The sequence below is a fragment of the uncultured Porticoccus sp. genome, from assembly GCF_913061305.1.
Classification (GTDB): domain Bacteria; phylum Pseudomonadota; class Gammaproteobacteria; order Pseudomonadales; family Porticoccaceae; genus Porticoccus.
The window spans coordinates 115,343-346,028 of record NZ_CAJXST010000003.1 but is presented as its reverse complement, the minus strand read 5'-3'; the positions used below and the strand labels follow the sequence as shown (position 1 = coordinate 346,028).

Sequence of the window (230,686 nt, the reverse complement as noted above, 5' to 3'; positions counted from 1 at the left end):
CGTTTCTTCACCATATGGTCCGCAATATTGTTGGAGCATTGCTCTGTATCGGTCGCGGCGACAGGTCAAAAGACTGGTTGAAGGAGCTGCTATTGCTGCGAGATCGTACTAAAGCGCCGCCAACAGCTCCACCTAACGGTTTGTATCTGGTGAGGGTGAACTACCCTGACTGTTTTGGCGTACCTCTGTTTGTACCCGGGCCCCAGTTTATTGCAGAAGCCTGACCGGAGAAGAGCGGTGCTCAATAGCCGCAAACAGTGCTTTTTTGCTACAATCCTTTCAGAATTAATGGGGCGCATAGTGAAACGAACTCGTGTCAAAGTCTGCGGTATAACCCGACCGGAAGATGCACGTGTTGCTGCTGCTGCAGGAGTTGATGCAATAGGTCTGGTGTTTTATGCAAAAAGTCCCAGATTTGTGGGCCTATCCGATGCCGCAGTCATCTCAGCCGAAGTGGGTCCCTTTGTCACAACGGTCGGTTTGTTTGTCAATGCTCCGCAGCAACAGGTGGCAGAGACACTTGACAGGGTGGGGCTGCAACTTCTGCAGTTCCACGGTGATGAGGACGATGAGTACTGCCGGCAGTTTGGCAGGCCATTTATCAAAGCTATAAGAATGGCGCCGGACCTGAATCTGTCAAACGAGATGGCCCGGTTCCCCAGTGCCAGCGGCTTTCTGTTTGATGCCTGGCATAAAGACAAGTATGGCGGTACCGGAGAAACGTTTGCATGGCAGCGTCTGCCATCGGATTCAGATTTCCCGCTGATTCTGGCTGGGGGGTTGAACCCCGGGAATGTAACCGATGCCATTGCGCAGACCCGACCCTACGCAGTAGATGTGAGTGGTGGTGTGGAGACGGCTCCGGGCATTAAATCCGCTCGACTCATAGAACAGTTTATTGCCCGCGCTTCAGCCGGGTAACACGTCGGAGAACACAGTGAACAAGAAAGCCTCAATTGATTTTAACCAGATGCCGGATGCCCATGGCCATTTCGGCCCCTACGGAGGACGCTTTGTCTCTGAAACCCTGATCTATGCGCTGGATGAGCTGGAGAGTATCTACCGCAGCTTAAAAGATGATCCCGAGTTTCAGGCCCAGTTTGATTACGATCTCGCCCATTATGTCGGGCGGCCATCGCCGTTGTATTTTGCGGAACGCTGGACCAGGGAAACCGGTGGTGCAAAGCTGTTTCTGAAGCGTGAGGACCTGAATCATACCGGTGCACACAAAATCAACAATACCATTGGGCAGGCATTACTGGCCAAGCATACTGGCAAGCAACGGGTGATAGCTGAAACCGGCGCCGGTCAACACGGTGTGGCCACGGCCACGGTAGCTGCCCGTCTCGGGCTGGAATGCCATGTGTTCATGGGTGAAGAAGACATCCAGCGCCAATCCCTTAATGTCTACCGTATGAAGTTGCTCGGCGCGACGGTTGTGCCCGTCACCTCCGGTTCCAGAACACTCAAGGATGCCATGAACGAAGCACTGCGCGATTGGGTGACCAATGTGGATGATACGTTTTATATCATTGGCACCTGCGCGGGACCTCACCCCTATCCCGAGCTGGTGCGAAACTTTCAATCTGTGATTGGCCGCGAGGCCCGTCAGCAGTCACTGGCTCAAACGGGTAAATTGCCGGATGCGCTGGTCGCCTGTGTTGGCGGAGGGTCAAACGCCATCGGTCTGTTTCACCCGTTTCTGGCAGACGAATCGGTTGCGATGTACGGTGTTGAAGCCGGTGGGTTTGGCCTCGGTACAGGCAAACACGCCGCGCCACTGAACGATGGCATCCCCGGTGTTCTCCATGGTAACCGTACTTATCTGATGGAAGATGAAAACGGGCAGATTATTGAAACGCACTCAATTTCAGCTGGACTGGACTATCCCGGGGTTGGTCCGGAGCACGCATGGTTGAAAGATATCGGTCGTGTCAAATACGTGGCCATTGACGACGATGAAGCGATGGATGCCTTCCGTCATCTCACCAGAATCGAAGGTATCATGCCGGCCCTCGAGTCCAGCCATGCGATTGCCTATGCCGAAAAACTGGCTCGCCAGATGGATCCAGATCAGACTATTGTCGTGAATCTTTCCGGACGCGGTGACAAAGATATTCTGACGGTTGCAGAAATCGATGGCATCACTTTGTAATCATGCATTAATAAAAAAGAAGTTGGAAAATTGTCTGTGAACAGGATTAAACAACGTTTTGAAGTTCTTAAACAACAGGGCCGCAAGGCCCTGATTCCTTATATCGTATTAGGTGATCCCGCCGCGGATGTGACGCTGCCGGTGATGCATGCCCTGGTCGAACAGGGTGCCGATATTCTCGAACTCGGGGTTCCTTTCTCAGATCCGACTGCCGAGGGACCGGTGATTCAGAAGGCCCATGAACGGGCTTTGGCCCATGGCAGTAGTCTGCGTGATGCGTTGACACTGGTGAAACAATTCAGGGAGACCAATGCCGCCACTCCGGTTATTTTGATGGGGTATGCCAATCCCATAGAGCGGCTGGGCTATCAGCATTTTATTGAGCTCGCTCTCGATGCCGGGATTGATGGCGTCCTGACGGTTGATCTTCCTCCTGAGGAAGCGGGGGAATTTAATCAACAGCTCGGTGAAGCGGGTATTGAAAATATTTTTCTGTTGGCACCCACCAGCAGTGACAAGCGACAGAAAATGGTTGCAGAAATGGCCGGTGGCTTTATTTATTATGTCTCGCTGAAAGGTGTGACCGGTGCGGGCAACCTGGATGTGGTGTCAGTGAAACAGCATGTGGATCATATTCGCACATTGACTGACCTGCCAGTCTGTGTAGGATTCGGGATTAAAGATGGTGCCTCAGCGCGCGCTGTTGCCGACCTCTCCGATGGTGTGGTGGTTGGTAGTGTGCTGGTGAGTAAAATGGCTGAGCTGGCTGCGTGCGGTGAAGCATCACCACGGGCTTTTTCACAGGCAGTTTCAAGCCTGGTCGCAGAAATGCGGGATGCACTGGATAACTGACGGAATAAACTATGAGCTGGTTGGAAAAAATCCGCCCCAAGGGTCCAGCGACCCAGAAAAAAGATCGCACCCAGAGTGTTCCCGAAGGGTTGTGGAAAAAATGCCCGAAATGTAGTGCACCACTTTATCGTCCAGAGCTCGAAAAGAATCTCGAAGTCTGCCCAAAATGCGATCACCACCTCCGTATAGGTGCCCGCCGTCGACTGGACTTCTTTCTTGATCGGGAGGGTCGTGAGGAGCTTGCCACAGAGGTCAAGCCTGTTGATCGTCTCAAATTCAAGGATGTACGGCGATACAAAGACCGGTTGAATGATGCCCAGAAACTGACCGGTGAAGACGACGCGCTGGTGGCGATGAAAGGCACATTAAAAGGCATGCCTGTTGTTGCAGTGGCATTTGAGTTTGCCTTTCACGGAGGTTCCATGGGCTATGTGGTCGGTGAACGCTTTACCCGTGCAGCCCAGGTTTCACTGCAGGAAAATATCCCGTTGATCTGCTTCTCCGCCACGGGTGGTGCGCGTATGCAGGAGGCGCTGATATCCCTCATGCAGATGGCCAAAACCAGTGCGATTATCGAAAGGCTTAAAAGTCAGGGGACGCCTTATATCTCGGTAATGACAGACCCCGTTTATGGCGGTGTTTCTGCCAGTCTTGCGCTGTTGGGCGATATCAATGCCGCCGAGCCTGCTGCAAGAGCAGGTTTTGCCGGGCCCAATATCATTGAGCAGACCATCCGTCAGCGCTTGCCCAAGGGGTTTCAGCGCGCAGAATTTCTGCTGGAGCACGGAGCGATCGATTTAATCATTCCGCGCCCCGAGCTTCGGGATACGCTGGCGTCCCTCATCTCAAAGTTTACCCATTGTCCAGAACCTGATCATATCGATGCCCCAGCGCTCACTGAGTGAATGGCTGACCCTGTTACAAAACAGGCATCCCAAAGAAATTGAGCTTGGCCTGGAGCGCATTCGTCTGGTTGCCAGGGAGTTGGGGCTGGTGGATGTGCCGGACAGACGTTCGCCCGCAAAAACCATCGTCACCATTGCCGGCACCAACGGCAAAGGCTCTTGTGTCGCTGCACTTCAAGCGCTGTTGACAGCTGCGGGTTATCGTGTGGCCTGCTATACATCGCCCCATCTGATCAACTACCGCGAACGGATAGTGATTGATGGTCATTGCGTCAGTGATGAGGCTATTTGTGAAGCATTTGAACAAATAGAGCGGGCCAGCGGCTGCACGAGCCTGACGTATTTCGAATTTGGTACGTTGGCTGCCTTGTTGCTGATGGCCAGGGCGGAGCTGGATGTTGCGATTCTCGAGGTCGGTTTGGGCGGACGGCTTGATGCAGTCAATATCCTTGATGCCGATATAGCGATTGTCACCAGTGTGGCGCTGGATCATCAGGAATGGCTGGGCGACGATCTCAACCAGATAGCTGCTGAAAAAGTGGCCATTGCTCGTGCGGGTAAGCCGCTGATCTGTGGCGACCCGAACCCGGTCGCAGGATTGATCAGTACTGCCGACAAGGTCGGGGCAATACTGATGATGAATGACAGGGATTTTTCTGCAAGGCAGTTTGCGCCGCTGCCTGAGACTTCACTGCCGCCTGCCAGTCTTGTCTGTGCCCTGCAGGCCACCAGTTTGATCACAGGGCTGCCACCTGCTGAAGTAAATACCAGCGCAATCGGTGGTGTTGCGGTGCCGGGTCGGTTTCAAAAAGTGATTATCAATGGTGTGTCCGTGGTGCTGGATGTGGCCCACAACCCTCAGGCATCGGCATTGCTGGCAGATCGGCTCAACAGTGCTTCAGGTCATTTGATTGCGGTTGTCGGTATCATGGCGGATAAAGATATTTCAAATATTCTTGCACCTTTGCGGTCACTGGTAAAAAGCTGGTACTTTTGCAACATACCGGACCAGCCGAGAAGCGCGGATGCAGGCATGTTGTCATCGATGTTGTACAATGCCAGCGAACCATTCTCCGCCAAAACAAGCGTCTGTTCTTCTCCGCTGAACGGTCTTGAATCGGCCATTTTGGAAGCCACACCCGACGATCAAGTGGTGGTTTTTGGCTCTTTCTTTACTGTCGGGCCGATACTGGACTGGTGGCAAAACCTGCCAAAAGGAAAAAAGGATGTTGAGTGAAAATATGAAACAGCGCATTGTCGGTGGCTTTGTATTGCTGGCGCTGGCACTGATTCTGTTCGCTTTGCTTTTTGACTTTTCCGATGCTGCCAAGGTCGATACTCGCTCGCAAATTCCCGACTCTCCGGAAATCACTCCTGTGGTCGTCGATGAACCGGATCGCCCAGACAATATTGACGCGGCAATAGATGATGAAAATATCTTCCTGCCCGAGATTTCCCAAGAGGTAGAGGCAGAGCTCAAGTCTTCCTCACCTCAGCCTCCGGGGTTGACTGACGACGGTGTTGCGGAAGCCTGGGTTTTGCAGGTGGGCAGTTTTCGGGATGCTGAAAAGGCGCAGTCATTGCTTGAACAGCTTCTGGCGGAGGGTTATAGCGCCTACGTTCGTGACCAGAAAGGTGATGCGGGAGCGCTGAATCGAGTCTTTGTGGGCCCCAAGGTATTGAAAAGTAAACTGGTGGACGACAAGGCGGCCATCGACAAAAAATATGGTGTCAATGCACTGATGTTGCGCTTTGAACCCTGACCGTAGAACCTCGCTCTGATACACTCTCAGGCATTCTAAAAAATGATGAAAGCATGAACTGGGCAGACTGGGCGATTATTGCAGTTTTAGGGTTTTCTGTGCTGATTAGCGCGGTGAGAGGCTTCATTAAAGAAGCCCTGTCGTTGGTGATCTGGTTGGCAGCGGCAATTATTGCATCCATTTTCCATGACGAGCTCGCATTATGGCTGGTTGATCTTATTTCAACGCCTTCTCTGCGTATGCTGACCGCTTGGATCACACTATTTATTGTTGTTTTGATCATTGGCGGTATCTGCAGTTACCTGTTGGGGAAACTGGTGGAAGCGACGGGCCTTACCGGCACCGATCGGCTCTTGGGCGTGTTGTTTGGTCTGACCCGGGGCCTGATCATTATTATGGTGGTACTGCTTGTCCTGACGGAAATACTGCCAGTGACAGAGGATTTGTGGTGGCAGGAATCACGTTTGATTTCTTTTTTTATGCAGTTTGAGAATTTCGCCAGGGAGGCCGGAGCTGCGGTGTTAGGTTTTCTAAAAAATCTGCTCTAGTGAACAGGCGTCACAGCGCAGCCAGCAAGTCTTTAAAAACGAGGTTGTTTAGTCCATGTGTGGCGTTGTCGGAATTGTCGGTAAAAGCGATGTCAAATTGCAGCTCTATGATGCATTGACGATGCTGCAACATCGGGGTCAGGATGCCGCGGGCATCATGACCTGTGTAGGCGGCCGTCTTAATCAGAGAAAAGGGGTCGGTCTGGTTAGGGATGTGTTCCACACCCGTCATATGGCCGAGCTGGAAGGCAACATGGGTATCGGTCACGTGCGTTATCCGACTGCCGGCAGTTCTGGTGCTGCCCTGGCCCAGCCGTTTTATGTGAACTCCCCCTACGGGATCTGCATGGCACATAATGGCAATCTGACCAATACCGATGAGCTGATGGAGCATCTTTTCAAATCGGACCTCCGGCATATCAACACAGATTCAGATTCCGAAGCATTGCTCAACGTTTTTGCCCATGAACTGCACTTGCAGGGTAAGTTGCAACCATTGCCCGCCGATATTTTTGAAGCAGTGAGACGTGTGCATCGCCGATGCCGAGGGGCTTATGCGGTAGTGGGTATGATTGCCAATTATGGCATGGTCGCTTTCCGGGACCCGCTTGGTATTCGCCCTCTGGTATTTGGCCAGCGCGAAACGGCGCAGGGCATGGAATATATTGTGGCTTCAGAGAGTGTCGCACTGGATGTGCTCGGCTTTCAGCTGGTCCGGGATATTGAACCGGGCGAGGCACTTTATGTGGATGAGCAGGGTGAACTCCATTTGCAGCAGTGTGCCGATAACCCACAGTTGATGCCCTGTATATTCGAGCATGTATATTTTGCTCGCCCCGACTCCATTATTGACAGTATTTCCGTTTACAAATGCCGTCTGCGCATGGGTGAGCATCTGGCAGAGAAGATTCTCCGGCAATACCCGGATCACGATATTGACGTGGTGATTCCCGTGCCGGATACCAGCCGGGTGGCTGCGCAGGCCATCGCTGAGCACCTGCAGGTTAAATTCCGCGAAGGGTTCATGAAGAACCGTTATATCGGGCGGACATTCATTATGCCGGGACAGAAGGAGCGCAAGAAGTCTGTGCGACAGAAACTGAATCCGGTACGGCTGGAATTCAAGGGAAAAAATGTTTTGCTGGTGGATGACTCGATTGTCCGGGGCACTACGTCCAGGGAGATCATTCAAATGGCCCGTGAGGCGGGTGCCAGTAAAGTCTATGTGGCATCGGCTGCGCCACCAGTTCGCTATCCCAATGTCTATGGTATCGACATGCCATCTGCACGAGAGCTGATTGCCCATGACAGAACCGAGCAGGAGGTCGCCACGCTGATCGGTGCTGACTGGCTGATTTATCAGGAGCTGGAAGACCTTATCGCCAGTGCCAAAGAGGGCAATTCCGGTATTGTGTTCTTTGATTGTGCTGTCTTTGACGGTATTTATGTAACGGGTGATGTTAACCAGGCCTATCTGGACAGACTCGAATCAGTTCGCAACGATAAAGCCAAGAGCAATTCAAAAAAGGGTAAATCGCTATCCTCAGGCAATGGTGAGGTCATTGGTCTGCATAATTCGGAAATGGAACTCAGGTAATGAAACCAGCTGACGACATTGATAACTCTCTTGCAGAAGCCGGATTGGACACACTGGCTGTCCGCGCCGGCCAGCACCGCTCTGCAGAGGGCGAGCACAGTGAAGCATTATTTCTGACATCAAGTTACGTCTTTGCCAGTGCCGCCGAGGCTGCGGCGCGGTTCTCCGGCGATCAACCAGGTAATGTCTATTCCCGCTATACCAACCCGACAGTGCGGACTTTTGAAGAGCGTATTGCGGCTCTGGAAGGGGCTGAACAAGCCGTCGCGACCTCATCGGGAATGGCCGCTATCCTGAGTACCTGTATGGCCTTTTTAAAAAGTGGCGATCATTTGGTTTGCTCCCGAGATGTGTTCGGGACCACCACGGTATTACTCGATAAATACCTGAGCAAGATGGGTGTGGAAACCACCTTTGTGCCAGTCGCCGATCTCGCCTTGTGGGAACAGTCGATACGGCCTGAAACGAAACTGCTATTTCTGGAAACGCCCTCCAATCCGCTTTGTGAAGTGGCGGATATCGCTGCGCTCGCCAAATTGGCCCGCGCACAGGATGTACTTTTTATTGTCGACAACTGTCTTTGCACTCCGGCCCTGCAAAAACCGCTCGCATTGGGTGCCGACCTGGTGGTCCACTCGGCTACCAAATACCTCGATGGCCAGGGGCGTTGCCTCGGCGGGGTGGTTTGCGGTCGCAGCGAGCTGGTCAATGAAGTGCTGTCTTTTATCCGCAGCGCCGGCCCCACCATGAGCCCCTTCAATGCCTGGGTATTTCTCAAGGGGCTTGAGACGCTGAGATTGAGAATGGATGCACACTCCGCCAATGCACAGCAACTGGCGGAATGGTTGCAGCAGCAACCGGCTGTTGAGCAGGTGTTTTACGCCGGGTTGCCCGATCACCCCGGTCATCAACTGGCTGCGCGGCAGCAGCGCGGTTTTGGTGGTGTCCTTTCATTTCGGGTGCGAGGCGGTCGGGAGCAGGCCTGGAAGGTTATCGACAGTACCCGAATACTCTCACTGACAGCGAATCTGGGTGATGCGAAGACGACCATTGTCCATCCCGCAACGACGACCCACGGCCGCTTGAACGATCAACAGAAAAAGGCCTCGGGCATCACTGAAAACCTGATCCGTGTTGCCGTTGGCCTCGAAGACATTGAGGATATCAAGAACGATCTGTTGCATGGTTTGACTGCTATCTGATTCCATCCTCATAGTCACACTGGAAATGGAAGTGAACAATATGCGTCAGGTGGTAGACAAATTGGTCACCTCTATCGGCAGGGTGTTGATAGGCAAGGACGAGCAGATCCGGCTGGCGATTACCTGTCTGTTTGCCGGTGGGCACCTGCTGATCGAAGATATGCCGGGTATGGGTAAAACCACCCTGGCACAGGGGCTCGCAGCTGTTCTGGGCCTCTCCTACAACCGTGTTCAATTTACCAGTGACCTGTTGCCTGCCGATATATTGGGCATTTCTGTTTATGACCGAAATCGGGGGCAGTTTGAATTTCACCCCGGTCCGGTGTTCAGCCAATTGCTGCTCGCCGATGAAATAAACCGCACGACACCAAAAACCCAGAGTGCATTACTGGAAGCAATGGCGGAGGGCCAGGTGACGGTGGAGGGTGAAACCCGCCCGTTACCGCACCCATTTTTTGTGATAGCCACCCAGAACCCGCTGACGCAATCGGGGACTTATCCATTGCCGGAGTCACAACTGGATCGCTTTCTGATGCGGATTGAGCTGGGTTACCCGGATCCACGCTCCGAGCGGGAGTTATTGTCAGGGGTTAACCCCCGCAGCCGATTGGCAGAGATCAAAACACTATTGCCAGCAAAACAGCTGTTGCAGATCCAGCAGCATGTAGCTGACGTGAAGGTGGCTGAAAATCTGGTGGACTACCTGCAACGCCTGGTGCAATTTACCCGCGATGACCCCGTTTTTTACTACGGGTTGTCCCCACGTGGTGCATTGGCCGCACTGCAATGTGCCCGCGCCTGGGCCCTGATCCATGGCCGCCAATATGTGATTCCTGAGGATATTCAGGCAGTATTTCCCACCGTCGCAGGTCATCGGTTGCGCGGTGCAGGGGAATGCGCCAATCAGGATGGCGATGTGCTGGCCAGTCTGGTGTTGAACTCAGTGGATATTCTTTAGACAAACAGCGGACGATGTAGTTGGCTGCATGAAGTGGAAGCATCTTGCCCCGTGCAGCAGGACAAAAAAAGGCCGTCATGATCAGTCGATTCAGGCAATTTTTTCAGCACCTCTACGCACGTTGGTTGGCACACCGGTTGCCACCAGCCCGGCAGGTGCAGCTGAATACCCGCAGTCTGTTCATTTTTCCCTCCAGAGCGGGATTTTCATTTCTGTTGCTGATCGTACTTTGCTGGCTGGTGGCCACCAATTATGAAAATAATCTGGTATTCGGTATTACCTGCCTGCTGACAGCAATTTTTGTGGTGGCCATTCTGCACAGCTTTGCGAATTTGTCCGGTCTCAATCTCAGTTGTTCTCGAGTAAGCCCTGGCCATGCTGGACACCCGCTAACGATTGAACTGGTACTTCATCAATCGGGTAAACGTCTGCGTGAAAATCTGATCCTCGCATTTGCCGGGCACGAACCGGTTGCCATTGGCATAGCGGCGACTGAGGAAGCTCGGGTAAAGCTGGGCTTTGTTCCCGCCAGCAGGGGGCTGATTGATCCCGGTCGGTTGCGCGTGGCGAGTCTCTACCCGCTGGGTCTGTTCAAAGTCTGGACACAGATAGACCTCGATATCCGTTGCCTGGTATATCCTGCGCCACAGACAGCGCTGAATCGACAAACCACAGTCAGTCCTGTAGGCGGAGATAATGGCTTAATAGTAGAGGTGTTTGAGGGCGGTGAGGATTTTACCGGGCTGAGTGATTACCGCCCCGGCGACTCGCCGAAACGCATTGCCTGGAAGCAGTTTGCCAGAGAGCAGGGGTTATATACGAAACATTATGGCTCGGCACAGGACGAGCGGCTCTGGCTGGATTGGGATGCATTTCCCGGGCTCGATACCGAAGCCAGATTGTCGAGGCTCTGTGGCCTTCTGCTCAGTATTGTGCCATTGGATATACCCTATGGACTGAAGCTGCCGGGTCTGATCATTGCGCCCAATATCACAGATGCGCATCGATTACAGGTGCTGCGCGAGTTGGCCCTGTTTGGCCTGCCAGACCGGGGAGGGGATCGGTGACATCGCCTGTCTGGAAAATTCACCGAAACGGCCTGTTCTGGCTGCTGGTAGCCTTCGCCGCCGTGATTATTCTCCATGCGGATCATTTGCCCAACTGGATATTGCTGGCAGCGTTCGTGGCCATAATATGGCGAATCCAGCTTTATCGAAGCGCCTGGCGCCCTCCCTCCCGGCTGATTAAAACCGGTCTGTTGGGTCTCTGCCTGGCGGGACTGGTGGCCGAATACGGCAGTCCGATTGGACTCGAGCCGATGGTGGCGCTACTGGTTTCGGCTTACCTTTTGAAACTGTTGGAAATGCACCACCGTCGCGATGCTTATCTGGTGATTTTCCTGGCCTTTTTTATCACTGCACTGGATGCATTGTTTGATCAATCTATCGGTAACACGCTTTATATCATCGGCTGTCTGTTGCTGGTCCTGGCCGCATTACTCGGCTTGCACGGCAGTGATGGTAACGAGGGGCAACTGCGTCCGTTAGGTAAGGCGATGACCATCATGGCGCAAGCCCTGCCACTTATGTTGCTGTTATTTATCTTTATGCCGCGACTCGGCGCACTGTGGTCGGTGCCAATGCAACAGCAAAGCGCCAAAACAGGTGTCACTGATACGATGTCCCCCGGTGACTTCAGCCGACTGGGCCGTTCCGGTGAGCTGGCTTTCCGGGTGAGCTTTGAAGACGCGATTCCCTCCCAGAAAAGTCTTTACTGGCGGGGTCTGGTGCTCGCCGAATTCGACGGTCGCACCTGGTCCAGGTCTTCACTTTCCCGTTTTCAGGATAGCAACCTGGTGCAGTGGTATGGTGATCCCCCAAAAAGCTGGGATCAGGTTGTTGATCGGAAGGGTGAGCCCCTGACATTCAGTGTGGTTATCGAGCCCACTCAGCAGCGCTGGCTCTATGCCCTTGATACACCGAAACCTGACAGTGAGGGTGTCGGCCTGACCAGGGATTATCGCCTGATTTCTGCCCATCCCCTGCGGAGCAAAAAGCAGTATCGGGCCAACAGTTGGCCCGAATATCGTCTCGAACCTCAAGGGCTGTCCTCTCAGCACCGGGCAGTCTATCTACAACTTCCCGAAGAATTTAACCCTCGAACCCGGGAACTGGCCAGCCGCTGGCGCAAGTCGGTTAGCGGTGATCCTGAGCTGGTATCGAGAGTGATGGCGTTGTACAACAGTGAGTTTGTCTACACGCTGCAACCGCCACTGCTGGGCAAACATTCGGTGGACGAGTTTCTGTTCGACAGCCAGCGGGGGTTCTGTGAACATTTTGCCGGCAGCTTCGTTTTTTTCATGCGTGCTGCCGGTATTCCGGCAAGGGTTGTGGCCGGCTACCAGGGCGGCGAGCGGCACCCCGACGACTACCTGGTCGTGCGTCAATATGATGCCCATGCCTGGGCGGAAATCTGGCTGGAGGATAGGGGCTGGGTGAGAGTTGACCCGACAGCCGCCGTGGCACCTCAGCGTATCGAGCAGGATTTGCAGTCGGTGTTGGGCGACGAGACAGATTTTTTAGCGGATTCACCGGCTTCGCTGGTACGTTTTCGCCATATCGGCTGGCTGAATCAACTGCGTTTGCAGATCGAGTCACTCAATTACAACTGGGCCCTGTGGGTACTGGGTTACGACCAGATACAGACTGCTTTTCTGCGCAACCTGCTGGGTGACAACTCGCCCTGGCGAATTGCGCTGGCCATGATTGGGGTGGGTGGCGGTTTGTTGCTTTTGCTGGGTTTATGGATGCTGCTGCCGCGTCGTTCTGAGCGGTCCCGGGATCAGTTGGACCGGGAGTTTCTGCGGCTTTGCCAAAAACTCGAAAAAGCCGGTTTTCCCAGGCAGGTGGGTGAAGGGCCGAGAGATTATACGCAGCGCGTTGCTGGATCCAGACCCGAATTGGCCAGACAACTGGTTGAAGTGACGCGAATGTATGAAACCATGCGTTATGCTGGCGAAACACCTGACGCACGTACCCTCGCCAGGACAATTCATAGTCTGCGTATTAATCGTTCAGGATAGCGCTGTTATTTGGTCAGCATATTGCGGGCCCCTTTAACGAAGGAAGTCGCCTTGTCTTTCTGTTCGTATTCTGCGGCGGGCTGGTTGATTCCCCGTTGGAAAGCGGGTCGCTCGTCCAGTAGGGCGAGCCAACGTTGCAAGTGGGGGAAAGGCTGGATGTCGATCCCGGACCAGTCGTAAATTCGTACCCAGGCCCAATTGGCGATATCGGCGATACTCAGCTCATTGGTGAGAAACTGCCTGCCTTTCAGATGACTGTCCAGAACGCCAAAGAGACGTTTTACCTCGTTCTGATAACGATCAATTGCCGGTTGATAGGTTTCATCCCAGTAGCGGTACCAGACATTGGCCTGGCCCATCATCGGGCCGATACCGCCCATCTGGAACATCAGCCACTGCAGAGTACGAGACCGCTCCTTTGGATCGCTAGATAGCAACTGTCCGGTTTTCTCCGCCAGATAGATCAATATGGCCCCCGACTCAAAAACCGTAAAATTGTCATTGGCGCGATCTACAATAGTGGGGATTCTGCCATTGGGATTGAGTGCAAGGTACCAGGGCTGCTTTTGTTCATTCTCGCTCAGGCTGAGTGCACGCATCTCATAGGGCAAATCCAGTTCTTCAAGCGCGATACTGACTTTGTGGCCATTGGGGGTGGCAGCAGTGTAGAGTTCAATCATGGGTAATGTGCTCCTGATCCAAGTCAGCAGAGATTAGGACAGTAAATTCATGGTGGCAAGCGCAACACAGGAGCTGAGATATGTTTGGTTATTCCCATAAGGCACAGATGGTCAGCCCCGAGCAGGCGCTGCCTGGCCGCGCTGAGCCGCTGATGGTTAACAACCGGCATCTGGCTACGGGCCATCCGCTCAAGGCCCCTTTTCCCGATGGTATGCAACAGATCATTCTCGGTATGGGCTGTTTCTGGGGGGCTGAGCGCCTTTTCTGGACGCAACCCGGCGTCTATAGCACGGCAGTGGGCTATGCCGGTGGTTACACCGATAATCCTACCTATGAGGAGGTCTGCTCGGGATTAACCGGCCACACCGAAGTGCTACTGGTGGTTTTTGATCCGGATGTGATCCGCCTGACAACACTGCTTGAGCTGTTCTGGACATCCCATGATCCCACCCAGGGGATGCGTCAGGGCAATGACAGGGGAACCCAGTACCGTTCAGCCATCTATTGCTTCAATGAAACACAATACCAGTTGGCGGACAAATCACGTGAAGCGTTTCAACGTGAATTGCAACAGCGTGATTTCCCCCCGATCACCACAGAAATTAGCTTGTCCTGCCCGTTCTATTATGCGGAGGACTATCATCAGCAATACCTGATCAAAAATCCGGGTGGCTATTGCAGTCTCAAGGGAACGGGCGTCTCATTCCGGCTCGATCGGCCGGAATGATCGCAGAGAAACTCAGTTACTGAACGACTTGATATCGCCCGGCTTGCGCAGCATCTTGTCAACTTCGGCCGCGTGCATTTCCTCTTCTGCTATTTTTTGCCGGGCATACTCTTCGAGCATGACGGAATTGTCTTTAACTAACGCCAGTAGCTCGTAATAGAGGGCTTTCGCCAGGGCCTCCTGTTCCATTGACTCCCGAAGAATATCGCCGATGTCATGTTGATGGGTTTCCAGCAGGGGCCCGATGGCCAGTGACGGGTGGCCACCCAGAGCAGTGATCATTTCTCCCGCTGCCTGAGCGTGGACAAGACTGTTGTCGGCTTCTTCCCTCAGCCAGCTCACGATGGGAATGCGGTTGTAGCCATAAACCATCAGCGCGTAGTGGTTGTAACGAACCACCCCAGCGAGCTCAAATTCCATAATTTTATTGAGTAACTCAATAATCTGATCCTGATTTTTCATTTGCAATCCTCGTTTTCATGAACTTCGGTAATCACAATTTTAATAAAGCATAGGTGATGGGCCGCTGTGCGGCCAGTATGTCCCTGCCCATCAGCGGCATTCCTGGCTAGAAAAAGGCATCAATCAGCATCGCCAGGCCACAGATTGGCATGAGGGTGAGCGTATAGACCCGGAAACGATGTTCATCAACCTTTTTCAGATGGTGCCGGGCAAACCATACACCCAAGGCTCCCCCCACGCCAATCACCAGACCATAACCGGCAATCTCCAGGGTCATGGCGCCGAAGCCGGTGTAGGCCAGCAGTTTGGTCAGTTGCAGGACCAGCGAGTTAATTGCTTTTGTGGCAATAAGCTGCTCTTTCTGCAGGCCGTAGTTCAGCAAAAAGGGGTTTTGCACCGGCCCGGTTCCACCCACCAGTGCGGACAGGAAGGCAACGCTGAGCCCCAGCGGCAAGAACCACTGGCGCCGCATCACAAAAGAGCGACTGGATTTTCCAAAACGGTACTGAAATACCGTTGAGATCAAAAACAACGCCAGCGCCATTTGTATCCAGAAAACCGGAATCTGGCTAAAGGTCCAGGCGCCGAGTATCGCTCCACACAGGCTGCCGGGAATCATCCAACGGCATACCTGCCAATCGACACTATCTCTGAACAGCCAGGCGCGGGAAGGGTTTGCCAGAAAGGCGCCCAGGCTGATTGCGGGTGCCACGGTTTGCGGGCCAAGCAGCAGTGCAACCAGGGGAATCATCAACATGGCTGCGCCGCCAGCGGCGATGGTGCTGATAAACCATGCTGCGAGTCCTGCAATAAACAGAATCGATGCAATGATCATGAATGGGGTGACGTCTCAATAATTGAATCCGGGTAACTACACCAGTCGCTCCAGCTACCCGGATAGAGTTTTGCAGACTCGACCCCGATCATTGCCAGTGACAGCAAATCGACACAGGCAGTTACTCCCGAGCCACAATAAACCACTGGCGATGGCGATAATGCCAGTTTTTGCCAGACAAGACGCTGCTGTTCGGTCGGCAGCATGTTGCCATCCACATCGACAAACTGCTGCCAGGGCACATTGATCGCACCGGGTATATGGCCGGCGACCGGATCGATGGGTTCCTCTTCACCGCGATAGCGGGGGGCCTCCCTGGCGTCGATCAGTACAGATGCGTTATCCCTGTCGGATTGTTTGATTTCAGGGTAGGTCGCCGTCATGGCGGCATTTTCGATAGCGAGAAAATCACCCGGCACAGCAGTTTTCGGGATGGTTGTGCTCACCGGCAACCCGGCGGCTAGCCATGCCTTGATGCCCCCGTCGAGAATACGCACCTGCGAGTGCCCAAAATAGCGCAAAAGCCACCACAGGCGGGCTGCGCCTGCCAGTCGGTTGTCATCATAGGCAATCACCAGCGAATCCCTGGTTACACCAGATACGCGCATGCGGTTCGTGAATGCCTCAGGATCGGGTAGTGGGTGTCGGCCGCCGTGAAGTCCTCTGGGTCCGGATAAATCTTTTTCCATATCCAGGTGAACAGCGCCGGGAATGTGGGCCTGTCGGTAGGCGCTCAGTCCCTCACCGGGATCCGTCAATGAAAACCGGCAATCAAAAATGATCACCTTGCCTTCAAGGTGCTGTTGAAGTTGTTTCACACCGATAAGCCAACGTTTCATCCACTGTTCCTGCATAGGTGGTATTTCACATTATCATAGTGCCAAATATCCAATGGATTTACGGGTATGTATTTGCATCATCCACAGTCTACCCCTAATCTTGCCGAGCCTCTTTCAGGAACAACGGACTTGCCATGCTGAGATTGATTTTCCCGATCTGCGCGTTGCTGGCCAGTATTGCGCTATTGCTGGTTGGCAGCGGCCTGCTCAATACCTTGCTGGCCCTGCGTGGCACGATTGAAGGCTACTCAGATAGTATGCTGGGTTTCATCATGTCCGGCTATTTTTTCGGTTTTTTTGTCGGCACCCACCTGGCATTACCTTTGATCAATCGCATTGGCCACATTCGTACGTTTGCCTTTTGTGCAGCGTTTACCGCCTGTTTTTCGCTATTGCATGTGCTATTTCTGGATCCCTACATCTGGCTGCTGTTGAGGATCATGACAGGTGCCAGCCTGGTCATTCTCTACACCGTGATTGAGAGCTGGTTGAACGGTCAGACACCTCCTGAGAACAGGGGCCGGGTATTCGCCATTTACATGATGGTGACACTGGTTGCCCTGGCACTGGCGCAACAATTTCTCCACCTGGCTGCGCCAACCGCTTTCACCCTGTTTGCCGTGTCTGCGATTCTGATCTGCCTCAGTGTGACAGCAATTACCTGGACGCGGATGGCGCAGCCAGTATTATCTGATGCCCCGAAAATGAAGCTGAAAAGGTTGTGGGGGCTGGCACCGGTAGCCTTGATGGCCGCTGTATTTTCTGGTCTTTCCATGGGGGCTTTCTGGGGTATGGGTGCGCTCTACGCCGGTCGTGTGGGCCTCGATAATAGCGGCATTGCCACTTTCATCAGTTGCGTGATTATCGGTGGTGCTATTTTTCAGTACCCGCTGGGTCGTTATTCCGATCGCCATGACCGTCGTCGAGTGCTGGCTTTTACCAGCGCTTTGGCTGCCAGTGCGGCACTGCTGATGTCTTTTTTTTCGAATACAATGGGGCTGTTTCTGGCCGCTTCAGTGGTTTACGGCGGGATGGCTTTCTTCACTTATCCGGTAGCCGTGGCTCACCTGGTGGATCATCTGGACCACGACGATATTTTGCCCGGGGGCAGCACCCTGTTGTTGATCCACGGGATTGGTGCTGCATTTGGTCCGGCGTTGGCCGGTCAGCTCATGGATTTCCTCGGTCCCCATGCGCTGCCGGTATTTTTTGCGCTGATGCAAATGGCATTGGCGCTTTATACGGTGATTAAACTCCGCGAGGTGCAAGTGGAGGTGCTGGAAAATGCCGGACAGTTTATTGCCATGGTTCGCACAACGCCCTCGGCATTGGAGATGATTCCCGACGAGCCGGTTGAGACTGAACTCAATACAGAGACTGATCACTTGAGTTGATGCTTACGGTTGCTGTGCGATGATATAAACAGCCCGCCAGGCGGGTGGTCGATTACCCTGGAAAAGCAGATCAGGTGAGCTAATGGTTGTTCTATGGATGATGGGAGCGTTGCTGTCACTGTCGCTGATGGCGGTGGGGGCACGGGAGTTATCCGGTTCCGTCGATACATTCCAGACCCTGTTTATCCGCAGTGTCATCGGTCTGGCGATCATTTCTGTGATTATTTACCGGGTTGGCGGCAAGCAACACTTCATCACACAGCGACCAAAGCTCCATATTGTAAGAAATCTGTTTCACTTTGGGGGCCAGTACGGCTGGTTTCTGGGTATTGGTCTGTTACCACTGGCCCAGGTGTTTGCACTGGAATTCACGGTACCGTTCTGGGTGGCCCTCATTGCGGCGGTGTTCTTGGGCGAACAGCTGACGCCGAGGCGTATGCTGGCAGTGGCGTTGGGGATTGCCGGTGTGGTGGTTATTCTCAAGCCGGGTATTGAAATGCTTGAGCTGGCTTCGTTGATCGTACTGGCCTCGGCGCTCAGCTTTTCATTTGCGTATGTGGCCACCAAATCGTTGTCCCGCAGCGAACATCCACTGACGGTTCTGTTCTATATGTGTCTGGTTCAGATGCCGGTCAGCCTGGCTCTGGCTTTGCCCAATTGGAGCCTGCCGCGTGATCCCGAGCAATGGTGGTGGCTTTTTATTGTCGGTGTGACGGCGCTGATGGCCCACTTCTGTATAACCACAGCCATGAAAACATCGGATGCGGGTATCGTCGTGACGCTGGATTTTCTGCGCTTGCCGTTAATCGGATTAGTGGGCATTCTGTTTTATCGCGAGGCTTTTGATATGGTTCTGTTGTTGGGGGCGGGCTTGATGCTTGCGGGCAATCTGATCAATATTTACCGGCCCAGAAAGCAGCGGGCGCTGTTGGTTGATACAGTGGTGGCAGATAAAGAGTAACGATGTTTCAACGGTGGTTGATAATCAGTGAGGTGGCAGATGACGAATATAGAGGGTAGTACCCGCTTCAGTGCATTGATTCTGGGCGTGGCAATGATCGCAGGGTTGGCCTCACTGGGTTACCTGCTGGGCAATGCGCTTATTCAATTCAAGGAATACGAACGAAGCGTCAACGTTAAGGGGCTTTCCGAGCGGGAATATCCTGCAGATGTGGTTATCTGGCCGATAGTATTTGCTGAAGCGAGCAATGATCTGGAGCAGCTTTATACCTCAATTGAGGACAGTACCGGAAAAATCCGCCAGTTCCTGCTGGATAGTGGGTTGGAGGCCAGCGAGGTCAGTGTCTCTTTGCCGGCAATTACCGATAAGTCAGCCCGGGAATACGACAGTGGTGCCCGCGCTGAATTCCGGTTCACTGCCAATCAGACGGTGACTATTTATTCTTCCCGGGTGGATCAGGTCAGGTCTTTGATGGCCTCCCTTTCTGAATTGGGAAAGCAGGGTATCGTGTTTACCGGGGGGAACTATCAGAGCCGCCCCGAGTTTCTTTTTACCCGGTTAAACGAGGTAAAACCGGAGATGATCGAGGAGGCCACTCGTGAAGCACGTCAGGTGGCGGAAAAATTTGCAGAAGATTCACAGAGCGAGCTGGGTAAAATCAAGCGCGCCTCACAGGGGCAGTTCAGCATTACACCAAGGGATACCAACAATCCCCACATCATGAAAGTCCGGGTGGTGTCGACAATCGAGTATTACTTGTCGGACTGATTTTCGGCGCTGTGGTGTGAGTTGGAGAGTGCACTGGGGTGCTGTTTAAACCAGTTCCGCAGGGTGGCTTGTCGGTAGTGTAGGGTTTGTCGAAAGTGCAGGTATTGCCGATAGCAGTTTGCGGCTGTAGTCGTGCCCGGGATTGGCAAACAGTGTCTCGGTCTCGGCAATTTCCACCAGTTCGCCGTGATGCATCACGGCGATACGATCGGCGATATAGCGCACCACAGACAGGTCGTGGGAAATAAACAGCATGGTCAGGTTGTGTTTCTCCACCAGTGCCAGGATCAAGGCCAGTATTTGCGCCTGAATCGTCACGTCCAGCGCCGAAACCGGTTCATCGGCGATAATCAATTCCGGCTTGGTGGCAATGGCCCGGCCAATCGCGATGCGCTGCCGTTGGCCCCCTGAAAACTCGTGGGGGTATTTGCGAATTGCCGCTCTGGCCAGCCCCACATCGTCCATCAGTGCCAACACCTGTGCCGTGACCGTTTTTCGGGTTGCCAGGCCGTGGTAGAGCAGCGGTTCTGCGAGGCAGTCAAAGACGGTCATGCGAGGGTTGAGGGATGCGTAGGGGTCCTGAAAAATCATCTGCATCCGGCGGCGCAGTGGAGTCATTCGTTTCTGCCGAAGGCCCACCAGATCCGTGCCATCAAATATCACAGTGCCACTGGTCACCGGTACCAGCTGCAATATGGATCTGCCCAGTGTCGATTTGCCGGAACCGGACTCGCCTACCAGCCCGAGAATCTCGCCGCGCTGAATAGTCAGGGATACCTCGTTTACAGCTTTTTTGTCCGCTTTCTGTCGACTCAGCCAGCCGGCGCTGTTATCCGCGAAGCAGGTGGTTAGGCGATCAACAAGCAATAATGGTTGATCGCTGGGCTGAGACGGATGGGGTTTGCTGCCCGCCGGAATCGATGCCAGTAATGTCCTGGTATAGTCCGAACGGGGTTTCTGGAAAATATCGTTGACCGGCCCTGTCTCAACAATTCTGCCTTCCTTCATTACGGCCACCCGATCCGCCAGGCCGGCCACAACGGCCAGGTCGTGGCTGATAAAAATGACGGCGATATTGCGCTGCTTTTGCAGTGCCTTGATCAGGGAGAGGATCTGGGCCTGTATGGTCACATCGAGCGCGGTGGTCGGCTCATCACAGATCAACAGTTTTGGTTCGGCAATCATCGCCATTGCGATCATTACCCGTTGACGCATCCCACCCGAGAACTCGTGTGGGTAGCTGTGAATGCGCGTTTCCGGCTCGGCAATACCCACCTCGTCGAGCATCGTTACAGCGCGTTTCAGGGCCTGCTGACGGTTCAGGTTTCTATGGTATAACAACGGCTCAATCAGCTGTTCACCCACGGTCAGGTAGGGGTTTAGCGATGTCATGGGGTCCTGGAAAATGATTCCGATTTCGCTGCCTCTGATCCGGCGCAGGGTGTCCGGTTGCATGCTCAGCAGGTCACGGCCTTCAAACAATGCCGTCCCCGACTCAATCTTTCCCGGTGGCTGGGGTATCAAGTTCAACAGACTGTAACAGGCCACTGATTTGCCTGAGCCGGATTCACCGACAATGGCCAGTATTTCGCCCTGGTCTACGAAAAAACTGACGCCGTCCACCGCCTTCATTACTCCCGCACGGGTGTGGAAATGGGTGGTCAGGTCGGTGACGGTCAGTAGTGGCATTCTATTTTCTCGGGCGGGTATTTAACATTGTGTCCGCTGGTGCTGCCATAGACGATACACGCTTGCTCCAGCTTTTTCGCTCCTGCCATGAAGTGAATTGGCCTTATGCAATATCAGCAGTACAGCTTGTCTGACAGATATATTATTGCGGCCCTCAAAAAACAAGGGCTTTCTATTCAGCAGATAGCCAATCAGATGGGGCGGCACCGTAGCACCCTGTACCGGGAATTGGTCCGCAGTCTGCCATGCCATTGATGGCGACTAGCGGACATTGTGTCGCAGGGTGATTGTTCATCGCGTTATATTCTTCATGGTGTTATAAGGCACAATAAATGAAATACGCCCACTTTTTGTTGTTATCTGTGCCGCAATGCTGATTTTCAGATTCAAGGCGCCGATAGGGTACAAAAGTACTGAAGATGTATCTCAGGGGGAGTTTGGGTGTGCCAAGCGTTTTGCTCGTGTTATTTTAGACAATGCGATTGAGAGAGAGCACTATCTTCAACACGGTCAGATGAGCGATGATCTACTGGGTATCCTCGATACGGCACAGGGATGAGATATGCTTAATAACACGAACATTATTCTGTTCCCGTCAGTCGAACGAACGCTCAGTACGATGAAAAATATCGAATAAAAGGGGAGAGCCATGTCGACAATATCAGGAGAAACGGTCGAAACTGCACCGCGACACGGCATCTATCGTATTATCGAACCGTATCTTTTGTTCCCGGTTCTTGGCATTGTCATCACCGCTATCATTTGGCTGGCCACCGTCAATTTCATCAGGATCGAACGCGAGGCAGCGGTACAAACTGCCATCGCCACAGTCCGGGAGCTGACTGAAACCTACGAAGCCCAGGTGCTGCGCGCCCTGCGGGAGATCGACCAGGAGCTCAAACTGGTTCGTTTTACATTTCGGCTCCTCGGTGAAAAAAACACGCTCACCGCGCTTGAGCAACAGGAGTTGTTGCCGCCGGCATTTCTATTTACGGTGGTCGTTCTCGACCCGCAAGGCGCGGTGGTCGCCAGTACCGGATCGCTTTCGGGCAATATTGACTTGGCGGAACTGTCGGCCGATCACCAGCACGGGGACGATCTGCTGGTCTCTTCGCCCCTGCAAAACCCGGAATCGGACGAGTGGACATTGATTTTCAGTCGCCCGCTCAGAGCTACCGGTGGGGATTTCGCCGGCGTGGTGGCCATAGAGGTGGACTCTGCGTTTTTTGTCAGTGGCTATGAGACGTCAAAGCTGGGGGAGGCGGGCCTACTCGGAGTCATCGGCACCGACGGTGTTGCCAGAGCCTGGCGTAGCGGGAATGCCCTGTCCGCCGGTGACACACTGGATGGCTCGACCCTGGTCACCGACCACAACGCCACCGAAACGGCCGTCAGTTTGGCTGAGTTGCCACTGGATAACATCAGCCGTTATCTCGGTGCCCGCGAACTTTTCGGCTTTCCCCTGGCGGTGGTGGTGGGGTTGTCCCGGAATGAACAGATGGCGCCAGTGGTCGTTCGTGCGGAAACCTATGCGCTGAGGGCCTTTTCCGGGAACGTTCTGTTGTTAGTGGTGTTGGGGGTACTCTGGCGAATGAGCCACAAGCTGGCGCAAAGCCGTCGCCGGGAAGTTGAAGTCAGGTTATCGCATGCCAAACAGGTGGAGTACCTTGCCTTCCATGACGGTCTGACCGGCCTTCCCAACCGCAGCCTGTTTACCCACCTGTTACAGCAGGGCATCAGTCAGGCACAGCGTTACGACCGCAAGCTGGCGGTACTCTTCCTGGATCTGGACCGCTTCAAGGCAGTCAACGACACCCTGGGGCATGAGGCGGGTGACCAACTCCTGAAGGAAGTGGCGGAGCGGCTCAAAAACTGCCTTCGTAAAAGTGACACCGTGGCGCGACTGGGTGGCGATGAATTTGTCGTCCTGTTGCCGGAACTGGCGGATACAAGCCTCTGCATCAGTGTTGCACAAAAAGCGATCAACGAGGTTGCCCGGCCCTTTCACCTCTGTGGTCAGGATTTCCGGGTTACGGTCAGTATTGGTATCAGCACGTATCCCGAGGACGGCGAAGATCAGGAGACATTGACCAAAAATGCAGACATCGCCATGTATCATGCCAAGGAAAATGGCAAGAACAACTATCAGCTTTACTCGAAAAAGTTGCACACCGAATCCCTCCAACGCCTGACACTGGAGACAAGCCTGGAGCATGCCCTGGAACGTGGGGAGTTCCAGTTAGACTACCAGGCGAAACGGGACGTGCACAGCAAGCGGATTACCGGCATGGAGGCGCTGTTGCGCTGGCATCACCCGGACCTGGGCGTGGTGGCGCCCATGCAGTTTATCCCGCTGGCCGAGGAAACCGGCTTCATTATTCCCATCGGCAAATGGGTGATAAAAACCGCCTGTGCGCAGAATGTCGCCTGGCAGCAACAGGGCTTCCCACCGTTGAACATGGCTATCAACCTGACGGAACGGCAGTTTCTAGACCCCAACCTTCCGGAGGATATCCGGGCGGTGCTGGCCGAGACTGGCCTGGCCGCCAACCTGCTGGAGCTGGAGATTACCGAAAGCCTGCTGATGCGGAATGTTCCCAAAGCCCTGGAGGTCATGAGCAGCCTGAAGCAGGTCGGCGTCCGTATCGCCATCGACGACTTCGGTATGGGCTATTCGTCGCTGTCCATGCTTCGACAATTTCCTCTGGATACCATCAAAATGGACCGAACCTTTATTCGCAACCTGGGTGATATGCCGGCCAACCGTGCGCTGGCGGAGGCGATTGTCGCCGTGGGGAGAAATCTCAGTTTGACCGTTGTTGCGCAGGGAGTTGAAACCAGAGAGCAGGCCGATTTTCTTCAGGAGAGAGCCTACGACGAATTTCAGGGATTTTACTTCAACAAACCGGTGTCGGCGGAGGAGGTTACCGAGCTCCTCAGGGGTCAGCTGTCGACCCAAAAACCGGACACGACGGGCTAGCACCAGTCAATGCAGGCTAATTCACGGTCAAGACTTTGATACTGCCGTCAACCAATGCTTCATCCAGGTAACCGATGGCGTTGGGATCCTTCGCCACCAGCTGTCTGAGTGCTTCGCCGTCCGCTACCGTCTGCGGTGGCCGACCGCGGCCAGTGAAAATCATCTTTGACCAATAGGCCTTGATCTGGGCGGCAGACTTATTGTCGAATTTGGCGTAAAACACTTGCCGGTCCGGAGCCGTCTCGTGCAGGTCTATCGGTGTAGCCGGTGTGCCGTCGGGGAATTGGGCGGATTTGCCGAGAAAAATATTGATCAGTTCAATACGGCTCAGGGAGTTGACCGGATTGTTCGCAGAAACCACAGCAACCACGTCGGCCTCTGTCGCCCCGGTATTCAGACTCAACATCAGTGCGGCGATCATACCCAGCGGACTTTTCATGAATCGATTCATAGTTTCCGCCTCAGAAGACAAAGTTGATCGAGGCGCTGAACAAATCCGCTTCTCCACCCGGCTTGAATCCCGGCTGAAGGTTACCAAAGGTGCCCGGCGAACCCTGGTCACGGTCGATGAACTCATATTGCATCTTGAAAGCGACGTTTCTCATAAAATCCCAACGCAGCCCCAAAGTGATGGTTTCCTGGGCCGCTGCACCACCGAGAATGTCGTTGAGCGCGGCGTTGAGCTCTGTAGCGGGGCCTGCCAGTTCTGGCGGCAAGGATGACAGGGTCAAACCGGGGTCGGCTGTCATATCCGTGTAATTCAGCTTGGCAAAAGTGACGTAGGGTGTAACAGATCCGAAGCGGTAGCCGCCACTGAGATACCAGGCAGTGCTCTTCCCCAGCGCGTTGTGGGTGTCCTCCATGCCCCATTCGCCGATGGCAAACCATCGGCCGGGATCGTATTTGACGCCGATACTGACAAACTCCAGAAGGTCGCCGTCAGGGTCATAACGCTCCGCGATAGCAACCCCTTCGGAGCCGAACTGCCGAAAGGTATCGAACAGTGGGCCCAAGGGCGTAACGGTCAAATGGGTCTGAAAGTAGCTGATGCGCAAGATGACCGCCCCGTATTCCGTGGTAGCCATCGCGGAAAACGTATCCTCGGCCTGGATTTCCCCACCACCGCCGATCCGATCCGGGGAGTTGGTGTCCAAATTGCCATACGCGGCTTCCAGGGTCTGCACAATCTCGCCAAACTGCATTCGATGTGAAACGGCGATACCATCGTTATGGGATACCGGCACCAGATTGTACACCTCGGTTGGAGGCCGCACCCAGGGGTAGGTGTAAGCCACCTTGCGGGTGTCAGCAAACAGAAAGGTAGGCTGTACAAACCGGCCGACCCGCACAGCAAAATTCGGCGTAAACTGGTATTTGAGATTGGCCCACTCGGTGGTGGGGTGATAGCTGTTGTCGTAACGTTGTTCGGAAATGACCTGCCATACCGCGGATAACTTCGGCGTAATCTCAGCCGTTACCTGCAGACCCAGCCGGCTATCGGCAGCCCCGCTCCAGGACTGGGTGTGCCCGGCACCATTGGGACGAAAGACGTCTACGACGTAATCGGCGTTATCGTCGCTGGAATGGACAACCCCCAGTGTGCCATAGCCGTGGATCGACAATAACGGGCGTTTATGCTCGGTTGCGGCCACCGCACCACCACTACAGACACAGGCAAATACGAAAAGCATCATGCAGACGCGTAACCGGCCAGTCATAGGGATGCTCCTGTTGTTTGATGGGATCGGCACCCAGGCTGAATTCAAATCAACATGAAATTCATTCGGTTTGATTCCAGCCTGATCGGCCATATTCACGGCATTTTCCCCTGTATCGATTGCTGCTATTTCGCCGTTGCCGAATTGTATAAATAAGGCTTCTAAAGCTTCAGTCTTAACCGGATCTGGCGGCAATACTGCCAAATAAAGACTGCCAGATTTTTTCCATGGTATCCATATCCAATACAGCAGTCTTCCCTGAACTGTCAAGTTCGTCAAAATATACTGGAGATATTTTTAACCCACCTTCGCAATAATCCGTTTCTGTTGCGTGTTTATGAGGGCTCGAGCTGTAAAACGATTAAAAACCGGATTCAAAATACCCAATAATCTGTTGTTTATTCCCCCTCAATCTTTTGATGCTTTGGGGTCCAGTGCATCCCGCAGGCCATCACCCAGGAAGTTGAGTGCGAACAGGGTGATGGATAATGCGAGCCCCGGGAAGATCAGCAACCAGGGGTATTCTTCCATGCTCTCGACACCGTGAGAAATCAGTAATCCCCAGGAACTCTGGGGCGGTTGGATACCCAGCCCGAGAAAACTGAGGAAGGCCTCCAGCAGCATCACATTGGGAATGGTCAGAGTAGTGTAGACAATGACCGGGCCCAGTGTATTCGGGATCAGGTGTCGGCGAATGATAATCCAGCGGGACAGGCCCATCGAAAAGGCGGCTTCAATAAATTCCTGATGGCGCAGATTCTGTACCTGCCCCCGGACAATACGCGCCATGGTGAGCCATTCCACTGCACCAATCGCCAGGAACAGCAATAGAATATTGCGGCCGAATACCACCATGAGCAGCACAATGAAAATCATAAAGGGCAGGGCATAGAGGATATCCACCAGCCGCATCATCACGGCATCGACGCGACCACCGGCATAGCCGGCCACGGTGCCCCAGAGCACACCGATGACCAGAGCTACTGCAGTGGCAACAAAGCCCACCAGCAGAGAGACGCGACTGCCGTACATGATGCGGGTCAGCATATCCCGGCCAAAGATATCCGTGCCCAGCCAGTGTGCTGCCGACGGCGGTGAGGCCCCCAGTTGCAGATTCTGCTGCTCGTAACCGTAGGGGGCTATCCAGGGTGTCAGCAGTGCGATGACACAGAAAAACACCATGACAGCGAGGCCAAACAAGGCCAGGTGGTTTTTGCGCAACCGCACCCAGCCATCGCGCCAGAGCGACGTCCCTTTTTCCGGAGCTGAAGCTGCTGATAGGGGATTTACCATCAGCGGGACCTGCTCAGTTGGTGGCGCAATTTTGGATTGATCCACACGGCAACAATATCGGATAACAGATTAAACAGGACGATCAGCGTCGCGAAAAAAACCGTTGTACCGAGAATCATGGTGTAGTCGCGGTTGAAAGCTGCCTGCACATAAAATCGACCCAGACCGGGTATCTGGAAGATGGTTTCGACCACAAAGGAACCGCTCAGCAGTCCCGCAAATGCCGGGCCGAGAAAGGCCACCACGGGTATCAGTCCGCCGCGCAGGGCGTGTTTCAGCACCACCACCCGTTCCGGCAGACCTTTGGCCCGGGCGGTGCGAATATAGTCCTGGGACATCACCTCCAGCATGCCACCGCGACTCAGTCTGGCGATATAGGCGGCGTAACCGGTACCGAGGGTAATCGCCGGCAATAGCTTGTCACCGGCGAGCTCGCCCCAACCGGATACCGGCAGCCATTCCAGCCAGATGCCAAAGATCAGCACCAGCAACGGCCCCATCAGAAAAGAGGGCATGCAGATACCCAGCATAGCCGCCGACATGGGCAGGTAATCCTGGGGGGTATTGGGTCGCAGTGCCGCTATCACCCCGGCACAGACGCCGATCAGGATAGCCACCAACATGGCATAAAATGCCAGTTCGGCAGTGATGGGCAACCCCCCGGCAATTAACTCGTTGACAGTTCGCCCCGGATAGCGGAAGGAAGGCCCAAATTCCCCCTGGGCGAGATCGCCCAGGTAGCTCAGGTATTGTTGCCAGACGGGTTGGTCGAGCCGGTACTGGGCCTCCAGCGCCCTGACCACTTCCGGCGGCACTGCCTTTTCCGCGCTGAACGGGCCGCCCGGCGCGCATCTCACCAACAGGAAAGTGGCAGTGATAACCACCAGTAATACCGGAATGGCCTGTAATAACCGACTCAGAATAAAGCGCAACATCAGTGTGGCAACTCTGCAGCCGGATCTTTATCGAGAGACAGGTTTTTGTACAGGGTGTAGTCGAGTATATTCGGTTCAAGCCCTTTAAGTGCGGGATGCACCAGGCTTTTGCTGGTATAGATATGAATCGGAATAATCGGCATATCCTCCAGTAACAGCGCTTCCGCCTCACGCATCAGGCGATAGCGCTCCTCGCGGGTCTCTGCCCTCGGTGCTTCCTCCAGTATCAGCTGGTCGAAGCGGGCACTGGACCAGCCGGTGCGGTTATTGCCGCCGTCGGTTATCCACATATCGAGAAAGGTGTTGGGGTCCACGTAATCGCCAATCCAGCCGGCGCGGGCAATGCCATAGTTTCCACTGTCCACCGAGTTAAGAAACACTTTCCAGTCCTGGTTGTGGAGACTCACCTTGATACCCAGCTCCTTGTACCACATCTGTTGAACAGCCACGGCAATTTTATGGTGTCCCTCTGAGGTGTTGAACAGTAACTCGGTGACCGGGAAACCGTCGCCACCGGGGTAACCCGCTTCCGCCAGCAGTGCCCGCGCCCGTTCGGGGTCATAGGCAAAGCCATCGGGGGCGGTATAGCCCAGCGTATCCGGCGGCGTAAAGGTGTAGGCCGGCAGCTCATCGCCCTTCGTGACCTGCCGGACAATCGCCTCCCTGTCGATGCTCATGGCCAGCGCCCGGCGAACCCGTTTGTCGCTGAGGTGTGGCACCTGGGTATTGATGCGATAGAAATAATTGCCGAGATACGGATGGGTGTGCAGCAGCCCGGGATGATCCCGCCGATAGACCGCCAGTTTATCGATCGGCACGGTGGCGGTGCGGTGCAGTTGCCCGGAGCGAAACATCCGCTCCTCGGTGGTGATGTTTTCCGTGGGATAGAAGTGGATGGCATTGAGCGACACGTTTTCAGCATCCCAATAGTGGGGATTCTTTTCCACCACCACACGCTTGAACAGTTGCCATCCGGTCAGGGAGAAGGGGCCATTGCCGACAAAGTTGCCGGGCCTGGTCCAGAGGCTGCCGCGTTGGTCGGGCGGGCCAAATTTTTCAATGGTGGCGCGGTGCAGTGGAAAGTAACTGTAGTGATCGAGCAATTGCAGGAAGTAGGGTGTTGGGTTGGCAAGCTCAACCTCCAGTGTATGGTCGTCGACAGCATTGATGCCTACGGCGGAAAAATCACTTACCTCCTGTCTGAAATACGCCTCCGCATTTTTGATGGCAAACAGCATATAGGCGTATTGATTGCCGAGCGAGGGCTGCAGTGCCCGCCACCAGGACCAGGCAAAATCTCTGGCTGTGACAGGGTCACCGTTTGACCAGCGCGCGTCATCGCGCAGGTAAAATATATAACGCTTGCCGTCGCCGCTGATCTCCCAATGGGTAGCCACACCGGGAACAGGCTCAAGTGTTGAGGGATCTTTCAGCACAAGCCCTTCGAGGAGGGCCGTAAGAATATTGTGCTCGGGAACCCCCGTGACAATATGCGGATCCAGCTCCTGGGGATCAGTGCCATTGCCGAGGTGGAGTATTCCCTGTCGGTTGCCACTGGCGGTATTGCTCTCCCCCTGACCACAGGCCATTACCAACAGGCTGAGCAGGAGGCTGACAGAGGCCATTTTCAGGAACGGCATAGCTTGCTCGATACGTAATAGGAGACTGGCTATGTTAGGCAAGGACGGCATTGAGTGCCAGCCCCCGATCGTGGTTGAAATAGCGGTTCCGAAGGACCATAATGCCCACCCTTCGGGAGTTCTGTACAAGACTCCGATTCTTTATGGTGACCTCTGCCGGTCCCCTCGCAATGATCAGCTGTGAACCCCGCCAGGCCCGGAAGGGAGCAACGGTAGCAGTGACATCGTGTGCCGTGGTGTGGCTGGCAGGGGAAGCCACCAGTTTATTTTCAAACTTCGCTTAATCAGAAAGCCCGGCGCAGGGCCTGTCTTTTACCGAAAAAATAAATCCCCGACTACCACCCGAGCATCTGGAGAAGCGACCATGCTCAGATTGTAGCCGGGGACCAGTCGTGTCATACGTGCTTTGCCCTGTTATCTATGCGGCATCGACGTTCAGGGTCTCGTTGATCAGTTTGTTAAGCTCCGGTATGCAGGAGCCACAGTTGGTACCGCAGTTAAGTTGTTCTCCCAGTGCTTTTGTGGAATTTGCCCCATCGACAATGGCTGCCAGGATCTGTTTTTCGCCGACCTCAAAGCAAGCGCATATCAATTTACCCCGGTCGGGCTGGTTCATGTCGATCCCTGCCAGCAATTGCCACGGGGAGGACGTTATCTCCCGGCTGAGTAATCCCTGTAACCAGCTTGTTGCCGGCATCAGTGACAGACTGTGATGACTGAAGATGGCCATTTGTACCAATGCGCCTTCGTAGCAGATAAAACGCTCGTCCCTATGTTCGGTATCGGCGTAATGGGCGCAGTTGCCGGTGAAGCCCTGCTGGCTGATAAAGGCTTGCCAGTCGAAGCCCTCAGCGGCAGCAAATCGGTAGCAATAGCCCTTGTTATCTGTCAGTGGCGTCATTGACCAATCGATGAATTCGTTGCATTCCAGGGGCTCCCTGCTGACCACCATTGCCCAAACCGGTGTCGCCACTTTTTTCAGTGCGGCGGGGGTAAATTTGAATTCTGGTTGCCCGGACACCGGATCGGTCAGTGGGGCAATCACTGAGCAAACGCGAGCCTGACGGGCGAACTGGTCGTTCCAGTGAATCGGCATAAACAGCTGATTTTTCCCGATGCCTTCATCCAGTATCACGCCGACCCGGACGGCCCCATGTGCGGTGCGCACTTCTGCCAAATCTCCGTCGTCAAGTTCATTTGTACGGGCTGTTTCCGGGTGAACCAGGACAAAGGGCGCATCGATATGATTGAGCAGGCGTTGGGCGCGGGCGGTGCGCGTCATGGTGTGCCACTGGTCGCGGATTCTTCCGGTATTGAGTGCAAAGGGATAGGTCACACTGAGCGGTTGAACCGGTAGACGGGGCGCAATGGCGATAAACCGAGCCTTGCCGGATGCCGTCACGAACCCGCCCTCAGTGAACAGGCGCGTTGTTCCCGCGGGAGATTCAGCCGTGACGGGCCATTGGATGGGTGAGAGATCGTTGTATTGTTGTTCAGACAGTTCGCTGAGGCCGCTGATGTTGAATATGCGCGTGCCCCCGTTCCTGAAACCACTCAATGCGGCATGTTCAACAAACACATCCCGCGGTGACCGGTAGGGAAACGCCTCCGAGAACCCAAGTCTTTGTGCGACCTGGGTCATGATCCACCAGTCGTCCTTTGCTTCACCCACGGGTTTTATCAGTGCTCGCTGTCTTGAGATGCGGCGCTCGGAGTTTGTGACGGTGCCGTTTTTCTCGCCCCAACCGGTGGCTGGCAGCAAAATATCGGCGGTGGCGGTCGTGTCTGTGGCTGCCACGCAGTCGGAGACAATCACGGTTTCACAGCGCTGCAGAGCCTCTCTGACACGATTGGCATCCGGCATGCTGACCACCGGATTGGTCGCCATAATCCAGATTGCCTTGATCCTGCCGTCGGCGACGGCATCAAACAGGTCCACTGCTTTCATGCCCGGCTGCTGACAGAGTTGGTCGGTAGCCCAAAAGTCGGCCACGGTTCGCAAGTCCCCGGGGTTGTAGTCCATATGGGCAGCCAGCTGATTGGCCAGACCGCCCACTTCCCGGCCACCCATGGCATTGGGCTGACCGGTAATCGAGAACGGGCCTGCGCCGATCTTGCCGATTCTTCCGGTGGCAAGGTGGCAATTGATAATGGCATTGCCCTTGTCAGTGCCGGAGGAGGATTGGTTGATCCCCTGTGAGTAGAAGGTAATGGTTTTGTCCGTTTCGGCGAACCATTGGTAAAAGGTTTCCAGCACGTCCGTTTCAAGCCCGACCAGGCGGGCCGTTTCTGCAAAAGAGATGGCATTGGCGGCTTCCAGCGCTTCCAGATAGCCTTCGGTATGCTGCGCTATATACTCAGAACGGCTGGCCCCCGTTTGCTGTAACCACGCCAGTAAACCGACAAATAAATAGCCATCGGCACCGGGGCTGATCGGCAAATGGAGGTCGGCGAGATCACAGCTGGCTGTGCGGCGTGGGTCGATAACTACCACCCGCATGGTGGGATTTCGTTTTTTGGCAGCGGCCATCCGGCGATAGAGTACCGGGTGGGTCCAGGCAGCGTTGGAGCCAACCAGAATCAGCAGATCGCAGTGATCCAGGTCTTCGTAACTGCAGGGTACTGCATCGGCACCAAAAGCCCGCTTATAGCTGGCGACGGCAGAAGACATACAGAGCCGGGAATTGGTATCCACATTGCCAGTGCCCAGAAAGCCCTTGGCCAGCTTGTTGGCCACGTAGTAGTCCTCGGTGAGCAATTGTCCGGACAGGTAAAAGGCGATGGCGCCGGGGCCGTGTTCCTCGCGAACCTCGTTCAGTCGCCTTGCCACTGTATCGAGGGCGGTGTCCCAGTCGACCCGCTGACCATTGACAGACGGGTAGAGCAGCCGGCCGTGGTCGCCCATGGTTTCGTGGAGCGCTGAACCTTTTACACAGAGGGCACCGTAGTTGGCGGGGTGAGTTTTATCGCCGGATACGGCGATGATGCTGTCGTCCCGTAACTTTGCAGATACACCACAGCCAACCCCGCAGTAGGGGCAGGTGGTTTCCAGATGGGGTGGTGATGAACGCATGAAGATCTGCCGGTTGCCGAGAGTCGCCTAGGGGGTGACCACCACTTGACTGTCCACCAGTTCAATGGCGTAGGTGGGCACCGTCACGTCCTCGTTTTCCAGGCACTGGCCGGTGGTCAGATCATAGTGCTGTTTGTAGAGCGGTGAGGCGACCACCAATCGTCCCTGTACATCGCCGACCACGCCCCTGGACAGCACGTTGGCCTTGCCGATGGGATCCCAGTTGCCAATGGCATAGACCTGAGGTGCTTCATCGGGCAGGTAAAAAACTGCCACCTGCTGGCCGTCGATCAGCGCACAGATGCCGGAGTTTGGAATCAGCTCTTCCTGTCGGCAGATCACCAGCGGGTTTTCAGATACTCTGTTTTCTGCGGTATTCATCAATAAAGCCTCTTACGCCGATTTGGCCAACAGTTGGTCGGTTTCTTCTTCGGTGGCCGGCCGCGGCTGGCCGCGCTCCTGCACGAACACAACCCGTTCGTCCGCCGCATCAGAGTTGACGAACTGGCGGAAGCGCTTGAGTTTTTCCGGATCCTCAATGGTGGTTTTCCACTCGCACTGGTAGGTGCCGACAATACTGTTCATCTGTTCCTCCAGTTCGGCACAGATACCCAGCCGGTCGTCGATGACCACCTCTTTCAGGTAATCCAGACCACCCTCCAGGTTGTCCAGCCACACCGAGGTGCGCTGCAGGCGGTCGGCGGTTCGTACATAGAACATCAGGAAGCGATCGATGTACCTGATCAGGGTTTCGTCATCCAGGTCGGTGGCGAACAGGTCGGCGTGGCGGGGTTTCATGCCGCCATTGCCGCACAGGTACAGGTTCCAGCCATGCTCGGTGGCAATTACCCCGAAGTCCTTGGATTGCGCCTCGGCACACTCCCGGGTACAGCCGGACACGGCGGACTTCAGTTTGTGGGGCGAGCGCAGACCCTTGTAGCGATCTTCGATATAGATCGCCATGCTGACGCTGTCCTGTACCCCGTAGCGGCACCAGGTGCTGCCGACACAGGATTTGACGGTGCGCAGTGCCTTGCCGTACGCGTGGCCGGTTTCAAAACCGGCGTCGATCAGTTCTTTCCAGATATCCGGCAACTGATCCACTCTGGCCCCAAACAGGTCGATCCGCTGCCCGCCGGTAATCTTGGTGTAGAGATTGTATTTTTTGCCCACCTCGCCGAGCACAATCAGTTTTTCCGGGGTAATTTCGCCGCCCGGTACCCGCGGCACCACGGAATAGGTGCCATTCTTCTGCATATTGGCGAGAAAGGTGTCGTTGGTATCCTGCAGGCCCACATGTTTCTCTTCGAGGATGTAGTCATTCCACAGGGAGGCGAGGATGGAGGCCGCTGCCGGTTTGCAGATCTCGCAACCGCGGCCGCTACCGTGTTTACCAATCAATTCCTCAAAAGACTTGATGGATTCCACCTTGATAATGTGGAACAGCTCCTGGCGGGTGAACTGGAAGTGCTCGCAGATGGACTTGTTCACCTCCATACCGCGTGCAGCCATTTCGTCGTCCACCACATTCTTCAGCAGCGCCGCACAGCCACCACAGCCGGTACTGGCCGCAGTGCAGGACTTCACGTCCGCCAGGGAGCAGCAGCCGCCGTCGATGGCGCTGATGATGTCGCCCTTGCTGACGTTGTGGCAGGAGCAGATGGTGGCCGTGGCGGGCAGGGCCGCCGCGCCCAGCAGTGGCGCGCCACCTTCGCTGGCAGGCAGAATCATGGTTTCAGGGTTGGCGGGCAGTTCGATGCCATTGAGGTAATACTGCAGCAGGGTGTCGTAGTCGGAGCAGTCGCCCACCAGCACTGCCCCCAGAGCGGTTTTACCGTCTGCGCTGACAACCAGGCGTTTGTAGACTTCCTCGCGCTCGTCACTGAAGGTGTAGGCGATGGCACCCGGAGTTTTGCCGTGGGAATCGCCGATGGAACCCACGTTGACACCCAGCAGTTTCAGCTTGGTGCTCATATCCGCGCCCTGGAAAGCGTTGTGCTCGCCAGTCAGCTGGCTGACAGCCACTTCCGCCATGCGGTAGCCGGGAGCGACCAGACCGAAGATCATGCCGCCATACAGGGCACATTCGCCGATCGCAAAAATGTCGGAATCACTGGTGCGACAGTGGTAGTCGATGGTAATACCACCGCGTGGTCCCACCTCTAGACCGCAGTCTCTGGCCAGCTGGTCCGAGGGGCGAATCCCGGCGGAGAATACGATCACATCGGTGGCCAGGGTTTCGTCATCGGCGAAGTTCATCACCAGGCGAGTGTCCTTGCCATCAGTTTCGGTAATGGTCTGGGTTGCCTTGCTGGTATGTACCTGAACATCCAGGGCTTCAATTTTGCGGCGCAGCATGGCACTGCCGCCATTGTCGAGCTGCACACCCATCAGACCGGGGGCAAATTCCACCACGTGAGTTTTCAGGCCGAGATTCTGGAGGGCATTGGCCGCCTCCAGTCCAAGCAGACCCCCGCCGACCACGACGCCGACTTTGGCGTCCTTGCTTCTGGCCTGAATCATGCCCAGATCGTCGATGGTGCGATACACCAGACAGTCTGGCAGGTCAGCCCCGGGAATCGGTGGTACAAACGGGTAGGAGCCGGTGGCCAGCACCAGTTTGTCGTAACGGAAGCTGCGGCCACCCTCGGTGGTGACCGTTTTGGCTTCGCGGTCTATGGTTGCCACGGCATCGCCGAAGTAGGCATCCACGCCGATCGATTGGTAGTGTTCTCGGGTGGTCAGAGCCAACTCTTCCGGTTTGCGACCCGCGAAGTATTCCGACAGGTGAACCCGGTCGTAAGCGGGGCGGGGTTCGGCCCCGAGGACGGTGATTTTGGCGGTAACGCCGGATCCGGCCAGTTGTTCCACGTAGTGGTGGCCCACCATTCCATTTCCTATAACGACAATTTTCAACATGTCCTGTTACCTGCTATTGCTCTATTTCATTTCGCGTACGACGTCCTGACCGGTCTGGTCACTGAACATCAATTGATTTGCATTGACACCAAGTGGTTGCCCGTCGCTGATCAGGGTCTCGTAATGGCTGCACAGACTTTTGTCACCAAACAGCAGGGCGGCCTGTAAGCGGTTATCGTCAATCACCAGACGTCGATAAATACCGGCAGACGGGTCGTTGATCACAATATTGCGTTCACTGTTTCCTGCGTTTAGACGTCCCGCCGAGAACACATCAATTCCCGATACCTTGAGTTGGGTCGAGTGTTCTCTGGGTCGATAACAGGCGGAGTTGCCCAGCAGGGTTTCGGCGAGGACTTTTGCCTGTTCCCAGATCGGCGCAACAATACCCACGGTGGTGTTGTTGTGTTCCGAACACTCACCGAGGGCATAGATATGTTTGATGGACGTATGCATCTGGTCGTCGACGACGATGCCACGGTTGATCTTCAGTCCGCTGTCCCTGAATACCTGTACATTGGGTGATATCCCGGTAGCAAACACCACCAGCTCGCCCGGTAGCCAGTCGCCGTTTTCAAGCATCAGGCCATCTGCGCGTTCGCTGCCGGTAACGGCTTTGGTTCTTACCCCGGTGAGCACAGAGATACCCCGGTCTTCCAGGCTTTTTTTCAGCATGGCTGCGGCGGTCGCATCGAGTTGCCGATTCATCAGGTTGTCGCTGTTGTGCACCACGGTGACATCCAGACCGAGATGATTCAGACCATAGGCGGCTTCGAGCCCCAGCAGACCACCGCCAACCACCACAGCGCGTTGACCCTGTAGGGCGAAATCCTGCATGAGGGCGACATCATCGAGGGTGCGAAAGGACATGACACCGGGCAAGCTGTTTCCCGGAATCGCCGGTACAACGGGCCTCGAGCCGGTGGCAATCACAATACGGGAAAACTGTTCTTGCCACCCTGAAGCGGTGGTTATGGCCAGATTGCCGGTATCCAGCTGGATCAGCGGGTCGCCACAACGCAGACGAATATTGTTGGCGCGATACCAGTCGTCGCTGAGCAATGGCAGGCAATCCACGGTCTTATCGCCGGTGAGTAACGAGGACAGCTGTACGCGGTTATAGGCCTTGACTGGCTCTTCACCAATCATGGTAATTGACCCCGAAAAACCGCCATTCACCAGCGCTTCGGCGAGGCGGGCGCCTGCCATACCGGTCCCGACAATCGCAATAGAATCTGCCATTGCTCAGGCTGCCCTGGTTTTGTCGGTACCGGTCGTTGTCTTACCGGTATCGACAGCGGCATCGTCCTGTGAAGAGGCCGGTTTACATGCCACCTCCTGTAACTTCCTGGCAGAGTCGGTCGGCTTTTTTTCAATCTGAGGGTTTTTCTGCTTGTCGTAGAGAAATTCCAGGACCTGCTGACGGTAGTGAATGAAATCGGCGTCTTCAGCCAGGGCCAGCCTGTCCCGCGGGCGGGGTAAATTGACGTCGAGTATTTCGCCAATGGTGGCGGCGGGGCCGTTGGTCATCATGACGATTCGATCCGACAACAAAACGGCCTCATCCACATCGTGGGTAATCATGATCACCGTGTTGCCCAGACTGGTCTGGATTTCCATCAGTGAATCCTGCAGGTGAGCGCGGGTCAGGGCATCCAGTGCGCCAAACGGCTCATCCATCAGCAATACTTTGGGTTGCATGGCCAGACAGCGGGCGATACCGACGCGCTGTTTCATACCGCCGGATATTTCTCCGGGCAGTTTGTGCAGGGCGTGGTCCATGTGAACCAGCGAGAGGTTGTGTTCAATCCACTCGTGCATTTCCGCCTTGTTTTTGGTCTTGCGAAAGACCCTTTTTACCGCCAGTTCGACATTCTGGTACACGGTCAGCCACGGCAACAGGGCATGGTTCTGGAAGACCACTGCCCGGTCGGGTCCCGGTTTGTCGACTTCGCGTCCCTCGAGAATGACGCCGCCTTCGCTGGCCTCATAGAGACCGGCGATGATGTTCAATACCGTGGACTTGCCGCAGCCTGAGTGGCCAATCAGCGAGACAAACTGGCCCTTGTCGATTGATAGGTCGACATCCTGCAGGGCGCGGAACGGTTCACCATCGGTGGCAAACTCGATGCCGATATGGCTGATTTCCAGATAGGGGTTTTTCATAGGTTGCTCCTTGACTGCTGTCCGCCGCTGTTAGCGGAGAATTGCCTGTTTGTCCCAGCTGATACGTTTCTGAAGGAGCAGCATGAGGCGATCCAGCAGAAAACCGATCAGTCCAATGGTCACCACAGCCACCATAATGCGACCCAGTGAATCCGATGAGCCGTTCTGAAACTCATCCCAGATAAATTTGCCCAAACCGGGGTTCTGGGCCAGCATTTCGGCGGCAATCAATACCATCCAGCCAGTGGCCAGTGATAACCGCATGCCGGTGAAAATCATGGGTATGGCGGAGGGGATAACAATTTTTCGGACATGTACCAGCGAAGGCAGTTGCAGAACCCGGCTGACGTTGACCAGATCGCGATCGATACTGGTAACGCCCACTGTGGTGTTGATTACGGTGGGCCAAAGGCAACAGAGGGCCACTGTAAATGCGGAGGTCAGAAAGGCCTTTTCAAACATGGGGTCATCGGTGACATAAAGGGCCGATACCACCATTGTCACCAGCGGTAGCCATGCCAGGGGTGAGACCGGCTTGAATGTCTGGATGATCGGGTTGACCGACTGGTACACCTTTTCACTTAAGCCGCAGACGATGCCCAGAGGCACCGCAATCACCGTGGCGATCAGAAATCCGAAAGACACGGTATAGAGGCTGGTTATCACCTGATCCAGGAAGGTGGCCTTGCCGGTATAGCTGCGAATTTTTACTTCCGCATCGGGGTTTTTGGCCAGCCGTTTGGCATTTCTATCCTCTTGCCGCTGGTAGAAAGCGGCCGCTTTTTTGCGTTCGCGCTGGTGCTCGGCCAGCAAGCCTTTGGATTGCTCCCAGACTTGAACCGGTCCCGGAAACTGCCCCAGTGAGGTGTTGATGTTGTTGGCGACACCCTGCCAGAGCATTAAAAAAATCAGGATACCCGCAAGGGGGAGGGCGAGGGTTTTACCCACGGTGCGGGCAATACTGCTCAGTTGTGAGATAGAGAAGCGGGCGATTCCCTGTTCATTCCTGAAAATAGCAGCAAGGTCAGTCATGTAATAGATCCTTCGGTGGCTAATGGGCAGCCTTGACTGCCCGTGCTTTACTTAAGATTTGGCGTCGCCCATCAGAGCGTTTCGTCTTTCAGGCCAATGGAAAACTTTTCCAGGTAGGCGTTGGGTTGCGTGCCATCGAACGCGATGTCGTCGATAAACTCTGATTGAGGTGGTTTGAAGCCGGATTCACTGTCCAGGTCCGGGAAATCCTCCGCAGACATCAGCCCTTCGGCAATCAATGCTTTGGCAGCGGTGGCATAGATGTCTGGGAGATAGACTTTCCTGGCGGTCTCGAAATACCACTCATCACTTTTGGGCTCGGCAATCTGTCCCCAGCGGCGCATCTGGGTTAAATACCAGACGGCATCGGAGTAATAGGGGTAGGTGGCAAAATGACGGAAGAACACATTGAAGTCGGGCACGTCGCGTTTATCACCCTTCTCGTATTCAAAGGTTCCCGTCATGCTATTGGCAATGACGTCATAATCCGCACCGACGTATTCCGAACGGGAGAGGATTTCAACGGCTTCCGGGCGGTTGGCATTGTTGTTTTCATCCAGCCACTTGGCGGCACGCAGCATGGCCTTGACCAGGCGGGCGGTGGTGTTCGGGTACTTCTCGGTAAATTCCTTGGTCATGCCAAAGACTTTTTCCGGGTTGTTTTTCCAGATCTCATAATCCGTGATGACTGGAACCCCGATACCCATGAATACCGCTTGCTGGTTCCACGGCTCACCGACGCAGTAGCCGTGAATGGTGCCAGCCTCAAGGGTGGCAGGCATCTGAGGGGGAGGCGTAACAGACAGCAGGGCTTCGGCATTGATATTGCCGCTGGTATCGCCCTTGTGTGGTGCGTAGAAGCCGGGATGAATCCCGCCGGCCGCTAGCCAGTAGCGCAACTCGTAGTTGTGCGTGGAGACCGGGAAAACCATGCCCATTTTAAATGGCGTGCCCTGCGCCCGCATTTGATCGACGACCGGTTTCAGATAGTCGGCTTTGATCGGGTGGACCGGTTTGCCCTCAGCCATTGGTACGTGGGCTTTCATTTTCTCCCAGACAGCATTGGAAACGGTAATACCATTTCCGTTGAGGTCCATACTGAATGGCGTAACGATGTGGGCCTTGGTGCCAAAGCCGATGGTGGCCGCCAGGGGCTGGCCAGCAAGCATATGTGCGCCATCGAGTTTGCCGTCGATAACCCCATCCAATAGCACTTTCCAGTTAGCCTGTGCCTCGATGGTGACGTAAAGCCCCTCATCTTCGAAATAACCGTTTTCGTAGGCGATAGCGATAGGCGCCATGTCCGTCAGCTTGATAAAGCCAAACTTGAGCTCGTCCTTTTCAGGTGGTCCCAGTTCAGCATGTGCCCAGCTGCCCATGACCAAAAAGGACAGGGTCAACAGGATCCATTGTGGAAATTTCAATCTTTTCTGTACCGGGGAGTCTTGAAGATTGCTGTTCATTTAACGGGTACCTCAACTGTGAATGTCACTTGCATAAAAAAAGCCCACCTGCCGGTTTTATGTGCAGGGGGGCTTCATTGCCCTTAATACCATTGGACAGGTATTAGTCGGTGCGTTATTGGTGTCTTATCTATTAGATATACAAAATGTATGCCAAATAAGAAAGTCGGCAAAAACAAGGTGTTGAGATGAGAGGTGAGGGAGTAACCGGGCTGGCCGGCACAATTATGGGGCGCTTTTCAGTCAGGCTGCACCAAGAGGTGACCTTGGGTCTGGTTGTTGCGGGGAGGGCTAGTCGTCGCGATTTTCTTGCAGCATTTGGGGAGATACCATCAGGTCGCTACCCAATTCAATCTGATCGTTAAACCAATAGGGCTCAGCATGGGTCCCTTCACTCTTGTGGTCCTGATCCGGTGTGGGGTAACCCAGCAGCCGGGCAGCTTCGCGGTATAAATCTGTCCGGAAACACTGTTGCGTGATAGACACTATTTTGTCGCGATCGAAAACCTTGCCCAGCAGCGGTTCACAGTGATGCAGAAGAAATTCCGCCTGGGATCGCCATGGAAAGCCGGCACTGTAACTGGCAAAAACGTGGAAATTCGGGTGGTGTTCAGCTGCACATCCGCGGTCGTAGACCAGGTTGCCGGTCAGTGATGGCCGCAAATAGTTGGTGGGTAAATCCAGGTAGTCCGGGCGAGTCAACATTTGCACAGTCGCTTCACGGTTGCCCATGTCGGCCAGCCACTGACAGGCCTCCATCAATGCCAACCGCAACCGGAGGTGAGTGGCGGGATTGCGGGTATGCCATTCCTCCATGACACCCAATACTTTTTCCGGTGCATTGTTCCAGACGTGGAACCCTGTGGTAGCCAGTACGCCGACACCATATTCCACCGCGATACTGTTCCAGGGTTCCCCGGCACAGAAACCGTCAATTACGCCCTGAGCCAGGCTATCCACCATCTGTTCCGGTGGCAGCACGATCACCCTGACATCGCGATCCGGATCAATACCCCCTGCCTCGAGGCACATCCGAAGCAATTGTGTGTGCGTGGAGAAAGAGTGAACAGTAGCGAGGGTAATTGTCTGGTTGCTGGGCTGTTTATCCAATACTTTTTTGAGTGCCCTGGCACTTGCCAGGGGTTGGTTAGGCTGCAGGGGAATGTCTGACTGATTGACCATTTGTTCCCAGAGGGGGCGGGACAGGGTAATCCCGTTACCGTTGAGCGATAGCACCAATCCGGTGACAATCGGTGCGCGTATCCCCGCAGCCCCCAACGTTGTCACCAGTGGCATGGGTGCCAGCATCTGACAGGCGTCAAAATTCCCGGCGATCAGTTTATCGCGGATATTGGCCCATGAGACTTCTCTGCAAAGCGTTACATCCAGGCCGTATTTGGCAAAAAGCCCCAGTTCCTGGGCGATGATCAACGGCGCGCTGTCACTCAGTCGCATATAGCCGATATTAAGGTTCTGCCGTTCGCCGGCCGGTAATTTATGGGTCGTCGTCTGCATGATTATCTCGCGTTGTTACTGGGCTTTCCCAGAATATTAATCACTGACCGAGCTGCCTCGGGTAAACTCTGGTTGGTGTCCATCGAGAGTGTCCGCAAGGTTTTGTGTGCCTTGTCTTCGCTGATGCCACGTTGAGCCATCAGCAGTTGTTTTGCCTCTTCTATCACAGACTGACTGGCAAGCTTGGTGCGTGCGTCATCCAGGGCCTTGCGCAGGGACTGGTAGGACTTGAACTGGGCAATGGCCAGATCAATAACCGGTTTGACCCGGTCCGGGTTCAGCTCATCCATCAGGTAGGCAGTCACTCCGGCGTCCACGGCCTGTTCGATAAAAGCGGGATCTTCTTCATGGGAAAACATGACTACCGGTCGCGGATTGTGGTGGTTGACCACCGAGAGACTCTCCAGCACATCACGACCGGGCGACTGAATGTCGATTAATACCAGGTCTGGCTGATGCTGTTCGATCTGGAACAGTAATCCGGTCGCCGATGGCAACCGCGAAATGACTTCAAAACCGGAATCCCGGAGTTTTTCTTCGACACTGGCAGATCGTTCGACATGATCATCGACCAGCATGATACGAATGGGGTCCCTGGCTGAAGGTGGTGTCATGGGGCTCGATTTGGAGTAATTCGTTGGAAGGATAGATTTAAAAGTGCGAAAAAATCAGTGGCAGGAGAATCATAGCCTGCCACTGATAGAGATTCCACGATGATATTCCGGGATCAGAACTTCACATTGACTGAAAACCAGATTTTGTCCGTGTCCTGGGAAAATTCATCGGCATCGTATTTGGCGTACTTCAGCTCAACGCCGACGTATTTGTTGATCGGGTAGCTTGCCACGGCATTATATTCCTCGCCATAGTCGGCGCTGCCCTCATCGGCGGAATAATCGTGGTAGAAAAAGGCCAGATTGGTTTTGCCAACGCTGCCCGTCATCTTGAAGTAAATATCCTCGATACCATCGGCCGGTGTGACCAAAAACTGATCCGCCCAGCCCTGAAACTTGTGGAGGGTGGCGAGGGGCGTGCTGAACGCTTTCATCCCGTCATCACTGCCCAGTAATTCATAGCCGATGCCCAGGCCGATGCCCTTGATTTTTGTACCAATCTCGGCCATGTAGTAGTCGGCGTCGTAATCCACTGGCCCATCGGCATAATCGGTCTGGCTGGCAGCACTGGCTGCCAGGGTGACAGGGCCAACGGCACCACTGTACTCAATACCATAGGTCTGCGATGAATTGGCCGCTGCATTATCAAAATCCAGCAGATAGGCAAAGGCGGCCAACTTGTGACCTTCAAATGGCGAAAATGAAAGGTAAAGCGCATGAGAGTCAGAGTCGTAGCGACGCGGCTGTGCGCCACCCGTATCGGGCCCGAAAATTCGGTTTACATCCCAGATATAGCTGTAATCCAATGTGACGGGCCCGATGGGCAATTGAACCCGTACAGAGTCATAGGTCTGTTCGTTCTGGCGCCAGCCCACACCGCCGACAAACCGCTGGCCGGAATGAAGAATGCGCTGGCGACCGGCTGTACCGGTAAAGCCATCCTGTTGATACTTGAGATAGACCTGATTGATATCGGTGCCATCCGGATCGGCAACGATGGGATATTCGCCGACTTTTCCGTTGGAGGGTGTCGCGTAGTTTTCGCCGCCAATATGGCTTACATCATCGACTTCCAGTAAGCCGGAAAAGCCGTGATAGCTGGCCGAAGCCCAGGTTATGCGCGACTTGAGCGTCGATGCGTTGGCATTCTTCTCGGCAGTTTCATCATCCACATGCTCAAATCGATAGCGAAAAGTAAAGCTGGTATCACTCTTGGTGAATATTTCTGAAAAACTGGTGGCTTCTTCAGCGCTCGCCATCATCAGAGGGTGCAGGCCAAACAGTAATGCAAAAGCAGAAAGTCGAATAGATCTCGGTTTCATATGAAATTCCTCGAGTTTGTTTTCCCCAAAACAAAAATAAAAATGCCCGTACGCAGGATGGTGCGCACGGGCTTCATTACCCAGTAGGATGTAGTGTCAGAAATTTATAAGCATAACGCGTGCCATGTATTGAATCATGGCTGTTTTAGTTGTCATGAGCGGTCTGTAGGGCACTCGGTAAGGAATTTTTGTTTGAATTTGGTGCGATAAAAAAGCAGGTGCGGAGTAATTTGGGGCAAAAATCAGTATTTGGCTAATAGCAACAGCGAAGGATTTGGCGGGATGAAATATGCGTGTATGTTTGCCAGGGGTGAGGCGTGGTCGAGCTAACAATGATGGGTTATTAAACAACCCCGGCCATGTGATAACCGGGGCTGTCGGGCACGGGCAATCCTATTTATCGGCTTTATTACAATGCAGGCGACGTTTTTCCTTCCATTCTGCTTTCATTCGCGTCCTGGCCTCCATGGCCTCGGTTTTACTCACCAATCCGTTGCCATCCGCGTCCATCGCGTTGAAGTGGGCCATGCGTTTTTCCATTTTTTTCTGGAGGCCCGCTTCATACTCTGCTCTTGATATGTTGCCGTCCTGGTCCGTATCCATATTTTGAAACATGGCACCGGTATAACTTTTTCTATCGCCGGGCTGATCGGATTTTGTTGTTGGCTCGGCGAAGCTGGATGTGGCGAGAGCAATGCCCGCCAGTAATAGTAGTAGTCGCATGGTATTTCCTCATTGGTGATTAAAGACGTGATGCTTTTAACGCCAGAATAAGGATTCGGTTGACCTGCGCGCTGTATAAATTTTGACGAAAGGGCTTTTCCTGCGCAGCAGGATGCTCACCGGGATGTATTTTTTGCATCCTGCCGGTCGAGAATCTGCTCGACCTCGTCCATCAATCGGGTCATTCGTTGAATTATGGGGTGATACGCGGCCGGATCAGCCAGATCCACCCCCGAGTTTTTGAGTAGTCTGTAGGGGTAGTCAGACCCACCCGCCTGGAGAAGGTCAAGGTACTGTTGCCGTGCTTCTTCACCACTGGTTGCGATGCGATCTACCAGGTTGTAGGCGGCAACCATAGACGTCGCATACTGATACACAGAAAAGTTGCGGTAGAAATGTGGAATGGAGGCCCACTCCACGGTATAGGGTTCATCAACTTGCATGATACCCATGCTGTGGCCCGCATGACGTTTCTGAATGGTCCCATACAGCGTATTCAATTTATCACCGGACAGATTGCCGCCGCTCTCAACCTGCTCATGGATAGCCAGTTCGAATTCAGCAAACTGGGCCTGTCGAAAAAAAGCACCTCGCAAAAGATTCAGTTCGCGAAACAGATAAAACAATTGTTCATCGTCGCTTGATGCGTTGTCGCGGAGATAATCAAAAAGGAGTAATTCATTAACCGCCGAGGGGATTTCTGAAATAAAACCGGAATAAGCTGATTTGCTGAAGGGTTGATGACTGTTAGCCATCAGGGAGTGCATGGCGTGCCCCCATTCGTGGGCAAAGGTACTGACAGCGTCAAAGGTACCTTCAAAATTCAACATCAGGAAAGGGTGGACATCATAGGCGGCTCCCATCACATAGGCACCCTTGCGCTTGTCTGGTGCAGGATACGCATGTAGCCAGTGTTGTTTCAGCGCCTCGCTGAGTGATTCGCCATAATCACTGCCCAGGGGCCTGAGCGCGGCCTGTGTCAGGGTAGTGGCGTCCTCAAGTGTATATTCCCGGGGCAGGGTGACGGCGGGTGTGTAGAGGTCGTAGTAACGGGATTTCCCGAGGCCGAGTATTCGTTGACGCAGCCCAAGCAGGCGGTGGAGCGATGCGAGGTGCTCATTGGCGGTCGACAACAGTGTCCGGTAAACCGCTTCAGGGATGTTGTCCTGGGACAGGGCGCGATCCAGCGATGAGTCGAAACCGCGCACTCGGGCTACCATCGCCTCTTTTTTTACCTGACCCTCCAGGGTAATGGCAAGGGTCTGGCGAAAATGCTGGTAGGTACCCCAGAAGCTCTCAAATACCCGTTTTCTGTCGTTGCGGTTTGCCGATGCCCGGTGGACTTCATAGGCCATCGGGCTGAGCGTGACTTTCGTGCCATCCGACAGGGTGATTTCCGGCCAGGGAATGTCGTTGTTGACCAGCACACTGTAGGTGCTTGAGGCCGATTGCAGCGCATCTGAGGCTGCTGTGAGCACGCGCTCCCCCTCTTCACTGAGAATATGTTCAGATTGGCGCAGGGTATTGCGGATAAAAAAATCGTGCTCTTCAAGTCGTGCGCTTTCATCGAGGTAACGGTTGAGGGTTGCCTCTCCGATATGACTGAGCTCCGGCTTCACAAAGCGCGTGGCCTCTGTGAACTCGGCAAGTAATGCCTGGGCAGCTGACGCACGTTCCTGATACTGGATATTGCTCTGGTTGGTGTCTTTGTTCAGAAAGGCATAAACGTAAAGTCTGAGCAGGGCCTTGTAGGTGTTGGTAATCTGGTTCAGGCAATCAGCCAACACGTCCGCGCTGCCACCGAGCATACCTTCGCACTCACTGATGGCACTGATTTGTGTGGTGGCACTATTGCGTGCGTCATCCCAGCTGGCGATATCCGGATACAGATCGGAGATATCCCAGATAGAAGCAGGTGGTTCCGACTGGGGTGTCGGCAAGGGTTCAGCGGTTGATTCAGTCGGTGTCTGGATTGTAATCGCAAGCAGACAAAGACCGAGGTATCGTTTCATGACTCTGAATCCGGAAAAATTTTATCGACTTTGCATTTCAGGGAACCATTCGCCAGCCGTGTGGTAATGCTGTCACCGACCTGTACGGTTGCGACGCCCCGCAATATGTGGTGCTGTTGGTCTGTAACAATAGCATACCCCCGTTCCAGCGTTTTCAGCGGGCTCACGGCGTTGAGCAGTTGTAGGGCGTTGTGCCACCGGATTTTCTTTTGCTCAAGCAGAGTGTCGATGGCGCGTTCCAGCCGGTGAGTCAGCAAATTCAGGCTGTTGCTCAAACGGTCGATTCGATAACCGGGGCCCACTTGCTCCAGGCGGGTACGCAAATGCTGTAACTGCGTATCCAGCTGTTGGTGTTGTCCCGCGGTGGTTCGGACCAGTCGCGCTTGCAGGGCCTGGAGCTGTTGCGCTTGATGTTTGAGCCGTTCTCCGGGATCCCGCAATTGACGGGTCAGGCTGTCCAGGCGCTGCGAAGTTGATTGCAGCCGCCGCGAAATGGTTTCGCAAAGTAACTTTTCATAACCGCGCAATTGGTCGAGCAGTTTGTTGCCGTCGGGGCTCAACACTTCGGCCGCGGCGGATGGGGTAGGCGCACGGTAGTCAGCGACAAAGTCACTGATCGTGAAATCAATCTCATGGCCCACCGCACTCACAATCGGAATCCGGCTGCGGTAAATTGCTCTGGCGACGATCTCTTCGTTAAAAGGCCATAGATCCTCAATGGAACCGCCGCCGCGGCCGACAATCAGCACATCACAGTAATTATCGTGGTTGGCCAGCTCAATGGCCGCTGCGATCTGTGCGGCAGCGGCTTTTCCCTGAACCAGCGCAGGGTAAACTCTCACTGCGATGGCCGGAAAGCGGCGTTTCAGCACCGCGAGAATGTCCTTCAGGGCCGCGCCGGTAGGCGATGTAATGATACCCAGCCGCTGCGGCTGGGTCGGCAGTGGCTGTTTGTGACGATCGTTAAAAAGCCCCTCGGCATGCAAGCGCTGTTTCAGTGCATCAAATTGACGCTGCAATGCCCCGAAACCGGCTTCTTCGAGGTGTTCAACAATCAACTGGAAGTCACCCCGGCCTTCATACAGGCTGACCCTGCAGCGGGCCAATACATGATTGCCATGTTCGGGGCTGAAACGGACATGGGCATTTCGATTGGCAAACATCGCACAGCGAACCTGGGCCTGTTCGTCCTTGAGCGTGAAATACCAGTGTCCGGAGCCGGGGCGGGAGAGGTTGGATATTTCACCCTCGACCCAGACCAGGGGAAAGTGGGTTTCAAGCAACTGTCTGGCGCGACGGTTTAGTTGGGTAACGGTCAAAGTGATTGGTATGTCAGGCATAGCGCATTGTCCATCACCAGTGAATCGAGTCAATTATAAATAATAGCTATTGGCTATAACCGGTGGTCACCAGACCTATTGAAAAAAGTATTTTTTAGCCGACCATGCCTTTATAATAGCGCGCTTACTTTTATCCTTGAGCTATGGCACGGTAACGATCCATTGTCTGACGCTCAAGCGCTGAAATCCACTCCCCTGACGAGGTAAGCCATCCTGATGTTGCGAATCGCAGAAGAAGCTCTCACCTTCGATGACGTACTGCTGGTACCCGGTTATTCCGACATTACCGCAAAAGATGTTTCTCTTAAAAGCCGCCTGACGCGGAACATTGGACTGAATATTCCGCTCGTCTCTGCCGCGATGGATACCGTTACCGAGGCGCGACTCTCCATCGCGCTCGCCCAGGAAGGTGGTATCGGTATTATTCACAAGAGCATGTCCATTGAAAAACAGGCCCTGGAAGTGCGCGCCGTCAAGAAGTTCGAAAGCGGTGTGGTCAAAGACCCGATTACCATAGACGCCTCGGCACCTGTCAGTGCCTTGCTGTCCCTGACCCGTGAACACAATATCTCCGGTGTGCCGGTGCTGGATAACGGGGAGCTGGTGGGCATTGTCACCCGCCGCGACGTTCGCTTTGAACCCAGTCTGGATTTGCCGGTATCGGCCATCATGACGCCCAAGGATCGACTGGTAACCGTGCGGGAAGGGGCCAACGCAGACGAGATCAAAGCACTGCTGCACAAGCACCGCATTGAAAAGGTATTGGTCGTAAACGCCGATTTCGAGCTGCGTGGACTGATTACCGTCAAGGATATCGACAAGGCCGAAAAATATCCCAACGCCTGCAAGGATGATCAGGGAAGATTGCGGGTAGGGGCCTCCGTGGGCACCAGCGCCGACACCGATGAACGTATTATTGCCCTGGTTCGGGAGGGCGTGGATGTGTTGGTGGTCGACACCGCCCACGGCCATTCCCGCAATGTTCTCAACCGGGTGCGCCAGATCAAGGCCCAGTTCCCTGAGGTTGATGTGATCGGTGGCAATATTGCCACGGCCGAGGCTGCTTTGGCGCTGGCCAAAGCCGGTGCGGACGGTATCAAGGTGGGTATTGGCCCCGGCTCGATTTGCACCACGCGCATTGTAACCGGCATCGGTGTGCCACAAATTTCTGCCGTCGCCAATGTGGTTGAAGCATTGGCAAGTTATCAGATACCTGTTATTGCCGACGGGGGTATCCGTTTTTCAGGCGATATCGCCAAAGCGCTGGTCGCCGGTGCCCATGCTGTCATGATGGGCTCGATGTTTGCCGGCACAGAGGAAGCGCCGGGTGAGATTGAGCTATACCAGGGGCGAACCTATAAATCCTATCGCGGCATGGGATCCATGGGCGCAATGTCCCAGACCAGCGGTTCCAGCGACCGTTATTTTCAGGATGCAAGCCAGGGTACTGAAAAACTGGTGCCTGAGGGCATTGAAGGCCGCGTTCCCTACAAGGGCCCTTTATCGGCGATCATTCACCAGCTGATGGGCGGCGTGCGTTCAGCCATGGGTTATACCGGTAGTGTTGATATTGAAACCCTGCGCAGCAAACCCAGTTTCGTCAGGGTGACCTCTGCGGGTATGAGTGAAAGTCACGTGCACGATGTATCCATCACCAAGGAAGCTCCAAACTACCGGCGTGAATAGCCCGGGTTTCCGGTGTGTTGAAAACGACCCGACAGGGCTGCCTAGAGCAGCCCTTTTAGATTGGTAACTGACTATGACAGATATTCATTCTCACAAAATCCTGATACTGGATTTCGGCTCCCAATATACGCAGTTGATCGCCCGCCGTGTACGCGAAGTCGGGGTCTACTCGGAAATCCGCGCCTGGGATATGGATGCAGCCGAGATCATTGCCTTCGGTCCGAAAGGCATCATCCTGGCGGGGGGGCCGGAGTCGGTCACCGCCGTGGAATCGCCCCGGGCTCCCCAGCTGGTTTTCGAGCTGGGTATCCCGGTTCTGGGTATCTGTTATGGCATGCAGACCATGGCTGCCCAGCTCGGTGGCGCCGTGGAAGGCTCCTCCATTCAGGAATTTGGCTATGCCCAGATCAAGACCCACGGCAACAGTCGCCTGTTCCAGGGTGTGGCTGACCATGTGGATCATGACGGGGGCACACTGCTTGATGTCTGGATGAGTCATGGCGATAAAGTGGTTACCCTGCCAACCGGTTTCGAGCTTATGGCATCGACGGGTTCCTGCGCCATTGCCGGCATGTGTTGTCCCGAAAAAGACTTTTATGGTGTCCAGTTTCACCCGGAGGTGACACACACCCTGCAGGGCATGCGGATGTTTGAGCACTTCGTGCTTGATATCTGTGGCTGCGAGGCACTCTGGACGCCCGCTCAGATTATTGAGGACAGTATTGCCAGGGTGCGTGCCCAGGTCGGCAGTGACAAGGTGTTGCTGGGACTTTCAGGAGGCGTCGATTCATCCGTGGTCGCAGCGTTGTTGCACAAGGCCATCGGCGACCAGCTCACCTGTGTTTTTGTCGACAACGGCCTGCTGCGCAAGCACGAAGGCGATCAGGTCATGGACATGTTCGCCAAAAACATGGGGGTGAAAGTCATCCGTGTGGACGCAGAAGAACAGTTTTTGAGCAAATTGGAGGGGGAGGCTGACCCGGAGAAAAAGCGCAAAATCATTGGCAACACGTTCATTGATGTTTTCGATGTGGAGGCCACCACCCTCAAAGACGTTAACTGGCTGGCCCAGGGTACTATCTACCCCGATGTCATCGAATCGGCGGCGGCCAAGACCGGCAAGGCCCATGTGATCAAATCCCACCACAATGTAGGAGGCCTGCCCGAGACCATGAAAATGGCGCTGGTAGAACCCCTGCGGGAACTGTTCAAGGACGAAGTCCGCAAGATCGGACTGGAACTGGGGCTGCCCTACGACATGGTGTATCGACACCCATTCCCGGGGCCGGGGTTGGGTGTGAGGATTCTCGGTGAAGTAAAAAAAGAGTACGCCGATATCCTCAGGGAAGCCGATGCCATTTTTATCGAAGAACTCCACAAAGCCGACTGGTACCACAAAACCAGCCAGGCGTTCGCCGTGTTCCTGCCGGTCAAGTCTGTGGGTGTGGTGGGCGATGCCCGTCGCTACGAATGGGTGATTGCCCTGCGCGCGGTGGAAACTATCGACTTCATGACGGCTCGCTGGGCGCATTTGCCCTATCAACTCCTGGAGCAGGTTTCTAATAGAATTATTAATGAAATCAGTGGAGTATCAAGGGTTGTTTATGATGTTTCTAGCAAGCCTCCGGCGACAATTGAGTGGGAGTAGCCGGAAATTTAACTCATTAATATATAAGAAAAAATAAATCTATTTGACGAGTTATTCTGCATTATTAATGACACTTTTCATGGTATTGACTGAGGCCTAGTTAAGGTCAAGCTTCAATACCATGAAGAGTGTTTCAAATGAGTCATGGTATTGGGAATACATAGCATATTGATTTTAAAGACCTTATGTATGTATTTAGGGCTTTTTTAAATCATGGTATTTGATCGATAAATCAATAAGTTATCGCGAGACTAATCGTTTAACGAAGCTCCAATACAACGATCAAACAACGCAGTCATAGGCTCATAGTCACAACTTACACCAGCGATATTAGCTGCTACCCACTCTTGTTGCGTAATACCTTCAAGATCAAATTCGAAGCCTGCATTGATAATGATGTGCTCGGACAAAAGCCGCTGAGCACGGCCATTGCCTTCGCGAAAGGGGTGAACCATATTCATCTCAATATAGAACTCAGCGATGGCTGCAACGAAGGCCTCCCGTTCATAGTCATCGTAATAGTTTTGATCGGCTAGCTGCCGAAACAATTTGTTGGCTTCTGGCTCAATACGCTTACAGGTGCAAAAGCGCGTGGTCCCTTTTGACATATCAATGCTGCGAAGTTCACCTGCCCATTCATAAACATCCTCAAAGACCTGTCGATGAAGAGACTGGAAATAGTCCAGATCATACGGGGGAGCGTCGAATTCAATTTCTCCAACAGCTAGCTCAGTCAATTCGGCCTCAGCTTCGGCCAGTTCTTCATCGTCCTCAATATTCAGGAGATTTCGCAATACATTGCTACCGGGGTAGCAGTAGGGATCATCGCCAGTGCCATATTTATCCAGCGCCATCCTAGCGTGCCGCACTTAGCTGGGGTTTGGTGTATTTTTTCTTTAAGGCTGCACGGCGTTCCGCACGTTCTTCAGGGCTGCGGGTTGAGGGGTGAGAGGTTGGTGTATCAAAACCCTCCAGCTTCAGACTGTGTCGGTAGTTTTGTAGCTTCACCTCGTTGGCGTAATGCTTCTTAAAACGCAGAGCGTTGTACTCAAAGGTTCTCTCCGTTTTATAAATGCTCAGATCCAGCGCATAGGCTTTGCGGCGGATGGATTTACCACTTTCAAAGGCGCCCCATGACTCAATTTGGTAATAGCCGGTTTTCTTAGCGCCATGCCAGTAGATACCGATATTGAGAAGGTCTTTGAGGTAGTTGATCGCGGTATTGACCCGTTGGGCAGAGATACCCGTCTCCTCGGTGATCTTGGGGCGGGTAGGCTTATCCAGTTGAACAAGGGCGGCTAGTACAGCCATTTCGTAGTTCATGTGAAAGCGCTCCATATAAGATGCTTATATAGGCATTATAACGTGCAATAGCCAAATATTCCAATGTCTATACTGATTGGAATACCTGTATTCTATTGAATTATATAAATAAAATTCTGAGGCGTGGTTTTTCTTCCCCATCGTGGGAATGTGGCAGCAAGATCGTTTAAAGTGCTTAATCTAATTCTACGTTGCCACTGATCGCGATAGCACGTCATCGACAAGGATTGTTCGTATTATGAAGTACATTCACCAGATCATAACAACACTACATCGGTATATTGTTCTGATCGAGACCATTCGTGAAGAGCAGGCGCACAGAGTATTCACTGGGGATGAATTTATTCGCATCGCCTTGAAACATGATGTGGGTTATTACTTTGGTCACTGTTTGTCTTCTGTTATTTACTACTGCGATTCAACATAGGATTTAAATTATTCAGGATCGCTTGTCAGTCCAAGTAACAGCCCGCTAATGGAATGGACTCCGGTACGCCCTGTTGCTATTTTCTCTTACCCATTATCTGGAATATCCGGCTCAACCAGCTTGGCAAGTTGCTCCAGTGATTCCTGCCAGCCAAGGTAACAGGCTTCGACGGGAATGAGCGATGGAATGCCTGCCTGGACAATCTGTATCTCGGTGCCACAGGACACCGCCCTCAGTTCAATGGTCACCTGCATTTCGCCAGCCAGGTTTTCATCGTCAAAGCGATCTGTGTGGCGGATGCGTTCGTTGGGCACCAGTTCGACATACTCAACTGTAAACGAATGACTGCTGCCCGTTCCGAAATTGGTGAAAGACATGCGATAGCCGCCACCCACGCGGATATCCAATTCATGGATCGTGCCGGTAAAACCGTAGGGCGGAAGCCAGTATTCCAATGCCTGTTTGTCGATAAATGCTTGGTAGACTCGCTCCACAGGGGCTGGCAGTACGCGGTGTAGTCGGACGGTGCCGGTTTCATTAGGCATGGTAATCTCCTATGGATTCGTTAAAAACGTTAATCTGTCAAACATTAGCGACGGTTGTCCTGTTCCATTAACTCCCGCACCGGACGAATTTCCACGCAGCCATAACGCGCCGGTGGAATTTTTTCCGCCAGGCGTATGGCTTCATTCATATCCCGGGCTTCCAGCATATAAAAACCGGCCAGTTGCTCTTTCGTTTCTGCGAAGGGACCATCGGTAATCAGTGGTTTGTTGTCGCGTACGCGCAGGGTGGTCGCAGTTTCGGTGGATAATAGTGGCGCGCCATCGAGAAAGTGACCGCCTTGGGTTAACCCCTCCACGCATTCCATGCACTCTCGATTTAGGCTATCCCACTCCTGTTGGGAAAGTTGCTGTATTTTCTTTTCGTCGTAATAGACCAAACATAGGTATTTCATACTGTCGTTCCTCGCATTACCGTCATTTTTTGAAGCAGTTACTTTCTTATGACCACTATTTTCTTGCACCAACCAGGGCAAATAGTGCTCCCTGTGGATCGAAGCCCTTGAGGATAAAGTCACCGCCGGGAATTTCATCGGGGCCGTGCAGGATTTGTCCGCCATTGGCGATGATGGCGTTGAAAGTGGTGTCTATATCGGCGCAACGGAAGTAGTAGTGCCACATCGGTATCGGTATCTCCTCGGGTTTGGGCATGATGGCGCCGATAACCCCGTTATGTCGGATAAATTCGTAATTGCCCATGGGTCCCATGTCCATCTCGCCGTCTTTAGTCCAGCCAAATTCTTTGAAATAAAATGCTTTCGCTGCTTCGGGGTCGGTGGTTATCAGTTCATTCCAGGCACAGTGACCGACGCGGGGCTTGTCTGAGGCAAAGGCCAAACTGGTTTGATTGCTGAGTCCCCGCATCACGTAGAAAGGGATATCCTGGGGATCGGTGACCAGGGCGATCCGGCCTACATCGGGAATATCAGTTGGGGACATTTGCTCATTACCCCCTGCTGCGACGATATTGGCGACCGTCTGATCCACATCCTCGACGCCGATATAGCCCAGCCATACAGGCCTGGCACCGGCTTGGCACATTTCGTCTGTCAGTTGCATCAGACCGCCGATATCGTGTGGTTCTCCGGTGTTCTCATCCCGGGTGTGAAGAATGCGGTAGTCCATACCGGGTTGACCGCTGTCAGTACATTGCCAGCCAAGAATTGCGCTGTAAAACTTCAGCGCTGCATCGCTATTGTCAGTTAATAATTCGTACCAGATAAACTCGCCATGTTGGTTGGACATGATGCTCTCCCTGTTTCCTCTCGGTGGATAGTGTGTGATTATTTTCCGAGCGCGACCACTGGCGCAAAGCCACCAAAGATCATCCGCATGCCATCAAAGGGCATGGGGTTTTTCTCGGGATTGAGGCGTGGGTCGCTGTCCATGGCCGCCATTATTTTTTCCATCCCGGCATCGCGGGTGGCTTTATCGGGCCACTCGATCCAGGAAAATACCACGGCTTCGTCTTCTTTGGCCTGCACTGCCCGGCGAAAGTCGGTGACCTTGCCATCGGGCACGTCGTCCTCCCAGCATTCGAAAATGCGGGTGGCGCCCCATTCGATAAAAACGGCATCGGCAACCTCCGCGTGTTGGCTGAATTTTTCTTTGTTGGCCTTGGGTACGGCAAGAATAAATCCGTCGATGTAGCTCACGGTTCAGATCCTCTGTTGTGATGAGTGGTGCTATCTACCAGTCGTTGACTCCCGCCGAAAATCGACAGGCTTGAAAATGGTTTTTCAACAATCGTTGTCTATTCGGTAGGCATTGTTGCCGGGTCCATCCATATCGCTTCCCATATGTGGCCATCGGGATCCGCCATGGCCCGGCTGTACATAAATCCCAAATCCTGTACAGGATTGATGTCGGCGGTGCCGCCGTTGTCTGCGGTCGCTACGTTCATGGTGTCGACGGCTTCTCGGTTATCCAGCGATAAGGCCAGCATCACTTCGCTGACGTTGGCCGGAGGAATCGCTCGGTCGGTGAACTGGCGCCATTTATCATGGGTGAGTAACATGACATTTATCGCTTCACTCCACACCATGCAGGCGGCGGTGTCATCGGTGAATTGGGGATTGTTCTCAAAGCCGAGCGCCTGGTAAAAGGCCATCGATGCGTTGAGATTGGTGACAGGCAAGTTAACAAAAATCATAGCTGCCATTGTTTGATTCTCCTGACTACTGGCGTATTGATAAGGTACTGTCACCCAATAGTCGATAATCAGATCGCGATTTCGACAGTCTCAAAATTTTTTTATTTATTGTTGTAGCGAGGCCAAACGCTGTTGCAGAAAGTGCCGCTCTGGTTCCTGTTTTACCAGGTCCAACGCCTGTTGATAGCAACGGATGGCGTCCTGCGATTGACCGAGACGTCGGAACAAGTCGGCCCGGGCGGCGTGCAGAAGATGGTAGCGCTGTAAGTCTTTGTGATCCCTCAGCTTGTCAATGGCTTGCAATCCGGCCTCCGGGCCGTCACGCATGGCCAGGGCAACGGCGCGGTTGAGCTCCACGATTGGGGAAGGGTTGATGCCCAGCAGAACATCGTAGAGTCCGGTGATTTCTGCCCAGTCGGTAGCCTCAGCCGTTGGCGCTTCGGCATGGACAGCGGCAATGGCCGCTTGCAGGGTATATACACCGGGTGGGCCAGACTGCAGGGCCTGTACTACCAGATCACAACCTTCGCGTATCTGGGCGTGGTTCCACAGCATGCGATCCTGCTCTTCCAGAGGAATTAAATCACCATTGGCGCTTGTGCGTCCTCCGCGTCTGGCATCGTGCAATAGCATTAGAGCCAGCAGGCCGATGACTTCGGCGTCAGGCAATAAAATTTGCAGTAGCCGGCCCAGCCGAATGGCTTCCGCCGACAAATCATGCTGGGTGATCTGCGCACCACTGGATGCCGAGTAGCCTTCATTGAAAACCAGGTAAATAACCGGCAGTACGGCTTCCAGACGCTCCGGTAAAGCTTCCGGTTCCGGCACTTGGTAGGGAATACCCGCATTGCGGATTTTATTTTTCGCACGTACGATGCGCTGGGCCAGCGTCGGCACCGGCACCAGAAACGCTGCGGCGATGGCCTCGGTGGTCAGGCTGCAGACTTCCCTCAAGGTTAGCGCGACGCGGGCTTCCATCGCCAGGCTGGGGTGACAGCAGGTAAAAATCAGCCGCAGACGATCATCTTCGATGGTGTCGTCGTCTTCCAGTGGCTGGGTTTGTGTTGCGTTTTCCAGGGTTTGGGCCAGTTCTTCCAGGTAGCTGTCCTGGCGCACGTGTTTGCGCAATCGGTCGATGGCCTTGAAGCGGCCAGTGGACACCAGCCATGCCCGTGGGTTGTCGGGAATGCCATCGCGTGGCCATTGCGATAGCGCTGCCATAAAAGCATCTTGCAGGGCATCTTCGGCGAGATCAAAATTGCCCTGCAGCAGACGAATCAGCGTGGCCAGCACTCGACCGGATTCGTTGCGATAGATCGCTGCAATACGTTGTTCAATGGAAAGTGGGGGAGGCATGATGCAGTGTATAATTCGTGGCAACCATGGTCTAGATAGGGTCGCACTGTATTCCCAGTGCCCTAATCTAACGTATCGTCACAGCGATTTGTTCTCAATAAAACAGTTAGCCTTGCCCGAGAAATAGGGTCGTAACTCGCACGACCAGCATCAATGGGTAGGGTCATTCTGATGCTAATGCAGGCTGATTTGTCGAAGCGACCCAGGCGTCGATCAATGATGGCTCAGCGGTGGGTCCCCGCTGCCGGGTGTTCATGGCTACGTGCCAACTGAATGAATGCATTGAGGTATTCGATATCGCCGTCGCTTTCACGGGACCCCAGATAAATCTGCTTGGCAATGCCCTTGCGACCCAAACGAACGGCTTTCAGAGGCAGTCTGGTGCTGTACTCTTCCGCCAGCCAGCGTGGTAGGGCGGCTACGCCGCGGCCACTGGCCACCATTTGCAGCATGATATCAGTGGTCTCGATGGTTTTGTGGCGTTTAGGCACCACGCCGGCGGGGTTGAGAAATTGCATATAGATATCCAGTCGATCCGGTGGTACAGGGTAGGTCAGCAGAACCTGGTTGCGCAGGTCTTCCGCATTGAGATAGCTTCGTGCCGCCAGAGGGTGGTGGTCGGGGACCACCAGTACCTGCTCGTAGTCGAATACAGGATCGAATCGTAGTCCGGTTTTATAGAAAGGGTCCGGCGTGACCAGTAAGTCGATTTCATAGCCGAGCAGGGCACCTACGCCGCCGAACTGGAACTTTTGCTTCACGTCCACATCCACATCCGGCCAGTGCTCCAGAAAGGGGGACACCACCTTCAGTAGCCACTGATAGCAAGGGTGGCATTCCATACCGATACGCAGTGTACCGCGCTCGCCCTGGACCATTTGTTTGAGCTTGCTTTCGGCATGTTCGAGTTGTGGCAGCACACGGTTGGCGATGCTTAGCAAATACTCCCCCGTCTGTGTCAGGCGCAGGCTGCGACCCTCTCGCAGCCAGATGGCGGTGCCGAGATTGTGCTCTAACTTCCGTATGGTGTGGCTCAGCGCCGACTGCGTGAGGTGAAGGCGTCGCGCAGCAGCCGTCAGAGAACCGTGCTGATCAACTGCCTGAATCACCGCTAAATGAATACGTTCTAGCATATCTTCACATGAATAATGTTAATGGATTATTGAAAATATACCATTTTTATTCATTTGTTAAGTCGCCTATGCTCCCCACCATTATTCATCAACGGATTACACAGGTAGCACGATGGCTTTGATTCACAATCTTGGATTCCCCCGTATTGGCGCAAGGCGCGAACTGAAATTTGCCCTGGAGACGTTCTGGAAAGGCCAGGCTTCCGACGCAGAATTACTGGGCACGGCAAAACAACTTCGCACTCACAACTGGCAGGCTCAGCAGGCACTGGACTGGGTGCCGGTAGGCGATTTCTCCCTCTATGATCAGGTGCTGGATATGAGCTTTACCCTCGGCAATCTGCCCGACCGGGTAGAGGGCCTGGAGGGTAGCGAACTGGACAATTATTTCCGCGTGGCCCGTGGCCGCTCTGCCAATGATACGGACTGCAACTGTATCCACGCCGGCGAGATGACCAAATGGTTTGACACTAACTACCACTACATTGTCCCAGAAGTTACTGCGAATACCACGTTCTCACTGAATGCCGAACGCATCCTGAGTCAGCTGGCTGAAGCGCAGGCCGCAGGGGTTAAAGCCAAGCCGGTGATTATTGGCCCGGTGACCTATTTGTGGCTGAGCAAGGAAAAAGATACTTCCAACCGCTTGGACCTACTGTCTAAATTGTTGCCGGTGTACGGACAGTTGCTGGACAAACTGGCTGACGCCGGCGCTGAATGGGTGCAGATAGATGAACCCGCCCTGGTGACTGAATTGGACGAGGATTGGCAACGTGCGTTTGAAACTGCCTATCATGTTCTGAGGTCCAGCCGTGTCAAACTGCTGCTGGCCACCTATTTCGGCACGTTGAAAGAGAATCTCCGACTCGCCTGTAACCTCCCTGTGGACGGGCTGCATGTGGATGCCGTGCGTGGTCGTGATGAATTGAGAGTCGTACTGGACTGGTTGCCGGAGTACAAGGTGTTGTCGGTGGGTGCGATCAATGGCCGCAACATCTGGAAGACCGACCTGAATGCCACCCTCGACTGGCTGGAACCGGTCGCCCAAAAACTTGGTGAGCGTCTGTGGATCGCGCCGTCCTGCTCGCTGTTGCATGTGCCGGTGGATCTGGACAGTGAACAGAAGCTCGATACCGATATCCGCAGCTGGTTGGCCTTTGCCAAACAGAAGCTGGCGGAGCTCTCGGTGCTGGGCAAGGCGATCAACCAAGGTCGTGCAGCAGTTGGTGATGAACTGGCCGCCAACAAGGTGGCTGTCGACAGCCGTAAAAATTCTGAGCGGGTACACAATCCACAAGTCAAAGCGACTGTAAAAAATATAACCGCCGAGTTGGGCCAACGTCAGAGCCCCTATGTTGAGCGCATTGCCAAACAGCGCGCGCACCTGAAGTTGCCCCTGTATCCGACGACGACCATTGGCTCCTTCCCACAGACGCCGGATATCCGCAAAGCGCGCTTGGCCCTGAAGAAACAGGAAATGTCTGCGGAACAATACACCGCAACCATGAGGGCCGAGATTGAACACGCCGTGAGTGAACAGGAAAAGCTGGGGCTGGACGTGCTGGTACATGGCGAGGCCGAGCGCAATGACATGGTGGAATACTTTGGCGAGCAGTTGGAAGGTTATGCATTCAGTCAGTTCGGCTGGGTGCAGTCCTACGGCTCGCGCTGTGTCAAGCCGCCGATTCTGTTCGGCGATATCAGTCGACCCAAAGCGATGACCGTTGAATGGATCCAATACGCCCAGTCGCTCACCGACAAACCGATGAAAGGCATGCTGACCGGACCGGTCACGATTCTCAACTGGTCCTTCGTGCGTGACGACCAGCCGCGCAGTGAGTCCTGCCTGCAACTGGCTCTGGCGGTTCGCCAGGAAGTGTTGGATCTGGAGGCCGCCGGTGTCAACATTATCCAGATTGACGAAGCCGCGTTGCGTGAAGGCCTGCCACTGCGTAAATCAGCGTGGCAGAGCTATCTCGACTGGGCAGTGGAGTCCTTCCGAATTGCGGCCAATGGTGTCGCTGATGAAACCCAGATTCACACCCATATGTGCTATTCCGAGTTTAACGACATCATCGAAGCCATCGCCCACATGGACGCCGACGTGATTACGATTGAAACCTCGCGCTCGGATATGGAGCTACTGAACGTGTTCGAGGAGTTTGAGTACCCGAACGAAATTGGCCCCGGTGTATACGATATCCACTCACCCAATATCCCCTCGGTCGAACAGGCGGTGAAGTTAATGACGAAGGCAGCGGAACGTATTCCGGCCGAACGGCTGTGGGTCAATCCCGATTGCGGACTCAAAACCCGCCAGTGGGAGGAAGTTATCCCGGCGTTGCAAAACATGGTGTCGGCGGCCAAGACGCTTCGCAAAAATGCCGGTTAACCGATTTCAATGACCTCATAATCCCGGCCCAGGGCCGGGATACTACTTGGAGGCGCTATCAATGTTTGATCGAGAACAATTTTTTCTGGATCCTATAGCCCCGAAAGTCTTTGCCGCCTTAAAGTCCATTTTGAGCATGCTGTTAGAGATGCGTCGATTTGTAACTAAATGAAAATAAAGTAAATTAAATGCTTATTATTTACCATCGAGTGGGAGGGGGCGACGCGGTACTGGCAGGCAACTTCTGGCAGCAACAGAGGGGGAAAGTTTTCAAAGCCCAGCATTTTCGCTGGGCTTTTTTGTTACAGGTATTGCTAAGCAATATTTACTTTCCACTGACATTAGTGCCAGAGGTTTCAAAAAGTATCCCTGACACAATTGACTGTATTATTACAGTCTGTTAGGCTGCATTTAAGCACTGTAAAAATACAGTATAAGTGCTGCTTAGGAGGTAATCATGATCGCTCAAGCCGAGCAACTGCTGCAACGGGGCTCCAGTGTCACCAGTTCCTTGCTGCCGGCGATTTTCAATATCTTCAGCCAATGGCGTCTGACCGGCGCCCAGCAGATGACACTGCTGGGGCTCAGCAACGAGAAGACCCTCTATAACTGGAAGAGCCAACCCGAGAAGGCCAAGCTGACGCGAGACCTGTTGGAACGGACCAGCTACATTTTGGGGATCTACAAATCCCTGCAAATCCTGTTGCCCGACCAGGCGTTGGCCGACCAGTGGCTGGGCACTCCTAACGACAATCCGCTGTTCAATGGCACCGCACCGCTGGACCGGTTACTGGCGGGCCATGTGGTCGATCTGGCGGTGGTGAGGAATTTCCTTGATGCGGCGCGGGGTGGCTGGTGATCGCAATCGATACGCTACCCAGTAGCGAGGTCAATGAACCGGTCTATCGGGTCATACTGGCGCGCTACCCGCAGATCCACCTGTTCGAGCGTGTCTCCAATCCACAGGATTGGGATGTGCTCTACGCCGTCGAGTCCCTGACTAACCCCCGGCTGCGCGATGAAGTCGGCGATATTCGTCTGGTGCCGTCGGAAGACCGCGTCTATGGCGATGGTGCCTCCTGGATCATGGCTACCTTCACTCATCTGCCGGTGGACAGACGGGGCGGTCGCTTCAACCGGGACTTCGGTATCTATTACTGCGCTGCCGATGAGGCAGTCGCCATCGCTGAATCGTCCTTCCATCGGGCGCGCTTTCTGCGGGAATCCCGAATCCACAAGACCACCCAGGAAATGCGCGTGATTCGTGCGCAGTTGGGACCGACAACTCTTCACGATGTGCGGCACCTGGCCGGACACGCTATTTACCATCCTGATGACTACGCTGAAGCCCAGCAGCTCGGTTACGCGTTACGCGATGCCAAAAGCTTTGGTGTTCACTACCAAAGCGTGAGAACGAAAGGGGAGTGCTACGGCGTGATGCGTGCCCGAGTGTTGTCCGATGCGATCCACTGGCGCTATCTGCGCTACCACTATGACCAGGGGACGATCGTCAACGTTGAATCCCTCGATGGCAATAGTGGCGGCCGTGGCAGGAGGTGATGGCAATGTATAAAGAGCTGCTGTGGATCTTCACCCAACTCCCGGACGATTACATCGTCCTCGATACCGAAACCACCGGACTCCCTGACGAAAACGGCCCGCCGGATATCGTGACACTTGGCATCACCGTGGTGAGAAATCGAGAGGTAGCGGAATCCATCGAGTTTAAAACACGGCCACAAAAAAACATTTCAGAAGAAGCACAGTCGATACACGGTATTACCAACGAACAGGCTGCAGAATTTGATTCCTTTGATTCCCAATGGAACCAGATCGCGGAATACCTAATAGAACAACTGATAGTCATCCACAATGCCAGTTTTGACTGGCCAATCCTGCTGGATCACGTTGCCCGATACGGTTTGCCAATGCCGCCAATTCAAGGTGTATTTTGCAGCCAGAAAGCCGCTATTGCTTGGGCGCAGGCGATGAATCTCCCGTGCAGCCAGAGGGGACCGTCGTTAGATACGTTGACGGAAGCGCTGGGTGTTGAGGATCTCAGAGCCAAAACTAACGGAATACATGGGGCGGGGATAGATAGTCAGCAGGCAGCTCAAGTGGTAGAGAGAGTGCGGCGATCTGGAGATGCAGATTAGAGTGGGACGATTAATCCTATCGCAGGCAATTTACTTAGGTACTTCGGATTAAGGGCTGAATATGGAAGTCAAACTGTGGGAAGGCGGCTTGCAGTCGCAGGAAATTAAGGCGATTGAATCTATTCAGGAAGCGTTTTCCGCCAAGCCAATTTCGAGCCGATCGAAGTCGGCGAGCAGTGGCTCACTAAAAGATCAATTACGAAGTTTAGGGGGCAATCCAATCTTACCCTGGAAGGGGTATGCGGGCTTTCGGTTTGTTGACGCAAAAGGAAATGAAGGTGAGTTCGATCTCGTTATCGTCACCCACTGTAATGTACTGATTATTGAGCTCAAAGACTGGAATAACGGCGAGGTCGTATCCTGTGGTGACCGTTGGTACAAAAATGATGTAGACATGGGCCGCTCTCCCGTCAGCGTCACTCAGAATAAGGTCTATTTGCTGAAGAATAAGCTCGACCGCATTCGGAATAAGTTCAGTAACGACGGGCGTACGCCTTTCATTCATCATTTGGTTCTGATGACTGGAAATGCACGATTTGAAAAAATCAGGGATCAAGAGAAAAGCCACACATTAAGTCTTGCAGAATTCTTGGAGTTTTCTGACGAAGATATATTTAACAAGAAGTTCAGACCTCATCCGAAAGCTAAAGTACTGAACCAGGACTTCGATGTTTTCGACAAGCTATTCCTAGGAAACAATACAGCACCAAAACATATTCGAATTGATGGTTACAAAGCTACTGCCCTCATATTTGAACATCCACGCAAAGTCTATAAGGAATTTCAGGCCGTATCTGAGATATCCAGAGGTGATGAAGCGCTATTACGGCTGTGGAATTTTGACAAACTAGATGGAGTTAAAGCAAAGACAACAGATGGTCGGTTCGCGATTGTATCCCGCGAGCGTGAGGTGCTGCAGTTCATTAAGCATCAGGATCATGATCTGTATAAGCACTGCCTTCGCTCATTAACCAGCGTTCAGAAAGATGAAGTTACTACCGAATACTCGGAGGTCTACGAGCTTCCGCCTAACCATGCAAGATTCAATGAATTCATTGGCAAATACGGGCCGTCATTTTCTGATAGCGATCGTTCAAATCTGATGAAGCTGCTTGTCGCCAAATTTGCTGACTTGCATCAAATTAACGTTGCGCACCGAGACCTAGGTGATCACAGTATTTGGATATCACCAAGTAAAGAGGTGGCTCTTTCCAACTTTATATCTGCCTATCATAAACCGGTAGGGACTGTTGGCGATTATCGGCAGTTACTTTCCGTTAACGATGTGTGTGTTGCTGCTGGCCAGGAAGCTGTCGAGACGCCATACGAGGCCGATGTTTACGCGCTGGGGCTGATTTCTTGGCACATCCTTACGGCTCAGCGTATCTCGCCAAAAAGTGTAGATAGTATAGAAAGAGATTTGGAACAAAGTGAGATTTTCTATGCTCCTGTTATTCTCAGAGCGCTACAGCGTGGGTTTTTCTCAAATGCCACCGAATTTTTTGATGCGCTCAAGGAGGCGGAACCCGTCGATGAGAGCCAGGCAGTTTTCGATCAGTCTGAACTGGAACCGTACAGGAAATCGATAAACCATTCGCGGCAATTCAGAGAGGATGATGAGTTTCTGGTAGAGACAGAAGAGAGGGAGATATACCTGTCTAATGGTCAGATTGTAAAAGCGTGGCTGAACATTGGTTCTATCGACAATAGCGACCCTGCGGGCTACAAACTTCTCCATTTTTTGAGGCGGATAGAAAAACTTAAAACGGTATCTCCGCCCTATATTCCTTGCATAAGGGAGTTTGGTATTGCGACGAAATCCTCCAGTCTTTATTTGGTTATGGATAAAGCGGAGGGATTCCATTGGAATGATTTGGATATCAATGAAGAAGATAAGTTGGTTGTTATAAAAAAGCTCATTGAGTCTGTAGAACATTTGCATACTATGCATATCCCGCACGGAGATCTCCACCCGGGGAATGTAATCGTCGGCCAGGAGGGCGGCGAATATTTCCTCTCATTGATCGATATCCCTGATTACTGCGAAGATTCAGCGGAGATGTTCAATCATCGATATAGCCCCGACAACATAGATACCTGCACTGCGTTTGAGCGAGACAACTTCGCTGTTATGCGAATGGCTTGTGAGCTACTAGGCTTGAGATGGGGAGAAGAGTCTTCCGAATATGAAGAAATTGCTAATGCTGTTGATCAGGAGCTAACAGATTCTCTTTATGGGTTTAAGGATCTTTCCCGCTTTAAATCGGTCATTGATGCACCGGAAAGTGACTTGGTTGAACCCGTCAAGGTCATGCTGAGAGGTGATTTTGAACCGGTCACTATCTACCCGGATAACGGCCATCTCTATCTCCAGATTGAGTCGAGCAAAAAAGAACGGTTAGATGCTCGTGTTCGGATTTTTGGCATTGGAGGTAGCGTAGACTTAATCTTTAGTACAAAAGATAGGGCCTTTGTTGTCGGATTTAAGCCACGAGTTAGATCTTCTATACGACGCTCCGATGCTGATAACAGTCATCTGGAACTGGACTTTCCGATTAGTATTGCTCCTGGAAGAGTGCATGACCTCTCTGAACTGTCGAAAAGACTTGAATCTAACGAGAGCTTTATTCTTGCGGTGGATCTTGCGCTCAAGGAAGATGTATCCGAAGTTGTTGCTGCTGACGATTTAACTCTTGAGATGAAGAACGCCTTTGAAAGATTACAGCAAGAAAAAAGTGAGCAGAGCGAACCGCAGTTAAAGATATCTACTGCGAATCTCTGGAAGGCAATTCTTGAAACGGAAACTGAGTCGTATCCCTACATAGAAGTTTCTGGAAGTGCACGGGAGGTCAAAGATTCAAAAGACCAACTGATCATACCCTATCGCGCAGACATTGATGCTTTGGGACACTTTAGCAAGTCCGATTGCATTGAAGCATTGACTATCGTGGGTGAGAAGGAAACTCCAATAGGGGAAGTTATACTAAAGCAATCTGCACTGAATGAAGTCCGACTGTCCAAGTTACGCTTTAAGGCTCACTCCCTATCTGAAGGCGATCTAGTTTTCTTTCGTACCAAACAGGACCGCGCTTCGTACGAAAAGAGAAAGGCTGCCCTGAAGTGTCTTCTGGACAAGGAGGGGGTAATCAGTGACCTTGTTTCGTACTTCGACCCAGCTTGTACATTACCCGCTATAACCTATGACATTGTTGTGTCCGAAGATGATTTTTCTCGATACGATCGAACCGATGATCAAGGTAATAAAATAAGCCTAAATGATCAGCAACGCGGAGCCTTCCAGAGGCTTATACGGAATGGTCCCGTATCTCTTTTGCAAGGCCCTCCCGGAACCGGTAAAACAGAGTTTATAGCCGCCTTTGTGCACTATTTGATCGAGAAGCAGAGTGTACAGAGGGTGCTGCTGGTGAGTCAGTCTCACGAAGCCGTCAATACGGCTGCCGAGAGGATACGAAACCACTGTGCAAGGTTAGAGACCAAACTTGAAGTCGTCCGCTTCAGTAACCGAGAAGGCGCAGTTTCTACCGGGCTAAAGGACGTATATTCAAACTCAATTATTGCGGAAAAGAGAGAGCTGTTCCGAGCCGAGGCAAGGCATAGAGTAGCTGCACTTGGCAGGGCATTGGGCCTGCAGCCTCGTTACTTATCTGATCTGGTCAGTGCCGAGCTAAAGCTCTTTAGGCAAATAGATCACTTTAACTCATCAATGAAATCTCTCATTGACCACGAGATGGAAAATGAGGACGAGAAGCAACTGAAGAAATCGTTGCTTGAATTGGATGAATCGATTCGCGGGTCATTGCAGGATGAGTTTGGAATTGATCTTGGAAAGGATGAAAACCACGAATCGGCCAAGCAACGAGTGATTGAAAAGTTAAACCGCGATTACGCAGTAAGACCAGACGAGTCATTGCGAGCTAAGGCGCTCGCGAAAGTTTCCAGAGATATGCTGGATGTACTGGAAACTGACGAGGTTAACTATGATGAGTTTCTTGCAAGATCCCGTCAGTTGGTAACCGGTACCTGTGTAGGTATTGGGCAGCGCCACATCGGTATTCGAGAGAATCAATATGATTGGGTCATAATCGATGAGGCCGCTCGTTCGATAGCAAGTGAGCTGGCTATCGCTATGCAAGCTGGTAAGCGAATCCTATTGGTCGGGGACCATCAGCAACTGCCGCCGCTATATACGGCTCCGCATAAAAAAGCTCTTGCCCGAAGGCTTGGAATTTCTTCAGTTGAAAGTGATTTAGACATCATGCTTCAAAGCGACTTCGCTCGCGCTTTTGAATCAAGCTTTGGCGATCATGTTGGTGCAACGCTGCTAACACAATATCGAATGGCTCCAGAAATTGGGAATCTCGTATCGAACGCTTTCTACGATGGAAAATTGGAAAACGGAGATCGAGTGATCCCGGAAATATACAGCCATTTGCCAGAGGTTTTGCAATCACCTGTAACATGGATGGATACGTCAGGATTGGGGCATCGGGCGTACCATCAAGCCGATAAAGGTGTAAGTATTTATAACCGGTGTGAGGCGGACCTTATCATTAACTTACTAAAGCAAGTGGCAGAAGATCGCAATTTTGTCTATGAGCTCAAATCGTTGGTCAAAGAAGAGGAGCCAGCCATTGGAGTGATATGCATGTATGGCGAGCAAAAGAGACTGCTTAGGCAGAAATTTAATGAAGTTCAGTGGGATGAGGATTTCAGGTCGCTGGTGAAGATAGATACTGTCGATAGCTATCAAGGCAAGGAAAACAGAATCATTATTCTATCTCTCACTCGTTCTGATCAGCGGCAGAGTCCTGGCTTCCTTAGGGCTCCAAATCGGATAAATGTAGCTCTATCTCGTGCAATGGACCGATTGTTGATTGTTGGCTCGGTACAGATGTGGCGCTCAAACAACAAGCGTTTACCGCTTGGGCGTGTTTCAAGCTTCATGGAAGAGAAAGGTCAGGATGGAGGATATCGATTTGTAACTTCACAAGTGAGCAACGATCAAGGAGTGCGTAGAAAATGAGTGAGGAACTTAACATCGCTTACCATGAAGTGGATTTTCTGCTGCCGGTTCATCGATTCGATATCCGATTTTCGTATGTGACTAAAAAGGGTCTTCCGTTCACCAGAGAGTTCGTACTCAGACTTGTTCATATCTCTCCGATGATACTGACTGATCTCGCCACTTTTTTTGGATTTTCTAAAATTGAGGTTGAGGAGGCGGTCAGCGATCTAGTCGACAAGGGAGATCTACAGTTTTCCGAAAATGGTCAGATTGATCTTACGTCTAAATCTCGGGGATATTTTGTCGGGTTAGGCTCGACGCCCTTAGTTTCATCGCTGCTTGAGAGCGGTGGCCAATTTGCATTCGAATTGGCTGGTTTTAACTGTGTAGGCAGAAAACGCACCGGCGAGAAATGGGTATCGGGTTTGCAGTTAGAAGTGCCAAATGAGACTGTTGCCAACAGCGAGCGGTTAGCGAAGCGTAAGTTTCAGAAGAACTTCCATAAGATTCAGGAGCAGGGTTTTTGGGAGCACAAATCCTTCGACGACGAGCCGGGCAGGCCAAGTATTTATACCATGGAGTCAGTTCGAAAATTGGGACAAGAGCCGCTTAGGCTAACCAGTTTGTTTACTATTGACCCAGAGGGGATACCTGTCGAACGAGATGGCTTTGATACTTTGGATGAGTCATCTGCCATCCAGGAGTTGGTTACTGATGCTATCGCCTCAGCACAAAAACCAATGAACTTTAAACAGGTTGGGGAGGCGATGGCAGCATTCGGCGATCAGAAGACAAGAACACTTTTCAACGATCATTCTGTTGATATTGTGAAACTAATGCTTGGTCAGCAGTCTGGAGAGTTAGATGGGGGGAAATGGACGCCCTTTGTCGGACCGCTCTATTCGAAAGATAACTGGCAATTGGTCAGCGGTTATTTCGAGCGATATTTAGATGATCTAAAAAAGAGCAACGATCATATAGCTGATTTAGTATGGATTGCCCCATCTGACGGATTCTGGGGGCAGAGTCTCAGAATTTCTGCGTGTTTCAGCGAAATTGTAGATCGCGCGGTCACTAAAGGGAAAAGCACAATTCGCCTATATAATCCAAAGCTCTATCTTCCGGTGCAAGATTCGGACGACCGCAGGGCTATTGGTCGCTGGAAGCAGGTGTTTTCAGATCATCTGTCTAACGCTCATGCGCTAGTCGAAGGGTTTATGGATGGGAATGTTGAAGTGTTGCTTCTGTCTGGGCATATGGTCGTAGTTTGCTATCACATATCCAGGCCTGAGAGCCTACCCGTCAGCCTTCCAGTGGGTTACATAACTACTGATCAAAAGATGGTGGAATTAGCGGAAAGGCTGGTCCAGGAGTACGTAGGAGGAATAATCTCTTTTGAAAACCCCAGAGATATTGGTTCTCTCAGTAAACTATAGTCTCCAGAGCAATGAGTTTAAGGAGTTATCCGATGTGCTCCTCTAGCTTTTCGTGATGAAAAAAGCTTCCAGTGTAAGTCACAATGTACGCTGCTGGACGTAGGCTTTCGGTCATGATCAGGCTGTGCAAGAAGGCTTAGAAAAACCACCCCACCCACCGAATAGATTTACTATCGTCCCACGTCCCTAATTCTCGCACTATGCCCCGTAACAACTCATGGGAGCAGCAGAGTCATGAAACTCCATCTCTGGCTGCCTTCTTTTCGCCTATCAGGATGACCCGTGAGCTTACCAGACCATTTGGCAGCACCACTTGGCTTTCACAGCCGGTTTGCACTAATCACTTGATCCAAATCTGCTTGGCATTAACAAATTCTCTAATCCCTTGCGGCCCCAGCTCACGGCCATAACCGGAACCTTTGATCCCGCCACTGGGCAGTCGTGGATCGGTTTTAACAATGCCATTAATGGCCACCTGACCAGAGTCGATTTGTAAAGCCAGTGATTTTGCCAGCGAGGCATTTTCTGTCCAGATCCCGGCACCCAGGCCATATTCAGTGTCATTGGCCATTTCAAGTGCCTGATCAACATCATCCGCCCTGATGATCACCATCACCGGTCCAAAAGTTTCCTCCCGAAAGGCGCACATGTTGGGTGTCACACCAGTCAGTAATGTCACCGGATAGAAGAACCCGGCATCTTCCGGCAAGTGACCGCCCAACAGACATTTTGCACCGGCAGCAACCGTCTCTTCGACCTGACGGTGCAGGTTCAGCTGTAGATCCTCACGGGCAATTGGGCCGATATCCGTGTCGGCCTGCAGGGGATCACCAAGCCGTAACTTGCCAAGTCGCTGTTCGACCAGCTCGATAAAACGATCATGGACATCCGTCTCAACGATTACCCGCTTGGCAGCAATGCAGGACTGGCCGGCATTAATGATCCGCGACAGGCAGATAATATCCGCCGCTTGTTCGAGATCGGCATCGTTTAATACCAGTACTGGATCCGAACCGCCGAGTTCCAATACACAGGGCTTAACTTCACTGCCGGCTATGGCCGCCACTTGTTTGCCCGCGCTGTTGGAGCCGGTAAACGACACTGCCGCTATGCGTGGATCGCGAATCGCCAGTTCCACTTCCGGTGTTTCCAGTGGCAGGTTGACCATAATATTATCCGGTGCACCGGCCTTTAAAAATGCGTTGGCAATCGCCTGGGCAGATCGCGGTACATGCGGATCATGTTTCATCACACAGGTATTGCCAGCCATCAGTGCCGGTGCCAAATAGCGGAACGCCAGCCACAATGGTGCATTCCACGGCAAAATACCCAGCAGGGTACCGAGCGGCTGATAGGTCACATAACTAAGGCTGGCATCGGATGGCAGGGTCTCGTCGGCCAGATAGGTCTCGGCATGGTCGGCGTAATACTCGGCGCAGGTCGCTGCTTTTTCGACTTCCGCAACGCCTTCTTTGATAGGCTTGCCCATTTCCAGTGCCATTAATTCGGCAATGCCATTTTTTTCGGCGCGCAATTGTTTGGCGACGGCTTTCAGCACGTTGGCGCGCTCGGCAAAGCTTGTGGTGCGCCACCCCGTAAAGGCGGCGCTTGCATCACCAATGCGGGCGTACATTTGATTTTTATCAAGTGAGGGGAAAACTTCGAGCTGTTGTCCGTTATAGGGATTAGTTGCTATTAGCATAATGTCCTCAGGAAGGGTGTTTGGCGGTGGCATTTTTAACGTCCGTGGTCGCCTCGTTATGACGCGAGCTATCCAGACTCAGCAGTTTTTTACTATTGCTCGCCGGCTTGACGCTAAAATCCCGATCCATCGTAAAGAAAGACTCGCAGCCATCTTCTGTAATGTAGATGGTGTCAGAAATACCGCAGGTTTTATCGCCATCGACACCCCACATCCAGGGAATGATATGGAAGGTCATGCCGGGTTTGAGTACTGCGGATTCACCTTGCTTAAGACTGACGATATAGCCCTCATCCCAACTGGGTGGAAAAGCGATGCCAATAGAATAACCGGAGCGGGTCACCAGCCGGGCACCAACATCATTTTTGGTAATGATATTGCGGATCATATTATCGGCATCCGACACCGTCATACCCGGCTGAAATTTATTGTGTACGACATCCAGAGCCATCTTCATGATTTCCTGGGCCTTGTACATTGACGGGCTGAGTCTGCCGAGCACAACGGTGCGCATCATCGCTGTGTGATAACGGCGGTAACAGCCAGCGACTTCGAGAAACACATGCTCACCGGGTTGCACAACGCGGCCTTCCCAGGTGGCATGACCAATCATGGTGCGCGGTCCGGATGTCACATAAGGCATCACAGCCGGCGGTTCTCCGCCAGCCTTAAACATGGCAGAACTTATCGCCGCGCCAATTTCATTTTCAGTGACGCCCGCTTCTGTCGCATCGATACCAGCCTGCATGCCCGCTTCGGTAGCTCTTGTGGCATTTTGCATTATGGCAATCTCTACCGGTGACTTGCAGACCCGGCCCTCTTCAACAATGCCAAAACAATCCAGCAATTTGCCATCGGTCAGTGTGTTGTGAATACAATCCTGATGATACGCGGGGAAGAAGTAGCTGTTGCGCTCATAGCCGATACGTTTTTTATCAAGACGAAACTCACGCAGGGCATCGACCAGCATTTGAATCGCATCACCGGTGTCCGGATACGGCCGGGTGATTTCCACCCAGGTGCGGGCCGTGATATTCGACTCCTCCAGCTTTCGGGTGATCATAAACGGCTCATCTTCGAGCGGTACGACCAAGGCCTGAAAGAAGGAATAACCGGTAGTCTGATAATCCGTCAGATACATAATGTTTTCCGGATCGGAAATTACCACCGCATCCATGCGGCGTTCGGCTATCCGCTCACGCAATTCGCGCAATCGTCGCTCATATTCCTCAAAAGGAAAGGTCATATCATCGCGTTTTCTCATGCTGCCTCCTGCATCATGACGCTATCAGTGGCTTTAATGAGGATTTGCAGACCTTCTTCCAAATCGGCTTTGGGCGTGGTCAACGGCGGGATCAACTTGACTACCCGGCCACCGGTGCCGCAACTGGCAATTATCAGACCGGACTCAAAACATTGACTGACAATTTGCTTGGCGCGATCCCCATTACCGACATCGAGGCCCAGAATCATGCCTTTGCCAGTCAGATTCACCAGCGGATGCCGATCCACCAATGGCTGCAGGCTATCTGCCATCATGGCGCCATGGGCTTTAACGGTTTTCATCAGTGCATCGTCGTCAAAATACGTCAGTGCCTGATCGCCGGCGATAAAGGAAATATCCTGGCCACGAAAGGTACCGGTATGTTCGCCCGGCAACCAATGTTGGTCATGTTCGGGTTTGACCAGATTCATGGCCATTGGCGTGCCCAGGCCGCCGATGCCTTTGGCAAGGCAAATAATATCGGGGTCCAGATCCAGATCATCGAAACTAAAAAACGAACCGGTGCGACCGACGCCGACCTGAATATCATCGACGATCAGCAGGGCGCCGATTTCTTTGGCAAGTTTGGCCAAGGCCTGTAACCAGTCTTTATCGGCAACTTTGACGCCACCTTCGGCCTGAATGGTTTCCAGCAGAAAAGCCGCTGGTGGTGCAATACCACTGGAGCTGTCAGCATAAATGGCGCGCAGTTGTTCGATGCTCTGCATGCCACAACCCAGTTCACAGCCGGGACAGACGGTTTCGCAACCAAACGGGAAATGTTGAACATGGCTCAGTGGCACACCGGCCGCATTACGGAAATGCTGGTTAGCGGTGGCACTCAGCGCCCCCAGGGTCATGCCGTGAAAACCATGACTGAAAGCAACAATATCCTGCCGGCCGGTCACCCGACGGGCCATTTTCATGGCGGCTTCAACGGCATTGGTGCCGGTCGGACCCATGAACTGCATTTTGTGCGGCATATTGCGCGGTTCAAGAATGGTCTTGGTGAAATGTTCCATATATTGCCGCTTGGCAGTGGTATGCATATCGAGACTGTGGGTGACTCCATTCGATTGAATGTAGGCAATCACCGCTTCGGTCATTCGCGGATTGTTGTGGCCAAAATTCAGCACCCCGGCACCGGCGAAAAAGTCGATATATTCCCGGCCATTTTCATCAGTTTGCCGGGCATTCAACGCCTTATCAAAGACCACCGGATACACCCGGCAATAAGCCCGAATTGCCGATTCTCTTTGTTCAAATATGCTCATCTAATTCTCCTTACGTATTTACGCCTTGCCGACGTTGGGCAGATCCTCCGGAACAGGTGCGCCACAAAGACGCGCAAACAGGGCCGTGACCAAAGGGATCAACCGGTCGTTAAAATCATAGTATGGGCTGTGGCACGGTGCCTGGTGATCAGGACCATCATCGCTGCCAATCAACGCAAAAGCGCCGGGGATTTCCTGCAGGTAATAACTGAAATCTTCCGAAGCCATAATTGGCAAGCGAATATCGCTATGCAGGGCATCAGCGCCGAATAAAGTCTGCCACTGTTCGCGCATCTGCAAAGCCGGCAGGGCGTGGTTGGTGGTCGCTTCGTAGCGCGGATAAATATTGACCTCGCATTGCACGCCATAACTGATCGCGGTCTGTTGACTGATTTCAGTGATAAGTCGGTTAAGCGTTTCGCGCGTGGCTTTATCGGGAACGCGGATGCTGCCACCAATTTTGGCCTGTTGCGGTATCACGGTCGGCGCGCTGGGCGCTTCAATGGACGTAACACTTAATACTGCGGCCTGTTGCGGTGGTAGGCGCCGGCTGATGATCTGCTGCAGGTTTAAGGTGATGGCACTGGCGGCCAGCACTGGATCCCGGCATAACTCAGGCTGACTGGCATGACCGCCCAAGCCGTTAACAATCAGTTCAAATGTGCCATTGCCAGACATGACAATGTCATCGGGGCAGACCAATTTACCAAATGGGATCGCCGGCCAGTTATGCCAACCATAAATCGTATCAATGCCGTCTAACGCGCCGTCGTAGATCATTTCCCTGGCACCATGACCGCCTTCTTCAGCAGGCTGAAAAATCAAGGTCACCGGACCTGGCAATAAGGCTTCATGCATTTTCAGCCAGTGCGCGGTGGCCATCAGTGTTGCGGTGTGGCCGTCGTGTCCGCAGGCATGCATGCAGCCTGGCTGTTGCGAAGTCCAGTTTGTTTGGTTGTTTTCAGTGAGGGGCAACGCGTCAATATCACCGCGCAGCGCAAGATGCGGGCCTTTGCCGGTCGGGTTCAGCCAGGCCAGGGTGCCGGTGCCAGCACAAGCACGCCAGGCAATATTCAACGTATTGAGCATCTCGCGAATGCGATCAGCGGTACGGTATTCCTGCCAGCCCAACTCAGGATGCGCGTGTAAATCCCGTCGCATCTTTTCTGCGTTGGCGATGGTTTCCTGCCAGCTATCTGACATGGCTCCCCCTATTGTGGCTCGCAAATCACGGTTTAGTGACAATGCAACTTCACACTGTAAAAAAAATCAGCGCATTGCAAGCAAAATCATCAGCTTTTCGGTCATGTTGATTTTTTGGCCCGAAAAAACCGTTTTTTGCAATAATGATTGCCCGCGATAGTGGATTGAATTTAACGAAGATGATGAAGTTGTAGCTTAGTGAGGGCAGCTGGATAGCTCTCAGAACGTTGACAGCCCGCTCGCTTCCATCAGGCGATAACGCCAGTAGTGCAGGGCGGATTCATCGGCATACGCCCCGTAGGGCAGGCTGTGGAATCGCTCTCCGTTGTTATTCCACTGCTGCTCGAAAAAGGCCAGCGCACGCTGCGCGGCGGGATGTTCGGAGTCGGCTTGCAGGGCGACCTGGGTTTCGAGGTTGTAGTTGTCAAGATTGCGCCGGGTGAAATTGGCAGAACCCAGCAGTAGCCAGACCGGCTGGTCGTCACTACCCTGGTGCAGCATGTACTTGAAGTGGCATTGCTCGCCGCGCGTGTTGCACCAACGCAGTGGAACGCCGGCCGCATGCAGCTCGCTGGCAACCTGGCGATTGGGTATCCCGTTCTTCTTGCGCCCGAAGGCGTCCTCATTGGGGTCGAGCAAAATGCGCAACTCTACGCCGCGCTGGTGAGCCCGGATCAGGGCCTCGATCAATGCGCGATGAGACAGGTAGAACATTGCCACGTCCAAGCGGTCACCGCTTTCGGCCCGTTCGATCCGTTTTAGCGCCACATCGCGGGTGGCCGCTTCTGTCAGGACCTGTATCGCCGCTCCAGAGACGGCGGGCTCACGGGGCGGCGGTGCCCATTGATTAGGCCAGTCTGGAACCTGACCGGACAGCGTGGCCGTGGCGCGCATGCTCGCGAGCAGATCGGCTGCAGCCAACCCCGAGAATGTCAGTGCCACGTTGCTGTGTCGGCTGCTGGCATCATGCGCGTTACCCGAGGACACCCAGCCTCGAAGCTGTCCGCCCTGGTCGACGACCAGTGCCTTGCGGTGATTGGCCTTGAAATTGAGCAGGGTCAGCCAGGTCCTCAGGCTAACCGGGTTCCCGCCGACCGGGTTTGGCAGCCAGCCGTTGGGTGAGTTGTCGAACCACTGGCAGCACATTCTCCAGGCCGCTGACCACAGCGGATTGGAGTCGCGCAGCACCGTCAGATCGGTTTCGATAACGTCAATTCCCGCGTCTTTGAGGGCATCAAGGCGGGCGGATTCGACGCCGCCGTAGAGCCGGTTGAAGGGGTCGACAATCAGCACGATCTGCATGTCGGGGCGGGCCTGCCGACGCGCCAGCAATCGATCGAATACCTGGCTGGAAAGCGCGCGATGTCCGTCGCCGGCTTGGCCGGCGAACTCGTTGATCAAAAACATCTCGAGCACAATCAGCTGCTCGGCGCCATCGATCAGGGCAAACAACGTCTCGAAGATCTCGCTGCGCTGGTGCTGCTGACCATCGGCGTCGAGCCAGGTGCTGTCGACCAGAAAATTGACATCACTTGCCGCACGCAGCGGATAGCCCGTGTCCAGGCCGTCCGGCAGCGGCTTGTGGACATGCCAGACGAACGTGCCTGAGTAAACGATCAGCAAAATGCCGACCAGCCAGGCCACCGGGTGGAGGCGAAGTGATTGCAAGAAAGCCAATGCTTTCGCTGGTGGTGCCTTGTTCAGCTTGTCTCTCGGCATTCGTGACTCAGGCATGGTAGCGGTCGGAATAGGGCCCAGATGGTCGGGATTGCGGCTTGATATTACGTTAGCCTTGAGGGGTCGGGCAATGACGAACGACATCCAGCATCCGGATCGTCGATGCCGATGGCAAACTGGATAGCATCCGGTCCACGAGGCTGTCCCAGCGCTTCAATATCACAACGAAGGTGTGTACGGGGGTCTTTTGCCTATCAGCTTTCATTATTGCGGACTCAGAGTATCCATAGGGTTAGCAGTGCCAGCACAACGGCGAGCAATAATCCGGGCCAGAGAGGGCGGCAAAGTGAGGCATGTCCTGCAAACAAGGCCAAGCCACCTTTGACCAGCGTGTTGGTGATTGCCGCCAGCGTGATGCCGGTTACGGCGGTATCCGTGCCGATGCTGTCTTGTGCCATGCGGGCCAGAGTCAGGGTGATCGCATCCACATCGGTCAGGCCGGCCACGATCGATACCAGCCAAAGACCCTGTTCTCCCATATGTTCTTGAATACCGTGTGCGATCAGCAGAATCCCGGCCAGCAGAGCACCAAATTTCAGCGCAGGAATGAGCTGGAAAGGTTGTGTCGCCAATTTCTCGGTATTTATGTTTGTGCTGGATTCACGCTTGCGCCACAAAAAGAAAGCGCCGAGCACACAACCCAGTGTCATGGCCAGCATGGGGGGAAGCAGAGTCGGCAGGAGTGCGGGATTGATGACGGCGACTTCCAGCAAAATTCGTGGGTACATGATTGCCGAGGCCAGTAGAATGCCACAGGCCAGCAGGCGCGGCATGGGAACACGGGCGTTCATACGTGCCAGGCTCAGGGTCAGTGCAGTACTGGATGCGAGGCCACCGAGTACGCTGGTGATCATCACCCCCTTGTTAGGACCGGTCAGACGCATGGCGAAGTAACCCGCCAGGCTGATGCCAGCGATCAGCACCACCATCAACCAGATCTCGTAGGGGTTAAGCGCACCCCAAGGACCATAGCTCTGGTTGGGCAATACCGGCAACAACACGGCTGAAATCAGTGCCAGCTGCAGGATACCGCGCATTTCACTGTCACTCAGGTGCCCCATCGCCTGATGCAGGGTCTGTTTGAAGTGCAGCACGATGGTAGTGATTACGGCTACGGCGACCGCAAGGCTAAGGTCGCCAAGTATGGTAAGCAGTCCTATGAGATAGGTCACGATGCCAGCGACTACGGTCGTTATGCCGTAGTCGTGGTCATTATTGGAATCGAGCCAGTGGGCCAGCCCGAGCAGTAGGGTGACGGCAAGACCCATGGCGATAGCGATACCGGGGCCGAGCGGTGTCGTCAGTACGCCTGCCAGTGCGCCACTCAGTGCCAGCAGACCGAAGGTACGGATTCCGGCAATGCGACCACCTGCCGGGGTGTCGCGTTCGTGCCAGCCGCGCTGAAGCCCGATTAGCATTCCGAGCGCCAACGCTACCAGTAACAGCAAGAGTTGCGAGTCCATTAAGTTTCCTGCGGGGCTGCAGCAGCCCGGTTTACCGATTTACAGGGTAGCAGATCTGTGCCAGAACGGGAGTCTGACAGTCGGGCGCAAGCCGGCACGAAAAAGGTACATCAGGAAAGGCGCCAAGGGTTCAAAATATCGGAATGAAAGCCCTTACATTATTAGATAAGCAAATTGCCGACAGGCTATTAACGCGACCATGCCTCATGGTAGGTTGATTGTGGATACCATTGAAACAGTATGCGCAGCCGCCACACCCTAGTGAATCATTACCTGGCGTGATGGACTGTGCATGCTGAGGACGATTGGATTGAAATATCTCTATTCTTTCTTAATTCTGCCGACGTCGACTAGCGCCAAGTCCCGCAAGACCCAGTCCCAGCAGCATCAGCGTGGCCGGCGCGGGTACGGCCCTATCTCCATCATCACCTCCTACCTGAACGAATGGAAGAAAATCAACCACATCCGGCTCGCCTGCCATGCTTGTAACATCAAGACCGCCGCTCAAACCCGTGCTGTCAGCCAGAGTGTCCATGCAAACCCCGGAGAGGTTGTTCTGATCCAGAGTCACGGCACCCGTGTCCGCCAGGGCTCTACCGCAAAGATCTGATGCGGAGGTGTTGAAGGTAATACTAGCCAGCGCGAGAATATTCCCCAGGAATGAGGTGTTGACGTCGATCGTTGCGGAACTGCCAACATTCCAATACACACCTGCACCAGAACCGGTATTGATCACATTCACAACCGAGTTGGGCGAGGTGATCAGCCTACTGGGCATTTGAAACACCCAGGCGGCATTGGCGTTGCCCCCGCCGTCGAGCGTCAGTGCTCCCGACAAATTGGTTGTTCCAGCGGCAACGGTATAAACCCCCGGCCCGAGTGTGAGACCACTCAGATCGGCCGCCAACGCAGTTCCTATTCCCAGAGAGGCAAGATTGTTTCTCGCGGTAGTGAGTTGTCCTTGAGCCGACTGTGCGAGTGCGCCACCGGCGTATACGCTTCCTCCTGTAACCTGCAGGTCCGAGACCCCAACGCCAGGTGAAGAATTAAAGCCAGTGATTGCATTCGCACCACCACTTGACCAGACACCGACATTGCCGACGATAGTACTTGTGGGAACATTGGTGACCGTCGAGGCACCCAGAACAGTAAAACTGGCCAAATCCGAACCCAGGATCGGGGTTGCCGATGCCGGGGTAGAAACGTAAAGCGATCCGATCAGTACCAATGGTAGTAACGATAAATATTTTAGTGTTGTCATCATCCTTAATCCTTATTAGAACCACTGTTGGTAAAATAATCTGTAAAGGCGCCAGCTGTAGCGGCAGTTACTACCGAAGAGTAGGCGTGTAATGAACAATAGGAAGATCTACAACACTGGTCTGTGCGGTTGTGCACTTAGCCAAGAGGGGCTTGCCGGTAAGCTGTCAATTGGATTGTTCGACGCTTGCCTAACCCCATTTATATCGTTTAAGAAGCCTCTGATTAATTGGTCATTGCGAGGGATATAGTGATGACGCCATATTGTCGACAATACTTTTGCTACGCCGGTCAACCAGATGCCACTGGATGAGGGATCCGGTCTGGTGGTGTATAGCGCCATCAGGGATCTGAACGGCCATTCCGATGCCATGGTCGGAATCCTCAGCGGGCCTATGGAGTTGGGGTTTTTCATTACAGGGAGATCATTGGTGCAACCCTGCACGTCACCTCCGTCTACATGATCCTGCGTGGTTTGAGGGTTCAGGAGCTGCGCACAACGAGACCGTGCGCACCCGGGAAAGCCCATTTTCTACCCATTAACCCCTTATCAAACCCCGGTCAAATACTTGACTAAATTACTCGGATTTGAGACAGTGTAGGCCTAGGATTCGAAACGTTCCAGGAGGTTTCATTGCGGGTAACAAGCAAGGCACATTACGCTCTCCGGGCTTTACTGGATCTGGCTCGCCATGAGCCGAGCCGGTACGCGGTGAGCCTGGCCGCGATCGCCGAGCGGCAGGATATTTCTCTATCGTACCTGGAGCAACTGTTTGCCGGGTTGCGCAGGGAAGGGCTGGTGGTCGGCTTCCGGGGGCCCCGGGGCGGTTATCGGCTCGGAGGGCGGCCGGAAGATATCAGCGTGGCTCAGGTCACAGCTGCCGTCAGCGAAAATATGGACACCACCCGTTGCCAGGGAGAGGGCAACTGCCAGCATGGAGCAATCTGCCTGACCCATCATCTGTGGGAGGCCCTGAACGAGCACATACGGGGCTATCTGCAGGGCATAACTCTGGCCGATGTCATGGCTCGCGAAGCTGAATCCGGAGGCAGTTCCCTGTGCCCGTCAGATTCCGGTAAGGATGAAAGGATCGAGTCTGTCGAGCAATAGCCGAATTCCGTATTAAAATTTAGAGTACAGACAGAGAGCAGCAAACACCATGTCGGAACAAATTGACGATCTTATCAAAAGCCACTATGCGGCAGGCTTCGTTACCGATATCGAATCGGACACCCTGCCACCGGGGCTGAACGCAGATGTTATCCGCTTCATTTCGGCCAAGAAAAACGAGCCGGAATGGATGCTGGAGTGGCGACTAAAAGCCTATCGTGCCTGGCTGGAAATGGTCGAGCCGCACTGGGCGCATGTGAGCTATCCGGATATTGACTTCAACGCCATGTCCTACTTCTCTGCGCCCAAGCGCGATGAAGACCGACCCCAGAGCCTGGATGAGGTGGACCCGAAGCTGCGTGAGACCTACGACAAGCTGGGTATTCCCCTGCATGAGCAGGAAATGCTCGCCGGCGTGGCCGTGGATGCTGTGTTCGACTCCGTGTCAGTGGGTACCACTTTCCGCAAGAAGCTGTATGAAGCCGGAGTGATCTTCTGCTCCATCAGCGAGGCCCTGCAGGACCACCCTGAATTGGTGCGTCAGCACCTGGGCACAGTCGTGCCGCAGAAAGACAATTATTATGCGGCCCTCAACAGCGCGGTCTTCAGTGACGGTTCCTTCGTCTACATTCCCAAGGGCGTGAAGTGTCCCATGGAGTTGTCCACTTATTTCCGTATCAATGAGGCCAAGACCGGCCAGTTCGAGCGCACTCTGATCGTGGCTGACGAGGGTAGTGAGGTCAGCTATCTGGAAGGGTGCACGGCACCCATGCGGGACGAAAACCAGCTGCACGCCGCAGTGGTAGAGCTGGTGGCCCTGGACAACGCAAAAATAAAATATTCTACGGTGCAGAACTGGTACCCCGGCGACGAGGAAGGCAAGGGCGGTATTTACAACTTCGTTACCAAGCGAGGTGTGGCGCATACCAACGCCCACATTTCCTGGACACAGGTGGAAACCGGCTCTGCCATCACCATGAAATACCCCAGTTGTGTACTCAAGGGCGACAACAGCATCGGTGAATTCTATTCGGTGGCGCTGAGTAGCAATTTTCAACAGGCGGATACCGGTACCAAGATGATCCATCTGGGCAAGAACACCCGCTCGACGATCATCTCCAAGGGTATTGCCGCCGGGCACGGCTCCAACACTTATCGTGGTCTGGTACGGATGAACCCGGGCGCCACCGGTGCTCGCAACTACACGCGCTGTGACTCGCTGCTGATCGGCGACCAGTGTGGTGCGCACACGTTCCCTTATATAGAAAGTAAAAATCCTACCGCCATCATTGAGCACGAGGCCTCCACCTCCAAAGTCAGCGACGAGCAGCTGTTTCTGTGCCGCCAACGCGGCATCGGCGAGGAAAAAGCGGTCTCCATGATCGTCAATGGTTTCTGCAAGGAAGTGTTCCGGGAATTGCCCATGGAGTTTGCGGTGGAAGCCGGCAAGCTGTTGGAAGTCAGTCTGGAAGGTGCCGTCGGTTAGAAGGTGCCGTCCTATAAAGGTCTGTCTCAAAGAATTTATACAGGAGAGTTAGAGTAACGATGTTATCTATCAAGAATTTGCACGCCACCGTCGAGGGCAAGGAAATCCTGCGTGGTCTCGACCTGGACATCGGAGCAGGCGAAGTACATGCCATCATGGGCCCCAACGGTTCGGGCAAGAGCACCCTCGGCCACGTGCTGACCGGTCGTCAAGGCTATGAGGTCACCGCCGGTGAAGTCACCTTTATGGGGCAGGATCTGCTGGCCCTGGCACCGGAAGAGCGAGCCCTGACCGGCCTGTTCCTGGCTTTTCAGTACCCGGTGGAAATTCCCGGTGTCAGCAACATGGAATTTCTAAAAACCGCCGTGGATGGGATGCGCAAGCACCGTGGCCTGGAAGTGCTGGATTCCGTGAGCTTCATGAAACAGGCGCGTGAGGTCTGCAAGCGCGTCGACCTGGACCAGAATTTTCTCAAACGCGGCGTCAACGAGGGCTTCTCGGGCGGCGAGAAAAAGCGCAATGAGCTGATGCAGATGATGCTGCTGGAACCGCATTTGGGTATCCTCGATGAAACCGACTCGGGCCTGGATATCGACGCACTGCAGCTGGTGGCCTCTGGTATCAACAGCATGCGCGACAGCAAGCGCTCCTTTATATTGATCACCCACTATCAGCGTCTGCTCGATTTCATTGAGCCGGACCATGTTCACGTGCTGGGGGCTGGCCGTATCGTCCGTTCCGGTGACAAGTCACTGGCATTGGAACTGGAAGATAAAGGCTATGGCTGGCTGGAAAGCGAGGCTGTGTAATGAGTGATTTTATCGCCGAAGCCCTGCAAATGGTCCCCGCCGAGGCGCCGGACTGGCTCAGTGAGCAACGTCGCAGGGGCTGGTCAAGCTGGAAATCCAGCAGTATGCCCACGCGCAAGACCGAGGACTGGAAATATACCCGGCTGCGGGCTCTGGAAGAGGGCGCCTATCTGGACCGGGCCGAATGCCAGGACCCTTCATCGCCAGCGCTGACGGCCCTGCGTGATCAGATACACATCACTGGGCTGGACGCCCGCATGCTGGTGTTTGTGAACGGTTTCTACAGTCCCGAACTGTCCAGTGGGGAGGTCGTGGGCAACATGGAGGTCGTGCTCTTCAGCGAGGCTGATGAGACACAGGTGGAAACCATTCGCAGCCACCTGGGTACGGTCGCCGATCGCGACAAATACATGTTCACAGCCCTCAACGATAGCTGGCTCAATGATGGCGTATTCGTGCATGTAAAACAGGACCGCAAGGTCACGACGCCGCTACACGTCATCTGGCTGACGGTGCCTCAACGTGAAGCCTTCAGCCTGTCCCAGCGACTGCTGGTTGTCATGGAGGCTGGCAGTGAGGCTACGGTGGTGGAACACTTCGCCAGTAATGAGGCCCAGCAGAACAGTTTTACCAACGGTGTCAGCGAACTGGTGTTGGCCGCCAATGCCCGACTCTGCCACTACCGGCTGCACCTGGAAGAGGAGCACGCACTGCATATCGGCGGTGTACATGCCCGGCTCGATCGTGACGCCAGACTCAACAGCTTTCATCTGGGGTTGGGCTCAATACTCAAGCGTCTGGATGTGGTGGTGCGCCATGAAGGTGAAGGTGCCCACTGTGACCTCAATGGCATCTATCTGCCACGGCACAGTCAGCATATCGACTACCACACCTGTATAGAGCATGTCAGACCGCACTGCACGACCAAAGAGGTTTTCCGGGGTATCATCAGCGATAACGCGCGGGCGGTATTCAACGGGCGTATTCATATTCATCCGGATGCCCAGAAGACAGTGGCGGAACTGCGCAACAAGAACCTACTGACCAGCAACAAGGCCGAGGTAGACACCAAGCCGGAACTGGAGATCTATGCGGACGATGTCAAGTGTGCCCATGGGGCCACGGTCGCACAGCTCGATGACTATGCGCTCTATTATCTGTGCAGCCGCGGCATCGCCAGAGAGCACGCGCAAGTGATGCTCAGCACCGGTTTCATCAACGAACTCATCAACAACCTGCAGCACCCCTCTCTGGGCGAGTACCTTAAGCCCGTGCTGGGCGGTCTGTTTGCGCAGCAGGTGACACAGACAGAGAGGGCAGAATAGGCGCATGGAAACACTGGCAAAAAACATCAGACAGCAAGCTTTTGATGTGGAGGCTGTGCGCCGCGATTTCCCGATCCTGCAACAGCAGGTCAACGGATATCCACTGGTGTACCTGGACAATGCCGCCACGTCACAGAAACCCAATGCCGTGATCGACGCCATCAGTGATTATTACCGTGGCTACAATGCCAACGTACATCGCGGCATCCACACTCTGGCGGAAAAGGCCACGGCCGCAATAGAAAATGCGCGTCAATCCCTGGCAGGTTTTATCAATAGCCCCGCTCCTGAGCAGGTGCTCTGGACCCGTGGCACCACTGAGGCTATCAATTTGGTGGCTTACAGCTGGGGCCGCAGCAATCTGAAGCCGGGCGATCGGGTACTGGTCCCGATACTGGAACATCATTCCAGCATTGTGCCCTGGCAAATGGCGACTGAATCCACCGGTGCCGAAGTGGTGCCGATTCCGGTAACTCCAAGCGGCGAGATTGACATGGCGGCGCTGGATGCGCTGCTCGATGAACGCGTGAAGATGGTGGTTGTCAGTCACATCTCCAATGCCCTGGGAACAGTGAACCCGGTGGCAGACATTGTGGTGAGAGCTCATCGGGTGGGGGCAAAAGTCCTGATCGACGGAGCCCAGGCGGTAGCGCATACCCCTGTTGATGTACAGGCACTGAATTGCGATTTCTATGCTTTTTCGGGGCACAAGATGTTCGGCCCCACCGGTATCGGTGTGCTATGGGGCCGCCGGGAACTGCTGGAAGCCATGCCGCCGTGGCAGGGTGGCGGCGAAATGATAGAACAGGTCAGTTTCGCCGGCACCAGTTATCAGGGGCTGCCGTATCGCTTCGAGGCCGGGACACCGGACATCGCCGGTGCCATCGGGCTGGCCGCAGCGGTGGACTACCTGCAGCGCCTGGACCCTGTGGCAGTGGCAGCACACGAGGCCGATGTACTCGAATATGCCCTGGCGCAGGGGGCGGACTTTGATGGACTGACCCGCTTCGGTGAAGCAGACCATGTGGCCGGTGTTTTCAGCTTTCTGCTGGATGGCATACCGCCCTCCGATGTCGGCATGTTGCTGGATCAGCAGGGCATTGCCGTTCGCACCGGCCATCACTGCGCCCAGCCGATCATGGCACAATATGGCATACCCGGCACGGTCAGGGCCTCGTTCGCCCTGTACAATACCCGCGCAGAAGTCGACCGCCTGTTCGAGGGACTCGCCAAGGCGCGACGGATGCTGCGGTAACAAAATTTCATACGGTGAGCGGCACCGTATCCATTCAGGATAAAATTGCCGCAGGAAGGTAAAGCATTATGAGTGTAGAGAAATTTGATCTGACCCAGACCATTACCATTACGCCGGCTGCCGCGTCCCATTTTCGCGAACAACTGCAGCGTAATGGCGGTGCCGGTGTGCGCATCGGGTTGAAGAAAAGCGGCTGCACTGGCTTCAAGTATGTTATCGAGGAAGTGCCTGCTCCGGAGGAAAACGATGTAACCCTGACGCTGGATAATGGCGTGGCCATTTATTTCAGTCGTGAAGGTGCCATTGCCCTGCGCGGTATGGAAATTGACTATACCCGCGAGGGCGTCAATCAGACACTGAAGATAGAAAACCCCAATGTCACCGACATGTGTGGCTGCGGCGAGAGCTTTGACCTCAAGATAGAGAACGAATGAGTCAGGAACGCAGTATCGTCAATGTTGCACGTGACTGCCCGGGGCGACTAGTGCCGGTGGGTGATCCCGTGACAATTCCGGCCGGATCTTTCGTCACCATCGTGCAGTCCCTCGGCGGCAACTATACCGTTGTGCATCAGGGCAATATGGTACGGGTGGATGGCGTGGACGCCGATGCACTGGGGCAGAAAAAACTGGAGTTGAATTTCTCTGATCCCGGCGATGGCCGCATCGATGAAGACCAGGTCTGGCAGGCGCTGGAGACCGTCTACGACCCCGAAATCCCCGTCAACCTGCGCAGCCTGGGGCTGATCTACCATCTGGACATCGATCAGGGCAGCGGCAGGGTGGATATCCAGATGACCTTGACGGCCCCGGGTTGTGGCATGGGCCCGGTACTGGTGGGCGATGTGGAGCAACGGGTGAAGCAGGTGCCGAACGTAAAGAGTGCGCATGTGGAGCTGGTCTTCGATCCACCCTGGAGCCGGGAGATGATGTCCGAAGAGGCGCAGCTCGAAACCGGCATGTTTTTCTAGTTACCGGAAACCCCATTCATCATGACGGCAACCCAGAACAGTACCGGCAATCCCTTTGGGAATACCATCAGTGCCGAGGACATCAAGGAGACACTGGCCTTCTTCGACACCTGGGAAGAGCGCTACCAGTACATCATCGATCTGGGCAAGGAACTGCCTCCCATGGATGATGAACTGAAAACCGATGAGCGGATCGTGCGTGGTTGCCAGAGCCAGGTCTGGCTTAACACCCTGCAGGAAAATGACCATCTGTATTTCGAGGTGGACAGCGATGCCTTCATCGTCAAGGGCCTGCTGGGTATCATACTCGCCGCTTACAATGGCAAAACTCCGCAGGATATCCTCGATTTTGATATCGAAGGCTACTTCGAAGCTCTCGACCTGATACGCCACCTTAGCGCCACCCGCGGCAACGGCTTGCGTGCGCTGGTCCAGAGTATCCAATCCGCAGCCCGTCAATCGAAAGGGTAATCAAGAAAATCAAAGTTACCTGATAATAAAATAATCGATTAACTCTGCCCCCCAGCACTGATAAATGATCTGTAGTAATTCAGACTTGATCTAACAGATACCGACTCTCCAATACGGCGGCATGGTGCCGCCTGTTCAACTTGCAATTATTCAAGCTAGGGTATTTTCGAGCATTGCGCGGTTGCGAATAAAGAACGAGGTGCTATTCAAAGCCACACTCAGCGAGCTTGAAGTAGTCGTCAGGCGGCGCGTATAAGCCTTGAGGCCGACATGACATTATTTTAGTCGTGCTCATGAGTAGGATTCTCAACCGTAAAAGGCATCAATCATGAATACATTGCCGTTGGCCGTAAGCGCCATCCTGTTGTTATTGTTTGCACCAGTACTATCGATGCTGTGAAAACGTCAATGGTTATTGATGGTATACGTCTGAGTGCGTAATCCCTCCAATTTACTATCGCTGTTGCGTATACTGGCTCGACCAGTGTTCCAGGGGCAGTCCGGAGATGCAGATCACCACAATCACACCGGTTCACTATCCGCTGTCGGTCAGGGCAGGAGTGAACGAATTCTCCGCTGCCTATGGCGAACTTGTGCAGCGTATAACCGCACTGGGAGACGGGCAGGTATTGCACGCTCCGGACTGGCATTGCCCCGCAGAGGTGGGCGACCAGGTGGATCGGCCTGGCTCCACTGCCTATTCGGATATCACCCGTGACGACCGCGATATACGGCTGGGTTACTGGCGGGGTCGAACTGTCGACGGCTTTGAACTGACATTGCACTGCTTCAACAGCGAGCTGGCGGTGGTGGAACTGGTGCTGGAGCCGGCACCGGATATTGCCGCCCATGCACTGAAAGAGTGGGCCGAAGAGCAAACCAAACTCGCCATAAGTCAATTTGCCAACCGGGAATTTGCCCGCATTATGGCTGCTCTGCGCGAGGCAAATATTGACAACCTGCAATTGCGCGAAAAATGCAGCGGTCTGACGTGTCTCTGGGTCGGCAGTATACTCAACCTGTCGTCAGAGGACGTGCAGCGCAAAGACACCCAGATGCTGCTCCATCAATGGCTGGATGCGACCATTCGGCCCGAAGATGCCGATGACATAATCAATGGTCGGCTGCGCCATTCGTTGCGCTGGCTGAATTATGTGATAGTCGCACAGGAGCACCAGACAGATCGCCAGAAAATTGAAGCCATGATTCTGGCCCAGTATTTTTATGCGGTACAACACTACATCAACCGCGATCTTCTTGCGGATATTTCCGATGTCTTTCTCGAGAAGAATCTGAAAACCAGCGAGCTGAAACTGCAACGGGTCAGAGCCCGCACGCAGCTTCACATTACGACCTATTACGAAGCACGCAATCACCTGGTGCGCGCAAAAAAACACTGGATGGAAGAGATACTGCAGGCCTGGGATTTCGATGACCTGCTGGAAAATGCGCAGCGGATGGTGGATGTCTGTTCGACCCGTATCAACGAAATCAATAATAAAAAGCGCTCCCTGGCCTCGATTCTTACCGACAGCCTGCTGGCGCTGATTGGTCTGTTTGCCATACTCGATCTCGCGCTTCAATTTGTTACCTACAGCCGGGAGATGGTGACTTCACCAACACTGAATTACTACGACGAGCGGACGTCGGGGCTGCTCAGCGTACTGGCGACCTGGAATATCGATCTTTTCATGGGAATTAATTTGCTGATTGTGGTTTTGCTGGGAGCGTTGTATGCGGTTCTCAAACTGCGTTAACGCTGCACTGTTGTGTTCTCTGCTGCTGTCGGGTGTTGTTGCCGCCGGGCCTTTCACCGCAGTGGAGGTCTACACAGACTCATGGCCGCCATACGTGAACCGGGCGCCAGACAAGGAGCCCGGGGCCATTACACGTATTGTCGAGCTTGCCCTGCGCAATATGCGACTCGATCCGCAGTGGCAATATGTGGATTTTTCGCTGGCCTACGAAATGGTCAACAATAACGAAATCCGCCTGTCATTTCCGTATTTCGAAACGGCTCGCCGCAAGCAACTCTATCCCGATGTGCGCTTTTCGGCACCCCTGATGACAGTGGACAATGTGCTCTATTACAGCCGTGAGCACCAAGATTTTTCCTCACCGCCGGACTCCATCGGCGATCTTCGACTCGGTCGCGTGGCCGAGTATGCCTACGGTGAGAAATTCGAGGCATGGCTGGTCGGTGCCACGGAGTATCAGTCGGAAGTGCTCGCCCTGCGCGCTTTGTTCAACGGTGATATCGATCTGTTGCCCATGACCAGGCTCGTAGGACAGGCATTGGTCCTGGAGTATTTCCCCTGGCAATACCGTTCCTTTCGCCATATCCCCGGTGAGGACTATTTATCACAGGATACGGTTCATCTGGTGACACATGACGATCCGCAGGGGGAGGCATTTATCAAGGCGTTCGATGAGGCGCTGGAAAAGCTAGCTGGCGTGAAAAAACAGGATGAAGTGCGGGAAACCTCACTGGATGCCGGACGCAGTACTGGCTATGTGCGCCTGGTGGTGGGGGAGGGGCATCCTGTGATCATCGGACAGACTCAGCGGCAGAGAGAGCATCCCGACAATCGCTACGTCATGATTCCGCCGGGTAGCCGCGGACTGGTGCTGGATTGGAGTGATGCAGTATTTAAAGAGTTCAACTCGCCCAAACTATACGCTGCCATGGTGGCATTATCGAAAATCCGCATCGTCGACGGCCCCCACGTTGGTCGTGAACTCTACGTCAAGAACCTGCATATCGAAATTGAATAGCTATGACCGGTTTTGAATTACTGGGCTGGTTCGGCACCCTGCTTTACCTTGCCAATTATGCTTACCTCGCTTTTTATCCGCGCTGGCACAGACCCGTGTATTTCTCGGCCAACGGCGTTGCCGCCCTGTCTCTGGTGGTATCTTCTGCAGCCATTGCCTCCTGGCAGGCGGTGGGCATAAATTTTTTCTGGGCGGCGATCAGTGTCTGGTTGTTGATAGGTGGAAGTTTCAGGTTCGTAAGGGTAGGGCCGGGCATCCTCACAGCCGGTGTTGGGCTCTGTTGGGTGGTCGCGCTGCCCGCGCTATTCTGGCAGTGGCAGTTGGCGGTGGCGATCATTGGCTGGAGTTCAACCTTTGCTTTCAGTGCCGCCTATCTGTTGTTCGCCGCACGTCGCCTGACCATTGGTCCCTACCATCTGTGGAATGCCTATGCGGCATTCGTACTGTTGCCCCAGCTTTACCTTGACACCAACTGGCCGGTGCTGGCGATGGAAGTCTGCTGGTTTACCATCTCGCTATCGGCGCGTTTCAATCTACATCAGCCTGACGAGCCGCGCTAGACTGAGAGCATCGCGGGAAATCCCTTTCCGCAGCATAACGCAAAGATTACAACGATGTGATTTTGGAGTAATCTTTCTATCGACGCTGCCTTTTTATTATTGGCAATGATAAAGTTGATGTCATCTGTAACCCTTCCGAACAGGGCAGGGGCCAGACTGGTAGACGTTGATCTATCGCGCAGAGTATCGGCGATTCAGTACGAGCAAAAGTGGGGTTGGGTGATCCGGGACATACGTGTTGTAGTTCTCTTGATAATAACGTTGCTGTGGCAGACCTCTGCCGCGGCGGTTCCGGTCTATTGCTCTATGGCCGACGAAGCAAATGAGCGTGCCGCAATCCCCCATGATGCTGCCGAGCACAATAACCATGAGGCAATGCTCAATCTTGACGATCAACAACATAACGAGATGGATTGTTGTGTTACTGACAATTCAGAAATGGGGTGCGTCACATCGGGATGTGTCGTGCCCGTTCAAGTGCTGATACCGATGGTGGCTTTACCCCTGGCACAGGACACCCGCTCTAGTGGCATCGTTTCCCTTCCTGCCGTCTTTCCACCGGCACCGATTTTTCCTTTCCTAAGACCTCCTATCGCCTGATTTCAAGGGCCTAATCCGTTCTATAGACACCAGAAATTTGCCTAGTTCGGAAGGACCGAACCATAAACGCAACCTTGTTGCGGGAACCTGAAATCCATTGGCGATATATCGCCGGAGGCAAATATGAATCTATCGCGAGTAACAAGCCTTGTAGTTGGTTTGATTATGCTCCCTCTGCTCATTACCGGCAGTACATGCGTCAATGCACAGACAATACAAGAGAGGTTGACACTGAAGGAGGCCGTGGACATCGCCATTGCAGCTGACCCCTGGCTGGCCGGTAGCCGCTATACGCAGTCCGCTCTGACCGATGAGGCAACGGCTGCCGCGACTCTACCGGATCCCCGGATGAGTTTGATGGCCAGCAATTTTCCTGTCGACAGTTTCGACATTGATCAGGAGGCGATGACCCAACTCTCAGTAGGAGTCAGCCAAATGTTTCCGCGGGGCGATTCGCTCGCTCTGGCGAGACGGCAGAAGCTGCAGCTCGCTCTGCAACACCCATTGTTGCGGCAAGACCGCCGGGCCAAAGTGACGGCGACCGTCGCACAGATATGGCTGGATGCGTACATCGCTCAGGAAAGCATCCAATTGATCGAGAAAGACCGGGCATTATTTGAATATCTGGTCGACGCGGCAGAGGCCAGTTATTCGACAGCCACAGGTCGCGCGCGACAACAGGACGTGATCCGCGCCCAACTGGAGTTGACGCGGCTTGAGGACCGATTGACGGCGCTTAGACAGCGACAGGAAACTGCCCAGATGCGTCTGTCCGAATGGGTTGGCTCTCCAGCTGGCAATGGGCTTGCGCGGGTGATGCCGACGGAATCGCCCGCCGTACCGGTGTCGACTTCCGCTTCTGAGCAGGAGCGGTATGAATGGGTAAGCAACCATCCCACCTTGTTGGCATTGGACAGAAGAATTGAGGCTATGGAAACCGATGTCGATCTTGCGCGACAGAAATACAAGCCCGAATGGGGACTCAGTGCCCAGTATGGTTATCGTGATCGGGACCCGATGGGGCGGGATAGGTCAGATCTGCTTTCCGTTGGGGTCACCTTTGATCTGCCCATTTTCACCGCTAACCGACAGGACAAGGCGGTCAGCGCCGCCATTAGCCATGCTGAGTCGATCAGGACTGATAAGCAATTATTGATCCGTCGTTTGATTGCGGAGCTGAAAACGGCGAGTGTGCACTTAGGGCGTCTCGATGAGCGATACGCACTTTACGTCGACCGGCTGTTGCCGAAAATGGCGGAATTGGCTGAATCCTCTCTGACTGCTTATAACAACGACGCTGGCGATTTTGCCGAAGCCGTGCGTGCCCGTATTGCCGAGTTGAATGCCAAGATTGAAGCACTCGCTATCTCAGTGGAGCGCCAAAAGACCATCGCCCAAATCAATTACCTGCTCGCCCAGGCCTCGCCTGACTCGACGCGTCCGGTTGAAGACTTCTGAGGTGTTAAAAATGAAAGCTTTTTCAAAGATCTTGATGGGGGCCATTATCGGTGTACTGGTTGGCGCAGGCGGCAGCTGGTTGTTGGGTCATTTAAAGGAAGATGGCATCAATGCGACTGACGGCGAACATGAACCACTCTACTGGGTGGCGCCTATGGATCCGAATTACCGGCGTGACAAACCCGGGAAATCGCCAATGAATATGGATTTGATCCCCGTTTACGAAGAGAAAGGCGAAGAGAGTGAGGCCGGTACAGTTCTGATTTCGCCCGATGTTGTCAACAATTTTGGTGTGCGCACCGCCACTGTCGAATCGGGTCACCTGCATCTGGAGGTCAAAACGGTGGGCTATGTGCAGTATGACGAGAACCGCCTGGTTCATATGCACCCCAGGGTGGAGGGCTGGATCGAAAAATTGTATGTCAAGGCCGCAGGTGATCGGGTAGAAAAAGGAGAACCCCTGTATGCGCTCTATTCGCCGACGCTGGTCAACGCTCAAGAGGAGTTACTGTTGGCACTGAAGCGCGACAATCCGGTCCTGATCCGTGCCGCTGTGGAGCGGTTATCGGCTTTGCAGGTGCCGCCAGCGGATGTCGAGAAGTTACGCCAGACTCGTCGAGTCAGTCAGACGATCACCATTACCGCGCCTCAGTCCGGCATCATTGACAATCTGGGCGTGCGAGAGGGCATGTATGTAAAACCCGGCATGCGTCTGATGGCCATTGGACAGCTGGAGCACCTTTGGATCATCGGTGAAGTCTTCGAGCGTCAGGTGAGTCTGGTCAGGGTCGACGACAAGGTGCGCATGCGGCTGGACTACCTGCCTGGCAGGGAGTGGTTGGGCCAAGTGGACTATGTCTACCCGTCGCTAAACGAAAATACGCGCACCGCACAGATTCGTGTGCATTTCGACAATCCGGACGGTTTTTTGAAGCCCGGCATGTTTGCACAAATAGTCATTGATACCCAACCGGACCCCGAAACCCTGTTGATCCCCCGGGAGGCACTGATCCGTACTGGCAGCCAGATGCGTGTAGTGTTGGCTCTGGGTGAGGGTAAATTCAAGTCCATTGCCGTCAGGGCTGGACGCGTGGGTGAACGGCAGGTGGAAATACTCTCGGGTCTTAACGAAGGAGAGCGTATTGTGACCTCCGCGCAGTTCCTGATTGACTCGGAATCCAGCAAGACCTCTGATTTCAAACGGATGTCGCATGCCGAGGACGAAACGTCATTGTCAGTCTGGGTAGCTGCGCGTATCGCCAGCCTGACACCAAATCAGCGCATGGTCGCCCTTGAGCACGAGGCTATCCCGGACTGGCAGTGGCCCGCCATGACCATGAATTTTGCCGTCGACGAATCTGTCGACATGGGTGAATTAAGCCCAGACATGCGTCTGCACGTGCAGGTCACCCGGAGCTCTGATGGTAATTATCGGTTGACCCAGGTACGCATTCCCGGCACCGAAGAGGCTCGTGAGAGACCGCCAACGGAAGGGAATCATGGTCAACATGCTGGCCCGGGACCTGAGATAACACCGACACCGGATCACAGTACTGGCCAGGGCATGGAGCAGGGTAGTCATGACCAGGGGGAGAGCGACCATGATTGAATCCGTTATCCGCTGGTCGATTGGCAATCGCTTTTTTGTATTGCTGGCCACCCTGATATTGGTTGGTGGCGGTCTGTTTGCACTGAAAAACACGCCAGTGGACGCTATTCCGGACCTATCTGACGTCCAGGTGATCATCAAAACCAGTTATCCGGGGCAGGCACCACAAGTCGTGGAGGACCAGGTAACCTATCCGCTGACCACCACCATGCTATCGGTTCCGGGTGCGGTCACGGTGCGTGGCTACTCCTTCTTCGGCGACTCCTACGTCTACGTGATTTTTGACGAGGAGACGGATGCCTACTGGGCGCGCTCGCGGGTGCTGGAGTACCTGTCTCAGGTGGCACCGACATTGCCATCCGGTGCCCGGCCACAGCTGGGGCCGGACGCCACCGGCGTTGGCTGGGTCTACCTTTATGCTTTGGTGGATCGCACTGGCAAACACGATCTCAGCCAGCTACGCAGCCTGCAAGACTGGTTTTTGAAATACGAACTGCAAACCGTGTCGGGTGTTTCGGAAGTGGCGACGCTCGGAGGCATGGTCAAACAGTACCAGGTGAAAGTGAACCCGGAAAAACTGCGCGCGTTTGGTATCCCGCTGTCCCATATTCAAACAGCCATTCGCAGGGGCAACCAGGAGATCGGTGCCTCGGTGGTGGAAATGGCCGAAGCCGAATACATGGTGCGGGCTAGCGGCTACATCCAGGGCATTGAGGACCTCGCCACCATTCCCCTGGGCGTCAATGCCAATGGTGCGCCGCTGCTATTGAAGGACGTGGCGGATATTGATCTGGGGCCACAGATGCGGCGGGGCATCGCCGAACTTAATGGTGATGGTGAGGCCGTGGGCGGCATCGTGGTGATGCGCTTTGGCGAGAATGCCCAGAAGACCATCGATGGTGTCAAGGCCAAGCTGGAGAAGCTCAAGGCGGGTTTGCCTGAAGGGGTTGAGGTCGTTACCGTCTACGATCGCTCTGGGCTGATTTCTCGCGCCATTGACAGTTTGTGGACAAGCCTGGTTGAAGAGCTTGCCATCGTAGCGCTGATTTGTGTCATTTTCCTTTTTCATGTCAGATCATCACTGGTGGCAGTGATCAGCCTGCCGTTGGGAATTCTGACAGCATTTATCGTGATGTATTGGCAGGGGATCAACGCCAACATCATGTCGTTGGGGGGTATTGCGATTGCGATCGGCGCCATGATTGATGGCGCTATCGTCATGATCGAGAACATGCACAAGCACATGGAGCGCACGCCATTGACGCCGGAAAACCGCTGGAAGGTAGTGGCCGAATCGGCTGCCGAGGTGGGACCGGCGTTGTTCTTTAGTCTGTTGATTATCACTGTGAGCTTTGTCCCGGTATTTACCCTGGAGGCGCAGGAAGGGCGCATGTTCAGTCCGCTGGCCTTCACCAAAACCTATGCCATGGCAGCCAGCGCGGCGCTTGCTGTCACAGTAGTCCCGGTTTTGATGGGGTATTTCATCAGAGGCAGGGTAGTCGCCGAAAGCAGGAATCCGGTTAACAGATTGCTGATTGCAGGGTATATGCCGCTGCTCAAGAGCGTATTGCTTTTCCCAAAAACCACGCTCGTAATGGCTGTCGTGATATTCCTGGTCGGTATCTGGCCGGTCAATAAAATTGGCAGTGAGTTCATACCTGATCTGGATGAGGGTGATCTCATGTATATGCCCACGACTTACCCGGGGTTATCGGTTGGCAAAGCCAGGGAGTTGCTGCAGCAAACTGACAAGTTGATCGCGACTGTACCTGAGGTGAAGACAGTATTTGGAAAAATTGGGCGTGCTGAGACAGCGACTGACCCGGCGCCGCTGACCATGATCGAGACCTTTATTCAACTCAAGCACAAAGATGAATGGCGTGAGGGCATGACCACGGAGAAACTGAAGAAGGAACTGGATGCCCTGGTGAAATTTCCTGGCCTGACCAACGCTTGGGTAATGCCGATTAAGACCCGTATTGACATGCTGGCCACCGGTATCAAGACCCCGGTTGGCATCAAAGTGGCTGGAGAGGACCTGATGGAAATCCAGAAAATCGGTCAGCAATTGGAGCAGATTCTCAAGGATGTGCCCGGCACCGCCTCGGTTTATTCCGAACGGGTGGCCGGCGGGCGTTATATCAAGGTGGATATCCAGCGGGAACAGGCCGCGCGCTATGGCCTCAATATTGCCGATGTACAGCAGGTGTTAGCTACCGCTATTGGTGGTATGAACGTGGCACAGACCATTGAGGGACTGGAGCGTTATCCTATTAATCTGCGCTATCCACAGGATTACCGCGATTCACCGGAACAGCTCTCGCTGTTGCCTATCGTCACACCTGGCGGCCAGCGTATTGCGTTGGCTGATGTGGCGAGAGTGTATGTAGAAGACGGCCCTCCGGCCATCAAGAGCGAGAACGCACGGCTGAATGGTTGGATCTTTGTCGATATTGACGGTGTGGATGTGGGCAGTTACGTCGAACAGGCCATGGCGACTGTTCAGAGCGAACTGGATTTGCCTGCGGGCTATTCGGTGTCATGGTCCGGCCAGTATGAGTACATGCAGCGGGCCAAGGAAAAGCTGACCTATGTGATTCCGCTGACTTTGGCCATCATTATCGTGCTGCTGTATATGAACTTTCGTAACTTTACTGAAATTGCCATCATCCTCGGTACACTGCCGCTGGCTGTGATCGGTTCCATCTGGCTCATGTACCTTCTGGGTTACAATTTTTCAGTTGCAGTGGCCGTTGGATTTATTGCGCTCGCCGGTGTTACGGTGGAGATAGGCATCATTATGCTCACCTACCTCAATCAATCTTACTCTCGGTTGTTGCGCCAGTGCAGTGAGCAGGGAGTGAAACCACGTAAGGGAGAGGTCCTGGAGGCTGTCATACAGGGGGCCGGGCTTCGCGTAAGGCCAGTGATGATGACTACGGTCTCCACCATTGCCGGGTTACTGCCCATTATGCTCAGTACGGGCACGGGAGCGGAAGTGGTTAGCAGGATTGCGGCGCCAATGGTGGGTGGCATGATCAGCGCAGTAGTGTTGACATTGCTAGTGTTGCCCGTGGTGTATTACCTGTGGCGGGGGTATTCGTTGGACAGTTGATTTTAGTCAGATCACAGGCCGAGGCGGAAAGGATGTCGTCTTTGTGCCCGAAAGACGCGGATTGACAGCTCCTGCCGGCATCCGATAATGTCCGTTGCTCCTGTCTTAATCCCGGCAAAAGTTCCCGATGAAGTGGTACCTCAGTCGTTACCTGCATTCGCACAGCCGCCTCGCCCAGTTTCTGCGTTTCGCCACCGTTGGGGTGAAGGTTTCTTTAATCGATGCCGGCGGCACTTACCTGCTGCCCTGGCTGTTCGGTATGAATTTATATGTCGCCCGTATCATTTCGCTGACCACAGCGATCATGGTGGGTTATCTGCTCAACCGTTACTTCACTTTCGGGCGCGGCCAGCGCGGCAGCTTTCATCGCCAGATGGCCGGACATTTCGGCGTTCATACCACTGGAGGGCTTCTCAACTACGCCGTGTTCAGCGGCGTAATTGCGCTGGGTCACAGTCATCTGATCCAGCCGCAGTCACTGCTGCTGTTGCCACTGGTTGCCATCTGGATCGGTGGAATGGTCGGCCTGGCATTCAACTTTTCTGTGTCCAGCAGGCTGGTGTTCAGCGACCGGGCGGAAAACCCCGGTGCGGCTTCATGAGAGATGCTTTCCTGCTCAGTGTGCGACTGCACGCGCGCTGGTTTATTGAAGCCTTCGGGACAGAAGGTCGTCGCGCTGCGCCACTGGGTCCCCGGCGGCTGGCCGTCCTGCTGATACTGTTTCCGCTGTTCCTGTTGTTGCAGGCCATACACTGGCTGGGTTTTCTGCTCGACGAGCTGTTTTTTTCCGGCTGGCGCCGTGTTGAAATCCGCCAGCCACTGTTCATCAGTGGCGTACCCCGCAGTGGAACGACTTTCCTGCACCGCACACTGGCTCGCGATACGGCCAGTTTCACTACCTTTCATACCTGGGAAGCACTGTTAGCCCCATCGGTTTCAGAGCGGAAACTGTTTGGTCTGTTCGCTGCCCTGGATCGGTTGCTCGGCAGACCGTTGCAGCGACTCGGTGATGCGCTTACCCGTCGAGTGACCGGTGGGTTCGCTCACATTCACGAGGTTGGCCTGCAGGCTGCCGAAGAGGATTACCTCACGCTGTTGCCCGCGGGTGGCTGTTTTATCCTGGTGCTGGCCTTTCCCGCCAGTGAGTCGTTGTGGCTGCTGGGCCGATTGCGAGAACTGCCGGATTGCGAACGCACCGTGCTGCTGAATTTTTACCGGTCCTGCCTACAGAAGCATCTCTACGTCAATGGTAGAGGACGCCGACTGTTGTCGAAGAACGCCGCCTTCGGTTCCTGGCTGCCCGATCTCGCTGAAAATTTTGATGACTCACGCTTTCTGATCTGTCTGCGTGAGCCGGGTGGTGCGCTGCGCTCCCAGCTCAGCTCCGTTCGCGACGGTCTGGTATTTTTTGGCACGACGGCGGCCGCAGATCTCGTCACGCATGAATTCCGAACGAGCCTGGAACATGTCTACCAGCAATTGCGTGAGCAGCGCCGCTGCCTGCCGGCCAGCCGTTTCGCGGTGATCGATCACAGTCAATTACAGAATGAAACGCAGACCGCCATCGCCGCGACACTGCGCCAGCTGGAGATCCCGCTCACCGATGCGTTGCAACGGGTACTGGAGAACGCCGCCAGAGAAGCCCGTGACTATGGTGGCGGCAGCGGGCACGTTCACTCGCCGCTGTCAGAATCCGTGGCGCCGCAACCCCACTTGGTAAGCATTTACCGGGAGATACTCGAACCACCGGCGGACTCCACATGAGTAACGATATCAAGATTGGGGCTGCATTGGATTCCAAATCGGGCCAGCGACAACGCGATGCCAGCCGGCTGCGGGTGGCAATTTTTTCCGACGCATTACCCGCACGCAATGGTGCCGGGGCCTATTACGAAGACCTGGCCGCCCAGCTCGGGCCGCAACTCGGCGAACTGATACTGTTCCAGCCAGTGGTGAAAAAACGTTTACTGCGCTTCGCCCTGCCTCTGCCCGGCGACTCTACCCAGAAACTCATCACCCCCAATGTGCTGCGTATCCGCCGTGAGTTTCGTGCGCTGCGGCCTGACCTGGTAATCTCGGTAACGCCGGGGCCATTCGGGTTGCTGGGGCTTTGGCTTGCCAGACGCAGCGGTGCTGGATTTCTGACTGCGTTCCACACGCATTTCGAAGGGCTGGTGAAACTTTACGGTGACACCTGGTTTTATCGCCTGGCTCACTGGTACCTGGAGCAGGTCAATCGTATTCTCTGCCGCAACAGTGACTCGGTGCTGGTCAACAACCCTGGTCTCAACGCCACCGTGGAACGCCTTGGCGCTCGGCGCGTGGATATGATGGGTACCCCGTTATCGCGAGCGTTTCTCGACACCCCGATCGTGCCTCCCGAACAGACGCTGCGGCAGGTATTGTTCGCCGGGCGTCTGGCGCCGGAGAAAAACCTGCCTGTTGTCCTCGATGCTGTGAAAGCACTGCCGGACATCCGCTTTGTCATAGCTGGCGACGGTCCGCTGCGTAGTGAACTCGAGCGCGAGGCACAATCGCTGCCCAATCTGCGGTTGACCGGCTGGCTGGAACGCGACGCCCTGCGTGTCGAAATGGACGCCGCCGGACTGCTGATATTGCCCTCGCACATGGAGACCTTTGGCACTGTCGCCCTGGAAGCGATGGCGCGCGGCCGTCCTGCGCTGGTGGCCGCCAACGCCGGCATTCACGACTGGCCACTGCTCAAGGACTCGCTGTTCACCCTGGGTGAGGGCGAGTCACTGGCGCAAGTGTTGCACCAGCTGAGTGAACTTCCGGTGAGCACCTGGCAGGACAAAGCTGCCGCTGCACGCAGGGCCGCCGAAACCCTGAACAGCCATACCATCAATCAGTGGCTGGATTTTGTGGAACGGTACGCGCGCAAAAACCGGCATGAATAGCCAACCACGAGCGGTGCTGTCGATGCACGACGTCATGCCCGAGACGCTTTCGCTGGTGGAAGATTTCCTGGCACTCTGCAGCAGTTACACCATTCCGCCCATGACCCTGCTGGTAGTGCCCGGATGCAACTGGCGTGACGATCAACTCGACCGGCTACGGGAGCTGGCGGGCCTAGGCCACGAACTCGCCGCGCACGGCTGGCTGCACCGTGTAGGGACACCGCGCGGCCTCTACCATCGACTGCACTCGATCCTACTGTCGCGCAACGCGGCTGAACACCTGGCGCTCGACGGCAAAGGTATCCTGGCGCTGATGCGCCGCTCACACGGCTGGTTCGCCGAACACGATCTGCCTGCGCCGTCGCTCTATGTACCCCCGGCCTGGGCGCTGGGTGCAGTTGCGCGGCACTCGCTGACATCGCTGAATTTCGAGCGAATTGAGGTGCTGCGCGGTGTATTGGAGCTGCGCACCGATTATTTGCATCCACTGCCACTGGTGGGCTTCGAAGCCGATTCGGCGTTTCGTGCGGGGAGCCTCCGGCTATGGAACAGTAGCCAAATCGGGATGGCCCGCATCTCCCGGCGAACCCTGCGCATCGGTGTTCATCCGCAGGATCTGAATCTTCGTCTCGGTGGCTCGTTGCGCGAGTTGTTGCAGGAGCGCTGGCGCTTTATTGGCTATGGCGACGCGCTCTGATCAAGATGACAGGGTAGTAGCAATAACGGTGTTTTTAGACATGCTTTCACCTGGCTGGTGCATGTTTCTATTTTCTCACCGAACTCATTCACCCGGCTTCCCGGAAAACTGAAGGGTAGTGCGATAGGAAAAAAACAGGGGGAGGTTAGCCAGGTAAGGTCGGAAACTCTTCAATTCTCCCTGTCATAGACCTAGACCGTTCACGGTAGTCCTCGGGCTTCGCTCTGGTATCGTGTCACAACAAAATGCCGAGAAACCATTCGCACGCTTGACTTCATAGATAGCACAGGGTTTACAATTAAGATTAATTATCATTATCAAAAATAATCAGAGATCTCGTAAATGCAGGCTCACTGGGTACGCCGTTTTACACATTCGAAACTACTGGTTCTGAATATCGCAGTAATACTGGTGGCCTTATCCTGTTTGTATCCCAGAGCCAGTCAGGCAGAGATGGATGACAGCTTTGCTCAGCTACGTCAATTGGCACAACTGGCCGAATACATTGCTGTGGATTACGTGGAAGCCGTTAGAGATGGACGGGTGACCAACGAGGGTGAATATCGGGAAATGCTCGAATTTTCCCAGCTTATTGTGACTAATATTTCCGCTATTCAGAAAAAACCAGCCAAGGCTGACGACTTGGCAGCCCAGGCAAGTGCGTTACAGTATGCCATCCAGAAGAAACAAGATACCGCGACTATTCGGCAAATGAGCGGTAACTTGCGAGGTTCTTTATTGGCTCTGATACCGCAGTCATCCCTACCTGATCGCCTGTTGCCCAGGGCGAGCGTCAAACAGCTTTTTGAGAATCAGTGCGCCTCTTGTCATGGTGTGTCCGGTGGCGGCGATGGTGTGCTGGCTGCGCAACTGACGCCAGCTCCAACCGATTTTTCTGACAAAGAGCGGGCCCTTAATCGATCACTGTTGGGCCTGTACGATGCTATCTCTCGCGGTATAGATGAAACCGCGATGCCGGCTTTTGACCAGTTGTCAGAACAGGAACGCTGGTCTCTGGCCTTCTACGTTGGCAGTCTGGCATTTCAATCCGGCTCGCCTGTACCGGGTGAGGTATCCAATGTCACCTTGCAGCAATTGGTCAACCATAATCCGGCACAACTGGCTGCCGATCATCCGGAGGTTACTCTGCAGGCTGTGGAAAGCCTGCGAGCCAATCCGGAGCCGCTGTTCGAGGTATCAGCCGATCCCCTTAAAATCACCCGCAACCAACTGCTGCTTGCACAGGCGGCGCACCAGCGGGGCGACTACCAAGCCGCACAGACACTGGCGGTCAGTGCCTATCTGGACGGTTTCGAGTTGATCGAAAACAGTTTGGACACGCAGGATAAAGCACTGCGCCAGATGCTGGAAGCCGACATGATGGCAATGCGGCAACTATTTAAACAGCCACAACCTGCAGGCGTGGTGGAAGCGGCGATGAGCCAAACACTGGCACAGTTGGATGACGCGGATCGGTTGTTATCCGAGTCCACACTGTCCAATGCCACACTGTTTGGTGCAAGCCTGGTCATCCTGTTGCGCGAGGGGCTTGAAGCGTTACTGGTGGTTATTGCCATGGTCACCGTGTTAGTGCGAACCGGGCGCAAGGACGGGCTTCGCTATGTGCATTTGGGCTGGGTTGCGGCATTGCTGGCCGGTGTTGCCACCTGGGCGGCGGCACAGTCACTGATCAGTATCAGTGGTGCCAGCCGGGAAGTTATGGAGGGTGTCGCGGCGCTGTTGGCGGTATTGGTGTTGCTCTATGTCGGCATCTGGATGCACAGTAAAACCCATGCCGCGCAGTGGCAGGCCTATATCCAGCAGCATATCAATACCCACCTGACGTCGGGGACACTGTGGGGGCTGGCGTTACTCGCATTTATCGTGGTGTATCGCGAAGTGTTTGAAACGGTATTGTTTTATCAGGCGCTGCTCACGCAGGCGGTATCCACTCAATACCCATCGGTTATCGGCGGTTTTGCTCTCGGTGTCGGTTTACTGGTGCTTCTGGCCTGGGTATTGGCCCGTTATTCGGTGAAGTTGCCTATTGCCAAATTCTTTTCCATTACCACCTACCTGTTGCTGGCCCTGGCATTCATTTTGATGGGCAAGGCTGTATCGGCACTGCAGGAAGCAGCCCTCATTGGTATCACCCCATTACCTGTCAGTTTCGAAATCGACTGGATTGGCGTCAAGTCCAGCTGGCAGGGGATACTGGCGCAACTTTCAGTTCTACTGGTTTTTATGCTGGCAACGGGGTCGAGAAAGAAAGCTTCCTGTGCGACATCCCGTACAAGCGATTTTGAAAATCCAGGTGTTGCCCCTTCGAAGCCGGACTAACCAGCCGCTTGCTCGGTTGCCACATCGGCCACGGTTTGAGTCGTGCCGGCTTCATTTACGCTCAGGAAGTTGTGTCGGTTGGCTTCGTTCTATCCGTTTGGGTCATGGTGGCATCCCCTGGGCAAAAATAGAGTAAAGTCCAACCAGTGGAGAACTTGAAGGGCTGTTCGCTCGAACAAATTCGTAATTTACCCTGTGGAGACAGACTGCCGAGCAATAACCAGTCAAGGCCGGATTCACCCAGCCGGCTTTTCAACTGGTCGAGATTGAAATCCTCGCTCAGGCGCGTTGACTGTATTGTCCAGCCATCGTTCAGACGTTGTTGGAGGGTATAAAAATCCGTTGGAGGCTCAAAGGCGAAATAGCCGCGCTGCTGCAAGGTCAGGCGCTTCTGCTCCTGGCCTGACTCCTCGTGAGGGCGCAGCTGAAAAGTGCGGTGGTGTCCGAACTGGGCGCCCTGTGCCTTGCAGACCAGCGCGTTGTAGTAATGATTGTCGGTAGCGCACAGCAGAAAACTCAGATGCTCGTCATCTAACTCATGCTCGGCATGTTCGGAGAGAATTTCTCCATAGTAGACCTTGATGCCATCCATGCGGATTGGTTTTAGGCGTTGATAAGATCCATCGGTGACAACCACGTCTACCTCAAGATCCTTGAGGGCCTTTGCCAGGGCCTGAGTCCAGGGAGAGGCTCCTACGATCAGCAGACCGTTTTCTTCCTTTGCCGCCAGAAACAATTTTCGCGCCAGTGGCCCCAGAGTAAGACCGTGCGCCAATACGGTCACGAAAATGATCAGGAAAACGATCGGTAGAAGCAGTTCGGCGTCCTGATAGCCGGCAGCAACCAGTGCCGGACCAAAGATGCCCGCAGTGGCTGCGGCTACGATACCTCTCGGCGCAATCCACGCCAGCAGTAGTTTGTCCTTGCCGCGCATGGGTGCACCCAGCGTTGCCAGAAAGATGGACAGCGGCCGCACCAGCAAGAGGATGGCCAGCACGAAGGCCATCACTCGCCAGTTCAGCAGCTCCAACTGATCGATTCTGAGCTGAGAAGGGATGACGATGAATAGCACTGATACCAGCACGATGGTGAGATTTTCCTTGAAGTGACGCAGTGGCTCGCGCTCGACCAGTTTCATATTGCCGATGACCAGGCCCATCACCGTCACAGTAAGTAACCCTGCCTCATGCTGGACCAGATTACTGGCCCAGTAAGCCGCCAGCACCAGCAACATCAGTAGCGGTGGCTTGAGGTGAGGAGGGACTCCTCCGCGACGGTAGAACCAGCCTGTGAGCCATCCTCCCACACCTCCAAACAGCGCTGCTGCGGCGATTGCCGCTCCGAGCCCTGTGAGTACCTGAGACCAATCGCTCCCGGCCAGCGTGAAGTATTGAAAAGTGAGTACCGCCAGCAATACACCCATCGGGTCGTTGACGATTCCCTCCCATTTCAGCAGTGAAGCCGACTCCCCGTTGAGACGGGCCTGACGCAGCAAAGGCAGAATCACAGTCGGACCTGTGACCACCAGAATAGCGCCCAGTACCCAAGCGACCGGCCAGCTCAGTCCGGCAACAAAATGTGCGGCCAGTGCACCGAAAACCCAAGCCAGCGGCGGGCCAAGAATGGTCAGGCGGCCCACGCCGTGACCAACGCGCCGAATTTCGCCAACCTTCAAATCCATACCGCCTTCGAACAGGATAATCGCGACCCCCATACCAATGAGCTCTGTCAGTTCGGTTTGAGATAAACCCAGTTCGATGATGCCGCTCACAGGTCCCAGCAAAAGGCCGGCTGTAATCAGCACAACGATTGCCGGCAGATGGATTCGCCAGGCAAGCCATTGGCTGGCAAGTCCGGCGCTCAAAATAATCAGCATAAGGGTGGCGGCGTGCATGGGTGCTCCATTGAGCCATGTTGAGGCAGAAACACCTTATCAGTCATTAGGGTATTTTTTCAATATAATTGTTAATAAAATCAGCTAACTATATTTATCTATTAATAGTAATTCGAGAAATTATCCAGCGCGGTGATCTCCGTAATTTCAAGTTCAAGACGGTTTCTCTCAACACATGACCTACAATGGCCACCAGATTTTTGTGGAGAAGGCACAGGCCAATGGCAAAAATCAGCAACAATGCCCCTAGCTGAGACCACTGGTGGCGGCAGGGGCCGGGGTTACAGCGTCCTACAGAGCTGGATACCTCCCCCCGCTAGGGGTGGTTGCCCCGATGGCTGTGGATATGCTCCATCACTTTGGATACTTCGGTGTCGCTGGCTTTTTTGTGCATAAAAGGAATGGCGCACAACAGGGCGCGCAACTGGCGTACATAGCGGCGGCAGTGGCGGCACAACAACAGATGCATTTTTGTGGCCAGCAGTTGACGGCGGTCCATGTCGCCGTCGAGCAGTTGATCGGCCGTGTTAACGATATCTCGACATTTCAACACGCGCCGGCCCCCTCGTAATGATCCGCAAGCATAAACAATTGGCTTCCCGCTCTGCGCAAGATCGCTGCTCTTGCTTTGGATGCAGTGAACGGGCGTTCGTTACAGAGACCACCAAAAGAAGAGGCCTGTGGAGTTTAATGTTTCAGGTACTGTGCGCGGGTTTCTGGGTATGGCGTTGAGCAGGTCGGGATCAGCCAGGCCCCGGTTAAACACTCCGGGACGTGCTGAAAAAGATCAACGACTGTCATGACTGGCGATAGCCTCCAGCGTCGATGGGTTGGGATAGCCATCTGCAACCATATTGTTGGCAAGTTGGAATTCACGCAGTGCACTGCGGGTCGCGGAGCCCAGCACACCGTCCACCGGACCGGCATCGTAACCGAGTGTGTTCAGTGTCTTCTGGGCGAGCTCGATATCGGTCTTGCGCAGGGGGCCCTGGGCGCTACCGCTATCGCGCAGTGCCCCGGCACCGGCGATGCGATCCGCCAGGTGCCCAACGGCAATGGCGTAGAGCTCGGAGCGATTCCAGCGCATGATGATCTCGAAATTGTCGTAGACGAGCAACGCGGGACCGCGGTGTCCTGCCGGTACCAGTAACGCAGCATCCACGCTGGCGGTGGGCAGTGTTCCACCATCACTTCGCTTTACTCCGTAGTCGGCCCACGCCTGTAACGGACGGCGCTGATCGCGCTGTCCGGCATGCTGGAACGGGAAGTCGCTCGGCAACTGCACCTCGCGGCCCCAGCGAAGGCCAGACTGCCAGCCCAGGGATTTCAGGTAGTTGGCGCCGGATGCCAGGGCGTCGCGCTCACTGCGCCACAGGTCGATCTGGCCATCGCCGTCACCGTCCACGGCATAGCGCAGGTATGAAGAGGGCATGAACTGGGTATGTCCTACGGCGCCTGCCCAGGACCCCTGCATATCCGCAGGTTCGAGGGATTCGCGCTGCATCAGCTGCAGGGCTGCGATGAATTCACCTGAGAAAAAATCACTGCGCCGCTGATCACAGGCCAGAGTCGCCAGTGAATCGAGTGTTGGCATGCGACCGAGGTAGCTGCCGTAATTGGTTTCCAGACCCCAGAAGGACACGAGGTACTGCGGAGGTACGCCATACTGCTCCTGCAGATCCAGGAGAAACGGCCGGTGCTGCTCCAGTAGCGCCTGCCCGCGTTCGACACGCTCCGGGGTGACCCGCAGATCAAGGTATTCGGAAAAGGTCTGCAGAAACTCGGGTTGCTTCCGGTCAAGACTGATGACCCGCTCCTGCTGCTGCAGACCGGGGATGACATCCTTCAGAATGCTCTCGTTGATGCCCGCGCTGCGGGCCTGTGCCTGAAGTGATGTGAGACAGCTGGAAAACTCGGTGTTTGCCGACGACAGCCCCGGGATCGCGAGTATCCCAAGGATGAGGATGCGGTGTACGGCGAATGTTTTCACGTTTTGTTACTCAGTTGGCGGTTAGGGCACATTGCTGCTGATTGGTATTTTAGAAAGGCTGGTCTACGGCGTCAGGCTTTACAATACCACTGTGCCAAACCGCACAGCAAAGTATGTGAGTATCCGGCCCCGGTCAATGCCGGAAAAGCCTGTGGAAAACCTGACAACGCAGGGAATAAGACAGTGGTAAAGAAAGGTGGTCCTTGGGTTATGAGGTTATGGGCTTCCGGTTACGATTTCAAATCCCTGCGCAGGGTCTGCTCCAACTCCTTGGTCTCGGTAATGTCGAGCAGGGTGATCACCACCCCGTCAATCACGTTGTCCAGTCGGCGATAGGGCATGATCCGCACTGTAAACCAGCGGCCGTCGGTGGCAAGAATCTGCTTCTCGGAAAACACCAGGGTACTCAGGGTGTCGAGGGCATCGTCGTTGAGTTCCGGATATCTCAGGCTGGTGGTGAGATCACTGAGTGGGCGGCCAATATCGCTTTCGCGAATGTTGATGATTTTTGATGCCCGCTCGGTGTAGCGGCGTACGTTAAGATTATGGTCGAGAAACAGGATGGCGATCTCGATACTGTTGAGCAGATTTTTCATGTCGCTTTGAGCAAGAAAAAGATCATCAAGCTTGGTCTGCATCTCCGCGTTGATGGTTTGCAGCTCCTCGTTCATGGACTGCATTTCCTCCTTTGACGTGGTCAGCTCTTCATTGGTTGACTGCAATTCCTCATTGGTCGATTGCAATTCCTCGTTGGCTGACTGCAGTTCTTCATGGGACGCGCGGTTTTCCTCCCGCAAGGTCTGGATCTCATCCTGGCACTGTTGCAGCTCGGCGGTATGGGCCCGTTGCGCGGTTGCTCCAGATTTGCTTTTGTTGGTCGGGCCGGCCTGAGTTGGGGCAATATCGCGGAACACTATCATCTTCGTGCCGCGCAGAGCGGTCGGTTCCCGCAGCGCCTGTACTGTAATATCGATGCTCTGGATTCCTCCGCCGGGCAGTTGCACCTGAAGGTCTTGCAAGTGCAGCGGTTCGCTCTGCTTCGCAGCCTGACGCAGAGCGTTGCCGATGGGTGCCCGCAGACCTTCCCGCACCATGGCATGAAAATTCCAGTTGGCCTTGCCTGCGGCAGGTTCCAGGTACTTTCCAGTGCGCCCACTGATATAGACGATATCGCCTTCATCGTTGACCACGACTGCAGCCGGAGCGTAGACCTGCAGTAATACCTGGTCGGCTGCTGCTTGCAGATTATCATTTTTCTGGCGGGATGGCTTACTGGGTGGCACGGGAAGCTCCTTGGCTATCCTGGACAGGGGAGGGAACGACTTTACCGGCAACCGGATGTCGCGATGCTGGGCATTATCCTGACGCAAATAAAGTCGCAGCTTGGATTGAATGGGGGTAAACAGCTGCTCGTAGCGACCCACTGTCTCTGAACTTCCCAGTAGCAGTACACCCCCGGGGCGCAGGCTGTAGTGAAACAGGGGAATGAGTTTGCGTTGCAGGCTCTGGTCGAAGTAGATCAACAGGTTGCGGCAGGCAATCAGATCGAGCCGGGTGAACGGCGGATCAAGCACCACATCCTGCTGGGCGAACAGCACCAGGTCACGGATATCGCTGTTGATCCGGTAACCGTCGTCATGGGCGCTGAAAAACCTCGCCAGGCGCTCCGCAGAGACGCTCTTGCTGATGTCGGCGGGGTAGTGGCCTCGACGGGCAGTGGCAATGGCGTCAGGGCTCAGGTCTGAGGCAAAGATCTGCAGTGTGAAGCCATGGGGTGCCGGCAGCTTGTCCAGCACCTCAGTGAAGGCTATGGCCAGAGAGTAGGCCTCTTCCCCGGTTGAGCAGCCGATCGACCAGGCGCGCAGATTCGGTTCTCCGCGCTGCCGCGCCAGCAGTTCTGGCAGGGTAGTATCGATGAGATGTTGCCACACCGGGGCATCGCGGAAAAAGCTGGTCACTCCGATCAGTACTTCCTTGAACAGCAGGTCGATTTCCTGGGGATTCTGCTTGAGGAAATCCGCGTATAGCGTTGGGGTGGCAAGGTTGTGGATCGCCATGCGTCGCTCCATACGGCGGTGCAGGGTACTGGGTTTGTACAGCGAAAAATCGTGGCGGGTGTGGCGGTGCAGCAGGCCGAGGATACGCTGCATGGGGGTTGATTCCAGCTCGGGTTCAACCGTATTCATGTCAGGTATATCCCGGTTTGGCACCTGGTCAACACAGGATAGGATGCGGGCGGGCAACTCGTCAGGAGGGGCAATGATATCGGCGCAGTTTGCGGCGATGGCGCTTTTCGGCATGGCGTCGAACTGTGCCGTGTCAGTCTGTTGTACTGCGGTGAGACCGCCTACGGCCTTGATTGCCTGCAGGCCCAGGGTGCCGTCGGAGCCCATGCCGGACAGTACTACCCCTATGGCTCGTTCCCCCCGAGCGCTGGCCAGGGAAGAAAACAGCACATTGATGGGCAGGCGCATGCCCCTGGGTTCCATGGGTTTTGCGAGGGTCAGCAAATCGTCGACAACGCTGAGCTCCGTATTGGGCGGAATCACATAAACGCAGTCCGGCTCGACAGACATACCCTGTGTGGCTTCCTGTACCGACATTGGGGTAATGCGCTGGAGCAATTCTGGCAGCAGTGCCTTGTGGGTAGGATCGAGATGTTGTACTACCACATAGGCCATGTGGCTGTGCGGTGGGACGTGGGCAAGGAACTGCTCCAGCGGTGCCAGCCCGCCCGCAGACGCGCCAATGCCCACGATGCGTATGGCCTCCGGGGTTGGTGTCGCTGGGCTGGCAGTGATCAAGGCCGTCATGGTTCCTAACTACTAATGGGAGTAACTTACTCTGTATCTGTACTTGCGTTCTCGCAGCAGGCCAACAGAATATACTCGCGTTCTGGTGAGCGGGTTGCCCGGATCTGCAAGTGTCGGGAAACTTTGGTGCCCTCACCGATCCCGACCACGCAGGAATCCCCGGTGCTGCCTTGTGCGACACGCTGTAGCAGGCCATGCAGCAGTGGCCGGTTTTGGTGGTTTATAAAAGTGTCGATACGCTGCCCTTCCATGTCGTCCTGGCCAATGCCAAAGAGCTCGGCGGCGGCAAGATTGCTCTGAATGACAACGCCCTTGAAATCGATGACAAAATAGGCAAGAGGGACGTAATTGTATAGTGTCCGGTAAAGGCCGAGTTCCTCCCCAAGTGCCCGCTCATTAGCGACCATTTCCTCGTTCTGCAAGTCAAGTTCCACCTGGTAGACCTGCAGCTCATGTAGCAACTTGAGGGCATCTCCCGCCTTATTGGGGTTACTGGACAGTTCGTGGAGCAGACGTAGAGCATCAACCCCCATCGACCAGTGACCTGCTATTGGTGTTGTGCCCGCCTGCAAGTGTGATTCAGCCTTTTCTCGCAGTTTCCTATAGACATCGGATTCATCAACGGTTGTATGCATAGAGACTCCATACTTGCTCTCGGTATATAGCCGTCATAGTAGCCTATCGCGACAGAAATTAGTCTGGTGAGATCAGTTATCTTCAGCGTGCCCGCATTCTCAAGAACCTGAACTGTTGCGGTTATACATAAAGCGGGCCATCAACGGTTTGACACTGATGCCGTGGATGACAATGGATAGCGCCACTACAATCAGCGTCAGGCCGACCAGTTCCAGGGCGATCTCCTCGGACAAACCATGCTGGATGGCAAACATCAGATAGAACAGGGAGCCAATGCCCCGGACCCCGAACCATCCCACCATACCGCGCAACGGCCATGAGGTTTTCGTTCCCAGCAGACCAATAAAGACACTGAGCGGACGTACCACCACAAACAGAAACAGTGCCAGTCCCACCGCAGGCAAGCGCCAGGAATCGAGAAACAGCGTGCCGCCGATGAGCAGCACAAGCATCATTTCCGAAAGTCGTTCCAGTTGTTCCTTAAAGATCAGTGCGCCGCCGCTGACCGATGTTGGGGAGTTGGTATCTGGACTGGTACTTTTTGCCTCTGCCTCTGCCTCTGCTTCCGGTTCAATCGAACCTGGCTGTACAGGGTTCGGGTTTTCCTGGGGGCCGGCAAGTTCGAGTTCAGTTTGCCGCAAGCTGACGGCAGCGAAAAATACCGCCAGGAAGCCCCAGGCATCGACCAGCAGGCTCAAACCATAGACCACACCGATCAGACCGAGAGCGAGAAAATTGTCCATGAGATTGTAATGGGGCTGAGAGCCTCGAAGTCTGCGCACCAAATAGGCTAGAGCACGCCCTGCCACCAGCCCGATTGCGACGCCGGCAGCAGTAGCCCAGAGCACATCAACCAAGACCCAGCGCAAGCTGAATTCGCCGAGATCGTGCAAACCGAGCATCCCCAGGCCCAGCATCACAAAAGGAAAAGCACTGCCGTCATTCATGCCCGCTTCGCAAGTCAGCGTAAATCGCAGAGGTTCGCGGTCACCGGGATGACGGGTCTGTACATCAGTGGCCAGCACCGGATCGGTGGGTGCGAGGATGGCACCCAGCAGAACGCCGGCACCCAATGGCAGGCCGAGAACATAATAAGCAAAGGCTGCGACCATCCCGACACTGAGCGCCATGGACACTGAGGCCAGCAGGATTGGTGCACGCCAGCGTGAAAAGCTGACAGGCGCTGGCATCTTGACGCCAGCGGAGAATAACGAGATCAACACGACCACTTCGGTAAGTACCTCGAGCAACGCGGATTGCTGGAGGGGGTTGAAATGAAACAGGTTCAGTACCGAGGGGCCGAGCAGAAGCCCGAGAGCCAGATAGAACATGGCCGGAGTGATGGGCGAGCGCTGCAGTATAGTTGCCGTCAATCCCCGCGCAAGCAACAAGCCGCCTACCAACAGAAACCAGAGTGAGTTAGACATGATACGTTTGCTGCATTGGACGTTTGATCCCGAACACTGTTTCGGCGGCAGTATATGAAAACATAGGGTTGTAACGGCCTGTTAGTCTCTGAGGTACATGACGGCGTGGCAGGTAAATCCCTGGTTTGCAACCAGTCATTATTCCTGCTGATCCTTGCGCACTCGCTGTTGCAAGAAAACGTATAGTGATACTCCCACGTTGCGGCGACAGTCTCCGTTCGCTGAACCTCATACAGGTAAATAAGCGCTGGTTCCGTAAAACCCAACCTGGCCTGAGAGGCAATCTTTGTGGTTTAACGTACAGATCAGTGCCTTCACTGACTTCATACTGGGTCGTTGCGAGATTCGCTTCGCCGCCCTGCGATGCCTAAAGCATAGTGGTAGATCGCTATGTTTTCCGGTTGCCCTGATGTCAGATGCGAAATGTGTCCTGTTGCCCTTCGAATCCACTATGCGCAGTAATTTGTCCGTCGGTATGCCCATCGACCTGATCTGCTACAGGCTCGACAGTCTCGCCGTAACCATGCGCCGACGCTTTGATCCGGGCGATGGCTATTTCACGACACTGGGCAAGGATTGGCGTGCAGGTACCCGTGATGTCTTCAGGCGATTGCCGAACCTGAAGTGGTAGTGTTGTCGAATAGTATGGGGTGACCAGATGACCCGAAAAAACAACCTGACCCCGGCAACAATGGCACTGGTCATTACCTGTGAGCATGGTGGCAATCATGTTCCCGAGCCTTATCGTCATTTGTTCCACAACGGCCGCACATTACTGGAAAGCCATCGCGGTTTTGACCCCGGAGCCCTGATCATGGCCAAGGCCCTGGCCAGGCGTTTTGGCGCGCCACTGCTGACCTCCACGGTCAGCCGTCTGGTGGTGGATCTGAATCGCTCCATCGGCCATCGAAACCTGCACATGGGCGCGATTCAAGAGCTGCCTGCTGAAATTCGCCAAACGATATTAGAACACCATTACCAACCCTATCGCAGTGAAGCTGAAGCATTGGTTGCACAGCAAATTGCCCGGCGGGGCAGGGTGATTCACATTTCCTGCCATAGCTTCACAAACAACTTCAATGGCGTGGTGCGGCATGCAGACATCGGCCTGCTCTATGATCCGGCCCGGCAGGGAGAACGAGCCCTGTGCGCGAACTGGAAATCTGTGCTCAGGGTGTCTGCCCCCGACCTTGAAGTACGTCGCAACTTTCCCTATGAAGGCCGCAACGATGGTTTTACTTCAACGCTGAGAAAGAAATTCCCGCCCGACGCCTATCTGGGTATCGAGCTGGAACTCAACCAGAAAAATCTTCTGTTTCCTGCAAGGCAATGGACTGGTCTGCGGGAGTTGATCATTACCTCTTTGCAGACCGTACTCAGAGACTATTATTCATGATAACGCCACTCACAATGCATCCAACACAGAACAGGGTCCATACTATGAAGATCCGCATCGGCTACGAACTGGTATTCGACTGCCCCAAACCGACCCCAATGATTCTTACACTCAAGGTGCATTCCAGCCGGGCCCAGGACCTGATTGTCCCCGATCACGTGGTTGCGACCCCGCCAATCCCCATTGCGGCCTATTTCGACAGTTACGGAAATCAATGCACACGTATCGTCGCGCCGGAAGGGATCCTGCGCTTATCCACGGAGGCCATCATCAACGACAGCGGGTTGCCCGATGCGGTGAATCCGGAGGCAAGACAAACCGCGGTCGAACAACTTCCTGACGAGACACTGCTGTTCCTGCTTGGCAGCAGGTACTGCGAAACGGACCCACTGGTAGAGACTGCCTGGCAACTGTTCAGCAATAATGTGACAGGTTGGTCCCGGGTCCAGGCAATATGCGACTACGTTCATGATCATATTGAGTTTGGCTACCACCATGCGCGAAGCACAAGAACCGCGTGGGAGGTTCTTCAGGAGAAACAGGGCGTGTGCCGCGACTTTGCGCATCTTGCCATCACCCTGTGTCGTTGCATGAACATCCCCGCCCGCTACTGCACAGGTTATCTGGGCGATATGGGTATTCCGCCACCCTACGGAGAAATGGATTTCGCTGCCTGGTTTGAAGCCTATCTCGATGGCCAATGGTACATATTCGACCCGCGCAACAACATGCCCCGCATCGGCCGTATTCTTATCGCTCGTGGCCGCGATGCCGCTGATGTTGCTATCAGCACAGCATTCGGACCGAGCACCCTGAAATGTTTCAAAGTACACACAGACGAGCTCCCTGAGAGCTGCGCCAGCCCGATAACCCAGATCGCCCTGTAACCAGTATTCGCCGAGGCCGGTTGCCCATTGCTGAATCCGAACAGCAGTGGCCTGCCATGCCGTCAGCGCGGCTTTATGGCATATCTGAACCCGAGGTTACGTGTTGTTCCGCACAGACCAGGGCTTGAGCTTCAACTACCTTGGGAGTCTCAGCCATGCATTGACATGAGGTCATGGTAAGCGGCAAAAGCCAAACGGAACACTCATCTGGAGATTAGCTCATGAACAAAAATCAGCTCAAAGGTCATGCGAACGAAGCGAAAGGGAAGGCCAGGGAAGTTGCCGGCAAAGTGACCAATGACAAAAGCATGGAGTACAAGGGTAAAGCCGAGAAGCATGGCGGCAAGGCTGGAGCCGTGTTGAGTGATGTCAATGGCGACTCCAAGAAACCAGCGAAATGAACCAGGAGAAAAACGAAATGGACTATTCAACGACACAGTTTAATGCCACCGATGATATGCAGATCGGCGTCACGTTACTGAGTGCCGCCACCATTACCGGCGACGAAGTCTGTAACATGCAGAATGAAAAGCTCGGCAAGATTCAGGACGTTATGCTTGATATAGCAGAGGGCAAGATACGTTATGTAGTCCTGGCATCAGGCGGATTTATGGGTATGGGCGACCGCCTGTTCGCGGTGCCGTGGAAGGCATTGAAGCAGGATAAGGAGAACAAGCGTTTCATACTCGACGTGGATGTTGAGCGCCTGAAGAACGCCCCGGGCTTCGACAAGGATCAATGGCCAAATATGGCCGACCCCGCCTGGAACTCGACCGTTGAGTCCTACTATGTCCGGTGAACAGATAGCCCAGGAGGCTGGGCGAGGAAGGTTCGGGTATTAGCACTTACCAGGATCAACCGTGCGAACGGGGCCATGCGTCATGGCAAAATAGCATCGCAGTGGCCGGTGGCGGGCCGCTGCTTTTCAACCAATCCGGCAGCAACTAATGCAGAAGTTCGCAACGTCCCAAGGCAGGCAGGAATCCCTGGCTGGTGGTGCGAGTGTTGTCGATCGAGACCCGGCGACGTTACATCCCCATAAACGACTCTTCAACGTGGCTGAGCTTCGCCTGTTTCGCTACACGGCGGTTCTGTTGTCCCTGGTTGCAATGACCGCACTGATCGCCATCATTCTGTGGTCACTCGGTTGGGTGCTGAGTGTGTTCAATAATCTTCTCCTGTCGCTTTCCCTGGCGGGTATTCTGGCACTGGTGCTTTATCCGGTGGTAGGGTTTCTGGAGAAACGGCTTCGCTTGCCCCGCGTGCTGGCTATCATGCTTCTGCTGACCGTCTTTATGGCGGGTATCGGCGGTCTGATTTTTCTGCTCGTCCCCGTGCTGATCAGCCAGGTTGTCCAGTTGATGACTGTTTTGCCGGATACACTGGCAAGCTGGCAGGAACGTTTCTCCGCACACTTTCCGGAACTCAGCTCCATGATCTCTACCAGCGTGGAGAGTAACGGGGGGGAGGAATCCCAGCCAGTTTTGCCAGTTCTGGAAGATACCGGCACGACCATCATGTCCTATCTGGGGGTATTGGCGGGTATCAGCTTTGTGCCCCTATTCCTGTTCTTCACTCTGCTTTCCGGGGACCGGCTCAGGGGAAAGGTTTCCGAACTGTTATCCGTATTTCACACACCAACCCAGCAGAAAGCACTGTATTTTATAGATGTGTTTGTGGAATACGTCACCACATTCTTTCAGGGCCAGCTGATCATTGCTGTGTGCATGGGCACCTTGTATGCCATCAGCTTTACGTTGATCGGCCTGGAGTTCGGTGTGCTTGCCGGGTTCGTGCTTGGGCTACTGAATATCGTCCCCTTCCTGGGTACTCTGGTCGGCCTGCTGGTGGTTCTGCCCATGGCCTATTTTCAACCGGATGGCGGTGTCGAATTACTGGTTTTTGCCGGGGTAATCTTTGCCGCAGTACAAGTGATCGAGAGTTGGCTGCTGACACCGAAAATCATGGCCAACCGCTCGGGTTTGCACCCTGCACTCGTGGTTATTTCCCTGTTCTTTTGGGGCACGGCCTTAGGTGGCGTTATCGGCATGATACTCGCGGTCCCGCTGACAGCATTCTTCGTAGCCATCTGGCGCGAGATCAAGGCAAGCCTGAAACACACGCTGAGCAACCTGGATACCACACCATGAGGGAAGCAGAATCCAGCCAGGATCCGGACGGCGGAAGCAACGACATCCTGGGCATTGCACACATCCTGAAGGCCATGTCGGCTGACATGGTGCGTCTTGTGGTAGTGGAGGCACGGCTGTGCGGACACACGGCGCTGGCGATGATCGGACTGACCGTGGTAATAGCGTTGTTACTGGTGGGTGGCTGGCTGTTCACCGGAGCGGCATTGGTGGTCGCGCTGACCAGCCTGCAGACGTTCAGCCTGCCGGGCGCCATGTTGACGGTAGCGTTGGCACATCTGGTATTCGCGGCTCTGGCGTTCTGGCGGCTGCGGTACATTAGACGGGACCTTGCCTTTCGTGAGAGCCGGGCCAGCGTCAATAACCTGCTTACCAATGCCCAGTCTCTCTTTGACAGTGCAGGACAGGGACCACAGGAGAAGTGAGCGAGTCCCATTTGAGCAGTGCGTACGCTGCCGCACAGATCATTCTGCGTCATACTGCCATGATTTAACCCCTACACTGATGGGAATCAGAGAAGAAATCACTATGAACCCCATCAATACGGATGTTCATACATAACCTGCACCTTTGCAGATTCAGGTATGGGTCCGGTGTATTTCAGTAACCAACCAGGAGTTAAATATCCATGAAATTTGGCAAAACCATGACAGCCACCTTGCTCGCGAGTGCTCTGATGATCTCGCTGTCTGCCTGCGACAACCAGGGTCCTCTCGAAGAGGCTGGGGAAGAGGCTGACGATAAAATTGAAGACACCGGTGATGCCTTCGAAGATGCCACTGACAACTGATCCGCTACCATTTCCCAGAATTGGGTACGCAACGACGACTGCCCTGCACATCTGTGCAGGTAGTCGAGCGGGTCCAGTTCCTCTCGCCGGAGATGGTCATAAACGCAATAGTTCTACCCGGTAAAAACGCTATCGCAGCACGGCTCGGGAGGTATGTCTTTTGCAATCATTACGGAATCCCGAGTGATAGCCTTTCTCGTATTGATCCCATCGCAGGTCGTATTGATCCCATTGAGGGCTAAGTCACGCTCCTCCGAGGATCCCTTTCAAATCCCATGAAAATTGTTCTGATCTTGCTGGCCCTGCTACTGGTGACGGCTACGGCTCTCCCGTTATTGCGTCACAACCAATGGTGGATTCGTATTTTTGATTTTCCAAGAGGACAGATCACCATCGTAGGCATCGCACTGCTTGCCCTCTATCTTTATTTCTTGGATGAGAAACAGGTCTACGAATCCGTCGTTCTCGGCCTGTTGGTGCTGGCAGTTGGTTTTCAGATAGTGAAGATGCTTCCGTACACGGTGCTGATGCCGAGGCAGGTCTTGGCGTCTGAGTCGCGCTCGGACGAGGCTCACCTCAGACTGCTGGTTGCCAACGTGCTGATGGGCAACCGGGAGTCGGGCGCTTTTCTGGATATCGTGCGCGAGTATGATCCGGACGTGATCCTGACCGTGGAGACAGACGAGTGGTGGGAGGAAGCACTCAGGTCACTGGAAGAGACGTATCCGTACACGCTCAAGAACCCGCTCGACAACACCTATGGCATGCTTTTGTACAGCCGACTGGAAATGATCGATCCCGAAATCCGGTTTATTCTCAAGGACAGTATCCCGTCGATGCACACGCAGGTGGTGCTGCCGTCAGATGATCGGGTCTCTATGCATTTCGTTCACCCCGATCCGCCCAATCCAAAATATGCGACCGAGACCACTAAACGGGATGCGGAACTACTGATCCTGGGCCGGGAAACGGCGCAGCGCGACAGGCCAACAATCATTGCAGGGGACTTTAACGATGTAGCCTGGTCTTACTCCACGAGACTGTTTCAGAAAGCCAGTGGCCTGCTCGACCCGCGTGTGGGACGGGGCATGTACAACAGCTATAACGCCAGGAATCCGCTCCTGCGCTGGCCGCTCGATCACGTTTTCCATTCCGATCATTTCAAACTCGTCCACATGGAGAGAGGGCCCGCCTGGGGATCGGACCATTTTCCGATTTTTATCGAACTGAGTCTGGAGCCCGGGGCAGCTGTCGACCAGGAAGAACCGGATACAAACCGGACAGAAGGCAAACAGGTAGACGAGAAGATCGAAGAGGGTAAACAACAAACGGATGAACGTCTGCCCTGATCCTTTCTATTCTTATTGTGAGTAAAAAATGAAGATGAACATGCGATTAGCAGATTATATTCGGGCAGAAATAGAGCCAATTCTTCAGGATTGGCAAGCCTTTGCTCAAACCATCTTCCATGCCAGACATATGGGCAAGACCGGGCTGCGCGATCATGCCAGAGACATGCTGCTGGAGATTGCCGATGATCTAGATTCACGTCAGAGTGAGTCAGAACAGGCCGCCAAATCGAAGGGCCATGGGCCGGTGGAGATAGAGGGGGAGGAGTCCTGGGCAGAAGTGCACGGTGGTGATCGACAGACCAGCGGTTTCAGTGTCATGGAAACCATTTCCGAGTTTCGGGCCCTGCGTGCCAGCGTGGTGTCACACTGGACTAAAGCCTGCCCAACGATTTCCTGCGATCAACTTGAAGATCTCACCCGGTTTCATGAAGCGATTGACCAGGCCGTCGCTGAATCACTGGAGCAGTATGCGATCTTGAAAGAGATGGAAACCCGGCTGTTCGGTGCCGTTCTGCTCGCATCGCCCGACCCGATTTATGTACTGGATCTCAAAGGCCGGTTTATATACGCAAACAAGGCTACCGCCGACCTTTTCGCACTGGAGCCCGAGGAGATCATCGGAAAAACCACCTTTGATCTCGGGTTCCCGTTCGCAGCGGACTTCCAGCGCAATCTGGAAAAGGTAATTACCGACCAGTCCACCTACCGGGGCAAGTTCGTCCACAAGTTTGCTTCTGGCAAGGGCGAACGGTTTGAATATCTGCTGGCACCCGTGCTGGACGAGGATCAAAACACCGAAGCAACTGTCTGCATTTCCCGGGACATTACCGAACAGGCGCTCGCCGAGGAAAAAATCTGGCATAACGCCCATCATGACCTGCTGACCGGACTGCCGAATCGACGTCTGTTCCTGGATCGGCTGGAACAGGAAGTCAAGCATGCCAAGCGCAGTAGTTCGCCTCTTGCCGTACTGTTCACAGACCTTGATGGCTTCAAGGACGTCAACGATTCGTTTGGCCATGAGGTGGGGGATCGTTTACTGGCTGACGTGGCAGGGCGGCTGACTGATTGTGTTCGGGAGGTGGATACGGTTGCCCGTATGGGCGGTGATGAATTTACCGTAATTCTCATTGGCACTAAACGGCGCAAGGACGCCGAGCTGGTGGCCCAGAAGATCATTGATGCCCTGGCGACACCTTTTCAGATCGCGGAACAGACTGTCCAGATTTCCGTCAGCATTGGCATCTCTTTCTACCCACGGGATGCGGCCTCGCCAGTCGCTCTACTGGAGGCTGCGGATCAGGCCATGTATAAAGCCAAAGAATCCGGTTCTAACCGGCTGTATTTTTTCGACACCGCTGATAATACGGACAGATCTTCTGCCAGTTAACCTTCGAATCCAGATAATTGCTGAATAAGTCTCCACGACCAACTCTTCCCCAGCGAGGGACAGGTTCAACCTCGGCATTTGCGCCCAAGCCGCTTTGCGTTTGCTACGGCACGTCGGCGTACCGGGATGAGTGATCCCTCCATACTGGTCCTGGTGGCCTCACTGAACCGCACAGCCGCAGCTTTCATTAATCCTCCGGTCCGGTACCAGGGAGACCAAGCCAGGCGCATCAGGTCGAGACCAAAGTTCATGTAGGCTAGAGTCATCCCCGTCGCCGTGCCGTTCCATGACTCGGTAAATGCATCGAACTTCTCTTCGCCCATGCGATTCATCTCCCTGCGGTCATCTGTTGATGGCGAGGCACCGGCTTGTACCATACGCCTCATACGATGAGCAATCACCATCGGCGCGGCCACCGCCAGTTGTGCCACATCATCATTCAGTTTGTTCTTCTTTCGCTTTTTCATAGTCGTGCTCTGGTTTCGAGGGCGATGGGTCATACCCCCGGGCTGTTGCAGGAATCGGGTTCACGGTTTGCCGGGCACGGTCCTACCACACTCGAAATTTATTCGTGGCAACCGGGGTTTCTTGCATTTTTGATACTACAGAAAACGGGGCACAGGGTCCGTACACTAGCGCACGGTCAGCCGTACCACTGTGCGGGACAGGTTTTTGTCAGGCGGAGCTGACTCCGACACTTCGGTCCGTTGCTCGTCAGTGCGTCCTGAACTTACGCGGCTGAAAACGCGGCAGCGCTTCGCACAGCATCGATATCTTGCTGAACTGACATGGCGTGTTCTGAGCGTACCAGAGCCATTCGTGAATGTTTTCTGGCGGCGGCGACCATCGCGTGGTTACCTGTTTCGGCCAGCGCACAAAATGCTTTCTGCAGCCGGATGGCAACTTCAACCATAGCTGCGCCGTCACGGGCAATTGCGGTAAAGGCATCATCGAACAGGTCATCGATCACCAGCTCGGGAACGGATACCCTGTCATAGGTAATCGCCAGTAGTCTGTCCTTTTCAAGCGGGGATTGCCAAAGAGTAAACAGTCGTACCATTGTGCCAATAACATTGATGGCGGTTCCCGGGTCATTGATGCCGGGTGACAGCGCTTTGTCGGCGATCTCGGACAAGGCAAGCAGCCCGAATCTGGGATCATCTTCAAAAGTACGATTTCGGCTGATCGTGAATGCCCTGGAGAGGGTGTCTGACTTGAACGCCCCGCAGCCCTCAATGCACCCCTCAATGTCCCTTTTAACATAAAGCAGTGGATGGCTGGTGCTCACAAAGGCGCCGGGCAGTGCTGTCACCATCACCCGGCATTTAAGCGATTCAGCTTGAGACTGTAACGTCTCCAGATCAATATGCTGGACATATCCAACGCTCGCTGAGTATACGGCGACACTCCTGTCCATGGCCTGATGCGGGGAGAGTATCAAAGCGCCCAGTGTTGGCCCATGGCGACGACGATCCAGTGCATTACCGGCTGCCTTTTCCACCTGTTCAATAGTGTTGACGACCCGGCCCAGCCGGGCAACCCTGTCCACCCAGCGAACAAAAGTGATGATGACAATAGCGAACACCAGCAGGGTTAGCGCAAAGATCGCAAATAGGCCCGCAGAGCCAAACATGCCATTCTGAACCGCTATCAGGGACACAATGCTGAAGATGAAGGCGCCGATAAACGCAGACAATGCGTTCTGGGTGACGTCATCAGCAATGACCAGAGGTATGGAACGAGGGGTGGCGCCGGCACTGGCGGAGGCATAAGCGGCTACCATTGAGCCTACCGCAAACGTCGCAATGACCAACATGCTGGAAGCCATAATGGACAGCAGGGATTCGACAGATTCCAGATTGACTTTGGGCAACACACTGGCAAGACCAATATCATCAGCCAGCATGGCCATGAATGTACCGCCTATAGAAAAGACGCAAAGTATCAGTGGTTTGACCCACAAGCGCTCTTTAATTCGACTGAAAACAAAGCGCAGCCTGTCCAGAGTCAGAAGTGGTAATTGGGCCATGATTGCATCCTTTGTGGTTGTGCACAGGTTCGCTAAAAGTTGCGGGAGAAGAGTATCCGGATTCAGTCACAGCTTCTCGAATTCTTCCGAGGCACCTACGGGTGGGTACGCGTCTGCCCAAGGTGCTCGTTTATCAAGTGGATTCGCGCATTAATTCACGTCTGATTCTGCCGATTGCTCCCATGGGATTAAGTCCTTTGGGGCACACCCAGGAACAGTTGCCAATACTTCGGCAGCGAAACAGGCTAAAAGGATCCTGAAGATTTCCCAATCGCTCTATACGAGCCTGATCACGACTATCGAGAAGAAATCTCAACGACTGTAATAATGCAGCAGGTCCCAGGTATTTTTCAGGGTTCCACCACCAGGAAGGACACTGGGACGTACAGCATCCACAGAGTATACATTCGTACAATCCATCAAGCTGGGCACGCTTCTCTGGAGATTGTCGTCGTTCAATCGAAGGCGGGGCATCATGGGTGATAAGCCACGGCTTGATGCGTTTATATTGCTCAAAGAAGAGAGTTTGATCTACTACGAGATCACGAATGACCGGCATGCCGGGCAGTGGTCTGATAATCAGGCAGTCAGATGTACCCATTGCTTCCTCAACGGGCTTTATGCATGCCAACCAGTTCTTGCCATTGATATTCATACCATCTGAACCGCAAACCCCCTCCCGGCAAGAACGCCGATACGCCAGTGTTTGATCTTTTTCCCGCAGGTATTCCAATGCATCCAGAACCATCCGGTTGCGGAATTCTTCAGGAAGTGACAGAGACTGCATATAAGGTGAAGCGTCATGCTCAGGGTTGTATCGATAAATCTGAACGTTGATCATGGTCTCTCCTCTTTTTTACTAGCGCTCTATTCACGGTTGGTACAAATCCCATGATCTCATATCAAAGGTGGATCGTTGTCGCGGGCTGGGTGACGATGGGCGGCGACCGCGTCGATGAATGTGGATGCGATCCCGGTCGCATTGGTACCTTCCGCCAGCAGGATACCCGGGTCTTCATCAATGTCTGATCCAATGCGGGCCATTACCAGAAGCTCGCGTCCGGTACCCAAGGCGAGAATCGTTTTGCAGTGCCTAAACTGATCCTTGACGAACTCTATCGTATGCCCGTTGCCTGCGAGCGCCTGGATTGCCTCGCGGCCATCGGGCAGCACCAGTGCATCGAACAGGACTGCCGGAGAATTCTCCATCGACTTGTCTGCTTCTATTACCTCGCCGGAGTCGCCAACGAATATGCCAACCCGTGGCCCGACGAAATGAACCACCGCACCCGCGTCCGTCAAGGCAGTATAAAGTTCGGCGAGCGGGGTGTAGTGGACGCCATTCTCAACCAAAATGGCAATCTGACGGGTGCGGATACCACACTCTCCGGGCAGCGCAGTCAGCGACAGGGCCGGAGATTTGGTGACTTCAGGTGGCTGTGGGTTATCTATGGCCTTTGGCATAGCCTCGGGCATTTCCATACCCAAACCGGCTGCGACTTCTGCGGCCAATTCCTTTGAAACATTCACCAACGAGGACAACATCCGTTCACGTATGGCGGAGACAGCGACCTTGCTCAGCTCGAAACGAAATGCGCCTGCAATATGCGCTTTCTCGACAGCCGTCTGGCTATTGAAAAACAAGGTGGCCTGGGCATAGTGCTCGGCAAACTTCTCCGGTTTTCCGCGAACCTTGTCCTCAGCACTGGCACTGGCACTGGCACTGGCACTGGCTTTGGGGAAAGACACGAATCCTGCTGCTCCCACCTGAAAGGGGCAGCCGCCCGCCAGTGAATTTGGCTCATATGCAACGCGTCCGCGATTGAGCGCCTGACGGTGCATGCCGTCGCGCTGGTTGTTTTGTACCTGGGCAAGCGACGAATTGATCGGGATCTCATGAAAGTTGGGGCCGCCGAGTCGCGTGATCTGTGTATCGGAGTAGGAATGGATACGACCGGCGAGCAGGGGATCATTGGAGAAGTCGATGCCCGGTATGATGTGCGCCGTACAGAACGCGACTTGCTCGGTTTCCGCGAAGAAGTTATCCGGGTTGCGGTTGAGAACCATGCGCCCGACGGGCGTAAGTGGCACCAATTCCTCCGGTATCAGCTTGGTCGAGTCGAGCACATCAAAGCTGAAGCCCTCGGCCTGTTCCTCGGTGAATATCTGCAGTCCCAGCTCCCATTCGGGGAATTCACCCGACTCGATGGCTTCCCACAAATCACGCCGATGAAAATCGGCGTCTGCGCCAGCGATTTTTACGGCTTCGTCCCAGACGAGTGAATGGGTTCCCTGCAGCGGTTTCCAGTGGAACTTGCAGAAGACGGAATGACCTTCATCGTTGACCAGGCGGAAGGTATGGACGCCGAAGCCCTGCATCATTCTATAGCTGCGTGGTATGCCACGATCCGACATCGCCCACATCAACATGTGAGTGGACTCCGGCATCAGTGAAACGAAGTCCCAGAAGGTGTCATGCGCGGAGCCTGCTTGCGGCATGCCGTGATGCGGTTCCGGTTTTAGGGCATGGACCAGATCGGGAAACTTCATCGCGTCCTGAATGAAGAATACCGGTATGTTATTTCCGACCAGGTCCCAGTTGCCTTCCTCGGTATAGAACTTCACCGCAAAACCGCGGGCGTCTCGCGCGGTATCTTTTGAACCGCGTTCGCCAGCTACCGTGGAAAAGCGTGCAAACACAGGCGTAACTTTGCCTTTCTCGGCGAATGGCGCTGCACGAGTGACCTTGCCGAACGCGTCGTAGGCTTCGAAATAGCCGTGCGCTGCTGAGCCTCGGGCATGGACGACTCGCTCCGGGATACGCTCGTGATCAAAGTGTGTGATCTTTTCCCGCAGAATAAAATCTTCGAGTAACGAGGGCCCACGCAAACCCGCTTTCAGGGTGTTCTGGTTATCGCCAATGGATACCCCCTGATTGGTGGTCAAGGGTCGATCGCTTGCGTCGACCCGGACCCGGTCAAGTGATTTGGTGGTGGCGTTGGTGCCGAGCGGCGCGGCGCCGCCGGTCTTCGCGGACCCGGTTTTCTCTGTGGTTGTACTGGCGGTCGACGCACTGGAATCCGGCTTTACAGTTTCTCCGGTGGGTGGCGCGACGGCATTGCCATGACCGTGCTCAAGCTCCTTGATATTGTTGTGTGGCATCGCGGCGACCAGATCGTCGCTTGCCCGGGCGTGTGCTGCAATAATGTCGTTTGTTCTGAGCAAGCCGTCATGGACCTGTGCAGCATTGGTGGGGTTGTCGCCTTTGATTTTCTCTGATGATGGTCGAGCAGGTGTCTTTTTCCTGGCCATTGGTACTTCTCCGGGGAATCTTGGTAATGAGGGACGAACTGTCTTGATGATCGTCGGCACCGGTTATTTGTTCGCAGCAATGCAGCCTCATGTCTGAAGCACGCTGACATTGATTATTACGCTGCAGGCAGGAGATCTCTGTGCGTTGGCAAACGGTGGGGTAAGGTTTTGGTCACATAGGCCTACGTACGTCAGCGAACCGACGAACCTATCCCATCGGCGTACATTGGAACCTCATCCTGAGTTCCATATCTCGTCACGGCATAGTCCCCTTTCGGGTAATAGAGCCGGAGAAGACAAGCTGTAATGAGGTGGTTAAGCAGGGCATTTAGTCCGATTAACAAATTTGATATCGAAGGATACTTACTATGAAAAGGCTATATTCATTTGCATTTTATGCATTGGTCACGCCAGCGATCACATTCGGTACAGGTTCTGTCCTGGCACAAGATCAGAACCAGGACTCCAATCGACTGGTTACAGAAACTCCCGGAAGTGCCCAAGGCAAGCGCCCTGAACAGCTTGGCTCGCAGACTGGTGAAGAAAAGCAAAACATGCGCGACGATCAGTCCGGCATGAAAAAACAGTATGAGATGCAGAAACGGGGCGGCTATATGGGCTCTGCTCCGACTAATGGTATGCACGCGAGTAACCTGATTGGTGCTGATGTTAAAACCAAAGGTGATGAGGACGTGGGTTCGGTGGACGATCTTATCATTGATAAGGACGGACGAATCGTGGCTATTGTCGTCGGTGTCGACGGATTCCTGGGCATGGGTGAGAAATACGTAGCCATAGGTTGGGACGATGTGAAGAAATCAGGCGGTTCTGATGATATGGAATTGCGGATTGATGCGACCCGTGAAAGTCTGAGCACTGCGCCAAAATATGTAAAAATAGACTGAATTCCAGAACCCTTTACTTGTTGGGGTTGAATGAATAAACGGCAGGGGCGAAAGCCTCTGCCGTTTTCATGTGCGGTCGGCACAAATCCTTTATCAGATGCCAGTTCTCATACTCCAGAGTGCGCTAGCGCACGGTGATTGCGAGACGGTACAGATATGCTTATTCCACTGACGCCTGGTGCGTCAAAATTATCTGGAGGTAGAAATCATGGGCATTATTATATGGCTCGTCATGGGTGGCCTGGTTGGCTGGATCGCCAGCATGATCATGGGCACCGATGCCCGGCAGGGCATCATCCTCAACGTCGTGGTCGGCATTGTTGGCGCACTGATCGGCGGATGGCTGATAGGGCCGCTGCTCGGTGCCGGCTCCATCAATGAGGGCATCACGGTCATGAGCTTCATTGTCTCGCTGATCGGTGCAGTGATCCTGCTCGCTGTCCTGAAACTGATCCAACGTAGCACCGCAGGTTCCGCACACTGAGCAGTGTGCCGCCCGCCGCGTAGCAAAAACACGTGGCGGGGGCCGTTGTGCAGCCTACTGGAATACAGGCTCATGGTCCTTAGGCCGGCTTGCACCGGCGGGCCCTGAGTACTCTCATCTCTTTATTACTTCTTTCCTTTTTACCTTTCGAAAGTACCCATATTTATAACCGGTGGAGAGGATTTGTGCCTGAAGCGGCCCGCATGGCTTTTACCTGGCCTGCCAGGCCGGCCAAGAGTTCGTAGATATATTTGATGCCTGGCGCACGCAGTCGATCGGCCAGAATGCCGGCGACAAAGGCAAGGGGTAGTGCGGCAGGACTGCCAGCGAGGAACCTTGCGAGACGAATAAAGCTGTCGATACGCTGGCAAACAAGACAGACATTATGATCAATTCGGCCGCGCACCTGTGCGGCCTCCTGTCTCAACTGGTTGCGACGAGACACTACGATCGGCGTGTTAAGGCAGACAGCAAGGATCCTGCGGCAAAGGCAATGCCCAGGGAGGTCAGGGGGTTGTCACGCACGAAGCCACTAATGGACTGCAGCGCTTCGCCAGACCTTTCCCTGGTTTTTTGTCCGGCATTCCTGACAAGATCCTCTGCAGTCCCGGCTTCCTTGCGGATCCGTTCCTCGGCCTTGCCCGCCGTTCTGGCAATCTGGTCCACGGACTCGTGGGCGCGCTCAGTAAGATGATCTGTAGTGGCATGATCGCCATTGGCTGGTTTACTCATGGTATTCCCCGTTGCTGTGGTGAAACATGGGTGGATGCCGTTCGGCTTCCATTGGAAATCACTTGAAAGTCTCTCGCAAAAGCTCCCACCTGTCTGCGCGGCAGCGAACACAGCCGTCTAGCCAGTCACTGTTATCGACCAACACACTGATTCGCAGCTTCAGCGCCAAGTGACCAGTCAATCGAGGACTATCTGGTTTGAAGGATATGTACGTCGGCGCACAGACCGTTGCGCACCTTACTGCCATGATTGTTCTAACAATACTGATAACTGGAGAAGAATTACGATGAGCCCCATCAATGCAATTTTCACATCACTGCTTGCGGTACTTTTGATTACTGCGGTTGGTTGCGCGGGAAGCTCGACTAACGAAAGCACTGGCGAATACATCGACGACACCTGGATTACCACCAAGGTGAAAACGGCTCTGGTCGAAGACCCCGTCGTCAAGTCCAGCGAAGTCAACGTCGAAACCTTTAAAGGTGTGGTGCAACTCAGCGGATTTGTCACCTCAAAAGAAGCCATGGATAAAGCCGTGGACATCGCCCGTGGCATCAATGGTGTCACTTCAGTAAGAAACGACATGACCATCAAGTAGGAAGACTTATTTACCTATGGTCCCGGTAGACAGCGATTGCTGAACCGGTTTCCCATTTCAGCATCGTGCACTCGATATAACCCCCTCTTGACCCGGCCTTGCGCCGGGTTCTTTTTTCGGTATTACCTGCTCGACGTCGTCTCCGGTTCAACAGGGTTCCTGTGGTCCGATCCGAGCCATCTTGTATGGGCTATTTATGCGATTAAGCGTTAGCTGTATGTAGTACTTCACTTCAGTAACGCGGATTGAATTGGAGGGATTGCCAGATAGGTGCTAGTCTGCATAGAACGGTGTGTAACATCGGTTGAAAAACTAAAACAATAACCGTGCATGGGAAGGTGTTTATGACGGAAAAACTGACTCGTTCCGGAGCCCGCAATATCTTCTTTGGCGGTTCGCTATTCTTTTTTATCGTCTTCGCCGCTCTGACTGTCCACAGCCATTTTTACATGGTGAACATTTCTACCGACAAGGAAGGGTTGACGGAGTCTGTCAAGCTGGGCAAACACGTATGGGAAAAGAACAGTTGTATCAACTGCCATACCATCCTGGGGGAGGGCGCATACTTCGGTCCCGAACTGGGTAATGTCTGGCATCGCTATGGTGGCCGGGAAAATCCGGAGGCAGCCCGGGCCGGTATCAAGGGCTGGATCAAAGCGCAACCGCTGAATATCGAGGGACGGCGAAAAATGCCCGCCTTCGACCTTAGCGAGCCAGAACTTGACGCCCTGGTGGATTTTTTCCGCTGGACAGACGATATCGACACCCAGGGTTGGCCCCCCCATCCTTCAGGCTGATGTATTCATCCAAAGGTGGGGGCGCCTCAACACCAAAAAGTCTGGCGGAAACCCCGAGATAATAATTAAAAGGAGATATTTGGCGATGAAATACGAAACCCAGAAGGTGGCCCTCCCGTTTTTCATGGTCGCCATGGCTCTGTTTGTACTGCAGGTGGTGTTCGGCCTGCTGGCGGCTACTGTCTATGTCCTGCCCGAGTTCATGACCGAGGCCATGCCGTTCCACATCATGCGCATGAGCCACACCAATCTGTTGATCGTATGGCTGTTGATGGGTTTTATGGGGTGCACCTACTACCTGATGCCGGAGGAGGCGGAAACGGAAATTCACAGCCCCAAACTGGCCTACCTGCAGCTTGCCCTGTTTGCCGTGGCCGGTGCCGGTTCTCTCATTAGTTATCAGTTTGGTATCCATGAGGGCCGGGAGTTTCTGGAACAACCCCTCTGGGCGAAAATCCTGATTACCGTCTCCTTTTTGATCTTTCTCTACAACACCAGTATTACTCTCTACAAGGGCCGCCGAACGGCCATCAATATGGTGTTGATGCTGGGGCTGTGGCTGGCAGCAATATTCTGGCTGTTCGCCTTTTACAATCCGGCCAACCTGGCCGTGGACAAGCTCTACTGGTGGTGGGTCGTCCATGTCTGGGTCGAGGGTGTCTGGGAGTTGATCATGGGATCACTGCTGGCCTATCTGTTGATCAAGATGACCGGTGTCGACCGCGAAATCATTGAGAAGTGGCTATACGTCATTATCGGACTGGCCCTGTTTTCCGGTCTCCTGGGAACCGGCCATCATTACTACTGGATCGGCGCACCCTGGTACTGGCAGCCCATCGGCAGTATTTTCTCCACCCTTGAAGTGCTGCCTTTCTTTGCCATGGTGTTGTTTGCCTTCTACATGTTCTGGAAGGGACGTCGCAACCATCCGAATAAGGCCGCCATGCTCTGGACCCTGGGCAGTGCCACTGTGGCGTTCTTCGGGGCAGGTGTCTGGGGTTTCATGCACACCCTGTCCTTCGTCAACTACTACACCCACGGCACCCAGGTCACGGCTGCCCACGGTCACCTGGCTTTCTATGGTGCCTATGTGATGATGGTGCTGGCCGTCATCACCTACGCCATGCCCCAGTTGCGTCGGATGCAGCCTTATAACCAGATCCTCAATATGTGGAGCTTCTGGATAATGACCTCCGCCATGTGCTTTATGACATTTACTCTGACGTTTGCCGGCGTGGTACAGACCCACCTGCAAAGGGTCCTGGGAATGAACTACATGGAGGTGCAGTCCCAGCTGGGGCTGTTCTACGCCATGCGTCTGGGGGCGGGCGTGGTAGTGGCCGTGGCCGCACTGTTGTTCCTTTATGCCACCTTCGGGCCAGCCCGGGAGCAGGTTGCCGACACGCCGACAGAACCCGTCTGAAGACAATAGCAGACCTGAAAGGCGCTATTGCCTGTCGGTGGTGACGCCGTTATCAATCGGGAAAAAATCATGTCCGACTCTGCCGAATCTGTTTCCCATTCTGATGGGGATCTACCTTTCTATCGTCCCGTTGGAGGCGAGTGTGAGCTGTTTCGTCACGCCTGGGAGCAGCGGCTGCCGCTGTTGCTGAAGGGACCCACGGGTTGCGGCAAGACCCGGTTCGTCCACCATATGGCAGCCAAACTAAACAGGCCTTTGTTTACCGTGTCCTGTCACGACGATCTGACTGCGGCAGATCTCACCGGTCGCTATCTGCTGCGTGGCGGCGAGACCCAGTGGGTGGATGGCCCCCTGACCCGGGCCGTACGGGAAGGCGGTATCTGTTATCTGGATGAAGTGGTGGAGGCGCGCAAGGACGTCACCGTGGTCCTGCACCCACTCACCGACGACCGCCGCGTATTGCCCCTGGAGCGCACGGGTGAACTGTTGCAGGCGCCTCCGGATTTCATGCTGGTGGTATCCTATAACCCCGGTTATCAGCATATTCTCAAATCCCTCAAGCCCAGTACCCGTCAGCGCTTTGTCGCACTCAGTTTTGATTTTCCACCGCCGGCCCTGGAGCGGGATATTGTCGCCCGGGAGAGTGGTTTGGCGGTCGATCAGTGCACGGCACTGGTGAATCTGGCGGTCCGCCTACGGACGCTGAAGGGACAGGATCTGGAAGAAACTGTTTCTACCCGCCTGCTGATCTATTGCGCCACCCTGATGGCAGCCGGAGTGCCGACACTGCAGGCGGCCCGGGCTACCCTGGTGGAACCGCTGAGCGATGACATTGACATTCAGGAAGGGTTGCTGGAGGCCATCCGTGCCACCTTCGGCGATGAATGATGAGCCCTCGAGGTCTGTTGGAGTTTCTGGAGCTGGAAGAGTGGGTAGGGCGGCGCTGGCACCGCTGGGCTTCCCGGGCTGCCAGTTATCCCCATTATCCGGAGGCAATGGTCAGGTTCCGGGAGCTGGAGAAGAGTCTGGCGGTCTTTTTTCGCCTTAGCGGCGGAGACCCGGGTCTTGAGCTCAGTGCCATATCTGCCCGGACGTCCGGACATCGGCTCCGCTGGCGCCAGCGCCTGGGATTCGACGAAGAGCTCCTGGATCTGGCCCGGGTGGACGAACAACATCTGCTGTTGCCGCCACGCATCGACCTGCTTCCCGACCGGGACCTCAATCGCGATCTGTATTTCTGGCTGGCGGCTTACCTGGCTTGCGCCCGGTCACTGCCGTCTGAGCCGGACCCCCTGCGGCGGGATATCCTCGCCCTCCGGGAAGTGCGGCGCACCCGTGGTATGGTGCTGGCACATTATCCGGGCCTGGGCGCTCGCCATGACCGATTGTGTTCAGCACTGCTGGCGCGCCGCCCCAGGCGGCGACTACCGGTTATGGAGGAAGCGGTGGAGGCTGTGATCCGTCGATTGCTTGGCGATTCGATGCCGCTGGTCGGTGTTGCCAGAGATATTTATTCTGTTGTTCTCGACGAGATGACGCTGAGTGAGTGGCATGCACCGAAAGGCTATCGACCACCGCTGCCGGTACCCCTTTGGGGAGAAGCAGTAATGGTGGGAACGGTGCCCCGTACGCCTGATGAACAGGATGAGGTTGCCGACGACAGTGTCGCCCAGACGGGGCCGGAGGGGCGACGCAAGGCCAGCCGTCGCCGCCAAACTGAAAGTGAACGGGACGATCCTCTGGTGTTCAATCGCTTCGAGAAAATGCTTTCCATCGCCGAGATGGTTAACCTGAACCGTCTGGTGGACGATGAGCAGGACGAAGATGCTCACAAGTCCGCTGAACAGCTCGATGAGATCACCGTCAGCCCCCACCGCAAAAAGGCCGCCGCCAAACTCAGGCTCGAGCTGGACCTGCCTCCAGACGCCGCCACCGGTGCCCCGCTGTCGGGAAAATACCGATACCCGGAGTGGGACTACCGCAAAGGTCGTTATCTACCGGAGCACTGCCAGGTTCTTGTCGAGCCCTATCGCGAGGCAGAGCAAATCATGCCACAGGACGAAGCGACCCGGCGCAGGATTCTGAGTGTGCGGCGCCAGTTTGAGGCGCTGCGCCCGGGCCGCGAGGTGCTGCGAGGCCAACTGGAGGGGACGGAGCTGGACATGGATGCCGTCGTCCGCGCCCACTGCGACCTGGCCGCCACTGGCACAGCCAACGACGGTCTTTACCTCGCGTCACTGCCACGTACCCGGGATCTGGCGGTGGATATTCTGGTGGATGTCTCCCTGTCCACGGACGCCTGGCTGGAGGACCGGCGGGTAATTGATGTGGCCCGGGAAGCGCTGTTGGCTCTGGCCCACGGCCTGGCGCTGTCCGGCGACGACTACGCCATCCACTGTTTTACCTCCAGGCGGCGAGAGCGGGTCTGGGTGAGTACCCTCAAGTCCTTTGACGAGGTCATGGGGGAGCGGGTGGAGCGACGAATCCAGGCTCTGGAGCCGGGTCACTACACCCGTATGGGGCCCGCCATTCGTCATTGCACAGAACTTCTGGCACAGCGCCACCAGCGCCACCGTCTGCTACTGATGCTCAGCGACGGCAAGCCCAACGACACTGACTATTACGAAGGCCGTTACGCTATCGAGGATACCCGCAGGGCGATTCTGGACGCCCGGCAGCAGGAAGTGCAGGTGTTTGCCGTCACAGTGGACAGAGAAGCGGAGGCCTATCTGCCCCGCCTGTTTGGCCGAGGGGGCTGGGCTATGGTTAGCCGGCCGGAGCATCTGCCCCAGGCTTTGCCCGCTATCTATCGGCGGGTTACGTCGCGCTGATCACTGCTTGGATGAGTGCAGGCCCAAGAGCAGGCTTTTTGGGTTATCTATTGGGAGATTGGCGGTGAGCCGGTGAATGCCGATGGCGCAGCGACCCACCAGCCAGATCAACAGGGCAGTGAAGAACAGATACCCGAATATCCAGGCACTGAGCGGCGGGGCACCCAGGTAGCCAAGCCCCTGCCAGGCGGCGAAAGCGAGGGCACAGGCCATCAAGCCGATCCAGAACGTACGCGCCTGAAAACGGAGATGGCTGGCCACCCAGGGGGCGCTGCCGGGACATCGCCAGTGGGCCAGAATTGCAGCTAACGGAGCCGTCACCACGGTCATGATGCTGCCCAGCAGCAGCCCGTAGATCACTATTGCCCAGCCCCGGCCGGTGGCGTCCTTGGTCTGTGATGTGTTAATTGTCATGGCTTAACCTTGGCCTATGGATGAAAAGAGCTCGCAACTATCCCGACGTTACTCCGCTTTTTAAACCTGCGCCCTGACTGGTGCAAGTAATTCTGTTCGCTCGGCGTTAACCGGGCTCTTGCCAGCCAACCGGGGAATCCACAGCAGCGATAGCTGCCACAACAGTGATACACCACGCATTAACCTGTCCCACCACGAGCCTAGCCGGGTCAGTGCCACCGTAACGAATACGATTACCGCCGAGCTCTGATTGAGCAGGGTGGCGATCAGACGACCAGTCAACCCGACCAACCACAACAGGATCAGAAGTCCATCGTGGAGCTGATGCGTTTAAATGTCGGAACGCTGCTGTTAGCCAGCTTTTACTCCGGTCGAGGCGGTTCCGGTTCCCCTTGGCTGACCTGTTCTATCAGTTCTTCGCGCAATTCATCAAGCTCTGTGGGCCGCTCCGGCTCCCCCAGGTGATCGCTGCTGTCCAGTAGTCGCAGCAACCGCTCGCGGGTCATGGCCTCGTGCAGCTCCTGCTGGCGACGCTCGGTGCGCAGGGATCGGAGCAGTGAGGTGGCCATAAAAATCATCAGAATCATAAACGGAAAGGCCGCCACAATGGAGATGGTCTGCAGTGCCGCCAGTCCGCCACTGAGCAGCAATACGCCGGCCACCAGTACCTGAATCACACCCCAGGTTACCCGCGACCAGCGACTGGGTGTGAGCACACCCTTGCTGGTAAACATACCCAGCACAAAAGTAGCTGAGTTGGCCGAGGTAATTACAAACAGGATAATCAGCACCAGCATCAAAATACTGATAATGTCCGCGCCCGGTAGAAGCGCCAGGGTAGCGAACAGGGCAGAGCTCATTTCCTGCACCACCGCATCGCCCAGGGCCGCACCTTCGAACAGTTCAAAATACAGTGCCGAGCCGCCAAAGGTCGAAAACCACAGCACACTCAGCAGCACCGGCATGCCGATCACACCCATGACAAATTCCCGGATGGTGCGACCGCGGGAAATCCGCGCGATAAAACTGCCCACAAACGGCGCCCAGGATAGTCCCCAGGCCCAGTAAAAAATTGTCCAGCGCTGTACCCAGTCATCGCCGGTGTAGGGTGTCATCACCAGGCTCATGCCCATGATATTGCCAAAATAATCTCCGATGGCGTTGGTCATGGCGGCAGTAATGAAATCGGTGGGGCCGGCAAAAAATACAAACACCAACAGCGCGCCCGCCAGCAACATGTTCAGATCACTGATGTAACGCACACCACTTTCCAGCGGCGTCAGTGCACACACCAAAAAAATCATCGAGATGCCGCCCAGAATCATCAGCTGCTGGGTGGTGCCAAAAACCACATCGCCCACTGACACCAGCCCACTGTTAATCTGGATGACGCCCAGCCCCAGCGTAGTAGCCACACCAAATACCGTCGATATCACCGCCAGGATATTGATCAGATGGCCGCCAGCACCGTCCACCCTGTCACCCAGCAGCGGCCGAAAAGTCTCGCTGATCAGTCCCGGGCGCTGCATACGGAAACGCACATAGGCAATGGACAATCCCACCAACGCAAAATTGGCCCATTGATGAAAACCCCAGTGAAACAGCGAATAGCGCATCGCAGCCCCCGCCGCCTGGGGACTACGGGGCTCGGCCTCGCCGAAAGGCGGGCTGACAAAGTGACTCATGGGTTCGGCTACCGCCCAGAACACCAGTCCCACACCCATGCCAGCCGAAAAAATCATCCCCAACCAGGTGAGATAGGGAAATTCCGCGGCCTCGCCCTCCACACCCAGACGGATATGGCCGTAATCACTCGAGGCAATACCGATGCAGAACAGCAGAAAACCACTGGTGGCAAACAGATACAGCCAGCCAAAATGCTCGGTCGTAAACTGCAGACCGACCCCAGCCCATGCCGACAGCTGCTCGGGGTTGGTAGCGCCCAGGCCGACAAATGCCGCCAGCAGAATCAGCGATGTGTAAAAGACCCAGCCGGGACGGTTGTTCATGACGAATAATCCAAACAGCGTACAGTGAAAAAAGCGCAGTGACGAACTTAACATAGCGGCTAATTGCCTGCACTGAAGATACGGTGGTGCCCCGGAAAACCATCTAATACCTGAACGAAAAGGGCACATGCGCGGGACCGGAATCCCCACTGTGCGATAGCGTACCGATGGGAACGCTTAATCAAGCTAATGTCTCAGCTTCAACCATTTTATGGAGTACTTCAAATGAGCCTGACAACGGTTCTTGTCATTGTTCTGATACTGGTTCTGGTGGGCGTCATTCCCGCATGGCCGCACAGCCGGGAGTGGGGCTATATGCCCAGCGGTATAGTCGGCATTATCGTACTGGTTCTGCTGGTGTTGTTTCTGGCGGGAAGGATCTGAGCAACGATTGATACAGTGAGGGATGACAGCCGGGATATCATCCCGGCGTGTTACAACTCGCAATTTGGCGATTAATAGTGTGACTATTAATTAATAAGGCCATTTATAATAATAAAAATCGCCAGGCAACTTTGCACATCTCTGCCTGGCGGTTTTGTATAAAGCATCAAAACTTAGCGAACGTCATTTTTTGCTGACGTCTTCAAAAGCTTTGACCTGCTTCTCGGCTTCGTCTTTCGTCAGGCCGTAAGCCTCTTGAATTTCGCCCTTGAGCTGGTCGCGCTTGCCAGCGATCACATCAAGACGGTCATCAGTCAACTTGCCCCATTGTGCTTTTACCTTACCTTTGAACTGTTTCCAGTCACCTTCAATGATATCCCAGTTCATACGTCTCTCCTGTCATATTGTCTGGCGTTATAGCCAGCGGGTTGAATTGCCAATCGGGTACTCCAGTTCGGGTTCGACATCGACAATTTTTGTGATTGGCCAGTGAACGAGTCTGGTTTTTTGCACGGCCAGTTTATTCGTAATAGCGCCGGGGGCAGGGCTATCAACTGTTTCTCCATTCCAGCGATAGGCCAGTAAAACAAACTGATTAGCACTGGCCTCAAGCTGATGTTCCATCACATTTACCCAGGGGTTTTTCCACTTTCCCTGCGCGGCATTCCACTTCAAGCCAAACTCCTTATTTTAGTTAATTAGGTTATTGCTCTTGCCGGGTGTGGTCACTTTCGGCTGGGGCTGCCGGGGTTTTCATGTTGCCGTTCCAGGATTGGCTGGCTCTCGGTTGCCGTTGTTGCAAATGCCGGTTCTGTGTCCGGGAGAGTCCTCCATAAAAATTTCTGGTCACTCTCACAACTCGCGAAACACATAATGTCTTCTTAAAAAAATTATCTCTGTGCGGTATCACACGCAAATATTCCATTTCTAGTCAGCCATGCGCTGCAGTCGGGTAGGCCATGCCGCCAATGGCAATTCAACCAGCACCCAACAGGGGCTGATACTGGCTCCGTTTGATAGCGCACAGAAACATCGTCGATTTTCAGTCATATTCTGTGCCGTTCCTGCCATGACACCCCTGATGTAATGGCTGGTTGATTGATCCTCCGGGAGAACCCAATGTCACTGAAAAGGAATAAGGTGAGCCTGTCGATATAGGTCGAGATGGAAATCGTTTGATTGACCGCTTGCCCCCCCGGGAGCGCAACGCTGTGCTGGCCCAATGTGAGCCTGTTGAAATTGCCGTTGGTGAAATCCTTTGTGAAACAGGAGAATCCTTCAGCCATGCCTATTTCCCTGTAACCGGTAACATCTCCCTGATTAACGCACTCGACGGTCACCGGCCTTTCGAAACAGAGAGCATAGGCAGCGAAGGCATGCTCGGCGCGAGTCTGATTCTGGGTATCAATCGCGCCCTGCAGCGCGGTATCGTTCAGACCCCTTGCATGGCAATGCGGATCAAGGCCGAGATACTGCAGGCGGCTATGCAAAGGTACCCTGCATTGAGTCATATCCTGCAAAGCTATTTGTACGTTGCTCTCGTGGAGCTACTGCAAACTATCAGTTGCACCCGTTTTCATGAGGTGGCCAAGCGATTGCCACGCGCTCTTTTGCTGGCTCATGATCGCTCCCAGACGAATTGCCTGCCCCTGACCCATCTGCTACTCGCCGAGATACTGGGCGTACAACGGGGAGCCGTCACCATTGCCGCAGTCAAGCTGCAACGGAAAGGCATCATCCGCTACAGCCGCGGAAAAATCACCATCGTTGATCGCAAGGGTCTTGAGGCTAAATCCTGTCGATGCTACCAGGCGAGCATTGAAAATTATGCGAGCCTCCTCCGTTGAGTGCCGTTTCCCTATAGCAGATTGCCAACGACTTCCCCTAATGTTCGATAGCGTACAGAGCCCAGCCAGCGGCTGAAGTAATCTCCTTGACTACGGGTATGGCACAAACCCGTGGGCTATCAGTTTCCCGGGCCGTCTGAGGTCAGGGTGACAAAAGACGAGCCTACAAGGAAGTACCAGGACGAAAAACATGAGGGACGACAGGGATGTATAACGGTGTGTCCGGGAAACTGATAGCCCATGGCCGCCTGCCAGGATCAATCGGAAACAGATTCCTTTGCCATGGTCTTCAGGTTGTGATCCCACGTCATACCGCCAGGACACTGTGTCAATCATCCGTTCGGATGGTTCCAAAAAATACCCTTAACCATAAAAAAACAATATATGTTGTGTCGTACCTTACCCTTGGCAGACAAACTACAATAGCACTTATCTGTTGATCCCAATAAGGAAGACATCGACGATGCCACCGACCATGCAAGCCACTCAACCCACTCAACCCACTCAACCCACTCAACCCACTCAAAACCGCTTGCTCGCTTTATTGTCAGCCGACGCTCAACAGCGGCTCTTTCCCCACCTCGAGGAAACGCCCTTGCCCCTGGGTAAGGTGCTCTATGAAGCGGGGGACAAGATGCGCTATGTGTACTTCCCCACTGACTCCATTGTGTCGTTGCTCTACGTTATGGAAAGCGGTTCATCGGCAGAAATTTCTGTGGTGGGCAACGAAGGCCTGGTGGGCATCTCCCTTTTTATGGGTGGAGAGAGCACGTCCAGTCGCGCCGTGATTCAGAGCGGAGGTACTGGTTACCGGCTGCTGGGGCAACGACTGATCGATGAGTTCAACCGCCACGGCCAGTTGATGTCGCTGGTATTGCGCTACACACAGGCACTGATCACCCAAATGGCGCAGACTGCCGTGTGCAATCGGCACCATACCATCGACCAGCAGTTGTGCCGTTGGCTGCTGCTGTCCCTGGATCGCTTGCCCACCAATCACCTGATCATGACCCAGGAGCTTATCGCCAACATGCTCGGCGTTCGCCGTGAAGGGGTGACTGAGGCGGCGGGGCGGTTGCAAAAGCTCGGTGTTATCGAATACCGGCGCGGTCACATCAAAGTTATTGACCGCCACAGGCTGGAGCAACTGAGTTGCGAGTGCTATGCGGTGGTTAAACGGGAGACAGATCGCCTGTTGAAGCCCAACTGCCTCCCGACCCGATAACCTCTTACGAGTGGTTTAAAGCCTTGGCGTCAACACGTGTGACACCCTGTACATTTCTGGTAAGTTCAACGGCGAGAGCATGTTCTGCGCCGCTGGCCACCTTGCCGTTCAGGGAAACCACACCATCCCTGGTAGTGACCGATATATCCGAACTATGGACTATATTGGAATACATCAGACTGGATTTTACTTTGGTAGTGATCCAGCTGTCGGAGATATGCTGCCCCAGGCTGGCTGTTTCTTCTTTGGCGTCCGCCATAACCGCCTTCTCCGTTTCGTCCACCGCCAGTTTATTGTCTACTGCCTCAACCCCATAGGTGTTGCTGGCAAGCATACCGGCCATCTCTTTTGCTCCCTGACTGTTGGCGCTGCCGAGCAAGGTCACTTTGCCGGACGTTGTTTCCACATTGACGGACAAACCGGGGGCATCTTTGCTCCACAGTAATTTCGATTTCACCGCCGCAGTGATTGAGGCATCCTGAACCACTTCGCCGTAACTGCGCTCACCGGAGGAAGTTGTTGGTGTGTAGTCAGCGTCAACTTCAATCTGGTTATCGACATCGTCGATGCCGTTAACGCCCAGAGCGATCTGTTTAGCCAACTCTTTACTGACCTCTTCACTGACTTTGCCAGTCAGCGTTGCCACACCGTCATCCACGGTGACCTTGAGATCGTGCGTATCCAGATGGCGACTCAGTGCATAGGTCGTCAGAATCTGGCTCTCCTGGCGCGCCTCATTGATTTCCTCGGACGGCCCGGGAGCCGCCAGACTGTTGGCGCTGGTCATAATGGCCAGCGAAATAGCTGACGCCAGTGAAAGTTTTCGGGTGTATCTGTTCATCTTGGTACTCCGTTGTGAAAAGACGACTGGTACCGCAACAGCCGGGTGGCTGCCGGACGGCTTTATTCTGCTTTCTGTTCTCCTGTGTAATAGCTGAGTGTCTGTACGGCTGTCACGCACAGTACGCACCGAGGTTGCCTGGCGTCGGTGCGCTGACACACTAATGGAGGTAGTTCTCGAATCGGTAAAGGTTGGTACGTTCAGTTTATCGCATGGATCCTGAGTGGGGTTGCGCACAGACCAACTGAAAATGCCTATCTAGTATGGTTGCCATGATCATTAGATTGAACAAATCGATGCCTTCCAACCCTTTGCCCGGCAAAGGTATTACTGCCTCCGGGCAGAGGCAGGTTTGTCCCCACTGCAACAATTCCCTGATACTCATTGATGAAGAAGTGGCTGTTACCGACTCCCGGCAGAGAGAAATATGTCCACATTGCAACAGCTCTCTGACAATCACCGGTGAAGGAAAGGCCTTTCATCATCTAGCCAGTGGCCTTCGAGCAGCTACGAGCTGGGTTCGCTGGCAAAGACACAAACTGTTGCATGATGATTCATCTCACAAGAAGGAGGAAGCGCCGCACTCCAATGACCTTGCCATGGGTTCCTTTGGTGATGTCTCGTTCGAAGATATGGCAAAGATCACACTCGATTCCATTGGCGATGCCGTGTTGGTTGTGGATCCGACAGCCAAGGTGATTTATATCAACAAGGTAGCCGAAACAATGACCGGCTGGTCCAGAAAAGAGGCGCTTGGGCGGCCAGTCGATGAGGTCTTTTGTATTATTAACGGGACTACCCGGGAGCCGGCGATAAGCCCCGCACAGCGGGCTATCAGTGAAGAACGGACGGTAGAGCTGGCTTTGGGCAGCGTGCTGATTCGCCGCGACGGTACCGATGTGGCGATTGAGGATTCTGCGGCGCCCATCCGCAATCGCAAGGGTGGCATGGCCGGGGCGGTGATTGTTTTTCATGATGCCCGGCAATCAGGCTCTGTAATTCAGGAGATGAGCCATCGCGCCCAACACGATTTTCTCACCGGACTGCCCAATCGGGTGCTGCTTATTGAGCGGCTCACTCAGGCCATTGGCATGGCCAAGCGACACCACAAGCAAATTGCATTGCTGTTTCTGGATCTTGATGATTTCAAACAAATCAACGACACCCAGGGGCATGCAGTAGGCGATCATTTATTGCAAGTGGTTGCGGCTGACATGGTGTCCTGTGTCCGGGGTACAGACACAGTCAGTCGCCACAGCGGTGACGAGTTCGTCATTCTATTGACCGAAATTGAAGCGAGGACGGATGCTGCCCATATAGCCGAAAAAGTGTTGGCCAAATTCGTTGCACCACACATTATTTCCGGGCACAAACTCCAGGTAACCCTGAGCATTGGCATCAGTGTTTATCCCGAGGATGGAGTCGATGCCGACATCATGATACGGAGTGCAGACAAGGCTATGTACAGCGCCAAAAAGGCGGGTCGCAGCACTTACCAGTTTTGTCATCCAGTCCATGAACAGTCGCACGCAACTCTCCTTTCCCCCAGCTAGAAAACTTGCAGTTATCTCAGATCGACAGAAACAATATTGAAGTCACTAGTCAACTCCCGGTTGACTGTCTGGGCAATGTGCAGACCGATGATGTCGGCAGTGGCTGCATTCAGTCAACGCACGCTTGATACACCTTTGCATACCTGACAATTTCTTGGAACAGAGCGCGCTGACGGCGTAAATACAGCAGGAATTCAGGGTGCCATTGCACACCCAGCAGAAAATCCCGGGAGGGGTCTTCAATAACCTGCACGATACCATCGAGGTCGAGACCGGTGACCACAAGGCCATCACCAACCCGATCGATACCCTGATTGTGCAGGCTGTTGATACGTGAACGACCATGCCCAAAAAGTGTGGCCAGCACACTGTTTCCTGTTTCCGGTTCAGCGGTGATACACAGTGTCTTGATTGGCAGGATGGTCCGGCGGTTGGAAGTTTGTCGGCGTCGGGAGCGCAAGTCCTGGTGCAGCGTTCCGCCCCGGCAAATATTGAGCAATTGGTTACCGCGGCAAATACCCAGCAAGGGCAATTTTCGGTCGAGCGCATCGTTGATCACTGCGATTTCCAATGCATCGCGAGCGGTGTCGTAGTTGGGTTCAATCTCAGGTTCTGCCGCATAAAGTACCGGTTCAACGTCGTGACCGCCAGTCACCACGACACCGTGATACTCAAGGTTCCGCTGCTCGTCACCCGGACGCAGTTGCAGCGGACACCCACCGTAAAAGCGAATCGCCAGCGCCACCAGTAGCCGTGGGCCAATCGCGCCACGTTGGGGCCCCGTAATGGCAATTACTGGTCGAGCCACCTGTTCTCCACTGTGTTTGCCCAGTTGCTGAACAGGCGCTTGAGCGGGCTGTTGAGATGTTGCAGATACGCCGCACAGCAGCGCTGCAGGCGGGTTTCATCCGCCGCCAGGCACTCCACCTCGACCCAGTCGTTCCACGACACATAAAGCCCCCAGTCGGGCTTGTCGATTTCGCAATCCGGCAGGCGGTAGTGAAAGGTGGGGCGTGCCTTGATCAGGGCGTCGTCGGCCCCTGCACGGACGCGATCTTCGTCGAGAAACATGAATAGCGGCAACATGTCGAGCGCACGATTACGCGTTGGGTTATCGGCGAGGTAGTCGTCAATCAGGGTCGCGAGATCGGGCCAGTAGTCCGCTGCAATGACCTTTTTGACGTAGTTGGCCGGGAAGGGATCGACGTAACTGGTGACACGGCGGGTGAGGTCAATGTCGGCGCGAACGTATAACCAGTCGTAAAGGCAGAGAAAGGCTTTTAGGCAAGCAGTGATAAGCCTCGGCTCGAGACTCGGTAGTTCGGGGTTGAATTGCATGCCAAAAGCGTTGGTGGCGCGGTCTGATGTGCCCTTGGCCCCCCTTTCGCGCAGCCGTGTGATGAGCCCCTCGACTTCGCCAAGCCGGGCCAGTGGCAGCGGAGGACTCACAATCTCGTGTGGCACCAGCGATTGGGCGGCCCAGGCCAATAATTCCTCGCTGGTCTCTTCCAGCTGATCGCCCAGGGAGTCGCCGGAGCGAGACTCCCGCCCGAGTCGTTTGAGTAGATCAAAATCGAGCTCCACCAGCCAGTCACCATCGGGGTCACCCTTGAGGAGGCGCTCGTAACGGCCTTTGGTTTCTATATCAAGCCCAAGGATCTCAGCCACGCCGCTAGCCAGGGTATCAAGTTCAAGTCCGCTGATTTCGAGCTCGACACCGACACGACGACTCTCCCCATGGCTGTTTATTAACCAGGGTGGCTGTTTCAGTTTCTGGTTTTTATCCTGCATCTTCGTCTTCTCACCTGTAACCACTGTGGTCGCCGGTAATGCAATGTCCTCACTTCGCCCATCTGCCAACCGGCCGCATTCGGTAACTTTGTAAACAATCGGGAGCTGTCTGCCAACAGGACGAATTACCAGCGTATCATAGGCAAACCCGTCGAGGGATGCGTTCATTTTGGTTAAAGACGCCTCCAGAGAGATAATGAATCGCGGTTTGTCTGCCTGCTGTATTATGGCCGGGAACCAGGAGTAGCCATTAGGGCCGGTAATGATGTCCGGAAAGGCAAAACAGAGTGGGGGCTCAGTCGATGAAATTCCTGTTATTGGCTTTAGTTGTACTTGGCGTGCTTTATGTGGTGTTACTCAACGGCAAAAAAATGCCTGTTTCCACTGAGCAACCGGAGGCCATTTATCGGCAGAAAGTTGAGCGCGTCGAAAACCTCGATAACTTTTTACAGGATGCAGTGGATCGGCAGGGCAGTGAAGTGGATGCGGTAAAATGATTCATGTCAGCGGGTGTCAGCAATGACCGGTAAAGGCTGCAAGCCGCAGGACAGGGCGTGGATGCTGGAGGCGATGTCGCTGGCAGAACAGGCCGGGGCTGCCGGTGAAGTGCCGGTAGGTGCACTGGTGGTACGCAACGGTTCAGTGATCGGGCGTGGTTGGAATTGCTCGATCGGCGATTGTGACCCCACCGCCCACGCTGAAATTGTCGCCCTGCGTGATGCGGCAAGATCTGTCAGCAACTATCGCCTTCCCGACACGACGCTCTATGTCACCATTGAGCCATGTACCATGTGCGTTGGTGCAATGATTCACGCCAGAATTGGTCGCCTGGTCTACGGTGCTGCAGAGCCACGTGCCGGCGCAGTGGCCAGCCAGTTGCAATTAACCGAGCAGACGCATTTCAATCATCGTATTGAGGTCGTCGGCGGCCTGTTGGCCGAGCAGTGCGGAAAGCTGGTCAGCCAGTTCTTTCGTCAGCGTCGCAAGCAGTCCGGCCAGTCCGGATTATAGCGACAGCATGGAACCGGTATTCCAGTCACTGGAGTTTGGCAGCTCAAGACGGTTTTCTCGTTCCAGGCGACGTTTCTCATCCAGTGTGTGCCAGTTGAGTATGGTGCGGAAATGACGCACGTTCCTGACATAGCTGACGGGCTCGTAGCCCCGTGCATAGCCGTACTTAACCGTGCTGTAATGTTTTTTCTGTTGTAACAGTGGCAGGAACTCTTTGACATCGTTCCACAGATGGGGGTTTCTGCCCGCCCGCTCGGTTAGCACCCTTGCATCTTCAAGGTGACCGAGACCAATGTTGTAACCCGCCATGGCAAACCAGGTGCGGTCTGGTTCAGTGATGTCGTCGGGGATACGGGATTTGGTCTGGAGGAAATATCGGGTGCCGCCATCAAGGCTCTGTCTGGGGTCAAGGCGATTTTTTACTCCCATCTCTTTAGCCGTGGGCAGGGTGAGCATCATCAACCCACGAACTCCGGTCGGGGATGTTGCCTTGTGATCCCAATGCGACTCCTGATAGGCGATGGCTGCCAGGAGTTGCCACTCAATGCCGTATTTCTGTGCTACCTCCTGAAACATTTCCTGATAATCGGGCAGTCGACTGCTGACGCGTTTCATGAAGAGTTGGGATCCCGCAAAATTAAATTCGTTGGTCTGAATCAGCGAACGCTTTTTTAATCGATCCAGCTCTCCCGATGCTTCATATTCCTCGAGAAAACGGTTTGCTGCTTCTACCAGGCTATCGTCGCCGTGACGGGGGAAAGCCCAGGCAATTGGCTGTGGTTCAGAAATATCAAAAGCGCCTCGAGCTCGGGGATAAATGCCCCGGTCCACCTGAAAGGAGATTGAATCGACAATGGCATACGCCACTTCACCGGAATCCACCATTGCCATCAAATCCAGCATTTCCAGGCCAGGGGCCTCCCGCCATTCAAGTGACGGGTACTCATTTTTCAGTTCTTCGAGTCGTTCGCTGTGCGAGCTTTGGGGAATGACCAGTAACTGCCCGCCAACCAGATCCTCTATGTCGCGAGGTCGCCTGGATCCATTTCGATAGATCAGTTTTTGGGTAACTTCATAGTAGGCTTCGCTGAAACGAAGCGCTTTCTGGCGTTGGGGCGTCACCGTTAATCCCGCTGCGGCCATATCACCCAATGGGCCGCCGATGGCAACGATGGCGCCACTGACGGATTCCCTGGGAGTTATCTTGAGCTCAACACCCAGATACTCGGCAAAAGCACTGGTAAGCCAGTACTCGAAACCGCCTTCGCCCTTGGCATTTTGAAAATAGGTGGTCGAGCCCATCAGGGTGATAACACGCAATTCCCCCCGATTGATTACCTCCTCGAGATGGGTGGGTGCGCGGCTGGTGGAAAGCGTCAGGGCGAACAAAAAGAGCAGTAGGCCATACAGGATGCGTTTTGTGGCTTTTTTCAGATGGAAGTAGAAACCCAGCACCTATACACCCAATGTGTCACGCATTCTCGGAAAGCCTCTGGCCCGGTGAATATTGTTGCTATATATAAAGAACAACCCTGCGGATAACACGCCTATGCGTTTTTGATAATAGCTTAATGCGGGGCCTAGGTTAGTGAGAGAGGTCTCAGGGTTCAACCGTTTTCTGTGTTCCTGCCGGGCCGGAATCTCCCGATGACGCTCAGAGTGCAATTCCAGTACAATGTTGCCCCTTCAGAATGGCCCCATACGAGTTACCTTAAGATGCAGATTTTTCCCGGAAACCCCGTACTTTCCAGTTTCAGACAGCGACAGTTACTGGCGTCTCTTCAGTCAGTCGATCCCGCTGTGGAATCCGTTTACGCTGAATACAGGCATTTTGTGGATCTGGTCTCACCCCTGAGCGAAACCGAGTGTTTGACATTGACGTCATTACTGGAATACGGCCCGAAAATCCTCCCTGAGAATAACGACGGCATGCTGATGCTGGTGACGCCCCGTGCCGGAACCATCTCTCCCTGGTCCAGTAAGGCCACGGATATCCTCCGCAACGCCGGCGTGACATCAGTCGAGCGGATAGAGCGCGGCATTGCCTACTATTTGAGGGGCGACATTCATCAAGACTCCAAAATAGCGCTGGCCGATGCCCTCCACGATCGCATGGTGGAAATGGTCTGTTTTGACCAGGAAAGGGCAGAGAGCCTGTTTCAGCACCAGCAACCGGCACCCATGATCACGGTGCCCCTGCTCGCAGAGGGACGGCAGGCGCTATCCCGGGCTAATATCTCATTGGGGCTGGCCCTTGCGGATGATGAAATCGATTATCTGGTGGGCTGTTTCAATGACCTGCAAAGGGACCCCACCGATGTGGAATTAATGATGTTTGCCCAGGCAAATTCAGAGCATTGTCGCCATAAAATTTTCAATGCCTCCTGGACAATTGATGGCCAGAAGCAGGAAAAATCCCTGTTTTCCATGATCAAAAATACGTTTGAACAAAGTGGCGAAGGCGTGTTGTCCGCTTATTCCGATAATGCGTCTGTGATCATCGGCAGTCGTGCCGGCCGGTTTTTCCCGGACCCAGGCAGCAAAATCTATCAATTCACGCAAGAGCCTGTTCATCTCCTGATGAAGGTTGAAACCCATAACCACCCGACGGCAATCGCTCCCTTTGCCGGTGCCGGTACGGGTGCCGGCGGTGAGATACGCGATGAAGGCGCGGTGGGCAGGGGGTCGAAACCAAAAGTGGGTCTTACCGGCTTTTCAGTTTCCAATCTCAATATCCCCGGTTTTGAATGCCCATGGGAAACCGATTACGGCAAGCCCGACCGGATCAGCAGTGCGCTGGACATCATGATTGAGGGGCCCATCGGTGGTGCAGCATTCAATAATGAGTACGGTCGACCCAATCTCTGTGGCTATTTCCGCACCTTTGAGCAGGACTTTAATGGCGAGCGCCGCGGTTATCACAAACCCATTATGATCGCTGGCGGTTACGGCAATATTCGTGAAGAACACATCGAAAAAAAGCCCTTTGAAAGCGGCTGCAAACTGATTGTGCTGGGCGGGCCGGCAATGTTGATCGGTCTCGGTGGCGGCGCCGCGTCATCAATGAGCTCGGGCAGCAGCGCCGAGGATCTCGATTTTGCCTCGGTACAGCGACAGAACCCGGAAATTGAGCGCCGCTGTCAGGAGGTGATTGATCAGTGCTGGCAGCGGGGCAATGGCAATCCCATCGCCTTTATCCACGATGTGGGAGCCGGCGGCCTGTCCAATGCCTTTCCAGAATTGGTGAAAGATGGGGGTTGCGGCGGCAGGTTTGAACTGCGCGATGTGCCCAATGATGAACCCGGCATGTCACCGTTGGCGATCTGGTGCAATGAGGCCCAGGAACGTTATGTGCTCGCTGTAAGGCCTGAGCAACTGGCTGATTTTGAAGCAATTTGCCAGCGCGAACGCTGTCCCTATGCGGTGGTTGGCGAAGCCACCTCTGAAAAGCATTTGCTGCTGAACGATAGGCATTTTTCCGCCAGGCCGGTGGATATCCCCATGTCAGTGTTGTTCGGTAAACCGCCGAAAATGCACCGCACAGCAGAAAAACTGACGGTCACAACGGCGCCTTTTGAGCGCACGGACATTGTGCTGGATGATGCCATCGATCGCGTGCTTACCCATCCGGCCGTGGCCAGTAAAAGCTTTCTTATCACCATCGGTGATCGCAGTGTTACCGGCATGGTTGTCAGAGATCAGATGGTGGGGCCTTGCCAGGTGCCTGTCGCCGATTGTGCAGTTACCACCGTCAGTTACGACAGTTACTGTGGTGAGGCGGTGGCGATGGGTGAGCGTTCACCTGTTGCGTTGCTGGATGCCCCGGCATCGGGCCGCATGGCGATTGGGGAGGCGATCACCAATATTGCGGCAGCGGCCATTGACCGGCTTGCTGACGTCAGGTTATCCGCTAACTGGATGTGTGCCGCAGGCCATCCTGGTGAGGACGAAAAACTGTTCCGCACGGTACAAGCGATTGGCGAAGAGCTCTGTCCAAAATTGGGCATTGCGATTCCGGTCGGCAAGGACTCCATGTCCATGCGCACCACCTGGGAGGAACAGGGACAGGAGAAGTCGGTGACATCACCATTGTCACTGGTTATTTCTGCTTTTTCCCCGGTATCCGATGTTCGCAAAACACTGACGCCGGAATTGCGCGCCGACCTCGGCGACACAGTGCTGTTGTACATTGATCTCGGCGAAAACCGCAATCGACTGGGCGGCTCAATATTGGCTCAGGCCTACAACCAGCTGGGCGATACCCCGGCCGATTTACTGAGTCCAGAGAAGCTCAAAGCCTTTTTCGACGCTATTCAGACTGCCAATCAAAACGGTGAACTGATCGCCTATCACGATCGGTCTGATGGCGGTTTGCTGGCCACATTGGCAGAGATGGCTTTTGCCGGCAATACAGGTATCAGAATATGTCTCGATGAACAGCCAGGCGATGCCCTTTCTATCCTGTTTAACGAAGAGCTCGGGGCCGTTGTTCAGGTGGCTGCAGGCCGAGCCGCTTCTTTTAAACAGCGCTTTGCCGATAGCACCATCCCGGTCAGTGTCATAGCGACGCTAGACGACACTGACAGTATTGAGATTTATGAGGATGGCGACTGCCTGTTCAGTTCCAGCCGCACGGAATTACTGCGACGCTGGAGTGAAACCAGCTACGAGATTCAAGCACGTCGAGACAATGAAAATTGTGCCAGGCAGGAGTTTGACGGGTTGTTTTTTGATAATCCCGGATTGAGCGCGTCCCTCAGCTATGACATCAATGAGGATATTACCGCCCCCTATGTCAACCGTGGGGCCCGACCTCGCGCGGCTATACTCAGGGAGCAAGGCGTGAATGGGCAGATAGAAATGGCCGCTGCATTTGATCGGGCCGGTTTCGAAACTGTCGATGTCCACATGAGTGATATTCTCGCTGGTCGTGTCGCCCTTGATAGTTTCAAAGGGTTGGCCGCCTGCGGCGGTTTCTCCTATGGCGATGTGCTCGGTGCCGGGGAGGGGTGGGCCAAGACCGTGTTGTTCAATCCTGTGGCCCGCGCACAGTTTGAGCAGTTTTTTCATCGGCCTGACACGTTCACGTTCGGTGTTTGCAATGGCTGTCAGATGTTATCCAACCTCAAATCGCTGATTCCTGGAGCCGATCATTGGCCCCGCTTTGTCAGGAACCTGTCAGAACAGTTTGAAGCGCGGTTTTCCCTGGTAAGGGTAGAGAAATCACCCTCGGTCCTGCTTGCAGATATGACGGGCTCCTATATGCCCATTGCCATTGCCCACGGTGAGGGTAGAGTGGAGTTCGCATCATCGGTGGATCCGGAAACATTTGATGGCTCAGGTGCGGTAGCCCTGCGATTCCTCGATAATTTCCTGGAAATTGCAGAGACCTATCCGGCCAACCCGAATGGATCACCTCTGGGCATCACGGGTGTGACCAGCGAGGATGGCCGTGCAACGATTATGATGCCGCATCCAGAGAGAGTGTTTCGTACAGTGACCAATTCCTGGCATCCCGATGACTGGCAGGAAGATGGTGCCTGGTTGCGGTTGTTCCGCAATGCCCGGCGGTTTGTGGATTGATACTGCCGATCATAAAAAACCCGGCCTGATGCCGGGTTTTTTATGGCATGTGCTGCCTACAAGCTGGCGAAATAGGCAGCCAAGTCCAGAATATCCTGATCGGACAGGGGTTTGGCCATGCCGGACATCACCGGATCAGTGCGCTTTCCGTCACGAAAATCTCTTAACTGTTTAGCGGTGTAGCCGGCTTTCTGCCCCGCCAGATTGGGCCACATGTCATTGTTGCTGATACCATTCGCACCGTGACAACCGGCGCAGGCCATAGCCTTGTTTTTTCCAGCCTCTATATCACCGGCAGCCAATGCATGGCCCGCAGCAGTTGTCAGCACTAATGCCAGGATAGTTCCAGTCAGTTTTTTCATTTGATCACTCCAGACTTGAGATATAAAAAGATAACAAAAAAGGCCATTAGTTCCCTAAACGGTGGCACACAAACAACACACTGGTGAAGAGCAGGATAGCACCACCCTGGTGAGCCGCCGCCAAAGGAACCGGCATATGCAATAACAGGGTTGAAATGCCCAGCGTAACCTGAACTACCAGCATTATAAGCATCAGCTTGACCCCGACCCGGGCTTCCGGGCGAATATTCCCATGTTTCAGTGCACCAACCGCAAAACTGATAATCACTACTATCAGCAGGTAGGCAAACATCCGGTGGTTGAACTGGATTGTCGTAATGTCTTCAAAAATAGCGAGCCAGAAGGGCTCTGTGCCATAAATACCCGATGGGACAAAACTGGTACCCATCAACGGGAACGTGGGGTAGGCGTATCCCGCATCGGTGCCCGCGACAAAGCCTCCGGAAAGTATCATCAGAAAGACTAATCCCGTAAGGACAACGGCGAAACGCCGATAGCTCGGCTGGCCATGCTGCCTGTCGCGCTCTGGTGGATAAAACAAGCTGAAAGCGACCCAGATAATATAGCCATAGATAATGACGGCAGTGCCCAGATGGGCTGTCAGGCGATACTGGCTGACATTCGGGTTGTCTACCAGGCCACTTTTGACCATATACCAGCCAAGCAAGCCCTGGAGGCCACCCAGGATAAACATGACCACAAGTTTGGGCGTCAATCCGGGCTTGATACGTCGACTAAAATAGAAAGCCAGAAAAGGCACCAGAAATAGGACGCCAATCAGCCTGCCGAGTAGCCGATGAGCATATTCGTAGAGGAAAATTCGCTTGAACTCAGGCAGGCTCATGCCGCTGTTCACTTTCTGATACTCGGGGAACTGCTTGTATTTGTCGAAGGTCTGCTGCCATTCCTGTTCGTTCAATGGTGGCAGAACGCCGGAAACGGGTGCCCATTCAACAATGGAAAGCCCCGAACCCGTCAGCCGGGTAACGCCCCCCAGAAGAATCATACTCAGAATAACGGCAGCGCATACCACCAGCCAGGATGCCAGCTGCCTATCGTATCGGGTCTGCAAATCCATAAGAAATTTACACCTTCCTGTCCAGTGGGGAAGACCATTGACATGGATCTTTGCGAGGGAACCCCGATTAAGCCGTTTTTAAAATATCTCAGGGCGATAAAAGCCGTGAGCTAACTATCGTCAACAACGGCGATCCAATATTACCAAATACCGACGGTCATTTCCGGCAAAAATATCCCTCGCAGGAATATTTTTTGACGATTCTGCCGCGGTAGTTTGTCTTCTGAACCTTGCTGAACAAAGCGCAATCCTGCAAAGTCGGTGATCTTACAAAGATTCGGAGACTGAAATGCAACAGACGACCGTCAATGGCGTCAGGATGGCCTACCTGGACGAAGGACAGGGCGATGTAATTATTTTTTTACACGGTCTGGGGGTTAGCAGCAGGGACTGGGCCGGGCAGATCGATTATTTTCGCGATCACTGGCGGGTAATTGCCCCGGATTTTCGGGGGCACGGTGCGTCAGATAAACCCGATAGTCATTACGATATATCGGTTCACGCCAATGATGTTCTCGGGTTGATGGACCAGCTGGGTATTGATCAGGCGCACCTTGTTGGCCTGTCCATGGGGGGGATGGTCGCGTTTCAGATCGCAGCGGATGCGCCACAACGTTTAAAAAGCATGACAATCATCAATTCTGGTCCAGCACTCCCCGACAACACCTTCGCCGCAAAAAAAATGCTCTGGACACGAGTGCTGTCAGTTCATCTGCTGGGTATGCACCGTTATGCCCGCAAAGTGGCAGAGAGTATGTTTCCGGGGGAGGGGAGAGAGGCGTTGATTGATATCTTTACCCGACAGATTGCTTCCAACCCCAAAAAAGTTTATCTAAAAAATCTCAAGTCTCTTTTTGGCTGGGGGGTTCTGGAGCATTTGGCTGACATTGAGGTGCCGACCCTGATGTTGACGGGTGACCGGGACTATTCACCGGTAGCGCTGAAACAGGCGGTGGTCGATGTCATGAAAAATGCCAAATTGGTGGTTATTGCCGATACCGGTCACGGGACGCCGATTGAAAAGCCCCGGGAGACCAATGAAGCCATAGCACGTTTTATTGAAGCTGTTTGAGCTCGCGGTTGAGCTTCCGCTTTAGCTCGCTCTTGGTTTTTGAACCATTATTGAGAATCAAATTGGCCTTGTAAAACTCCAGCATTCTCACCGCCGCCACATTTGGCTCGATATAAATGTCCGGCGCTAACTTGGCCAGTTTTTCCCTGATGATGCTTTTTTGCATGATCTGGTAGGTGTTGAATACGGCTTCTGACAGGGATGGGAGTTTATTGGAGACGGTGCGCGTGCCAATCACATCAACAGCAATCGTAATGTCACAGTCATCGGGCAACAGGTCAAACGGTACAGGGTTTACTGCGCCACCATCTATCAGCACCTGTCCATCTATGGTGACGGGCTGAAAGAGTCCGGGAAGAGACATGCTGGCACGAATCGCAGGTATCAGTGCCCCTTGCTGAAGAACAACCTGTTCCCGGCTCCAGAAATCCGATGCCACAACCTTCAGTGGCGTGTCGAGCTCGGAAAACTGGGTGGCATGAACGGATTCGAAGAGATAATTCAACAGGTTCTCTACCCGAATCAGTCCCCGGCCACGAAATTGCGGGCTAATAAAATCCAGCCATTTGAACAAGTGTTTCCTGGTGACGAGATGTTTGAGCGATTCATTATCGCGAAGGCTGAACTGAAGAAAAATTTGCTTGATTTCACCTGTTGGCATACCCGCACAATACATGGCGCCAATTAATGCGCCGATGCTGGTACCGGTGATGAAATAAGGCTTCAGCCCCATTTCCTCCAATGTCTCCAGAATCAGTAAGTGGCTGATGCCTTTGGCTCCACCCCCTCCCAACGCAAGTCCAATTTTTGTCATACAAGGTTCACCTGGCGGTTAATCACAATAGTCCTTGGTTGATTTGAAGTAGAAATTCCGGTTTATTACACAGCTTTACCATCATAACCGGAAGAAACCTGTGGCAGAAATCCCGCAAATCAAGCTCCATCCTTCCTGGCTGGCTAAACTTGAAGACCAGTTCCAGTTGCCCTACATGGTCAAACTAAAACAGTTTCTGCAGGCCCAGAAAAAGACAGGTAAAACCATCTACCCCAGCGGATCAAACTGGTTTGCAGCATTCAATAGTACGCCTTTTGACCAGGTCAAAGTGGTCATTATCGGACAGGATCCCTACCACGGTGACAAACAGGCACATGGTCTTTGTTTCTCGGTGATGCCCGGTGTTGATATTCCGCCATCCCTGCGAAATATTTTTCGGGAGTTGCAACAGGATTGCGGGATTCAGCCGCCCGGACACGGCTGTCTGATGGACTGGGCTGCCCAGGGTGTGTTTTTACTGAATGCGACATTGACCGTTGAAAAGGGCCGTGCCGGGTCCCATCAGGGGCAGGGTTGGGAACAATTCACCGACCGGGTAATACAACTATTAAACGACCAACGTCGTGGGTTGGTATTTATGTTATGGGGCAGTTATGCCCAGAAAAAGGGGGCCATTATCGATACCGATAAGCACCTGGTACTCAGGGCACCGCACCCGTCGCCACTATCAGCCCATCGGGGCTTCCTGGGTTGTGGACATTTTTCAAAAGCGAATCAGTACCTCAAACAACAGGGCCTGGAGCCAGTAGACTGGCAGGTACATGAGGCTGCCCGGGGTAAAGTTTAGGGTTTATCCACCTTCAGTGCGGGTAAATGCCGTTTCGCCCTCAACCAGTTCAACCCTTTTAAGATAGAGGGCGTGCTGACAATACGCTTTTCCAGTGCGTATTTTCCAGGGTAGTCCATTAACAATAGTCCTACCGCCATAGTTAGCAGCCCCTGTCCGGGTATGAACAACATCAGAAAGCCACCACACAACAGGATTAACCCCAACAGGTTTTTTCCAACCAGTAATAAATACCGGGTGACCGGATGCCTTTGTTGCAATGCGGTTGTTTCGCGACTTTCATAAAAAAAGTAATCCTCCGGTATCATTGCCACCAACCATGGCAGAGCGAGCAGGCTTCCAATAAAGGTAATGAATGACACAATGCTAAGCCATGTCAGCAGCACCTGATGTTCAGATAACCAAGCCAGCATTGTTCGCTCCAAAACATGTTAATAAATAGAATGAAATATACTATTCAACAATATGATATTTATGATATTTCGTATGGAAAAGGTAGCTTTTCAACAATCGGATACAGCTGTGACCCCATCACCAGATCATCACTCTCTGCCGCTTCTTTGGTCAATACAACCAACACTTCCAGTCGCTCAGCATCACAGTGCGCTGTGGACACGATATGCCCAACAAATTGATTCTGGCCCTGCAGATAACAGGGGATGCCAGGTAGCAGACGGTCCGCGGGGGCAGGCACTCTGATTCGGTACATGCGGCGCTTCAGTTTCCCCAGATACTTCATACGTGCGACCACTTCCTGCCCCGTGTAACAACCTTTTTTGAAGCTGATTGCCCCGATCGCCTGAAAATTCAGCATTTGCGGTATAAACAGGTCAGCAGTGCCGACTTCCACATGACCAAGGCCGGATCGAATATCCATTAATTGCCACAGCTCAGTTCCCACAGGTTTTAGCGCATCCCGTAATGCCTCCCATACAGACGGTGTTTTTTCAGCGGCAACAATCAATATTTTTCTGCCATCAACCAACCGATACTGATAGACGGCGTCAGTCAGACCGGTTTTTTCAACGGATGCCCCAGCAATTCCCAACAAACAGTGGTGATCACTGATATCAGTCAACTCAACTTTGAAGAACACTGCATATTTGGTCAACTCGTTGATCAGCGGGGCAATCAGGCTGCGGTGTAACTGAAGCAAAAAGTGCTGATCTTCAGCATGGAATAGAACAAAGCTGGCCAGCATCCGACCCTTGACATTGCAGCGAGCACCGTGGGTGGACTCGCCAATGGCCACTTGAAGCACGTCACAGGTTATCTGGCCTTGCAGAAAACGAGCCGCATCCGGGCCTTTTACTGATATCAAACCCTGGTGAAGGAGGGGACTCAGGATATCGTCGCCCTGGGTCAACAGTGCAGGGAAGTCAGCTGGTGATTCATGAAAGTGTATTTGGCCATCATTGATGACAGCGCCTTGTGTGGATAGGTATTTTTGCCAATCGTTCATGGTTTGCCCGGTTGAGGTGAAAGTATCCGTCCCGGTGGGTTTAAACCCACTTGTTCCATTATAATGCCCCACATCCTATTTATTGAGACAGAGGCGACCGGCGATGGAAAGAAATCGACTGTTTTGGGCAAGCCGGCGCGGAATGCTGGAACTGGATTTGGTGTTGCAGCCTTTCCTGGACGACATTTACCCCACTCTCGAAACAGCAGACCAGGAGCGCTATCACAAGCTTCTCGAGTGTGAAGATCAGGATATGTTCGGCTGGTTCCTCCGCCGGGAAACCCCGGAAGACCCTGACTTGCAAAAAATTGTGCAGATCATTCGTGACTCAAGATCCCGTCCCGGTTGATACAGCGCTTCATCGTTCGTTGCTGCTGCTGGTCTGGATTCTGTCCATTCACGGTCTTGCTGTGTGCCTTTTGATTGTTTCGGCAATACCTCTCTGGGTGAAAATCTTAACGATTATCCTGGTATTGGTGGGTGGCGCAAATGCCTGTCTTATCTGGTATAGGCAGCCGGTCAAGCGACTAATCTGGATAAACGGAAATTGGCAGTTGTACCATGCCGATCAGCAAGTGGATGTTGTCTTACCGCATTTTTTTCGGCTGGGCAGACTATTGCTACTTCGGTTTCTCGGCCCGAAAAGACGTTATTGTGTTCTGGTGTTGCCTGACAGCACCTCACCAGCGAACCTGCGCAAGATTCACGTGACGCTGCAGTTAGGTTAGGTCAACGCTTGCTGACAATAAAGTTTTGCCCGGCAAAATTGATTGGCACCATAATGGTATCTTTGGCGACGGAGGACAGGTCCGGGTAATCAAGCGTGTAATGCAGACCGCGGCTCTCTTTGCGTTGCTCTGCAGAGCGAATGATCAGCTCTGCCACTAACACCAGATTGCGTAACTCCAGCAAATCCCGGCTAATTTTATAGTTGCTGTAATATTCATGGATTTCTTTTTGCAGCAGTTTGACCCGGTGATGAGCCCTGGCCAGTCGCTTCCGGGTTCTGACAATGCCCACGTAGTCCCACATAAAACGACGCAACTCATCCCAGTTATGCGCGATCACCACATCTTCATCCGAATAGGTGACACGACTCTCATCCCAGGGTCTCGCCTTATCCGGTTCCGGAATCGTCTCAATGCTTTCGCGAATGGCGCTGGCGGCCGCGTGGCCGTAAACCACGCATTCAACCAACGAGTTGCTGGCCATACGGTTCGCACCATGCAGGCCCGTAAAAGCCGTCTCACCAATCGCGTATAAATTCCAAAGGTCGGTCTGACCTTTCTGGTTTACCACGATACCACCACAGGTATAGTGAGCTGCGGGAACCACGGGAATGGCTTCTTTAGTGATGTCTATTCCATACTTTAGGCACTGGGCCATAACCGTAGGAAAGTGGTTTTTTAGAAACTCTTTGGGCCGATGCGAGATGTCCAGATAGACACAATCGATGCCCAGCCGCTTCATTTCAAAATCTATGGCTCGGGCAACAATATCCCTGGGTGCCAACTCTGCCTTCGGATGGAACTTGTCCATAAAACGCTCACCATTGGCCAGCGTCAGGTAAGCGCCTTCACCACGCAGGGCTTCGGTAACCAGAAAAGCCTTGGCATTGGGGTGATAGAGACAGGTGGGATGAAACTGGTTGAACTCCATGTTGGCTACCCGACAACCGCGACGCCAGGCTACGGCAATACCATCGCCGGTAGCACCGTCAGGATTGGTGGAGTATAGGTAAGCCTTACTGGCACCGCCGGTTGCCAATACAACAGCTTTTGCCTGAAAAACACGGACACAGTCCTGTTCGTTATCCAGCACATAGGCACCCGTACATCGCATGCGGCTGGAACCTCTGTCGGCCTGTGTGATCAGGTCAACAACCACGTGGCTCGGAAAAACCTGAATATTGGCGTGCTGAAGCACCCTGTCTGCCAAAGAGGATGAAACTTCCTTGCCCGTGGCATCGGCAGTATGCAAAATTCGACGGTGACTGTGGCCACCTTCCCGCGTCAGATGGTAATCAACATTATCCTCATTGCGGGTGAACTGAACGCCCTGTTTGACTAACCAGCGGATTGCATCAGGCCCGTTCTCAACGGTAAATCTCACGGCATCTTCGTGACACAGTCCTGCGCCAGCTTCCAGGGTGTCCCCAACGTGGGATTCAACAGAGTCTTCCGTATCAAAAACAGCGGCAATGCCACCCTGGGCATGCCAGGTAGATCCCGACTGGATGGCACTTTTGCTGATCAGTGCAATTTGATATTTATCAGCCAGTTCAAGCGCCACAGTCATTCCTGCAGCGCCACTGCCAATCACCAACACATCATGACAATGGGGGTTTTTCATTAACTACCTAAAGTCCTCGAAACCAGTGTGGAGCATGATAGTATAGCGAGCCAAAAATAAATACAGACCCGGGAATCATCCCTTTACCCGGCGGGTCTGTTGTAATTGAATGCCCTGAGACGCAATAACAACCACGCGATTCGGGGGCAATCGGAGCGACCATGGATAACGAGCAGGCAAAAGATACTGACAAGCTACTCGTCGCTCGTGTTCAAAAAGGCGATAAACGCGCTTTTGACTTGCTGGTGATGAAATACCAGTACAAAGTCCATGCGATTGTCAGTCGCTATGTCAAAGATTTTGATGAAGTTAACGATGTTGTGCAGGAAGCCTTTATCAAGGCTTATCGGGCATTGGCCAAATTTCGTGGTGAAAGTGCTTTTTATACTTGGCTGTATCGTATTGCCGTCAATACGGCAAAGAACTATCTGGTCGCACGGAATCGGCGTCCACCCGCCAGTGATGTCGACGCAGAAGAGGCCGCTTTTTATGAGGGTAGCGAGAAACTCCGCGACATTGACTCACCTGAAAATCTTCTTTACCGGGACGAGCTGGAGGCCGTGGTGGATTTGGCTATAAAAAATCTTCCAGAAGATTTGCGAACTGCGGTAACTTTAAGAGAATTTGAGGGTCTCAGTTACGAGGAAATCGCCGAGGTCATGGGATGTCCGGTAGGAACCGTTAGGTCTCGCATTTTTCGTGCCAGAGAGGCCATAGATGAAAAGATTCGGTTACTTGAAGGTTGATCTCCTGAATCAATGAACTTTTTCAGCTAACGGGCTGTCCTATATGGAATTATTTGTTCAAAAGCTGTATGGGTGCCATTGTTCTTGTCAATGATGATTTAAAAGCAGGTTTTAGGGCCACAACATACTGTGGCATGGTCACTAATAGTTTTGAGGTAGTTTCTTATGACCGGTAGCACTGATCGCGAGAAAGAGTCCCTGTCAGCATTGATGGACGGTCAGGCAGATGAGCTTGAGGTTCATCGCGTCTTGAAAGATATTTCCGGGAATGAGCAGTCTCGTGATACCTGGCGTCGCTACCAGATGGCTGCCGCCGCCATGAGAAGAGATCTTCCGGAACAGGTGGTTGACTTCTCCGCAAGCATAAGTGCGGCCCTGGAAGATGAAAAGGCCTTACAGGTAAACACGCTCTCTGCGCGCATGCTCAGGCCCCTCGGCCGTTTTGCCATTGCCGCCTCAGTAGCTACAGTGGCCATTATTGGTTTCCAGCAATACAACACGCCCGACACCCATCAGCCCGCCGTTGCCTCGACCAAAACCGTTGATAACAAATTTTCTCCCGCCCAGCTCAGAACCTCTGCCGACTTTGGTATACCTTCTGTCACTGCCCGGACAGTCAGTGTCAGCAACAATCCTGAGAGTTACCGGACCAGTCAGGCCCAGCCGGTCATTGTGGTCGACCAGGCGACCGAGTCTGAAGTCACTCGCGAACAGGTACAGGCCTACCTCAATAGCTTAATGATTGAGCATACCGGCCACGCGGCAATGAATACGAATCAGGGCATGCTGCCATTTGCTCGTATGCCCACTACGCATGATCAGTAATTCACAGCAAACCATGCCAATTTCCAGATATTTTGCGGCTATATGCCTATTACTTATTGCCGCGTCACCCTTGGCGATCGCTGATACGACTTCTCCAACGACCATTCTTTCCAAAATGGCAGACGCCAACCGCACACTTGACTACAGCGGGATATTTACCTACGAACACGGCGGCATTCTCAGAACCATCAAGGTCTTTCACTCTGTCAGGGATGGTCAGGAGTTTGAGCGTCTTTTCTTATTGAGTGGACCGAAAAAGGAAGTCACTCGTCAGAGCGACGAACGTCGATGCGAACGTCTCGGAGATCTCATGCTGAGGAGCTCTGTGACAGCGGCAGCCTCTGTCCCGAAAGATCATCTCGAAAAGCTCTATCATGTCTATCCGAAGGCCAAGGATCGAATAGCCGGTAGGGAGACACTAACTGTTCATGTTATTCCAAAAGATAGTTACCGTTACGGATACATACTGGGGGTTGATCAGGAAACGGGTTTATTGCTCCAGTCAATGCTGATTGGTGACAACAATCGCGTCCTGGAAAGATTTCAATTTGCAGATGTCGAAATCGGGGGATCCATTGACGAGGCATCACTGGACCCCTCCGAACCGGAGGTGCATAGAGTTTCGTCGAAGGTTTCTACCTGCCTGAGTAATGTAGAGTCATCGGTAGCCCAATCAAATTGGCAGCAATCCTGGCTTCCACCCGGTTTCGGTTTGGCGGGTTACCTGAAATCTGATGACTCCGGTCGAGAGACTCTTATCTACACCGATGGATTGGCAATTTTTTCTGTGTTTATCGATAGTAGTGAGGCCGTCGACATCCCTGAAATGCAAGCCCAGCGGGGTGCAACCGTGGCTTATCTCACCAAAACCAAAATCAGACGGCAAGACTTTCTGATCTCGGTGGTTGGTGAAATACCGGTCGAAACCGCCAGGGCCGTTGCACATGCAGTCATACCGGTTCAACATAACTACCAATAACAATACGTGTATCTGTTCTATATATCGTCAGGCACCATTTGGCAAAAATTTATGGCATTGCAGGCACTGGACTGAAGTGATTGAAGAAAGGGGTAAAATCACCACCGTGGAGTCAGACGGTTTCTGGGTCGAGACGATTCAACGTTCGGCGTGCCAGGTGTGTGTGGCTGAAAAAGGTTGTGGTCAGAAGCTCCTCAGTCGGCTTTCTGGTAAAACTGCTCTAATCAGGGTGTTGCCCGGTAACTGCGATTTGCAGTCACTTAAAACACATGACCAGGTAGTGATCGGCATCCCCGAGGATGTTGTTGTTAAAGGTACGCTTCTGGTTTACCTTTTTCCATTACTGACAATGATCGGGGCGGTCTCCATTGGCGCCCTGGTCTCTACGCATGACATCATAGTTCTGACAAGTGCCTTGATCGGCTTCCTTGCAGGTGGAGTCCTCGTCAGGTTGCACTCCTGGCTTAATAAAAATAACCATCGAGTCCACCCTGTATTGCTGGAGAGACTGGTCCCATCCAGCGAGCATCAATCCCTGCCCGAATAGCCCCTGCCTGAAGACCTCCTGTGGTCATACGGCAAAGATGGAACGTCTATAAAAGGGTGGCCCGTCTAGAAAGAGGAAGCACATATGTTTAAGTGGTTTTCTTTGGTGGCGTTGCTCTTTGTCGTTACAGCACTCTACATGAGCCAATCTAATCAGCAGGATTTACCCAATTTTAATCAATTAATTGAAACCACTTCTCCTGCAGTCGTGAAAATTGACTCCGTTCAAAAAATCATTGGGACAGGAATGACCCGAATGAATGAACGAAATATTCCTGACATGTTCCGTGAACCCCATGAAGGTAGTGGGGCAGGAGAGGCACATGCTACCGGCTCAGGTTTTATCATTTCCAGTGACGGATACGTCCTCACTAATGAGCACGTGGTCGAAAATGCCCATGAGGTGATCATCAGATTAATCGATCGCCGCGAGTTTGAAGCCAGGGTAATCGGCATAGACCATCGCTCGGACCTGGCATTGCTCAAGATTGATGCCCAGAACCTGCCAAAAATCAATTTTGCTGATCCCGACAAGGTGAAAGTAGGTGATTGGGCCTTGGCAATAGGCTCACCATTCGGTCTTGATTATTCGGTAAGTGCCGGCATTATCAGCGCAATTGGTCGCAGTATACCCACCAAAAATGGCGATAACTATGTGCCATTCATTCAGAGTGACGTTGCGATCAATCCAGGTAATTCCGGTGGCCCCTTGCTCAATCTGGATGGTGAGGTGGTGGGGATAAATTCTCAGATATTTACTCACTCCGGAGGATCGATAGGCCTGTCCTTTGCCGTGCCTGCAGGAGTGGCTGCAGATGTTGTTTCACAGCTCAAGTCGAAGGGGCGTGTAGATCGTGGCTGGCTTGGCGTCTACGTTCAGGAGGTCGACAAATCCCTGGCCCGCGCATCGGGGCTGACAAAAACCCAGGGTGCGCTTGTTGTCCAGGTCGAAGCCGGAAGTCCGGCGGATGTTGCCGGCGTTCAGGCCGGCGATATTATTTTGTACTTCGATAATGAAGAAATCATTGAATCAGGGGACCTGCCCCATGTGGTTGGTTTGTTGCCACCTGGCAGCCAAATCAAGGCTCAACTGATCCGGGGAAAGGATAAGAAGACACTTGATATCATCGTCGGCACGCTGCCGGATGGACTGAGGCCTTGATCGACTGATATTTATCCATTCCGTATCCGAGAAAATCAAAAAATGGGTTCTGTGGAACCCATGGCATTTTTGCAGGCCGTTTACCTGTTTGACGTGCTACTCATAGCGTCTGCACAGCAAATACGCTAGACTGCATGGCCTAAAATCAACCCCCCCAGCCCAACCGGCTGCAAACAGATTGAATCGCTGTGTCCGACCTTAGCCATATCCGAAATTTCTCTATTATCGCGCATATCGATCATGGAAAATCCACCATTGCTGACCGCTTTATTCAAATTTGCGGTGGGCTTTCTTCCCGTGAAATGGCTGAGCAGGTTCTCGACTCAATGGATATTGAGCGGGAGCGCGGTATCACAATCAAGGCACAGAGTGTGACACTTGATTATCACGCCAGAGATGGCAAAACCTATCAGCTCAATTTCATTGACACCCCCGGCCATGTGGATTTTTCATATGAAGTGTCGCGTTCTCTGGCGGCCTGTGAAGGTGCCCTGTTGGTGGTAGATGCGGGGCAGGGCGTTGAAGCACAATCCGTCGCCAATTGCTATACCGCCATTGCCCAGGGACTGGAAGTTATCCCTGTTCTGAATAAGATGGATTTACCCCAGGCTGAACCCGAGAAAGTCATTGCCGAGATAGAGGATATCATTGGTATTGATGCCCATGATGCCGTGCGCTGCAGCGCAAAAACAGGGCTCGGCATAGAGGATATACTGGAACAACTGGTGGCTAAAGTACCAGCCCCGGTAGGTGATCTGGATGCACCCTTACAGGCACTTATCATCGATTCGTGGTTTGATAATTACCTCGGCGTCGTTTCCCTGGTGCGGGTGACCCAGGGCATCCTGAGAGTGAAAGAAAAAGTGATTACCAAATCCATTGGTAAAGCGCATGTGGTGGATAATATCGGCGTTTTTACTCCCAAGCGAAAGGATACCGGCGTTCTTAAGGCTGGCGAAGTGGGTTTCGTGGTCGCGGGGATTAAGGACATCCATGGCGCGCCAGTGGGTGACACGTTTACTCACAGCAATACCCCGGATACTCCTGCCATGCCCGGCTTTCAGCGTGTGAAGCCCCAGGTGTATGCAGGCATGTTCCCGATTAGCTCCGATGATTTTGAAGATTTTCGCGAGGCCCTGGCCAAGCTCACACTGAATGACGCCTCACTATTTTATGAGCCGGAAAGCTCTGATGCGCTGGGCTTTGGATTCCGCTGCGGTTTCCTCGGCATGTTGCATATGGAGATCATTCAGGAACGTCTGGAGCGGGAATACAATCTTGACCTTATCACGACTGCACCCACGGTTGTTTATGAGGTAGTAAAAACAGATGGCGCAATCCTGCACATTTCAAACCCCTCTGACCTGCCAGATCCAGCCAGTATCGAAGAAATGCGAGAACCCCTTTGTGAAGCGAACATTCTTGTTCCAAAGGATTATCTGGGCAACGTCATTACGCTTTGCGAGCAAAAACGTGGCACTCAAAAAAGCATGGTGTTTGCCACCAGCCAGGTTTCACTTACCTATGAACTGCCCATGAGCGAGGTTGTCATGGATTTCTTCGACCGCCTAAAATCGGTCAGCCGGGGATTTGCATCACTTGACTACGCATTTACACGTTTTCAGACCGCCCCCCTGGTGAGACTGGATGTATTGATCAATAGCGAAAAAGTAGATGCACTGGCCTCGATTATTCATCGCCAACATTCACAGTTCAAAGGTCGTCAACTGACAGAAAAAATGAAAGAGTTGATTCCGCGCCAGATGTTTGATGTAGCTATTCAGGCCGCCGTTGGTGGTCATGTCATTGCCCGGACCACAGTGAAAGCCCTTAGAAAAAATGTCACCGCCAAATGCTATGGTGGCGATATGACCAGAAAAAAGAAACTACTGGAAAAGCAGAAAGAGGGTAAAAAACGTATGAAGCAGGTGGGCAGTGTAGAAATACCTCAGGAAGCATTCCTGGCTGTACTTAAAACGGATAGTTGAGACGTGTAAATGGATATTAATTTTCCGCTAATCTTATTGTTTCTGGTAATAATTTCCGGAGTTATATGGTTCTCTGACCGTTTTATACTCTCTAAAAAACGTGGTGAGGAAGAGCCTGTTCCGGGATGGATTGAATACAGCGGATCTTTTTTCCCCGTCCTGCTGCTGGTTTTTGTGCTTCGTTCATTCCTCTTCGAACCATTCCAGATTCCCTCTGGATCCATGATCCCAACCTTGAAAGTTGGCGATTTCATTCTGGTTAACAAGTTTACCTATGGCCTCAGACTGCCTGTGGTCGGCACCAAGATCGTCCCGATTAATGAGCCCGAGCGTGGAGACGTGATGGTCTTTTTCCCGCCCGATGATGACCGCTATTTTATCAAAAGAGTCATTGGTCTCCCTGGCGACGAAATTCGATTGCGGGATAATATGCTATATATCAATGGACTGCTGGCAGACCAGGCACCTTTGCCAGAGCCTGCTGAAGATTCAAGGTTCGAGCTGGTTGCAGAGAATCTGAATGGCATTATCCATAGGGTTCAAAAGAATAAAGTGGCTGGGCCACTGGGGAAAAACTACGCCATGGTTGTTCCAGAGGGCCATTACTTCATGATGGGCGATAACCGTGACAATAGTAGCGACAGCCGGGTATGGGGTCCTGTGCCGGAAGAAAATATTGTTGGTAAGGCCGTGTTAATCTGGATGCATTGGGAATCATTTGGCGAATTGCCAAGCTTCGACCGGGCCGGAACAATCAACTAATATCAGCAAGTAGATACCTGGAGCCAACGTCATGAAACATACTAACCAACAAGGTATTACAGTGCTTGGTGGCCTCCTGTCGCTGGCTATAGTTGGGTTTTTCCTCACCGCGGCGTTGAAAATCGGACCGCTGTATCTCGATAACTCCTTTGTCAAAGCGGCGATAGATTCTCTGGCAGAAGAGAATATCCATAACATGAGTGACGCCGAAGTTCGCAGAAAGCTTTTAACCCATTTTGATATCAACAATGTACGCGATATCGACACGAAGCTGGTCAGAATTAAACGCGAACAGACCCATACAAAGGTTAGCCTCAATTATGAAAAAAGAGTTAATTTCATGGGCAATCTGGATGTGGTGGTACGCTTTGAAAATGCCTATGACAGCGCCAGATAATCAGATAACTTGCAGAATCCGGGTGTGAAAAACATAAAACAACGGCTACTCGACCGTATTGATTACCAATTCAGGGATACCAGCCTGTTCGATTTGGCTCTGACCCATCGCAGCCACGGCTCACTCAACAACGAGCGTCTGGAATTTCTCGGCGATGCGGCGCTGAATTTCATTATTGGCCATGCTGTCTACGAACGTCTTCCTCAGGTCAAAGAAGGTGACCTGAGTCGCTATCGTGCCAATCTTGTCAAAGGTGCCACACTGACTGAAATAGCCAAGGAGCTGGAAATAGGTCAATGTTTGAACCTGGGTGCGGGTGAACTGAAAAGTGGCGGCCACCGACGGGCTTCTATACTGGCGGATACGGTGGAGGCTATCATCGGAGCAGTCTATCTGGACGGTGGCATGACTGCCTGCGAGAAGGTGGTCATGCTGTTATTTCGCAAGCGTCTTGCCAACCTCTCTGAAAACACGCTCAGAGACCCGAAAACCCAGTTGCAGGAATTTATGCAGGCTCGAGGGAAACCCTTACCCAATTACGAGGTGATCTCCGTGAGCGGCGAAGCGCACAGCCAGTTTTTCACGGTGGAGTGCACCGTTGATGGCCTGAAAACCCCCGCCCTCGGCGAAGGCAGCAGCCGTCGTACGGCTGAAAAAAAAGCTGCTGAAAACGCATTAGCCGGACTCATCAAGTGACTGAAATAAAAACTATCAAGCGTTGTGGATACGTGGCCATCGTCGGTCGACCAAATGTTGGTAAATCTACATTGCTAAATCACTTGTTGGGTCAAAAAATAAGCATTACCTCACGAAAACCGCAAACGACTCGACAAAATATGCTCGGCATAAAAACCGAAGGTGAGTCACAACTGGTTTTTGTCGATACCCCTGGATTGCACGACAACCAGAGCAAGGCGATCAACCGGTCCATGAATCGCGCTGCCGAAAGTGCGATTCGGGACGTTGATGTTATTGTCTTCGTTGTCGATCGCGCCGTATGGACAGAGGCCGACGAAAAGGTTGCACAGGAGGTAATGAAAAGTAACGTGCCGGTCATTATTGCCCTGAACAAGCTGGACAGGCTGGAGAACAAAGCGGCTCTACTACCTCATATGCGAACGTTGACCGAGCGCTTCCCTGAAGCACGACTGATCCCGGTATCGGCTCTGCAGGGCCAGCAACTTGCCCAGCTTGAGCGAGCCATCCTTCAGCAAATTCCCGAGGGGGTTCATTTCTTCCCCGACGACCAGATTACAGACCGTAGTCAACGCTACATGGTGGCTGAAATTATCCGGGAGAAAATCACTCGTCAGCTGGGTGCCGAGCTTCCCTACGAGGTGGCAGTGGAAGTCGAAGAGTTCAAACCCTCTGAAAAAATCTGTCATATCAGTGCTCTGATTCTTGTCGAGCGGGATGGCCAGAAGAAAATCATTATCGGTGAAAAAGGTGGCAGGTTGAAAAAAATCGGCCAGCAGGCACGCCTTGATATGGAGCGCATGCTGGAATCAAAGGTCATGCTCAACCTTTGGGTAAAAGTGCGTCGCGGCTGGTCAGATGACGAGCGGGCACTGCGCAGTCTAGGCTACGACGATTAACCGGTATACTCCAGAGCCGGGTCATTCACCATAAAAGTTAGGATTGGCAATATGTCGAAGGGTAGCACTGATACTATCCGACAAACTGCTAGAGCCTGTATCATCGCAATATGACCAACCTGCGTGTCGACTCAGAGCCAGCTTTTGTTCTCCATACGCGACCCTATCGGGAAACCAGCCAACTGGTAGACTTGTTTTCCCGTCATTACGGTCGCCTGCGCGTGGTCGCCAGGGGGTTCCGGCGCCCCAAAAATGGCAGTCGGATACTTGCGCCGTTTACACCGCTACTGGTGGGATGGAGCGGAAAAACAGAACTAAAAACTCTGGTCAGTGCGGAGCACTCCGGGCGTTCGCTGATGCTCTCTGGCGAACGGCTGTACAGCGGTTTTTATCTCAATGAACTGCTGATACGACTACTTGTAGAGCATGATCCTCACCAGGATCTGTTTGATCACTACCTCAATATCATGACAAGTCTCGCCGATGGCGAGCCGATTGAACCCGCCCTCCGGCTTTTCGAACGCAACCTGCTTGATGAGGCAGGCTACGGGTTAATGATCGATACCGATATCGTATCCGGCCACCCGGTATTGCCGGACCAGTGGTACTGGTTGGATCCATCTACGGGGTTTTCCCTCTGCCAACCATCGGCACAGGATAAGACGTCACCTTATCTGTTTTGGGGTAAAGCGTTACTGGCTATCAGCAGTGGTGACTACCAGGACCTGGAGACGGCCAGAGCGGCCAAGCGACTGATGAGGCTGGCTATTCAGGAGCACCTGGGGAACAAGCCCCTGCGAAGTCGTGAGCTTTTTAACCTTCAAAAGACTAACGAGGTTAAAACTTCGTGATTGTTGCCATAGGAACGGACATTGTTCAGGTGGCCAGAATCAGCGGGGCCCTGAATCGCCACGGACGTGATTTTGCCAGACGGATACTTTGTCCCCGCGAGCTTGCCCTGTTTGATAGCAAACCCAACCCGGCTGCCTATCTCGCCAAACGTTTTGCCGCCAAAGAGGCGTTGAGCAAAGCCCTGGGCACGGGAATTGGCAAGGTATCCTGGCAAGACATTGAGACTGTCAACGATCCCTCTGGCGCACCCGCAATCCTCCTCACGGGCAATGCCGAAAAATTTCTGCGAAAACTGGGGGCGAATAATGTGCTGCTCAGTTTATCCGATGAACGTGATTTTGCGGTTGCCTTTGTGGTCCTGACCCAGACTCAACAGCCATAAACCTTGCGTCAATCACCCGACATAACGATTTGGCTGGCATTTATATGCAAACAATCTTGATCTATCGTCTGTTCCGCCAAGACAAGCAAACCATGGGTGGCTAAAATAACAGTCTGTTTAGTGAATATTGAATTGTTCCTGTTGCCGGAAAGCTGATGATCTATCCAACCATTGAATCCTGTATTGGTGAAACACCGCTGGTGAGGCTGCAACGACTTCCGGGAGACACCAATAACGTTATTCTGGTGAAATTGGAGGGCAACAACCCCGCCGGATCAGTAAAAGACCGACCTGCCATGGGGATGATCCAGCATGCCGAAGCGAGAGGTGATATCAAACCGGGCGATACGCTTATTGAAGCGACGTCGGGCAATACCGGCATCGCACTGGCCATGGCTGCGGCCATCAAAGGTTACCGGATGATCCTGATCATGCCGGAAAACAGTACAGACGAGCGCAAGGCGGCCATGCAGGCTTACGGGGCAGAGCTTATCCTGGTAAGCCGTGAACAGAGCATGGAAGGTGCCAGAGACCTCGCAAAAGCCATGGAGCAAGAGGGTAAGGGCATCGTCCTCGATCAATTTGCCAACAGTGACAATCCACTGTCGCATTACGAGCACACCGGCCCGGAAATCTGGCGACAGAGTGACGGGAAGATCACTCATTTCATCAGTTCAATGGGCACTACCGGCACTATCATGGGTGTGTCCCGCTACCTCAAAGAACAAAATTCCGGGATTCAGATTATTGGTTTACAGCCAGAGGAGGGGGCCAGCATTCCGGGCATTCGACGTTGGCCACAGGCCTATCTGCCGACTATATTCGATAGTGCGCGCGTCGATCGCGTGATGGATATAGGACAACAGGAGGCGGAGGACTGCATGCGGGCACTTGCGCGGGAAGAGGGTATTTTTTGTGGCGTTTCATCGGGCGGCGCTGTGGCATCTGCACTGCGTTTATCCCGTGAAGTAGAGCATGCAGTGATCGTGGCGATCATCTGTGACCGCGGTGACCGCTATCTTTCATCGGGACTTTATCAGGAACATCAAAAGCCGTAATTTGGGTGGGCAGACCTCGTCTGCATGATTGTATACAACGTGCACAATTCTGCGAAGGTCAACGAATACAGCTATTCCTCCAGTACAAGGCTCCCTCTGGCCTGGCATACAAATAATTCAGACGAGAGCTGTTTATGGTACAGGTCAGAAACCATCATCCTGTTCAGGAGCAGGGGACGATACAAGTTGAATACTGGGTCGACGATCTCCTCAGTAACAGAACATTCACTGAAGCAGGTGCCAGAGAAACTCTGGTCGCTGCCTGTGAATTGGCGCGCGATGCAGAAGAAAAGTCAGGCAGTGAACGCTGGACACCTACCGTCAGCAGCTTCAGAACCGGTCTGGAAATGGCCGAAATTCTCGCAGAACTCCACCTCCATGATATCCCCAGCCTGGTTGCCGCCATTCTGTACCGGGTTGTAAGAGAAAGCCGTCTTTCTGTCGCAACAGTCAGAAACCGGTTCGGTGAACAAATCGCCGCCCTGATCGAAAGCGTTCTGAAAATGGCGGTCATCAGTACCATGCGCGCTGACAGCGAAGGTGCCGTGTTTGGCCACACGGCAACTCAGCAGGCATCAAAAATCCGGGAAATGCTGGTTTCAATTATCGATGATGTGCGGGTCGCACTGATCAAACTGGCAGAGCGCACCTGTGCCATCCGGGCCTTGAAAACGGCCACCGATGAAAAACGTCAGCGCGTTGCCCGTGAGATTTTTGATGTTTATGCACCCTTAGCGCACCGACTCGGTATTGGCCAACTTAAATGGGAACTGGAAGACCTGGCGTTTCGCTATCTGGAGCCCGAAGAGTATAAGCACATCGCACGTTTGCTCGATGAACGTCGTATGGATCGTCAACACTACATAAACCAGATGATCGATACACTCCATGCGGAGCTGGAAAAAGCAGGCATCAAAGCGCAGATCGCTGGCCGTGCAAAGCATATTTACAGTATCTGGAAAAAAATGCAGCGCAAGGATGTTGGCTTTTCGCAAATTTATGACATTCGTGCAGTGAGAGTCCTGGTGCCTGCAGTGGCGGACTGCTACACCGTACTGGGTACCGTTCATGGACACTGGCGCAACATCCCCAATGAGTTCGATGATTATATTGCTTTCCCTAAGGAAAATGGCTATCGATCCCTGCACACTGCCGTAATTGGTCCCGGGGGCAAGGTACTGGAAATCCAGATTCGGACCCATGAAATGGATGACGAAGCCGAGTTGGGAGTCTGTTCTCACTGGCGTTATAAAGGTACCGATACCAAGGCCACCAACCGCAGCTATGAAGAAAAGATTGCCTGGCTGAGGCAGGTTCTGGAATGGCACGAGGAAATTGAGGAAGACCATGTCAAAGAACTGATTAATCGGGACAGCACGACCGATCGGATATATGTGTTTACACCCGAAGGACATGTGGTCGATTTGCCTGCCGAATCCTCCCCACTGGATTTTGCCTACCGTATTCATACATCGATTGGCCACCGCTGTCGAGGCGCCAAGGTAAACGGCAAGATAGTCCCATTGAATGCACCATTGCGAACTGCTGACCAAGTAACCATTCTTACCGGCAAGCAGGAGTCACCCAGTCGTGACTGGTTGTCACCAGCGCTGGGCTATATTCACTCAACCCAGGCCCGATCCAAAATACAGCAATGGTTCAGAAAACAGGACCATGAAAAAAATGCGCAGGCCGGCAAATCCATGCTGGATCGCGAGCTACGTCAATTAAATATCAAACAGGTGAACCTGGAGTCAATTGCAGAGAAGTTCAACAAGCATGGAGAAGATGGGCTCTACGCCGCTATCGGTGCAGGTGACATCAGTGTCACTCAGGTTGTGAATGCCATTCTGGCGATGCTTGACCTGAATAAAAAACCCGAAAAACCTGTGTTCATCACACCGCCAAAAGCCAGTCGCTATCAGGAATCCGATATTTATATCTATGGCGTGGGTAACTTGCTGACCCACATTGCCGGTTGCTGTAATCCTGTACCTGGCGACGAAATCGTCGGTTATATCACCAACAGCCGGGGGGTTTCAGTACACCGTAAGGATTGTGGAAAAATTCTTCGCCTGCAAAATGTTGAACCGGAAAGAGTTATCGAGGTCAGCTGGGGCGGTGAACCGAAAAAGGTTTATCCCGTGAAAATTGCAGTTGAATCCTACGACAGAAGTGGCTTGTTACGTGATATCAGTGCGGTTCTGGATAAAGCAGGGCTTAATATTCTAGCCATGTCTTCGCGAAGCGATCAGGGTAGAAAAGGCGTTTCCGTCAGGATGGAGGTGACCCTGGAAGTCATGAACATTAATGAGTTGAGTAATGTCATGACAAAATTGAGGCAAATCCCTAACGTCACTGGCCTGCAGCGTATTGATGAGGGTTAATCTATGGCAGATGCCACCTATACCATCGACAATTTATGCTATCTGATGGAGCGACTTCGCAAGCCGGGAACCGGCTGTCCCTGGGATCTGAAACAGACCTTTAAATCACTCGCTCCCTGTACACTGGAAGAAGCCTACGAGGTCATTGATGCCATAGAGCATGAGGATTACGGCCAGCTCAAAGAGGAATCAGGTGATTTACTGTTCCAAGTCATTTTCTACTCCCAGTTGGGGAAAGAACGAAACCTGTTCGATTTTGAGGAAGTCGTTTCACTCTTGGTAAAAAAGCTCATCTCCCGTCATCCCCATGTTTTCCCTGAAGGTACACTGACCAGTGAGCGCCAATCGGGACGAGCAGCGCTCAATGAGCAAGCCATCAAAGATAACTGGGAGTCCATCAAGCAAGGCGAGAGAAAAGAAAAGGGCCAGGCCTCAATCCTTGACGATATTCCCCTGGGTTTACCTGCCTTGACCCGTGCGACCAAATTGCAAAAGAGAGCTGCCCGCCACGGTTTTGACTGGCCGGATGTGCAGGGCGTTCTGGAAAAAATCAATGAAGAGACCCGTGAGCTCAATGAGGCAATCGCAGGGGAAGAAGTGGACGCCATTGAAGAAGAGCTTGGCGATGTGTTGTTTACAGTAGTGAACCTCTGCCGTCACTTGAAAGTTGATGCTGAAACCGCCCTGCGGAGATCATCGTTGAAATTTGAGCAGCGGATCAATCACATCGAGGAAAGCTTGCATCATCAGGGTAAAAAGATGGTCGATACGCCCGTGGAACAACTCGACGATTTGTGGGCAGAGGCCAAGTTTTCAGCTGTGTCCAAACACCCGTAAAAGCGCCGTCTAACTTGTGGTTATGGTCGTTTCTGTGTAATGTTTGCGCCCTCAATTGCGAGTTTGGGTAATTGACTAATCACTCTAATAACTCAACCCCAGATAATCGGAGATCACGAATGCGAATTATTTTGTTGGGCCCACCGGGTGCCGGTAAGGGTACACAGGCCAAATACATCACTGAAAAATTTGGGATTCCCCAAATATCCACGGGTGACATGTTGCGAGCAGCTGTAAAAGCGGGCACAGAACTCGGCCTGAAAGCTAAAGGTATCATGGCTTCTGGCGGACTGGTCTCCGATGACCTGATCATTGCATTGGTGAAAGAACGCATTCAAGAGCCCGATTGTGTAAATGGATTCCTGTTTGATGGATTCCCCAGAACAATCCCGCAGGCTGAGGCCTTGTTAAACGAAGGTGTGGCTATCGATAAAGTCATCGAAATTCACGTTGAAGACGAGGAGATTGTTTCACGCCTGAGTGGACGGCGTGTTCATGAAGGGTCTGGCCGTGTCTATCATGTGGCACATAATCCGCCGCAAAAAGAGGGGCTGGACGATATCACAGGGGAACCACTTGTACAGCGTGAAGATGATAAGGAAGACACTGTTCGCAACCGTCTTTCTGTCTACCACGAGCAGACTCAGCCTCTCGTGGGTTTCTATAAGGATCTGGCCAGGACGCAGCCGGAGAAGGCGCCTTCCTACGCGTGTGTCAACGGCGTTGGGAAACTACCTGAAGTTGAAGCACGCCTTGAAGCGGCGCTAGCCTGAGGCCGGCAACTGATGCAGAATGGGCTCTTCATGAGCCCATTTTTTTGCCAATCAAAAGCCTGGAGTCCGATGAATAAAACGTCTGTCATTCTGGTTAACCTGGGTACCCCTAAAGAACCGACACCGGCTTCAATAGCTCGTTTTCTCAGGGCTTTTCTATCTGACCCTCGAGTGGTTGAAGTTCCCAGGTTGCTCTGGTGGTTTCTACTGAGGCTGGTAATTATCCCCTTGCGTGCCAAAAGAGTTGCCCATGCTTATCACGAGATATGGTGGGAAGAGGGCTCACCCTTGCGCGTTATCAGCGGCCGCCAGGTTGCCGACTTGCAGGAGGTCTTGACGGACCGCTACGGCGAAGAAGCACCTGTCGTTGCGGAGGCCATGACTTATGGAGAACCGGCGCTGGATGAAACCATCCAGCGTCTTGAAGAAAAAGGTATCGAGAAATTTTTAATCATCCCCATGTATCCCCAATACTCGGGATCGACCACGGGGGCGATCTACGACCAGGTGGCACAGATCATCCAGCAAAGCCGCAATGTTCCTGACATGACCGTCATAAAGTCCTTTCACGATGATATTGGCTATATCCAGTCAATCGCCGAATCGATTAAAGCCCATTGGGCGGAGCATGGACGCAATGAAAAACTTTTGATGTCTTTTCATGGAATCCCTCAGGATTATGTCGATAAAGGTGATCCCTACAGCGAACATTGTCGGGCAACCGCTCATGCCATTGCCAGTGCTCTTGAGCTTGCATCTTCTGAATGGTCGATGAGTTTTCAGTCCAGGTTTGGTCCAAAAAAATGGCTTCAGCCCTATACCGACGACAAGCTTAAGCAATGGCTTGAGGAGGGCATCAGGTCAGTGGACATTGTCAGTCCTGCATTTACTGCAGATTGTCTCGAAACCCTTGAAGAACTGAATATGGGCTACCGTGAACTATTTATTGAACAGGGGGGGGAGAAATATCATTACATTCCCTGCGTCAATAATGCGCCATTATTTATCAATGCGCTCGCCGAAATCACTGCGAAAAAACTGGTATTGAACCAATAAATTTCACAATTAATGTCTGACTTTATAATGAAAATAATAATTTCTCTGTTTTAAAGTGGAAATATTCTATATTTTGAATAAACTTTAACCATCTTCTGTGTTCCCAGTAAAACGTATCTCTTCCAATTTCAAGGAGAAACACAATGGCCAGAGCTCCCCAAAAGCGTACAGCCAAATCGCCCGAAAAAAAAACTGTACCTGTATCCACCAGGAAAACCACCCCTCCTGCAGTCAATAAAACAGCTGTTGCCCTGGAACGGATCGAGAGGGAAGTGAATGTACAAAAGAAAAAAGTTGCGGACGCCAAACAAAAGTTAATCGCTGCGAAAAGCAGGGCCACTGGAAATGCGACTAAAGCCTCTCAGGCGTTACTCAAAAAACGCGCCCAGGAGGTCAGAACACATGTCAGTAAACTGAACAACCTGGTATCAAAAAACACACTAGTGAAAGCTGAGCTCAGGGCGGCAAAAATTCTGTCTCAAGTCGCAGCGGCAGAAGAGAAAGCCAGAGCCCGTGTTCTCGCGGCAGAGAAAAAACTCGAACAGAAAACGGCCAACGATCTGGACAAGGCAGTGGCACGCTATAAACAATCCTGGCTTAAAAAACGTACCAGTGCTATTGCCAGGCAAGTCAGGAGAGTTGAAAAGAATGCACTGGCCAGAGTCAAAGCCATTGAAAAGCGGCTACACAAGCAGGCTACCGATGCCATCAAAAATGCCGAACAAAAAATCAATTCTCGCAAGCAGAATGTCACAAAAACGGTTTCTACACGCGGCCCCGGTCGCCCACCAAAGAGCTCGGCTGCCACAAAGACACCGGCAGTAAAGTCAACCGCTCGTACTGCAAAAGCCAGCCCAACAAAATCCAGGCGAGGTCCCGGTCGCCCCCCTGCAACGGCAACCGCAGCAAAAAAGCCATCCAGGGCTAAAACCCCAACTAAACAGCCCGCAGCCAATGCCGCAAACAAGGCAAAAACTCCCGGCAGAAAGCCCGCTGCGAAAGGGCCCACTGTTGCCCAATCCCGGCGTTCAAAAACCTCGGCATCGGCAAAAAAACCAACTACACGGGCGGCATCTACGGCAAAGAAAAGTACGGCTGTGCCCACCAGCTCACCGGCAACTAACAAACCGGACACATCGGCGGATTAGTTACTCATCCCTGACGGTCTAACCCGCCCCCAATCAAACTCCGCTCTTCAAACCAAACAGGTTACAATCCCCCCGCTTTAAAGGGGGATTGTTTGCTGTGAAAAAGGTCTTGGCCATTGATACGACGACTCAGGCATGTTCTGTAGCGCTGTCGCTAGGGGATAGTGTATGCGGTCGTTTTCAGCTTGCGAGCCGTGAACACACCCGCTTGTTGTTACCCATGGTAAATGACCTTCTGTCAGAGGCGGGAGTAAAGTTAACTGAGCTCGATGCGCTCGCATTTACCTGCGGGCCCGGCTCATTCACGGGCATTCGGATTGGCTTCAGTGTCATACAGGGTCTGGCCCTTGGTGGTGACCTTCCTGTATTGCCTGTGTCCAGCCTGGAAACCCTGGCTCATACTGCCCGTAGAAAGCTATTTATAGAGGATAATTATCGGCTTTTGCCGATGTTTGATGCCCGAATGGATGAGGTTTACTGGTCGGCATTTGAATGGAATGGCGCCAAGTTAACTCGCCTGACGCCGGATAGCCTTTCCTCTCCTGAAACAATAATACTTCCTTACAGTGAATTGCCTCTGGCAGTGATGGGTGACGGCTGGCACTACGCCGAACGCATCGATTTCGATCCCACCATAGCGGCATCGGCGCTATTGCCCGATGCTCGGGATGTGCTGACTATTGCCATGCCGAAAATTGAGAACGGTGCTCTAATGGCTATAGATGAAGTGCAGCCGCTCTATCTCAGAGATAAGGTTTCCTGGCAAAAACGAAAACGACTACGTGAAAATAATCCTATAAGCGGAACAGGAATCTAGAAACGTGGATAATTTGCAGATTTTTTTTCTGGCTATTATTCAGGGGCTGACCGAATTTTTGCCCATTTCAAGCTCAGCTCATCTTATTTTGCCCTCAGCCATACTGGGCTGGACAGACCAGGGGTTGGCATTTGATGTCGCCGTCCATGTTGGCTCCCTGATCGCAGTACTCTGGTACTTTCGCCATGACGTTCAGCAGGTGGTCGTGCACTGGTGCCAGAGCGTGACTGGCGGCAAAGCCACGCCTGAGAGCCGACTGGGCTGGCTACTTATTCTCGCAACCATTCCCGCTGGTCTGGCGGGACTGCTACTGGGTGATTTTATTGAAAGCCAGCTGCGCTCAATCGCAGTGATTGCTGCGACAACCATCCTGTTTGGTTTGCTCCTGGGAATGTCTGATTTCTGGGGACGCCGCGTAAAAACGCTTCATCAAATCACCTGGCGCTCAGCACTTTTCATCGGGTTGGCGCAGGCACTGGCCCTGATTCCCGGCACATCGAGATCAGGGATTACCATGACGGCAGCGCTGGCTCTGGGTTTTACGCGGGAATCGGCCGCCCGTTTTTCTTTCCTGATGGCGATTCCCGTCATTATTCTCAGTGGTGGTTATAAGTGTGCCCAACTGATACAACTACCACAGGTTCCATGGAGTGATATTGTGCTTGGCACAGTGCTCTCATGTATCGCAGCCTACCTCTGTATCCGTGTATTTCTTATCTGGATCACCCGGATTGGGATGATGCCTTTTGTCATCTACCGACTGTTATTGGGTGCCATGCTGATTGCCATTCTTGTTAACAGCTAAGCTCGTACCGGAGGCATCGCTTATGAAAAATATTGCTTTCATTGGTCTCGGCACCATGGGATTCCCGATGGCGGGCCACTTAAGCAGGGCTGGCTTTTCAGTTTGTGTTTATAACCGCACACAACAAAAAGTAGCTCGATGGCTGGAGGGGTACGTCGGTTTTTCGGCACCAACACCAGCAGCGGCTGTAGAAAAAGCCGATATTGTCTTTACCTGCGTAGGTAATGACGAATCTTTGCAGGAGGTTCTGCTGGGTGACTTGGGTGGTTTTAACGGGGCTTCTCAGGGGACACTTTTTGTTGATCACACCACCGTATCAGCCAAAGTCAGCCGAGAGCTCGCCAAAGAGGCCAGCAGGCACAAAATGGCTTATCTGGATGCCCCGGTGTCCGGTGGACAGCAGGGGGCTGAGCGCGGCTCTCTGACAGTCATGGTGGGTGGGGAGGAAGCAGATTTTCAGCAGGTAACACCCATTATCAGTCATTATGCCAGCAAGGTATCCCTGTTGGGCCCCGTCGGGTCCGGACAACTTTGTAAAATGGCGAACCAGATCTGTGTGGCGGGTGTCATTGAATCACTTGCCGAGGGGCTGTTTTTTGCCCGTCAGGCAGGGCTTGATCCCAACCAGGTCATTGAGGTCATCTCCAGGGGAGCGGCACAATCCTGGCAAATGGAAAACCGCTATCAAACCATGTTGGCGGGTGAGTACAATCACGGTTTTGCAGTGGACTGGATGTGTAAGGATCTGGCGATTGTGCTGGAAGAAGCTCAGCGCAATGGTAGCAACCTTCCCGCCACAAAACTGATCAGTAAATTTTACCGGGAAGTCCAGTTAATGGGTGGCGGGCAGTGGGACACATCGAGCCTGTTGGCCAGGCTTGAAAACGCAGAAAATGAGGTTAGTCGTTAGTCGATTATGAACAAGCAACCTTATAACCAGCAGTTGCTGGATTTTATTTATCAATCTCCGACGCCGTTTCACGCCGTCAAAAATATGCGCGAAATACTGGAAGCCGGCGGATTTACCCGGCTCCCTGAAGAAACTGATTGGGATATACAACCGGGTGGCCGCTACTACACCGTTCGCAACGGCTCGTCTCTTATCGCCTTTATCGCAGGGCACCAGTCCGCCCTGGAGTCAGGGATACGTCTGGTGGGCGCCCACACGGACAGTCCCTGCCTTAAAGTGAAACCAAAACCGGAGCTGAACCGTCAAGGCTATTTTCAATTGGGTGTCGAAGTTTACGGTGGCGCACTTCTGAATCCCTGGTTTGACCGTGATCTCAGTATAGCCGGGCGCCTGGTGTTCGATAGCGGAGAGGGCTCGTTAGACCAGACACTGATCGACCTGAAAAGACCTGTGGCAGTCATCCCTAGCCTCGCTATACATCTGGACCGGGATGCGAACAATGAACGCAAGGTGAATCCACAAACGGATATTCCACCCCTGTTATTCAGGGATCCGGATAAATCGGTGACAGATTTCTTCGAATTCCTGGCAAAAGAACTCTCCTCATCGGGTGATTTACCGGAAAAAGCCAGAATTCTCGATCACGAACTGTATCTCTATGATTGTCAGAAGCCGGCCCTGACCGGTATGCAGAGTGAGTTTATCTCCGGTGCCAGGCTGGATAACCTGTTGAGTTGTTTTACCGGTGTTCAGGCGCTTCTGGAAGCTGGCGATCAGGTTTCCTGCATGCTGGTTTGTAATGACCACGAAGAGGTCGGCAGCACCTCCGCCTGCGGTGCAAACGGCCCGATGCTGCAATCGGTGTTGCAACGTCTTTACCCGGATCCGGGGTTGCTTACCCGAGTAATGCGCCAGTCATTACTGGTATCGGCAGACAATGCCCACGGCATTCACCCAAACTTCGCGGATCGTCACGACAGTAATCATGGACCACGCCTAAACGAAGGGCCGGTCATCAAGATAAATGCCAACCAGCGTTATGCCACCAATAGCATTAGCGCCGCGATGTTTCGTCACCTCTGTGAAAAGCAGGGCGTGGCAGTACAGACATTTGTTAACCGCACTGATTTGAGTTGCGGGAGCACCATCGGGCCGATCACTGCTGCGATGATTGGCGTTCAAACACTGGATGTCGGTGTACCCACGTTTGCGATGCACTCTATCCGAGAAATGGCTGGTGCGGATGACGCATTCAATTTATACCGGGCGCTACGGGGGTTCTATAACCATCAATCAATACTGACGATTCAGGAGACCTGAATACAGGCTTTATTCAAACCCTGAAATCCGTATGATGTGGACCACAATCAGGACCGGACCAAAGAATCTAATCATGAGTCAGCATCCAGCCTCAACCGTTGAAACCAATACTATTTTAACGGGCATTACCACCACAGGAACGCCGCACCTGGGCAACTACGTGGGCGCGATTCGGCCAGCCATTGAGGCCAGCCAGAAACCTGACATCAATGCCTACTATTTTCTCGCAGATTATCACGCCTTGATTAAATGTCAGGATCCCGCCATGGTTCACCAATCGAGCAGAGAAATTGCTGCCACATGGTTGGCGCTGGGGCTCAATACCGACAATGTTGTATTTTATCGACAGTCAGACGTTCCCGAAATCACTCAGCTGATGTGGTTTCTGAGCTGCGTTGCCGCGAAAGGACTGATGAACCGAGCCCATGCCTACAAGGATTCTGTTCAAAAGAATCAGGATGCTGGAGAGGACCAGGATTACGGTATTACCATGGGCCTTTTTTCCTATCCGGTACTTATGGCTGCCGACATTCTGATATTCAACGCCACCAGAGTACCGGTGGGCCGGGACCAGATTCAGCATATCGAGATGGCCCGGGATATCGCACAGCGTTTTAACCATGTATATGGCGAGCACTTCACCTTGCCGGAAGCCGTGGTCGATGACCATGTGGCCGTATTACAAGGGCTGGATGGTCGGAAAATGAGTAAAAGCTACGGCAATACCATTCCCCTGTTTCTGCCTGAAAAACAACTCAGGAAGCACATCAACAAAATCAAGACCAACCTGTTGGAACCCAGCGAACCCAAAGACCCGGACACCTCCACTGTGTTTCAGATATGGCGGGCATTCGCCAGCAAAGAGCAAACCGCCGCAATGCGGCGTGAATTTGAAAACGGTATCGCCTGGGGCGAAGCCAAAAAACAACTGTTTGAGTTGATCGAAGCGGAACTGCGGGAACCACGGAAGCGCTATAACGAATTACTCGAAAACCCTTCTCACATCGAAAAACTGCTCAGTGAAGGGGCAGAGAAGGCGAGGGCGGTGAGTATCCCATTTATGGCCAGACTTAACCGGGCGGTCGGCCTGCATTCGCTGTCCTGAGGGGGTTTAGTGGATCCCCTTCGTGCTCATTGCGCAGCATCTTTTACAACGTCAACCAACACACTGGTTAGGACGGATAAATCGGTTTTGCTGATAATGTAGGGAGGCATGACATACACGAGCTTTCCAAAAGGTCGCACCCAAACACCCTGATTGACAAATTGTTTCTGAATGATTGGTAGGTTGACGGGATTCTTCATCTCAATGACACCGATAGCCCCAAGCACTCGCACGTCTTCCACATGATTATAGTCTTTGGCTGGTGCCAGCTCTGCAGCCAACTGCTGCTCAATATCCTTAACGCGGGTCGACCAATCTGAGGTAAGCAGCAGCTCAATACTGGCATTGGCCACAGCGCAGGCCAGAGGGTTTCCCATAAATGTTGGGCCGTGCATGAATACGCCCGCTTCACCAAGACAAATACCGTTGCTGACCTTTTCCGTACACAATGTAGCAGCAAGCGTCATATAGCCACCCGTGAGCGCCTTGCCCAGACACATGATGTCCGGTGAGATCCCGGCCCATTCAGTGGCGAAAAGCTTTCCGGTGCGACCAAATCCCGTGGCTATTTCGTCGATAATTAACAGCACATCATGCTGATCACACAATTCGCGAACACGCTTCAGAAACACTGGGGAATAAAAGCGCATACCCCCGGCACCCTGAACCACCGGCTCCAGTACTACAGCAGCGATTTCATCTGCATTAGCAGTGATGGTTTGTTTAAAATCGATGATGAAATCTTCACTCCAGGCATCATCAAAACCGCACTGGGGAGATTCTGCAAAAAACTGGGGCACCAGAACATCGCGGAACAGGTGGTGCATACCTGTAACGGGATCACAAACTGACATGGCTCCAAAGGTATCACCGTGATAACCGCGTTTAAGACTTAAAAAACGCGATTTTCCTTTTTCTCCCTGTGATTGCCAATATTGGAGGGCCATTTTCATGGCCACTTCTATACTGACAGAACCAGAGTCCGATAAAAAAACCTTATCCAGTCCAGCCGGGGTGATCTCAGCCAGTGTCTGTGCGAGCTTCGCTGCGGGCTCATGGGTGATACCACCAAACATGACGTGGGACATTTTACTCATCTGGGCGGTTATGGCTGCATTGAGGGCAGGGTGGTTGTAGCCGTGGATGGTGCACCACCAGGATGACATGCCATCGATTAATGCCCGGCCATCAGCCAGATATAGCCTGACACCATCGGCGCTGGCCACCGGATAAACCGGTGCAGGATCCACCACAGACGAATAGGGATGCCAGATGTGATCTTTATCCATGGCTAATATTTGAGACGCACTCAAGTGTTTCATGTAGATGCAATTCACAGGTAAGCGAACGTATATTGTATGATAAGGATCTTCATGGTATCAAAGCACCATGACAACGCCATCACTCAAACGGGTAGCAATGATGAACCTAAAGCATCCACTGATAATCGCACTGATGACAGGATTATTGGGCGCATCTTCAGCAGTCGCTGCAGAATCAGGGCAATCGCCAATGTTCTGGGCAAAGAGCAATGAGTCTAATCGGGACACTGTTAATCACCGACAGTGGAATGAGCTACTCAGTACGCATGTCGTGAACACCGGGCAGGGTGTTAACCGTTTTCGGTATGGCTCGGTGGATAAAAATGAACAAAAACGCCTCTCGGACTATATTGCCTATCTGGCAAAAATAGACCCGCGAGACTACAGTCGGGATGAGCAGAAAGCCTATTGGTTAAATCTCTATAATGCATTGACCGTCAAACTTATTTCAGAAAACTACCCAATAAAAAGCATCAGGGAGTTCGGCAAAAAAATGGCTGGAAGCAGCTTATTGACGAAACCGCTAATTAAGGTTGCCGACAACCCTTTAAGCCTCAATGATATAGAGAACCGTATTCTCCGACCAATATGGAAAGATCATACCATTCACTTCGGCTTGAACTGTGCCAACATGACCTGTCCAGGCTTATTGCCTAAAGCCTTCACCGGGGAAAATGTTACATCACTGTTAAAGCAGTCAGGGCGTGATTTCATTAACAAACAGAATGGTGTCACCCTTAAAAATGGCAAACTGACTGCCGCTGGCGTGTTCGGTCAATACCGGTCGGATTTCGCCACAGATGACAAAATGATGCTTAAGGTTTTCGCCCATTATGCAGATGATCGACTGGCACTCTACCTATTGGGCTTTCAGGGGGAAATTAACTACGTTCACGATTACAGCCTCAACGGTCTTTAAAAGATCCAAACAAAATTTGTTTATAGTCAAATAGTTAAGAGGTTATTCTAATTAACTTTCTATGCCACCATGTGCAGTTGACCACTCAACCGGGGAGTGCAGAAAGGACTCAATTTCTGCAATAGCCTTGGTCTCCATAAGGTTTTCATTCTTGCAGACTTCCAGCACATCCCACCAGGTAGTCAAGTGGTGTAGATTAATACCAATTTCACCCAGATTTTTTCGTGTATCTGGAAATATGTCATAAAAAAAGATCACGAAAGTGTCACTAACCGTAGCACCAGCGTCACGGAGGGCCTGACAGAATTTGATTTTGCTGCCACCATCTGTGGTCAGATCCTCAACCAATAGAACTCTCGAGCCTTCCTTCAGATCACCCTCGATCTGCGCATCACGTCCAAAGCCCTTCGGTTTTTTTCGAACGTACTGCATGGGTAAAGACAAACGCTCTGCAAGCCAGGCGGCAAAAGGGATTCCGGCTGTTTCTCCGCCGGCAATGCCATCGATAGATTCAAAGCCTATATTGCGGAGGATTGTCGAGGCACCGAAATCCATCAACGTCGATCTCACACGTGGAAATGAAATAATCTTCCTGCAATCGATATACACAGGGCTGATTTTTCCTGACGTTAATTGAAAGGGATCATTCGGACGGAAGTTGATTGCACCAATTTCAATCAGCATCTTTGCAGATAACTGAGCAATCAATTTGGGGTCAGGAAAGCTGTTGAACGACATCATTGCACCTGTATAGCGAATCGCGAGAAAAGACGGGAGTAGTAGTGGCTCTCAGTGATTAATCTTGCTCAAAAGCAAGCAGCCGAAATTTTGCCAGAACATCAGTCGATATTCCATTTAATCACGTGAAATCCAGGCAGGTTTTATTCCCCAAAAACCAATAAGAAAAGGGGCCAAGTATCCACACAGTTATTTTATTTAACATAATATACATTATGCGCATATATATAGATCGAGGACTTTATAGACAGTCGCCCTAAGAGCCCTTTAGGAGCGCGAGTTAAAGATAAGGAAAAATCAGGTATGAAGGCACAGAAAAAAGTACCCTTTGAATATATTGATGAAACCCGCCAATCAGCAGGTTTTTTTGTACGCGATGTCTGCAAACATCTAGGCATAACCGAGCGTAGCTATTACCGATGGAAAGCATCGGGATACGGGCCAAAGTGGGTATACAAGGGCCTACAAATCCTGTCAGGCAAGCTGGATTTTTTTGGCTGGAAGGGCTGGTACATTTGCAACGGAGTTCTATATAGAGACGACTTTAATCCGAAATATTATAATAAAACGCCCGGTGAACTCGCAGCAGATTGGTACATGTCAGCACAACCGGCGATAAAATCACGATTAAAGCGCAACAGGGAAGATCCGATGCTGGTATACAAGGTAATCAGTGCGACAAAAGGCTTCAAAGAACTGGAAAAGGAAGTTTCATTGCTATTGAACAAGGGCTGGAAACCCGTAGGCGGCGTGGCGTTCAACAACGGATATGCCTACCAGGCGATGGTCGGAAAACCAGTAACAGACAACAAGAAGATTGAAAAACCAGACTCGGATACAACCACCCTTCCCCGTGGCGCAGTCGATGCCATGAAAAAGATAGATTCACTCACATAGCGCCTACAGATTGGATTAGAACTCGACCTATGGGGATAGGCATCGATAGTCGAGACACCCCTATCCCCCTGAAAAAAAATGTTCCTGTTGCAAAAACGGTAACTTAAAGGTGTTTTAAACAGCTACTGAACATTTCTCTCTCTAGGTCACATCACGCATGGTCACAAATTCTTCAGCTGCAGTGGGATGAATACCTATAGTGGCATCAAAATCCGCTTTAGTAGCACCCATTTTTACAGCAATAGCGATTCCCTGAATGATTTCGCCGGCACCCTCGCCCACCATATGGCAACCAACAACCCTATCGTTATCATTGATAACAATCAGCTTCATAAAGACTTTGTTGTCTCCACCACCCAGCGTCTCTTTCATTGCCCTGAATTTGCTTCGATAGATACGGAGGTTGTCACCGTATACCTCTCTGGCCTGCTCTTCAGTCAATCCGACAGATGCCGTATTGGGTTGACTGAATACGGCTGTAGGAATATTTGTATAGTCGATTGTCGTGGGTACATCCGTGACAAGGGTTTTAGTGAGTGCCATACCCTCATTAATGGCAACGGGGGTTAATTCAACCCGACCGATGACATCACCAATGGCATAGATTGACGGTTCTGCCGTTTGGAAATAATCATCTACAATGATCGCGCCATTGGCCCGGGTTTCAATGGTTGTATTCTCGAGACCAAGCCCTTCAATGTTGGGGCGACGACCCGTCGCATACATCACAAGGCCGGCTTCAATACTGTCACCACTGTTGAGAACTGCCTTGAAAAGACCGTCGTCCATTTTTTCTATAGATTCTATATCAGTTGAGAAATGAAGTATAACCCCTTGTTTTTCAACTTCTTCCTTTAGTACTTCACGTACATCCTGATCGAAACCACGAAGAAACAGCTCACCGCGGTACAGCAAGTGAGTCTCAACGCCGAGCCCATTGAATATCCCGGCAAATTCAATGGCAATATAGCCGCCACCAACGATTACTATGCGATCCGGGAGGCTATCCAGATAAAAAGCTTCGTTAGACGTGATGGCGTATTCTCTACCCGGAAATTCCGGCACAAAGGGTGTACCCCCCGTGGCGATCAATATTTTTTTGCACCGGTAAACCTGGCCATTTATCTCAACACTATCTGGACCGAGGATTTTGGCCCAACCCTCAACCAGCTCCACGCCAGCTTTATCGAGCAAGTTGCCGTAGATATCATTCAGCCGCTGGATTTCACGATTTTTATTGTCCCGAAGGGTGGGCCAGTCAAAACTTGATTCACCCACCTGCCAACCGAAGCCCTTGGCAGCACGAAATTCTTCGCGGAACGACGAGGCATACACGAAAAGTTTTTTGGGAACACAGCCGACATTGACACAGGTTCCACCAAGATACTGGGATTCAGCCACCACGACTCGCAGCCCTTGCTGCGCGCACATACGTGCTGTTCTTACTCCACCAGAACCAGCACCAATCACAAACAGGTCAACATCATGATCAGCCATGATTTCTCCTCAAGGTTTAAACCAGGACAATTTCTCATTAAGTTTGACCACATCACCCACAATGATCAAGGTGGGGGCCTTGGCATTGGCTTCGCGCACTATATCCGGCAAGGTTTTTAGGTCGCCAATAAATACCCGCTGATTGACGGTTGTGCCCTTTTCTATCAAAGCCGCCGGTGTAGTTGGCGTTTTCCCGCGCCGAATTAACTCCCGGCAAATACTCTCCAGCCCACTGAGCCCCATGTAAAACACCAGGGTCTGATTGGCTGCAACAAGATCCTGCCAGTTCAAATCCAGTGAATTATCTTTCAGGTGGCCTGTTATGAAACGAACTGATTGGGCGTAGTCCCGGTGGGTCAGGGGTATGCCTGCATAGCTGGCACAACCGGAAGCGGCTGTTATACCTGGCACCACCTGGAAAGGGATCCCGCGTTCTGCAAGGTGTGAAATTTCTTCACCACCACGGCCAAAAATAAAAGGGTCGCCACCTTTCAGACGTAAAACACGTTTGCCCTGCAGGGCATATTCAGCAAGCTTTTCATTGATATTATCCTGGGTGACCGGGTGGTCTCCGGCGGTTTTTCCCACATAGACCAACTCTGCATCGCGGCGCACCAGCGCCAACACTTCCTTTGAAACCAACCTGTCATAAAGGACGATATCCGCCTTCTGCATCAAGCGCAGTGCACGAAATGTCAGGAGATCGGGATCGCCCGGCCCGCCTCCAACCAGATAAACTTCTCCGAGCTTTTTTGAAGCGGGGTTAGCTAGTTTCTGCTGAATACGGCTTTCCGCTTCATCCAGTTTTTCTGCATAAACCAACTCGGCAATATCACCTTCAAAAACTTCTTCCCAGAAAGCTTTACGGGAAAGTCCGTCATTGATCTTGCGCTTAACATGATCACGATATTTCCCAGCTATCGCAGCAAGCTTGCCATAACCGGCAGGGATTGATGATTCCAGCCGGGTACGAAGCATTCTCGCTAATACTGGCGCGGTACCGGCACTGCTGATAGCAATTTGTACTGGCGATCGATCGACAATAGAGGGAAAAATGACACTGCACAGCTCGGGGTTGTCTACCACGTTGACAGGAATATTCCTGGCCTGGGCGAGCTCTGAGACACGCCGGTTAACCGCTATGTCATTTGTGGCCGCAACCACCAGGACAGCCCCGTTGAGATCAGCATCCTCAAACTCACGATTTACAAGTGTCAGGCCAGATTCGTGAGCCAGTTTTTGAATGGATGAGTTAATCTCTGGCGCAATCACCTCAATAGCTGCACCAACAGCCATTAACTGGCGGAGTTTTCGCAGGGCTATTTCGCCGCCGCCAACCATGACGCAGCGTCTATCGCGAAGATTATGAAATAACGGCAACAGGTCCATCGTTAAACTCTGGATCAATGGCGCCCAATCAGCCAATGCTGATCTGGTCACCCATATAGGGCTGTAGCACCTGTGGAATAGTGATGGAGCCATCTGACTGCTGGTAATTTTCCATCACGGCCAGCAACGTGCGGCCCACAGCCAATGCAGAGCCGTTCAGAGTATGCAGCAATTCCGGTTTTCCGGTCTCCGGATTGCGCCAGCGGGCTTGCATCCGGCGGGCCTGAAAATCACGAAAGTTACTACAGGATGAGATTTCGCGGTAACGCTGCTGGGATGGCAGCCATACCTCGATATCATAGGTGCGAGCGGCAGAAAACCCCAGGTCGCCACCACAGAGGATAATGGTTCGGTATGGAAGCTCCAGCTTCTGCAATATTAGCTCTGCGTGGCCGGTCAGTTGCTCCAGTGTTTCGGTGGATTTTTCCGGATGGACAAACTGAACCAGCTCTACTTTTTCAAATTGATGCTGACGTATCATGCCGCGTGTATCCTTGCCATAACTGCCGGCTTCGCTGCGAAAACAGGGGCTGTGGCAGGCAAATTTTACCGGCAATTGAGTCGCATCGAGAATGGCATCGCGAAAGACATTGGTGACGGGAACTTCGGCCGTCGGGATCAGATAAAGGTCGCGATCGTCGGTTAACTTAAAGAGATCTTCTTCAAATTTCGGCAACTGCCCTGTACCAAACAACGACTCGCTGTTGACGATATACGGCACATTGATTTCCTGGTAGCCGTGCTCGAGCGTATGTGTGTCCAGCATGAACTGGATCAGTGCACGATGTAACCGGGCAATATCCCCACGCATAACGGAGAAACGAGAACCGGTAATTTTGGTGGCTGTTTCAAAATCGAGGAGTCCACAACGCTCACCAAGGTCCACATGATCCCGCACGTCAAAATCAAAAGTTCTGGGTTGGCCCCAGCGACGAACCTCTACGTTATCCTCTTCGGACTTGCCTGAAGGGACTTCCTTATCGGGGATATTGGGCACATTGCGCAAATAATCATCCAATTGGCGCTGAACAGCGTCGAGCGCATCGTCAGCTTTCAAGGCAGCAATTTTTAACGCCTCGCCCTTCTCTTTGAGAGGCGCAATATCGTCACCTCGCGCCTTGGCCTCGCCAATCGCCTTGCCCATGGATTTTGCGTAAGCATTTCGTTCGGCCTGCAGTGATTGGGCTTTTTCCAGAAGGTCACGACGCAGTGCCCCCAGTTGATTGAGTTTTTCGATATCCAGAGTGAAACCCTTTACTGCCAGGGCAGCGGCCACAGTTTCCGGTTGAGAGCGAACGTATTTGGGATCCAGCATGGGGAGGGAAAGTCCTAAAGCAAACGAGTCAGCACAATGGCAACCAGGGTTCCGGAGAGGCATAAGACCAGACTCAGGAAAACATAGACGCCAGCCAGCGCAAGGTGGCCATTTTGCCACAAAGCAAGCGTATCAAGCGAGAAGGCTGAGAAAGTCGTGAATGCACCGATAAAACCCACCATCAACAGATCCCTTAATGCGGCGGGCAGTATGCCACGCTCTATGATGAGTACGTAAAAAACACCCATCAATACAGAACCTGCCACATTAACGAGCAAGGTGCCGAGGGGAAAACGGTTACCGAACAGCGAAAAGACCAGCGAATTCACACCAAAGCGGGCCATTGCCCCCAGCGCGCCGCCAGTCGCAACCACTAGCCATTGCATTAATCATTCCCCTGATAACGTTTGACCGTGCTCGCTTCATCCAGATTGCGGAGATGGCGTAGTTTTTCAGTGATCTGTTTCTCTAATCCCCGATCTGAGGGGAAGTAGTACTGCTTGTTTTTGAGTGCCTCGGGAAAATAATTTTCTCCGGGTGAGTAGGCCCCCGGCTCATTGTGTGAATAACGATATTCTGCGCCATAATCAAGGGATTTCATCAGCGCAGTGGGTGCATTTCGCAAATGCAGGGGAACATCATGGCTTGGCATACTGTGCACATCAGCTTTGGCCTGATTAAAGGCCTGATAAACGGCATTACTCTTGGGCGCTGCCGCGAGATAGAGAACAGCCTGGGCAATAGTCAACTCACCCTCCGGACTACCCAAACGCTCCTGGGTTTGCCAGGCATCGAGAGCAACACTCAAAGCTCGCGGATCGGCATTGCCAATATCCTCACTGGCCATTCTTACCACACGGCGGGCGATGTAAAGAGGATCACAGCCGCCATCCAGCATGCGCGTATACCAATAGAGCGCAGCATCCGGTGAAGAGCCTCTCACCGCCTTGTGGAGTGCGGAAATCTGGTCGTAAAAGTATTCCCCGCCCTTGTCATAGCGACGGGTATCACCCAGCAGTACTTCTTCCGCCACATCCCGGGTGATCTGTCCGTTGTTCGCGAGATCACTGGCGATTTCCAGAAGGTTGAGGGCTTTTCTGGCATCGCCATCAGCGGCAGCCACTAATAACTGTACCGCATCCTCTGCCATATCGAGCTTTCGTGTACCCAGGCCTCTTTCAGTATCACTCAGGGCCTGCTGAATGATACGTGTCAGCTGCGCAGTATCGAGACTGCGCAAAACGTATACCCGGCAACGCGAAAGCAATGCATTGTTCAGCTCAAAAGACGGGTTTTCTGTGGTCGCACCGATCAACACGATAGTGCCATCTTCCACATAGGGTAAAAATGCATCCTGTTGCGATTTATTGAAACGGTGTACTTCATCAACGAAAAGGATTGTTCGGCGCGACTGCTGATCGCGAATCGCTTGGGCCTGAGCAATCGCAGCCCTGATCTCTTTTACTCCGACCAAAACAGCAGAGACCGCTTCCAGATGGGCATCCACAGAGTTGGCCACCAGACGAGCCAGGGTGGTTTTACCCACCCCTGGCGGGCCCCAAAAGACCATTGAATGTAGTTGACCAGACTGGATTGCCTCACGGAGAGACCGTCCTTCACCAATCAAATGCGCTTGCCCGGCAAATTCGTCCAGCGAACGCGGACGCATTCGGGCTGCCAGCGGCTGGGCGATATTCTGAGCGAACAGATCACTATTCATCGCGGAGAATATCAACCCCCTCCGGTGGGATGAACGTGAACAGCTCGGGGGATAGCGGACAATTCAATTTGGCATTTGAAAACTCTATTTCAGTGCGTTGACCCAGACCATCCCAGAGTTTCATGCCAGTGGGTTTCTTGCCAGCAAAGCTGAGTGTCAGCTTTTCATAAAGATTGTCATCAGTCAGTGGAATCAAGGTGAAAACTGTCAGCTGACCATGCTCCACAGACACCTGATAAGCCTGTTCAAGCGCAGCCAGATCACCAACAAAAAGGACGGCTGGCGTTCTGCTGAGATCATCGCTAAAGGGTCGAACAGTTACCTGCTCAAGATCGGGATCAAACAGCCAGAGCGTTGTGCCATCAGAAACAATCAATTGCTCCATGGGTGGGGATGTTTCCCATCTCACCCGGCCTGGCCTGGCAGCCTGAAGGTGGCCAGAGGTTTGCTGCAGGAGATCACCTTCAGTGGCATAAACGGTCTGAACAAACGCTGTATCCAGCGTATTCAGATCAATCAGTTGTGCGCGCAGTTTTTGGGCGGCATCTGCCGCACCTTCAGCAAAAAGCAACGTGCTGATCGACACCATGAAAAGCAGAAGAAGCGACTGCCAAACTCTATTCAACTGTGCCTGCCTCACTAATGATGCCCACTAGTCTCTTCCCGCCCCGGGTGCCAGAACCTCACGATTACCGTTGGTCCCCATTTCACTCACCACACCCGAAACCTCCATTTGCTCTATCAGTCGTGCAGCGCGATTATAGCCGATGCGCAATTTTCTCTGCACAGATGAAATGGACGCCTTGCGTGTTTTCAGAACGATGGCTACCGCCTCGTCATACAGTGGATCTGACTCGCCGTCACTATCTGCATCGCCACCCTCTGAAGAAAATCCGGGAACCATAATTGAGCTGGTCGCCCCTTCGTCAGTGATCTCATCAAGATACTGGGGCTCCCCCCTGCGCTTCCAGTCGGCAACCACTTTGTGAACTTCATGGTCATCCACAAAAGCACCATGCACCCGAATTGGCACACTGGTGCCTGGAGGTAGATATAACATATCCCCATGCCCGAGCAGCTGTTCTGCACCACCCTGGTCGAGGATAGTCCTTGAATCAATTTTGGAAGAGACCTGGAATGCTATACGAGTCGGTATATTAGCCTTGATCAACCCTGTTATCACATCGACTGATGGACGTTGCGTGGCAAGAATCAAGTGAATCCCTGCTGCCCTCGCCTTCTGCGCAATACGGGCGATCAACTGTTCTACTTTCTTGCCGACAATCATCATCATGTCGGCAAATTCGTCAATGACCACCACGATATAGGGCAGTTTCTCGAGATCCGGCGGTGTCTGACCGCCCTCTTCCGAAAACAAACTGGCATTTTCATCGGGGCGCCACAATGGGTCAGGAATGGGTTTTCCTGCTGCAGCGGCGTCAGCGACCTTTCGGTTAAACCCGGCCAGGTTCCGCACACCCATGGCAGACATCAATTTATAGCGGCGTTCCATTTCTCCAACGCACCAGCGCAGGCCACTGGCAGCATCCTTCATGTCGGTGATCACCGGCGTCAGCAAATGGGGGATCCCCTCGTATACCGATAGCTCCAGCATTTTGGGATCCACCAGAATCAACCGCACATCTTCCGGACCAGCCTTGTAGAGGAGACTCAACAGCATCACATTAATGCCAACCGACTTACCTGAACCCGTGGTACCCGCCACCAGCAAATGAGGCATTTTCCCCAGATCGGCGACGACGGGAAAACCTGAAATATCATTTCCCAAAGCCAGTGTCAGCGGAGATTTGGCGTGCTCGTAGGTTTCCGAGGACAACACTTCTGCAAGACGGACAATTTCGCGGTGCTCGTTGGGTATCTCAATACCGACTACCGATTTGCCGGGAATCACCTCCACAACCCTGACGCTGACAACCGCCAGAGAACGGGCTAAATCTCTTGCCAAATTGCTGATTCTACTGGCTTTTACGCCGGCTGCAGGCTGCAGCTCAAAACGGGTGACTACCGGCCCCGGCAAGACCTCAACCACTTCGGCACTGATACCAAAGTCCTGGAGTTTTACCTCCAGTTGTCGGGACATCGCTTCAAGGGATTCTCTCGAGTAGCCCTTATCGCCACTTTTATCTACTTTATCCAACAGATTGATAGGGGGTAAGCTGCCGCTGACTGGCTCATCAAAAAGCGGACTTTGCCGCTCTTTTTGCACGCGGACACTAACGGACTCCTGCTTTACCGGTGTCTGAATAGTGGGCGGAATACGCGTTGCCTCTTTCTCCGCCCTTTTGGCTTTTACCTCGCGCCGATGAGATTGAGCGACTTCAGCATGCCGGGCTTCTTCCCGGCGAGCCCTGTAATCGGCAATGCTGTGACGCACCAACTCAAGTCCTCGCAGGGTAAGCCGCCCCGCACCATCTATTAATGCCATCCATGACAAATCCGTAAATACCGTAAGACCGAATAGAAAAATCGCCAGAAGGATTAATGTGCTGCCAACAAAACTGAAGGCTGTAGACGCCGCCGCAGAAACGGATGCGCCCAATATGCCGCCGACCCCAAAGGGTAGCGAAGTTGGCACACTGCCATAGTGCAAGGCAACGAGCGAGGTGGCACAGGACATCACGAGGATCAGCCCCAGAATACGCAATGCAAAGACGACGCCGTCAAAACCACCCCGCTGCTGGCGATAGGCACGGAATACACCCCATGCCCGCACGGCCAGCAAAATCGGAAAAAGATAGGAAATATAGCCAAACAGGGAAAAAAATACATCCGACAGCCAGGCTCCCATTGGCCCTGCAGCATTTTCGACCCGGTTCTCAACACCGGTATGCGACCAACCAGGATCGCTCGGGGTATAACTGATAAACGCCAGCAATAGATACGCACAGACAGCCAGCCAGCCAATCAGCGCACCCTCTCTGAGAATAAGTTGTCCCCTGGAGGGCGATTGCTCACCATTGTCATCACGGGTTTTTGATTGCTGCTTCTCTCTACTCAACTGGGCCATCCAGGTTTTTCATTGCTGTTCGCTATTGTAATGGCAGTAAGTTGAAATACCAGCAGTGCCAGGCCGCATAATCCCGGTATATTTCACCCATAGAGAAATGCTATTTTGTCTGCCGTGTTCCATTCTTTATGATAGCCAAAGGCTCTTTGAATCTAACTGAAATCCAATTCTGCAGGAAACCTGAATATATGTCGGCTGTACAACACCATAAACTCATCATCCTCGGCTCCGGCCCCGCTGGCTATACTGCTGCTGTCTATGCTGCCCGCGCCAACCTCGACCCTGTCATTATTACCGGCATGCAGCAAGGGGGGCAGTTGACCACGACCACTGACGTGGATAACTGGCCAGGCGATGCCGAGGGTGTGCAGGGACCTGACCTGATGATGCGCATGCAGGCTCACGCGGAACGCTTTGATACTCAGATCATCTTTGACCATATTGAGCATGTTGACTTGAAACAGCGCCCTTTTTTGCTAAAGGGCAGTCAAACCTTCAGTTGCGATGCGCTGATTATTGCCACAGGGGCTTCAGCACAGTATCTCGGATTGCCATCGGAAGAAGCGTTCATGGGTAAAGGCGTAAGCGCCTGTGCCACCTGTGACGGCTTTTTCTACCGCGGACAAAAGGTCGCGGTTATCGGCGGGGGAAACACCGCCGTCGAGGAAGCGCTTTACCTGTCAAATATCTGCAGCGAAGTTACACTGATTCATCGGCGGGAGACCTTACGCTCCGAAAAAATATTACAGGACAAGCTCTTTGATCGCGCCAAGAACGGTAACATCACACTCCTGTGGAATCACACTCTGGATGAGGTGCTGGGTGATGACACCGGGGTTACCGGGTTGCGCGCTGTGAGCACGATCGATGGTGAGGCCACAAACATTGCGTTATCGGGTGTATTTATTGCCATTGGCCACAAGCCGAACACGGGTATATTTACAGACCAGCTCGAGATGAAAAATGGCTATATCGTCGTTCATGGAGGCAGTAATGGAAATGCCACAGCCACTAGCGTAGAAGGTGTCTTCGCCGCAGGTGATGTCGCCGATCATGTGTATCGTCAGGCAGTCACCTCTGCCGGTTCCGGTTGTATGGCGGCGCTGGATGCTGAAAAATATCTTGATGCACTAGATTGACAATGCAAGAAAAGTTAACCCTGCTTGATCACAACAACCCCCTTTTTCCAAACCCGGAAAAGGCACTGAAAGAGCCGGCAGGACTGCTGGCCATTGGTGGAAACCTCACAACTGCTACCCTTTTATCCGCCTACCGTCAGGGTATTTTCCCCTGGTACGAGCACGGACAGCCCATATTGTGGTGGTCTCCAGACCCTCGGGCAGTTATTTACCCGGAACAGATACATATTTCACGATCACTAAAGAAATCGATAAAACGCAGTGACTGTCAAGTACGTACAAACACGGCTTTCTCGTCAGTTATTGAGCTCTGTTCAGCCCTCAGATCCAACAGCCTCAGCGGAACCTGGATTACCCATGAAATGAAGCGCGCCTACATCGCGCTTCATCGAGAAGGTCATGCACACTCGGTCGAAATCTGGCAAGACAATACACTTGTCGGTGGATTATATGGCGTCCTGATAGGACGTGTGTTTTGCGGTGAATCGATGTTCAGCCTGGTTAAAGACACGTCCAAAATGGCCCTTGTGACATTGGCTGAAATAATGTGCCAGCAAGGGGAACCCTGCTTGATAGATTGCCAGATCAGTAACGACCACCTGCTTTCAATGGGCGCGACAACCATTCCGCGAGCAGCGTTTCTCGACCAACTACAAGCATTGAAGGACGAGCCTTTCGACGGAAATTTTGGGCATAACTCCCCAGTGGGTTTAAACTGACAAGACAACATTCACCAAGTTAAGCAGTATTATTATGTCCAGGGATATTTCACCAGACGTCAAGGCCATCAGGCTCTTTCTGACTGAGCCCCATGCCTGTAGTTATCTAGAACATCAACAAGCGACAACGGCGTTTGTCGATCCCGGTTTAACAGTTGACCAAAATCTCTACAGTTACCTGTCTGGCCTGGGTTTTCGCCGCAGTGGACGGTATATCTATGCCCCTCGCTGCAAGCATTGTAATGCCTGTATTCCCGCAAGGATTCCGGTGGCACAATTTAAACCTGACCGCCAGCAACGTCGGTGCCGCAAGCAGAATGGCGATCTCAGCATTTGGCTGACCCGCATGGTCAACGAAAGCGAACACTACCCTCTTTACCGGCAGTATCTCAACAGCCGCCATGCCGACGGTGACATGTACCCACCGACCATTGGTCAATATCGTGATTTTATCAGCAATGTTCGTGACTATAGTGCCATGCTGGAGATTCGCTTAAAGGGTGAGCTGATTGCGGCAGGTCTTGTGGACATACTCAATGACGGCCTCTCCGCCATCTACACCTACTATTCACCAAAGTCTTCGAAACGCAGTCTGGGCACTTTCTCGATATTGGCAGAGCTCATGCTGGCAAAGGAGATGGGGCTTCCCTATCTTTACTTGGGATACTGGATAAAGGACAGCCCAAAAATGGCTTACAAGGACAGATATCAACCGTTAGAGTTGCTCAGAGATGGTGAATGGGCACCAATGAATTGACATTACCCGATTTTCAGGCAGAATGCGCCACTTCCAGAAGAAACCGTTCGCGGAGAATACAGGCAGCATGTCGAAAGAAGATCATATTGAGATGGAAGGTGAAGTGGTAGACACGCTTCCCAATACAACCTTTCGCGTAAAACTGGAGAATGGGCACATTGTTACAGCACATATTTCCGGAAAAATGCGCAAAAATTACATACGCATCCTGACCGGAGACAAGGTCAAGGTCGAACTCACACCCTATGACCTGAGCAAGGGTCGAATCACCTATCGTGCTCGCTAATTCGACCCTTTTGACATCATAATCAAGCCTCTTCAACCTCTGTCTCAATCAGCAACTCACCGTCTTCTGATACTGAAACATGTACAACGCCTCCGGAAGATAAATTGCCGAACAACACTTCTTCTGCCAGTGGCTTCTTGATTTTTTCCTGTATCAAACGAGCCATGGGTCGAGCACCCATTTTCTCATCGTAGCCATGTTTGGCTAACCAGTCTCTGGCCTCGTCATCAACCTCGAGCAATACGCGCTTGTCATCCAGTTGTTGCTGCAACTGGCTGAGGAACTTGTCGACCACGGTATGAATTACGCTGCTGTCCAGCGACTTGAATTGAATAATTGCATCCAGACGATTCCTGAACTCCGGAGTAAACAGTTTGGTAATCGCGGCCATGCCATCCGTAGTATGGTCCTGAGTCGTAAAACCAATCGAGCTGCGACTCATCTCTTCAGCACCGGCATTGGTCGTCATAATCAGAATAATATTTCTGAAATCTGCCTTTCGCCCATTGTTATCAGTAAGTGTTCCGTGGTCCATCACCTGTAATAAAAGATTGAAAACCTCCGGGTGGGCCTTCTCAATTTCATCAAGTAACACAACGGCATGAGGATTTTTAGTCACAGCATCTGTTAACAGTCCACCCTGGTCAAAACCCACATAACCCGGGGGGGCACCTATCAGCCTGGAGACGGTATGTCGCTCCATATACTCCGACATGTCAAAACGCAGCAATTCAATACCCAGCACTTCAGCCAGTTGCCGCGACACCTCGGTTTTACCCACACCTGTCGGCCCGGAAAACAGGAAAGAACCAATCGGCTTTTCGCCTTCTCTAAGGCCTGCACGGGCCAGCTTGATCGAAGTAGAAAGCGCTGAAATCGCTTCATCTTGACCAAAAACGACCATTTTCAGCTTGTCTGTGAGGCCTTTCAGCTGCTCCTTGTCAGAGGCAGAGACACTTTTTGGCGGAATTCTTGCCATTTTCGCGACAATCGCCTCCACATCGCCGACACCGACGACTTTTTTTCGTTTCGACGGTGGCTGCAACTGCTGATAGGCACCCGCTTCATCAATGATGTCTATTGCCTTGTCTGGCAAAAAACGATCGTTAATGTGGCGCGCAGACAGTTCTGCTGCGGCTTTCAGGGCAGCCTGAGTAAACTTCAGCTTGTGATGCTCTTCAAAACGGGACTTGAGCCCCTTGAGGATGCCCACAGTCTCCTCAACAGTAGGTTCAGACACATCAATTTTCTGGAAGCGACGAGACAGCGCCCTGTCTTTTTCAAAAATGCCACGATACTCCTGAAAAGTAGTCGAACCGATACAACGGATTTTTCCGGACGTCAAAAGCGGCTTTAACAAATTTGAGGCATCCATAACACCACCGGACGCAGCACCAGCACCGATGATGGTATGAATTTCGTCGATAAAGAGGATCGCCCCCTCCTTCTCACGAAGTTCGGCAAGCACACCTTTGAACCGCTTCTCAAAGTCACCACGGTATTTAGTACCCGCGAGCAAATCGCCAAGATCGAGGGCATAGACAACGCTGTTGCGAAGCGTCTCTGCCACTTTCTCTTCGACAATCATTTTAGCGAGACCTTCGGCGATGGCCGTTTTACCCACACCGGCTTCACCGACCAGAAGCGGATTGTTCTTGCGGCGGCGAGCGAGCACCTGACAGACACGCTCCACTTCCTCAACACGCCCCACCAAGGGATCGATATAGCCTTTACTGGCCTGAGTATTTAAATTGGTAGTGAATTGCTCCAGCAGGCTACTGCTGTTATTTTCCGCCTCAGCGGCACTTTCTTCCTGAGGAGATTCAGCGTCGTGCTGCTCCGACTGGTCTGCGTATTTGGATATTCCGTGGGAAATATAGTTAACCACGTCGATTCTGGCTACATTTTGCAGACGGAGGAAGTAAACGGCCTGACTTTCCTGCTCACTGAATAACGCGACCAGTACATTATCACCCTGCACCTCGCTTTTACCGGAGGATTGCACATGAAACACAGCGCGCTGCAGAACACGTTGAAAACCGAGTGTTGGCTGAGTGTCTCTTTCCTCAAGCTCGTCGGGGATTAGTGGTGTTGTAGACTCAATAAACTCATCCAGGTCGTGGCGAAGTACATTGATGTCGACACCACAGGCCCTCAGTACCTTGAGTGCTGACTCATTGTCCAGTAATGCGAGCAATAGGTGTTCTACCGTCATGAATTCGTGACGTTTGTGACGGGCCCCTTTAAAAGCCTTGTTCAGGCTGAGCTCAAGCTCTCTGCTTAACATATATCGATACCTTTAAACTCTACTTTAGAGATCATCATCTTCCGAGGGTTCTACTTCACAAAGTAATGGATGTTCATTTTTCCTGGCATACTCGTTCACTTGTGCGACTTTGGTTTCTGCAACATCCCGCGTATACACACCACATACGGCCTTGCCGTCCAAATGGACCTTCAGCATTACTCGCGTCGCCACTTCACGGTTCATGCCAAAGAAAATCTCCAGTAGCCCGACAACAAACTCCATCGGAGTGTAATCGTCGTTAAACAAAACCACCTTGTATCTCTTTGGGCGTTTGAGTTCAGGTGATGCTGCTTCGACAACGGCAGCGGTGTTGTGTTGCCACTCCTGTTGCTCGTCATCTTTGTCACCGAAATAAATCTTCAAGCTCATGTTCATAAATCTTGTCAGAATCAACAGCTTCTATCTTACATATTAATACGCTATTTGCGGGCTTATTCTAGTGATAAGAATAAGTTTATATCGATTTTTTGCCATTATGGGAGACTTGACTTGATCAATCTTTCGTTATAGAAAACGCTTTTGAGCAAAAAATATACACTATAAATGCTCTTTAATTGGCAGGGTTATAACCTGTGGTTGTATAACAGCCATGCCTAATAATAGAAAACCCGATGAGAGGTTGAGTATGCCGTCAGGAACAGTCAAGTGGTTCAACAATGCTAAAGGCTACGGGTTTATTCTGTCGTCAGATGGCGTGAGTGATGTCTTTGCCCACTATTCAGCTATTAATATGGAAGGTTATAAAACCTTAAAGGCCGGCCAAGAAGTGTCATTTGATCTCGCCGAGGGACAGAAAGGTCTGCACGCTTCCAACATTATGCCTTTGATCGACAATACAGAGATTACCGAGACTGAACCCGAATCCGACGGACACGTCGAAAATGGGAATAATTAGTGTCTCCCCGGTCATAAAAAAGCCCCCGTCCCATTCCTGAGGCGGGGGCTTTTAAATAACAGCGCTTACATTCTGGCGATCATCGCATCGCCAAATTGAGATGACGACAATAAGGTTGCGCCATCCATGAGACGTTCAAAGTCGTACGTGACCTTTTTCTCTGAAATCGCGCCCTCAATCCCCTGGATTATCAGATCAGCGGCTTCATTCCAGCCCATGTGCCGAAGCATCATTTCAGCAGAGAGAATCAGTGAGCCGGGGTTAACCTTATCCTGACCAGCATATTTCGGCGCAGTACCGTGGGTAGCCTCGAAGATGGCAATATTATCAGAGAGGTTGGCACCTGGAGCGATACCAATACCACCCACCTGGGCAGCAAGCGCGTCCGACAGGTAGTCACCATTCAGGTTAAGTGTGGCAATGACATCATACTCAGCTGGACGCAAAAGCACCTGTTGCAGCATCGCATCTGCAATCACTTCCTTGATAACAATTTCTTTACCGGTATTCGGGTTCTTTATGACCTGCCAGGGACCACCGTCCAAGGGCGTGGCTCCGAACTCATCTCTGGCTACTTCAAAGCCCCAGTCACAGAACGCACCTTCAGTGAATTTCATGATGTTACCCTTGTGCACCAGGGTTAGGGATGACTTGTCCTGATCAATCGTGTACTGAATGGCTTTGCTGACCAACCGTTTGGTACCCTGCTCTGAAACAGGTTTGACACCAATACCACAATTCTCCGGGAAACGGATTTTTGTCACGCCCATTTCATTGCGGAGGAAATTAATGACTTTCTTGGCTTCATCAGTGCCTGCTCGCCATTCAATGCCGGCGTAAATATCCTCTGAGTTCTCACGGAAGATACACATGTCCACTTCACCTGGTTTTTTGACCGGAGAAGGAACGCCCTGGAACCAGCGAACCGGACGCTGACAGACATACAAGTCGAGCTCCTGACGCAGAGCCACATTCAATGAGCGGAAACCTCCACCCACCGGCGTTGTCAATGGACCCTTGATTGAAACACTAAACTCTCTGATAGCATCCAGCGTCTCGGCGGGAAACCAGTCACCATCATAAATTTCTGCAGCTTTTTCACCGCAATAGACTTCCATCCAAGAAATTTTCTTGCTGCCCGCGTAGGCTTTTTCAACGGCAGCATCGACAACCTTGATCATCACGGGTGTGATATCTACACCGATACCGTCACCTTCGATGAACGGAATAATGGGGTTGCTGGGAACATTGAGAGAATAATCGGAATTAACTGTAATTTTTTCACCATCAGTTGGTATCTGGATGTGCTGATATCCCATTGTTGGCTCCATATGTTGGGTAGGTTACTAGTGCGTTATTGTCGGGTTTGAAACAAATAATTCTTGGTTTTATTGTTGTATAACTTTAGAAACGCATAAGATGTTATCACAAACACACATGCCCTTGTAGTTGATTTACATAACTTAAGGGCATTTTAGCCCCAAAAAATATGCTTCCAACCCATGGCCAATCTCCTGCTCTTCAATAAACCCTACGGCGTCTTGAGCCAGTTCTCTGATTGTGATGGGCACCCGGGTCTGGGGCATTACCTCAAGCAACCAAACATTTATGCCGCTGGACGGCTGGACCATGACTCGGAAGGCCTGCTCCTGTTAACCGACGATGGCAAATTACAATCCATCATCAGCAATCCGCGACACAAACTGAAGAAAACATACTGGGCCCAGCTCGAGGGTGAAATAACGCAACCGGCATTGGCTCAACTGATACGAGGCGTGAAGCTCAAGGATGGCATCACCCAGCCCGCTTCGGCCAAACTGATCGATCCACCCCTGCTCTGGACGCGAAATCCACCCATAAGGCAACGACAAAACCAGCCTACCAGTTGGATAGAACTGCAAATTTCAGAAGGCAAGAACAGGCAGGTGCGCAGGATGACGGCGGCAACCGGCTTTCCTACACTGAGACTGGTCAGGGTTGCCATTGGTAACTGGGCACTTGAGAACCTGTTGCCGGGGGAATACCGCTGGGAAACTGTTCACCTACCGGCCACAAAGCCCCACAGGCAGCGCCCAAAGAGACCAAAATGATGGATCAAATTCACCTGACGGTAGCCGTGGTTGTAGAGCGTGAACACCGCTTCCTCATGGTCAGGGAAATTCGCAACGGGCTCGAGGTATACAACCAGCCCGCAGGACACGTTGAACCTGGGGAGACGCCCATTGAAGCCGCCATCAGAGAAACGCTGGAAGAAACCACCTGGCATGTTGTACCCGCTGCAATCATCAGCTTTACGACCTTTCGGGCGCCCGCAAACGGCATAACCTACTACCGTCTGGCTTTTGCCGCAGACGCCGATCGGCCTGACCCGCTTAGGGTTATCGATCAGGATATCGAGGAGGCGGTTTGGCTGACTTATGAAGAAATACTACAAAAACGACAACAGCTACGGAGCCCCATGGTTCTCGAAGCAATCGAAGATTACCGTAGAGGCATCTTCTATTCATTGGATTTACTGAAAACTCACCGGTAAAATCCGCTCCCCTATGAACTCACCCAAAAAAGTCATTGTCGGCATGTCCGGCGGCGTAGACTCCTCTGTCACTGCTTTGCTGTTGCAACAGCAGGGCTTTGATGTGGAAGGTCTATTCATGAAGAACTGGGATGAGGATGATGGCACCGAGTACTGCACTGCCCGCCAGGATCTCACAGATGCCCAGGCCGTTGCAGATTCGCTGGACATTCATCTGCACACCGCCAATTTCGCTGCCGAATACTGGGACAACGTTTTTGAGTACTTTTTAGCCGAGTACAGAGCCGGTCGCACACCGAATCCCGATATCCTCTGTAACCGGGAAATCAAGTTCAAGACATTTCTCGACTACGCCCGGATTCTGGGCGCCGAGGCTATCGCCACTGGCCACTACGCAAGACGTCTTGACAGCAATGGGCAAACCTTTCTGCTGAAAGGCCTGGACAACAACAAAGATCAGAGCTACTTCCTGCACGCTGTTGATGAGGCCGCTTTTTGCCAATCGTTGTTCCCCCTCGGCGAATTAGAAAAGCCGGCCGTGCGGGCTCTCGCGGAACAATATGGCCTGGCTACAGCAAGGAAACGGGACTCCACCGGTATCTGTTTTATCGGCGAACGTCGTTTCAAGGATTTTCTCGAGCAATACATACCGGCACAACCCGGCGATATCGAAAGTCCGGAGGGCGTTGTTGTCGGCATCCATCAGGGCTTGATGTACCATACGCTGGGACAACGTCAGGGGTTGGGCATTGGCGGCCTTCGAGGCGCCACAGATGACCCCTGGTACGTGGTGGGCAAAGACCTCCCCAGAAACGTACTGATTGTCGCCCAGGGTGCGGAGCACCCGCTCTTGTACAGTGACAGCTTGAGTACTGCTGAAGTCCACTGGATCAACGGATTACCCGCCCACAATGAATTCCGATGCAAAGCCAAGGTTCGCTACCGACAAGCTGATCAGGAGTGTACCGTCACGAAGAATGACGATGGTTATCAGGTCCTGTTTGATGAGCGACAGCGGGCTGTAACCCCCGGACAATCCGTGGTGTTTTACGATGGAGAGATTTGTATGGGTGGTGGGGTCATCAATCACACATGGAATTCAGTCGAGTCGTTATGCTGCTAAAGAAACCCACAAAAGATCAGATTATTGCGCTCAGCGGCGTGTTTCAGGCTTGCCAGCTCGTCGAGACGCTGGCAAAAACCGGATCAATCCCCGCAGATCGTTTTCAAGTCTGTATCGAGAGCCTGTTTCAGCAAAACCCGGACAACACCGAACAGGTATTCGGTTCAGTCGAGAACCTCCAGCTGGGCATGGAAACCCTGCAGGAGCTACTGACATTACAGACGACCGCCAAGCAGTCAGACACGCTACGTTACGCCGTGGGCGTCATCCACCTATCCAGAAAACTGCTGAACAATAAAACCATGATTCACATGATCGGAGAGCGGCTGGAACAGGCTGACCGCCAGGCAACCCACTTCTCTTCTGTTAGTCATACCAATGTCATTGCAAATCTGGCGCAGATCTATCAGGACAGTATCAGCACATTCCGCTATCGCATTCAGGTAAATGGTTACGCGGGATACCTGCAGCAGGACTCTATTGCCCAACGAATACGCTGCCTGCTTTTTGCCGGCATCAGAGCAGCCATCCTGTGGCATCAACTGGGCGGCAAACGCTATCACTTGATTTTCAGCCGCAAACAGCTCCTGACTCAACTCCACACACTGCGCACCTAACTTTAAGATGCTCGGTAACTTTCCCTGAAAACCCCAACCACATCGGGTAAAATCTGCGGATTTCCTGATCCGGACACAAGATAATCTCATGAACTTTTCTGAACTTACTGCCATCTCCCCGATTGATGGTCGCTACAGCAGCAAAACTGAGCCACTACGGGTGGCATTCAGTGAATTTGGTTTAATCAAACACCGTGTGACCGTGGAAGTTCGCTGGTTGCAACAGCTGGCATCCCACCCGGACCTGAAGGAAATCCCGCCATTTTCAGATAGCGCCAACGAAGTACTGAATCAGTTGGTGGAAAACTTTGCTGAGCAGGATGCTGCACGAATCAAAGACATCGAGCGCACCACCAACCATGATGTAAAAGCGGTTGAATACTTTATCAAGGAGTCCATCGCTGCAAACCCGGAGTTACTGGCGGTATCAGAATTTGTCCACTTTGCCTGTACGTCCGAGGATATCAACAACATCGCCCATGCGCTGATGTTGAAGGAGGGGCGCGATCAAATCCTGTTGCCTCAGGTTGGCCAGATTGTGCATCAACTGAGCGAATTGGCCCACCGTTATGCCGACGTACCCATGCTGGCTCGCACCCATGGACAGACTGCCTCCCCGACGACGATTGGCAAGGAGATCGCCAATGTTGTCTACCGGATAACGCGACAACTCACGCAGATTCGGCAGGTATCGTTGATGGCAAAAATTAACGGTGCCGTTGGCAATTACAACGCGCATCTGTCTGCCTACCCAACCGTGGACTGGGCAAGCAATGCGGAAACGTTCATTACGGGCCTGGGGCTGGAGTGGAATCCCTATACCACTCAAATTGAACCCCACGACTACATTGCAGAACTGTTTGATGCCATAGCCCGGCTCAATACTATCCTGATCGACTTCAACCGCGATATCTGGGGCTATATTTCTCTCGGCTACTTCAAACAGAAAACCATTGCCGGAGAAGTGGGTTCTTCCACCATGCCGCACAAGGTAAACCCGATAGATTTCGAGAATGCCGAGGGCAATCTGGGCATTGCCAACGCCATCTTTACCCATCTGGCACAAAAGCTGCCGATTTCCCGCTGGCAAAGGGATCTCACCGATTCCACCGTACTGCGCAATATGGGTGTGGGTTTCGGATACAGTTTGATTGCCTATCAGTCGACATTAAAGGGTATTGGCAAACTGGAACTGAACCAATTGCGATTGGATGCTGATCTTGATGGAGCATGGGAGGTTCTTGCCGAACCGGTACAAACCGTGATGCGCCGTTACAATATTCCGGAGCCCTACGAAAAACTGAAGGCCCTGACACGCGGGCAGGCAATCACGCGGGAAGCCATTCAGGCATTTGTCGACACACTGGATATCCCTGAAACAGCCAAAACCGAACTGCTCGCTTTGACACCGTCCAATTACATAGGCAACGCCCCCACTCAGGCAAAAGCGATCTAATTTTTATCCAGTTTCTCCAGGCAAACCAAATTTTGAATGCCGCCAGGTTTTAGCGAGGACAGCCATGCCCATTCCATCCATTCTCGGAACCTTGTCGACCGAGGAGTTTCTCGCTGAATACTGGCAGAAAAAACCGCTGCTGATCCGGAATGCCTTTCCCAATTTTGAGTCACCACTCACGCCCGATGAATTGGCAGGGCTGTCTCTGGAAGAAGAGGTCGAATCACGCATTGTCTTTGAAAAAGGTGAGTCCGGCCCCTGGGAGCTTCAGCATGGACCTTTTGATGAGAACGTTTTCGCTCAACTCCCCGAAAGTTGCTGGAGTCTTTTGGTCCAGGGCGCCGATCTGTGGGTACCGGAAGTCAAGGCTTTGCTGCCCCACTTCAATTTTCTGCCACCCTGGCGAGTCGATGACGTCATGGTCAGTTATGCCCCGGTCGGCGGTAGCGTCGGCCCCCACTTCGACTATTACGATGTGTTTCTTCTGCAAGGTCTGGGACAGCGTCGCTGGCAGGTTGGCCAGTTCTGCGATCAGCAATCACCGCTTGTAGCCGGCACACCACTCCGTATCCTGCAGGCCTTTGAGGCAGTGGATGAATGGGTTCTGCAGCCGGGCGACATGCTTTATCTGCCGCCGGGGATCTCCCATTGGGGGGTCGCAGAAAATGATTGTCTCACCTACTCAATCGGTTTCAGGTCACCATCGCTCACCGATATGCTTGACGACCTCACCACAGAACTGATGACGCAGGGGAATAGCTGCTATTACCGGGACCCATCCCTTACGCCTCGCATGGCAACCGAAGCGGTTGATCCTGCCTTTATCGAGCAGGTACAAGCCATGCTCAGGGAGCTGGCAGAAGATAAAACGTTGCTGGGCGACTGGTTTGCCCGCTACATGACCGCACCAAAGTACCCGGAATTGGTCGATGAAGCGGACGTTGATCGACGCGCCACGATTGATGGCAAGCGTTATTTAAACGGCGAACAGGTCGATAAGTAGCTCACCACCTTCGGCTTGCTGACGACCACCTGTCAATCACCTGTCAGTAGCAACGCCACCGCCGGGCCAACGGGTATCGGTCACGCCTGAACGACGACCACCCTGTTCGGCAATGGCCTGAACTTTGCCCAGCACTCGGGTGTGAGGAGATGTCTCATGCCCCATTTCTTCAAGTATCCGGATAGTATCGGGGCTAATACCTCGCTCAAATACAACCTGGTCAGGCAACCATTGATGATGAATACGGGGTGCCGCAGCAGCTTCGGCAATATTCATATCAAAATCGAGATGGTTGAGAATATGCTGCAGCACCACCGTAATAATGGTGCTTCCCCCCGGGCTACCCGTTGCCATAACCGGTTTTCCGTCCTGGAATACTATCGTCGGCGTCATTGAAGACAGGGGCCGTTTTCCCGGACCGATAGCATTGGCTTCTTCACCGGTTAGCCCGTAGGCATTGGGAACACCGGCTTTTGCCGAGAAATCATCCATTTCATTGTTGAGCAGAAACCCGCCGCCCGTCACAGCAATACCACTGCCGTATGAAAAATTCAGTGTATAGGTATTGCTCACTACATTACCCTGCTCGTCCCATACGGCAAAATGGGTCGTTTGGGGACTCTCTTCAGGCACAGCCAGGTGTGGCTGGACGTCCTCCGACCGACTGGCTCTGTTCAGATCAATGGCCTTGCGCAACTGCGCTGCGTATTGCTTGTCAATAAGCCGGTCTACCGGAACCGGGTAATAGTCCGGGTCACCAAGGTGTCTGCTGCGGTCAGCATAGGCGCGCCGCATGGACTCTATCAGGCGATGCAGGTAAGCGGCGCTGTTGTGGCCATGGGACACCAAATCCCAGCCCTCCAGTATATTGAGCATCTGTATGAGGTGGATACCACCAGAGGAAGGCGGCGGCATGGAATCAATTCGATAATCACGATAGGTTCCAGATACAGGCCTGCGCTCAACAACCCGATATTTAATCAAATCGCGGGCTGTAATCAGTCCATTGCCCTTCGCCATCTCATCGGTAATCAGTTTGGCAACCGGACCGCGATAGAATCCATCGGCACCTCTGGCCGCGATAAGCTCCAGCGTGGTCGCCAGATCAGCCTGGCGCCATAGGCTGCCAACCTTTAAGGGCTTACCATCTGCGCGAAAAAAATAGCGGGAAGATGCCGGGTGGGACTGTAACCGGGGTGCAGCCTTATCGAGTGAAGCAGCCAGTTCATGGTTCACAACAAAGCCCTTTCTGGCCAGTGCGATAGCCGGCGCCATCACTTTTGACAGGCTCATCGTGCCGTAACGTTCAAGAGCGTGAACCAGGCCAGCCACTGTCCCGGGGACACCGGCAGCCTGATGGCTAAATCGGGAGAGAGATTTATCAACTTCCCCGTTGTGGTCAAGAAACTGATCCTGTCGGGCGGCAGCCGGAGCCATTTCGCGGTAATCAATAGCCAGTGTTTTATCTTTCTCAGCCAGATACACCATCATGAACCCGCCGCCGCCGAGGTTGCCGGCCTGAGGCAGTGTAACGGCCAGCGCAAAGCCAGTGGCGACGGCTGCATCCACTGCATTACCTCCCCGCTTCAAAATGTCGGCACCCACCTGACTGGCCAGATACTCCTGGGATACAACCATGCCGCTATCAGAATAAACCGGATGAAAGCGGTCGTCGTATTCAAAAATTACCGGCGCATCGTCGGCATAAAGCATCGCCGGCAATAACATCGCCACCAGTATCAACCGTAAGATTAAAACACCCACATTTATTCCTTGTTGTCTTCCAGTACTGATCTTAGCGTAACACCCACCACTGTTTATATGGCTATCCCACAGCTAAGATAATCAGAAAGAGGGGGTGCTCTGTGGAAACCATTGATTTTTTTCCTATTGAGGTTGAACAAACCAGTTGGCAAAACGCAAATGTTCAACTCGAAACAATACGCCATCAAGTATTCGTCGAGGAACAGCATGTACCCATTGAAGAAGAGATAGATGAGTACGATCCAGTGGCCATTCACTGGCTTGCCTATGGACCTGACGATGTTCCTATGGCGACAGCCCGAATGCTGCCAGATGGCCAGATTGGCAGAATGGCGGTATTAAAGGACTATCGACAGATGGGTGTCGGGTCTGCACTGATGCGAAAAATAATCAAATATGCCGTCCGGGAGGGGCAACAGGAACTGACGCTGAATGCGCAGATCCAGGCATTACCTTTTTATGAGGGCTTCGGTTTCACTGCACAGGGCGAAACTTTTCTTGATGCCGGTATCCCACACAGGAAAATGGTACTGGATCTGCACCTATATACAGACCACACACCAAAACCGGTTTTGAAAGAAATTGCCGAAGAAGACCGCCAGAGAATTTTCGTTGAGGGTCTGGATCAATTCCGTGATCAGGCTGTATCACTGGTGCAGCTGGCCCACCGGGAGATTCGTATTTTCTCAGAGCGACTGGAAGCGGCTATCTACAGCAATACCGGGTTTTGCGATGCCATATACACATTTGCCACCGGCCACCCGCTGGCCAGGGTGAACATACTGGTCAGGGATCTTTATCAGGTTACACACCAAACCAACCAGCTCAAGGAACTCTGTCACCGCCTGCCAAGCCGCATCCAGATGCGAAAATTCAATTCACTGGAACCCTGTCTGCACCGTGAGTTTTTATTAATCGACAAGAGCGGCATACTTTACAAACAAGAGCCTGAGCGGTTTATCGGTTATGCCGTGCAATATGCTCCACTGGAAGCGATTGAGCTTGTGGAAGAGTTTGACAACCATTGGGAGCAGGGAGAAGTGGACCCCGAGTTGCGGCGCCTGCACATCTAGAGCGAGACTGCCATTTTTTAGCCGAACACAAAAAACGCCGTTCCTGGGAACGGCGTTTTCTCCGGCAGTGTCGACGATTACTGTAGCTTCGCCTTCTGCCGATAGGCATGCAACAGGGGTTCAGTATAACCACTGGGCTGCACGCAGCCTTTGAACACCAGATCACATGCTGCGGCAAACGCCACACTGGTATCAAAGTTTGTCGCCATGGGACGATAATCGGGATCGTCAGCATTTTGGCCATCGACAATTTTGGCCATGCGCTTCATGGTTTCCATCACCTGCCCTTCACCGCAAATGCCATGGCGCAACCAGTTGGCTATGTGCTGACTGGAAATACGCAAAGTCGCGCGGTCTTCCATAAGACCGACATTATTGATGTCAGGTACCTTCGAGCAACCAATGCCCTGCTCCACCCACCGAACCACATAACCGAGAATGCCTTGGGCATTGTTGTCCAATTCTTTCTGAATATCCTCTGCAGTCAGCTCACCATCCAGCAGTGGAATGGTCAAAATATCATCCACACTGGCGGGAACCCGGTTAGCCAGTTCATTTTGCAGGGCAAAAACATCAATCTGATGGTAGTGAATCGCGTGCAATGTTGCCGCAGTGGGTGAAGGTACCCAGGCAGTATTGGCACCTGCTTTCGGGTGACCTATCTTGGCCACCATCATGTCGGCCATATGGTCTGGAATCGGCCACATACCCTTGCCTATCTGGGCGCGGCCTTTCAGTCCACAGGCCAGTCCCACATCCACATTCTGGTCTTCGTAGGCGGTGATCCACTTCAGGGTTTTCAACTGGCCTTTTGGTGCAAATGGACCCGCTTCCATACTGGTATGGATTTCGTCACCCGTGCGGTCGAGGAAACCTGTGTTAATAAAGACCACACGCTCACTGGCAGCGCGAATACACTCTTTCAGGTTTACAGAGGTGCGACGTTCCTCATCCATAATGCCCACTTTCAGGGTATTTCTGGGCAGAGCAAGGGCATCTTCCACCGCATTGAACAGGCGGTTGGTAAATGCCACTTCTTCCGGACCGTGCATTTTCGGCTTTACGATATAAACACTGCCGGTTTTACTGTTTCGGACGGCGCTATTGCCTTTCAGGTCATGGATAGCGATCAGGCTGGTGATCATGGCATCCATAATCCCTTCCGGAATTTCATTGCCCGCAGCGTCGAGGATCGCAGGGTTAGTCATCAGGTGACCCACATTGCGGACAAACAACAGGCTGCGACCCGGTAATACCAGCGTATCACCGGCAGGTGTGGTGTATTCCCGATCGGGGTTCATACGACGCACAATGGTCTTGCCAGCTTTGTTGAGGGTTTCCTCAAGGTCGCCCTTCATCAGGCCAAGCCAGTTGCGGTAGACCAGCGCCTTGTCTTCGGCATCGACAGCGGCCACGGAGTCTTCACAGTCCATGATAGTGGTCAGCGCTGCTTCCATCAGGATGTCCTTGACACCTGCCGCGTCTGAAGAGCCGATCTGGCTGTTTAGATCAATTTGAACTTCCATGTGTATCTTGTTGTTTTCAAATAGAATAGCGCTGGGATTTTCAGCTTCTCCGCGGTATCCGACAAATTTGCCCGGATCGGATAGCCCGACCTGACTACCGTCGTCCAGAGCAACCTGCAACTGGCCATCAACAACACGGTATTGAGTGGCCTCCTTGTGGGAGTGGCCGGCAAGTGGCGCTGTGTCATCAAGAAGTTTTCGGGCATACGCGATAACCAGGGCACCGCGAACCGGGTTGTACTTCGCCGTCTTATCGGCGCCACCGGTTTCCGGGAGGACATCCGTTCCATACAGCGCATCATAGAGGCTGCCCCAGCGGGCATTGGCCGCATTCAGGGCAAAGCGGGCATTCATCACGGGCACAACCAACTGCGGGCCTGCCTGGTGGGCAATTTCAGGGTCAACATTCTCCGTAGTAATCGAGAAATCCTCTCCCTCAGGAACCAGATAATCGATTTCTTTCAGAAAAGCCTTATAGTCGCGGAGGTTATGAGCCTGGCCGCTATGCTGCTGATGCCATGCATCAATTTTGGCCTGCAGCTGATCACGTTTTTTGAGCAGTTGACGATTTTGTGGCGCAAATTCATCGATAATCGCGCTGAATGACTGCCAGAAAGCATCCAGGTCAATTCCGGTGCCGGGGATAATGTCGTGTTTGACGAGGTCGTGAATGGCTTCGGACACCTGAAGTCCACTCACTTGAATACGTTCAGTCATGATTGAGCCCTGTGGTTACGATAGGGAAGACGAGTGAGAATTGTAGGGAAACCAGTGAGGATTTAGCAATTTTATAGGTATTATTTTCGCTATTTACTCAACGAATGACGCTGGCCATTATCAATCCAATGTTTTCGCCACGTCAGCAATGGTTCGCCGTATCCACTGATGTGCAGGATTGTGCTGCAATAGTGGACTCCAGGCCATTTTTAGCTCAATTTCAGGAATCTCAAAGGGTGGCTCGAGAATCACCACATGCGGGTTATCCACCAGTAGCGAGGCGGCCTTGGTTGGCAGAGTAATCACCAGATCATGCAACTCAGCCAGTCGCATGGCGGCCTGATAATGGCGGGTAAACACCCGAATACGACGCTTCTTGCCAATCCTGGTCAGGGCCTCATCGACCCAGCCAAGCCGCTGTTCAGCCCCGGGCTCCATACCGACCCCGACGCCCATCCCTGTTTTACTGACCCAGACGTGGCCGCTTTCAAGGTAATTGTCCAATGTAAAATCGTGAATAATCGGATTGTGGATACTCGCCACACAGGAAAACGTGTCGCGCCAAATGGTCATCTGATGAAACGATTGCGGCAACACGTCAAAACGGTTAATCACCAGATCAATACTGCCCTGCTCGACATCCTGATAACTGATATCGCTGGGCGTCAATACATCAAGTGTTATATTTGGAGCTTCAGAGCGCAAACGCCGCATCAGATGCGGCAACAATGTCGACTCGGTATAATCGCTGACAGAAATCCTGAAAACCCGGTCGGCCTCAGCCGCATTGAATTCACGGCGGGGAACGACCGCCTTTTCAACCGACGCCAGAACTTCCCGGACTATGGGCTGTAGCTGTTCGGCCCGCTCAGTGGGGGTCATGCCATCGCTGGTTCTCACCAGCAGTGGATCATTGAATAAATCCCGAAGTCGCCGCAGGCCATTACTCATGGCTGGCTGGCTGATACCCATATTCTCCGCAGCTCTGGTAACATTCCGCTCTTTCAGCAGCACATCCAGATACACCAGCAGATTCAGATCGACGTTTCTTATATTCATTTTAAAAATACCGAAAATAATAACTATAGATTAGCTAAATTTTAGGTCCGTGGCTAGAATCCGTATCCACAATTTTCCTTTTTTCTTATCCAAACTGGAAGGACACACCATGTCAAACTACACCAAAGAGATTGATGCTGTAGCCAAAGTGCGCAATGCCAACAGCACCTGGAGCGCCATCGACCCCGAGTCGGCAGCCCGCATGCGTATTCAGAACCGTTTCCGCACTGGTCTGGATATTGCCCGTTACACCGCCAAAATCATGCGTGATGATATGGCAGCTTATGATGCCGACAGCTCTCAATACACCCAATCTCTGGGTTGCTGGCATGGCTTTATCGGTCAGCAAAAACTGATCGCCATCAAAAAACACCTCAAAACCACCAAGAAGCGCTACCTGTACCTGTCGGGCTGGATGGTTGCCGCACTGCGTTCCGAGTTCGGCCCCCTGCCGGATCAGTCAATGCACGAAAAAACCTCCGTTTCTTCGCTGATCGAAGAGCTTTATACGTTTCTGCGCCAGGCCGATGCCCGTGAACTGGATCAGCTGTTCATGGACCTGGATGCTGCCCGCGAAGCCGGTGATAAAGCAAAAGAAGCCGACCTGTTAAACCAGATCGAAAATTTCGAAACCCACGTGGTACCAATTGTTGCCGATATCGATGCCGGCTTTGGCAACCCCGAAGCGACCTACCTGCTGGCGAAGAAGATGATTGAAGCGGGCGCTTGCTGCATCCAGATCGAGAACCAGGTATCCGACGAGAAGCAATGCGGCCACCAGGACGGTAAAGTCACTGTCCCCCACTCCGACTTCCTGGCAAAAATCAATGCCGTTCGCTACGCGTTCCTGGAACTGGGTGTCGACGACGGCGTTATCGTTGCACGTACCGACTCCCTCGGCGCTGGCCTGACCAAGCAAATTGCTGTGACCAACGAGCCCGGCGATCTGGGTGACCAGTACAACAGCTTCCTCGATGGTGACTACGTTCAGAGTGCCGAAGACATCCAGAACGGCGATGTAGTGATCAAGGCCAATGGCAAGCTGCTCAAACCAAAACGTCTGGCCTCCGGCCTGTTCCAGTTCCGCAAGGACACCGGTATTGATCGCGTCGTTCTGGACTGTATCACCAGCCTGCAAAACGGTGCCGACCTGCTGTGGATCGAAACCGAGAAGCCTCACGTTGGTCAGATCGCTGAAATGGTTAACCGGATTCGCGAAGCAGTACCCAATGCCAAACTGGTCTACAACAACAGCCCATCCTTTAACTGGACGCTGAACTTCCGCCAGCAGGTCTTTGATACCATGCAGTCAGAAGGCAAAGATGTTTCTGCATACGATCGCGCCAAACTGATGAGCGTGGACTACGATGAAACCGAACTGGCAAAACTGGCTGACGAGAAGATCCGTACCTTCCAGGCGGACGCGGCTCGCGAAGCGGGTATCTTCCACCACCTGATCACCCTGCCGACCTACCACACCGCGGCTCTGTCTACCGACAACCTGGCAAAAGGCTACTTTGCAGATCAAGGCATGCTGGCTTACGTGAAAGGTGTTCAGCGTCAGGAAATCCGTCAGGGCATTGCCTGCGTGAAACACCAGAACATGGCTGGTTCCGATATCGGTGACAACCACAAAGAATATTTTGCTGGTGAAGCCGCTCTCAAGGCCGGCGGTAAAGACAACACGATGAACCAGTTCTAAGGTTCATTCATCACCTATTCCCCTAAGAGTAAAAGTTTGGGAGCTGCTTCGCAGCTCCTTTTTTTTGCCTTGCTCAACGTGCTGCTATTTCGGCATCAGGCCATATAACCAGTCCGCAAGGGCTCGACACTCCTTACTGAAAGGTTCTCAAATGATGGGAAGTTCTCAAATGATGGCATGTCTCAATGCTGTATTCCCTGAACGGGTGCCATCGACACCTGCCGGAGTTCATTTGAGGTAATCACCACGGTCCGCTCTGGGACACCAGAGCGCTCAGCTCTCCCGAAATAACATAAACGACTTGGTGAATGCTCAAGCGCTTCCTGCCCATCGCTACAACCAACGGGCGATGAAAATAGAATTTCACTTGTGATTTACCGGCAGCTCATGCGAGGGTCGAGAGCTGCTATTTACAAAAACTGTAATTGTTAAAGAAAATTAATAAAAACAACCTATTAAAACTGTTACTTAAACCTTTTTGGAACTATTCGAAGCAAGGTGTTATCGCGCAAAATATAATGATGGAACAACCCTGCCAGGGCGTGAAGCCCTATCAAAAAATACCCTGCGCTGCCAACCGTCTCATGAACCTCTTTAATGGCTTTGGCCAGCGTTTCGTTTTCCGGCATCAATGCCGGAAAAGTCGCCCCAAAAAAAGGCACAGGCTTACCGCTGCCACTGAGTACCAGCCAACCCATCAGCGGCATGGCAATCATAAACAGGTATAAAATGGCATGCATCGATCTTCCCGCCAGCACCTGCCAGCGAGGCGGCGCCGGCAAAATCTCCGGCCTCACTTGTAAAAGCTGGGCAACCAACCGGATCCAGACCAGAATAAAAACAGTCAACCCCAGCATAAAATGCCAGGCTTTAAAGGCCTCGCGAGGGTCACTGCCCTTTGGATAGAGTTCGCGCAATTCAATACAGCCATAAACCGCGATCAACAACAGTAACATCAGCCAGTGTAAAGACACCGACACCCAACCATAATGCTCTCTCGTATTACGCCAATCCACGATAACTCCTGATAAAAAACTGTTATGCGTTTGAGCTTAACCTACTGCACCAATTGATTTGTGATATGCATCAAGCCAAACAGCTCCAACTCACCCCTCTCCAACCAATGGGCTGGGCGATACGATGACGCCATTGTTATCGGCATACACATACTCACCGGGACGAAAGGTAATACCGCCAAATGTCACCGGCACGTTCAGATCACCAATTCCGCGCTTGTCCGTTTTCAAAGGGATGGCGGCCAGTGCCTGCACACCCAGATCCAGCTCTGCCAGCGCATCAACATCGCGGACACAACCGTAAATAATTAACCCCTCCCAACCATTCCTGACTGCATTTTCGGCAATCATATCGCCCAGCAAGGCACGCCTAAGGGAACCACCACCATCCACCACGAGCACCTTTCCGTGACCGGGATTACCGGCACTTTCTTTTACCAGCGAATTGTCCTCGTGACATTTGACGGTGACAATTTCACCACCAAACGTGTCCCGCCCACCATAACTGGCCATCATTGGCTCCATTACCTGCACCAGCTCGGGATAATCGTCGCAAAGATCAGGGGTTGCAAAAAACATCATGACTCCAGCCTGTTGTTCATCCAATATTCATTCCCAGCTGCCCGGATTGATTGGGGCGACGCCGGCAATCGATACTCTCTCTGCGTGCATGTAAACAACCCCGTGCGCCAACCTGATTTTTGAGGTCGGCAAAGTGTCGCCTGGTCAATGAACGCTTCTGGGCGCTGAGATTGCCATGATCAGAGACATCGAGCAATAACAGAAATGCCGCACTTCTTGCACAAACCCAGAACAGGCCCTAAAGAGTGCTAAAAAAGGAATAGCAACGTCGAATTAGCCTGAAACATCCCCACTTCTACCGTAGACTATCGGCCATGCTTAACGTGGATATCACCGACTTTCCCTACCGCCCCGATGCCGAAGCGCTCTTTGCTGCAATACGGGATCTTGATGACCCCATCTGGATGGACAGTGGCAAGCCTCGCAGCCTCTCTGGTCGGTTTGACATCATTACAGCACAACCGGCCACTGTTCTCGAGACGGTGGGCAAGATCACACGAATCATAACCCCTCAGGCCACCCACGAGTCCTGTGAAGACCCTTTCGCACTGGCACAGCAGCTTCTCGATACCCTTGAACCCATCGATCACGGCTTGAGCCATTATCCTTTTTTGGGGGGACTGGCCGGCTATTTTGGCTACGACCTTGGCCACCGTATCGAAGCGCTGCCGGACCTGCTGGGCAAGGTGGACTCACTGCCGGATCTACGACTGGGACTTTATAACTGGGCCCTTGTGCTCAATCACTCATCGAGAAAAGCCTGGCTGATTTTTCGCAACGATTGCCCGGCCACTCTTCGTGAAACTGTCTCGAAGCGACTCAAACAAGCCGACAGTGGACAAAATCTCCCTGATGGCGCAAGTACAAATCCGTTTGAGCCCTCAATGAGCAGAGAGGCTTACCTGAATGCTGTCAGCCATATCAAGGCGTATATCGGTCAGGGTGATTGCTATCAGGTGAATCTCGCCCGGCATTTTTCGGCAAAATACCAAGGCGATAGCTGGCAGCTCTACAGAGTACTCCGACAAATTTTGCCTTCACCCTACAGTTGCTATTACCAGTTTGGTGAGCGCAATCAGGCCGTATTGAGCTTTTCCCCCGAGCGGTTTCTGAAGCTCTCTGCAGGGCAGGTGGAAACCAAGCCTATCAAAGGCACTGCCAGGCGGGGCAGAACGGTGGAGGAAGATCAACAAAATGCCATTGAGCTGATGAACAGTACCAAAAATCGGGCTGAAAACCTGATGATTGTGGATTTGCTACGCAATGATCTCGGGAAAACCTGTCAGCCAGGCACGATTCGGGTGCCAAAGCTCTTTGCGCTTGAAAGCTTTCCTAACGTACATCACCTGGTCAGTACGGTGACCGGCAAGCTCCGCGACGGCGAGTCGCCGCTGTCACTGTTGCGAGGGTGTTTCCCCGGAGGCTCTATCACCGGTGCACCAAAAAAACGCGCCATGGAAATCATCGAAACACTGGAAACCTGTCGCCGCTCGGTGTATTGCGGCAGCATAGGCTATATCAGCAGTACAGGGCGAATGGACACCAACATCGCCATTCGCACGATCCTGGCCGATGGCGACAGGCTGCACTGCTGGGGAGGTGGCGGCATTGTGGCCGACTCAAGTGCCGAGAGTGAATTCCAGGAAATTCTGGACAAGATTCGCGTGCTTATCGAGCCGAATAGCCCCTCAGGATAGATCGCCTACAAGCTGAGATCCCGGACGCTGGCCCTGATAAATTCCTGTTTGAGCGCCTCAAATGTATGGACAGCCGGAAATTGCGGGAATTGCTCGATAACATTCTGAGGTGCATGAAACAGGATACCGGCATCGGCCTCTGCCAGCATGGTCGTATCGTTATAGGAATCACCGGCAGCAATAGTCCGGTAGTACATGCTTTTAAAACCGACTATCGCCTGGCGCTTCGGGTTGGCCTGCCGCAAGTGGTAATTAACCACCCGGCCGTCCTGGTCTGTTTCAAGTTTGTGGCAGAGCAGCGCTGGGAATCCCAACTGACGCATCAACGGCTGGGCAAACTCATAAAAAGTGTCGGAGAGAATCACCACCTGGAAGCGTTCCCGCAGCCAGTCAACAAACTCTTTCGCGCCCTCGAGAGGCGACAGCGTGGCTATCACCTCCTGAATCTCATTAAGCCCCAGGCCGTGCCGGTCGAGAATATCCAGTCGGTAACGCATCAGCACATCGTAATCCGGTTCATCCCGGGTTGTTCGCTTCAGCGCTTCAATACCGGTTTTCTCGGCAAAGGCAATCCATATTTCAGGAATCAGTACGCCTTCAAGATCCAAACAAGCGATTTCCACAAAGCCACCCTTAAATCGTGCGATACCAAAACAAGACCGCGCCACTCTAACGATTTCAGGGATATTGCGCAATAAAGTTGCGATGCTTTCGAGGGCTTACCAAGCAGGAAAAACACCCTTTTACAGACTTTTAATAGCCAGATCGATGAAGGTTATAGTTTCTGATTATTTTTGCTTTAGTGGTGGCTTTGGTATGATGCGCGACTTCGAGCACAGAGCCTCTAACTTATTGAGAATATTGAGCAACTCCCATGACAGCAAACCTTCTGAACACCCTTGATCTCGACCGGGAACTATCCGATCAGTCTCCCCAGGAGATTATTGCCTACGCCCTTGAGCAATTTGACAATATCGCCATCTCATTCAGTGGTGCAGAAGATGTGGTGCTGATTGATATGGCACACAGGATCAACCCGGAGAAAGTACAGGTCTTTTCCCTCGATACGGGTCGCCTGCATGCCGAAACCTATCGCTTTATCGAAAAGGTCCGTGAGCATTACGGTATTCAGATCGACGTGGTATTTCCCGACGCCTACGCCGTCAATAATATGGTGCGGGAGAAAGGCCTCTTCAGTTTTTACCGCGACGGCCACAAAGAGTGCTGCAGTATCCGTAAGATTGGCCCCCTGCGCCGTAAATTGCTGACGGTCGATGCCTGGATAACCGGTCAGCGTCGCGACCAGAGCCCCGGCACCCGCACAGCTATCCCTGTGATTCAGGACGACAAGGCCTTTGCCCGGCCCGATGATACCCTGACCAAGTTCAACCCGCTGGCCAACTGGTCATCAAATCAGGTATGGGAATATATTCGTTCCAATAACGTGCCCTATAACGAATTACATGACCGTGGCTATATCAGTATTGGCTGTGAACCCTGTACACGTGCCACCGGCCCCGGCCAACATGAACGCGAAGGCCGCTGGTGGTGGGAAGAAGCCACGATGAAGGAATGCGGTCTTCATTCTGTCAATACGCAAAAATAAACCGGGAAAGACGCATGAAAATTACTCTCGTCAAAAAGATCAAGCTGGACGGCAGTCTCTGCAGAAAGTGCGAAGACGTGCAGCAAAAAATGGAAGCTGCTGACCAGATGTCGCTAATAGACGAGGTTTTACTGGCTGATGAGCGGGACGCCAGCTCACCGGGGATGGTGCTGGCGAGACGTTACAATGTGGATCAGGCACCCTTCTTTGTGGTTGAACGGGAAGGCCTGCAACCGGAAATTTATACCGTCTATTTCAAGTTCGTCAAAGAAGTACTTAACCAGAAAACCCGCGAAGAGGACGAGCTAAAGGAAATTCTCAACGATAACCCCGACCTCGATTTTCTATAAGGTTCCTGAATAAGTTTCCTGGAGCACTATTGTCCACCCCCTGGGATGGGCTTGATGGCAAACCAAATAGACTAAAGTTCTGGCAGTTCTAGCGCACTAAAAAACTTTTCCAGATCGTCCCTCGCATGAATGGCACTGGCTTCATTGATTCTGTCCCGGGTCAAATGGGGGGCGAACAACTCGATAAAATCATACATATATCCCCGCAAATACGTGCCTCGCCGAAAACCGATGCTGGTGATACTGGGCTTGAACAGATGGGATGCATCCAGTGCCACCAGATCACTGTCCTTGACCGGGTCGTAGGCCATATGCGCAACAATGCCAATACCCAGACCCAATCGCACATAAGTCTTGATCACATCGGAGTCCGTGGCAGTAAAAACCACTTTTGGAATGAGTCCACGGTCGTTGAAAGCCTCATCGAGACGTGAACGCCCGGTAAAGCCAAACACATAGGTGACCAATGGATAGGTTGCCACCTCCTCCAGCGTCAGCTTTGAAACCTGGGCCAGCGGATGATCCCTGGGCACCAGAATACAGCGATTCCAGCGGTAACAGGGCATCATCAACAGATCGTGAAATAACTCCAGCGCCTCAGTGGCAATCGCGAAATCCACTGAGCCATCTACAGCCTGCTCGGAGATCTGCATCGGTGTACCCTGATGCATATGCAATGAAACCTCAGGATATTTATCAATAAAGGCTTCAATAACCGGTGGCAGCGCATAACGTGCCTGGGTATGGGTTGTCGCAATAGTAAGACTGCCGCGCCTGGGGTCATTATGCTCCTGAGCCAGTTGCTTGATGCTATCGACTTTTCGCAAAATATCGCCAGCTACCCGAAGGATCTCATCGCCCGCCGGAGTGACACGGGTCAGGTGTTTGCCACTGCGTGAAAAAATCTCCACACCGAGTTCATCTTCCAGAAGTCGTATCTGCTTACTAATACCCGGCTGTGAGGTGTAAAGACTTTGCGCTGTGGCAGAAACATTCAATTCGTGGTGTGCCACTTCCCAGATATATCGAAGCTGCTGTAATTTCATTCACTCACCCAGATAGACGACAATGATATAAAAATATAAGAAATTATTCCTTTGAAGAATAGGTACAAATTGCTAGAGTTTCCAGGTTATTTTGGGGATAGAAGTGGATTAATTGTGCTGGATTTTTTGCTGTACATTGGGTCCGGTGCTTTCGTGGGTTTAGTCGTCGGGCTCACCGGTGTTGGTGGTGGGTCCTTGATGACACCGATGCTGATTATGTTCGGCATTCCCTACAATGTCGCTATTGGCACTGACCTCCTCTATGCCGCCATCACAAAGGCCAGTGGTGTTGTGGCCCACTCCAGGCAGAAAAGCATTCAGTGGCGACTGGTTGGCTATCTCGCCGCTGGCAGCATACCCGCATCCCTTATTACATCCCAGCTCCTCTATCATGTGTTTACAGATGCAGAAGAATATCGGGAAATCCTGACGACCAGTCTCGGTGTCATGCTAATCATTACCGCCGCCGTGATATTACTGAAGCGCTTTCTTCGCAATGCTTCCGATCGACCACACGGCGCCGTAGGTGCCTTTTTTCAGCTACACGCCACGAAGGTGACCTTTGTCTCCGGCATTTTTCTGGGCATCTTTGTCACACTCTCATCAGTGGGCGCAGGCGCATTTTGTGCAGCGCTACTGATGGTCCTCTATCCTCGCCTACCGGCACTGCATGTGGTCGGGACCGACATTGCCCACGCAGTACCATTGACGCTGATTGCCGGACTCGGTCATTTATTCTTGTTGGGCAATGTCGATTTGGTGCTGCTTGGGTCACTGTTGATCGGGTCACTGCCAGCCATCCACGTTGGCACCAGACTGGCGGCCAGACTCCCAAGCCGGGTATTGCAACCGATTTTAGCCTGCCTGTTACTCGGCATGGGCATCAAATTTGCCCTGTTCTAGACCGGTTAGTCTTTTCTATTGGCAATGCCATGGGGGACGTGTCCGGTGGCCACGTGGGACTTTGCCGACTCGCAATGTGCCTGCTGGTCGTCAAAGAACACATCCGCACCGTAGGATTTAAGGAATGCACCCTTTTCCAGGCCACCAAGAAACAGGGACTCGTCTATCCGGATGTTCCAGGTGCGGAGCGTTCGCACGACCCGCTCATGGGCCGGGGCAGAACGCGCCGTTACCAGGGCTGTGCGGATAGGACAGCTCTCAGGTGGAAATTCCGACTGCAATGTATGTAAAACCTGAAGAAAGTGTTTGAACGGACCACCGCTCATTGGCTCTCGTGCTGCGGCCTTCTCACTTTGAGTGAATGCCACGAGCCCGCTTTCCTTGTACACGCGTTCCGATTCATCGGAAAACAGTACCGCATCACCATCAAATGCAAAGCGAAGCTCATCGTCATTGCGATCTCTGGATCCAGAGGATATTAACGTTGCTGCTGCAATCCCGTTATCCAGCGCATTGCAGACATCTTCTGCATTGGTCGAAAGAAACAAATGGCAACCAAAAGCGGAGACATAACGGTAGGGGCTTTCTCCACCACAGAAGGCGGCACGACTGATACTCAACCCATAGTGCTCAATGGAATTAAACACCCGCAACCCGGTATCAGCCGAATTCCGGGAGAGTAAAATCACCTCTACCCTTGGCTCCCCATCCAGCTTTTCATTGATTCTCAGCAATTTTTTTACCATGGGAAAAGCCTCCCCCGGCGCAAGGACCTCGTCTTCATGCGCCACCTGATAACGGGAATAGGCATCCAACCCCTCCTGCTCATAAACTCGATGGCTTTCATCCAGGTCAAACAGGGCCCTGGATGAAATAGCAATCACCAGTTTGTCACCAAAGTTCTTTGACACAGACTATTCCTTAGGGGACTTGCCCGTTACACCTTAATAAAGACGACCTGTTAGGGAGAAACATTACACGTTAAGCTCGTATCGAAACAGGGTCTGTTTGTCAGCTGATCTACTCAGTCTTGTACACTCATATGCGTAAAATGACCATAATTATAGCGACGGCCAATCGGGTCAATGAGCAACTGATACCGGGATAAACTTTACCATGAGAATAATTTCACTCATGCTCTTCAGCAACAGGGAATCGAAACAACGATACTTATACTTTAACGGTGACTTGGCACCCACGCCTCGGAGAACTCCATGACTATTATAAAAAGATGCGTTTTATCAGGATTTTTACTGACCTTTCTCCTGGTTGCAGGGTGTACAAGTGAGGAAAAAACCCAACCTGAACAAGTCTCGACCAGTGATATCCAGACATCGAACCCATCCTCTTACAACCTCTATAAAAGTGAATCCTGTGGCTGCTGTGAAGAGTGGATGGAATATATGTCTGACAAGGGTTACCACGCACTTATTCACCATTCTGAAAGTCTGGCGGCGGTAAAAAGTAGCCTGGGTATCGATTCGGAGTATCAATCCTGCCACACCGCAGTCTTTGAAAACGGCTATGTCATGGAGGGCCATGTGCCGGCTAAATTTGTCAAACAATTCATGACCAATCCCCCCGATGGCGCGCTGGGTCTGGCGGTGCCGGGTATGCCTGCGGGTAGCCCCGGTATGGAAATGGGAGACCGGTTTACACCCTATGACATCTATTTACTGAACAAGGATGGCAGCGCTGAGGTTTATGCCTCGGTGGAGAGTGCCGACCAGCAATGACCCCGGTGAGAAGTGGTGAATATTTACCGATCAAAATATTCACGGGTCAGTCTGAAAATGACCGGACTTAATAATAACAGGCCGATGAGGTTAGGCACTGCCATCATACCGTTAAGTGTATCGGCGATGCTCCATACCAGGCTCAATTGAGAGGTCGCGCCCACAAATACGGCAACAACCCAGACTATGCGAAAAGGCACAATAATATTGATGCCAAAGAGGTACTCGGCACAGCGCTCACCATAATAGCTCCAGCCGAGAATCGTGGTAAAAGCAAACAATGCCAGACTGATGGCAACTACTTTGTCGCCATGGGGAAGCATACTACTAAAAGCGAGCGAGGTGAGTGCTGCACCCTGCTCCCCACTGCTCCACGCACCCGTCAGAATCAACACCAAACCTGTCATTGTGCAAATCACAACCGTGTCAATAAAGGTACCCAGCATGGCAATGGTACCCTGGCGGACCGGGCTGTTGGTTTCAGCCGCCGCGTGGGCAATTGGGGCGCTCCCCAGACCCGCCTCGTTCGAAAATATGCCGCGGGCTACCCCCATACGCAGCGCCAGCATAATGGTCGCTCCGGCAAAACCACCCCCTGCAGCCACTGGTGAAAAAGCACTTTTTACCACCAGCACCAGGGCTTCTGGAACCGCGCCAATATTGATCATCAATATGATCACTGTGACCAGAAGGTAAAGGACCGTCATAAAAGGCACCAGTTTTCCGGCCACTTGTGCAATCCGTTGAATACCACCGAGTAGTACCAGACCCACCAGGATCGTCATTACTGAACCAGTAAGTTGCTCAGGTACATCAAAACTGCTGCGCAGTGCATCCGCCACCGAGTTCGCTTGAACTGTATTACCAATCCCAAAACTGGCCAGCGTGCCAAAAACCGCAAACAATAATCCCAACCACGCCCACTTTGGACCCAAGCCATTGCGAATATAGTACATCGGCCCACCAACTTTCCTGCCGCGCTCGTCCGTTTCGCGATAGTGCACCGCCAATACAGCTTCACTGTACTTGGTGGCCATTCCCAGGAGGGCAGTACACCACATCCAGAAGAGCGCTCCGGGGCCACCGATACTGACAGCCGTGGCGACACCAACAATATTTCCGGTTCCAATGGTAGCCGACAGCGATGTCATCAGCGCATTGAAGGGACTGATATCCCCTTCGCCACAGCCCTTTCGTCCAATGAATAATTGCCTGAAACCGTACCCTATTTTTCGTATTGGCAGTCCGCCCAGACCAACCGTCAGATAAAGGCCAGTGCCGAGGATAAGACACAGCATCACCGGCCCCCACACAAACCCGTTGATGCTGTTGACGACAGATTGCAGAGTCATGGATTCGCCTAATGTCACTCAATCAAACCTGCTGCTGAGGATGTGATCTGAAGTCCCAGCTCTTCGCGCTGGGCAAACAGACCAAACAGGCCCCCAGTATGAATAAATACAATATCCGAGGCGTCCTGATAAGCCCCTGCCTTGATTTCCTGAACCAGGCCATAAAACGCCTTACCGGTATAGACCGGGTCGAGTATCAGTCCCTCAAGCGAAGCCATGTGCCGAATAGTGGCGAAAACCTCTGGTGTTGCCCGGCCATAGCCGGGACCGATATAACGATCATTGACCTGAATAGCCAATTGCTTCACATCCACAGATGTACCGTAACGTCTCATCCAGTCACTGATATCCTCTCGGATTTTATTATGAAAATACGCGGCATCATCACAGACGGCAAACCCCACCACAGGTATATCCAGCTGAGAAAGATGACAACCAAGTGTCAGGCCTGCCTGTGTGCCACCAGATCCTGTTGCACAGACAATAGCACCCGGCTTGATCTCGAGCTCCCTGAATTGGCACATCAACTCACTGACAGAATTCAGATAACCCCAGATGCCAATACCATCACTGGCTCCCGTGGGAATGACAAATGACTTGCGCCCCCGACGACGATAAAAATCAAGCCAGTGGTCAATCAATTCCGGCAAGTGTTGATATTGGTTCTGTGGATAACAGCTGATTTCTGCCCCGACCAGACTGCCCAGCAATAAATTGCCATCGGGTGCCCGCTCGGGGGGCTCACCCCTGAGAATCAGGTGCACCGTTAAACCCAGTTGCGCACCCAAAACAGCCGTGGCTCGGCAATGATTGGACTGCAGCCCGCCGCAGGTGAGCAGCGTATCAGCGCCCTCTGCTATTGCCCGGGCCAGAACAAATTCGAGTTTTCTGACTTTGTTGCCACTGACGGCGCAACCGGTGAGGTCATCGCGCTTAACCCAGATTCTCGGACCAGCCAATTCAGCGGATAACCGCGGCAAAAACTGGAGCGGCGTAGGCAATTGCGCAAGATTGAGCTTGTCCGGAATCATGGGCAAAAAAAAAGGCCGCAAATGCGGCCTTCTCTCAGATATCCTTGATGGTGCCTTTGGGCAAAACAGCGTGAACGGCCGCCCTCTGGAACTTTAACTCCACATTGTTAGCCACCTGTATCGTCATATAGTCATCATCAAGTTTGGTGATTTTGCCGAGCAACCCGCTATTCATAACCACTTCGTCTCCCTTGCCCAGCGAGCCGGTCAGTTCACGGTGTTCCTTCTGACGTTTACGCTGGGGGCGGATAATCAGAAAATACATAAACAGAAACAGCCCACCGAACATCAGTAGCGTGAAGATCGGGTTCGGTTCGGAGCCGGACGGAGCCGGTGCCGCCATAACAACCTGTGATAAATCAAATGACATTCGGTTACCTCATTATTTATTTGAACGGTGCGTTATAAAACAGAAGCGGGACTTTAGCGCGATACCGGCTCCACCTCAAACCAGATTTTCCTTCACCCACCCCAGAATATCATCGTGGTGAGTCTTTGTTTTGACCTTGTCCATTACCAACCTGATCTTGCCCTGCTTGTCGATAACAAACGAGGTACGCAACACGCCCATAAATTCACGGCCCATGAACTTTTTCATACCCCAGCAGCCATAGGCATCCGTAACAGCGTGATCCTCGTCTGAAAGGAGGTCAAAATTCAGCTGTTGTTTTTCTTCAAACCGGGCCAGACGCGGATAAGGATCGGGACTCACGCCCAGAACAACCGTATCAAGTTTGGCAAATTCGGCCTTGGTATCACGAATGCCACAGGCCTGGACGGTACAACCCGGCGTCATGGCTTTGGGATAGAAGTACAACACAACATTTTTGCTGTCTTTAAAGTCTGTCAGTTTGATCGTCTCACCACGCTGATTTTTAAGGCTGAACGCTGGTGCTGCGCTTCCCACTTCAGGAACTGGCATGAATAGTCTCCTCGCTGCGGTGTTTTGGTCATTGGACGGTGATTAGGGAGGTTACTTTAACAAAAATTCTAGAAACAGGTGCGCTGAAATGTGTTGTACTTGCTGACTTGCAGGTTAAGTTGTTCCTTGAGCACTCTGGCCAGCTTGAATCGGTCGGCACGGTTAAGAAATTCTCCCAACCGGTAGCAGTGCCCCAAAGCGACCAGATCGATCAACGGCAACCCCATTGGCCGATCTGGGCCATCCACGAGAAATCTCACAGACTGTTCCGGAAATGTCAGGTTAAAGTCAGGAGTGTCTCTACCACGTTCAAGCCTCAGCACACCATTCTGTACAGTGATGACTTCACGAAAATCCAGCTTGCGGAGAGTCAGACGCATCCCAGTGCCCAATGCAACAAGCTCAATGCCGGCAAAAGGCAGGACCAACCAGGCGCCATTGAGTGCCATCCCGGCGGCCAGAATCAGCAATACGACCGAAGCGGCAAGCAGCACATAGAGATTGCCCTTCCAGTCCATCGAACGATTGGGGCTGAGCACCAGTTGCCTGGCATGATCTGTCAACGCATGGAGGGTAACCATAATTGCTCCTGCACTCAGTATAGACCGTTTTCATACAGATTCACCGATCACGAAAACGTTCTCTGAGACATGAAAAAAGGCGCTCATAAGAGCGCCTTTTCCAGAACAACAAGCTTGAGAGGTAAGCAGACCTCAGGGCAGTAAATGGCTCACAGCATCGCGTTCCTCGGCGAGCTCTTTTTCAGTGGCAGCCATTCTGCCGCGGGAGAAATCATTGATTTCCAGGCCCTGCACAATTTCCCAATCGCCATTTTTACAAACACAGGGGAAGGAGTAGATAAGGCCTTCGGCAATGTCGTAACTACCATCACTGTAAACGCCCATACTGACCCAATCACCCGAGTTTGAGCCAAGCGCCCAGCTGCGCATATGGTCAATAGCGGCATTTGCGGCTGAAGCTGCGGAAGAGGCACCACGAGCCTTGATGATCGCCGCACCGCGCTGTTGAACTTCAGGAATATAAGTCGATTCGTACCAAGCCTGATCGATCAGGTCAATCGCTGCTTTGCCCTGAACGGTAGAATGGTGAAGATCAGGATATTGGGTGGAGGAGTGATTGCCCCAAATCGTCATTTTCGTAATATCGTTAATGCTGGTGCCAGTCTTCTGGGCCAGCTGGGTCATGGCACGGTTGTGGTCAAGTCGCGTCATGGCGGTGAACTGGCGGGGGTTAATGTTCGGAGCATTGCGCTGGGCGATCAGGGCGTTAGTGTTGGCTGGGTTGCCCACCACCAGAACTTTAATGCCGGATGACGCGTTGTCATTGATCGCTTTACCCTGCACAGAGAAAATAGCCGCATTGGCTTCCAGCAAATCCTTGCGTTCCATACCCGGTCCACGGGGACGGGCACCGACCAAAAGTGCGTAGTCCGCATCTTTGAAAGCAATATTGGGATCGTCTGTCTGAACAATACCTGTCAGCAGCGGGAAAGCACAATCGTCCAGCTCCATGGCGACGCCCTTGAGCGCCTCCAGTGCCGGCGTAATTTCCAGTAATTGCAGGATGACCGGTTGATCTTCACCGAGCATTTGGCCCGCAGCGATACGGAACAGTAAAGAATAACTAATTTGGCCGGCGGCGCCGGTGACGGCAACACGTACAGGTGCTTTCACAATAGATCTCCAAAACAAATTGATAATCAGATGGGGACGACATTATAAGGAAATGACAAAGAATTTCACTTGTTCAGACAGATGATGAACATCGATTAAGTGAATAAGTGAGTTTTCAAGGGCGGTGAACAACCATAGCACAGATGTCCAGCAGCTCCTGAACGGGCACTCTCACGTAATCATGACAGTAGAAATCATCGGTCAGAATCACGCCGTCCCAAATGACAATATCCAGATCAATCGTTCTGGGGCCAGATTTTATCGGCCCCTTTAGCCGACCCATCCTCTCTTCCACGGCCTTGAGATAGCGATTAAACGGCACTCTATCCAGGGGGGTCTCAATCAGATATGCCGTATTGAGGAAATCTGGCTGAAACTGATAACCCACGGGCGATGTCTGGATAACGTCAGCTGCCGCCAACAGGGTCGTTTCAGCAGCCAGAATCTCATAACAACGTGCAATATTCCTGGCGGCCTCGATATTGGAACCGACGGAAATAATTACCCGGTGCAGTTGATCACCCCCTGGTTTATTCAACTTTATCACCAGATTTGTAGTCTTCAGCGTTAAGACCTCGCTGATTTATGCCTTCACCACCGTCCACAAACAGTATTTGACCTGTGACGAATTCGCTATCCAGCAAATAGTTCATAGCCTGCGTCAGGTCTTCCACCCTGCCCTGGCGCTGCAGTGGAATGCCCTGAATCCGCCAATCAATATAATCCCCGGTGCGGGTTTCTCCGGGCAGCACCACCCCAGGTGCTATACCATTGACGCGGATCCGGGGTGAAAACTCCATTGCTGCCAGCTTGGTAAACTCGGCCAGTGCTTTTTTTGACATCAGATAAGCAGCGTACTGATATTGCTGAAAGGCGATTTTGTTGTCCAGAATATTAATTATAGAGCCCTGAACCACTCGCTTCGCGAAGCTCCCCGATAACAGGTAGGGAGCAAAAAAATTTACTGCAAACTGTTTCTGTAATAGTGCCCTTTCTGTATTCGCTATTGTTCCTGCTTGGTAAGCCGACGCACTGTTGATTAATACCTGAAGGCCGGGAAAGCAATGATACACCTGCTCTACCAGGCACCCCGGATCATCATCGGCGAGGTCAAACTGGAACATTTCACAGCGAACACCTCTGCGCCGGATCAATTCAGCCTGTTGCTGCGCCTGCTCGGAGGAATGGTGATAGTGAAGTGCAATATCGCAACCGCGATCAGCCAGCGCATTTGCGAACGCCAGGCCGAGTCGGGTAGCAGCGCCTGTCACCAGCGCTGCAGGGCGCTGCTGTTCTTTATCGGTCATGGTGATCTCCAGTCCAGACGCAATCATTTCATTGAAGGTAATCGGGATCAACCGGCGACCTCAATTGGCAAGCTTTCTCGAGTAATTGTAGATTGCATCAAACATTTTCAACTGACCGGGGTCTATAAGGGGTCAACTTTGATAAACTAAACCCTTTACTGATCAAGAGACAATTTCATCTGATGCCTCATTTTATCCGTAACACCTTCTGTCTGCTGCTGTTAACACTGACATCAATAGCTCTTGCAAAGGTCAGCTACAGTCCTGAGCAACCCAAAACCGCCATTGAAATTGTCAATGAACTGGCCAGCAAGCACTACAGCAAGCAGGCTCTGGATGATGGCTTATCCAACCGCTTTCTTTCTCAATATGTCAATAATCTCGACCCGGCCAAAAGTTATCTTCTCCAGAGCGATATTGATGAATTCGGGCGTTGGGGTAACGAGCTAGACAATATGCTCAAGAAAGGAGACCTCAGCGCCGGTTTTTATATTTTCAATCGTTACCAGGAACGCGCCCAGTCACGCTTGCAGGCCAATATCGACTTGCTGGAAAGCGGCTTTGAGTTTGATCTCACCAAGGATGACAGCCTGAATATGGATCTGGAGCAGACCCAGTGGCCAGTATCAGTCCAGGATGCTGATGCCTTCTGGAAAAAACGGATCAAGGAGTCGTATCTACGGCTGATTCTCAGCGATAAGGAGCCCGATGCTGCCCGCGCCTTATTGGTAAAGCGTTACACCAACCTGAAAAAGCAGCTATCGCAACGAGACAGTGAGGATATTTTCCAGATTTTCATGAACTCTCTGGCTGAGTTGTACGACCCCCATACCAGTTATATGTCGCCTCGCTCCATGGAGAACTTCCGCATTGCCATGTCGCTGTCTCTGACCGGTATCGGCGCGGTGCTCCAACGGGAGGATGAACACACCAAAGTGGTAAGAATCATTCCGGGTGGACCTGCAGACAAACAGGGGATCCTCAAGGCCGGGGATAAGATTATCAGTGTTGGACAGGACGAAGAGGAAACGGTCGATGTTATCGGCTGGCGACTGGATGATGTCGTTGACATGATTCGCGGAGCCAAGGATACCGTCGTCAAGCTTGAAATCATGCCGGCAGTGGGTGAAGCCGCTGGCAGTACACGAGAAATCGCCATCGTCAGAGACAAGATCCAGCTCGAGGAGCAAGCGGCAAAATCTGAAATTATCGACGTAAAAAACGATTCCGGTAATTACCGTTTCGGTGTCATTACCATTCCAACTTTTTATCTTGATGTGGAGGCCTTTTATAATCGGGATCCCGAATTCAAAAGCACCACCAAGGATGTTCAACGCCTGCTGGGAGAAATGTCCGAGCAGAACATCGACGGTGTCATTCTGGACCTGCGCAATAACGGCGGCGGTTTTCTACAGGAAGCAACCACACTGACAGACTTGTTCATTGATCCGGGCCCTATTGTGCAAGTTCGCGATGCCAATGAAGTGGTATCACGCAATCACCGCTCGCGGTACAACGCCTACTATCGCGGCCCACTGATGGTAATGACTAACCGGCTCAGCGCCTCTGCCTCAGAAATTTTTGCCGGAGCGATACAGGACTACGAAAGAGGCTTTGTCGTTGGCGAACAGACCTTCGGTAAGGGGACTGTCCAGATACAACTGCCGGTTCGCGAGGGGCAGCTAAAATTGACTGAGTCGAAATTCTACCGGGTTTCAGGCGAAAGCACCCAGAATTTGGGCGTGGTTCCCGATATCGAACTGCCCGCTTTCTATGATGCTGAAACTGTTGGCGAAAGCAGTGAAAAAAATGCACTCCCCTGGGACAAAATAAATGCCGTCCCCCATCGCCGTTATAACCTGACAGATCTGCCAGTAGACAGATTGATTGAGCGTCACAAGTCCCGACTCAACCAGGATCCCGACCTGCGCTACCTCAGTGATGAACTGGCACTGATGAAGGAACGCAGAGCACAGCAGTCGATATCACTGAATGAAGAACAACGTCGCGAAGAAGCCAAAAACTATGATTTAACAAGGTTGGCCATTGAAAACAAACGCCGGTCTGCAAAGGGGTTATCGCCCTATGAAACCGTCGAGGCATGGCAGGCTGAAAATTCTGTCGACTCTGACCCGGATGCGGAGATAACAAAACCGCTACCGGAACGCGATCCGCTACTCTATGAGA

215 protein-coding genes and 1 other RNA gene (2 of these 216 cut by a window edge) are annotated in these 230,686 nt (G+C 53.0%); 120 read left to right on the top strand and 96 right to left on the bottom strand.

Features of this window, described 5'->3' with window-relative positions; translation table 11 throughout:
• From truA to QZ516_RS05335, 13 genes are all read left to right on the top strand, one after another.
• Positions 1–224: the final stretch of a tRNA pseudouridine(38-40) synthase TruA gene (truA, locus tag QZ516_RS05395; protein ID WP_297187253.1), read on the top strand. Its footprint begins 640 nt before the window's first position; only the last 224 of its 864 coding nucleotides appear in the window; its start codon lies off the left edge, out of view; it ends in the stop codon at positions 222–224.
• Positions 225–300: 76 nt separating this feature from the next.
• Complete coding sequence (locus QZ516_RS05390) at positions 301–921, top strand: phosphoribosylanthranilate isomerase (protein WP_297187250.1); 621 nt, start codon at positions 301–303, stop codon at positions 919–921.
• 49 nt (positions 922–970) lie between these two features.
• Positions 971–2,155, top strand: coding sequence for a tryptophan synthase subunit beta (trpB, locus tag QZ516_RS05385; protein ID WP_297187333.1), 1,185 nt, complete (start codon positions 971–973; stop codon positions 2,153–2,155).
• A 36-nt stretch (positions 2,156–2,191) separates the two neighbouring features.
• Positions 2,192–3,007: a tryptophan synthase subunit alpha gene (gene trpA, locus QZ516_RS05380; protein ID WP_297187248.1), complete on the top strand. Its 816-nt coding sequence runs from the start codon at positions 2,192–2,194 to the stop codon at positions 3,005–3,007.
• An 11-nt stretch (positions 3,008–3,018) separates the two neighbouring features.
• Complete coding sequence (gene accD, locus QZ516_RS05375; RefSeq protein ID WP_036860168.1) at positions 3,019–3,912, top strand: acetyl-CoA carboxylase, carboxyltransferase subunit beta; 894 nt, start codon at positions 3,019–3,021, stop codon at positions 3,910–3,912.
• Positions 3,890–5,149 (top strand): Mur ligase family protein, encoded by a 1,260-nt coding sequence (locus QZ516_RS05370; RefSeq protein ID WP_297187245.1) that lies wholly within the window; start codon positions 3,890–3,892, stop codon positions 5,147–5,149. Before accD ends, QZ516_RS05370 begins: the two co-directional genes overlap by 23 nt.
• Positions 5,139–5,675, top strand: a complete 537-nt coding sequence (locus QZ516_RS05365) for an SPOR domain-containing protein (RefSeq protein ID WP_297187242.1) — start codon at positions 5,139–5,141, stop codon at positions 5,673–5,675. The genes QZ516_RS05370 and QZ516_RS05365 overlap by 11 nt, the downstream gene beginning before the upstream one ends.
• Before the next feature lie 53 nt (positions 5,676–5,728).
• A complete protein-coding gene (locus QZ516_RS05360; RefSeq protein ID WP_297187239.1) occupies positions 5,729–6,223 on the top strand; it encodes a CvpA family protein in 495 nt (164 codons plus the stop codon).
• A 55-nt stretch (positions 6,224–6,278) separates the two neighbouring features.
• The gene (gene purF / locus QZ516_RS05355) at positions 6,279–7,820 is read left to right on the top strand and encodes an amidophosphoribosyltransferase (RefSeq protein ID WP_297187236.1); all 1,542 of its coding nucleotides are present in this window, start codon (positions 6,279–6,281) and stop codon (positions 7,818–7,820) included.
• Entirely contained in the window at positions 7,820–9,022 is a 1,203-nt protein-coding gene (locus QZ516_RS05350) for an O-succinylhomoserine sulfhydrylase (protein WP_297187234.1), read from the top strand. Before purF ends, QZ516_RS05350 begins: the two co-directional genes overlap by 1 nt.
• A 40-nt stretch (positions 9,023–9,062) precedes the next feature.
• The gene (locus QZ516_RS05345; protein ID WP_297187330.1) at positions 9,063–9,980 is read left to right on the top strand and encodes a MoxR family ATPase; all 918 of its coding nucleotides are present in this window, start codon (positions 9,063–9,065) and stop codon (positions 9,978–9,980) included.
• 44 nt (positions 9,981–10,024) lie between these two features.
• Positions 10,025–11,047 carry a DUF58 domain-containing protein gene (locus QZ516_RS05340; RefSeq protein ID WP_297187231.1) on the top strand — a complete coding sequence of 341 codons (1,023 nt, stop codon included), beginning with the start codon at positions 10,025–10,027 and terminating at the stop codon, positions 11,045–11,047.
• Positions 11,044–13,062, top strand: a complete 2,019-nt coding sequence (locus tag QZ516_RS05335; protein ID WP_297187228.1) for a DUF3488 and transglutaminase-like domain-containing protein — start codon at positions 11,044–11,046, stop codon at positions 13,060–13,062. The genes QZ516_RS05340 and QZ516_RS05335 overlap by 4 nt, the downstream gene beginning before the upstream one ends.
• 5 nt (positions 13,063–13,067) lie before the next feature.
• On the opposite strand, the gene QZ516_RS05330 is transcribed toward QZ516_RS05335, so the two are convergent.
• Positions 13,068–13,742, bottom strand: a complete 675-nt coding sequence (locus tag QZ516_RS05330) for a glutathione S-transferase N-terminal domain-containing protein (protein WP_297187226.1) — start codon at positions 13,740–13,742, stop codon at positions 13,068–13,070.
• Positions 13,743–13,822: 80 nt separating this feature from the next.
• On the opposite strand from QZ516_RS05330, the gene msrA reads away from it, so the two are divergent.
• On the top strand, positions 13,823–14,470 hold the full coding sequence (gene msrA / locus QZ516_RS05325; RefSeq protein ID WP_297187223.1) for a peptide-methionine (S)-S-oxide reductase MsrA: 648 nt from the start codon (positions 13,823–13,825) through the stop codon (positions 14,468–14,470).
• 12 nt (positions 14,471–14,482) lie between these two features.
• Here msrA and QZ516_RS05320 read toward each other — a convergent pair whose 3' ends face one another.
• The 3 genes from QZ516_RS05320 to QZ516_RS05310 all read right to left on the bottom strand — a co-directional run bounded on the left by QZ516_RS05320 (position 14,483) and on the right by QZ516_RS05310 (position 16,606).
• Entirely contained in the window at positions 14,483–14,932 is a 450-nt protein-coding gene (locus QZ516_RS05320; protein WP_297187220.1) for a ferritin-like domain-containing protein, read from the bottom strand.
• A gap of 106 nt (positions 14,933–15,038) precedes the next feature.
• Positions 15,039–15,767, bottom strand: a complete 729-nt coding sequence (locus QZ516_RS05315; RefSeq protein ID WP_297187218.1) for a sulfite exporter TauE/SafE family protein — start codon at positions 15,765–15,767, stop codon at positions 15,039–15,041.
• Positions 15,764–16,606: a sulfurtransferase gene (locus tag QZ516_RS05310; RefSeq protein WP_297187215.1), complete on the bottom strand. Its 843-nt coding sequence runs from the start codon at positions 16,604–16,606 to the stop codon at positions 15,764–15,766. Before QZ516_RS05310 ends, QZ516_RS05315 begins: the two co-directional genes overlap by 4 nt.
• Before the next feature lie 134 nt (positions 16,607–16,740).
• Between QZ516_RS05310 and QZ516_RS05305 the strand changes: the two genes are divergently transcribed.
• The 3 genes from QZ516_RS05305 to QZ516_RS05295 all read left to right on the top strand — a co-directional run bounded on the left by QZ516_RS05305 (position 16,741) and on the right by QZ516_RS05295 (position 19,729).
• On the top strand, positions 16,741–18,000 hold the full coding sequence (locus QZ516_RS05305; protein ID WP_297187212.1) for an MFS transporter: 1,260 nt from the start codon (positions 16,741–16,743) through the stop codon (positions 17,998–18,000).
• A gap of 82 nt (positions 18,001–18,082) precedes the next feature.
• Complete coding sequence (locus QZ516_RS05300) at positions 18,083–18,961, top strand: DMT family transporter (RefSeq protein ID WP_297187209.1); 879 nt, start codon at positions 18,083–18,085, stop codon at positions 18,959–18,961.
• 39 nt (positions 18,962–19,000) lie between these two features.
• Positions 19,001–19,729 (top strand): SIMPL domain-containing protein, encoded by a 729-nt coding sequence (locus QZ516_RS05295; protein ID WP_297187206.1) that lies wholly within the window; start codon positions 19,001–19,003, stop codon positions 19,727–19,729.
• A 45-nt stretch (positions 19,730–19,774) separates the two neighbouring features.
• Here the strand turns inward: QZ516_RS05295 and QZ516_RS05290 are convergent, their stop codons facing one another.
• A complete protein-coding gene (locus QZ516_RS05290; RefSeq protein ID WP_297187203.1) occupies positions 19,775–21,418 on the bottom strand; it encodes an ABC transporter ATP-binding protein in 1,644 nt (547 codons plus the stop codon).
• Between the two features lie 105 nt (positions 21,419–21,523).
• Between QZ516_RS05290 and QZ516_RS12750 the strand changes: the two genes are divergently transcribed.
• Together QZ516_RS12750 and QZ516_RS05285 are read left to right on the top strand one after the other, a co-directional pair.
• Positions 21,524–21,673 (top strand): helix-turn-helix domain-containing protein, encoded by a 150-nt coding sequence (locus QZ516_RS12750; RefSeq protein ID WP_365332973.1) that lies wholly within the window; start codon positions 21,524–21,526, stop codon positions 21,671–21,673.
• Between the two features lie 394 nt (positions 21,674–22,067).
• On the top strand, positions 22,068–24,398 hold the full coding sequence (locus QZ516_RS05285) for an EAL domain-containing protein (RefSeq protein WP_297187201.1): 2,331 nt from the start codon (positions 22,068–22,070) through the stop codon (positions 24,396–24,398).
• Between the two features lie 16 nt (positions 24,399–24,414).
• Here QZ516_RS05285 and QZ516_RS05280 read toward each other — a convergent pair whose 3' ends face one another.
• The 5 genes from QZ516_RS05280 to QZ516_RS05260 form a co-directional block, all read right to left on the bottom strand.
• A complete protein-coding gene (locus QZ516_RS05280) occupies positions 24,415–24,849 on the bottom strand; it encodes a phosphate ABC transporter substrate-binding protein (protein ID WP_297187199.1) in 435 nt (144 codons plus the stop codon).
• 10 nt (positions 24,850–24,859) lie between these two features.
• Positions 24,860–26,116: a porin gene (locus QZ516_RS05275; RefSeq protein WP_297187197.1), complete on the bottom strand. Its 1,257-nt coding sequence runs from the start codon at positions 26,114–26,116 to the stop codon at positions 24,860–24,862.
• 408 nt (positions 26,117–26,524) lie between these two features.
• Entirely contained in the window at positions 26,525–27,409 is an 885-nt protein-coding gene (locus QZ516_RS05270; RefSeq protein ID WP_297187194.1) for an ABC transporter permease, read from the bottom strand.
• Positions 27,409–28,344, bottom strand: a complete 936-nt coding sequence (locus QZ516_RS05265) for an ABC transporter permease subunit (protein WP_297187191.1) — start codon at positions 28,342–28,344, stop codon at positions 27,409–27,411. The genes QZ516_RS05270 and QZ516_RS05265 overlap by 1 nt, the downstream gene beginning before the upstream one ends.
• Entirely contained in the window at positions 28,344–29,984 is a 1,641-nt protein-coding gene (locus QZ516_RS05260) for a peptide ABC transporter substrate-binding protein (protein WP_297187189.1), read from the bottom strand. Before QZ516_RS05260 ends, QZ516_RS05265 begins: the two co-directional genes overlap by 1 nt.
• Positions 29,985–30,138: 154 nt before the next feature.
• Between QZ516_RS05260 and ffs the strand changes: the two genes are divergently transcribed.
• Positions 30,139–30,235: signal recognition particle sRNA small type (ffs, locus tag QZ516_RS05255), an RNA gene on the top strand.
• Between the two features lie 167 nt (positions 30,236–30,402).
• Here the strand turns inward: ffs and QZ516_RS05250 are convergent.
• From QZ516_RS05250 to xseA, 13 genes are all read right to left on the bottom strand, one after another.
• Complete coding sequence (locus QZ516_RS05250; protein WP_297187186.1) at positions 30,403–33,057, bottom strand: nitrate reductase; 2,655 nt, start codon at positions 33,055–33,057, stop codon at positions 30,403–30,405.
• A 27-nt stretch (positions 33,058–33,084) separates the two neighbouring features.
• Positions 33,085–33,438 (bottom strand): nitrite reductase small subunit NirD, encoded by a 354-nt coding sequence (nirD, locus tag QZ516_RS05245; RefSeq protein WP_297187183.1) that lies wholly within the window; start codon positions 33,436–33,438, stop codon positions 33,085–33,087.
• 12 nt (positions 33,439–33,450) lie between these two features.
• On the bottom strand, positions 33,451–35,976 hold the full coding sequence (gene nirB / locus QZ516_RS05240) for a nitrite reductase large subunit NirB (protein ID WP_297187180.1): 2,526 nt from the start codon (positions 35,974–35,976) through the stop codon (positions 33,451–33,453).
• Positions 35,977–35,997: 21 nt separating this feature from the next.
• Positions 35,998–37,218: an FAD-dependent oxidoreductase gene (locus QZ516_RS05235; protein WP_297187177.1), complete on the bottom strand. Its 1,221-nt coding sequence runs from the start codon at positions 37,216–37,218 to the stop codon at positions 35,998–36,000.
• A 3-nt stretch (positions 37,219–37,221) separates the two neighbouring features.
• A complete protein-coding gene (locus QZ516_RS05230; protein ID WP_297187174.1) occupies positions 37,222–38,142 on the bottom strand; it encodes an ABC transporter ATP-binding protein in 921 nt (306 codons plus the stop codon).
• Positions 38,143–38,172: 30 nt separating this feature from the next.
• Positions 38,173–39,174 (bottom strand): ABC transporter permease, encoded by a 1,002-nt coding sequence (locus QZ516_RS05225; protein ID WP_297187173.1) that lies wholly within the window; start codon positions 39,172–39,174, stop codon positions 38,173–38,175.
• 71 nt (positions 39,175–39,245) lie between these two features.
• Positions 39,246–40,553 (bottom strand): CmpA/NrtA family ABC transporter substrate-binding protein, encoded by a 1,308-nt coding sequence (locus QZ516_RS05220; RefSeq protein WP_297187327.1) that lies wholly within the window; start codon positions 40,551–40,553, stop codon positions 39,246–39,248.
• Between the two features lie 375 nt (positions 40,554–40,928).
• On the bottom strand, positions 40,929–42,152 hold the full coding sequence (locus QZ516_RS05215; protein ID WP_293614990.1) for a CmpA/NrtA family ABC transporter substrate-binding protein: 1,224 nt from the start codon (positions 42,150–42,152) through the stop codon (positions 40,929–40,931).
• Between the two features lie 2 nt (positions 42,153–42,154).
• On the bottom strand, positions 42,155–42,766 hold the full coding sequence (locus QZ516_RS05210; RefSeq protein WP_293614991.1) for an ANTAR domain-containing protein: 612 nt from the start codon (positions 42,764–42,766) through the stop codon (positions 42,155–42,157).
• A gap of 113 nt (positions 42,767–42,879) precedes the next feature.
• Complete coding sequence (locus QZ516_RS05205) at positions 42,880–44,088, bottom strand: alginate export family protein (RefSeq protein WP_297187170.1); 1,209 nt, start codon at positions 44,086–44,088, stop codon at positions 42,880–42,882.
• A 393-nt stretch (positions 44,089–44,481) separates the two neighbouring features.
• On the bottom strand, positions 44,482–44,811 hold the full coding sequence (locus tag QZ516_RS05200) for a hypothetical protein (RefSeq protein ID WP_297187168.1): 330 nt from the start codon (positions 44,809–44,811) through the stop codon (positions 44,482–44,484).
• A gap of 116 nt (positions 44,812–44,927) precedes the next feature.
• A complete protein-coding gene (gene pepF / locus QZ516_RS05195; protein WP_297187165.1) occupies positions 44,928–46,823 on the bottom strand; it encodes an oligoendopeptidase F in 1,896 nt (631 codons plus the stop codon).
• Positions 46,820–48,163, bottom strand: coding sequence for an exodeoxyribonuclease VII large subunit (xseA, locus tag QZ516_RS05190; RefSeq protein ID WP_297187162.1), 1,344 nt, complete (start codon positions 48,161–48,163; stop codon positions 46,820–46,822). Before xseA ends, pepF begins: the two co-directional genes overlap by 4 nt.
• Positions 48,164–48,379: 216 nt before the next feature.
• On the opposite strand from xseA, the gene guaB reads away from it, so the two are divergent.
• Entirely contained in the window at positions 48,380–49,849 is a 1,470-nt protein-coding gene (guaB, locus tag QZ516_RS05185; RefSeq protein WP_297187160.1) for an IMP dehydrogenase, read from the top strand.
• 73 nt (positions 49,850–49,922) lie between these two features.
• A complete protein-coding gene (gene guaA, locus QZ516_RS05180) occupies positions 49,923–51,497 on the top strand; it encodes a glutamine-hydrolyzing GMP synthase (protein ID WP_297187157.1) in 1,575 nt (524 codons plus the stop codon).
• A gap of 251 nt (positions 51,498–51,748) precedes the next feature.
• On the opposite strand, the gene QZ516_RS05175 is transcribed toward guaA, so the two are convergent.
• The 9 genes from QZ516_RS05175 to QZ516_RS05135 all read right to left on the bottom strand — a co-directional run bounded on the left by QZ516_RS05175 (position 51,749) and on the right by QZ516_RS05135 (position 58,451).
• Positions 51,749–52,351 carry a putative adenosine monophosphate-protein transferase Fic gene (locus QZ516_RS05175; RefSeq protein ID WP_297187154.1) on the bottom strand — a complete coding sequence of 201 codons (603 nt, stop codon included), beginning with the start codon at positions 52,349–52,351 and terminating at the stop codon, positions 51,749–51,751.
• A gap of 1 nt (position 52,352) precedes the next feature.
• Positions 52,353–52,820, bottom strand: a complete 468-nt coding sequence (locus tag QZ516_RS05170) for a YhfG family protein (protein ID WP_297187151.1) — start codon at positions 52,818–52,820, stop codon at positions 52,353–52,355.
• Between the two features lie 513 nt (positions 52,821–53,333).
• The gene (locus QZ516_RS05165; RefSeq protein WP_297187148.1) at positions 53,334–53,792 is read right to left on the bottom strand and encodes an SRPBCC family protein; all 459 of its coding nucleotides are present in this window, start codon (positions 53,790–53,792) and stop codon (positions 53,334–53,336) included.
• A gap of 44 nt (positions 53,793–53,836) precedes the next feature.
• Positions 53,837–54,205: a YciI family protein gene (locus QZ516_RS05160; protein ID WP_297187145.1), complete on the bottom strand. Its 369-nt coding sequence runs from the start codon at positions 54,203–54,205 to the stop codon at positions 53,837–53,839.
• Between the two features lie 55 nt (positions 54,206–54,260).
• Positions 54,261–55,055, bottom strand: coding sequence for a VOC family protein (locus QZ516_RS05155; protein WP_297187142.1), 795 nt, complete (start codon positions 55,053–55,055; stop codon positions 54,261–54,263).
• 38 nt (positions 55,056–55,093) lie between these two features.
• On the bottom strand, positions 55,094–55,465 hold the full coding sequence (locus tag QZ516_RS05150; protein WP_297187139.1) for a DUF1428 domain-containing protein: 372 nt from the start codon (positions 55,463–55,465) through the stop codon (positions 55,094–55,096).
• 98 nt (positions 55,466–55,563) lie between these two features.
• Positions 55,564–55,971: a glyoxalase/bleomycin resistance/extradiol dioxygenase family protein gene (locus QZ516_RS05145; RefSeq protein ID WP_297187137.1), complete on the bottom strand. Its 408-nt coding sequence runs from the start codon at positions 55,969–55,971 to the stop codon at positions 55,564–55,566.
• A gap of 96 nt (positions 55,972–56,067) precedes the next feature.
• Positions 56,068–57,318, bottom strand: a complete 1,251-nt coding sequence (locus QZ516_RS05140; RefSeq protein WP_297187135.1) for an RNA polymerase sigma factor — start codon at positions 57,316–57,318, stop codon at positions 56,068–56,070.
• Positions 57,319–57,542: 224 nt separating this feature from the next.
• Positions 57,543–58,451: a LysR family transcriptional regulator gene (locus QZ516_RS05135; protein ID WP_297187133.1), complete on the bottom strand. Its 909-nt coding sequence runs from the start codon at positions 58,449–58,451 to the stop codon at positions 57,543–57,545.
• A gap of 112 nt (positions 58,452–58,563) precedes the next feature.
• Here QZ516_RS05135 and metE point away from each other — a divergent pair, with 112 nt between their 5' ends.
• The 6 genes from metE to QZ516_RS05105 all read left to right on the top strand — a co-directional run bounded on the left by metE (position 58,564) and on the right by QZ516_RS05105 (position 69,461).
• Entirely contained in the window at positions 58,564–60,843 is a 2,280-nt protein-coding gene (gene metE / locus QZ516_RS05130) for a 5-methyltetrahydropteroyltriglutamate--homocysteine S-methyltransferase (protein ID WP_297187131.1), read from the top strand.
• Positions 60,844–61,300: 457 nt separating this feature from the next.
• On the top strand, positions 61,301–61,702 hold the full coding sequence (locus QZ516_RS05125; protein ID WP_297187130.1) for an MbcA/ParS/Xre antitoxin family protein: 402 nt from the start codon (positions 61,301–61,303) through the stop codon (positions 61,700–61,702).
• Entirely contained in the window at positions 61,699–62,403 is a 705-nt protein-coding gene (locus tag QZ516_RS05120; protein WP_297187127.1) for an RES family NAD+ phosphorylase, read from the top strand. Before QZ516_RS05125 ends, QZ516_RS05120 begins: the two co-directional genes overlap by 4 nt.
• A 5-nt stretch (positions 62,404–62,408) precedes the next feature.
• A complete protein-coding gene (locus tag QZ516_RS05115; protein WP_297187124.1) occupies positions 62,409–62,999 on the top strand; it encodes a 3'-5' exonuclease in 591 nt (196 codons plus the stop codon).
• Positions 63,000–63,060: 61 nt separating this feature from the next.
• Complete coding sequence (locus QZ516_RS05110) at positions 63,061–68,043, top strand: AAA domain-containing protein (RefSeq protein ID WP_297187121.1); 4,983 nt, start codon at positions 63,061–63,063, stop codon at positions 68,041–68,043.
• Positions 68,040–69,461, top strand: a complete 1,422-nt coding sequence (locus tag QZ516_RS05105; protein ID WP_297187118.1) for a hypothetical protein — start codon at positions 68,040–68,042, stop codon at positions 69,459–69,461. The genes QZ516_RS05110 and QZ516_RS05105 overlap by 4 nt, the downstream gene beginning before the upstream one ends.
• 340 nt (positions 69,462–69,801) lie before the next feature.
• Here QZ516_RS05105 and QZ516_RS05100 read toward each other — a convergent pair whose 3' ends face one another.
• From QZ516_RS05100 to QZ516_RS05070, 7 genes are all read right to left on the bottom strand, one after another.
• On the bottom strand, positions 69,802–71,163 hold the full coding sequence (locus QZ516_RS05100) for an NAD-dependent succinate-semialdehyde dehydrogenase (RefSeq protein WP_297187115.1): 1,362 nt from the start codon (positions 71,161–71,163) through the stop codon (positions 69,802–69,804).
• Positions 71,164–71,170: 7 nt separating this feature from the next.
• Positions 71,171–72,427: an ectoine hydrolase gene (gene doeA / locus QZ516_RS05095; RefSeq protein ID WP_297187112.1), complete on the bottom strand. Its 1,257-nt coding sequence runs from the start codon at positions 72,425–72,427 to the stop codon at positions 71,171–71,173.
• Positions 72,424–73,701, bottom strand: coding sequence for an aspartate aminotransferase family protein (locus tag QZ516_RS05090; protein WP_297187109.1), 1,278 nt, complete (start codon positions 73,699–73,701; stop codon positions 72,424–72,426). Before QZ516_RS05090 ends, doeA begins: the two co-directional genes overlap by 4 nt.
• 18 nt (positions 73,702–73,719) lie before the next feature.
• A complete protein-coding gene (doeB2, locus tag QZ516_RS05085) occupies positions 73,720–74,904 on the bottom strand; it encodes a N(2)-acetyl-L-2,4-diaminobutanoate deacetylase DoeB2 (protein ID WP_297187106.1) in 1,185 nt (394 codons plus the stop codon).
• Between the two features lie 219 nt (positions 74,905–75,123).
• The gene (locus tag QZ516_RS05080) at positions 75,124–76,623 is read right to left on the bottom strand and encodes a phospholipase D-like domain-containing protein (protein ID WP_297187103.1); all 1,500 of its coding nucleotides are present in this window, start codon (positions 76,621–76,623) and stop codon (positions 75,124–75,126) included.
• A gap of 233 nt (positions 76,624–76,856) precedes the next feature.
• Positions 76,857–78,104, bottom strand: coding sequence for an MgtC/SapB family protein (locus QZ516_RS05075; protein ID WP_297187100.1), 1,248 nt, complete (start codon positions 78,102–78,104; stop codon positions 76,857–76,859).
• Between the two features lie 331 nt (positions 78,105–78,435).
• On the bottom strand, positions 78,436–79,368 hold the full coding sequence (locus QZ516_RS05070) for an ice-binding family protein (protein WP_297187098.1): 933 nt from the start codon (positions 79,366–79,368) through the stop codon (positions 78,436–78,438).
• A 259-nt stretch (positions 79,369–79,627) separates the two neighbouring features.
• On the opposite strand from QZ516_RS05070, the gene QZ516_RS12745 reads away from it, so the two are divergent.
• The 21 genes from QZ516_RS12745 (at position 79,628) to QZ516_RS04970 (ending at position 102,863) form a co-directional block, all read left to right on the top strand.
• A complete protein-coding gene (locus QZ516_RS12745; RefSeq protein ID WP_365333004.1) occupies positions 79,628–79,828 on the top strand; it encodes a PLP-dependent transferase in 201 nt (66 codons plus the stop codon).
• A 170-nt stretch (positions 79,829–79,998) separates the two neighbouring features.
• Positions 79,999–80,475, top strand: coding sequence for an Rrf2 family transcriptional regulator (locus tag QZ516_RS05065; protein ID WP_297187095.1), 477 nt, complete (start codon positions 79,999–80,001; stop codon positions 80,473–80,475).
• Between the two features lie 49 nt (positions 80,476–80,524).
• A complete protein-coding gene (gene sufB, locus QZ516_RS05060; protein ID WP_297187092.1) occupies positions 80,525–81,961 on the top strand; it encodes a Fe-S cluster assembly protein SufB in 1,437 nt (478 codons plus the stop codon).
• Positions 81,962–82,020: 59 nt separating this feature from the next.
• Complete coding sequence (gene sufC, locus QZ516_RS05055) at positions 82,021–82,770, top strand: Fe-S cluster assembly ATPase SufC (protein ID WP_297187090.1); 750 nt, start codon at positions 82,021–82,023, stop codon at positions 82,768–82,770.
• Positions 82,770–84,095, top strand: coding sequence for a Fe-S cluster assembly protein SufD (sufD, locus tag QZ516_RS05050; RefSeq protein WP_297187087.1), 1,326 nt, complete (start codon positions 82,770–82,772; stop codon positions 84,093–84,095). Before sufC ends, sufD begins: the two co-directional genes overlap by 1 nt.
• Before the next feature lie 4 nt (positions 84,096–84,099).
• Positions 84,100–85,350 (top strand): cysteine desulfurase, encoded by a 1,251-nt coding sequence (locus tag QZ516_RS05045; RefSeq protein WP_297187085.1) that lies wholly within the window; start codon positions 84,100–84,102, stop codon positions 85,348–85,350.
• A gap of 68 nt (positions 85,351–85,418) precedes the next feature.
• Positions 85,419–85,784, top strand: coding sequence for an iron-sulfur cluster assembly accessory protein (locus QZ516_RS05040; RefSeq protein WP_297187080.1), 366 nt, complete (start codon positions 85,419–85,421; stop codon positions 85,782–85,784).
• Positions 85,781–86,320, top strand: coding sequence for a putative Fe-S cluster assembly protein SufT (sufT, locus tag QZ516_RS05035; RefSeq protein ID WP_297187077.1), 540 nt, complete (start codon positions 85,781–85,783; stop codon positions 86,318–86,320). The genes QZ516_RS05040 and sufT overlap by 4 nt, the downstream gene beginning before the upstream one ends.
• A gap of 21 nt (positions 86,321–86,341) precedes the next feature.
• Positions 86,342–86,791 carry a SufE family protein gene (locus QZ516_RS05030; RefSeq protein ID WP_297187074.1) on the top strand — a complete coding sequence of 150 codons (450 nt, stop codon included), beginning with the start codon at positions 86,342–86,344 and terminating at the stop codon, positions 86,789–86,791.
• 506 nt (positions 86,792–87,297) lie between these two features.
• Positions 87,298–88,548 carry a hypothetical protein gene (locus tag QZ516_RS05025; RefSeq protein ID WP_297187071.1) on the top strand — a complete coding sequence of 417 codons (1,251 nt, stop codon included), beginning with the start codon at positions 87,298–87,300 and terminating at the stop codon, positions 88,546–88,548.
• Complete coding sequence (locus QZ516_RS05020) at positions 88,526–89,566, top strand: transporter substrate-binding domain-containing protein (protein WP_297187068.1); 1,041 nt, start codon at positions 88,526–88,528, stop codon at positions 89,564–89,566. Before QZ516_RS05025 ends, QZ516_RS05020 begins: the two co-directional genes overlap by 23 nt.
• A 2-nt stretch (positions 89,567–89,568) precedes the next feature.
• Positions 89,569–90,126, top strand: coding sequence for a hypothetical protein (locus tag QZ516_RS05015; RefSeq protein ID WP_297187066.1), 558 nt, complete (start codon positions 89,569–89,571; stop codon positions 90,124–90,126).
• A 306-nt stretch (positions 90,127–90,432) separates the two neighbouring features.
• Positions 90,433–90,726 carry a hypothetical protein gene (locus tag QZ516_RS05010; protein ID WP_297187063.1) on the top strand — a complete coding sequence of 98 codons (294 nt, stop codon included), beginning with the start codon at positions 90,433–90,435 and terminating at the stop codon, positions 90,724–90,726.
• A 165-nt stretch (positions 90,727–90,891) separates the two neighbouring features.
• The gene (locus QZ516_RS05005) at positions 90,892–92,184 is read left to right on the top strand and encodes a TolC family protein (RefSeq protein WP_297187061.1); all 1,293 of its coding nucleotides are present in this window, start codon (positions 90,892–90,894) and stop codon (positions 92,182–92,184) included.
• A gap of 10 nt (positions 92,185–92,194) precedes the next feature.
• Complete coding sequence (locus tag QZ516_RS05000) at positions 92,195–93,793, top strand: efflux RND transporter periplasmic adaptor subunit (protein ID WP_297187057.1); 1,599 nt, start codon at positions 92,195–92,197, stop codon at positions 93,791–93,793.
• Entirely contained in the window at positions 93,786–96,908 is a 3,123-nt protein-coding gene (locus QZ516_RS04995; RefSeq protein WP_297187054.1) for a CusA/CzcA family heavy metal efflux RND transporter, read from the top strand. The genes QZ516_RS05000 and QZ516_RS04995 overlap by 8 nt, the downstream gene beginning before the upstream one ends.
• A gap of 127 nt (positions 96,909–97,035) precedes the next feature.
• Positions 97,036–97,509, top strand: a complete 474-nt coding sequence (locus QZ516_RS04990) for a GtrA family protein (RefSeq protein WP_297187052.1) — start codon at positions 97,036–97,038, stop codon at positions 97,507–97,509.
• Complete coding sequence (locus QZ516_RS04985) at positions 97,506–98,672, top strand: sulfotransferase (protein ID WP_297187049.1); 1,167 nt, start codon at positions 97,506–97,508, stop codon at positions 98,670–98,672. Before QZ516_RS04990 ends, QZ516_RS04985 begins: the two co-directional genes overlap by 4 nt.
• Positions 98,669–99,826 carry a glycosyltransferase gene (locus QZ516_RS04980; RefSeq protein ID WP_297187046.1) on the top strand — a complete coding sequence of 386 codons (1,158 nt, stop codon included), beginning with the start codon at positions 98,669–98,671 and terminating at the stop codon, positions 99,824–99,826. Before QZ516_RS04985 ends, QZ516_RS04980 begins: the two co-directional genes overlap by 4 nt.
• A complete protein-coding gene (locus QZ516_RS04975; protein ID WP_297187044.1) occupies positions 99,819–100,523 on the top strand; it encodes a polysaccharide deacetylase family protein in 705 nt (234 codons plus the stop codon). Before QZ516_RS04980 ends, QZ516_RS04975 begins: the two co-directional genes overlap by 8 nt.
• A gap of 342 nt (positions 100,524–100,865) precedes the next feature.
• Complete coding sequence (locus QZ516_RS04970) at positions 100,866–102,863, top strand: cytochrome c/FTR1 family iron permease (protein ID WP_297187042.1); 1,998 nt, start codon at positions 100,866–100,868, stop codon at positions 102,861–102,863.
• A gap of 61 nt (positions 102,864–102,924) precedes the next feature.
• On the opposite strand, the gene QZ516_RS04965 is transcribed toward QZ516_RS04970, so the two are convergent.
• From QZ516_RS04965 to QZ516_RS04940, 6 genes are all read right to left on the bottom strand, one after another.
• The gene (locus QZ516_RS04965; protein ID WP_297187039.1) at positions 102,925–104,757 is read right to left on the bottom strand and encodes a sodium:proton antiporter; all 1,833 of its coding nucleotides are present in this window, start codon (positions 104,755–104,757) and stop codon (positions 102,925–102,927) included.
• A gap of 316 nt (positions 104,758–105,073) precedes the next feature.
• Positions 105,074–105,310: a hypothetical protein gene (locus QZ516_RS04960; RefSeq protein ID WP_297187036.1), complete on the bottom strand. Its 237-nt coding sequence runs from the start codon at positions 105,308–105,310 to the stop codon at positions 105,074–105,076.
• Between the two features lie 234 nt (positions 105,311–105,544).
• Positions 105,545–106,747 carry a lytic murein transglycosylase gene (locus tag QZ516_RS04955; RefSeq protein WP_297187033.1) on the bottom strand — a complete coding sequence of 401 codons (1,203 nt, stop codon included), beginning with the start codon at positions 106,745–106,747 and terminating at the stop codon, positions 105,545–105,547.
• A 230-nt stretch (positions 106,748–106,977) separates the two neighbouring features.
• Positions 106,978–109,560, bottom strand: a complete 2,583-nt coding sequence (locus QZ516_RS04950) for a chemotaxis protein CheB (RefSeq protein WP_297187030.1) — start codon at positions 109,558–109,560, stop codon at positions 106,978–106,980.
• A gap of 26 nt (positions 109,561–109,586) precedes the next feature.
• Positions 109,587–110,195, bottom strand: coding sequence for a PAS domain S-box protein (locus tag QZ516_RS04945; protein WP_297187028.1), 609 nt, complete (start codon positions 110,193–110,195; stop codon positions 109,587–109,589).
• A gap of 99 nt (positions 110,196–110,294) precedes the next feature.
• Positions 110,295–111,623: a sodium:proton antiporter gene (locus tag QZ516_RS04940; RefSeq protein WP_297187026.1), complete on the bottom strand. Its 1,329-nt coding sequence runs from the start codon at positions 111,621–111,623 to the stop codon at positions 110,295–110,297.
• A gap of 409 nt (positions 111,624–112,032) precedes the next feature.
• Here QZ516_RS04940 and QZ516_RS04935 point away from each other — a divergent pair, with 409 nt between their 5' ends.
• The 10 genes from QZ516_RS04935 (at position 112,033) to QZ516_RS04890 (ending at position 119,588) form a co-directional block, all read left to right on the top strand.
• Complete coding sequence (locus tag QZ516_RS04935; protein WP_297187024.1) at positions 112,033–112,254, top strand: hypothetical protein; 222 nt, start codon at positions 112,033–112,035, stop codon at positions 112,252–112,254.
• Between the two features lie 27 nt (positions 112,255–112,281).
• On the top strand, positions 112,282–113,019 hold the full coding sequence (locus QZ516_RS04930; protein ID WP_297187022.1) for an N-formylglutamate amidohydrolase: 738 nt from the start codon (positions 112,282–112,284) through the stop codon (positions 113,017–113,019).
• Between the two features lie 44 nt (positions 113,020–113,063).
• A complete protein-coding gene (locus tag QZ516_RS04925; RefSeq protein WP_297187019.1) occupies positions 113,064–113,906 on the top strand; it encodes a transglutaminase family protein in 843 nt (280 codons plus the stop codon).
• A gap of 221 nt (positions 113,907–114,127) precedes the next feature.
• Positions 114,128–114,307, top strand: coding sequence for a CsbD family protein (locus QZ516_RS04920; RefSeq protein WP_297187017.1), 180 nt, complete (start codon positions 114,128–114,130; stop codon positions 114,305–114,307).
• Between the two features lie 17 nt (positions 114,308–114,324).
• Positions 114,325–114,705, top strand: a complete 381-nt coding sequence (locus QZ516_RS04915) for a PRC-barrel domain-containing protein (protein WP_297187014.1) — start codon at positions 114,325–114,327, stop codon at positions 114,703–114,705.
• Between the two features lie 148 nt (positions 114,706–114,853).
• Positions 114,854–116,056 (top strand): AI-2E family transporter, encoded by a 1,203-nt coding sequence (locus QZ516_RS04910; protein WP_297187011.1) that lies wholly within the window; start codon positions 114,854–114,856, stop codon positions 116,054–116,056.
• Positions 116,053–116,481: a hypothetical protein gene (locus QZ516_RS04905; RefSeq protein WP_297187008.1), complete on the top strand. Its 429-nt coding sequence runs from the start codon at positions 116,053–116,055 to the stop codon at positions 116,479–116,481. The genes QZ516_RS04910 and QZ516_RS04905 overlap by 4 nt, the downstream gene beginning before the upstream one ends.
• A gap of 203 nt (positions 116,482–116,684) precedes the next feature.
• Positions 116,685–116,846, top strand: a complete 162-nt coding sequence (locus QZ516_RS04900) for a hypothetical protein (protein WP_297187005.1) — start codon at positions 116,685–116,687, stop codon at positions 116,844–116,846.
• Between the two features lie 275 nt (positions 116,847–117,121).
• A complete protein-coding gene (locus QZ516_RS04895) occupies positions 117,122–118,195 on the top strand; it encodes an endonuclease/exonuclease/phosphatase family protein (RefSeq protein WP_297187002.1) in 1,074 nt (357 codons plus the stop codon).
• A 40-nt stretch (positions 118,196–118,235) separates the two neighbouring features.
• On the top strand, positions 118,236–119,588 hold the full coding sequence (locus QZ516_RS04890) for a diguanylate cyclase (RefSeq protein WP_297186999.1): 1,353 nt from the start codon (positions 118,236–118,238) through the stop codon (positions 119,586–119,588).
• A 65-nt stretch (positions 119,589–119,653) separates the two neighbouring features.
• Here the strand turns inward: QZ516_RS04890 and QZ516_RS04885 are convergent, their stop codons facing one another.
• The 4 genes from QZ516_RS04885 to QZ516_RS04870 all read right to left on the bottom strand — a co-directional run bounded on the left by QZ516_RS04885 (position 119,654) and on the right by QZ516_RS04870 (position 124,929).
• The gene (locus QZ516_RS04885) at positions 119,654–120,055 is read right to left on the bottom strand and encodes a polyhydroxyalkanoate granule-associated phasin (protein ID WP_297186996.1); all 402 of its coding nucleotides are present in this window, start codon (positions 120,053–120,055) and stop codon (positions 119,654–119,656) included.
• Positions 120,056–120,318: 263 nt separating this feature from the next.
• Entirely contained in the window at positions 120,319–121,617 is a 1,299-nt protein-coding gene (locus tag QZ516_RS04880) for a DUF2254 domain-containing protein (protein WP_297186992.1), read from the bottom strand.
• Positions 121,618–121,750: 133 nt separating this feature from the next.
• Positions 121,751–122,458 (bottom strand): succinate dehydrogenase iron-sulfur subunit, encoded by a 708-nt coding sequence (locus tag QZ516_RS04875; protein WP_297186989.1) that lies wholly within the window; start codon positions 122,456–122,458, stop codon positions 121,751–121,753.
• Positions 122,459–122,514: 56 nt separating this feature from the next.
• Positions 122,515–124,929, bottom strand: coding sequence for a catalase (locus QZ516_RS04870; RefSeq protein ID WP_297186986.1), 2,415 nt, complete (start codon positions 124,927–124,929; stop codon positions 122,515–122,517).
• Positions 124,930–125,297: 368 nt separating this feature from the next.
• Between QZ516_RS04870 and QZ516_RS04865 the strand changes: the two genes are divergently transcribed.
• Positions 125,298–125,834, top strand: a complete 537-nt coding sequence (locus QZ516_RS04865; protein WP_297186984.1) for a PRC-barrel domain-containing protein — start codon at positions 125,298–125,300, stop codon at positions 125,832–125,834.
• A 208-nt stretch (positions 125,835–126,042) separates the two neighbouring features.
• Positions 126,043–126,318 (top strand): GlsB/YeaQ/YmgE family stress response membrane protein, encoded by a 276-nt coding sequence (locus QZ516_RS04860; RefSeq protein ID WP_297186981.1) that lies wholly within the window; start codon positions 126,043–126,045, stop codon positions 126,316–126,318.
• 163 nt (positions 126,319–126,481) lie between these two features.
• On the opposite strand, the gene QZ516_RS04855 is transcribed toward QZ516_RS04860, so the two are convergent.
• Together QZ516_RS04855 and QZ516_RS04850 are read right to left on the bottom strand one after the other, a co-directional pair.
• Positions 126,482–126,724: a hypothetical protein gene (locus tag QZ516_RS04855; protein ID WP_297186978.1), complete on the bottom strand. Its 243-nt coding sequence runs from the start codon at positions 126,722–126,724 to the stop codon at positions 126,482–126,484.
• A gap of 38 nt (positions 126,725–126,762) precedes the next feature.
• Positions 126,763–127,050, bottom strand: a complete 288-nt coding sequence (locus QZ516_RS04850) for a hypothetical protein (RefSeq protein WP_297186975.1) — start codon at positions 127,048–127,050, stop codon at positions 126,763–126,765.
• Between the two features lie 286 nt (positions 127,051–127,336).
• Between QZ516_RS04850 and QZ516_RS04845 the strand changes: the two genes are divergently transcribed.
• The 5 genes from QZ516_RS04845 to QZ516_RS04825 all read left to right on the top strand — a co-directional run bounded on the left by QZ516_RS04845 (position 127,337) and on the right by QZ516_RS04825 (position 132,699).
• A complete protein-coding gene (locus QZ516_RS04845; RefSeq protein ID WP_297186973.1) occupies positions 127,337–127,648 on the top strand; it encodes a BON domain-containing protein in 312 nt (103 codons plus the stop codon).
• A 344-nt stretch (positions 127,649–127,992) separates the two neighbouring features.
• A complete protein-coding gene (locus QZ516_RS04840; protein WP_297186970.1) occupies positions 127,993–128,445 on the top strand; it encodes a cytochrome c in 453 nt (150 codons plus the stop codon).
• An 85-nt stretch (positions 128,446–128,530) separates the two neighbouring features.
• Positions 128,531–129,868: a cbb3-type cytochrome c oxidase subunit I gene (locus QZ516_RS04835; RefSeq protein ID WP_297186968.1), complete on the top strand. Its 1,338-nt coding sequence runs from the start codon at positions 128,531–128,533 to the stop codon at positions 129,866–129,868.
• A gap of 69 nt (positions 129,869–129,937) precedes the next feature.
• On the top strand, positions 129,938–130,756 hold the full coding sequence (locus tag QZ516_RS04830; RefSeq protein ID WP_297186965.1) for a CbbQ/NirQ/NorQ/GpvN family protein: 819 nt from the start codon (positions 129,938–129,940) through the stop codon (positions 130,754–130,756).
• Positions 130,753–132,699, top strand: coding sequence for a hypothetical protein (locus tag QZ516_RS04825; RefSeq protein WP_297186963.1), 1,947 nt, complete (start codon positions 130,753–130,755; stop codon positions 132,697–132,699). Before QZ516_RS04830 ends, QZ516_RS04825 begins: the two co-directional genes overlap by 4 nt.
• Here QZ516_RS04825 and QZ516_RS04820 read toward each other — a convergent pair whose 3' ends face one another.
• The 3 genes from QZ516_RS04820 to QZ516_RS04810 all read right to left on the bottom strand — a co-directional run bounded on the left by QZ516_RS04820 (position 132,700) and on the right by QZ516_RS04810 (position 135,122).
• Positions 132,700–133,113: a hypothetical protein gene (locus QZ516_RS04820; RefSeq protein ID WP_297186961.1), complete on the bottom strand. Its 414-nt coding sequence runs from the start codon at positions 133,111–133,113 to the stop codon at positions 132,700–132,702.
• Positions 133,114–133,173: 60 nt separating this feature from the next.
• A complete protein-coding gene (locus tag QZ516_RS04815; RefSeq protein WP_297186959.1) occupies positions 133,174–133,395 on the bottom strand; it encodes a hypothetical protein in 222 nt (73 codons plus the stop codon).
• An 80-nt stretch (positions 133,396–133,475) separates the two neighbouring features.
• Positions 133,476–135,122: a BCCT family transporter gene (locus QZ516_RS04810; RefSeq protein WP_297186957.1), complete on the bottom strand. Its 1,647-nt coding sequence runs from the start codon at positions 135,120–135,122 to the stop codon at positions 133,476–133,478.
• Positions 135,123–135,353: 231 nt separating this feature from the next.
• Between QZ516_RS04810 and QZ516_RS04805 the strand changes: the two genes are divergently transcribed.
• Entirely contained in the window at positions 135,354–135,506 is a 153-nt protein-coding gene (locus QZ516_RS04805) for a DUF3309 family protein (RefSeq protein WP_365333001.1), read from the top strand.
• A gap of 183 nt (positions 135,507–135,689) precedes the next feature.
• On the opposite strand, the gene QZ516_RS04800 is transcribed toward QZ516_RS04805, so the two are convergent.
• From QZ516_RS04800 to QZ516_RS04790, 3 genes are all read right to left on the bottom strand, one after another.
• Positions 135,690–135,893, bottom strand: coding sequence for a CsbD family protein (locus tag QZ516_RS04800; RefSeq protein ID WP_297186950.1), 204 nt, complete (start codon positions 135,891–135,893; stop codon positions 135,690–135,692).
• Between the two features lie 27 nt (positions 135,894–135,920).
• The gene (locus QZ516_RS04795) at positions 135,921–136,181 is read right to left on the bottom strand and encodes a hypothetical protein (RefSeq protein ID WP_297186947.1); all 261 of its coding nucleotides are present in this window, start codon (positions 136,179–136,181) and stop codon (positions 135,921–135,923) included.
• Between the two features lie 252 nt (positions 136,182–136,433).
• Entirely contained in the window at positions 136,434–136,556 is a 123-nt protein-coding gene (locus QZ516_RS04790; RefSeq protein ID WP_297186944.1) for a hypothetical protein, read from the bottom strand.
• 125 nt (positions 136,557–136,681) lie between these two features.
• Between QZ516_RS04790 and QZ516_RS04785 the strand changes: the two genes are divergently transcribed.
• On the top strand, positions 136,682–137,353 hold the full coding sequence (locus tag QZ516_RS04785; RefSeq protein WP_297186941.1) for a Crp/Fnr family transcriptional regulator: 672 nt from the start codon (positions 136,682–136,684) through the stop codon (positions 137,351–137,353).
• A 463-nt stretch (positions 137,354–137,816) separates the two neighbouring features.
• Positions 137,817–138,578 (top strand): Crp/Fnr family transcriptional regulator, encoded by a 762-nt coding sequence (locus tag QZ516_RS04780; RefSeq protein ID WP_297186938.1) that lies wholly within the window; start codon positions 137,817–137,819, stop codon positions 138,576–138,578.
• 4 nt (positions 138,579–138,582) lie between these two features.
• Here the strand turns inward: QZ516_RS04780 and QZ516_RS04775 are convergent, their stop codons facing one another.
• Positions 138,583–139,419, bottom strand: coding sequence for a BON domain-containing protein (locus QZ516_RS04775; protein ID WP_297186936.1), 837 nt, complete (start codon positions 139,417–139,419; stop codon positions 138,583–138,585).
• Between the two features lie 296 nt (positions 139,420–139,715).
• Here QZ516_RS04775 and QZ516_RS04770 point away from each other — a divergent pair, with 296 nt between their 5' ends.
• Complete coding sequence (locus QZ516_RS04770) at positions 139,716–140,972, top strand: diguanylate cyclase (protein ID WP_297186933.1); 1,257 nt, start codon at positions 139,716–139,718, stop codon at positions 140,970–140,972.
• Positions 140,973–141,081: 109 nt separating this feature from the next.
• Here QZ516_RS04770 and QZ516_RS04765 read toward each other — a convergent pair whose 3' ends face one another.
• Positions 141,082–141,780, bottom strand: coding sequence for a gamma-glutamyl-gamma-aminobutyrate hydrolase family protein (locus QZ516_RS04765; protein WP_297186930.1), 699 nt, complete (start codon positions 141,778–141,780; stop codon positions 141,082–141,084).
• Positions 141,765–142,931 carry an amidoligase family protein gene (locus QZ516_RS04760; protein ID WP_297186928.1) on the bottom strand — a complete coding sequence of 389 codons (1,167 nt, stop codon included), beginning with the start codon at positions 142,929–142,931 and terminating at the stop codon, positions 141,765–141,767. Before QZ516_RS04760 ends, QZ516_RS04765 begins: the two co-directional genes overlap by 16 nt.
• Positions 142,932–143,065: 134 nt before the next feature.
• On the opposite strand from QZ516_RS04760, the gene QZ516_RS04755 reads away from it, so the two are divergent.
• Positions 143,066–143,260: a hypothetical protein gene (locus QZ516_RS04755; RefSeq protein WP_297186925.1), complete on the top strand. Its 195-nt coding sequence runs from the start codon at positions 143,066–143,068 to the stop codon at positions 143,258–143,260.
• A 22-nt stretch (positions 143,261–143,282) separates the two neighbouring features.
• Positions 143,283–143,774, top strand: a complete 492-nt coding sequence (gene tadA / locus QZ516_RS04750) for a tRNA adenosine(34) deaminase TadA (protein WP_297186922.1) — start codon at positions 143,283–143,285, stop codon at positions 143,772–143,774.
• On the opposite strand, the gene mltF is transcribed toward tadA, so the two are convergent.
• Entirely contained in the window at positions 143,769–145,229 is a 1,461-nt protein-coding gene (mltF, locus tag QZ516_RS04745) for a membrane-bound lytic murein transglycosylase MltF (RefSeq protein WP_297186920.1), read from the bottom strand. The two genes, tadA and mltF, sit on opposite strands and share 6 nt — an antisense overlap.
• 261 nt (positions 145,230–145,490) lie before the next feature.
• Here mltF and purL point away from each other — a divergent pair, with 261 nt between their 5' ends.
• A complete protein-coding gene (purL, locus tag QZ516_RS04740; RefSeq protein ID WP_297187323.1) occupies positions 145,491–149,357 on the top strand; it encodes a phosphoribosylformylglycinamidine synthase in 3,867 nt (1,288 codons plus the stop codon).
• Positions 149,358–149,413: 56 nt separating this feature from the next.
• On the opposite strand, the gene QZ516_RS04735 is transcribed toward purL, so the two are convergent.
• Positions 149,414–149,719, bottom strand: a complete 306-nt coding sequence (locus tag QZ516_RS04735; protein ID WP_297186917.1) for a cytochrome c — start codon at positions 149,717–149,719, stop codon at positions 149,414–149,416.
• 46 nt (positions 149,720–149,765) lie between these two features.
• On the bottom strand, positions 149,766–150,797 hold the full coding sequence (locus tag QZ516_RS04730; protein ID WP_297186914.1) for a COX15/CtaA family protein: 1,032 nt from the start codon (positions 150,795–150,797) through the stop codon (positions 149,766–149,768).
• A 289-nt stretch (positions 150,798–151,086) separates the two neighbouring features.
• Here QZ516_RS04730 and QZ516_RS04725 point away from each other — a divergent pair, with 289 nt between their 5' ends.
• Positions 151,087–151,869, top strand: a complete 783-nt coding sequence (locus QZ516_RS04725; protein ID WP_297186911.1) for an alpha/beta hydrolase — start codon at positions 151,087–151,089, stop codon at positions 151,867–151,869.
• Here QZ516_RS04725 and QZ516_RS04720 read toward each other — a convergent pair.
• Positions 151,853–152,683, bottom strand: a complete 831-nt coding sequence (locus QZ516_RS04720; protein WP_297186908.1) for a patatin-like phospholipase family protein — start codon at positions 152,681–152,683, stop codon at positions 151,853–151,855. The two genes, QZ516_RS04725 and QZ516_RS04720, sit on opposite strands and share 17 nt — an antisense overlap.
• A 100-nt stretch (positions 152,684–152,783) precedes the next feature.
• Between QZ516_RS04720 and ung the strand changes: the two genes are divergently transcribed.
• Complete coding sequence (gene ung / locus QZ516_RS04715; protein ID WP_297186905.1) at positions 152,784–153,491, top strand: uracil-DNA glycosylase; 708 nt, start codon at positions 152,784–152,786, stop codon at positions 153,489–153,491.
• On the opposite strand, the gene QZ516_RS04710 is transcribed toward ung, so the two are convergent.
• Positions 153,488–153,904: a hypothetical protein gene (locus QZ516_RS04710; RefSeq protein WP_297186903.1), complete on the bottom strand. Its 417-nt coding sequence runs from the start codon at positions 153,902–153,904 to the stop codon at positions 153,488–153,490. The genes ung and QZ516_RS04710 overlap by 4 nt on opposite strands.
• A gap of 59 nt (positions 153,905–153,963) precedes the next feature.
• A complete protein-coding gene (locus QZ516_RS04705) occupies positions 153,964–154,953 on the bottom strand; it encodes a hypothetical protein (protein ID WP_297186901.1) in 990 nt (329 codons plus the stop codon).
• 103 nt (positions 154,954–155,056) lie between these two features.
• On the opposite strand from QZ516_RS04705, the gene QZ516_RS04700 reads away from it, so the two are divergent.
• Positions 155,057–155,302 carry a succinate dehydrogenase assembly factor 2 gene (locus QZ516_RS04700; RefSeq protein WP_036860265.1) on the top strand — a complete coding sequence of 82 codons (246 nt, stop codon included), beginning with the start codon at positions 155,057–155,059 and terminating at the stop codon, positions 155,300–155,302.
• Positions 155,277–155,681, top strand: a complete 405-nt coding sequence (locus tag QZ516_RS04695) for a hypothetical protein (protein ID WP_297186894.1) — start codon at positions 155,277–155,279, stop codon at positions 155,679–155,681. Before QZ516_RS04700 ends, QZ516_RS04695 begins: the two co-directional genes overlap by 26 nt.
• 1 nt (position 155,682) lies before the next feature.
• Here the strand turns inward: QZ516_RS04695 and nadB are convergent, their stop codons facing one another.
• On the bottom strand, positions 155,683–157,305 hold the full coding sequence (nadB, locus tag QZ516_RS04690; protein WP_297186891.1) for an L-aspartate oxidase: 1,623 nt from the start codon (positions 157,303–157,305) through the stop codon (positions 155,683–155,685).
• Positions 157,306–157,466: 161 nt separating this feature from the next.
• On the opposite strand from nadB, the gene rpoE reads away from it, so the two are divergent.
• The 17 genes from rpoE to hemH all read left to right on the top strand — a co-directional run bounded on the left by rpoE (position 157,467) and on the right by hemH (position 173,650).
• A complete protein-coding gene (gene rpoE, locus QZ516_RS04685; RefSeq protein ID WP_297186888.1) occupies positions 157,467–158,051 on the top strand; it encodes an RNA polymerase sigma factor RpoE in 585 nt (194 codons plus the stop codon).
• 165 nt (positions 158,052–158,216) lie between these two features.
• Positions 158,217–158,876: a sigma-E factor negative regulatory protein gene (locus QZ516_RS04680; protein WP_297186885.1), complete on the top strand. Its 660-nt coding sequence runs from the start codon at positions 158,217–158,219 to the stop codon at positions 158,874–158,876.
• Between the two features lie 13 nt (positions 158,877–158,889).
• On the top strand, positions 158,890–159,855 hold the full coding sequence (locus tag QZ516_RS04675; RefSeq protein WP_297186882.1) for a MucB/RseB C-terminal domain-containing protein: 966 nt from the start codon (positions 158,890–158,892) through the stop codon (positions 159,853–159,855).
• A gap of 76 nt (positions 159,856–159,931) precedes the next feature.
• Positions 159,932–160,402: a SoxR reducing system RseC family protein gene (locus tag QZ516_RS04670; RefSeq protein ID WP_297186879.1), complete on the top strand. Its 471-nt coding sequence runs from the start codon at positions 159,932–159,934 to the stop codon at positions 160,400–160,402.
• 84 nt (positions 160,403–160,486) lie between these two features.
• The gene (locus QZ516_RS04665) at positions 160,487–161,563 is read left to right on the top strand and encodes a trypsin-like peptidase domain-containing protein (protein ID WP_297186876.1); all 1,077 of its coding nucleotides are present in this window, start codon (positions 160,487–160,489) and stop codon (positions 161,561–161,563) included.
• Positions 161,564–161,751: 188 nt separating this feature from the next.
• Complete coding sequence (gene lepA / locus QZ516_RS04660) at positions 161,752–163,551, top strand: translation elongation factor 4 (RefSeq protein ID WP_297186873.1); 1,800 nt, start codon at positions 161,752–161,754, stop codon at positions 163,549–163,551.
• Positions 163,552–163,560: 9 nt separating this feature from the next.
• Positions 163,561–164,313, top strand: coding sequence for a signal peptidase I (lepB, locus tag QZ516_RS04655; protein ID WP_297186870.1), 753 nt, complete (start codon positions 163,561–163,563; stop codon positions 164,311–164,313).
• Between the two features lie 31 nt (positions 164,314–164,344).
• Entirely contained in the window at positions 164,345–164,710 is a 366-nt protein-coding gene (locus tag QZ516_RS04650; protein WP_297186867.1) for a DUF4845 domain-containing protein, read from the top strand.
• A 24-nt stretch (positions 164,711–164,734) separates the two neighbouring features.
• The gene (rnc, locus tag QZ516_RS04645; RefSeq protein WP_297186864.1) at positions 164,735–165,406 is read left to right on the top strand and encodes a ribonuclease III; all 672 of its coding nucleotides are present in this window, start codon (positions 164,735–164,737) and stop codon (positions 165,404–165,406) included.
• Positions 165,403–166,305: a GTPase Era gene (era, locus tag QZ516_RS04640; protein ID WP_297186861.1), complete on the top strand. Its 903-nt coding sequence runs from the start codon at positions 165,403–165,405 to the stop codon at positions 166,303–166,305. Before rnc ends, era begins: the two co-directional genes overlap by 4 nt.
• Before the next feature lie 110 nt (positions 166,306–166,415).
• On the top strand, positions 166,416–167,156 hold the full coding sequence (recO, locus tag QZ516_RS04635; RefSeq protein ID WP_297186857.1) for a DNA repair protein RecO: 741 nt from the start codon (positions 166,416–166,418) through the stop codon (positions 167,154–167,156).
• Positions 167,153–167,539 (top strand): holo-ACP synthase, encoded by a 387-nt coding sequence (gene acpS, locus QZ516_RS04630; protein ID WP_297186853.1) that lies wholly within the window; start codon positions 167,153–167,155, stop codon positions 167,537–167,539. The genes recO and acpS overlap by 4 nt, the downstream gene beginning before the upstream one ends.
• A gap of 155 nt (positions 167,540–167,694) precedes the next feature.
• Positions 167,695–168,597 carry a cysteine synthase CysM gene (gene cysM / locus QZ516_RS04625; protein ID WP_297186850.1) on the top strand — a complete coding sequence of 301 codons (903 nt, stop codon included), beginning with the start codon at positions 167,695–167,697 and terminating at the stop codon, positions 168,595–168,597.
• Between the two features lie 134 nt (positions 168,598–168,731).
• A complete protein-coding gene (relA, locus tag QZ516_RS04620; RefSeq protein ID WP_297186846.1) occupies positions 168,732–170,984 on the top strand; it encodes a GTP diphosphokinase in 2,253 nt (750 codons plus the stop codon).
• Positions 170,985–170,987: 3 nt separating this feature from the next.
• On the top strand, positions 170,988–171,821 hold the full coding sequence (mazG, locus tag QZ516_RS04615; protein WP_297186844.1) for a nucleoside triphosphate pyrophosphohydrolase: 834 nt from the start codon (positions 170,988–170,990) through the stop codon (positions 171,819–171,821).
• A gap of 119 nt (positions 171,822–171,940) precedes the next feature.
• Positions 171,941–172,594 carry an adenylate kinase gene (adk, locus tag QZ516_RS04610; RefSeq protein ID WP_297186841.1) on the top strand — a complete coding sequence of 218 codons (654 nt, stop codon included), beginning with the start codon at positions 171,941–171,943 and terminating at the stop codon, positions 172,592–172,594.
• Positions 172,595–172,663: 69 nt separating this feature from the next.
• The gene (gene hemH / locus QZ516_RS04605) at positions 172,664–173,650 is read left to right on the top strand and encodes a ferrochelatase (RefSeq protein WP_297186839.1); all 987 of its coding nucleotides are present in this window, start codon (positions 172,664–172,666) and stop codon (positions 173,648–173,650) included.
• Positions 173,651–174,230: 580 nt separating this feature from the next.
• Here the strand turns inward: hemH and QZ516_RS04600 are convergent.
• On the bottom strand, positions 174,231–174,755 hold the full coding sequence (locus QZ516_RS04600) for a hypothetical protein (RefSeq protein WP_297186838.1): 525 nt from the start codon (positions 174,753–174,755) through the stop codon (positions 174,231–174,233).
• 140 nt (positions 174,756–174,895) lie between these two features.
• On the opposite strand from QZ516_RS04600, the gene tsaB reads away from it, so the two are divergent.
• The 5 genes from tsaB to QZ516_RS04575 all read left to right on the top strand — a co-directional run bounded on the left by tsaB (position 174,896) and on the right by QZ516_RS04575 (position 179,755).
• Positions 174,896–175,615, top strand: coding sequence for a tRNA (adenosine(37)-N6)-threonylcarbamoyltransferase complex dimerization subunit type 1 TsaB (gene tsaB, locus QZ516_RS04595; RefSeq protein ID WP_297186836.1), 720 nt, complete (start codon positions 174,896–174,898; stop codon positions 175,613–175,615).
• A gap of 4 nt (positions 175,616–175,619) precedes the next feature.
• Positions 175,620–176,420 carry an undecaprenyl-diphosphate phosphatase gene (locus QZ516_RS04590; RefSeq protein WP_297186833.1) on the top strand — a complete coding sequence of 267 codons (801 nt, stop codon included), beginning with the start codon at positions 175,620–175,622 and terminating at the stop codon, positions 176,418–176,420.
• 22 nt (positions 176,421–176,442) lie between these two features.
• Positions 176,443–177,330 (top strand): NAD(P)-dependent oxidoreductase, encoded by an 888-nt coding sequence (locus QZ516_RS04585; protein WP_297186830.1) that lies wholly within the window; start codon positions 176,443–176,445, stop codon positions 177,328–177,330.
• 6 nt (positions 177,331–177,336) lie between these two features.
• The gene (locus tag QZ516_RS04580; RefSeq protein WP_297186827.1) at positions 177,337–178,650 is read left to right on the top strand and encodes a M18 family aminopeptidase; all 1,314 of its coding nucleotides are present in this window, start codon (positions 177,337–177,339) and stop codon (positions 178,648–178,650) included.
• Positions 178,651–178,723: 73 nt separating this feature from the next.
• Positions 178,724–179,755 (top strand): tryptophan--tRNA ligase, encoded by a 1,032-nt coding sequence (locus QZ516_RS04575; protein WP_297186825.1) that lies wholly within the window; start codon positions 178,724–178,726, stop codon positions 179,753–179,755.
• Positions 179,756–179,781: 26 nt separating this feature from the next.
• On the opposite strand, the gene bioA is transcribed toward QZ516_RS04575, so the two are convergent.
• A complete protein-coding gene (gene bioA, locus QZ516_RS04570) occupies positions 179,782–181,077 on the bottom strand; it encodes an adenosylmethionine--8-amino-7-oxononanoate transaminase (protein ID WP_297186822.1) in 1,296 nt (431 codons plus the stop codon).
• 67 nt (positions 181,078–181,144) lie between these two features.
• On the opposite strand from bioA, the gene QZ516_RS04565 reads away from it, so the two are divergent.
• On the top strand, positions 181,145–181,996 hold the full coding sequence (locus QZ516_RS04565) for a DUF547 domain-containing protein (protein WP_297186819.1): 852 nt from the start codon (positions 181,145–181,147) through the stop codon (positions 181,994–181,996).
• Between the two features lie 51 nt (positions 181,997–182,047).
• On the opposite strand, the gene QZ516_RS04560 is transcribed toward QZ516_RS04565, so the two are convergent.
• A complete protein-coding gene (locus tag QZ516_RS04560; protein WP_297186816.1) occupies positions 182,048–182,734 on the bottom strand; it encodes an orotate phosphoribosyltransferase in 687 nt (228 codons plus the stop codon).
• 303 nt (positions 182,735–183,037) lie between these two features.
• Here QZ516_RS04560 and QZ516_RS04555 point away from each other — a divergent pair, with 303 nt between their 5' ends.
• Entirely contained in the window at positions 183,038–183,631 is a 594-nt protein-coding gene (locus tag QZ516_RS04555) for a hypothetical protein (RefSeq protein ID WP_297186813.1), read from the top strand.
• A 141-nt stretch (positions 183,632–183,772) separates the two neighbouring features.
• Here QZ516_RS04555 and gorA read toward each other — a convergent pair whose 3' ends face one another.
• From gorA to QZ516_RS04520, 7 genes are read right to left on the bottom strand one after another with little or no spacing between them, the layout of a single operon-like run.
• Entirely contained in the window at positions 183,773–185,128 is a 1,356-nt protein-coding gene (gene gorA, locus QZ516_RS04550; RefSeq protein ID WP_297186811.1) for a glutathione-disulfide reductase, read from the bottom strand.
• A gap of 9 nt (positions 185,129–185,137) precedes the next feature.
• Positions 185,138–186,517, bottom strand: a complete 1,380-nt coding sequence (gene cysG, locus QZ516_RS04545) for a siroheme synthase CysG (protein ID WP_297186808.1) — start codon at positions 186,515–186,517, stop codon at positions 185,138–185,140.
• A gap of 28 nt (positions 186,518–186,545) precedes the next feature.
• Entirely contained in the window at positions 186,546–187,832 is a 1,287-nt protein-coding gene (gene serS, locus QZ516_RS04540; RefSeq protein ID WP_297186805.1) for a serine--tRNA ligase, read from the bottom strand.
• 14 nt (positions 187,833–187,846) lie between these two features.
• On the bottom strand, positions 187,847–188,218 hold the full coding sequence (gene crcB, locus QZ516_RS04535) for a fluoride efflux transporter CrcB (protein WP_297186803.1): 372 nt from the start codon (positions 188,216–188,218) through the stop codon (positions 187,847–187,849).
• Positions 188,218–189,552, bottom strand: a complete 1,335-nt coding sequence (locus QZ516_RS04530) for a replication-associated recombination protein A (RefSeq protein WP_297186800.1) — start codon at positions 189,550–189,552, stop codon at positions 188,218–188,220. Before QZ516_RS04530 ends, crcB begins: the two co-directional genes overlap by 1 nt.
• A complete protein-coding gene (lolA, locus tag QZ516_RS04525) occupies positions 189,545–190,177 on the bottom strand; it encodes an outer membrane lipoprotein chaperone LolA (protein ID WP_297186798.1) in 633 nt (210 codons plus the stop codon). Before lolA ends, QZ516_RS04530 begins: the two co-directional genes overlap by 8 nt.
• A 27-nt stretch (positions 190,178–190,204) precedes the next feature.
• Entirely contained in the window at positions 190,205–192,580 is a 2,376-nt protein-coding gene (locus tag QZ516_RS04520) for a DNA translocase FtsK (RefSeq protein WP_297186795.1), read from the bottom strand.
• Between the two features lie 188 nt (positions 192,581–192,768).
• On the opposite strand from QZ516_RS04520, the gene trxB reads away from it, so the two are divergent.
• From trxB to infA, 4 genes are all read left to right on the top strand, one after another.
• A complete protein-coding gene (trxB, locus tag QZ516_RS04515) occupies positions 192,769–193,719 on the top strand; it encodes a thioredoxin-disulfide reductase (RefSeq protein WP_297186792.1) in 951 nt (316 codons plus the stop codon).
• Between the two features lie 2 nt (positions 193,720–193,721).
• On the top strand, positions 193,722–194,438 hold the full coding sequence (gene aat, locus QZ516_RS04510; protein WP_297186787.1) for a leucyl/phenylalanyl-tRNA--protein transferase: 717 nt from the start codon (positions 193,722–193,724) through the stop codon (positions 194,436–194,438).
• A gap of 34 nt (positions 194,439–194,472) precedes the next feature.
• On the top strand, positions 194,473–195,195 hold the full coding sequence (locus QZ516_RS04505) for an arginyltransferase (RefSeq protein ID WP_297186785.1): 723 nt from the start codon (positions 194,473–194,475) through the stop codon (positions 195,193–195,195).
• A gap of 67 nt (positions 195,196–195,262) precedes the next feature.
• Complete coding sequence (gene infA, locus QZ516_RS04500) at positions 195,263–195,481, top strand: translation initiation factor IF-1 (protein ID WP_036861763.1); 219 nt, start codon at positions 195,263–195,265, stop codon at positions 195,479–195,481.
• Between the two features lie 22 nt (positions 195,482–195,503).
• Here infA and clpA read toward each other — a convergent pair whose 3' ends face one another.
• A complete protein-coding gene (clpA, locus tag QZ516_RS04495; RefSeq protein WP_297186782.1) occupies positions 195,504–197,768 on the bottom strand; it encodes an ATP-dependent Clp protease ATP-binding subunit ClpA in 2,265 nt (754 codons plus the stop codon).
• A 24-nt stretch (positions 197,769–197,792) separates the two neighbouring features.
• Positions 197,793–198,158, bottom strand: coding sequence for an ATP-dependent Clp protease adapter ClpS (gene clpS / locus QZ516_RS04490; protein WP_297186779.1), 366 nt, complete (start codon positions 198,156–198,158; stop codon positions 197,793–197,795).
• 256 nt (positions 198,159–198,414) lie between these two features.
• Between clpS and QZ516_RS04485 the strand changes: the two genes are divergently transcribed.
• Positions 198,415–198,684, top strand: a complete 270-nt coding sequence (locus QZ516_RS04485; protein WP_297187320.1) for a cold-shock protein — start codon at positions 198,415–198,417, stop codon at positions 198,682–198,684.
• Positions 198,685–198,749: 65 nt separating this feature from the next.
• Here QZ516_RS04485 and icd read toward each other — a convergent pair whose 3' ends face one another.
• The gene (icd, locus tag QZ516_RS04480; protein WP_297186777.1) at positions 198,750–200,003 is read right to left on the bottom strand and encodes an NADP-dependent isocitrate dehydrogenase; all 1,254 of its coding nucleotides are present in this window, start codon (positions 200,001–200,003) and stop codon (positions 198,750–198,752) included.
• A 183-nt stretch (positions 200,004–200,186) separates the two neighbouring features.
• Here icd and QZ516_RS04475 point away from each other — a divergent pair, with 183 nt between their 5' ends.
• The 6 genes from QZ516_RS04475 (at position 200,187) to QZ516_RS04450 (ending at position 205,416) form a co-directional block, all read left to right on the top strand.
• Positions 200,187–200,774: a pseudouridine synthase gene (locus tag QZ516_RS04475; protein ID WP_297186774.1), complete on the top strand. Its 588-nt coding sequence runs from the start codon at positions 200,187–200,189 to the stop codon at positions 200,772–200,774.
• The gene (locus QZ516_RS04470) at positions 200,771–201,217 is read left to right on the top strand and encodes an NUDIX hydrolase (protein ID WP_297186771.1); all 447 of its coding nucleotides are present in this window, start codon (positions 200,771–200,773) and stop codon (positions 201,215–201,217) included. The genes QZ516_RS04475 and QZ516_RS04470 overlap by 4 nt, the downstream gene beginning before the upstream one ends.
• 13 nt (positions 201,218–201,230) lie before the next feature.
• Complete coding sequence (gene mnmA, locus QZ516_RS04465) at positions 201,231–202,340, top strand: tRNA 2-thiouridine(34) synthase MnmA (RefSeq protein ID WP_297186768.1); 1,110 nt, start codon at positions 201,231–201,233, stop codon at positions 202,338–202,340.
• Positions 202,310–202,957, top strand: coding sequence for a high frequency lysogenization protein HflD (hflD, locus tag QZ516_RS04460; RefSeq protein ID WP_297186763.1), 648 nt, complete (start codon positions 202,310–202,312; stop codon positions 202,955–202,957). Before mnmA ends, hflD begins: the two co-directional genes overlap by 31 nt.
• An 88-nt stretch (positions 202,958–203,045) precedes the next feature.
• A complete protein-coding gene (gene purB / locus QZ516_RS04455; RefSeq protein WP_297186760.1) occupies positions 203,046–204,413 on the top strand; it encodes an adenylosuccinate lyase in 1,368 nt (455 codons plus the stop codon).
• Positions 204,414–204,477: 64 nt separating this feature from the next.
• Complete coding sequence (locus QZ516_RS04450) at positions 204,478–205,416, top strand: cupin domain-containing protein (protein WP_297186757.1); 939 nt, start codon at positions 204,478–204,480, stop codon at positions 205,414–205,416.
• A gap of 36 nt (positions 205,417–205,452) precedes the next feature.
• Here QZ516_RS04450 and ggt read toward each other — a convergent pair whose 3' ends face one another.
• Complete coding sequence (ggt, locus tag QZ516_RS04445) at positions 205,453–207,180, bottom strand: gamma-glutamyltransferase (RefSeq protein WP_297186754.1); 1,728 nt, start codon at positions 207,178–207,180, stop codon at positions 205,453–205,455.
• Between the two features lie 101 nt (positions 207,181–207,281).
• Between ggt and QZ516_RS04440 the strand changes: the two genes are divergently transcribed.
• Positions 207,282–208,253 (top strand): GNAT family N-acetyltransferase, encoded by a 972-nt coding sequence (locus tag QZ516_RS04440; RefSeq protein WP_297186751.1) that lies wholly within the window; start codon positions 207,282–207,284, stop codon positions 208,251–208,253.
• Positions 208,254–208,330: 77 nt separating this feature from the next.
• Here QZ516_RS04440 and QZ516_RS04435 read toward each other — a convergent pair whose 3' ends face one another.
• Together QZ516_RS04435 and QZ516_RS04430 are read right to left on the bottom strand one after the other, a co-directional pair.
• A complete protein-coding gene (locus QZ516_RS04435; RefSeq protein ID WP_297186749.1) occupies positions 208,331–210,496 on the bottom strand; it encodes a malate synthase G in 2,166 nt (721 codons plus the stop codon).
• A gap of 120 nt (positions 210,497–210,616) precedes the next feature.
• On the bottom strand, positions 210,617–211,555 hold the full coding sequence (locus tag QZ516_RS04430; RefSeq protein ID WP_297186746.1) for a LysR family transcriptional regulator: 939 nt from the start codon (positions 211,553–211,555) through the stop codon (positions 210,617–210,619).
• A gap of 109 nt (positions 211,556–211,664) precedes the next feature.
• On the opposite strand from QZ516_RS04430, the gene QZ516_RS04425 reads away from it, so the two are divergent.
• Positions 211,665–213,257: an isocitrate lyase gene (locus tag QZ516_RS04425; protein ID WP_297186743.1), complete on the top strand. Its 1,593-nt coding sequence runs from the start codon at positions 211,665–211,667 to the stop codon at positions 213,255–213,257.
• A 464-nt stretch (positions 213,258–213,721) separates the two neighbouring features.
• Here the strand turns inward: QZ516_RS04425 and QZ516_RS04420 are convergent, their stop codons facing one another.
• Both QZ516_RS04420 and rraA read right to left on the bottom strand, forming a co-directional pair.
• Complete coding sequence (locus QZ516_RS04420; RefSeq protein ID WP_297187317.1) at positions 213,722–214,237, bottom strand: cytochrome b; 516 nt, start codon at positions 214,235–214,237, stop codon at positions 213,722–213,724.
• A 126-nt stretch (positions 214,238–214,363) separates the two neighbouring features.
• On the bottom strand, positions 214,364–214,852 hold the full coding sequence (rraA, locus tag QZ516_RS04415; protein ID WP_297187314.1) for a ribonuclease E activity regulator RraA: 489 nt from the start codon (positions 214,850–214,852) through the stop codon (positions 214,364–214,366).
• Positions 214,853–215,169: 317 nt separating this feature from the next.
• Here rraA and pabB point away from each other — a divergent pair, with 317 nt between their 5' ends.
• Positions 215,170–216,552 carry an aminodeoxychorismate synthase component I gene (gene pabB / locus QZ516_RS04410; protein WP_297186740.1) on the top strand — a complete coding sequence of 461 codons (1,383 nt, stop codon included), beginning with the start codon at positions 215,170–215,172 and terminating at the stop codon, positions 216,550–216,552.
• 5 nt (positions 216,553–216,557) lie between these two features.
• Here pabB and thrH read toward each other — a convergent pair whose 3' ends face one another.
• Entirely contained in the window at positions 216,558–217,175 is a 618-nt protein-coding gene (thrH, locus tag QZ516_RS04405) for a bifunctional phosphoserine phosphatase/homoserine phosphotransferase ThrH (RefSeq protein WP_297186737.1), read from the bottom strand.
• A gap of 251 nt (positions 217,176–217,426) precedes the next feature.
• Here thrH and QZ516_RS04400 point away from each other — a divergent pair, with 251 nt between their 5' ends.
• Positions 217,427–218,158 (top strand): phosphoadenylyl-sulfate reductase, encoded by a 732-nt coding sequence (locus QZ516_RS04400; protein ID WP_297186735.1) that lies wholly within the window; start codon positions 217,427–217,429, stop codon positions 218,156–218,158.
• 14 nt (positions 218,159–218,172) lie between these two features.
• Complete coding sequence (locus QZ516_RS04395) at positions 218,173–218,508, top strand: hypothetical protein (protein WP_297186733.1); 336 nt, start codon at positions 218,173–218,175, stop codon at positions 218,506–218,508.
• Positions 218,509–218,579: 71 nt separating this feature from the next.
• On the opposite strand, the gene cysB is transcribed toward QZ516_RS04395, so the two are convergent.
• Positions 218,580–219,554 (bottom strand): HTH-type transcriptional regulator CysB, encoded by a 975-nt coding sequence (gene cysB / locus QZ516_RS04390; protein WP_297186731.1) that lies wholly within the window; start codon positions 219,552–219,554, stop codon positions 218,580–218,582.
• 114 nt (positions 219,555–219,668) lie between these two features.
• On the opposite strand from cysB, the gene QZ516_RS04385 reads away from it, so the two are divergent.
• Entirely contained in the window at positions 219,669–220,457 is a 789-nt protein-coding gene (locus tag QZ516_RS04385; protein ID WP_297186728.1) for a sulfite exporter TauE/SafE family protein, read from the top strand.
• A gap of 5 nt (positions 220,458–220,462) precedes the next feature.
• Here QZ516_RS04385 and QZ516_RS04380 read toward each other — a convergent pair whose 3' ends face one another.
• Complete coding sequence (locus tag QZ516_RS04380) at positions 220,463–221,368, bottom strand: 5'-nucleotidase (protein ID WP_297186726.1); 906 nt, start codon at positions 221,366–221,368, stop codon at positions 220,463–220,465.
• A 483-nt stretch (positions 221,369–221,851) separates the two neighbouring features.
• Here QZ516_RS04380 and QZ516_RS04375 point away from each other — a divergent pair, with 483 nt between their 5' ends.
• Positions 221,852–222,193, top strand: a complete 342-nt coding sequence (locus QZ516_RS04375; protein WP_297186724.1) for a DUF411 domain-containing protein — start codon at positions 221,852–221,854, stop codon at positions 222,191–222,193.
• A gap of 23 nt (positions 222,194–222,216) precedes the next feature.
• Here QZ516_RS04375 and QZ516_RS04370 read toward each other — a convergent pair whose 3' ends face one another.
• From QZ516_RS04370 to QZ516_RS04335, 8 genes are all read right to left on the bottom strand, one after another.
• A complete protein-coding gene (locus QZ516_RS04370; protein ID WP_297187311.1) occupies positions 222,217–223,539 on the bottom strand; it encodes a sodium:alanine symporter family protein in 1,323 nt (440 codons plus the stop codon).
• A 20-nt stretch (positions 223,540–223,559) separates the two neighbouring features.
• The gene (locus QZ516_RS04365; RefSeq protein WP_297187309.1) at positions 223,560–224,576 is read right to left on the bottom strand and encodes a D-cysteine desulfhydrase family protein; all 1,017 of its coding nucleotides are present in this window, start codon (positions 224,574–224,576) and stop codon (positions 223,560–223,562) included.
• A 34-nt stretch (positions 224,577–224,610) separates the two neighbouring features.
• A complete protein-coding gene (gene yajC, locus QZ516_RS04360; RefSeq protein WP_235189969.1) occupies positions 224,611–224,919 on the bottom strand; it encodes a preprotein translocase subunit YajC in 309 nt (102 codons plus the stop codon).
• A 102-nt stretch (positions 224,920–225,021) separates the two neighbouring features.
• A complete protein-coding gene (bcp, locus tag QZ516_RS04355) occupies positions 225,022–225,498 on the bottom strand; it encodes a thioredoxin-dependent thiol peroxidase (RefSeq protein WP_297186721.1) in 477 nt (158 codons plus the stop codon).
• 68 nt (positions 225,499–225,566) lie between these two features.
• Positions 225,567–226,079: a DUF2244 domain-containing protein gene (locus QZ516_RS04350; protein ID WP_297186718.1), complete on the bottom strand. Its 513-nt coding sequence runs from the start codon at positions 226,077–226,079 to the stop codon at positions 225,567–225,569.
• 132 nt (positions 226,080–226,211) lie between these two features.
• On the bottom strand, positions 226,212–227,192 hold the full coding sequence (locus QZ516_RS04345; RefSeq protein WP_297186715.1) for a malate dehydrogenase: 981 nt from the start codon (positions 227,190–227,192) through the stop codon (positions 226,212–226,214).
• Between the two features lie 115 nt (positions 227,193–227,307).
• Positions 227,308–227,730, bottom strand: a complete 423-nt coding sequence (gene folK / locus QZ516_RS04340) for a 2-amino-4-hydroxy-6-hydroxymethyldihydropteridine diphosphokinase (RefSeq protein ID WP_297186712.1) — start codon at positions 227,728–227,730, stop codon at positions 227,308–227,310.
• The gene (locus QZ516_RS04335) at positions 227,723–228,499 is read right to left on the bottom strand and encodes an SDR family oxidoreductase (protein WP_297186710.1); all 777 of its coding nucleotides are present in this window, start codon (positions 228,497–228,499) and stop codon (positions 227,723–227,725) included. The genes folK and QZ516_RS04335 overlap by 8 nt, the downstream gene beginning before the upstream one ends.
• Positions 228,500–228,681: 182 nt before the next feature.
• On the opposite strand from QZ516_RS04335, the gene QZ516_RS04330 reads away from it, so the two are divergent.
• Positions 228,682–230,686 carry the 5' portion of a carboxy terminal-processing peptidase gene (locus QZ516_RS04330; protein WP_297186708.1) on the top strand. 68 nt of this gene lie beyond the right edge of the window, so only the first 2,005 of its 2,073 coding nucleotides appear in the window; its start codon is at positions 228,682–228,684; the stop codon falls past the right edge of the window.

What these genes read in the sequence shown, in the direction of transcription:
- QZ516_RS04915 (WP_297187014.1), top strand. Translation starts at nt 114,325, where the DNA reads ATGGACTATTCAACGACACAGTTTAATGCCACCGATGATATGCAGATC.
- QZ516_RS04940 (WP_297187026.1), bottom strand. Translation starts at nt 111,623, where the DNA reads ATGTCTAACTCACTCTGGTTTCTGTTGGTAGGCGGCTTGTTGCTTGCG.
- gorA (WP_297186811.1), bottom strand. Translation starts at nt 185,128, where the DNA reads ATGGCTGATCATGATGTTGACCTGTTTGTGATTGGTGCTGGTTCTGGT.
- QZ516_RS05270 (WP_297187194.1), bottom strand. Translation starts at nt 27,409, where the DNA reads ATGGTAAATCCCCTATCAGCAGCTTCAGCTCCGGAAAAAGGGACGTCG.
- sufD (WP_297187087.1), top strand. Translation starts at nt 82,770, where the DNA reads ATGAGTGATTTTATCGCCGAAGCCCTGCAAATGGTCCCCGCCGAGGCG.
- QZ516_RS04895 (WP_297187002.1), top strand. Translation starts at nt 117,122, where the DNA reads ATGAAAATTGTTCTGATCTTGCTGGCCCTGCTACTGGTGACGGCTACG.
- aat (WP_297186787.1), top strand. Translation starts at nt 193,722, where the DNA reads ATGCAAGAAAAGTTAACCCTGCTTGATCACAACAACCCCCTTTTTCCA.
- QZ516_RS04905 (WP_297187008.1), top strand. Translation starts at nt 116,053, where the DNA reads ATGAGGGAAGCAGAATCCAGCCAGGATCCGGACGGCGGAAGCAACGAC.
- QZ516_RS05350 (WP_297187234.1), top strand. Translation starts at nt 7,820, where the DNA reads ATGAAACCAGCTGACGACATTGATAACTCTCTTGCAGAAGCCGGATTG.
- QZ516_RS04560 (WP_297186816.1), bottom strand. Translation starts at nt 182,734, where the DNA reads ATGTCGTTCAACAGCTTTCCTGACCCCAAATTGATTGCTCAGTTATCT.
- QZ516_RS04930 (WP_297187022.1), top strand. Translation starts at nt 112,282, where the DNA reads ATGACCCGAAAAAACAACCTGACCCCGGCAACAATGGCACTGGTCATT.
- mazG (WP_297186844.1), top strand. Translation starts at nt 170,988, where the DNA reads ATGGCAGATGCCACCTATACCATCGACAATTTATGCTATCTGATGGAG.
- QZ516_RS05145 (WP_297187137.1), bottom strand. Translation starts at nt 55,971, where the DNA reads ATGGCAGCTATGATTTTTGTTAACTTGCCTGTCACCAATCTCAACGCA.
- QZ516_RS05215 (WP_293614990.1), bottom strand. Translation starts at nt 42,152, where the DNA reads ATGCAGACGACGACCCATAAATTACCGGCCGGCGAACGGCAGAACCTT.
- QZ516_RS05360 (WP_297187239.1), top strand. Translation starts at nt 5,729, where the DNA reads ATGAACTGGGCAGACTGGGCGATTATTGCAGTTTTAGGGTTTTCTGTG.
- QZ516_RS05040 (WP_297187080.1), top strand. Translation starts at nt 85,419, where the DNA reads ATGAGTGTAGAGAAATTTGATCTGACCCAGACCATTACCATTACGCCG.
- QZ516_RS04830 (WP_297186965.1), top strand. Translation starts at nt 129,938, where the DNA reads ATGTCCGACTCTGCCGAATCTGTTTCCCATTCTGATGGGGATCTACCT.
- accD (WP_036860168.1), top strand. Translation starts at nt 3,019, where the DNA reads ATGAGCTGGTTGGAAAAAATCCGCCCCAAGGGTCCAGCGACCCAGAAA.
- QZ516_RS04850 (WP_297186975.1), bottom strand. Translation starts at nt 127,050, where the DNA reads ATGAGTAAACCAGCCAATGGCGATCATGCCACTACAGATCATCTTACT.
- QZ516_RS04925 (WP_297187019.1), top strand. Translation starts at nt 113,064, where the DNA reads ATGAAGATCCGCATCGGCTACGAACTGGTATTCGACTGCCCCAAACCG.
- QZ516_RS05225 (WP_297187173.1), bottom strand. Translation starts at nt 39,174, where the DNA reads ATGACTGACCTTGCTGCTATTTTCAGGAATGAACAGGGAATCGCCCGC.
- clpA (WP_297186782.1), bottom strand. Translation starts at nt 197,768, where the DNA reads ATGTTAAGCAGAGAGCTTGAGCTCAGCCTGAACAAGGCTTTTAAAGGG.
- relA (WP_297186846.1), top strand. Translation starts at nt 168,732, where the DNA reads ATGGTACAGGTCAGAAACCATCATCCTGTTCAGGAGCAGGGGACGATA.
- QZ516_RS04860 (WP_297186981.1), top strand. Translation starts at nt 126,043, where the DNA reads ATGGGCATTATTATATGGCTCGTCATGGGTGGCCTGGTTGGCTGGATC.
- QZ516_RS05125 (WP_297187130.1), top strand. Translation starts at nt 61,301, where the DNA reads ATGATCGCTCAAGCCGAGCAACTGCTGCAACGGGGCTCCAGTGTCACC.
- QZ516_RS04450 (WP_297186757.1), top strand. Translation starts at nt 204,478, where the DNA reads ATGCCCATTCCATCCATTCTCGGAACCTTGTCGACCGAGGAGTTTCTC.
- QZ516_RS04890 (WP_297186999.1), top strand. Translation starts at nt 118,236, where the DNA reads ATGCGATTAGCAGATTATATTCGGGCAGAAATAGAGCCAATTCTTCAG.
- QZ516_RS05200 (WP_297187168.1), bottom strand. Translation starts at nt 44,811, where the DNA reads ATGCGACTACTACTATTACTGGCGGGCATTGCTCTCGCCACATCCAGC.
- trxB (WP_297186792.1), top strand. Translation starts at nt 192,769, where the DNA reads ATGTCGGCTGTACAACACCATAAACTCATCATCCTCGGCTCCGGCCCC.
- adk (WP_297186841.1), top strand. Translation starts at nt 171,941, where the DNA reads ATGCGAATTATTTTGTTGGGCCCACCGGGTGCCGGTAAGGGTACACAG.
- QZ516_RS05030 (WP_297187074.1), top strand. Translation starts at nt 86,342, where the DNA reads ATGACGGCAACCCAGAACAGTACCGGCAATCCCTTTGGGAATACCATC.
- QZ516_RS05320 (WP_297187220.1), bottom strand. Translation starts at nt 14,932, where the DNA reads ATGAAAAATCAGGATCAGATTATTGAGTTACTCAATAAAATTATGGAA.
- QZ516_RS04975 (WP_297187044.1), top strand. Translation starts at nt 99,819, where the DNA reads ATGAATAGCCAACCACGAGCGGTGCTGTCGATGCACGACGTCATGCCC.
- QZ516_RS04710 (WP_297186903.1), bottom strand. Translation starts at nt 153,904, where the DNA reads ATGCTGGCTTGGTTATCTGAACATCAGGTGCTGCTGACATGGCTTAGC.
- cysB (WP_297186731.1), bottom strand. Translation starts at nt 219,554, where the DNA reads ATGAAATTACAGCAGCTTCGATATATCTGGGAAGTGGCACACCACGAA.
- icd (WP_297186777.1), bottom strand. Translation starts at nt 200,003, where the DNA reads ATGGGATATCAGCACATCCAGATACCAACTGATGGTGAAAAAATTACA.
- QZ516_RS04730 (WP_297186914.1), bottom strand. Translation starts at nt 150,797, where the DNA reads ATGGATTTGCAGACCCGATACGATAGGCAGCTGGCATCCTGGCTGGTG.
- QZ516_RS04720 (WP_297186908.1), bottom strand. Translation starts at nt 152,683, where the DNA reads ATGACAAAAATTGGACTTGCGTTGGGAGGGGGTGGAGCCAAAGGCATC.
- QZ516_RS04880 (WP_297186992.1), bottom strand. Translation starts at nt 121,617, where the DNA reads ATGGCCCAATTACCACTTCTGACTCTGGACAGGCTGCGCTTTGTTTTC.
- QZ516_RS04395 (WP_297186733.1), top strand. Translation starts at nt 218,173, where the DNA reads ATGAAAATTACTCTCGTCAAAAAGATCAAGCTGGACGGCAGTCTCTGC.
- sufC (WP_297187090.1), top strand. Translation starts at nt 82,021, where the DNA reads ATGTTATCTATCAAGAATTTGCACGCCACCGTCGAGGGCAAGGAAATC.
- serS (WP_297186805.1), bottom strand. Translation starts at nt 187,832, where the DNA reads ATGCTGGATCCCAAATACGTTCGCTCTCAACCGGAAACTGTGGCCGCT.
- QZ516_RS05260 (WP_297187189.1), bottom strand. Translation starts at nt 29,984, where the DNA reads ATGCCGTTCCTGAAAATGGCCTCTGTCAGCCTCCTGCTCAGCCTGTTG.
- QZ516_RS05015 (WP_297187066.1), top strand. Translation starts at nt 89,569, where the DNA reads ATGACCGGTTTTGAATTACTGGGCTGGTTCGGCACCCTGCTTTACCTT.
- QZ516_RS05230 (WP_297187174.1), bottom strand. Translation starts at nt 38,142, where the DNA reads ATGAAAAACCCCTATCTGGAAATCAGCCATATCGGCATCGAGTTTGCC.
- QZ516_RS05290 (WP_297187203.1), bottom strand. Translation starts at nt 21,418, where the DNA reads ATGCCACTACTGACCGTCACCGACCTGACCACCCATTTCCACACCCGT.
- QZ516_RS04990 (WP_297187052.1), top strand. Translation starts at nt 97,036, where the DNA reads ATGAAGTGGTACCTCAGTCGTTACCTGCATTCGCACAGCCGCCTCGCC.
- metE (WP_297187131.1), top strand. Translation starts at nt 58,564, where the DNA reads ATGGCTTTGATTCACAATCTTGGATTCCCCCGTATTGGCGCAAGGCGC.
- QZ516_RS05285 (WP_297187201.1), top strand. Translation starts at nt 22,068, where the DNA reads ATGTCGACAATATCAGGAGAAACGGTCGAAACTGCACCGCGACACGGC.
- purF (WP_297187236.1), top strand. Translation starts at nt 6,279, where the DNA reads ATGTGTGGCGTTGTCGGAATTGTCGGTAAAAGCGATGTCAAATTGCAG.
- QZ516_RS05275 (WP_297187197.1), bottom strand. Translation starts at nt 26,116, where the DNA reads ATGACTGGCCGGTTACGCGTCTGCATGATGCTTTTCGTATTTGCCTGT.
- QZ516_RS05160 (WP_297187145.1), bottom strand. Translation starts at nt 54,205, where the DNA reads ATGAAATACCTATGTTTGGTCTATTACGACGAAAAGAAAATACAGCAA.
- QZ516_RS05300 (WP_297187209.1), top strand. Translation starts at nt 18,083, where the DNA reads ATGGTTGTTCTATGGATGATGGGAGCGTTGCTGTCACTGTCGCTGATG.
- QZ516_RS04775 (WP_297186936.1), bottom strand. Translation starts at nt 139,419, where the DNA reads ATGAACAGATACACCCGAAAACTTTCACTGGCGTCAGCTATTTCGCTG.
- QZ516_RS05315 (WP_297187218.1), bottom strand. Translation starts at nt 15,767, where the DNA reads ATGATCATTGCATCGATTCTGTTTATTGCAGGACTCGCAGCATGGTTT.
- QZ516_RS05020 (WP_297187068.1), top strand. Translation starts at nt 88,526, where the DNA reads ATGCGGTTCTCAAACTGCGTTAACGCTGCACTGTTGTGTTCTCTGCTG.
- QZ516_RS04705 (WP_297186901.1), bottom strand. Translation starts at nt 154,953, where the DNA reads ATGAACGATTGGCAAAAATACCTATCCACACAAGGCGCTGTCATCAAT.
- QZ516_RS05365 (WP_297187242.1), top strand. Translation starts at nt 5,139, where the DNA reads ATGTTGAGTGAAAATATGAAACAGCGCATTGTCGGTGGCTTTGTATTG.
- doeB2 (WP_297187106.1), bottom strand. Translation starts at nt 74,904, where the DNA reads ATGTCAGATAGCTGGCAGGAAACCATCGCCAACGCAGAAAAGATGCGA.
- nadB (WP_297186891.1), bottom strand. Translation starts at nt 157,305, where the DNA reads ATGAAAAACCCCCATTGTCATGATGTGTTGGTGATTGGCAGTGGCGCT.
- cysM (WP_297186850.1), top strand. Translation starts at nt 167,695, where the DNA reads ATGATCTATCCAACCATTGAATCCTGTATTGGTGAAACACCGCTGGTG.
- QZ516_RS04700 (WP_036860265.1), top strand. Translation starts at nt 155,057, where the DNA reads ATGGAAAGAAATCGACTGTTTTGGGCAAGCCGGCGCGGAATGCTGGAA.
- QZ516_RS05265 (WP_297187191.1), bottom strand. Translation starts at nt 28,344, where the DNA reads ATGTTGCGCTTTATTCTGAGTCGGTTATTACAGGCCATTCCGGTATTA.
- rpoE (WP_297186888.1), top strand. Translation starts at nt 157,467, where the DNA reads ATGGATAACGAGCAGGCAAAAGATACTGACAAGCTACTCGTCGCTCGT.
- nirD (WP_297187183.1), bottom strand. Translation starts at nt 33,438, where the DNA reads ATGAATACCGCAGAAAACAGAGTATCTGAAAACCCGCTGGTGATCTGC.
- QZ516_RS05115 (WP_297187124.1), top strand. Translation starts at nt 62,409, where the DNA reads ATGTATAAAGAGCTGCTGTGGATCTTCACCCAACTCCCGGACGATTAC.
- QZ516_RS04985 (WP_297187049.1), top strand. Translation starts at nt 97,506, where the DNA reads ATGAGAGATGCTTTCCTGCTCAGTGTGCGACTGCACGCGCGCTGGTTT.
- hflD (WP_297186763.1), top strand. Translation starts at nt 202,310, where the DNA reads ATGGAATTCAGTCGAGTCGTTATGCTGCTAAAGAAACCCACAAAAGAT.
- QZ516_RS04900 (WP_297187005.1), top strand. Translation starts at nt 116,685, where the DNA reads ATGAAATTTGGCAAAACCATGACAGCCACCTTGCTCGCGAGTGCTCTG.
- QZ516_RS05235 (WP_297187177.1), bottom strand. Translation starts at nt 37,218, where the DNA reads ATGGCAGATTCTATTGCGATTGTCGGGACCGGTATGGCAGGCGCCCGC.
- hemH (WP_297186839.1), top strand. Translation starts at nt 172,664, where the DNA reads ATGAATAAAACGTCTGTCATTCTGGTTAACCTGGGTACCCCTAAAGAA.
- rraA (WP_297187314.1), bottom strand. Translation starts at nt 214,852, where the DNA reads ATGTTTTTTGCAACCCCTGATCTTTGCGACGATTATCCCGAGCTGGTG.
- QZ516_RS04555 (WP_297186813.1), top strand. Translation starts at nt 183,038, where the DNA reads ATGAAGGCACAGAAAAAAGTACCCTTTGAATATATTGATGAAACCCGC.
- QZ516_RS05075 (WP_297187100.1), bottom strand. Translation starts at nt 78,104, where the DNA reads ATGGACTCGCAACTCTTGCTGTTACTGGTAGCGTTGGCGCTCGGAATG.
- bcp (WP_297186721.1), bottom strand. Translation starts at nt 225,498, where the DNA reads ATGCCAGTTCCTGAAGTGGGAAGCGCAGCACCAGCGTTCAGCCTTAAA.
- QZ516_RS04650 (WP_297186867.1), top strand. Translation starts at nt 164,345, where the DNA reads ATGAAACATACTAACCAACAAGGTATTACAGTGCTTGGTGGCCTCCTG.
- QZ516_RS05165 (WP_297187148.1), bottom strand. Translation starts at nt 53,792, where the DNA reads ATGCCTAATGAAACCGGCACCGTCCGACTACACCGCGTACTGCCAGCC.
- QZ516_RS04675 (WP_297186882.1), top strand. Translation starts at nt 158,890, where the DNA reads ATGCCAATTTCCAGATATTTTGCGGCTATATGCCTATTACTTATTGCC.
- QZ516_RS04470 (WP_297186771.1), top strand. Translation starts at nt 200,771, where the DNA reads ATGATGGATCAAATTCACCTGACGGTAGCCGTGGTTGTAGAGCGTGAA.
- QZ516_RS04335 (WP_297186710.1), bottom strand. Translation starts at nt 228,499, where the DNA reads ATGACCGATAAAGAACAGCAGCGCCCTGCAGCGCTGGTGACAGGCGCT.
- QZ516_RS04885 (WP_297186996.1), bottom strand. Translation starts at nt 120,055, where the DNA reads ATGAAAAAGCGAAAGAAGAACAAACTGAATGATGATGTGGCACAACTG.
- QZ516_RS05280 (WP_297187199.1), bottom strand. Translation starts at nt 24,849, where the DNA reads ATGAATCGATTCATGAAAAGTCCGCTGGGTATGATCGCCGCACTGATG.
- QZ516_RS05025 (WP_297187071.1), top strand. Translation starts at nt 87,298, where the DNA reads ATGCAGATCACCACAATCACACCGGTTCACTATCCGCTGTCGGTCAGG.
- infA (WP_036861763.1), top strand. Translation starts at nt 195,263, where the DNA reads ATGTCGAAAGAAGATCATATTGAGATGGAAGGTGAAGTGGTAGACACG.
- QZ516_RS04725 (WP_297186911.1), top strand. Translation starts at nt 151,087, where the DNA reads ATGCAACAGACGACCGTCAATGGCGTCAGGATGGCCTACCTGGACGAA.
- purL (WP_297187323.1), top strand. Translation starts at nt 145,491, where the DNA reads ATGCAGATTTTTCCCGGAAACCCCGTACTTTCCAGTTTCAGACAGCGA.
- QZ516_RS04350 (WP_297186718.1), bottom strand. Translation starts at nt 226,079, where the DNA reads ATGGTTACCCTCCATGCGTTGACAGATCATGCCAGGCAACTGGTGCTC.
- QZ516_RS05010 (WP_297187063.1), top strand. Translation starts at nt 90,433, where the DNA reads ATGGCCGACGAAGCAAATGAGCGTGCCGCAATCCCCCATGATGCTGCC.
- QZ516_RS04945 (WP_297187028.1), bottom strand. Translation starts at nt 110,195, where the DNA reads ATGCATACAACCGTTGATGAATCCGATGTCTATAGGAAACTGCGAGAA.
- QZ516_RS04755 (WP_297186925.1), top strand. Translation starts at nt 143,066, where the DNA reads ATGAAATTCCTGTTATTGGCTTTAGTTGTACTTGGCGTGCTTTATGTG.
- QZ516_RS05250 (WP_297187186.1), bottom strand. Translation starts at nt 33,057, where the DNA reads ATGCGTTCATCACCACCCCATCTGGAAACCACCTGCCCCTACTGCGGG.
- yajC (WP_235189969.1), bottom strand. Translation starts at nt 224,919, where the DNA reads ATGGCGGCACCGGCTCCGTCCGGCTCCGAACCGAACCCGATCTTCACG.
- QZ516_RS05345 (WP_297187330.1), top strand. Translation starts at nt 9,063, where the DNA reads ATGCGTCAGGTGGTAGACAAATTGGTCACCTCTATCGGCAGGGTGTTG.
- QZ516_RS04565 (WP_297186819.1), top strand. Translation starts at nt 181,145, where the DNA reads ATGACAACGCCATCACTCAAACGGGTAGCAATGATGAACCTAAAGCAT.
- QZ516_RS05370 (WP_297187245.1), top strand. Translation starts at nt 3,890, where the DNA reads ATGCCCCAGCGCTCACTGAGTGAATGGCTGACCCTGTTACAAAACAGG.
- msrA (WP_297187223.1), top strand. Translation starts at nt 13,823, where the DNA reads ATGTTTGGTTATTCCCATAAGGCACAGATGGTCAGCCCCGAGCAGGCG.
- QZ516_RS05170 (WP_297187151.1), bottom strand. Translation starts at nt 52,820, where the DNA reads ATGAACTACGAAATGGCTGTACTAGCCGCCCTTGTTCAACTGGATAAG.
- QZ516_RS05110 (WP_297187121.1), top strand. Translation starts at nt 63,061, where the DNA reads ATGGAAGTCAAACTGTGGGAAGGCGGCTTGCAGTCGCAGGAAATTAAG.
- QZ516_RS04770 (WP_297186933.1), top strand. Translation starts at nt 139,716, where the DNA reads ATGCCTTCCAACCCTTTGCCCGGCAAAGGTATTACTGCCTCCGGGCAG.
- QZ516_RS04425 (WP_297186743.1), top strand. Translation starts at nt 211,665, where the DNA reads ATGTCAAACTACACCAAAGAGATTGATGCTGTAGCCAAAGTGCGCAAT.
- QZ516_RS04980 (WP_297187046.1), top strand. Translation starts at nt 98,669, where the DNA reads ATGAGTAACGATATCAAGATTGGGGCTGCATTGGATTCCAAATCGGGC.
- crcB (WP_297186803.1), bottom strand. Translation starts at nt 188,218, where the DNA reads ATGCAATGGCTAGTGGTTGCGACTGGCGGCGCGCTGGGGGCAATGGCC.
- QZ516_RS04680 (WP_297186885.1), top strand. Translation starts at nt 158,217, where the DNA reads ATGACCGGTAGCACTGATCGCGAGAAAGAGTCCCTGTCAGCATTGATG.
- QZ516_RS05205 (WP_297187170.1), bottom strand. Translation starts at nt 44,088, where the DNA reads ATGAAACCGAGATCTATTCGACTTTCTGCTTTTGCATTACTGTTTGGC.
- bioA (WP_297186822.1), bottom strand. Translation starts at nt 181,077, where the DNA reads ATGAAACACTTGAGTGCGTCTCAAATATTAGCCATGGATAAAGATCAC.
- QZ516_RS04935 (WP_297187024.1), top strand. Translation starts at nt 112,033, where the DNA reads ATGTCAGATGCGAAATGTGTCCTGTTGCCCTTCGAATCCACTATGCGC.
- QZ516_RS05330 (WP_297187226.1), bottom strand. Translation starts at nt 13,742, where the DNA reads ATGATTGAACTCTACACTGCTGCCACCCCCAATGGCCACAAAGTCAGT.
- QZ516_RS04950 (WP_297187030.1), bottom strand. Translation starts at nt 109,560, where the DNA reads ATGACGGCCTTGATCACTGCCAGCCCAGCGACACCAACCCCGGAGGCC.
- QZ516_RS04505 (WP_297186785.1), top strand. Translation starts at nt 194,473, where the DNA reads ATGTCCAGGGATATTTCACCAGACGTCAAGGCCATCAGGCTCTTTCTG.
- QZ516_RS04820 (WP_297186961.1), bottom strand. Translation starts at nt 133,113, where the DNA reads ATGACAATTAACACATCACAGACCAAGGACGCCACCGGCCGGGGCTGG.
- QZ516_RS05155 (WP_297187142.1), bottom strand. Translation starts at nt 55,055, where the DNA reads ATGTCCAACCAACATGGCGAGTTTATCTGGTACGAATTATTAACTGAC.
- QZ516_RS05000 (WP_297187057.1), top strand. Translation starts at nt 92,195, where the DNA reads ATGAAAGCTTTTTCAAAGATCTTGATGGGGGCCATTATCGGTGTACTG.
- doeA (WP_297187112.1), bottom strand. Translation starts at nt 72,427, where the DNA reads ATGAGAAAACGCGATGATATGACCTTTCCTTTTGAGGAATATGAGCGA.
- QZ516_RS05105 (WP_297187118.1), top strand. Translation starts at nt 68,040, where the DNA reads ATGAGTGAGGAACTTAACATCGCTTACCATGAAGTGGATTTTCTGCTG.
- QZ516_RS05305 (WP_297187212.1), top strand. Translation starts at nt 16,741, where the DNA reads ATGCTGAGATTGATTTTCCCGATCTGCGCGTTGCTGGCCAGTATTGCG.
- QZ516_RS04665 (WP_297186876.1), top strand. Translation starts at nt 160,487, where the DNA reads ATGTTTAAGTGGTTTTCTTTGGTGGCGTTGCTCTTTGTCGTTACAGCA.
- QZ516_RS04800 (WP_297186950.1), bottom strand. Translation starts at nt 135,893, where the DNA reads ATGAACTGGGATATCATTGAAGGTGACTGGAAACAGTTCAAAGGTAAG.
- QZ516_RS05210 (WP_293614991.1), bottom strand. Translation starts at nt 42,766, where the DNA reads ATGACACCACCTTCAGCCAGGGACCCCATTCGTATCATGCTGGTCGAT.
- QZ516_RS05135 (WP_297187133.1), bottom strand. Translation starts at nt 58,451, where the DNA reads ATGCTAGAACGTATTCATTTAGCGGTGATTCAGGCAGTTGATCAGCAC.
- QZ516_RS04760 (WP_297186928.1), bottom strand. Translation starts at nt 142,931, where the DNA reads ATGAACGCATCCCTCGACGGGTTTGCCTATGATACGCTGGTAATTCGT.
- QZ516_RS04995 (WP_297187054.1), top strand. Translation starts at nt 93,786, where the DNA reads ATGATTGAATCCGTTATCCGCTGGTCGATTGGCAATCGCTTTTTTGTA.
- QZ516_RS04840 (WP_297186970.1), top strand. Translation starts at nt 127,993, where the DNA reads ATGACGGAAAAACTGACTCGTTCCGGAGCCCGCAATATCTTCTTTGGC.
- QZ516_RS04825 (WP_297186963.1), top strand. Translation starts at nt 130,753, where the DNA reads ATGATGAGCCCTCGAGGTCTGTTGGAGTTTCTGGAGCTGGAAGAGTGG.
- trpB (WP_297187333.1), top strand. Translation starts at nt 971, where the DNA reads ATGCCGGATGCCCATGGCCATTTCGGCCCCTACGGAGGACGCTTTGTC.
- QZ516_RS05220 (WP_297187327.1), bottom strand. Translation starts at nt 40,553, where the DNA reads ATGGGCAGCTGGGCACATGCTGAACTGGGACCACCTGAAAAGGACGAG.
- QZ516_RS05005 (WP_297187061.1), top strand. Translation starts at nt 90,892, where the DNA reads ATGCTCCCTCTGCTCATTACCGGCAGTACATGCGTCAATGCACAGACA.
- QZ516_RS04375 (WP_297186724.1), top strand. Translation starts at nt 221,852, where the DNA reads ATGGAATATATGTCTGACAAGGGTTACCACGCACTTATTCACCATTCT.
- QZ516_RS04520 (WP_297186795.1), bottom strand. Translation starts at nt 192,580, where the DNA reads ATGGCCCAGTTGAGTAGAGAGAAGCAGCAATCAAAAACCCGTGATGAC.
- nirB (WP_297187180.1), bottom strand. Translation starts at nt 35,976, where the DNA reads ATGTTGAAAATTGTCGTTATAGGAAATGGAATGGTGGGCCACCACTAC.
- guaB (WP_297187160.1), top strand. Translation starts at nt 48,380, where the DNA reads ATGTTGCGAATCGCAGAAGAAGCTCTCACCTTCGATGACGTACTGCTG.
- QZ516_RS05080 (WP_297187103.1), bottom strand. Translation starts at nt 76,623, where the DNA reads ATGCCGAGAGACAAGCTGAACAAGGCACCACCAGCGAAAGCATTGGCT.
- pabB (WP_297186740.1), top strand. Translation starts at nt 215,170, where the DNA reads ATGCTTAACGTGGATATCACCGACTTTCCCTACCGCCCCGATGCCGAA.
- xseA (WP_297187162.1), bottom strand. Translation starts at nt 48,163, where the DNA reads ATGCCTGACATACCAATCACTTTGACCGTTACCCAACTAAACCGTCGC.
- QZ516_RS04790 (WP_297186944.1), bottom strand. Translation starts at nt 136,556, where the DNA reads ATGACTGAAAATCGACGATGTTTCTGTGCGCTATCAAACGGAGCCAGT.
- QZ516_RS04970 (WP_297187042.1), top strand. Translation starts at nt 100,866, where the DNA reads ATGCAGGCTCACTGGGTACGCCGTTTTACACATTCGAAACTACTGGTT.
- sufB (WP_297187092.1), top strand. Translation starts at nt 80,525, where the DNA reads ATGTCGGAACAAATTGACGATCTTATCAAAAGCCACTATGCGGCAGGC.
- QZ516_RS04910 (WP_297187011.1), top strand. Translation starts at nt 114,854, where the DNA reads ATGCAGAAGTTCGCAACGTCCCAAGGCAGGCAGGAATCCCTGGCTGGT.
- QZ516_RS04580 (WP_297186827.1), top strand. Translation starts at nt 177,337, where the DNA reads ATGAACAAGCAACCTTATAACCAGCAGTTGCTGGATTTTATTTATCAA.
- QZ516_RS04865 (WP_297186984.1), top strand. Translation starts at nt 125,298, where the DNA reads ATGAAAAGGCTATATTCATTTGCATTTTATGCATTGGTCACGCCAGCG.
- QZ516_RS04575 (WP_297186825.1), top strand. Translation starts at nt 178,724, where the DNA reads ATGAGTCAGCATCCAGCCTCAACCGTTGAAACCAATACTATTTTAACG.
- lepB (WP_297186870.1), top strand. Translation starts at nt 163,561, where the DNA reads ATGGATATTAATTTTCCGCTAATCTTATTGTTTCTGGTAATAATTTCC.
- QZ516_RS04435 (WP_297186749.1), bottom strand. Translation starts at nt 210,496, where the DNA reads ATGACTGAACGTATTCAAGTGAGTGGACTTCAGGTGTCCGAAGCCATT.
- QZ516_RS05295 (WP_297187206.1), top strand. Translation starts at nt 19,001, where the DNA reads ATGACGAATATAGAGGGTAGTACCCGCTTCAGTGCATTGATTCTGGGC.
- QZ516_RS04780 (WP_297186938.1), top strand. Translation starts at nt 137,817, where the DNA reads ATGCCACCGACCATGCAAGCCACTCAACCCACTCAACCCACTCAACCC.
- QZ516_RS05175 (WP_297187154.1), bottom strand. Translation starts at nt 52,351, where the DNA reads ATGGCGCTGGATAAATATGGCACTGGCGATGATCCCTACTGCTACCCC.
- QZ516_RS05070 (WP_297187098.1), bottom strand. Translation starts at nt 79,368, where the DNA reads ATGATGACAACACTAAAATATTTATCGTTACTACCATTGGTACTGATC.
- sufT (WP_297187077.1), top strand. Translation starts at nt 85,781, where the DNA reads ATGAGTCAGGAACGCAGTATCGTCAATGTTGCACGTGACTGCCCGGGG.
- QZ516_RS04845 (WP_297186973.1), top strand. Translation starts at nt 127,337, where the DNA reads ATGAGCCCCATCAATGCAATTTTCACATCACTGCTTGCGGTACTTTTG.
- QZ516_RS04475 (WP_297186774.1), top strand. Translation starts at nt 200,187, where the DNA reads ATGGCCAATCTCCTGCTCTTCAATAAACCCTACGGCGTCTTGAGCCAG.
- purB (WP_297186760.1), top strand. Translation starts at nt 203,046, where the DNA reads ATGAACTTTTCTGAACTTACTGCCATCTCCCCGATTGATGGTCGCTAC.
- QZ516_RS05045 (WP_297187085.1), top strand. Translation starts at nt 84,100, where the DNA reads ATGGAAACACTGGCAAAAAACATCAGACAGCAAGCTTTTGATGTGGAG.
- cysG (WP_297186808.1), bottom strand. Translation starts at nt 186,517, where the DNA reads ATGGACCTGTTGCCGTTATTTCATAATCTTCGCGATAGACGCTGCGTC.
- QZ516_RS04875 (WP_297186989.1), bottom strand. Translation starts at nt 122,458, where the DNA reads ATGATCAACGTTCAGATTTATCGATACAACCCTGAGCATGACGCTTCA.
- QZ516_RS04920 (WP_297187017.1), top strand. Translation starts at nt 114,128, where the DNA reads ATGAACAAAAATCAGCTCAAAGGTCATGCGAACGAAGCGAAAGGGAAG.
- QZ516_RS04430 (WP_297186746.1), bottom strand. Translation starts at nt 211,555, where the DNA reads ATGAATATAAGAAACGTCGATCTGAATCTGCTGGTGTATCTGGATGTG.
- QZ516_RS04835 (WP_297186968.1), top strand. Translation starts at nt 128,531, where the DNA reads ATGAAATACGAAACCCAGAAGGTGGCCCTCCCGTTTTTCATGGTCGCC.
- QZ516_RS05140 (WP_297187135.1), bottom strand. Translation starts at nt 57,318, where the DNA reads ATGCCTCCCCCACTTTCCATTGAACAACGTATTGCAGCGATCTATCGC.
- QZ516_RS04735 (WP_297186917.1), bottom strand. Translation starts at nt 149,719, where the DNA reads ATGAAAAAACTGACTGGAACTATCCTGGCATTAGTGCTGACAACTGCT.
- QZ516_RS04530 (WP_297186800.1), bottom strand. Translation starts at nt 189,552, where the DNA reads ATGAATAGTGATCTGTTCGCTCAGAATATCGCCCAGCCGCTGGCAGCC.
- QZ516_RS05090 (WP_297187109.1), bottom strand. Translation starts at nt 73,701, where the DNA reads ATGAGCATATTTGAACAAAGAGAATCGGCAATTCGGGCTTATTGCCGG.
- pepF (WP_297187165.1), bottom strand. Translation starts at nt 46,823, where the DNA reads ATGAAACGATACCTCGGTCTTTGTCTGCTTGCGATTACAATCCAGACA.
- mnmA (WP_297186768.1), top strand. Translation starts at nt 201,231, where the DNA reads ATGAACTCACCCAAAAAAGTCATTGTCGGCATGTCCGGCGGCGTAGAC.
- tadA (WP_297186922.1), top strand. Translation starts at nt 143,283, where the DNA reads ATGACCGGTAAAGGCTGCAAGCCGCAGGACAGGGCGTGGATGCTGGAG.
- QZ516_RS04585 (WP_297186830.1), top strand. Translation starts at nt 176,443, where the DNA reads ATGAAAAATATTGCTTTCATTGGTCTCGGCACCATGGGATTCCCGATG.
- QZ516_RS05100 (WP_297187115.1), bottom strand. Translation starts at nt 71,163, where the DNA reads ATGCTAATAGCAACTAATCCCTATAACGGACAACAGCTCGAAGTTTTC.
- QZ516_RS05310 (WP_297187215.1), bottom strand. Translation starts at nt 16,606, where the DNA reads ATGAAACGTTGGCTTATCGGTGTGAAACAACTTCAACAGCACCTTGAA.
- QZ516_RS04870 (WP_297186986.1), bottom strand. Translation starts at nt 124,929, where the DNA reads ATGGCCAGGAAAAAGACACCTGCTCGACCATCATCAGAGAAAATCAAA.
- QZ516_RS04365 (WP_297187309.1), bottom strand. Translation starts at nt 224,576, where the DNA reads ATGATTCCGGACAAGCTCAATCTTGCGCAATTGCCTACGCCGCTCCAG.
- QZ516_RS12750 (WP_365332973.1), top strand. Translation starts at nt 21,524, where the DNA reads ATGCAATATCAGCAGTACAGCTTGTCTGACAGATATATTATTGCGGCC.
- guaA (WP_297187157.1), top strand. Translation starts at nt 49,923, where the DNA reads ATGACAGATATTCATTCTCACAAAATCCTGATACTGGATTTCGGCTCC.
- clpS (WP_297186779.1), bottom strand. Translation starts at nt 198,158, where the DNA reads ATGAGCTTGAAGATTTATTTCGGTGACAAAGATGACGAGCAACAGGAG.
- QZ516_RS04965 (WP_297187039.1), bottom strand. Translation starts at nt 104,757, where the DNA reads ATGCACGCCGCCACCCTTATGCTGATTATTTTGAGCGCCGGACTTGCC.
- QZ516_RS04400 (WP_297186735.1), top strand. Translation starts at nt 217,427, where the DNA reads ATGACAGCAAACCTTCTGAACACCCTTGATCTCGACCGGGAACTATCC.
- QZ516_RS04485 (WP_297187320.1), top strand. Translation starts at nt 198,415, where the DNA reads ATGCCGTCAGGAACAGTCAAGTGGTTCAACAATGCTAAAGGCTACGGG.
- recO (WP_297186857.1), top strand. Translation starts at nt 166,416, where the DNA reads ATGACCAACCTGCGTGTCGACTCAGAGCCAGCTTTTGTTCTCCATACG.
- QZ516_RS04810 (WP_297186957.1), bottom strand. Translation starts at nt 135,122, where the DNA reads ATGAACAACCGTCCCGGCTGGGTCTTTTACACATCGCTGATTCTGCTG.